This is a genomic window from Caballeronia sp. LZ035 (assembly GCF_031451175.1).
Taxonomy (GTDB): domain Bacteria; phylum Pseudomonadota; class Gammaproteobacteria; order Burkholderiales; family Burkholderiaceae; genus Caballeronia.
In genome coordinates this window covers 800,699-1,030,901 of sequence record NZ_JARUXS010000004.1, presented here as the reverse complement: position 1 = coordinate 1,030,901, position 230,203 = coordinate 800,699, and the positions used below count along the sequence as shown (strand labels likewise).

210 protein-coding genes and 1 pseudogene (2 of these 211 cut by a window edge) are annotated in these 230,203 nt (G+C 64.8%); 82 read left to right on the top strand and 129 right to left on the bottom strand.

The annotated features are described in order from the left end of the window. The 3 genes from QCE88_RS35140 to QCE88_RS35130 form a co-directional block, all read right to left on the bottom strand. Positions 1-613: the beginning of an ATP-dependent helicase gene (locus QCE88_RS35140; protein ID WP_309910099.1), read on the bottom strand. The gene continues 1,022 nt to the left of window position 1, outside the view; 613 of the gene's 1,635 nt are visible here — the first part of the coding sequence; its start codon is at positions 611-613; the stop codon falls past the left edge of the window. A gap of 96 nt (positions 614-709) precedes the next feature. After that, a complete protein-coding gene (locus tag QCE88_RS35135) occupies positions 710-1,381 on the bottom strand; it encodes a glutathione S-transferase (protein ID WP_309910097.1) in 672 nt (223 codons plus the stop codon). Between the two features lie 37 nt (positions 1,382-1,418). Further along, positions 1,419-1,640: a hypothetical protein gene (locus QCE88_RS35130; protein ID WP_309910095.1), complete on the bottom strand. Its 222-nt coding sequence runs from the start codon at positions 1,638-1,640 to the stop codon at positions 1,419-1,421. A 165-nt stretch (positions 1,641-1,805) separates the two neighbouring features. Here QCE88_RS35130 and QCE88_RS35125 point away from each other — a divergent pair, with 165 nt between their 5' ends. After that, positions 1,806-1,976, top strand: a complete 171-nt coding sequence (locus tag QCE88_RS35125; RefSeq protein ID WP_309819855.1) for a hypothetical protein — start codon at positions 1,806-1,808, stop codon at positions 1,974-1,976. A 54-nt stretch (positions 1,977-2,030) separates the two neighbouring features. Here QCE88_RS35125 and QCE88_RS35120 read toward each other — a convergent pair whose 3' ends face one another. The 3 genes from QCE88_RS35120 to QCE88_RS35110 form a co-directional block, all read right to left on the bottom strand. Beyond that, entirely contained in the window at positions 2,031-2,441 is a 411-nt protein-coding gene (locus QCE88_RS35120; RefSeq protein WP_309910093.1) for a response regulator, read from the bottom strand. Between the two features lie 357 nt (positions 2,442-2,798). Continuing rightward, entirely contained in the window at positions 2,799-3,617 is an 819-nt protein-coding gene (locus QCE88_RS35115) for an AraC family transcriptional regulator (RefSeq protein WP_309911013.1), read from the bottom strand. 139 nt (positions 3,618-3,756) lie between these two features. Next, positions 3,757-4,500 (bottom strand): response regulator transcription factor, encoded by a 744-nt coding sequence (locus tag QCE88_RS35110; RefSeq protein ID WP_309837884.1) that lies wholly within the window; start codon positions 4,498-4,500, stop codon positions 3,757-3,759. A gap of 521 nt (positions 4,501-5,021) precedes the next feature. On the opposite strand from QCE88_RS35110, the gene QCE88_RS35105 reads away from it, so the two are divergent. The 3 genes from QCE88_RS35105 to QCE88_RS35095 all read left to right on the top strand — a co-directional run bounded on the left by QCE88_RS35105 (position 5,022) and on the right by QCE88_RS35095 (position 8,197). Continuing rightward, positions 5,022-6,314, top strand: coding sequence for an MFS transporter (locus QCE88_RS35105; RefSeq protein WP_309910092.1), 1,293 nt, complete (start codon positions 5,022-5,024; stop codon positions 6,312-6,314). Positions 6,315-6,436: 122 nt separating this feature from the next. After that, entirely contained in the window at positions 6,437-7,900 is a 1,464-nt protein-coding gene (locus tag QCE88_RS35100; RefSeq protein ID WP_309910091.1) for an MFS transporter, read from the top strand. A gap of 129 nt (positions 7,901-8,029) precedes the next feature. Beyond that, the gene (locus QCE88_RS35095; RefSeq protein WP_309819848.1) at positions 8,030-8,197 is read left to right on the top strand and encodes a hypothetical protein; all 168 of its coding nucleotides are present in this window, start codon (positions 8,030-8,032) and stop codon (positions 8,195-8,197) included. Positions 8,198-8,286: 89 nt separating this feature from the next. Here QCE88_RS35095 and QCE88_RS35090 read toward each other — a convergent pair whose 3' ends face one another. Together QCE88_RS35090 and QCE88_RS35085 are read right to left on the bottom strand one after the other, a co-directional pair. Then, complete coding sequence (locus QCE88_RS35090) at positions 8,287-8,559, bottom strand: hypothetical protein (protein WP_309819845.1); 273 nt, start codon at positions 8,557-8,559, stop codon at positions 8,287-8,289. Positions 8,560-8,684: 125 nt separating this feature from the next. Then, positions 8,685-9,530, bottom strand: coding sequence for a helix-turn-helix transcriptional regulator (locus tag QCE88_RS35085; protein WP_309910090.1), 846 nt, complete (start codon positions 9,528-9,530; stop codon positions 8,685-8,687). 258 nt (positions 9,531-9,788) lie between these two features. Between QCE88_RS35085 and motA the strand changes: the two genes are divergently transcribed. Then, on the top strand, positions 9,789-10,661 hold the full coding sequence (gene motA, locus QCE88_RS35080; RefSeq protein ID WP_309910089.1) for a flagellar motor stator protein MotA: 873 nt from the start codon (positions 9,789-9,791) through the stop codon (positions 10,659-10,661). A 33-nt stretch (positions 10,662-10,694) separates the two neighbouring features. Then, on the top strand, positions 10,695-11,675 hold the full coding sequence (motB, locus tag QCE88_RS35075; RefSeq protein ID WP_309910088.1) for a flagellar motor protein MotB: 981 nt from the start codon (positions 10,695-10,697) through the stop codon (positions 11,673-11,675). Between the two features lie 74 nt (positions 11,676-11,749). Here the strand turns inward: motB and QCE88_RS35070 are convergent, their stop codons facing one another. After that, positions 11,750-13,081, bottom strand: coding sequence for an Nramp family divalent metal transporter (locus tag QCE88_RS35070; RefSeq protein ID WP_309910087.1), 1,332 nt, complete (start codon positions 13,079-13,081; stop codon positions 11,750-11,752). A gap of 272 nt (positions 13,082-13,353) precedes the next feature. On the opposite strand from QCE88_RS35070, the gene QCE88_RS35065 reads away from it, so the two are divergent. The 6 genes from QCE88_RS35065 to QCE88_RS35040 all read left to right on the top strand — a co-directional run bounded on the left by QCE88_RS35065 (position 13,354) and on the right by QCE88_RS35040 (position 22,171). After that, a complete protein-coding gene (locus QCE88_RS35065; RefSeq protein ID WP_309837872.1) occupies positions 13,354-13,623 on the top strand; it encodes a DUF4148 domain-containing protein in 270 nt (89 codons plus the stop codon). A gap of 344 nt (positions 13,624-13,967) precedes the next feature. After that, positions 13,968-17,153 carry an efflux RND transporter permease subunit gene (locus tag QCE88_RS35060; protein ID WP_309910086.1) on the top strand — a complete coding sequence of 1,062 codons (3,186 nt, stop codon included), beginning with the start codon at positions 13,968-13,970 and terminating at the stop codon, positions 17,151-17,153. A 19-nt stretch (positions 17,154-17,172) separates the two neighbouring features. Then, the gene (locus tag QCE88_RS35055) at positions 17,173-18,429 is read left to right on the top strand and encodes an efflux RND transporter periplasmic adaptor subunit (protein ID WP_309910084.1); all 1,257 of its coding nucleotides are present in this window, start codon (positions 17,173-17,175) and stop codon (positions 18,427-18,429) included. After that, positions 18,426-19,889, top strand: coding sequence for an efflux transporter outer membrane subunit (locus QCE88_RS35050; protein WP_309910082.1), 1,464 nt, complete (start codon positions 18,426-18,428; stop codon positions 19,887-19,889). Before QCE88_RS35055 ends, QCE88_RS35050 begins: the two co-directional genes overlap by 4 nt. 96 nt (positions 19,890-19,985) lie before the next feature. Then, entirely contained in the window at positions 19,986-20,699 is a 714-nt protein-coding gene (locus QCE88_RS35045) for a heavy metal response regulator transcription factor (protein WP_309837865.1), read from the top strand. After that, on the top strand, positions 20,696-22,171 hold the full coding sequence (locus tag QCE88_RS35040; RefSeq protein ID WP_309910081.1) for a heavy metal sensor histidine kinase: 1,476 nt from the start codon (positions 20,696-20,698) through the stop codon (positions 22,169-22,171). Before QCE88_RS35045 ends, QCE88_RS35040 begins: the two co-directional genes overlap by 4 nt. A gap of 14 nt (positions 22,172-22,185) precedes the next feature. On the opposite strand, the gene QCE88_RS35035 is transcribed toward QCE88_RS35040, so the two are convergent. The 7 genes from QCE88_RS35035 to QCE88_RS35005 form a co-directional block, all read right to left on the bottom strand. Continuing rightward, the gene (locus QCE88_RS35035) at positions 22,186-22,794 is read right to left on the bottom strand and encodes a hypothetical protein (protein WP_309910080.1); all 609 of its coding nucleotides are present in this window, start codon (positions 22,792-22,794) and stop codon (positions 22,186-22,188) included. Between the two features lie 139 nt (positions 22,795-22,933). Next, positions 22,934-23,956 (bottom strand): hypothetical protein, encoded by a 1,023-nt coding sequence (locus QCE88_RS35030; RefSeq protein WP_309910079.1) that lies wholly within the window; start codon positions 23,954-23,956, stop codon positions 22,934-22,936. Between the two features lie 156 nt (positions 23,957-24,112). After that, the gene (locus tag QCE88_RS35025; RefSeq protein ID WP_309837859.1) at positions 24,113-24,460 is read right to left on the bottom strand and encodes a hypothetical protein; all 348 of its coding nucleotides are present in this window, start codon (positions 24,458-24,460) and stop codon (positions 24,113-24,115) included. Positions 24,461-24,578: 118 nt separating this feature from the next. Beyond that, positions 24,579-24,926, bottom strand: coding sequence for a hypothetical protein (locus QCE88_RS35020; RefSeq protein WP_309910078.1), 348 nt, complete (start codon positions 24,924-24,926; stop codon positions 24,579-24,581). A gap of 625 nt (positions 24,927-25,551) precedes the next feature. Continuing rightward, entirely contained in the window at positions 25,552-25,896 is a 345-nt protein-coding gene (gene nirD / locus QCE88_RS35015; RefSeq protein ID WP_309910075.1) for a nitrite reductase small subunit NirD, read from the bottom strand. A gap of 25 nt (positions 25,897-25,921) precedes the next feature. Continuing rightward, the gene (gene nirB, locus QCE88_RS35010) at positions 25,922-28,462 is read right to left on the bottom strand and encodes a nitrite reductase large subunit NirB (RefSeq protein ID WP_309910073.1); all 2,541 of its coding nucleotides are present in this window, start codon (positions 28,460-28,462) and stop codon (positions 25,922-25,924) included. Positions 28,463-28,481: 19 nt separating this feature from the next. Beyond that, entirely contained in the window at positions 28,482-29,807 is a 1,326-nt protein-coding gene (locus QCE88_RS35005; RefSeq protein ID WP_309910071.1) for an MFS transporter, read from the bottom strand. A 643-nt stretch (positions 29,808-30,450) separates the two neighbouring features. Between QCE88_RS35005 and cobA the strand changes: the two genes are divergently transcribed. The 10 genes from cobA (at position 30,451) to QCE88_RS34955 (ending at position 42,843) form a co-directional block, all read left to right on the top strand. Further along, positions 30,451-31,209, top strand: coding sequence for a uroporphyrinogen-III C-methyltransferase (gene cobA / locus QCE88_RS35000; RefSeq protein WP_309910070.1), 759 nt, complete (start codon positions 30,451-30,453; stop codon positions 31,207-31,209). A 96-nt stretch (positions 31,210-31,305) separates the two neighbouring features. Beyond that, positions 31,306-31,881 carry an ANTAR domain-containing protein gene (locus QCE88_RS34995; RefSeq protein WP_309819810.1) on the top strand — a complete coding sequence of 192 codons (576 nt, stop codon included), beginning with the start codon at positions 31,306-31,308 and terminating at the stop codon, positions 31,879-31,881. 26 nt (positions 31,882-31,907) lie between these two features. Further along, complete coding sequence (locus QCE88_RS34990; RefSeq protein WP_309910067.1) at positions 31,908-33,038, top strand: CmpA/NrtA family ABC transporter substrate-binding protein; 1,131 nt, start codon at positions 31,908-31,910, stop codon at positions 33,036-33,038. A 52-nt stretch (positions 33,039-33,090) separates the two neighbouring features. Beyond that, the gene (locus QCE88_RS34985; protein WP_309837845.1) at positions 33,091-33,576 is read left to right on the top strand and encodes an adenosine-specific kinase; all 486 of its coding nucleotides are present in this window, start codon (positions 33,091-33,093) and stop codon (positions 33,574-33,576) included. A 371-nt stretch (positions 33,577-33,947) separates the two neighbouring features. Continuing rightward, entirely contained in the window at positions 33,948-34,547 is a 600-nt protein-coding gene (locus tag QCE88_RS34980) for a DUF2760 domain-containing protein (RefSeq protein WP_309910065.1), read from the top strand. Further along, entirely contained in the window at positions 34,544-36,430 is a 1,887-nt protein-coding gene (locus QCE88_RS34975) for an Hsp70 family protein (protein ID WP_309910064.1), read from the top strand. Before QCE88_RS34980 ends, QCE88_RS34975 begins: the two co-directional genes overlap by 4 nt. Then, complete coding sequence (locus QCE88_RS34970; RefSeq protein ID WP_309910063.1) at positions 36,431-39,187, top strand: Hsp70 family protein; 2,757 nt, start codon at positions 36,431-36,433, stop codon at positions 39,185-39,187. Positions 39,188-39,438: 251 nt separating this feature from the next. After that, the gene (locus tag QCE88_RS34965; protein ID WP_309819798.1) at positions 39,439-39,597 is read left to right on the top strand and encodes a hypothetical protein; all 159 of its coding nucleotides are present in this window, start codon (positions 39,439-39,441) and stop codon (positions 39,595-39,597) included. A 250-nt stretch (positions 39,598-39,847) separates the two neighbouring features. Beyond that, complete coding sequence (locus QCE88_RS34960; protein WP_309910062.1) at positions 39,848-41,866, top strand: hybrid sensor histidine kinase/response regulator; 2,019 nt, start codon at positions 39,848-39,850, stop codon at positions 41,864-41,866. Beyond that, positions 41,863-42,843: a nucleoside hydrolase gene (locus QCE88_RS34955; RefSeq protein ID WP_309910061.1), complete on the top strand. Its 981-nt coding sequence runs from the start codon at positions 41,863-41,865 to the stop codon at positions 42,841-42,843. The genes QCE88_RS34960 and QCE88_RS34955 overlap by 4 nt, the downstream gene beginning before the upstream one ends. On the opposite strand, the gene QCE88_RS34950 is transcribed toward QCE88_RS34955, so the two are convergent. Both QCE88_RS34950 and QCE88_RS34945 read right to left on the bottom strand, forming a co-directional pair. Continuing rightward, a complete protein-coding gene (locus QCE88_RS34950; RefSeq protein ID WP_309910060.1) occupies positions 42,808-43,482 on the bottom strand; it encodes an alpha/beta hydrolase in 675 nt (224 codons plus the stop codon). The genes QCE88_RS34955 and QCE88_RS34950 overlap by 36 nt on opposite strands. 45 nt (positions 43,483-43,527) lie before the next feature. Then, on the bottom strand, positions 43,528-43,917 hold the full coding sequence (locus QCE88_RS34945) for an MAPEG family protein (RefSeq protein ID WP_309910058.1): 390 nt from the start codon (positions 43,915-43,917) through the stop codon (positions 43,528-43,530). 101 nt (positions 43,918-44,018) lie between these two features. Here QCE88_RS34945 and QCE88_RS34940 point away from each other — a divergent pair, with 101 nt between their 5' ends. Next, on the top strand, positions 44,019-44,414 hold the full coding sequence (locus QCE88_RS34940; protein WP_309910057.1) for a DNA-binding protein: 396 nt from the start codon (positions 44,019-44,021) through the stop codon (positions 44,412-44,414). On the opposite strand, the gene QCE88_RS34935 is transcribed toward QCE88_RS34940, so the two are convergent. The 3 genes from QCE88_RS34935 to QCE88_RS34925 all read right to left on the bottom strand — a co-directional run bounded on the left by QCE88_RS34935 (position 44,398) and on the right by QCE88_RS34925 (position 46,825). Next, positions 44,398-45,252: a metallophosphoesterase family protein gene (locus QCE88_RS34935; RefSeq protein WP_309910056.1), complete on the bottom strand. Its 855-nt coding sequence runs from the start codon at positions 45,250-45,252 to the stop codon at positions 44,398-44,400. The genes QCE88_RS34940 and QCE88_RS34935 overlap by 17 nt on opposite strands. Beyond that, the gene (locus QCE88_RS34930) at positions 45,249-46,253 is read right to left on the bottom strand and encodes a diacylglycerol kinase family protein (protein ID WP_309910055.1); all 1,005 of its coding nucleotides are present in this window, start codon (positions 46,251-46,253) and stop codon (positions 45,249-45,251) included. Before QCE88_RS34930 ends, QCE88_RS34935 begins: the two co-directional genes overlap by 4 nt. Before the next feature lie 131 nt (positions 46,254-46,384). Next, positions 46,385-46,825, bottom strand: coding sequence for a CBS domain-containing protein (locus QCE88_RS34925; protein ID WP_309910053.1), 441 nt, complete (start codon positions 46,823-46,825; stop codon positions 46,385-46,387). A 343-nt stretch (positions 46,826-47,168) separates the two neighbouring features. On the opposite strand from QCE88_RS34925, the gene QCE88_RS34920 reads away from it, so the two are divergent. Then, a complete protein-coding gene (locus QCE88_RS34920; RefSeq protein ID WP_309910051.1) occupies positions 47,169-48,128 on the top strand; it encodes a chemotaxis protein in 960 nt (319 codons plus the stop codon). Positions 48,129-48,258: 130 nt separating this feature from the next. On the opposite strand, the gene QCE88_RS34915 is transcribed toward QCE88_RS34920, so the two are convergent. The 3 genes from QCE88_RS34915 to QCE88_RS34905 form a co-directional block, all read right to left on the bottom strand. Then, complete coding sequence (locus tag QCE88_RS34915) at positions 48,259-48,537, bottom strand: hypothetical protein (protein ID WP_309910050.1); 279 nt, start codon at positions 48,535-48,537, stop codon at positions 48,259-48,261. Between the two features lie 320 nt (positions 48,538-48,857). Continuing rightward, positions 48,858-49,292, bottom strand: coding sequence for a response regulator (locus QCE88_RS34910; RefSeq protein WP_309910049.1), 435 nt, complete (start codon positions 49,290-49,292; stop codon positions 48,858-48,860). Positions 49,293-49,358: 66 nt separating this feature from the next. Beyond that, the gene (locus QCE88_RS34905; protein WP_309910048.1) at positions 49,359-49,727 is read right to left on the bottom strand and encodes a hypothetical protein; all 369 of its coding nucleotides are present in this window, start codon (positions 49,725-49,727) and stop codon (positions 49,359-49,361) included. 270 nt (positions 49,728-49,997) lie between these two features. Here QCE88_RS34905 and QCE88_RS34900 point away from each other — a divergent pair, with 270 nt between their 5' ends. Then, a complete protein-coding gene (locus QCE88_RS34900) occupies positions 49,998-51,020 on the top strand; it encodes a transporter (RefSeq protein WP_309910047.1) in 1,023 nt (340 codons plus the stop codon). 8 nt (positions 51,021-51,028) lie between these two features. Here the strand turns inward: QCE88_RS34900 and QCE88_RS34895 are convergent, their stop codons facing one another. Beyond that, complete coding sequence (locus tag QCE88_RS34895) at positions 51,029-51,496, bottom strand: nuclear transport factor 2 family protein (RefSeq protein ID WP_309910045.1); 468 nt, start codon at positions 51,494-51,496, stop codon at positions 51,029-51,031. A gap of 121 nt (positions 51,497-51,617) precedes the next feature. Between QCE88_RS34895 and QCE88_RS34890 the strand changes: the two genes are divergently transcribed. Then, positions 51,618-52,199: a TetR/AcrR family transcriptional regulator gene (locus tag QCE88_RS34890; protein ID WP_309910044.1), complete on the top strand. Its 582-nt coding sequence runs from the start codon at positions 51,618-51,620 to the stop codon at positions 52,197-52,199. Between the two features lie 7 nt (positions 52,200-52,206). Here QCE88_RS34890 and QCE88_RS34885 read toward each other — a convergent pair whose 3' ends face one another. The 11 genes from QCE88_RS34885 to QCE88_RS34835 all read right to left on the bottom strand — a co-directional run bounded on the left by QCE88_RS34885 (position 52,207) and on the right by QCE88_RS34835 (position 66,760). Continuing rightward, the gene (locus QCE88_RS34885; RefSeq protein WP_309910043.1) at positions 52,207-53,172 is read right to left on the bottom strand and encodes a TolC family protein; all 966 of its coding nucleotides are present in this window, start codon (positions 53,170-53,172) and stop codon (positions 52,207-52,209) included. After that, a complete protein-coding gene (locus QCE88_RS34880; protein ID WP_309910041.1) occupies positions 53,099-55,129 on the bottom strand; it encodes a cysteine peptidase family C39 domain-containing protein in 2,031 nt (676 codons plus the stop codon). Before QCE88_RS34880 ends, QCE88_RS34885 begins: the two co-directional genes overlap by 74 nt. 2 nt (positions 55,130-55,131) lie before the next feature. Next, entirely contained in the window at positions 55,132-56,364 is a 1,233-nt protein-coding gene (locus tag QCE88_RS34875) for an HlyD family efflux transporter periplasmic adaptor subunit (RefSeq protein WP_309910040.1), read from the bottom strand. 63 nt (positions 56,365-56,427) lie between these two features. Beyond that, entirely contained in the window at positions 56,428-57,261 is an 834-nt protein-coding gene (locus QCE88_RS34870) for a hypothetical protein (RefSeq protein ID WP_309910038.1), read from the bottom strand. A 1,332-nt stretch (positions 57,262-58,593) separates the two neighbouring features. After that, positions 58,594-58,803, bottom strand: coding sequence for a hypothetical protein (locus QCE88_RS34865; protein ID WP_309910037.1), 210 nt, complete (start codon positions 58,801-58,803; stop codon positions 58,594-58,596). Positions 58,804-58,937: 134 nt separating this feature from the next. Further along, positions 58,938-59,450 carry a fimbrial protein gene (locus QCE88_RS34860; protein WP_309910034.1) on the bottom strand — a complete coding sequence of 171 codons (513 nt, stop codon included), beginning with the start codon at positions 59,448-59,450 and terminating at the stop codon, positions 58,938-58,940. Positions 59,451-59,526: 76 nt separating this feature from the next. Further along, positions 59,527-60,639, bottom strand: coding sequence for a fimbrial protein (locus tag QCE88_RS34855; RefSeq protein ID WP_309910032.1), 1,113 nt, complete (start codon positions 60,637-60,639; stop codon positions 59,527-59,529). Positions 60,640-60,673: 34 nt separating this feature from the next. Next, positions 60,674-63,232, bottom strand: a complete 2,559-nt coding sequence (locus QCE88_RS34850; RefSeq protein WP_309910030.1) for a fimbria/pilus outer membrane usher protein — start codon at positions 63,230-63,232, stop codon at positions 60,674-60,676. Between the two features lie 209 nt (positions 63,233-63,441). Next, complete coding sequence (locus QCE88_RS34845) at positions 63,442-64,182, bottom strand: fimbria/pilus periplasmic chaperone (RefSeq protein ID WP_309910029.1); 741 nt, start codon at positions 64,180-64,182, stop codon at positions 63,442-63,444. Positions 64,183-64,293: 111 nt separating this feature from the next. Further along, on the bottom strand, positions 64,294-64,845 hold the full coding sequence (locus QCE88_RS34840) for a fimbrial protein (protein ID WP_309837796.1): 552 nt from the start codon (positions 64,843-64,845) through the stop codon (positions 64,294-64,296). Positions 64,846-65,263: 418 nt separating this feature from the next. After that, entirely contained in the window at positions 65,264-66,760 is a 1,497-nt protein-coding gene (locus QCE88_RS34835) for a PLP-dependent aminotransferase family protein (protein WP_309910027.1), read from the bottom strand. Positions 66,761-66,962: 202 nt separating this feature from the next. Here QCE88_RS34835 and QCE88_RS34830 point away from each other — a divergent pair, with 202 nt between their 5' ends. From QCE88_RS34830 to QCE88_RS34810, 5 genes are all read left to right on the top strand, one after another. Then, on the top strand, positions 66,963-68,066 hold the full coding sequence (locus QCE88_RS34830) for an ABC transporter ATP-binding protein (RefSeq protein ID WP_309910025.1): 1,104 nt from the start codon (positions 66,963-66,965) through the stop codon (positions 68,064-68,066). Positions 68,067-68,137: 71 nt separating this feature from the next. Continuing rightward, positions 68,138-69,172, top strand: a complete 1,035-nt coding sequence (locus QCE88_RS34825; protein ID WP_309910024.1) for an ABC transporter substrate-binding protein — start codon at positions 68,138-68,140, stop codon at positions 69,170-69,172. A gap of 66 nt (positions 69,173-69,238) precedes the next feature. Next, a complete protein-coding gene (locus QCE88_RS34820) occupies positions 69,239-70,510 on the top strand; it encodes an ABC transporter permease (protein ID WP_309910023.1) in 1,272 nt (423 codons plus the stop codon). 13 nt (positions 70,511-70,523) lie between these two features. After that, on the top strand, positions 70,524-71,360 hold the full coding sequence (locus tag QCE88_RS34815; RefSeq protein WP_309910021.1) for an ABC transporter permease: 837 nt from the start codon (positions 70,524-70,526) through the stop codon (positions 71,358-71,360). 256 nt (positions 71,361-71,616) lie between these two features. Beyond that, positions 71,617-72,084, top strand: a complete 468-nt coding sequence (locus QCE88_RS34810; protein ID WP_309910020.1) for a DUF3331 domain-containing protein — start codon at positions 71,617-71,619, stop codon at positions 72,082-72,084. Between the two features lie 32 nt (positions 72,085-72,116). Here QCE88_RS34810 and QCE88_RS34805 read toward each other — a convergent pair whose 3' ends face one another. After that, positions 72,117-72,731 (bottom strand): NAD(P)-dependent oxidoreductase, encoded by a 615-nt coding sequence (locus QCE88_RS34805; RefSeq protein WP_309910018.1) that lies wholly within the window; start codon positions 72,729-72,731, stop codon positions 72,117-72,119. Positions 72,732-73,171: 440 nt separating this feature from the next. On the opposite strand from QCE88_RS34805, the gene QCE88_RS34800 reads away from it, so the two are divergent. From QCE88_RS34800 to QCE88_RS34750, 11 genes and pseudogenes are all read left to right on the top strand, one after another. Then, positions 73,172-73,369 (top strand): hypothetical protein, encoded by a 198-nt coding sequence (locus QCE88_RS34800; RefSeq protein WP_309910017.1) that lies wholly within the window; start codon positions 73,172-73,174, stop codon positions 73,367-73,369. A gap of 538 nt (positions 73,370-73,907) precedes the next feature. Beyond that, entirely contained in the window at positions 73,908-74,363 is a 456-nt protein-coding gene (gene bcsD, locus QCE88_RS34795) for a cellulose biosynthesis protein BcsD (protein WP_309910016.1), read from the top strand. A gap of 120 nt (positions 74,364-74,483) precedes the next feature. Beyond that, positions 74,484-75,218, top strand: a complete 735-nt coding sequence (gene bcsP / locus QCE88_RS34790) for a cellulose biosynthesis protein BcsP (RefSeq protein WP_309910014.1) — start codon at positions 74,484-74,486, stop codon at positions 75,216-75,218. Then, on the top strand, positions 75,215-76,003 hold the full coding sequence (gene bcsQ / locus QCE88_RS34785; protein ID WP_309910012.1) for a cellulose biosynthesis protein BcsQ: 789 nt from the start codon (positions 75,215-75,217) through the stop codon (positions 76,001-76,003). Before bcsP ends, bcsQ begins: the two co-directional genes overlap by 4 nt. Then, positions 76,000-78,216 (top strand): UDP-forming cellulose synthase catalytic subunit, encoded by a 2,217-nt coding sequence (bcsA, locus tag QCE88_RS34780; protein ID WP_309910011.1) that lies wholly within the window; start codon positions 76,000-76,002, stop codon positions 78,214-78,216. The genes bcsQ and bcsA overlap by 4 nt, the downstream gene beginning before the upstream one ends. Then, positions 78,216-80,735 (top strand): cellulose biosynthesis cyclic di-GMP-binding regulatory protein BcsB, encoded by a 2,520-nt coding sequence (gene bcsB, locus QCE88_RS34775; RefSeq protein WP_309910009.1) that lies wholly within the window; start codon positions 78,216-78,218, stop codon positions 80,733-80,735. Before bcsA ends, bcsB begins: the two co-directional genes overlap by 1 nt. A 1-nt stretch (position 80,736) precedes the next feature. Continuing rightward, a complete protein-coding gene (gene bcsZ, locus QCE88_RS34770; RefSeq protein WP_309910007.1) occupies positions 80,737-81,906 on the top strand; it encodes a cellulose synthase complex periplasmic endoglucanase BcsZ in 1,170 nt (389 codons plus the stop codon). After that, the gene (locus QCE88_RS34765; protein WP_409018269.1) at positions 81,900-86,543 is read left to right on the top strand and encodes a cellulose synthase subunit BcsC-related outer membrane protein; all 4,644 of its coding nucleotides are present in this window, start codon (positions 81,900-81,902) and stop codon (positions 86,541-86,543) included. Before bcsZ ends, QCE88_RS34765 begins: the two co-directional genes overlap by 7 nt. Before the next feature lie 535 nt (positions 86,544-87,078). Continuing rightward, a pseudogene (locus QCE88_RS34760) lies at positions 87,079-89,298 on the top strand (TonB-dependent receptor); the annotation flags it as partial. A gap of 69 nt (positions 89,299-89,367) precedes the next feature. Next, on the top strand, positions 89,368-90,051 hold the full coding sequence (locus QCE88_RS34755; RefSeq protein ID WP_309911012.1) for a Fe2+-dependent dioxygenase: 684 nt from the start codon (positions 89,368-89,370) through the stop codon (positions 90,049-90,051). A 122-nt stretch (positions 90,052-90,173) separates the two neighbouring features. Then, positions 90,174-90,509 carry a host attachment protein gene (locus QCE88_RS34750; protein ID WP_309910003.1) on the top strand — a complete coding sequence of 112 codons (336 nt, stop codon included), beginning with the start codon at positions 90,174-90,176 and terminating at the stop codon, positions 90,507-90,509. A 19-nt stretch (positions 90,510-90,528) separates the two neighbouring features. Here the strand turns inward: QCE88_RS34750 and QCE88_RS34745 are convergent, their stop codons facing one another. Together QCE88_RS34745 and QCE88_RS34740 are read right to left on the bottom strand one after the other, a co-directional pair. Beyond that, positions 90,529-91,917, bottom strand: a complete 1,389-nt coding sequence (locus tag QCE88_RS34745; RefSeq protein WP_309910002.1) for an FAD-binding oxidoreductase — start codon at positions 91,915-91,917, stop codon at positions 90,529-90,531. Between the two features lie 385 nt (positions 91,918-92,302). Next, the gene (locus tag QCE88_RS34740) at positions 92,303-97,156 is read right to left on the bottom strand and encodes an NAD-glutamate dehydrogenase (RefSeq protein WP_309910000.1); all 4,854 of its coding nucleotides are present in this window, start codon (positions 97,154-97,156) and stop codon (positions 92,303-92,305) included. Between the two features lie 223 nt (positions 97,157-97,379). Here QCE88_RS34740 and QCE88_RS34735 point away from each other — a divergent pair, with 223 nt between their 5' ends. Then, positions 97,380-97,808 carry a cupin domain-containing protein gene (locus tag QCE88_RS34735; RefSeq protein WP_309909998.1) on the top strand — a complete coding sequence of 143 codons (429 nt, stop codon included), beginning with the start codon at positions 97,380-97,382 and terminating at the stop codon, positions 97,806-97,808. Here the strand turns inward: QCE88_RS34735 and QCE88_RS34730 are convergent. Together QCE88_RS34730 and QCE88_RS34725 are read right to left on the bottom strand one after the other, a co-directional pair. Next, positions 97,802-98,296 carry an LEA type 2 family protein gene (locus tag QCE88_RS34730; RefSeq protein ID WP_309909997.1) on the bottom strand — a complete coding sequence of 165 codons (495 nt, stop codon included), beginning with the start codon at positions 98,294-98,296 and terminating at the stop codon, positions 97,802-97,804. The two genes, QCE88_RS34735 and QCE88_RS34730, sit on opposite strands and share 7 nt — an antisense overlap. 22 nt (positions 98,297-98,318) lie before the next feature. Further along, entirely contained in the window at positions 98,319-98,846 is a 528-nt protein-coding gene (locus QCE88_RS34725) for a metal-dependent hydrolase (protein ID WP_309909995.1), read from the bottom strand. A 259-nt stretch (positions 98,847-99,105) separates the two neighbouring features. Between QCE88_RS34725 and QCE88_RS34720 the strand changes: the two genes are divergently transcribed. Then, entirely contained in the window at positions 99,106-99,612 is a 507-nt protein-coding gene (locus QCE88_RS34720) for a M48 family metallopeptidase (protein ID WP_309909994.1), read from the top strand. Between the two features lie 16 nt (positions 99,613-99,628). Here the strand turns inward: QCE88_RS34720 and QCE88_RS34715 are convergent, their stop codons facing one another. The 9 genes from QCE88_RS34715 to QCE88_RS34675 all read right to left on the bottom strand — a co-directional run bounded on the left by QCE88_RS34715 (position 99,629) and on the right by QCE88_RS34675 (position 106,483). Then, positions 99,629-100,327, bottom strand: a complete 699-nt coding sequence (locus QCE88_RS34715; protein WP_309909993.1) for a 4'-phosphopantetheinyl transferase superfamily protein — start codon at positions 100,325-100,327, stop codon at positions 99,629-99,631. Next, positions 100,324-100,710, bottom strand: a complete 387-nt coding sequence (locus QCE88_RS34710; RefSeq protein WP_309909991.1) for a tautomerase family protein — start codon at positions 100,708-100,710, stop codon at positions 100,324-100,326. The genes QCE88_RS34715 and QCE88_RS34710 overlap by 4 nt, the downstream gene beginning before the upstream one ends. Before the next feature lie 27 nt (positions 100,711-100,737). Continuing rightward, the gene (locus QCE88_RS34705; RefSeq protein ID WP_309909989.1) at positions 100,738-101,583 is read right to left on the bottom strand and encodes a nitrile hydratase accessory protein; all 846 of its coding nucleotides are present in this window, start codon (positions 101,581-101,583) and stop codon (positions 100,738-100,740) included. Continuing rightward, complete coding sequence (gene nthB, locus QCE88_RS34700; RefSeq protein WP_309909988.1) at positions 101,576-102,253, bottom strand: nitrile hydratase subunit beta; 678 nt, start codon at positions 102,251-102,253, stop codon at positions 101,576-101,578. The genes QCE88_RS34705 and nthB overlap by 8 nt, the downstream gene beginning before the upstream one ends. Continuing rightward, complete coding sequence (nthA, locus tag QCE88_RS34695; protein ID WP_309909986.1) at positions 102,250-102,942, bottom strand: nitrile hydratase subunit alpha; 693 nt, start codon at positions 102,940-102,942, stop codon at positions 102,250-102,252. The genes nthB and nthA overlap by 4 nt, the downstream gene beginning before the upstream one ends. Before the next feature lie 77 nt (positions 102,943-103,019). Then, on the bottom strand, positions 103,020-103,910 hold the full coding sequence (locus tag QCE88_RS34690; RefSeq protein ID WP_309909985.1) for a GNAT family N-acetyltransferase: 891 nt from the start codon (positions 103,908-103,910) through the stop codon (positions 103,020-103,022). A 127-nt stretch (positions 103,911-104,037) separates the two neighbouring features. Beyond that, positions 104,038-104,277, bottom strand: coding sequence for a hypothetical protein (locus tag QCE88_RS34685; protein ID WP_309819688.1), 240 nt, complete (start codon positions 104,275-104,277; stop codon positions 104,038-104,040). Between the two features lie 401 nt (positions 104,278-104,678). Continuing rightward, complete coding sequence (locus QCE88_RS34680) at positions 104,679-105,452, bottom strand: alpha/beta fold hydrolase (RefSeq protein WP_309909984.1); 774 nt, start codon at positions 105,450-105,452, stop codon at positions 104,679-104,681. Continuing rightward, a complete protein-coding gene (locus tag QCE88_RS34675; RefSeq protein ID WP_309909982.1) occupies positions 105,449-106,483 on the bottom strand; it encodes a M14 family zinc carboxypeptidase in 1,035 nt (344 codons plus the stop codon). Before QCE88_RS34675 ends, QCE88_RS34680 begins: the two co-directional genes overlap by 4 nt. A gap of 307 nt (positions 106,484-106,790) precedes the next feature. Between QCE88_RS34675 and QCE88_RS34670 the strand changes: the two genes are divergently transcribed. Beyond that, a complete protein-coding gene (locus QCE88_RS34670) occupies positions 106,791-107,042 on the top strand; it encodes a DUF4148 domain-containing protein (RefSeq protein ID WP_309909981.1) in 252 nt (83 codons plus the stop codon). Positions 107,043-107,055: 13 nt separating this feature from the next. On the opposite strand, the gene QCE88_RS34665 is transcribed toward QCE88_RS34670, so the two are convergent. From QCE88_RS34665 to QCE88_RS34655, 3 genes are all read right to left on the bottom strand, one after another. Next, positions 107,056-107,448, bottom strand: coding sequence for a nucleotide pyrophosphohydrolase (locus tag QCE88_RS34665; protein ID WP_309909980.1), 393 nt, complete (start codon positions 107,446-107,448; stop codon positions 107,056-107,058). A gap of 25 nt (positions 107,449-107,473) precedes the next feature. Then, on the bottom strand, positions 107,474-108,457 hold the full coding sequence (locus tag QCE88_RS34660; RefSeq protein ID WP_309909978.1) for a 2-dehydropantoate 2-reductase: 984 nt from the start codon (positions 108,455-108,457) through the stop codon (positions 107,474-107,476). Between the two features lie 73 nt (positions 108,458-108,530). Beyond that, positions 108,531-108,719: a DUF2970 domain-containing protein gene (locus tag QCE88_RS34655; RefSeq protein WP_309911011.1), complete on the bottom strand. Its 189-nt coding sequence runs from the start codon at positions 108,717-108,719 to the stop codon at positions 108,531-108,533. 296 nt (positions 108,720-109,015) lie between these two features. On the opposite strand from QCE88_RS34655, the gene QCE88_RS34650 reads away from it, so the two are divergent. The 6 genes from QCE88_RS34650 to QCE88_RS34625 all read left to right on the top strand — a co-directional run bounded on the left by QCE88_RS34650 (position 109,016) and on the right by QCE88_RS34625 (position 112,434). Then, positions 109,016-109,450, top strand: coding sequence for an Hsp20/alpha crystallin family protein (locus tag QCE88_RS34650; RefSeq protein ID WP_309909976.1), 435 nt, complete (start codon positions 109,016-109,018; stop codon positions 109,448-109,450). 13 nt (positions 109,451-109,463) lie between these two features. After that, positions 109,464-109,868 (top strand): Hsp20/alpha crystallin family protein, encoded by a 405-nt coding sequence (locus QCE88_RS34645; protein ID WP_309909975.1) that lies wholly within the window; start codon positions 109,464-109,466, stop codon positions 109,866-109,868. Between the two features lie 130 nt (positions 109,869-109,998). Then, positions 109,999-110,778, top strand: coding sequence for an ABC transporter substrate-binding protein (locus tag QCE88_RS34640; protein WP_309909974.1), 780 nt, complete (start codon positions 109,999-110,001; stop codon positions 110,776-110,778). A 5-nt stretch (positions 110,779-110,783) separates the two neighbouring features. Then, entirely contained in the window at positions 110,784-111,575 is a 792-nt protein-coding gene (locus tag QCE88_RS34635) for a class I SAM-dependent methyltransferase (protein ID WP_309909973.1), read from the top strand. A gap of 15 nt (positions 111,576-111,590) precedes the next feature. After that, positions 111,591-111,914: a hypothetical protein gene (locus QCE88_RS34630; RefSeq protein WP_309909971.1), complete on the top strand. Its 324-nt coding sequence runs from the start codon at positions 111,591-111,593 to the stop codon at positions 111,912-111,914. 13 nt (positions 111,915-111,927) lie between these two features. Then, entirely contained in the window at positions 111,928-112,434 is a 507-nt protein-coding gene (locus QCE88_RS34625) for an H-NS histone family protein (protein ID WP_309909970.1), read from the top strand. Positions 112,435-112,740: 306 nt separating this feature from the next. On the opposite strand, the gene QCE88_RS34620 is transcribed toward QCE88_RS34625, so the two are convergent. After that, positions 112,741-113,628 carry a phosphatase PAP2 family protein gene (locus tag QCE88_RS34620; RefSeq protein ID WP_309909968.1) on the bottom strand — a complete coding sequence of 296 codons (888 nt, stop codon included), beginning with the start codon at positions 113,626-113,628 and terminating at the stop codon, positions 112,741-112,743. Between the two features lie 577 nt (positions 113,629-114,205). Here QCE88_RS34620 and QCE88_RS34615 point away from each other — a divergent pair. Next, the gene (locus QCE88_RS34615) at positions 114,206-114,484 is read left to right on the top strand and encodes a hypothetical protein (protein WP_309909967.1); all 279 of its coding nucleotides are present in this window, start codon (positions 114,206-114,208) and stop codon (positions 114,482-114,484) included. Between the two features lie 9 nt (positions 114,485-114,493). Here QCE88_RS34615 and QCE88_RS34610 read toward each other — a convergent pair whose 3' ends face one another. Then, the gene (locus QCE88_RS34610) at positions 114,494-115,909 is read right to left on the bottom strand and encodes a PLP-dependent aminotransferase family protein (protein ID WP_309911010.1); all 1,416 of its coding nucleotides are present in this window, start codon (positions 115,907-115,909) and stop codon (positions 114,494-114,496) included. A 155-nt stretch (positions 115,910-116,064) separates the two neighbouring features. Here QCE88_RS34610 and QCE88_RS34605 point away from each other — a divergent pair, with 155 nt between their 5' ends. Then, positions 116,065-117,393 (top strand): aspartate aminotransferase family protein, encoded by a 1,329-nt coding sequence (locus tag QCE88_RS34605; RefSeq protein WP_309909966.1) that lies wholly within the window; start codon positions 116,065-116,067, stop codon positions 117,391-117,393. Positions 117,394-117,440: 47 nt separating this feature from the next. Here QCE88_RS34605 and QCE88_RS34600 read toward each other — a convergent pair whose 3' ends face one another. Then, positions 117,441-118,811, bottom strand: a complete 1,371-nt coding sequence (locus QCE88_RS34600) for a cytosine permease (protein ID WP_309909965.1) — start codon at positions 118,809-118,811, stop codon at positions 117,441-117,443. 196 nt (positions 118,812-119,007) lie between these two features. Here QCE88_RS34600 and QCE88_RS34595 point away from each other — a divergent pair, with 196 nt between their 5' ends. Next, positions 119,008-119,667, top strand: coding sequence for a flavin reductase family protein (locus QCE88_RS34595; RefSeq protein WP_309909964.1), 660 nt, complete (start codon positions 119,008-119,010; stop codon positions 119,665-119,667). A 73-nt stretch (positions 119,668-119,740) separates the two neighbouring features. Here QCE88_RS34595 and glyA read toward each other — a convergent pair whose 3' ends face one another. After that, positions 119,741-120,988 (bottom strand): serine hydroxymethyltransferase, encoded by a 1,248-nt coding sequence (glyA, locus tag QCE88_RS34590; protein WP_309909962.1) that lies wholly within the window; start codon positions 120,986-120,988, stop codon positions 119,741-119,743. A gap of 210 nt (positions 120,989-121,198) precedes the next feature. Continuing rightward, positions 121,199-121,978 carry an SDR family oxidoreductase gene (locus tag QCE88_RS34585; RefSeq protein ID WP_309909960.1) on the bottom strand — a complete coding sequence of 260 codons (780 nt, stop codon included), beginning with the start codon at positions 121,976-121,978 and terminating at the stop codon, positions 121,199-121,201. 237 nt (positions 121,979-122,215) lie between these two features. Between QCE88_RS34585 and QCE88_RS34580 the strand changes: the two genes are divergently transcribed. After that, a complete protein-coding gene (locus tag QCE88_RS34580; RefSeq protein ID WP_309909958.1) occupies positions 122,216-123,154 on the top strand; it encodes a helix-turn-helix domain-containing protein in 939 nt (312 codons plus the stop codon). Positions 123,155-123,167: 13 nt separating this feature from the next. On the opposite strand, the gene QCE88_RS34575 is transcribed toward QCE88_RS34580, so the two are convergent. The 5 genes from QCE88_RS34575 to QCE88_RS34555 form a co-directional block, all read right to left on the bottom strand. Continuing rightward, complete coding sequence (locus QCE88_RS34575; protein ID WP_309909957.1) at positions 123,168-123,617, bottom strand: PaaI family thioesterase; 450 nt, start codon at positions 123,615-123,617, stop codon at positions 123,168-123,170. Further along, the gene (locus QCE88_RS34570; protein ID WP_309909956.1) at positions 123,614-125,068 is read right to left on the bottom strand and encodes an efflux transporter outer membrane subunit; all 1,455 of its coding nucleotides are present in this window, start codon (positions 125,066-125,068) and stop codon (positions 123,614-123,616) included. The genes QCE88_RS34575 and QCE88_RS34570 overlap by 4 nt, the downstream gene beginning before the upstream one ends. 22 nt (positions 125,069-125,090) lie before the next feature. Then, on the bottom strand, positions 125,091-126,677 hold the full coding sequence (locus tag QCE88_RS34565; RefSeq protein ID WP_309909955.1) for a DHA2 family efflux MFS transporter permease subunit: 1,587 nt from the start codon (positions 126,675-126,677) through the stop codon (positions 125,091-125,093). An 11-nt stretch (positions 126,678-126,688) separates the two neighbouring features. Further along, a complete protein-coding gene (locus QCE88_RS34560) occupies positions 126,689-127,780 on the bottom strand; it encodes an HlyD family secretion protein (protein WP_309909954.1) in 1,092 nt (363 codons plus the stop codon). A 175-nt stretch (positions 127,781-127,955) separates the two neighbouring features. Then, entirely contained in the window at positions 127,956-128,879 is a 924-nt protein-coding gene (locus QCE88_RS34555) for a LysR substrate-binding domain-containing protein (RefSeq protein ID WP_309909953.1), read from the bottom strand. 187 nt (positions 128,880-129,066) lie between these two features. On the opposite strand from QCE88_RS34555, the gene QCE88_RS34550 reads away from it, so the two are divergent. Further along, positions 129,067-129,603 carry a carboxymuconolactone decarboxylase family protein gene (locus QCE88_RS34550; RefSeq protein WP_309909951.1) on the top strand — a complete coding sequence of 179 codons (537 nt, stop codon included), beginning with the start codon at positions 129,067-129,069 and terminating at the stop codon, positions 129,601-129,603. Positions 129,604-129,609: 6 nt separating this feature from the next. On the opposite strand, the gene QCE88_RS34545 is transcribed toward QCE88_RS34550, so the two are convergent. From QCE88_RS34545 to QCE88_RS34535, 3 genes are all read right to left on the bottom strand, one after another. Next, on the bottom strand, positions 129,610-130,383 hold the full coding sequence (locus QCE88_RS34545) for a slipin family protein (RefSeq protein ID WP_309909950.1): 774 nt from the start codon (positions 130,381-130,383) through the stop codon (positions 129,610-129,612). 25 nt (positions 130,384-130,408) lie between these two features. Continuing rightward, entirely contained in the window at positions 130,409-131,815 is a 1,407-nt protein-coding gene (locus QCE88_RS34540) for a nodulation protein NfeD (protein ID WP_309909948.1), read from the bottom strand. 105 nt (positions 131,816-131,920) lie between these two features. Continuing rightward, positions 131,921-132,370, bottom strand: a complete 450-nt coding sequence (locus tag QCE88_RS34535; RefSeq protein WP_309909947.1) for a BON domain-containing protein — start codon at positions 132,368-132,370, stop codon at positions 131,921-131,923. A 175-nt stretch (positions 132,371-132,545) separates the two neighbouring features. Between QCE88_RS34535 and QCE88_RS34530 the strand changes: the two genes are divergently transcribed. Together QCE88_RS34530 and QCE88_RS34525 are read left to right on the top strand one after the other, a co-directional pair. Continuing rightward, positions 132,546-132,965: a secondary thiamine-phosphate synthase enzyme YjbQ gene (locus tag QCE88_RS34530; protein WP_309837700.1), complete on the top strand. Its 420-nt coding sequence runs from the start codon at positions 132,546-132,548 to the stop codon at positions 132,963-132,965. Positions 132,966-133,002: 37 nt separating this feature from the next. Continuing rightward, a complete protein-coding gene (locus QCE88_RS34525; RefSeq protein ID WP_309909945.1) occupies positions 133,003-134,286 on the top strand; it encodes an aspartate carbamoyltransferase in 1,284 nt (427 codons plus the stop codon). Positions 134,287-134,508: 222 nt separating this feature from the next. On the opposite strand, the gene QCE88_RS34520 is transcribed toward QCE88_RS34525, so the two are convergent. The 7 genes from QCE88_RS34520 to QCE88_RS34490 form a co-directional block, all read right to left on the bottom strand. Further along, entirely contained in the window at positions 134,509-134,784 is a 276-nt protein-coding gene (locus QCE88_RS34520; RefSeq protein WP_309909944.1) for a BrnT family toxin, read from the bottom strand. 474 nt (positions 134,785-135,258) lie between these two features. Continuing rightward, the gene (locus tag QCE88_RS34515) at positions 135,259-136,035 is read right to left on the bottom strand and encodes a CDP-diacylglycerol diphosphatase (protein ID WP_309909942.1); all 777 of its coding nucleotides are present in this window, start codon (positions 136,033-136,035) and stop codon (positions 135,259-135,261) included. 103 nt (positions 136,036-136,138) lie between these two features. Further along, a complete protein-coding gene (hydA, locus tag QCE88_RS34510) occupies positions 136,139-137,593 on the bottom strand; it encodes a dihydropyrimidinase (protein ID WP_309909940.1) in 1,455 nt (484 codons plus the stop codon). Between the two features lie 32 nt (positions 137,594-137,625). Then, a complete protein-coding gene (locus QCE88_RS34505; RefSeq protein ID WP_309909938.1) occupies positions 137,626-139,113 on the bottom strand; it encodes an NCS1 family nucleobase:cation symporter-1 in 1,488 nt (495 codons plus the stop codon). Between the two features lie 58 nt (positions 139,114-139,171). Continuing rightward, entirely contained in the window at positions 139,172-140,458 is a 1,287-nt protein-coding gene (gene preA / locus QCE88_RS34500) for an NAD-dependent dihydropyrimidine dehydrogenase subunit PreA (RefSeq protein WP_309909936.1), read from the bottom strand. Positions 140,459-140,482: 24 nt separating this feature from the next. Continuing rightward, positions 140,483-141,817, bottom strand: a complete 1,335-nt coding sequence (locus tag QCE88_RS34495) for an NAD(P)-dependent oxidoreductase (protein WP_309909934.1) — start codon at positions 141,815-141,817, stop codon at positions 140,483-140,485. An 87-nt stretch (positions 141,818-141,904) separates the two neighbouring features. Continuing rightward, entirely contained in the window at positions 141,905-143,185 is a 1,281-nt protein-coding gene (locus QCE88_RS34490; protein ID WP_309909932.1) for a Zn-dependent hydrolase, read from the bottom strand. A 341-nt stretch (positions 143,186-143,526) separates the two neighbouring features. On the opposite strand from QCE88_RS34490, the gene QCE88_RS34485 reads away from it, so the two are divergent. Beyond that, entirely contained in the window at positions 143,527-144,231 is a 705-nt protein-coding gene (locus QCE88_RS34485; protein WP_309909929.1) for a TetR/AcrR family transcriptional regulator, read from the top strand. Positions 144,232-144,531: 300 nt separating this feature from the next. On the opposite strand, the gene QCE88_RS34480 is transcribed toward QCE88_RS34485, so the two are convergent. From QCE88_RS34480 to QCE88_RS34410, 15 genes are all read right to left on the bottom strand, one after another. Continuing rightward, a complete protein-coding gene (locus QCE88_RS34480) occupies positions 144,532-144,843 on the bottom strand; it encodes a DUF4148 domain-containing protein (RefSeq protein WP_309911008.1) in 312 nt (103 codons plus the stop codon). A 331-nt stretch (positions 144,844-145,174) separates the two neighbouring features. Continuing rightward, complete coding sequence (locus tag QCE88_RS34475; RefSeq protein ID WP_309911007.1) at positions 145,175-145,756, bottom strand: HutD family protein; 582 nt, start codon at positions 145,754-145,756, stop codon at positions 145,175-145,177. Positions 145,757-145,762: 6 nt separating this feature from the next. Beyond that, positions 145,763-146,458 carry a histidine utilization repressor gene (gene hutC / locus QCE88_RS34470; RefSeq protein WP_309909928.1) on the bottom strand — a complete coding sequence of 232 codons (696 nt, stop codon included), beginning with the start codon at positions 146,456-146,458 and terminating at the stop codon, positions 145,763-145,765. Continuing rightward, the gene (hutH, locus tag QCE88_RS34465; RefSeq protein WP_309909927.1) at positions 146,455-147,984 is read right to left on the bottom strand and encodes a histidine ammonia-lyase; all 1,530 of its coding nucleotides are present in this window, start codon (positions 147,982-147,984) and stop codon (positions 146,455-146,457) included. The genes hutC and hutH overlap by 4 nt, the downstream gene beginning before the upstream one ends. Positions 147,985-148,125: 141 nt before the next feature. After that, positions 148,126-148,599, bottom strand: a complete 474-nt coding sequence (locus QCE88_RS34460; RefSeq protein ID WP_309909926.1) for a GNAT family N-acetyltransferase — start codon at positions 148,597-148,599, stop codon at positions 148,126-148,128. 130 nt (positions 148,600-148,729) lie between these two features. After that, the gene (gene crcB, locus QCE88_RS34455) at positions 148,730-149,107 is read right to left on the bottom strand and encodes a fluoride efflux transporter CrcB (RefSeq protein ID WP_309909925.1); all 378 of its coding nucleotides are present in this window, start codon (positions 149,105-149,107) and stop codon (positions 148,730-148,732) included. A 59-nt stretch (positions 149,108-149,166) separates the two neighbouring features. Continuing rightward, on the bottom strand, positions 149,167-149,385 hold the full coding sequence (locus QCE88_RS34450; RefSeq protein ID WP_309909923.1) for a hypothetical protein: 219 nt from the start codon (positions 149,383-149,385) through the stop codon (positions 149,167-149,169). Between the two features lie 87 nt (positions 149,386-149,472). Continuing rightward, the gene (locus QCE88_RS34445) at positions 149,473-150,297 is read right to left on the bottom strand and encodes a M55 family metallopeptidase (protein WP_309909921.1); all 825 of its coding nucleotides are present in this window, start codon (positions 150,295-150,297) and stop codon (positions 149,473-149,475) included. Then, complete coding sequence (locus QCE88_RS34440; protein ID WP_309909920.1) at positions 150,294-151,313, bottom strand: P1 family peptidase; 1,020 nt, start codon at positions 151,311-151,313, stop codon at positions 150,294-150,296. The genes QCE88_RS34445 and QCE88_RS34440 overlap by 4 nt, the downstream gene beginning before the upstream one ends. Further along, positions 151,310-152,200 (bottom strand): glutathione ABC transporter permease GsiD, encoded by an 891-nt coding sequence (gene gsiD / locus QCE88_RS34435; protein ID WP_309819600.1) that lies wholly within the window; start codon positions 152,198-152,200, stop codon positions 151,310-151,312. The genes QCE88_RS34440 and gsiD overlap by 4 nt, the downstream gene beginning before the upstream one ends. 16 nt (positions 152,201-152,216) lie before the next feature. After that, complete coding sequence (gene gsiC / locus QCE88_RS34430; protein WP_309819598.1) at positions 152,217-153,137, bottom strand: glutathione ABC transporter permease GsiC; 921 nt, start codon at positions 153,135-153,137, stop codon at positions 152,217-152,219. A gap of 48 nt (positions 153,138-153,185) precedes the next feature. Next, positions 153,186-154,745, bottom strand: a complete 1,560-nt coding sequence (gene gsiB / locus QCE88_RS34425) for a glutathione ABC transporter substrate-binding protein GsiB (protein WP_309909919.1) — start codon at positions 154,743-154,745, stop codon at positions 153,186-153,188. Between the two features lie 25 nt (positions 154,746-154,770). Then, a complete protein-coding gene (locus QCE88_RS34420; RefSeq protein ID WP_309909917.1) occupies positions 154,771-156,675 on the bottom strand; it encodes a dipeptide ABC transporter ATP-binding protein in 1,905 nt (634 codons plus the stop codon). Then, positions 156,672-157,667, bottom strand: a complete 996-nt coding sequence (locus QCE88_RS34415) for an isoaspartyl peptidase/L-asparaginase (RefSeq protein WP_309909916.1) — start codon at positions 157,665-157,667, stop codon at positions 156,672-156,674. The genes QCE88_RS34420 and QCE88_RS34415 overlap by 4 nt, the downstream gene beginning before the upstream one ends. Then, on the bottom strand, positions 157,664-158,635 hold the full coding sequence (locus tag QCE88_RS34410; protein WP_309909914.1) for a MurR/RpiR family transcriptional regulator: 972 nt from the start codon (positions 158,633-158,635) through the stop codon (positions 157,664-157,666). The genes QCE88_RS34415 and QCE88_RS34410 overlap by 4 nt, the downstream gene beginning before the upstream one ends. Before the next feature lie 253 nt (positions 158,636-158,888). On the opposite strand from QCE88_RS34410, the gene QCE88_RS34405 reads away from it, so the two are divergent. Together QCE88_RS34405 and QCE88_RS34400 are read left to right on the top strand one after the other, a co-directional pair. Then, a complete protein-coding gene (locus tag QCE88_RS34405; protein WP_309909913.1) occupies positions 158,889-160,154 on the top strand; it encodes a mechanosensitive ion channel family protein in 1,266 nt (421 codons plus the stop codon). 212 nt (positions 160,155-160,366) lie between these two features. Then, on the top strand, positions 160,367-161,359 hold the full coding sequence (locus QCE88_RS34400) for a LysR substrate-binding domain-containing protein (protein ID WP_309909912.1): 993 nt from the start codon (positions 160,367-160,369) through the stop codon (positions 161,357-161,359). Between the two features lie 22 nt (positions 161,360-161,381). Here QCE88_RS34400 and QCE88_RS34395 read toward each other — a convergent pair whose 3' ends face one another. Next, entirely contained in the window at positions 161,382-161,678 is a 297-nt protein-coding gene (locus QCE88_RS34395; protein WP_309909911.1) for a YciI-like protein, read from the bottom strand. A gap of 159 nt (positions 161,679-161,837) precedes the next feature. Between QCE88_RS34395 and QCE88_RS34390 the strand changes: the two genes are divergently transcribed. After that, positions 161,838-162,056: a hypothetical protein gene (locus QCE88_RS34390; RefSeq protein ID WP_309909910.1), complete on the top strand. Its 219-nt coding sequence runs from the start codon at positions 161,838-161,840 to the stop codon at positions 162,054-162,056. An 18-nt stretch (positions 162,057-162,074) separates the two neighbouring features. Here the strand turns inward: QCE88_RS34390 and QCE88_RS34385 are convergent, their stop codons facing one another. Further along, positions 162,075-162,563 (bottom strand): hypothetical protein, encoded by a 489-nt coding sequence (locus QCE88_RS34385; RefSeq protein ID WP_309909908.1) that lies wholly within the window; start codon positions 162,561-162,563, stop codon positions 162,075-162,077. Positions 162,564-162,800: 237 nt separating this feature from the next. Between QCE88_RS34385 and QCE88_RS34380 the strand changes: the two genes are divergently transcribed. After that, positions 162,801-163,055, top strand: coding sequence for a GlsB/YeaQ/YmgE family stress response membrane protein (locus QCE88_RS34380; protein WP_309837657.1), 255 nt, complete (start codon positions 162,801-162,803; stop codon positions 163,053-163,055). A 61-nt stretch (positions 163,056-163,116) separates the two neighbouring features. Here the strand turns inward: QCE88_RS34380 and hutI are convergent, their stop codons facing one another. The 3 genes from hutI to QCE88_RS34365 form a co-directional block, all read right to left on the bottom strand. Then, the gene (hutI, locus tag QCE88_RS34375; protein ID WP_309909906.1) at positions 163,117-164,337 is read right to left on the bottom strand and encodes an imidazolonepropionase; all 1,221 of its coding nucleotides are present in this window, start codon (positions 164,335-164,337) and stop codon (positions 163,117-163,119) included. Next, positions 164,334-166,007, bottom strand: a complete 1,674-nt coding sequence (gene hutU, locus QCE88_RS34370) for a urocanate hydratase (RefSeq protein WP_309909904.1) — start codon at positions 166,005-166,007, stop codon at positions 164,334-164,336. The genes hutI and hutU overlap by 4 nt, the downstream gene beginning before the upstream one ends. Positions 166,008-166,162: 155 nt before the next feature. Continuing rightward, positions 166,163-166,627 (bottom strand): Lrp/AsnC family transcriptional regulator, encoded by a 465-nt coding sequence (locus tag QCE88_RS34365; protein WP_309909902.1) that lies wholly within the window; start codon positions 166,625-166,627, stop codon positions 166,163-166,165. Between the two features lie 132 nt (positions 166,628-166,759). Between QCE88_RS34365 and QCE88_RS34360 the strand changes: the two genes are divergently transcribed. Beyond that, on the top strand, positions 166,760-167,386 hold the full coding sequence (locus QCE88_RS34360; protein WP_309909900.1) for a LysE family translocator: 627 nt from the start codon (positions 166,760-166,762) through the stop codon (positions 167,384-167,386). Between the two features lie 23 nt (positions 167,387-167,409). Here the strand turns inward: QCE88_RS34360 and QCE88_RS34355 are convergent, their stop codons facing one another. Then, a complete protein-coding gene (locus QCE88_RS34355; RefSeq protein WP_309909898.1) occupies positions 167,410-168,654 on the bottom strand; it encodes an ROK family transcriptional regulator in 1,245 nt (414 codons plus the stop codon). Positions 168,655-168,869: 215 nt separating this feature from the next. On the opposite strand from QCE88_RS34355, the gene QCE88_RS34350 reads away from it, so the two are divergent. Further along, positions 168,870-169,079 carry a hypothetical protein gene (locus QCE88_RS34350; RefSeq protein ID WP_309909896.1) on the top strand — a complete coding sequence of 70 codons (210 nt, stop codon included), beginning with the start codon at positions 168,870-168,872 and terminating at the stop codon, positions 169,077-169,079. 18 nt (positions 169,080-169,097) lie between these two features. Here the strand turns inward: QCE88_RS34350 and QCE88_RS34345 are convergent, their stop codons facing one another. The 3 genes from QCE88_RS34345 to QCE88_RS34335 all read right to left on the bottom strand — a co-directional run bounded on the left by QCE88_RS34345 (position 169,098) and on the right by QCE88_RS34335 (position 173,999). After that, on the bottom strand, positions 169,098-171,977 hold the full coding sequence (locus tag QCE88_RS34345; RefSeq protein WP_309909894.1) for an EAL domain-containing protein: 2,880 nt from the start codon (positions 171,975-171,977) through the stop codon (positions 169,098-169,100). Positions 171,978-172,246: 269 nt separating this feature from the next. Further along, entirely contained in the window at positions 172,247-173,023 is a 777-nt protein-coding gene (locus tag QCE88_RS34340; RefSeq protein WP_309909892.1) for an N-acyl amino acid synthase FeeM domain-containing protein, read from the bottom strand. 553 nt (positions 173,024-173,576) lie between these two features. Continuing rightward, positions 173,577-173,999 (bottom strand): hypothetical protein, encoded by a 423-nt coding sequence (locus QCE88_RS34335; RefSeq protein WP_309819560.1) that lies wholly within the window; start codon positions 173,997-173,999, stop codon positions 173,577-173,579. A 318-nt stretch (positions 174,000-174,317) separates the two neighbouring features. Here QCE88_RS34335 and QCE88_RS34330 point away from each other — a divergent pair, with 318 nt between their 5' ends. Beyond that, the gene (locus QCE88_RS34330; protein WP_309909890.1) at positions 174,318-175,538 is read left to right on the top strand and encodes an EAL domain-containing protein; all 1,221 of its coding nucleotides are present in this window, start codon (positions 174,318-174,320) and stop codon (positions 175,536-175,538) included. A gap of 16 nt (positions 175,539-175,554) precedes the next feature. On the opposite strand, the gene pip is transcribed toward QCE88_RS34330, so the two are convergent. Then, a complete protein-coding gene (gene pip, locus QCE88_RS34325) occupies positions 175,555-176,529 on the bottom strand; it encodes a prolyl aminopeptidase (protein WP_309909889.1) in 975 nt (324 codons plus the stop codon). 142 nt (positions 176,530-176,671) lie between these two features. On the opposite strand from pip, the gene QCE88_RS34320 reads away from it, so the two are divergent. After that, positions 176,672-177,385, top strand: coding sequence for a lysophospholipid acyltransferase family protein (locus tag QCE88_RS34320; RefSeq protein WP_309837643.1), 714 nt, complete (start codon positions 176,672-176,674; stop codon positions 177,383-177,385). Between the two features lie 23 nt (positions 177,386-177,408). On the opposite strand, the gene QCE88_RS34315 is transcribed toward QCE88_RS34320, so the two are convergent. Together QCE88_RS34315 and pcaQ are read right to left on the bottom strand one after the other, a co-directional pair. Next, positions 177,409-177,777, bottom strand: a complete 369-nt coding sequence (locus QCE88_RS34315; RefSeq protein ID WP_309837641.1) for a response regulator — start codon at positions 177,775-177,777, stop codon at positions 177,409-177,411. 196 nt (positions 177,778-177,973) lie between these two features. Continuing rightward, positions 177,974-178,912: a pca operon transcription factor PcaQ gene (pcaQ, locus tag QCE88_RS34310; RefSeq protein WP_309909888.1), complete on the bottom strand. Its 939-nt coding sequence runs from the start codon at positions 178,910-178,912 to the stop codon at positions 177,974-177,976. Between the two features lie 116 nt (positions 178,913-179,028). Between pcaQ and pcaH the strand changes: the two genes are divergently transcribed. The 3 genes from pcaH (at position 179,029) to QCE88_RS34295 (ending at position 180,737) form a co-directional block, all read left to right on the top strand. Further along, positions 179,029-179,730, top strand: coding sequence for a protocatechuate 3,4-dioxygenase subunit beta (gene pcaH, locus QCE88_RS34305; RefSeq protein WP_309909886.1), 702 nt, complete (start codon positions 179,029-179,031; stop codon positions 179,728-179,730). 5 nt (positions 179,731-179,735) lie between these two features. Next, on the top strand, positions 179,736-180,344 hold the full coding sequence (gene pcaG / locus QCE88_RS34300) for a protocatechuate 3,4-dioxygenase subunit alpha (RefSeq protein WP_309909885.1): 609 nt from the start codon (positions 179,736-179,738) through the stop codon (positions 180,342-180,344). An 87-nt stretch (positions 180,345-180,431) separates the two neighbouring features. Further along, positions 180,432-180,737, top strand: a complete 306-nt coding sequence (locus QCE88_RS34295) for a DUF2288 domain-containing protein (RefSeq protein WP_309909884.1) — start codon at positions 180,432-180,434, stop codon at positions 180,735-180,737. Positions 180,738-180,754: 17 nt separating this feature from the next. Here the strand turns inward: QCE88_RS34295 and QCE88_RS34290 are convergent, their stop codons facing one another. After that, positions 180,755-181,840 (bottom strand): AI-2E family transporter, encoded by a 1,086-nt coding sequence (locus QCE88_RS34290; protein ID WP_309909883.1) that lies wholly within the window; start codon positions 181,838-181,840, stop codon positions 180,755-180,757. Between the two features lie 155 nt (positions 181,841-181,995). On the opposite strand from QCE88_RS34290, the gene QCE88_RS34285 reads away from it, so the two are divergent. Beyond that, positions 181,996-182,538, top strand: a complete 543-nt coding sequence (locus tag QCE88_RS34285; protein WP_309909881.1) for an OmpA family protein — start codon at positions 181,996-181,998, stop codon at positions 182,536-182,538. Positions 182,539-182,548: 10 nt separating this feature from the next. On the opposite strand, the gene QCE88_RS34280 is transcribed toward QCE88_RS34285, so the two are convergent. The 3 genes from QCE88_RS34280 to QCE88_RS34270 are packed head-to-tail and all read right to left on the bottom strand — an operon-like array spanning position 182,549 to position 187,398. Beyond that, complete coding sequence (locus QCE88_RS34280; RefSeq protein ID WP_309909880.1) at positions 182,549-184,546, bottom strand: acetyl/propionyl/methylcrotonyl-CoA carboxylase subunit alpha; 1,998 nt, start codon at positions 184,544-184,546, stop codon at positions 182,549-182,551. Positions 184,547-184,599: 53 nt separating this feature from the next. After that, a complete protein-coding gene (locus tag QCE88_RS34275) occupies positions 184,600-186,207 on the bottom strand; it encodes a carboxyl transferase domain-containing protein (RefSeq protein WP_309909879.1) in 1,608 nt (535 codons plus the stop codon). Between the two features lie 9 nt (positions 186,208-186,216). Further along, positions 186,217-187,398 (bottom strand): isovaleryl-CoA dehydrogenase, encoded by a 1,182-nt coding sequence (locus QCE88_RS34270; RefSeq protein ID WP_309909877.1) that lies wholly within the window; start codon positions 187,396-187,398, stop codon positions 186,217-186,219. Between the two features lie 175 nt (positions 187,399-187,573). On the opposite strand from QCE88_RS34270, the gene QCE88_RS34265 reads away from it, so the two are divergent. Further along, positions 187,574-188,305, top strand: a complete 732-nt coding sequence (locus QCE88_RS34265) for a helix-turn-helix domain-containing protein (protein WP_309909876.1) — start codon at positions 187,574-187,576, stop codon at positions 188,303-188,305. Positions 188,306-188,309: 4 nt separating this feature from the next. Here QCE88_RS34265 and QCE88_RS34260 read toward each other — a convergent pair whose 3' ends face one another. Next, on the bottom strand, positions 188,310-189,206 hold the full coding sequence (locus QCE88_RS34260; protein ID WP_309909875.1) for a ferritin-like domain-containing protein: 897 nt from the start codon (positions 189,204-189,206) through the stop codon (positions 188,310-188,312). Between the two features lie 108 nt (positions 189,207-189,314). After that, entirely contained in the window at positions 189,315-189,956 is a 642-nt protein-coding gene (locus QCE88_RS34255; RefSeq protein ID WP_409018298.1) for a Vat family streptogramin A O-acetyltransferase, read from the bottom strand. 323 nt (positions 189,957-190,279) lie between these two features. Between QCE88_RS34255 and QCE88_RS34250 the strand changes: the two genes are divergently transcribed. Together QCE88_RS34250 and QCE88_RS34245 are read left to right on the top strand one after the other, a co-directional pair. Beyond that, a complete protein-coding gene (locus QCE88_RS34250; protein WP_309909873.1) occupies positions 190,280-191,074 on the top strand; it encodes an ABC transporter substrate-binding protein in 795 nt (264 codons plus the stop codon). A gap of 212 nt (positions 191,075-191,286) precedes the next feature. Continuing rightward, positions 191,287-192,402 carry a M14 family metallopeptidase gene (locus QCE88_RS34245; protein ID WP_309909872.1) on the top strand — a complete coding sequence of 372 codons (1,116 nt, stop codon included), beginning with the start codon at positions 191,287-191,289 and terminating at the stop codon, positions 192,400-192,402. Between the two features lie 10 nt (positions 192,403-192,412). Here the strand turns inward: QCE88_RS34245 and QCE88_RS34240 are convergent, their stop codons facing one another. Further along, positions 192,413-192,781 (bottom strand): nuclear transport factor 2 family protein, encoded by a 369-nt coding sequence (locus QCE88_RS34240; protein WP_309909870.1) that lies wholly within the window; start codon positions 192,779-192,781, stop codon positions 192,413-192,415. A gap of 242 nt (positions 192,782-193,023) precedes the next feature. Between QCE88_RS34240 and QCE88_RS34235 the strand changes: the two genes are divergently transcribed. Beyond that, positions 193,024-194,187 carry a porin gene (locus QCE88_RS34235; protein WP_309909869.1) on the top strand — a complete coding sequence of 388 codons (1,164 nt, stop codon included), beginning with the start codon at positions 193,024-193,026 and terminating at the stop codon, positions 194,185-194,187. 92 nt (positions 194,188-194,279) lie between these two features. On the opposite strand, the gene QCE88_RS34230 is transcribed toward QCE88_RS34235, so the two are convergent. From QCE88_RS34230 to QCE88_RS34210, 5 genes are all read right to left on the bottom strand, one after another. Beyond that, positions 194,280-195,929, bottom strand: coding sequence for a bifunctional aspartate transaminase/aspartate 4-decarboxylase (locus QCE88_RS34230; protein WP_309909867.1), 1,650 nt, complete (start codon positions 195,927-195,929; stop codon positions 194,280-194,282). Between the two features lie 38 nt (positions 195,930-195,967). After that, positions 195,968-197,659, bottom strand: a complete 1,692-nt coding sequence (aspT, locus tag QCE88_RS34225) for an aspartate-alanine antiporter (protein ID WP_309909866.1) — start codon at positions 197,657-197,659, stop codon at positions 195,968-195,970. A 241-nt stretch (positions 197,660-197,900) separates the two neighbouring features. Then, positions 197,901-198,962, bottom strand: coding sequence for an alkene reductase (locus QCE88_RS34220; protein WP_309909865.1), 1,062 nt, complete (start codon positions 198,960-198,962; stop codon positions 197,901-197,903). A 54-nt stretch (positions 198,963-199,016) separates the two neighbouring features. After that, the gene (locus QCE88_RS34215) at positions 199,017-199,310 is read right to left on the bottom strand and encodes a metalloregulator ArsR/SmtB family transcription factor (protein WP_309909863.1); all 294 of its coding nucleotides are present in this window, start codon (positions 199,308-199,310) and stop codon (positions 199,017-199,019) included. Positions 199,311-199,410: 100 nt separating this feature from the next. Next, positions 199,411-199,704, bottom strand: a complete 294-nt coding sequence (locus QCE88_RS34210) for a hypothetical protein (RefSeq protein WP_309909862.1) — start codon at positions 199,702-199,704, stop codon at positions 199,411-199,413. Positions 199,705-199,909: 205 nt separating this feature from the next. Here QCE88_RS34210 and QCE88_RS34205 point away from each other — a divergent pair, with 205 nt between their 5' ends. The 3 genes from QCE88_RS34205 to QCE88_RS34195 all read left to right on the top strand — a co-directional run bounded on the left by QCE88_RS34205 (position 199,910) and on the right by QCE88_RS34195 (position 203,067). After that, positions 199,910-200,284, top strand: a complete 375-nt coding sequence (locus tag QCE88_RS34205; RefSeq protein ID WP_309909860.1) for a DUF2946 domain-containing protein — start codon at positions 199,910-199,912, stop codon at positions 200,282-200,284. Positions 200,285-200,450: 166 nt separating this feature from the next. After that, positions 200,451-202,547: a TonB-dependent receptor gene (locus QCE88_RS34200; RefSeq protein WP_309909859.1), complete on the top strand. Its 2,097-nt coding sequence runs from the start codon at positions 200,451-200,453 to the stop codon at positions 202,545-202,547. A 112-nt stretch (positions 202,548-202,659) separates the two neighbouring features. Further along, complete coding sequence (locus QCE88_RS34195) at positions 202,660-203,067, top strand: DUF6232 family protein (RefSeq protein ID WP_309909857.1); 408 nt, start codon at positions 202,660-202,662, stop codon at positions 203,065-203,067. Positions 203,068-203,104: 37 nt separating this feature from the next. Here the strand turns inward: QCE88_RS34195 and QCE88_RS34190 are convergent, their stop codons facing one another. The 5 genes from QCE88_RS34190 to phnS form a co-directional block, all read right to left on the bottom strand. Next, entirely contained in the window at positions 203,105-205,558 is a 2,454-nt protein-coding gene (locus QCE88_RS34190; protein WP_309909855.1) for a glycogen/starch/alpha-glucan phosphorylase, read from the bottom strand. A 257-nt stretch (positions 205,559-205,815) separates the two neighbouring features. Beyond that, entirely contained in the window at positions 205,816-206,577 is a 762-nt protein-coding gene (gene phnV / locus QCE88_RS34185) for a 2-aminoethylphosphonate ABC transport system, membrane component PhnV (RefSeq protein WP_309911006.1), read from the bottom strand. A gap of 52 nt (positions 206,578-206,629) precedes the next feature. Continuing rightward, entirely contained in the window at positions 206,630-207,556 is a 927-nt protein-coding gene (phnU, locus tag QCE88_RS34180; RefSeq protein ID WP_309909854.1) for a 2-aminoethylphosphonate ABC transporter permease subunit, read from the bottom strand. Beyond that, entirely contained in the window at positions 207,534-208,580 is a 1,047-nt protein-coding gene (gene phnT, locus QCE88_RS34175) for a 2-aminoethylphosphonate ABC transport system ATP-binding subunit PhnT (protein WP_309911005.1), read from the bottom strand. Before phnT ends, phnU begins: the two co-directional genes overlap by 23 nt. Before the next feature lie 16 nt (positions 208,581-208,596). Then, the gene (gene phnS / locus QCE88_RS34170; RefSeq protein ID WP_309909853.1) at positions 208,597-209,670 is read right to left on the bottom strand and encodes a 2-aminoethylphosphonate ABC transporter substrate-binding protein; all 1,074 of its coding nucleotides are present in this window, start codon (positions 209,668-209,670) and stop codon (positions 208,597-208,599) included. 288 nt (positions 209,671-209,958) lie between these two features. Here phnS and QCE88_RS34165 point away from each other — a divergent pair, with 288 nt between their 5' ends. Continuing rightward, entirely contained in the window at positions 209,959-210,729 is a 771-nt protein-coding gene (locus QCE88_RS34165; RefSeq protein ID WP_309909851.1) for an alpha/beta hydrolase, read from the top strand. Positions 210,730-210,772: 43 nt separating this feature from the next. Here QCE88_RS34165 and QCE88_RS34160 read toward each other — a convergent pair whose 3' ends face one another. Continuing rightward, the gene (locus QCE88_RS34160) at positions 210,773-211,552 is read right to left on the bottom strand and encodes a DeoR/GlpR family DNA-binding transcription regulator (protein ID WP_309909850.1); all 780 of its coding nucleotides are present in this window, start codon (positions 211,550-211,552) and stop codon (positions 210,773-210,775) included. 209 nt (positions 211,553-211,761) lie between these two features. Between QCE88_RS34160 and QCE88_RS34155 the strand changes: the two genes are divergently transcribed. Next, on the top strand, positions 211,762-211,947 hold the full coding sequence (locus QCE88_RS34155; protein ID WP_309909848.1) for a hypothetical protein: 186 nt from the start codon (positions 211,762-211,764) through the stop codon (positions 211,945-211,947). An 82-nt stretch (positions 211,948-212,029) separates the two neighbouring features. Continuing rightward, complete coding sequence (locus QCE88_RS34150; protein WP_309909846.1) at positions 212,030-212,914, top strand: DMT family transporter; 885 nt, start codon at positions 212,030-212,032, stop codon at positions 212,912-212,914. Between the two features lie 16 nt (positions 212,915-212,930). On the opposite strand, the gene QCE88_RS34145 is transcribed toward QCE88_RS34150, so the two are convergent. The 11 genes from QCE88_RS34145 to QCE88_RS34095 form a co-directional block, all read right to left on the bottom strand. Further along, positions 212,931-214,124 (bottom strand): L,D-transpeptidase, encoded by a 1,194-nt coding sequence (locus QCE88_RS34145; RefSeq protein WP_309909844.1) that lies wholly within the window; start codon positions 214,122-214,124, stop codon positions 212,931-212,933. A gap of 215 nt (positions 214,125-214,339) precedes the next feature. After that, complete coding sequence (locus QCE88_RS34140; protein WP_309909842.1) at positions 214,340-214,606, bottom strand: RNA-binding protein; 267 nt, start codon at positions 214,604-214,606, stop codon at positions 214,340-214,342. 245 nt (positions 214,607-214,851) lie between these two features. Next, the gene (locus tag QCE88_RS34135; RefSeq protein WP_309909840.1) at positions 214,852-215,385 is read right to left on the bottom strand and encodes a hypothetical protein; all 534 of its coding nucleotides are present in this window, start codon (positions 215,383-215,385) and stop codon (positions 214,852-214,854) included. 183 nt (positions 215,386-215,568) lie between these two features. Further along, positions 215,569-217,692: a catalase HPII gene (gene katE / locus QCE88_RS34130; RefSeq protein ID WP_309909838.1), complete on the bottom strand. Its 2,124-nt coding sequence runs from the start codon at positions 217,690-217,692 to the stop codon at positions 215,569-215,571. A 37-nt stretch (positions 217,693-217,729) separates the two neighbouring features. Further along, positions 217,730-218,395 (bottom strand): TetR family transcriptional regulator, encoded by a 666-nt coding sequence (locus QCE88_RS34125; protein WP_309909836.1) that lies wholly within the window; start codon positions 218,393-218,395, stop codon positions 217,730-217,732. A gap of 33 nt (positions 218,396-218,428) precedes the next feature. Continuing rightward, complete coding sequence (locus tag QCE88_RS34120; protein ID WP_309909834.1) at positions 218,429-221,728, bottom strand: efflux RND transporter permease subunit; 3,300 nt, start codon at positions 221,726-221,728, stop codon at positions 218,429-218,431. A gap of 10 nt (positions 221,729-221,738) precedes the next feature. Beyond that, on the bottom strand, positions 221,739-222,935 hold the full coding sequence (locus QCE88_RS34115) for an efflux RND transporter periplasmic adaptor subunit (protein ID WP_309909832.1): 1,197 nt from the start codon (positions 222,933-222,935) through the stop codon (positions 221,739-221,741). Between the two features lie 102 nt (positions 222,936-223,037). Next, entirely contained in the window at positions 223,038-224,528 is a 1,491-nt protein-coding gene (locus tag QCE88_RS34110) for an efflux transporter outer membrane subunit (protein ID WP_309909830.1), read from the bottom strand. 458 nt (positions 224,529-224,986) lie between these two features. Then, positions 224,987-226,696 (bottom strand): S10 family serine carboxypeptidase-like protein, encoded by a 1,710-nt coding sequence (locus tag QCE88_RS34105; RefSeq protein ID WP_309909828.1) that lies wholly within the window; start codon positions 226,694-226,696, stop codon positions 224,987-224,989. An 83-nt stretch (positions 226,697-226,779) separates the two neighbouring features. After that, positions 226,780-228,354 (bottom strand): S53 family peptidase, encoded by a 1,575-nt coding sequence (locus tag QCE88_RS34100; RefSeq protein ID WP_309909826.1) that lies wholly within the window; start codon positions 228,352-228,354, stop codon positions 226,780-226,782. A gap of 217 nt (positions 228,355-228,571) precedes the next feature. Next, positions 228,572-228,997 carry a GFA family protein gene (locus QCE88_RS34095; RefSeq protein ID WP_309909824.1) on the bottom strand — a complete coding sequence of 142 codons (426 nt, stop codon included), beginning with the start codon at positions 228,995-228,997 and terminating at the stop codon, positions 228,572-228,574. 90 nt (positions 228,998-229,087) lie between these two features. Here QCE88_RS34095 and QCE88_RS34090 point away from each other — a divergent pair, with 90 nt between their 5' ends. Continuing rightward, positions 229,088-230,203, top strand: the 5' portion of a protein-coding gene (locus QCE88_RS34090) for an inositol monophosphatase (RefSeq protein WP_309909823.1). It continues 198 nt past the right edge of the window; 1,116 of the gene's 1,314 nt are visible here — the first part of the coding sequence; its start codon is at positions 229,088-229,090; its stop codon lies off the right edge, out of view.

The window sequence follows — 230,203 nt, the reverse complement described above, 5'->3', positions numbered from 1 at the left end:
CCGACAGCCGCGTGACGAGCGTGTTGGCCGCGCCGACCAGCGCGTTGGTGTCGGGCGTGAGGGACAGTTCGTCAGCGAGAAAGTGATGAATCCGGGTCGCTGCCTCGAAGCGCGGTTCATCAGGCGGAAGGATCTCCAGCACGACACGCGCAAGTTGCGCCTTGCGGCTGGCATCGACGATGCGCGCGGGCGCCACGCCCGCGATGGCCGCGTCCTTGATCGTGTAATCCGGGCAGTACAGCAGTTCTTCGATCCGGTAGGTGCCCGCGCCGAACGCCGCCGTAAAGCGCCGATGCAGGTTTTCCAGCGTGCGCGCCAGCTGGATGGCGACGTTGCGTTCCTTCTGCAGATAAACCTTCACGAGACCGGCATGGGTTTCACGGAGGAAGCCGGCCTTTTGCTCGATCATCAGCACGCGTCCGGACGGCGCCACCACGACGAAATCCGCCTCGCCGAATACCGAGAAGCCTTCGTTGACGCGCGTCCAGTGCACGCCGTGATACACCGTGTAGTCTTCCGGCAGCTTTTCGAGCAGCGCCAGGGTTTCGAGCTCGCGCGCGGCCGCGCCGGTTGCTTCGAGATTCTTCCAGTCGTCGGGAACGATTCGAGCCATGCTTGCCTTTGGGGTTGCGTTCAGCGATTGAATCCTGCGGCTCATTGTACGCAACAGCCCGGCCGCTCCAAACCTGGCCGAATGGCCATGCTTGGGCTAGCTCGCGTAGTCGTAACGCCCGCCGCGTTCCAGCGCCCGTTGATACGCGGGCCGCGCGTGAATGCGTTCGAGGAAGGCGCGGATATGCGGCAACTGCTTCGCCCCGGCGCGCTGGCTGCCCGCTTCGAGCGGGAAGCTCATCTGCACGTCGGCAGCGCTGAAGGCATCGCCGGCGAACCAGGGTGATTTCGCGAGTTCGGCTTCGATATAGCCGAAGTGCAGACGCAATTGCGGATCGATGAAGCTGCTCTGCATCGTCTGCGCGATGCGCCGCGCAATCGGCCGCACGAAGAACGGCATCTTCGCGCTCTCCAGGCGCCGCGCAACCAGCTTGAGCAGCAGCGGCGGCATGGCCGACCCTTCGGCGTAGTGCATCCAGTAGGTGTAGCGCACGCGCTCGGGCGAGACGCCCGGCGGCGGCGAGAAGCGTCCTTCGCCGTAGCGCTCGACCAGATAGTCGATGATCGCGCCTGATTCTGCGAGCGTCAGGTCGCCGTCCGTCACGACCGGCGACTTGCCGAGCGGATGCACGGCGCGCAGCTCGGGCGGCGCGAGCATGGTTTGCGGGTCGCGCTGATAGCGCCTCAGCTCGTATTCGACGCCGAGTTCTTCCAGCATCCACAGGACGCGTTGCGAACGGGAGTTGTTGAGGTGGTGAACGGTCAGCATGGATTTTGAATTTTTCGGGCTGGAAAGTTGGCGTCGCTCAGCGCATCCGCACGGAGACGCACGCGGCAATCGGCGCGGAATGGCCGGCGGGCCAAGCAATGCCAAACGGCAGATCGTCGTTTCGATAGGTCATCAGGTCGTTGCAGCCGGCTTGATCCAACTTTTTCAGCCCAACGTCTTCGCGACGCCGTTGGATAGTCCGCACATGCTGCGATGAACGATGCTTCCTGACCTGCTTGTCGAACTTCTCCGTGCGCATGCGACCGTCGAAGAAAGCGTGCCGCAGATTCTATCAATGCCCGAAAGCCTCGACCCATGGCTCCGGTACGCATCTTGCAGGCAGCCCCTCGTGCGCGCGGAGGTTGAACGCACCCGCTCCCGCCATGCAGACTCACTTTATCGACAACTACAAAAGGAGAAACCGATGACCTTGATCATTTATCTCGTCGGATGGCTCGTGCTGATCGGCGGCGTGTCGTGGGCACTTGTCGCGATGCACGTCTCGCAGCACACGATCATGATCGTCGCCGTCATCATGCTCGGAATCGCGATCATCACGGGCGCGACACGCGCCCGCAACCGCGACCGGTCCTGAGCATGTAGCCGCACGCGGCGCGAGGCGCCGCGTGTTCATGGCCGATAAGGCGCGCTACATCACGACGCGCGCCCCAGCCGCATCCTGGATCAAGGTGACGAGTTCATCGGGATGCACGGGCTTGGTCATGAAGTGCTGGAAACCCTCGCCGATACTGCGCAGGCGGTATTCCTCGCCGCCGTGTCCCGTCAGCGCGATGGCGACGGAAGGCGGCAGGTTGCCGCGTATTTCATGGTCCCGCAAACGTTGGATCAGGTAGAAACCATCCATTTCAGGAAGGTCGAGATCGCAGATCACCGCGTCGGGAAGATGCTCGATCGCCGCCTGCGCGCCGTCTTCGGCGTCGGCTACGGCGATGACTTCGGCCCCCTCCTCTTGCAACAACATCTGCAGCGATGCCCTGCTTTCCGGATCGTCCTCGATGAGCACGATCCGCATATGCCCCAGTCTTGCTACTTCGTTCATGATGTTCTTTTCAACTGCCAAAAACGGAATTCACGCGACGGTCTCCTTGACTCGCCGCATCGGGCGCTCCGCGAACACGCGGTGCGCCTTGTTGACACGAAAACGCGGCGGGAATTCCGAACGCACCGCTATTTGAGCCGCGCGTGCGCCGGTGCGGAACGCCTCGCGGTTGGTGGCCACCCCCGGAATCCCTCATGCGGCTGTGGCGAGCCTGTTCGAGCAAGAAGCGGACCGGTTTGTCCCGGACAGCCCGCAAGCGCCCATCTGGCGGGCCTGAGCGCCGGTTCAGCACCGGTCAGCGCGCGCCGGATCCGCACGACCATGTAATTCAGGGAACCGCCCTACCCCAATTTCCCGTCAGACTTTTGGGTCGTGCTGCGAATCGGGGCGCATTGTGCCTGATTGCAGCAATGCGCGGTATTCGGACGGCGTGATGCCGACCGTCGCCTTGAACTGGCGCGTGAACGCGCTGTGATCCGTATAGCCGCACAACGCCGCGACATCCGTGACCTTGTCGTCCTGGGAGACGAGCAGCGCGGTGGCGGCGTCGAGCCGGGTTTTCAGCAGCACTTGTCGCGGCGTCAGGTGAAACACCTTGTGAAAATACCGCTCCAGCTGCGCGATCGACATATTGGCCATTTGCGCGAGTTGCCGCATGTTGAGCGGCTGGACGTAGTTCTCCTGGATGTGCCGGACCACTGCGGCAAGCCGGCTATAGGCGGGATGCGTGCCCTCGGCCGCCTGCAGGTCGCGCGATATGCCCGCCAGCCCGACGATCGCGCCCTGGCTGTCCAGCAGCGGCTGCTTGCAGGTCATGCACCAGCCCGGCTCGCGGCCCGGGTAGAGATGCAGTTCGAGCTGGTCGATCAGCTGATGCCCCTGCGCGATGATCGCCTGGTCCTGCGCGGTGTAGATGCGGCCGAAGCGGCGGGGAAACACTTCTTCGGCGGTCTTGCCGAGCAGCGCCGTCTTGTTGTCCTTGTAGCCGCAGCGCCGCGCGAGCGTGCGGTTGACCATCGCATAGCGCGCGTCGCGGTCCTTCACGAAGAACACGATGTCCGGCATGGCGTCGAACACCGGCGCGAGCTGCGCGAAATGCCCGAGCATGTCGGCAAGCGTGGATGCCGGAGGGCGCGCGATGAAGGTCTCGCTCGATTGGGCTGCCGTGCTTGTCATGCGTCGTGGTGTTGGGGCGGGTTGCGCGTGATGATCCTGGCGCCCGATTATAGAAGCGCCCCGCTCCGAAAAAAATGCGTGCCGCCCCCACGATGCGCCACGAAGCAGCGTGACCACCACGACAACGACGACCTGGCCGTCAGGCGGCGATCTGCGCGGCGGCGGAATCAACGCGCTCGTCGCCTCTTCCCTTGCCGTCGTCGTACAGATGAAGCAGCCGGTATCCGCTCTTGTAGACCGGCTGTAGCCGGAAATTGTTGACCGGCTCAATTTCGAGCGCGAGCCGCAGACGCGACACGTGGCTATCGATGGTCCGCGTGGTTTCGCGGAACTCGCGTCCCCAGACCATCGCGAAGATGTGATCGCGCGACAGCACGCGGCCGATGTTCGAGAAGAACAACTGCGCCAGCCGGAATTGCGTGCCGCTCAACTGCACCGGCTTGCCGCGCACCGTGACGATCTGCTGGCGGGCGTCGAACCGATACGGGCCGATTTCGAGGCAGGCGTTCGACGTGGTCGGATAGGCGCGCCGCAGCAGTGCCTCGATACGCGCACCGAGTTCGCCGGGACGGATGGGATAGACGACGTAATCGTCCGCGCCGGCGGTGAGCGCGCACACGACGTTGTGCTCGGCGCCGTCCGGCGTGGCGAACAGCACGGGCACGCGCTCGCCGAAACTGGAGCGCACGGATTTGAGCAGATCCAGCCCGCACAGGCCGGTGGAATTCCAGTCGAGGATCAGCAGATCGACCGTGGAGCGCGACAGGGCTTTAGACAGCACGAGGCCGTCGCCAAAAGTCACGCAGGTATGGCCGAGTCGCTTGACGACGTCGCTGACGAGATTTCGATAACTCGGATCGGTTTGCAGAACGGCGACGCGCATGGTGTCTTACCTGATGAGTCCAAGGGACATGGAGCGGATGCGCGGGTAAGGGCATCCGCCGGGCGTCTCGTCGAAGGGAGGAGACGGGCGCTTCGAACTCGGCATTCTGGGCAAGCACGCGCCGCTTTCCCATCGGACTCGTCTGAATTGTCAATGCATGTGTCCGACCATGAGGACAGTCTCGTGCCGTCTTATGCGCGCAACCTCTGCAAAAAATAGAACGGCATTTCGTTTTTTCAGTCGCGTGCATCCTGTAACATCGCGCGTCTGGCTTTTCAGTCCCCGCTTCCGCCGTTTTACCGAGACGTCGCGTAGCAAGCTGCGCCGCGGCTCTCCGTCGCTTCCCGCAGCGCGGATGGACGGGCGGCGGCTCTCGACTCCGCGCCTGTCCGGTCATCGGCGTCTTCCACACCCGGATCCGCCGCGCGCCCATCCGGCGCACCCGACCCCTCCCGCATCGGGCACAGCCTCGCCCTGCCCGCGCGTCACGCGTGGTCTTTTCACTCACGGGTTTTCTTTCGATGCAGGCAACACCTCTGTCCGACGCCCCGCGCGCGGCCAGCCGCGCCCTCACGCGTGGCGACTACAAGACGCTCACGCTCGCCGCGCTCGGCGGCGCGCTCGAGTTTTATGACTTCATCATCTTCGTGTTCTTCGCACCGGTGATCGGCCAGCTGTTCTTTCCGCCGGCCATTCCTGACTGGCTGCGCCAATTGCAGACTTTCGGCATCTTCGCGGCGGGTTATCTGGCGCGTCCGCTGGGCGGGATCGTCATGGCGCACTTCGGCGACCTGCTCGGACGCAAGCGCATGTTCACGCTCTCCGTGCTGCTCATGTCGGTGCCGACGCTGCTGATGGGCCTGCTGCCCACGTATGCGTCGATCGGCCTGATGGCGCCGGTCCTGCTGCTCCTGTTCCGCGTGATGCAGGGCGCGGCGGTGGGCGGTGAAGTGCCGGGCGCATGGGTGTTCGTGTCGGAACACGTGCCGGCGCGGCACATCGGCTATGCATGCGGCACGCTGACGGCCGGCCTGACGGCGGGGATCCTGCTCGGTTCGCTGATCGCGACCGGCATCAACAAGGCGTTCACGCCGGCCGATGTCGCCAATTTCGGCTGGCGCCTGCCGTTCCTGCTGGGCGGCCTGTTCGGGCTCTGCTCGGTCTATCTGCGCCGCTGGCTGCACGAAACGCCGGTTTTCGCCGAACTCAAGCTGCGCAAGTCGCTCGCGGCGGAGCTGCCGCTCAAGGCCGTGATCCGCGACCACGGCCGCGCCGTGATCGTCTCGATGCTGCTCACGTGGATGCTGTCGGCGGCGATCGTCGTCGTGATCCTGATGACGCCGACGCTGTTGCAGAAGCAATTCCACCTCGCGCCGGCGACGGTCCTGGTGGCGAACTGCGCCGCGACGCTGTTCCTGACGATCGGCTGCGTGCTGGCCGGCGCGATCGCGGGGCGGATCGGCGCGGGCAAGACCATTTTCATCGGCGGCCTGGCACTGGCGGTGTCGTACTGGATGCTGTTCCGCGAAGTCGCCGTCGATGCCTCCGCGCTCCTGCCGTGGTATTCGGTCGCGGGCTTTTTCGTCGGCGTGATCGGCGCGATTCCGTTCGTGATGGTCAAGTCGTTCCCCGCCGCCGTACGCTTCTCGGGTATTTCGTTTTCGTACAACGTCGCGTATGCGGTGTTCGGCGGATTGACGCCGATCGTCGTTTCGCTGTTCATGAAGTCGAGCCCGCTCGCGCCGGTCTGGTATGTCGCCGCGCTGTGCGTGGTGGGCGCGCTGACGACGCTGTTCATCAAGCACGCGCGTTAAGTTAGGGCTTTACTCGAAAAAATGGCGCACCTGCTGACGCAGTGCGCCATTTTTACGCCTGGATTTTCACGTTTCAGGCCAGGCCGAAACATCGAACGCGCCACGCGCCTACGATAAGCGGCATGAACTCGAACCTTTCCTCTTCCTCCACGCACCTGTCCGGGCGACAAAAGCTCGTCGTGACCGCGACCAGCGTCGGTTTTGTCGTGTCGCAACTGGACGTGTCCATCGTCAATGTCGCGCTGGCGAGCATTGGCCGCGATCTGGGCGCGAGCGTCGCGAGCCTGCAATGGACCGTCGACAGCTACGCGCTCGCATTTTCCGCGCTGATGCTCTCGGCCGGATCGCTCGGCGACCGCTTCGGCGCGCGACGCATGTTTCTCGGCGGACTGCTGCTGTTCGGGCTGGCGTCGCTCGCGTGCGCCTTTTCCGTCGATGCGCCGCAACTGATCGCCGCGCGCGCCGCGCAGGGCGTCGGCGCCGCGGCGATGCTGCCGAACTCGCTGGCCTTGCTCAATGCGGCGTGCGGCCACGATCAGCGGCTGCGCGCCCGCGCGGTCGGGCTCTGGACGGCGGCGGGCGCGGTGTCGATTGCGTCGGGGCCGATCGTCGGCGGTGTGCTGATCGCGGCCTTCGGCTGGCGCAGCATCTTCTGGGTGAATCTGCCGGTCTGCGCGGCGGGCATCGTGGCGACGATGCTGTGGGTGCGGGCCACGCGGCCGAAGGACGCGAATGCGCGCGGTCTGGACCTGCCGGGCCAGACGCTCGCCATCGTGGCGCTGGCGGCGCTGGTGGGCGCGGTGATCGAATGGCGGCCGCTCGGGATCGCCCATCCGCTCGTGTGGGGCGGACTTTTGCTCGCGCTGGCGGCGGGCGGCGGATTCGTCGCGATCGAACGCAGAAGCGCGTCGCCGATGCTGCCGCTCTCGCTGTTCGCCGAGCGCACCTTCAGCGCAGCGGTGGTCTTCGGTATCGGCGTGAATCTCACCTACTATGGAACGGTGTTCATTCTGAGCCTGTACCTGCAACGCGTGCTCGGCCATACGCCGCTGCAAACGGGCCTGGCGTTCCTGCCGCTGACGGGCGGATTCCTCATCTCGAACCTGGCGAGCGGACCGGTGGTCGCGCGCTTCGGCTCGCGCGGTCCGATGATCGCGGGCGCGCTGCTCGACGCCGCCGGTTTCGCCGCGCTCTGTTTCGTCGATGCGCACACGCCCACGGCCGCCCTGCTCGTGCCGTTCCTGCTGATTCCCTCCGGCATGGGGCTCGCGGTGCCCGCCATGACGACCGCCTTGCTCGGCACCGTCGGCCAGCAGCGCGCGGGGACGGCATCGGCGGTGCTCAACACGGCGCGACAGGCGGCGGGGGCGATCGGGGTCGCGGCGTTCGGCGCGCTCGCGGGTCACGGGGACGGCGCAGCGGGCGCGGCGCATATCGTCGATGCCGTGCGCTGGTCGGCCGGCCTGTCCGTCGCGATCCTGCTCGGCGCGGCGCTGGTTGCGCGTCAGGTGAGCAATCCGTCGGAGACGGACAAGGACCATCCGTCAGAACGCGCGCGTAACGCACTTTCCGAAACTGCTGATTGAACGCAGTCATTGAGACGTACCGGTCAGCGGGTACGCCTGTTGCAACGATCAAGCAAGACGCTCAGGGCGGACAGGATCGAAAGCAAGCTGCCCTGGAGCATGAAGCCATCTACCCTCAAGGAGAAGCTGATGTCGACGCTGCCCCGTTCCCCCGAAGAGCCGTACGAGCCGGATCCCGACGAATTGTTCGATCCGGACGCGGCGCCGAACCCCGACGATCCGGACATGCCCGACGGCCCGGATTCCGCCACGCCGATGGTGCCCGCCGATCCGAAGAACGGCGAGCCGCGTTTGTAGCGCCTGGCGTCTCCAGCATTACAAAACAAAGCCCTCGCGGTTCGACGAACTGCGCGGGCTTATCCGTGTGAAGTTGGCTGCCGTGAAGCCTAGAGACTCGTGGTCTGCACGGCCCCGGTTTCGAGTGCGCGCTCGATGAGCGCCTCCTGCTGGGCCTTGCGAACGGCATCGGCCACCAGCGACGCGGGCGCTTCCACTTCCGCCTTGATCGTGCCGATGATGCCCTCGGCCTGAACGATCACCAGCGACTCCGCCGAATCTGCCCGGCTGATAATGACGCGCGGCGGGCCGCCGCCGTCCGCAATGCTTGCGCAGAACTGCATGCTTTGCCCGCCGATCACTTGCTCGAATGTTTGAATCATCGCTATCTTCCGCGTTGGTTGGACAAAAGCTCACCAGGCTCGGGTTGCACAGCCTGCCTTCCTCTCATTGATCCGCTTGCCCGCACTAGGTTCCATTCTGTAAGCCCGTGCGCGCCGGCGCAAGCTTAGCGTCGTGCTTCGGCAAGCCGGCCGAGAACGGCGGCGGTGGCGTCGTCGGCGGGAAACAGGGCTTCGATCGCGAGTTCAGACAAGGTGATGTCGACTGGCGTGCCGAACACTGTGGTCGTGCTGAAGAACGACAGCATGCCATGCGGCGTGCGCAGGCGCAGCGGGACGACCACCGGATCGGGTTCGTGGCGCGTGGGCTGTGGCGCATGAGCGTGCGCCGGCGCCGGATAGGCCTCGAGTTCAGCGTGCAACGCAATCAACACCGGATCGCCCGACACCTCGACCTGCCGATGCAGCCGCGCGAGCAGATGCGCGCGCCACTCGGTCCAGTTGTCGATGACGCCGGCAAGGCCGCGCGGGTGCATCGAGAGGCGCAGCGCGTTGACCGGCGGCGTCAGCAGGGCGGCGTCGGCGGATCCGATCAGTGGCGGCAGCGCCGCGTTGGCTGCGACGATGTTCCAGTGGCGGTCAATGGCAAGCGCGGGAAACGGCTCGTGCCCCTTGAGCACCAGTTCGACGGCGCGGCGCGCGCTGGCCATGTGCGGATCGGCCAGTGCGCGCTCGCGATACATCGGCGCGTAGCCTGCCGCCATCAGGAGCGTATTGCGCTCGCGCAGCGGCACGTCGAGCTGTTCGGCGAGACGCATCACCATGTCCCGGCTCGGCAGCGCGCGCCCCGACTCGACGAAGCTCAGGTGCCGCGTGGAAACATCGGCCTCGCCGGCCAGATCGAGCTGGCTCATGCGTCGTTTCTGGCGCCATTCGCGCAGCAGCGCGCCGACGGTGGCGGTCGGGCCGGCGCGCGCCGGATCGGCAAAAGCGGGGGCGAAAGTCGAGTTCATGCGAACGATCTTAGTCGAACCGGATGCGCGCGTTCCATTACCTGGCAGGTCATCGCGACGCCCCCGCTACGCGAATCGCACGCGACGTAACATTTACGCCGCAAACATTTGCGCAGAAAAACTTGCACCGGCCACCCTTCATTTCCGCTTCTTACCGGCCGTTAAGTGCCAAGAATAAGCGAACAATGTGTCGCGAGCCGTGCGCGTCTTCAGGCAAGCACGCACGGCCCGCGGCGCGCGGAAAACTGCGGAGAAATCATGTTTGTCATCATCGGATGGGTGTTGGTCATCGGCTCGGTGATCGGGAGCTTCATCGGCGTCGGCGGCCACCTGGCCGCGCTCGTGCAGCCGTTCGAGCTGCTGTGCATTTTCGGGGCGGCGATCGGCGCATTCGTCGTGTCGAATCCCACCGCGACGCTCAAGAAAACCCTGCAATCCATCCCGAAGGCGTTCAAGGGCGGCGGCTATACGAAGGAGAAGTACGTCGCGCTGATCGCGCTGCTGTACGAACTGCTTCAGAAGGCGCGCAAGGAAGGCATGATGGCCCTCGAAGCCGACGTCGATGCCCCCGAATCCAGCCCCTTGTTCCAGAAGTACGAGCACGTGATGGCCGATCATCATCTGCTCGACTTCATCGTCGACTATCTGCGCATGATGTCGGCGGGCAATGTCAACGCGCTCGAGATGCAGGACCTGATGGACGAGGAACTCGAAACGCATCACACCGAAAGCGCGGTCGCGGCCAACGCGATCCAGAAGATGGCCGATGGCCTCCCCGCGTTCGGTATCGTCGCCGCCGTGATGGGCGTGGTGCACACGATGGGCTCGGTGGGCGCAGCGCCCGCCATTCTGGGCGAGATGATCGCGGGCGCGCTGGTCGGCACGTTCCTCGGCATTCTGCTGGCGTACGGCTTCATCGGCCCGCTCGCCGATCTGCTCAATGCAAAGGGCGCCGCTGAGGCAAAGCCGTTTCAGTGCGTGAAGTCGGTGCTGCTTGCTTCGATGAACGGCTATGCGCCGACTGTTGCAGTCGAGTTCGGCCGCAAGGTGCTGTTCACGGCGGACCGTCCGAGCTTCAAGGAACTGGACGACGCGGTGCGCGCAACCAAGATGCCGAAGTCGGCTTCGTAACCCGCACGCGCACGCAAGAAGGAATTCACTCTCATGGCTGAGAAACCGTCACGCGATCCGCTGCAGTCCGTGCTCGCACCTACCGTGGTCGTGAAGCGCAAGAAGAAGGCGCACGGACATGGGCATCACGGCGGCGCGTGGAAGATCGCCTACGCCGACTTCGTCACCGCGATGATGGCGTTCTTCCTGTTGATGTGGCTGCTCGGGTCCACGTCGAAGTACGACAAGGAAGGCATCGAGCAGTATTTCAACACGCCGTTGTCGGCGCTGTTCGGCAATGATGGCGGCGCGTCCACGCATACGAGCGTGATTACCGGCGGCGGTCAGGATCTGTCGAGCACGCGTCCTGGCGAAGGCAAGAAGAGCCAGACGCAACCGGTGCCGCAGACCATCGCGCGCGCGGCTGTGGCGATGGAGGATCTGCAGAAGCTTCAGCAGCTGAAGCAGAAGCTGACGGCGTTGATCGAGCAGACCCCGGCGTTGCGTGCATTCAAGGATCAGATCCGGATTGCGATTACGAGCGAAGGCTTGCGTATCGAAATCGTGGATTCGCTCAATCGGCCGATGTTTGCTTCCGGTAGCTTCAGGCTCGAAGGTTATGTGACCACGATTCTGACCAACATCGGGGCTTCGCTGAACGACGTGGAGAACCGCGTGTCGATCGCGGGACATACGGATGCGGTGCCCTACTCCGGTGGTCAGGCCGGGTATTCGAACTGGGAGCTGTCGAGCGAACGCGCGAATGCGGCGCGGCGCGCGCTGGTGGCCGGGGGGATGAAGGAAAGCAAGGTGCTGCAGGTGCGCGGGCTGGCTGACGTGCTGCCGCTGAACAAGGATGTGGTCGATGAGCCGACTAATCGGCGGATCAGTATTCTTGTGTTGAACAAAGCTGCGGAGCAGGCGTTCTTCAAGGACGGCGGGCGCACCACGGTCGATCAGGGGCAACCTGTCGAGGCTGCGATTCCGGCAGCGGTGGCGGCGAAGTCGAATGGGGCGGTGAGTGTGGTGAAGTAACGCGTTGGTCAACGGGCCCTCGCATGAGGCACACGTTCGGAGTGTGCTTCGCGGGCCCTTGAGCAAACTCATTGTCACCCCACCCACTCCCCCACCGTCTGCACCACGAGCCACACATTCGCGGCGCTGATCACGACAAACAACCCCCACGCAACCGCCTTCATCCACCGCGCGTTGACGAACTCTCCCATGAGCCTTCGATCGCTGGTCATCCGGATAAGCGGATACAACGCGAACGGCAATTGCAGGCTTAAAACAACCTGACTGGCCACCAGCAACTTCCCCACGGCCCCATTCCCCAGCCAATAAACCCCGATCAGCGCCGGAATCAACGCCAGCGCGCGGGTAATGAACCGCCGCTGATAACAAGGGATCTTGAACCTCAAGAACCCTTCCATGATGACTTGCCCGGCGATGGTCCCAGTAAACGTCGAACTCTGCCCGGAAGCGAACAGCGTCACCGCAAACAAAACCGCCGCCAAGCCCGTACCCACGATCGGCGCAAGCAGCTTATAAGCGTCCTCGATCTCCGTCACCTGCGTATGCCCGGTAGCATGAAACGCCGACGCCGCCAGAATCAAAATCGCCGCATTGATCATCAACGCGAGAATCAGCGACACGATGGTATCGAGCCGTGAAAGCGTGATCGCGGAGCGCAGACTCGAGCGGTCCCGCTCGACCACCCGCGTCTGCACGATGGAAGAATGCAGATAAAGGTTATGCGGCATCACGGTCGCGCCGAGAATGCCGATGGCCAGATAAAGCGGCTCCCGCTGGCTCAATGCATGGATCGAAGGCACGAGCCCCGCCGCCACCGAAGGCCAATGCGGCTTCACGAGCACCAACTCCACCACATAGCCGATCCCGATTGTCGCGATGAGCCCCAGCATGATTGCTTCGAGATCGCGAAAGTTCTTGCCCTTCAGTCCGAGCACGATGAGCGTGTCGAATGCCGTCAGCACGACGCCCCAGATCAGCGACACGCCGAATAGCAAATGAAACGCGAGCGCACCGCCCAGCACTTCGGCCAGATCACAGGCAATGATCGACAGTTCCGCCAGCACCCATTGCGCATTCGCCACGGGTTTCGCATAGCGTTCGCGCGACAACTGCGCGAGATCTTTCCCCGTCACGATGCCGAGCCGCATGGAAAGAACCTGCAGCACCATCGCCGCGAGGCTGGACAACACGACGACGAACAACAGCCCATAGCCATAACGCGATCCGGCTTCGATATCCGTCGCCCAGTTCCCCGGATCCATGTAGCCGATGGAGATGAGCAAGCCGGGCCCCGCGAATTGCAGCAGCTTCTTCCAGAGCGGCGCACCGGCCGCCACGGCTACGGAGCCTTTGACTTCGGAAGGACAGAACGGCGCGGTGGCCGTGGTCGGCAGATTGAACGGCAATTTATCGATCCCCGCTGCGATGCTTGATTGAACCCGGTGCGAGCAGCCTCGCCAAGCCGGCGAGTCTATCACCGGTCTTCCCGCTTTACAGACCACCACCCTGCTGCCTTCAACGCCCCTTCACCGCCTATACGACACGCATTCCAATCTGACGAAAGCGCCATTTGAACGCCAGCATGTCGTCACCACCCAAAACATAGAATGAGCCCGTGGCCGTGCATGACTTGCAGGCATGGACCGCATTCATCGTTACCACGCTCGAGGAGTCCCCCATGAAACTGATTACCCGCTTCGCGATCCTCGCACTCGCCGCCACGCCGCTTGCCGCGCTCGCCCAATCCGACGGACTGACCCGCGCCCAGGTCAAACAGGACCTGCAACGTGTCGAACAGGCGGGTTACAACCCGTCCGAGCGCGATGCCTTCTACCCCGATAACATCCAGGCCGCCGAAGCCAAGGTGCAATCGTCGAGCGCTTACGGTGCATCGACCGATGGCTCCTCCGCCGCCGGACAACCCGCCATGCAGCAACCCGCCCAGTAACGAAGTCGCGCTTCATCACGTCGAGACACCGCGCGGTTCCCTCCACACGCGAGCGTTCCCGCGCCGTCTCGTCGCCTGTCCTCTGCCGGAAATAACCGGCGCATGTCCCGCTCTATTCCTCTGTCATTCAAGCGCTCCGCTCGGCCCTGACCGCGCCCTTTCAATCGCTTGCTTTCAAATCGCCTAATCTGACAGAAGCGCCATATTCACGCCACATTGTCGTTGGCGCGCGGCCACTACCATAGCGTCACGGCAGATCTTCGCCCGCCTCGTCCGTCATTGCGTCCCGCGCGCCGCATGCAAGCTCGCCGCCGCGCCCTTTCCAAGCTCTTCCGAACGACTCAATGTGGATAGTCAACGTTGCGCTAAAGCGGCCCTACACGTTCATCGTGATGGCCATCATGATCCTGCTGGCGACGCCCTTCGTCCTCTTGACGACGCCAGTCGACGTACTCCCTGAAATCGACATTCCCGTCGTCAGCATCATCTGGAATTACACCGGCCTCTCCGCGCAGGACATGGCCAACCGCATCACGTCAGTCAACGAGCGCAGCTTGACGACCACCGTGAACAACATCGAGCACATCGAGTCGCAGTCGCTGCAAGGCATCGCGATCATCAAGCTCTTCCTGCAACCCACGGCCAACATCCAGACCGCGATTGCACAGACCGTCGCGGTCGAACAGGCGCAGCTCAAGCAAATGCCGCCCGGCGCCACGCCGCCCTTGGTCATCAGCTATTCGGCATCGAGCATTCCGGTGATCCAGCTTGGCCTCTCCAGTCCGAAGCAATCGGAACAGGACCTGAACGACACCGCGCTCAACTTCCTGCGTCCGCAGCTCGTGACGATTCCCGGCGCCGCCGTGCCTTACCCGTACGGCGGCAAGAGCCGCGTGATTTCCGTCGATCTCGACACGCGCGCGCTGCTCGCCAAGGGCCTCACGCCCACCGACGTCGTGCAGGCCGTGAACGCCCAGAACCTGATCCTGCCCACGGGTACCGCGAAGATCGGGCCGAAGGAATACACGATCAACATGAACGGCTCGCCTGCCACTGTCGCGGGCCTGAACGACATTCCGGTGCGCACCATCAACGGCGCGACCACCTATCTGCGCGAAGTCGCGCACGTGCGCGACGGTTTCACGCCACAGACCAACATCGTGCGCCAGGACGGCCATCGCGGCGTGCTGATCTCGGTGCTGAAGAACGGCAACTCGTCGACGCTGTCCATCGTCAACACGCTGAAGGACCTGTTGCCGCAAGCGCGCGCTTCGCTGCCGCCCGATCTCAAGATCAGCGCGCTGTTCGATCAGTCCGTGTTCGTCAAGGCGGCCGTGCAGGGCGTGGTGCGCGAAGCGCTGATCGCCGCCGCGCTCACCGCCGCGATGATCCTGCTGTTCCTCGGCAACTGGCGCAGCACCTGCATCATCGCGATCTCGATTCCGCTGTCCATCCTCTCTTCGCTGATCGTGCTGCACGCGCTCGGGCAGACCATCAACATCATGACGCTCGGCGGCCTTGCGCTCGCGGTCGGCATTCTGGTGGACGACGCCACGGTGACCATCGAGAACATCGAGCGCCATCTGCACATGGGCACCGACCTGCACGAAGCCATTCTCGAAGGCGCCGGCGAGATCGCGGTGCCCGCGCTCGTGTCGACGCTCTGCATCTGCATCGTGTTCGTGCCGATGTTCTTCCTGACCGGCGTCGCGAAGTTCCTGTTCGTGCCGCTGGCGGAAGCGGTCGTGTTCGCGATGATTGCGTCGTACATTCTCTCGCGCACGCTCGTCCCCACGCTCGCGATGCTGCTGATGGGCCACGCACACGCGCCGGATGCGCAGGCCCGGCCCAATATTTTCATGCGCCTGCATCAGCGTTTCGACCGCGGCTTCGAGCGCATGCGCGCCGCGTACATCGTGATTCTCTCCACGCTGCTGGTGCGCCGGCGCCTGTTCGGCTCGCTGTTCCTGGGCTTCTGCGTGCTCTCCACGGCCCTCGTGTTCGTGCTGGGCGAAGACTTCTTCCCGAGCGTCGATGCCGGCGACATCCGCCTGCACATGCGCGCGCCGACCGGCACACGCATCGAGGAAACCGCGCGTCTCGCCGATCAAGTCGAAAACGTCGTGCGTCAAGTGGTGCCGCAGCACGAACTCTCGACGATCCTCGACAACCTCGGCCTGCCCTACAGCGGCATCAACCTGTCCTACAGCAACGCGGGCACCATCGGCACGCTGGACGGCGAGATCCAGGTCGCGCTCACGGCGGATCACGCGCCCACGCAGACCTATATCGACGAACTGCGCGCGCGGCTGCCGCGCCTGTTCCCGGGCGTCGAGTTCTTCTTCCAGCCGGCCGACATCGTCACGCAGATCCTGAACTTCGGCCTGCCCGCCGCCATCGACGTGCAGATCCAGGGGCAAAACGGCCAGGCAAACTTCGAAGCCGCGAGCAAGCTGATGAAGCAGATCCGCATGATTCCCGGCAATGTCGATACGCATATCCAGCAGAAGCTGGACGAGCCCGTCATCGATCTGCAAATGGACCGCACGCGTCTGCAACAGCTCAATCTCAATGCGAACAACGTCGCGCAGAATGTGCTCGTGTCGCTGTCGGGCAGTTCGCAGACTGCGCCGGGCTTCTGGTTCAATCCGCGCAACGGTGTCGAGTACAACCTCTCGGTGCAGACGCCGCAGTATCAGGTCTCGTCGATCGACGAACTGCTGCGCACCCCGGTCTCGGCCTCGCTCAACGGCCCCACGCAGCTGCTCGGCAATCTCGTGCGCATCGCGCCGCAAAGCCAGTTCGCGGTGGTCACGCACTACAACATCCGGCCGGTCATCGACCTGTTCGTGAGCGTCGAGGGCCGCGATCTCGGCGGCGTCGCGCGTCAGGTGAATCATCTCGTCGATGAAGCCCGCAAGACGCTTCCACGCGGCAGCCAGATCGTCGTGCGCGGTCAGGTCGAAACCATGCGCACGTCGTTCTTCGGACTCGGCATCGGCGTGGCCATGGCCATCGTGCTCGTGTATCTGCTGATCGTCGTGAACTTCCAGTCGTGGATCGATCCGCTCATCATCGTGAGCGCGCTGCCCGCCGCGCTTGCGGGCATCGTCTGGATGCTCTTCCTCACCGGCACGCATCTCTCCGTGCCCGCGCTCACCGGCGCGATCATGACGATGGGCGTCGCCACCGCCAACAGCATCCTGATGGTGTCCTTCGCGCGGCAACGGCTGAACGCCGGCATGCCGCCGCTGACCGCCGCGCTCGAAGCGGGCGCCAGCCGCATCCGCCCCGTGCTGATGACCGCCTTCGCGATGATCATCGGCATGATCCCGATGGCGCTCGGCCTCGGCGAAGGCGCCGAACAGAACGCGCCGCTCGGCCGCGCGGTGATCGGCGGGCTGCTGTTCGCGACCGTTTCCACGCTCTTTTTCGTGCCGCTCATCTTCGCGGGCATCCATGCAAGGCTCGCGCGCCGCGCCGCGCGCAAGACGCCTTCGCAGCACGACACCGCGAGCGGACAACATTGATATCGACCAGATCACGAACATGACCGAAAAGAACCACGCCTCGCTGGCGATTCCCGCGCGCGACTCCGACGAAGGCCCCGCGCTGCCGCCGCGCCATGCCGAATGGAAGCGCGCCAAGGTGGCGCTCGTCATCGTGCTCGCGCTGCTGGCGATCGGCGCTGCACGCACCGTCGTCACGGACATGGTGCATAGCCGCTCCATCGCCACGCGCACGCAGCAGAACGCGCAGCAGTACGTGAACGTGGTGCAGCCTTCCCAGACCGACGGCGGCGCCGAAACCACCTTGCCGGGCACGCTGCGCGGCTTCGTCGAATCGCCGATCTATGCACGCGCCACGGGCTATTTGCTGCACTGGTATGTCGATATCGGCGCGCGCGTGAAGCAAGGCCAGTTGCTCGCCGATCTCGACACACCCGAGATCGACCAGGAACTCGCGCAGGCCGTTGCACAGCGCGACCAGACCTCATCGAGCCTTGGCCTCGCGAAGAGTTCGCTGGAGCGCTGGCAGCAGTTGCGTCAGCGCGATGCGGTCTCGCAGCAGGAACTCGATGAACGCCAGAGCACCTACAACCAGGACGTCGCGAATCTCGCCGCCGCCGACGCCAACGTCAAGCGCCTGCGCCAGCTCGAATCGTTCAAGCGAATCGTCGCGCCGTTCGCGGGCGTGGTCACGCAGCGCAACGTGGATGTCGGCGATCTCATCGATGCCGGCAGCGGCACCAGCCGCGCGCTCTTCGCGCTCGCACAGTCTGATCCGCTGCGCGTGTTCGTGCAGTTGCCGCAGGCCTATGCGCAGAACGTGTCGGTCGGACAGGACGCCACCGTCACGCAGGCGGAACTGCCGGGCGAGAAGTTCCACGGCAAGATCACGCATGTGTCGGGCGCCATCGACGTGCCCACGCGTTCTCTGCAAATTGAAGTGACGCTGCCCAATCCCGATGGCCGCCTGCGGCCCGGCGCCTATGTGCAGGTCGCGCTGCCGGCGGCCGCGCATGCGCGCCTGATGGTGCCGGGCAACGCGCTTCTGTTCCGCGCCGAAGGGCCGCGCGTCGCGGTCGTCGATGCGAACGGGCACGTGCAGTTGCGCAAGATCGTGATTGCGCAGGATCTCGGGCAGTCGCTGGAAATCGAAAGCGGGATCGAGCAGAGCGACAAGATCATCATCAACCCGAGCGACTCCATCGCGGACGGCGATCGCGTGGTCATCGCCCCGCAGCAGAAGCAACAGGGTCAGCCAGGGCAGCAGGCCGCATCAGGAACGAAGGCCGCATCATGAAAACGCTGCTCGGCCTCACACTGGTTTCCCTGCTCGCGGCGTGCACCGTCGGTCCGGACTACCGGCGGGCCGCCGCCGACACGCCGCCCACCTGGAAGACCGATTCTTACTGGCGCGTGGGCGAACCGTCGCATGCGCCGCTCGCGCCCGACTGGTGGCAAGGCTTCGACGATGCCGCGCTGAACGCGCTCGAAACCCAGGCGCTCGCGCAGAACCAGACGCTTGCCGCCGCCAGCGCGCACTACGCGCAGGCACGCGCGACGCTCGCACAAACCGGCGCGCTCGCGCTGCCCGAGGTCGATCTCGGCGCGAACGCGTCGCGGCTGCGCATCTCGAAGAGCCGTCCGGTCACCAACTACAACACGCCGAACTCCACGACCGTGCAGAACGACCTGAAGCTCGCGCCGACGGTCAATTACGACGTCGATCTGTTCGGGCGCATCCGTCGTGAAGTGGAAAGCGCGCGGGCCTCGGCGGACCAGTCGGGCGACGACCTGGCGAACGCGCGTCTCGTGCTCACCACCGACCTCGCCAGCAGCTACTTCTCGCTGCGCGAACTCGATGCCGAACTCGACGTGCTGAACCGCTCCGTCGCGCTGCAAAAGAAGGCGCTCGACTACGTGCAGGCGCAACACGATCTGGGCGCCGTGTCGGGTCTCGATGTGCTTCAGCAACAGGCGCTGCTCGACCAGACGCGCGTGCAGGCGCAATTGCTGTTGAGCCAGCGGGCGCAATACGAGCACGCCATCGCCGCGCTCGTCGGCACGCCCGCGCCGCAGTTCGCCATCGCGCCCGATCTCGCCATGCACCCGCTGCCGGCCATTCCGCTCGGTCTGCCGAGCGACATCCTGCAACGCAGGCCCGACGTCGCTTCCGCCGAACGCGCGATGGCCGCGGCCAACGCCCAGATCGGCGTCGCGCGTGCGGCGTTCTTTCCGAGCCTGACGCTGAACGGCACGGTCGGCTGGGAAAGCACTGCGCTCTCCAGTCTCATCTCGGCGCCGAGCTTGCTGTGGACCATCGGCACGATGGCGAGCCAGGTTGTGTTCGATGGCGGACGCCGCTCCGCCGCCGTGGACTTTGCCAACGAAGGCTATGTCGCCGCGGTCGCGAATTACCGGCAGACGGTATTGGGCGCGTTCCAGCAGGTGCAGGACGGCATCGTCGGACTGTCGGTGCTGGATGGCGCGGCGAAGCAGTCGCACGCGGCCGTCGACGATTCGCAGCGCCTGCTGTCGCTCGCCAACGACCGCTATTCAGGCGGCCTCGTCGCGTATCTCGATGTCATCACCGCACAGCAGCAATTGCTCACGAGCGAACGCCAGGACGTGCAGATCCAGGGACAGCAACGCACGACTTCAGTGGCACTGGTCAAGGCATTGGGCGGCGGCTGGGACACGCAAGCTGCATCACGCGATGAAGAGATGGCCGCGACCCACGGCAACGCGCCCGCGCGCTGACTTGAAAGATGACGTAAGCAGGATGACCGCGAGACTCGTATAGTTAGCGCTAGAACAAGCTATGAACACGAAACAGAACCCTCACAGGTGCCCGGCATGAAAGTCCTGATAGTCGAAGACGAACACAAGGTGGTGGATTACCTGCGCTCGGGCTTGACCGAGCAAGGTTGGGTCGTCGACGTCGCCATGGATGGCGAGGAAGGCACCCATCTCGCCATCGAATACGACTACGACGTGGTCGTGCTCGACGTCATGCTGCCGCGTCGCGACGGCTTCGCCGTGCTCAAGGCGCTGCGTTTGCAGAAGTCGACGCCCGTCATCATGCTGACCGCGCGGGATCATATCAACGACCGCGTGCGCGGGCTGCGCGAAGGCGCGGACGATTACCTGACCAAGCCGTTCTCGTTCCTCGAACTCGTCGAGCGGCTGCATGCACTGGCGCGCCGCACGCGCGCGCAGGAATCGACGCTGATTTCCGTCGGCGATCTTTACGTGGACCTGATCGGCCGGCGCGCCACCCGCGACGGCGTGCGCCTCGATCTCACCGCCAAGGAGTTCCAGCTGCTGTCGGTGCTGGCGCGCCGCCACGGCGATATTCTCTCGAAGACCGCCATCACCGAACTCGTCTGGGAAGTCGATTTCGAAAGTCATACGAACGTCGTGGAAACGGCCATCAAGCGCCTGCGCGCGAAACTCGACGGCCCGTTCCGCACCAAACTCCTGCACACCGTGCGCGGCATGGGCTATGTGCTCGAAGTGCGCGAAGTCCGCGACCTGCGTGACATCCGGGAAGATGCGAGACCATCATGAACATGCCGTGGGCGTCGTCGCCGTCTGAACCACGCGCGCAGCGCTCCATCTCGCGGCGGCTCGCCGTGATGTTCGCGCTCGTCGCGCTGTTCGTGTTCGCGCTCGTCGGGTCGGGACTGTTCCTCGTGCTGCGCGTGCAGCTGGAACAGCATCTGCGCGACTCGCTCGACAATCGCGCGGAAGTGGCGCGGCTCATCGTCGCGCACGTGTCGAATCCGGACAAATGGAAGATCGCCCGCGAGAAGCTCGCGGACATCACGCCGCGTGACGGCTCCACGCTGTTCGCCGTCACCAGCAACGACCCGCGCTTCGAATACGGCGCGCCGCCTGCGGGCCGCGTGATCAAGCAGGTGATGGACGGCTACGTGCACTTCCGTCCGGCCGACCGCGCCTACGACATGCTGATGACCACGCTCACCATTCCACCCAACGTGGACCGGCCGCCGCTGCAACTGTTCGTCGCCATCGACTGCTCGCCGAACGTCCACACCATGCGCGCCTTCGGTCTTGCGCTCGCCGCGCTGATGGCGCTCGCCACGGTCGCGGTCCTGCTGCTGAGCTATTCCGTGGCGCGCCTCGGGCTTGCGCCGCTCACGCGCCTCTCGCGCGATGCGCAGACACTGAGCCCGAACAACCGCTCGCAGCGCCTCAACACGCGCGCACTGCCCATGGAACTCGACGATCTCGCGAAATCCTTCAACGGCGCGCTCGAACGTCTGGATCACGCCTACGGCCGGCTCGAATCCTTCAATGCCGACGTCGCGCACGAACTGCGCACGCCGGTGACCATTCTGATCGGACAGACGGAAGTGGCGTTGACGCGCGACCGTTCAATCGACGAACTGCGTCACACGCTGCAATCCAATCTGGAAGAATTCGAGCGCGTGCGCGCGATCATCAACGACATGCTGTTCCTCGCCCGCGCGGATCAGGGCGAACGCGCGACCGGACTCGTGGAAGTATCACTCGCTGCCGAGATCAATCGCACGCTCGAATTCCTGGAGATTCCGCTCGAAGAAGCGCACGTCAGCGCCGTGGCGAGCGGCGACGCGCGCGCGTTCGTCAATACCTCGCTGTTCGGGCGCGCGCTGTCGAATCTCGTGATGAACGCGATCCAGCATTGCGCGCCGGGCGCCACGATCGCCGTTGCCGTCGTGCGTGAACATGGGCGTATTCGCATCGCGGTGGCCAATCCGGGCGACCCGATCGCGCCGCACGTGATGCAGCATCTGTTCGACCGTTTTTATCGCGCGGAGAGTTCGCGCACCAACAGCCGTGAGAACCACGGCCTGGGGCTCGCCATCGTGAAGGCGGTGGCCGAGATGCATCGCGGCACCGTGGCGGCGACGAGCGCGGGCGGCATCAATACGTTCTCGTTCTCGGTCGCGCGCTTTGGCAGCGAGCCGCGCAGCATGCACGACATGGCATTGCCGGTGCCGCCGGTGGCCGCAAGCAAATCCACGGCGACCTGAATCTCACCAAGATCTCACTGGCAGAAATATTCGTCCGATGCCGCGACCGGCGCATCTGCCGTCGCCGTCTTGAAGTGGCTGTAACGCCGATACGTCTTGCCGTTCACCGTCACGGCTTCCGCCGATTCCATCTCGCCGGATGCTGCTGCAATCGCGCTGCTGTGCGCGTCCACATTGCCATTGCCCCACGCGCTCGCGTTCGTCGACATGACCGTACTGCTCTGCGCCGAGATCTGCGCAGTCACCGGATTGCCGAATGACTTCGTATCGAGCGAAGAATCCGGCGCCTGGTAGCCCCACTTCGACGTGAGCGTGCTCATGTCGATGACCTGTGGCTTCCAGCCGATCACCTTCGCGCCGATCGCCAGCGGCGACAACTCGAGCGCGACAATCTGCGTGCCGCGACGCGCGACCAGCAGGCACTTGCCACCCGACGTCTGCAACGGCACATAACCGCTCGACGGCAACAACGCGAGCGCCTGCGCATTGGGCATCGCCTGCACGCCGGCCGGGTTCGCGGCCCAGATCACGCCCGCGCTCGTCTGGGCGTGCGCGGGCGGCATCATCGCGAGCATCGTGCCTGCCGCGAGCGCGACGGCCGCCGCTATCTTCTGACTCTTCATCGCATGCCTCAGCGGGAAAACGAGGGTTGGCTCTCCGGGAACCGAAAAACGAGCCAACCCTTGAAAGGGTGAGACGCTCATGCAACGCGAAGCGTCTCCTGCTCCACTGCACTGCCTTGCCGGCGAACCGGCTGCTGCGTCACTGCATCAGCGCGACTTCGATCTTCTCACCGATCGGCGAGCTGGCCACTTCGACGCCATTGCCGGCGACATCGGCCTTGTCATGACCGCGCTGCGCCACCGGCGACGGCTGCACAACCTGCTTCGCCGATGCCGGCGCGGGCTGCTTCGCTTCGGGCGCGTCCTGCGTCTTCATGCTGACTTCAGGATGATTCGCGGCCGTGACCGGCAGGCCGAGGCGCGCGCGCACCAGCGGATCGCGATACTTCTCGTCGTCCGACAGCACGGCGTCTTCGCCCGACTTCGCGAGCGGCTTCGTCGTGCCCGGGCACAGATGGCCGGTGGCTTCGACAGCGCGGCGGTTCGAATCGCTCTGGCACAGCAGCGCGAGCGCGACATCGGTCAGGCCCATCGCGCGGAACTCGCGGGCGTCGAGGCGGCGCACGCATGCCTGATCGACCATCGTCGTGCCGCCGGTCGCGCCGAAGCCCGTGATCGAGAGGCCGAAGCTTGCCGAGCCCATGCAGGTGTCGGAGAGCGTCGTGGTCAATGCAGGCGCGGCGATGGACGGCGTCGTGCGCACCGAGTACGAGCTCTGGTTGTAGTCGACCGTGGCGCGCGTGTCATAGGCGCTGGAACCAGGCGACGAAGCCTTGCCGGTCGCATCGATGCCGTTCGCCGAACCGCTCGTGCCACTCGTGCCGCTGCCGGCCGCGCCCGTCGATGACGAGCTGGAGTTGGTCAGCGAAGGCATGGTCAGCGAGATGTTCACGTTCGACGAGCCACCCGACGCCGACGAACGGCCGCCGTTCGCAGTCGCCACGCCAAGGCCACCGACGGAAGAAGAATTCGAAGTGGTGCTGGCCGTCGAATTGGCCGACGTGCCGATGTTGTTCAGGCTCGAGCCGCCGCCCTGGCCGATGCCGGTGGACGTGGACCCGGACACCGAGCCCGACGAGGAGTTGGCCGTGGTATCGGCATGGGCGAGTTGCGCGGCGCAAAACAGAACCGCACAGGCCAGTTGCACAGTGGTCTTGTTCATTATGGTTCTCCGGAAGAAAGGGGCGCCATGCGTGGCGGTCCCGTGACACGATCTGGTTTTATTGTTATCGGGTGGGGCAAAGGACGCGTCTTGCGCTCTCGTGGCGCGTCACGACGCGGCCTTTGCCTGGCGAATGAGCCGTGGCCCGCGGGCCGCTTAACGCCAGCCGCCGCCCAGCTTGCTCCACGCGTTCGCGGCTGCGTCCGCGCCGGACAGGCCGCCTGCCTGCGACGTGCCGTGGCCGAAGCCGCCGACCGTCGACGTGTTGCTGTGGCTGGTCGTTGCGTTGGTCATGTTGCCGGTGACGCCGTACATGCCGCCCGCGACCGATTGCGCGTTGCCGTTGGCCGTGCCGTAGTCGGTGGCGGTGAAGCGGCCGAAGCCCGAGACGGAAGCCGAGGTCGATCCGCCCGAGGTCGAGCTCGAGGTGGAATTCGTGGTCGTGGCCATGGCGGCGACGGAGACAAACGAGAGCAGTGCGGCAGCGATCAGAGTGCGTTTCATGATGGACCTTCCTGGTTGACAGAATGAGATTGGAATCAGTTGTCTGTGCATCTATTTGCTTCGTGCGGTGACGGGAGAGCGGAACCGTGTGGCGGCATCCGCCGTCCGTCGCCGTGGCTTAATGCCAGCCGCCACCGAGCTTGCTCCACGCGTTCGCTGCGGCATCCGCGCCCGACACGCCCTTCGCCGACGAACCGCCGAAGCCCGCGCCGCCCACCGACGAATTGTTGATGTGACCGGTCGTCGCGTTGGTCGCGTTGCCCGTCACGCCGAAGCCCGTGCCGGCCAGTGCCGACGCGTTGCCGTTGGCGATGCCCGAGTTGGTGGCCGTGAAGGCGCCGAAGCCGTACACGGCGGCTGCCGTGCTGCCGCCCGACGTCGAGCTGGAGCTGGAGTTCGTGCCCGTGGCAAAGGCGGCGGCGGACACGAGCGAGAGGATGGCTGCTGCGATCAGTTTGCGTTGCATGGTGAAGTCTCCTGGTTTCGGCGCACGGTTTTATCCAGCTACATCGACGCCGGTATGTAGCGGGCACAGCGAATCCATTTAGTTAGGCATCCTGTTTCACCAGCTTGCTTCGAGTCCGCCCGGTTGATCCGGGCGATGTTGCAAGCGGGTGAGTCAGGAAGCGCCGGAGCGTGTGTTCAGGTTCGATACGGACCGGTCTCGCGGCGCGGTTCGGCCACGCGAGAGCGGCGTTCTCGAAGGAGCGGCGGACGTTGACCGTCCGTGAAGCGGAGCGCGGCGCACTGGCCTTCCGCTTGTCGTGCTTGTCGTGCTTGTTGTTGGTCGTTCTTCATCGCAATCCCCGTATCACCTTTTCGATGATGTTTTCAGGCTTTTGGTCTTGAACTGAGTGCCTGTGTTTTGAGTGACTGTAAGGAAGATGAACGGCCGTAAGCGTGGGAAAGCCAACACTCGACCTCACGTCCTTCCAGATCGTGAGAAATTGAGTGGGCCAACGCTCATTTGTAGGAGGGATGCGGTCGGAAACGCCCTGTTTTCAAGGGTTTCCACGGAGGCGCACGGGTTGCACGCAGCTTCACAGCGCCGGGCGGCGCTGTGTCATGAAAGGAAATGAATTACAGAAAAGTCAGGCGGCGACCCACACCTTTCCGCCCGCCACTTTCACGCGATACGCGCTGACTGAAAGCTCGGGCATTTCGAGGCATTCGCCCGTTTGCAGATCGAAATGCTGCTTGTAGATCGGCGAGGCCACGACGATGCGCTCGCCGACACTCCCCACGATGCCGCGCGACAACACCGCCGCCTGCGAGTGCGGATCGTAGTTGTCGATTGCATAAACATGCGCTTCTTCGCCCGCGAGATGAAACACCGCGACCTGCGCGCCCTTCACGAGCGCGCAGACGCCCGTGTCCGGCACGATGTCGTCGAGTTCGCACACGGCGGTCCAGTCCTGTTCGATGCGGTCGTTCATGTTGATCTCCTTGCGTTTCAATGGGTCAGACGGTCTCGACAACCACCGGTATGTCCGCGAGCTTCGACTTGCGTTCATCCGGCGTGGCGGGCCGGATCTGGCCGCGTTCCTCGACGAAGCTCACGTTGACATCGGCGGCGTCGCTGTTGACGAAGTGGCGGAAGCGCTTGCGCGTCTGCGGGTCGGTTACGGCCTTCTTCCATTCGTCCTCGTAGGTATCGACGACGAGTTGCATCTCCGCTTCCAGTTCCGCTGCAATGTCGAGCTTGTCGTTGACCACCACATCGATGAGATAGTCGAGCCCGCCTTCAAGGTTGTCGCGCCAGACGCTGGTGCGTTGCAGGCGGTCGGCCGTGCGCACGTAGAACATCAGGAAGCGGTCGATATAACGCACGAGCGTTGCATGATCCAGGTCCGACGCGAGCAATTCGGCATGTCGCGGCTTCATGCCGCCGTTGCCGCACACATAGAGGTTCCAGCCCTTCTCCGTTGCAATCACGCCGACGTCCTTGCCCTGCGCTTCCGCGCATTCGCGCGTGCAGCCCGACACGCCGAACTTGATCTTGTGCGGCGTGCGCAGGCCCTTGTAGCGGTTCTCCAGTTCGATCGCGAGGCCGACCGAATCGCCCACGCCGTAACGGCACCACGTCGAGCCGACACACGACTTGACCGTGCGCAGCGCCTTGCCGTACGCATGTCCCGACTCGAAACCGGCCGCGATCAATGCTTCCCAGATGAACGGCAACTGCTCGACGCGCGCGCCGAACATGTCGACCCGCTGGCCGCCGGTGATCTTCGTGTAGAGACCATACTGCTTCGCGATCTGCCCGACCGCGATCAGTCCATCGGGTGTGACTTCGCCGCCCGGCATGCGCGGCACGACGCTGTACGTGCCATCGCGCTGGATGTTGGCGAGGTAGTAGTCGTTGGAGTCCTGCAGGCTCGCGTGTTCCGTCTTCAGCACGAACTCGTTCCAGCAGGACGCGAGAATGTTGGCGACTGCCGGCTTGCAGATATCGCAACCGCGTCCCTTGCCGTGCTTCGCCAGCAGCGCACCGAATGTGCGATGCCCTTCCACGCGCGCGATGTGATACAGCTCCTGGCGTGAATACGGGAAGTGCTCGCAGAGGTGATTGTTGACCGCGAGACCCTGCCGCTTCATCTCCGACTTCATCACCTGTGTGACGAGCGGCACGCAGCCGCCACAGGTCGCGCCCGCCTTGCACGACGACTTGATCGCACCGATGCTGGTCGCGCCCGCGCACACCGCCGCGCAGATCTCGGCCTTGCTCACGTTGTTGCACGAACAGATCTGCGCACCGTCGGGCAGCGCTTCCACGCCGAGCGCGGGTTTCGCGCGGCCATCGCTCGAAGGCAGGATCAGGAATTCGGGCGCCTCGGGCAACTCGATCCGGTTGAGCATCATCTGCAACAGCGTGCCGTATTCCGCGGCGTCGCCCACCATGACCGCACCGTGCAGGAACTTGCCGCAATCGGAGACAACGATCTTCTTGTAGACCTGCTTGCGCTCGTCGCTGTACTGGTATGTGCGGCTGCCCGGCGTCTTGCCGTGGGCATCGCCGATGCTCGCCACATCCACGCCCATCAGCTTGAGCTTCGTGCTCATGTCCGCACCGGCGAACGCGGCTTCGATGCCCACGATCTGCTTCGCGACGATACGCGCCATGTCGTAACCCGGCGCCACCAGTCCGAACAACTGGCCCTTCCACAACGCGCATTCGCCGATCGCATAGATGTCGGCATCGCTCGTGCGACAGGCGTCGTCGATCACGATGCCGCCGCGCGCGCCGATCTCCAGCCCCGCCGCGCGCGCGATATCGTCACGCGGACGAATGCCCGCCGAGAACACGATCATGTCGGTGTCGAGATGCGTGTCGTCGGCGAAATTCATGCGGTTCGCCGCGCCTTCGCCTTCGACAATGGCCAGCGTGTTCTTACCGGTATGCACGGTGACGCCGAGTTCCTCGATCTTGCCGCGCAGCATGCGGCCGCCGCCTTCGTCCACCTGCACGGCCATCAGGCGCGGCGCGAATTCGACCACATGCGTTTGCAATCCCATGTCGCGCAGCGCCTTCGCCGCTTCCAGTCCGAGCAGGCCGCCGCCCACCACGGTGCCCGTCTTCGAGTGCGCGCCGAAGGCCTGCATCGCTTCGAGATCCTCGATGGTGCGATATACGAAGCAGCCCGCGCGATCGCGTCCTTCAATCGTCGGCACGAACGGGTAAGAACCGGTTGCGAGCACGAGCTTGTCATAGGCGAGCACTTCGCCGGTGGACGCGGTCACGGTGCGTGCGGTGCGATCGATCCCGACAGCGCGCGCATTCAGCTTGAGCGCATAGCCGGAACGCTCGAAGAAGCCTTCCTCGACCAGCGAGAGATCATCCGCGCTCTTGCCCGTGAAGAATTCCGTGAGATGCACGCGGTCATATGCGGCGCGCGGTTCTTCGCACAGCACGGTGACCTGCATGGCATCGTTGCCGCTCTCGGCAAGCGCTTCGAGAAATTTATGGCCGACCATGCCGTGGCCGATGACGACGATTTTCATGACGGGGACCTTTCTTTTCTCAGTTCGCGATGACGTTGTTGGCTGCAAGCGCGCGTTCGCGCAGCGCGGCTTCGCGTGCCTTGTGTTCGGGCGAGAAGCGCACGGCCAGCGCGCACAGCGCCGTGCCGGCGACGATCACGCCCAGCATCGAAAGCGTGGCCTGGGCGCTGCCGAGGCCTTTCATCAGGAAGCCCGCCGCGACCGCGCCGACGTTGCCGCCCGCGCCGATCACCCCGGCCACGCCGCCGAGCGCCTTGCGGTCGATGAACGGCACCAGCGCGTAGGTCGCGCCGCAGGCCATGTGGGTGAAGAGGCCGAAGACGAGCATCGAGATCACGGCGAGCGCGACGCCCGGCGCATGCGCGAAGGCGAAGAGACCGATTCCCTCGCCCGCGATCAGTACGAACAGCAGCGTGGAGCGCACGTCGAGACCGCGTCGCGCGGCCACCTTGTCCGAGAGCCAGCCGCCGAGCGCACGAGCGAACAGCGCGAGCAGGCCGAAGCTGCCTGCCGCCAGACCCGCTTCGCCGAGCGTGAGATGAAAGCGGTCGACGTAATACACGGCGGCCATGTTGTGGATGAACACTTCCACGCCGAAGCACGCGCCATACGTGACGAACAGCATCCACACGCGATAGTTCGAGCACGCGGCCAGGAAGCTTTGCCAGCCGCCCTTCTTGCCGCCATCGATGGCGATCCCTGCGCGACGCAGTTCGACGAAGTCGCCTTGCGGGCAGTCCTGCGTATAGCGCCAGTAGAAGAACGCCATGACTGGCATCGCGAGGCCCGGCACCAGCAGCGCGATGCGCCACGACGACGCAGCACCCGCGCCCAGCGCAATGGCCGCCGCCACCAGCAGCGGCACGACGGCCTGGGCCGCGCCCGCGCCGGCGTTGCCCCAGCCCGCGGTCGTCGCGTTCGCGGTGCCGACCACGTTCGGCGCGAACATCACCGACGTGTGGTACTGCGTGATGACGAAGCTCGCGCCCACCGCGCCGATGGCGAGACGGCACCACAGAAAACTGTCGTAACCCGTGGAAAGCGCCGCGCCGATCACCGGCGCCGCGCCTGCGACCAGCAACACGCTATAGACCCTGCGCGGACCGAAGCGGTCGCACATCGGGCCGATCACGAGCCGCACTAGAATCGTCACGGCGACGGCCGCGATATTGATGTTGGCGACCTGATCGGCGCTGAGACCGTATTCGCGCTTGATGAGCGGCATCAGCGGCGCGCACGCAAACCACGCGAAGAAGCACACGAAAAACGCCATCCAGGTGAGATGGAAGGCGCGCATCGGCACGCTGCGCATGCTGAAGAGATCGATCCGGGTGGCTTTGTCCATCGTCTAACCGCCAAAAAAAGAAAGGCGTCCCGCGCATCCGGCCGGTAAGCCGATGCGGGGGACGCCGTTGTCCGATGCCCGCACGTTGTTCACCTGCCGGGCGCTGTAATCGAGACGGATCGCCGTTGATCCGATGGCAAGCCATAAGGCAAGGGCTATGCCATCGGCGGCGGAATCGGCTGCAAAGGCTTGCTGGGCGGGGCTTTGCGGAGCATGTCAGGAGCGTTCACAGAGACCCGGCGCGGCGCACTTTCGATGCAGACGGGCACAGCGCTGGTGCGGCGCAGCACTGATGCCGTGCGGGACGCCGCATCGCAAAGCAGCGTTGCTCGCCTGTTTGTACCGTCTGGTTATCTTTGTTAACCGCTTGGTGAACACGCGCCATTCACATGGAGCAGGCATGCATGCGCCGAAACGGTGCTCGTCCAGTGCGCCGCGCACAAAGCGGGTGCCGCGCGCCGACCGGGATTACGCGTGCATGCGTCATGGCCTGCTACTTGCATTGACCTACGCAATGCCGCTTGCAACGACGTGAGGGGCACACGAATCCATGAGAGCAAGGACAACGGCGTCCCTTCGTGCAACAGCACGAGCGGACGCCTTTTGTTTTGCTTTTACGCTCCAGTCGAAAGAGGACATCACGATGAACACCGCGAATGGCAAAGTCACCTTGCTGAGCGCAGGTCCTGGCGATCTCGACCTGCTGACGCTGCGCGCCGCCCGCGCGCTCGCCGCCGCCGACGTCCTGCTGCTCGACGACCTCGCGAATCCGGACATCGTCTCGCTCGCGCCCCAGGCGCGCGTGATCCGCGTGGGCAAGCGCGGCGGCTGCCGGTCCACGCCGCAGGCCTTCATCGAGCGGCTGATGCAGCGTTATGCGCGCAAAGGGCTGCACGTCGTGCGCGTCAAGGGCGGCGATGCCTTGCTCTTCGGCCGCGCCGGCGAAGAGATCGCGGCGCTGCGCGAAGCGGGCATCGCGGTAGAGATCGTCAACGGCGTGTCGTCGGGCTTCGCGGCGGCGGCCGGACTCGGCATCTCGCTCACACATCGCGATCATTGCCAGGGCGTCACCTTCGTCACCGCGCATCTGCAGGATCATCGCCAGCCGGACTGGCAGGCGCTTGCCGCCACCGGCACCACGCTCGCCATCTACATGGGCATGAGCCGTATCGCTAGCATTGCGGCGGCGCTGCGCGAGGCGCTGCCCGCGAGCACGCCCGCCGCCGTCGTGCAGCATGCGGGCTCGGCGCAGGAACGGCGTCTCGTGACCACGCTCGACCGTCTCGCCGATGACGCCGCCGCAGCAGGCCTCGGCAGCCCGGCCGTGATCCTGGTCGGCGGCGCGATCGGCGAGGCGGTCGAATCCGAAATTCATGCCCGAGGGTTCGCGCATGCCGCATGACGCGGGTTCTCAAACGGCGGGCGGCGCGTTAAAGTCGTTGAAGTCTCCGCAGCCGCTTGCGCCGTTCCTCGCATGACCCCGTCTCCCCCTTCCCGCATGCTGCGCGTTCTCCTCGTCACCGACACCGACAAGCCCATCGGCGACCTGCGCGAGCAGCTCGCGCGCATGGGCTATGACATGCTCGCCGAAGTCGCCGCGCCCTCGGCGCTGCATGCGGCGGTCGAGAGCCAGAAACCCGATGTCGTCATCATCGATACCGAATCGCCGTCGCGCGACACGCTCGAACAACTCGCCGTGATGAACAAGGCGGCGCCCCGCCCCGTACTGATGTTCAGCAACGACGCCGACCAGCAATTCATCCGCGCGGCGGTAGGCGCGGGCGTCACGGCCTATTCGGTCGAAGGACTCGCGAGCGCGCGTCTTGCGCCGATCATCGAGGTCGCGCTCGCGCGTTTCGCTCATGAAGAACAATTGCGCCTGCGGCTCGCGCAAGTGGAAAACGAACTGGAGCAGCGCAAGGTCATCGACCGCGCCAAGCGCCTGCTGATGGACAAGCGCGGCATGTCCGAAAACGACGCCTACGCCGCGCTGCGCAAGCGCGCCATGGATCAGGGGGTGAAGGTTGCGGAAATCGCGCGCCAGCTGCTCGCCATGGCCGACCTGCTGCGCTGACCGACCAAGAGCATTCAAGAACCGTCATGAACCCGCCCGACACCACTTTCTCCGCGCCTGAACGCACGCATCTGCGGCTCGGCTTCGTTGCGCTCTCCGATGCCGCGCCGCTCGCCGTCGCCGCATTGCGCGAACTCGGCGCGCGCCACGGCATCACGCTCGAACTGTGCCGCCAGCCGTCGTGGGCCGCCGTGCGCGACAAGCTCCTCTCCGGCGAACTCGATGCCGCCCACGCGCTCTATGGCCTCGTGTACGGCGTGCAGTTGGGCATCGGCGGACCGCAGGCGGACATGGCCGTGCTGATGGTGCTCAACCGCAACGGCCAGGCCATCACGCTGTCGCGCGCACTCGCCGATGCGATCGAAGACGGCGCGAGCATCCGGGACGCGCTACAGGCCCTCGGCCGGCCGCCTGTCATCGCGCAGACCTTTCCGACCGGCACGCACGCGATGTGGCTCTACTACTGGCTCGCGGCGCACGGCCTGCATCCTTTGCGCGACGTGCGCAGCGTGGTGATTCCGCCGCCGCGCATGGCCGACGCGCTCGCGGCCGGCGAACTCGACGGCTTCTGCGCGGGCGAGCCGTGGAACGCGGTGGCCGAGGCGCACGGCGCGGGCCGCACGGTGGCCTACACAAGCGAAATCTGGCCGGACCATCCGGAAAAGGTGCTGGCGTGCCGGCGCGATTTCGCCGCGCTATATCCGAACACGGCGCGCGCGCTGGTGCGCACGCTGCTCGACGCCTGCGCCTGGCTCGATGCGCCTGCGCACCGCACGGAAATCGCGGAGGCGCTGGCCTCGGCGCAATTGCTGGATGCGCCGCGCGAGTTGATCGAGGCGCGTCTCTCGGTGGCCCATGGCGGCGACGCGCACGCGCTGCCGGTGCGTTTCTTCGATGGCGGCGCGGTCAACTATCCGCGCCTCTCGGACGGCCAGTGGTTCATCACGCAGTATCGTCGCTGGGGCATGCTGGACCACGCGCCCGACGATGCCGCCCTCGCGGCCGCCGTCAACCAGACCGCGCTGTATCGCGAGGCAGCGCAAGCGGCCGGCATCGCGATACCCGGGGAGCGGCGCGCCGCCACCTTCTGCGACGGCCGCGTGTGGGACGGCGGTGACAGCGCGGCGTATCTCGCGGGCTTCGAAATTCGCGCGTGAGCGGCGCCGGAGCGCCTACCATGGAAGTTCCTGCGCGCACGGGAGACACGCCATGGAACTGCTTGCGATCGGCATCGACAAGCCCGAGAACACGAATTTCATTCTTGGCCAGTCGCATTTCATCAAGACGGTCGAGGATCTGCACGAGGCACTGGTCGGCGCGGTGCCCGGCATCCGCTTCGGACTCGCGTTCTGCGAGGCCTCGGGCAAGCGGCTCGTGCGCACGTCAGGCACAGACGAGAATCTCGTCGATCTGGCCGCGCGCAATGCGCTGACCCTCGGCGCGGGACACAGCTTCATCATCATGCTCGGCGACGGTTTCTTTCCTGTGAACGTGCTCAATGCCGTCAAGGCGGTGCCCGAGGTCTGCCGGATCTTCTGCGCGAGCGCCAATCCCACCCAGGTGCTGGTTGCGCAGACGGATCAGGGGCGCGGCATCGTCGGCGTGGTGGACGGCCTGCCGCCGCTCGGCGTGGAAGCGGAACAAGACGTGCAATGGCGCAAGAACCTGCTGCGCCAGATCGGCTACAAGCTCTGACCTTTCCGACACTCGGAAAGCGCCGCCGCGCCTTGACTTGGCCGCGCAAATCGCGAGAATGAGGCCCGCCGTTGCAGCCCGGGCCGTCGCGCGCACCTGCGTGTTCAGGCGCGTTTTTCCGGCCGGGGCGCGACATCATGGAAAATAGCGGAATTCGGTGAACGCACCACGCGCGCGTTTGCCAGGTTTCCCGCGTTGTCCCTTGCTATGTCCCGTCGTCTTCGGAGCGAAGGCATGCCGTCTGCTCGCGCAGGCGCACGGAACACGAACCTGCGGGCATTCCGGCACCTTTCGCCCAACGGCACCCAACACCGGCCACCCGCGCCGCCCGAGGATCGGAGTCGTCCTCGCGCGGCCTACAGGAGCACCACATGACCGACATGAACCCAGGCTTTTTCGGCAGGATAGGCATCGCCTTCGGCGCCTTCTTCGGCGTCTTGGGCGACGCCGCCTTCGCCGGCCGCGTGCAGCGTCTGCGCGACGCGCCGCATGCGCCCGAAGCCGCGCCTGCCGCCGCAGCCCCCACCGCCCCGCAACCGCCGAAGCCCGCCGCCGCGCCGGTGCAGCCCGCGCCGTCCGCGCTGAAGGAAGCGAGCCCGGTCGCCGCGCTCCAGTTGCTGGCGCTGCTGCAACGCGACGCGCGTTTCGTCGATTTCGTCGAGGAAGACATCACCAAGTACAGCGACGCCGATATCGGCGCCGCCGCCCGCCTCGTGCACGACGGCTGCCGCGCCGTGTTGCGCGAGCACTTCACGATCAACCCCGTGCGCAGCGAAGCCGAAGGCAGCCGTATCACGCTGCAGGAAGGCTTCGACGCGGCGGCCGTGCGCCTGACCGGCAATGTCGTCGGCCGCGCGCCGTTCAGCGGCAGCATCAGCCATCGCGGCTGGAAGGTCGAGGACACGCGCCTGCCGAAGCTCGCCCCGTCCCATGATGCGAGCATCGTCGCGCCGGCGGAGGTGGAACTGTGAGCGACATCAATGACACTCGCGCCCGCTATTCGATCGGCGTCGATCTCGGCACGACGCACTGCGCGCTCTCCTATGTCGACATGAGCGCCAGCGACGGTGAAAAGACCGCGCAAGGCGTGCTGCCGGTCGCGCAGCTGACTGCGCCCGGCGCCGCCGAAGAACGCGAACTGCTGCCCTCCTTCCTCTATCTGCCGCACGACAACGAACTCGCGCCCGGCGACATGACGCTGCCGTGGACGCAGGAACGCCGCTTCATCGTCGGCGAACTGGCGCGCAGCCGGGGCGCGGGCACGCCCATCCGCCTCGTCTCCAGCGCGAAAAGCTGGCTGTGCCATCCGGGTGTCGATCGCCGCGCGGCCATCCTGCCCGCCGATGCCCCCGAGGAAGTCGAGCGCGTGTCGCCGCTGGAAAGCTCGGTGCGCTATCTGACCCACTTGCGCGAAGCGTGGAACCATCAGCATCCGGACGCGCCGTTCGACCAGCAGGACGTCACCGTGACGATTCCCGCCTCCTTCGATCCCGCTGCCCGCGAACTCACGGCCGAAGCAGCCGCCGCCGCCGGCTACACGCGCATGACGCTGCTCGAAGAGCCGCAGGCCGCGCTCTATAGCTGGATCCAGAAGTCGGCGGGCGGCTGGCGCAAGCAGGTGAAAGTGGGCGACGTGATCCTTGTGGTCGATGTCGGCGGCGGCACGACCGATCTCTCGCTGATCGCCGTGGTCGAGCGTGAAGGCAATCTGGAACTGCATCGCGTCGCGGTCGGCGAGCACATCCTGCTCGGCGGCGACAACATGGACCTCGCGCTGGCTCATACCGTCGCCCGGAAACTGGCGGCGCAGGGCACGCAGCCGGACCCGTGGCAGTTGCGCGCGCTCACCTACGCGTGCCGGTCTGCCAAGGAAACCCTGCTCTCCGATCCCGCCGCCGAAGCCGTGCCGCTCGTCGTGCCGAGTCGCGGCTCGAAGCTGATCGGCGGTTCGCTGCGCACCGAACTCACGCGCGCCGAACTGACCCAGATCCTGCTCGAAGGCTTCTTCCCGCAAGTCGATGCCGCGGCGCGGCCCGTGTCGCGCGCGCGTGTCGGCCTGACGCAACTTGGCCTGCCGTACGCGCAGGACGCCGCCGTCACGCGCCATCTCGCGGCCTTCCTCGGCCGTCAGGTGAACGCACTCGCCGAAGTCGAAGGACTCCGGCGCGAGGCGCCGCAGGGCGCGACGATGCTGCATCCGACCGTCGTCCTGTTCAATGGCGGCGTGTTCAAGTCGCCGCTGCTGGTGGAGCGCGTGATGGCCACGCTCAACCACTGGCTCGCCGCCGAAAACGCGCCCGCCGCCCGTCTGCTCGAAGGCGCGGACCTCGATCTCGCGGTTGCGCGCGGCGCGGCCTATTACGGCTACGTGCGGCATGGCAGCGGCGTGCGGATTCGCGGCGGCACGGCGCGCGCGTATTACGTGGCGATCGAATCGGCGATGCCCGCCGTGCCCGGCCTCGAACCGCCGGTGCAGGCGCTGTGCGTCGCGCCGTTCGGCATGGAGGAAGGCACCGACGCCGCCTTGCCCGCGCAGGAATTCGGCCTGGTCGTCGGCGAGCCGGTGCATTTCCGCTTCTTCGGCTCGTCGGTGCGGCGTCAGGACCAGGTCGGCACGCTGCTCGATTTCTGGCAGCCCGACGAACTCCAGGAACTGGAAGAGATCGAGGCCTCGCTGCCGTCCGAAGGCCGCACGCCCGGCGAGGTCGTGCCGGTCAAGCTGCACGCCCGCGTGACCGAAGCGGGCACCCTCGAACTCGAAGCGATTCCGCGCGGTTCGTCGGAACGCTGGAAGGTGGAGTTCGACGTGCGCGGCGGTCCGAACGCGAGCATCGATCAGGGCATGGGCCTGTAAGTGTCGCGTTACAGCGTCGGCATCGATCTCGGCACGAGCAATACGGTCGTCGCGTACGCGGCGGCCGGCTCGGACGAGGTGCGCGTGTTCGGCATCGACCAGCTCGTCGCGCCGGGCGAGGTCGCGGCGCTGCCGCTGCTGCCGTCGCTGCGCTATCACTACGCGCCCGGCGAACTCCGCAGCGAAGACCTCCACCTGCCGTGGGGCGAGATGGAAGCGGCGGCGGTCATCGGCCAGTTCGCCCGCAAGCTCGGCGCGCAGGCGCCGGGACGGCTCGTGTCGAGCGCGAAGAGCTGGCTGTCGCACGGCGCCGTGGATCGGCTCGCGCCCATTCTGCCGTGGGGCGCGGGCGACGACGTCGAGAAGATCTCGCCGGTGATCGCCAGCGCGAGCTATCTGGCGCACGTGCATGCCGCGTGGAACGAGCGCTTTCCGGACGCGCCGCTCGACGCCCAGGACGTGGTGCTGACCGTGCCCGCCTCGTTCGACGAAGGCGCGCGCGCCCTCACGCTCGAAGCGGCGCGCATGGCGGGGCTGACGACGCTGCGCCTGCTGGAGGAACCGCAGGCGGCGTTCTACGACTGGCTGTTCCATCATCGCGCGACGCTGGGCCGTGAGCTTGCACAGACGCGGCTGGTCCTGATCGTCGACGTGGGCGGCGGCACGACCGACCTCACGCTGATCCAGGTCGCAATGCAGGATGGCGAGCCGGTGTTGACGCGCATCGGCGTGGGCAACCATCTGATGCTCGGCGGCGACAACATGGACCTGGCGCTCGCGCATCTCGTCGAGAGGCGGCTCGCCGGCGATACCGCGCGGCTCTCGGCGGCGCGCATGGCGGAACTCGTCGAGCGCTGCCGGGCCGCGAAGGAACAACTGCTCGGCCAGGACGCGCCCAAGTCTGTCGCGGTCACGCTGCTGGGCGCGGGCTCGAAGCTCATCGGCGGGGCGCGCTCGGTCGAGATCACGCGCGACGAGATCGGGCAGATCATCGTCGATGGTTTCTTTCCGCAGGTGTCCGCCCATGACCGCCCGGGACGCGCGCGCGGCGGGCTGGTGGAATTCGGCTTGCCCTATGCAAGCGATCCGGCCATCACGCGCCATGTCGCGGCCTTTCTCGGCCAGCATGCAGGCGAGGCCCGCAAGGCGCTCGACCTTCCCCCCGACGCTCTCGCCATTCCCGACACGCTGCTGCTGAACGGCGGCGTGTTCCGCGCCGGGCCGCTGTCACGGCGCATCGCCCGGACGCTGTCGGACTGGCGCGGGGTGTCCGTCAACGTGCTCGAAAACGCCGATCCCGATGTGGCCGTCGCGCGCGGCGCAGTCGCTTATGCGCTGGCGCGCGCGGGTCATGCGCCGAAGATCGGCGGCGGCTCGGCGCGCAGCTTCTTCCTGTTGCTCGACGACGAGCCCGAGAGCACGCGCGGCGTGTGCGTGCTGCCGCGCGGCACCGAGGAAGACCAGCCGGTGCATCTCGCCGATCGCACCTTCGCGCTGACGCTCGGCGCGCCGGTGCGGTTTCATTTGGCGTCGTCGGTGGCGGAGACAGCCTGGCAGCCGGGCGAACTCGCAGACCTCGGCGCAGTGGGCGACTTCGTGCGGCTGCCGCCGATTGCCACCGTCATCGATGGACACGCCGGCGACGCGGCCCGGCCCCGCGAAACCGCCGTGCAGCTGACGACCTCGCTCACTGAAGTGGGTACGCTTGCGATGCACTGCATCGCCGTCGACGACCCGTCGAAGCGCTGGCTGCTCGAATTCCAGTTGCGCCATGAAGCGGCGCCGGCCGAACCAGCGGGCGCGGTCACGCATCCGGCGCTGCCGAAAGCCGTCGAACTGATCGACCGCACCTTTGGCGCGCGTTCGCAGGACGTCGGTCCGAAGGAGGTGAAGCGCCTGCGCGCGCAGCTCGAACAGACGCTCGGCACGCGCGATACCTGGGACATCGCCCTGTTGCGCGAGCTGTTCGGCGCGTTGTTCGACCGCGCGAAGCGGCGTCGGCGCAGCGCCGATCACGAACGCCTGTGGCTCAATCTGACGGGCTTCTGCATGCGGCCGGGCTTCGGTCATCCGCTCGACGACTGGCGCGTCGAGCAGCTATGGACGCTGTTCGACCAGGGCATCCAGTACAGCAACGAAAGCCAGATCTGGTCGGAGTGGTGGACGCTGTGGCGGCGCGCGGCCGGCGGGCTGTCGGAAACGGCCCAGCTGCGCCTGCTCGACGACATGGCCTTCGTGCTTCAGCCGCCCGGCACGAGCCGCTATCGCCGTGCGGCGGGCGCGGCGCGTGCGGGGTACGAGGACATGGTGCGGCTCGCGGCGTCGCTTGAACGCGTGCCGGTGGAGCGCAAGATCGAGGTCGGCGAGTGGCTGCTGACGCGCCTGAAGAAGCCTTCGGAAAACATCCAGGGCTGGTGGGCGCTGGGACGGATCGGCGCGCGCCAGCCGTTCTACGGGAGCGCGCACGGCGTGGTGCCGCCCGACGTCGCGACGCGCTGGCTGGACGCCCTGCTCGCGCTCGACTGGAAGAAGGTCGATCCCGCCGCGTTCGCCGCGGTGCAGATCGCCCGGATGACCGGTGACCGCTCGCGCGATCTTGCCGACGAGATCCGCGCCGCCGTCATCCAGCGTCTTGAAACGATGGGCGCGGCGCAGTCGTGGATCGCGATGGTCCGCGAGACGGTGGAACTGGATCGCGCGGATGAAGGCCGCGTTTTCGGCGAGACGCTGCCGGCGGGGCTCAAGCTGATTCGGTGAGGGGCGCAGGTCAGTGGCTCCGCTCAGCGCCTTCGCCCTGCTACCTCGCTCCGTAGCTCCGCCCAGTAGCCTCGCTCAGCGGTTTCGCTAAATGACTCGGCTCAGCGCATCCACTCCACGTATCCGCCGAACCCAAGCCCGAAATACTTCGTCATCAGAAGCGTTTCAGCCGCGCGATGTCTTGAATAGCGGTGGAGCGCCGCCTATGGTTATCAGTGTGTCGATCCCGACACGTCCTGAAGGAGGTCATCATGCCATCCCCACGCAAGGCTTCAGCTCAGCAACCTGCCGAAACCGAAATGTCGAGCCGCAAGAAAACGGCCGGCACCAAGGCATCGCCCGCCAAGGCCGCAGGCGCGAAAGAGATGCAGGTCACCAAGCGCACCACCAAGGCAAAACCGAAGTCCTGAGCGGTCATCGACCGATCCGCCCTCTTCATCGCGCGGGGGCAGTTCCTGTGGCTATCCTTCGACACGGCGGGCGCGGCCTTCGCGGCGCTCGCTGTTCGACCCGGCCGGTTCCCGCCTCATCCCTCAATACCTCGCCTGAAAAGACCCATAAAACCGCAATATTTGCCGGATATAACGGTTGTTGCCTAAAAAAAGGCGTATTGGTATGACCGCATTGTCCTAAAGTAGAGTCCCCTGTTCCAGAGCGAGCATGAAGATGGCCGTACCGCAACCCGCCGCCGGCGTGCGTCCCCCAGGAGTGCTGTCCGCGGCCGCGCGTGAAGCCGTCGCGAGCCTGGTGCGCAATCTCGCGATTCCGGCGCCATTCTCCGATCCCGCTCTCGAGGCGCAATTCCTTGAGGATCACAGTCAGCGCTTCTGCGCATTCCGGCGCGCGTCCGCGCTGCTCGCGCTCGTCATCTGGACGTGCTTTCTCTGGTGGGACTTCAGCTTCGTGCGCGGCAACAAGGCGCTCAACGTGCGCCTCGCCGACATTCTCGCGCTGCGCTTCGCGGGCGTCGCGCTGCTGATCTTCGTCGGCGCGCTGGTGCTCCGGCCGTCGTTCCGCTCGCATGCGAACGCGCAGCGCGTGATCCTCACCGGCATCTACGGACTGCTGTGCCTGATCCTGACGATGGTCGCGATCACCCCCGCGCCCTATAACTACACGCAGTATTTCATCGGCCTCTATCTGGCGCTGTTCTTCCAGTTCAGCTTCTTCTACCTGCGCTCGCGGGTCGCGCTGACGGCCGGCGCGATCACGATGGCCTCGGTCGTGCTGTGCCAGATCACGATCCATCTGCTCAACACCGAGGACTTCTTCGCCGGCCTGTTCTATATGTTCAACGTGCTGATCGTCGGACATGGCGTCTGCACACACGCCGAGCGCGTCTCGCGCGAACGCTACAGCTCGGAGCGCGCGCTGGCTTCGCTGAACGACGAGCTGCGCGCCGCCAACGGCTCGCTCGGGCGCAAGAACCGCGAACTGGAGATCTCGAAGAAGGATCAGGAGAACAAGACCAACGCGCTGCTCGCGCTGCGCGAACAGCAGATGATCGCGGCGCAAACCGCGAGCCGCGACAAGTCCAACTTCCTCGCCGCCGCAACCCACGACCTGCGGCAGCCAATGCACGCCCTCAACCTGTTCCTGCAGGCCGCCGCCGAGGCGATCCGCAACGGCGAGTTCGACCAGGCCGAGCGGCTCATCAACGATTGCGGCCGTTCCTCCGTGATCCTCGCGCGCCTGCTGAACGCCGTGCTGGATCTGTCGCGGCTCGAATCGGGACGGGTCGTGCCGCGCTATCACGTGTTCGACGTACGGCAGATCGTCGAGGAAGCTGCCGAGCAATTGCGGCCGTTCGCGACGAGCCGGGGTGTCGAATTGCGCCTGCGGCTGCCGAAGGAAGAAGTCGTCTGCGTGCGCAGCGATGCGCACTGGCTCGGGCGCGCGGTCGCGAATCTGGTTTCGAACGGCATCAAGTACGCGGATACCAGCAAGTCGACCCGGCCGACCGTGATCGTCGGCGTGGTGCGCTCGGCCACGCGTGCGCGCATCGACGTGCTGGACAACGGCATCGGCATTCCCGCCGATTATTTCGACGCGATCTTCCAGCCGTTCTTCCAGGTCGACAATCCCGAACAGGATCGCGACAAGGGGCTGGGGCTCGGGCTGTCGATCGTCAACGCGGTCATGTCGATGCTCGACCAGCATCGCATCGAGCTCAAGTCCACCGAGGGACGCGGCTCGCGCTTCTCGCTGGAAATGCCGCTGTGCGGACCGACGCAGGATCAGCCGTCGGCGCGCGTGCCGGTGCGCTCGGAAGCGGCCGAGGCCGCGCAGCTGAAGGGCCGCTATGTGCTGCTCGTGGAAGACGACGGGCTGGTGCGCGCCTCGACGGAAGCGCTGCTGACCCAGTGGGGCGTGCTGTTCGATTCGGCCGCGACCTTCGAGGAATACGAGGACATCCTGAGCGACATCGAGCGCTTTCCCGATCTCATCATCACCGATTTCCGTCTGCGCGACACCCGCACCGCCCGCCAGGTAGCGATGCTCGGCGCCGCGAAGCTCGGGCGGCCGTGTCCCGTGCTCGTCGTGACGGGCGAGCCGGCGGCCTGCATCGTGCCGCTCGCGTGCGACCAGGACGTGCTGAGCAAGCCGGTCAGCCCCGCCGAACTGCGGCGCGGCATGCTTGCGCTGCTGCCGCAGCATGAGACGGCGGACGCCGCATGACGCTGCACCGGATCATCTACGACACCGATCCCGGCATCGACGACGCCATCGCGCTCGTGTTCCAGGCGTTGCATCCGGGCATTGAACTGATGGGCATCACGAGCGTGTTCGGCAACGCGGATATCGACACGACCACCGCCAACGCGCTTTATCTCGCGCAGCGCTTCGCGCCGGGCGTGCCGGTCGTGCGCGGCGCGGCGGCGCCGTTGCGGCGGCCCGCACCCCAGCCGATTCCGCATATTCATGGCAAGGACGGGCTTGGGGAGATCGAGCGGGATCGCGTTTCCGGGCGAGAAGACGGGCGCGAGGCGCATCGCTTCATCGTCGAGACGGTGCGGGCGCATCCCGGTCAGATCACGCTGCTCGCGGTCGGGCCGCTGACCAATCTCGCCCTGGCGTTGCAACTCGATCCCGACATCGCGACGCTGGTGCGCGAGGTCGTCGTGATGGGCGGCGCGTTCGGCATCCATGGCGCGCTCGGCAACGTGACGCCGGCCGCCGAGGCAAACATGCACGGCGATCCCGATGCCGCCGACATCGTGTTCGGCGCGCCCTGGAAGGTGTCGATCGTCGGACTCGATGTCACGCACGAAACCGTGATGACCACCGCGTTCCTGGCCGGATTGCGCGACAGCGCCGGCGACGCGGGCCGTTTCGTGTGGGACGTGTCGCGCTTCTATGAACGCTTTCATGCGCAGGAAGGCGTCGCAGGCGGCATCTACGCGCACGATTACTCGGCGGCGGCGTTTGTCGTGGCGCGCGAAAACTATGTGACGCGGCGCGGGCCAGTGCGGGTGCTGACGGAGGGCATCGCCGCCGGCCTCACCGTGCAGAAGCCCGACTCGATGCACGCGCCCGCACCGGAATGGGACACGCGTCCGGCCTGCGACGCGTGCATCGGCGTGAACGCGGACGCGGTGCTGACACTCTTCGCTGAGACCTTAAGAAACCAAGCGCGCACCGAGCCACTGACGTAACGCTTCCACTTCTTCCATGCAGACCGAATGCGGCATCGGATAGGCATGCCATTCGACATCGCAGCCCTGCTCGCGCGCGAACTCGCACGCCTGTTCGCCGAGGACTGGCTTCAGCACGTCGTCGAAGGTGCCGTGCGCGGCGAAGACCGGCAGCGTGCGGTTCGCCTCGCTCAAGGCTTCGCCGATCAGCCCTTCCGACGGAATGTAGCCCGACAGCACGATCAGCCCCGCGAGCCGCTCCGGATGCGTGAGGCCGGCGTGATACGTCATCGCGCCGCCCTGCGAAAAGCCCGCCAGGAAAATGCGTTCAGTGGGAATGCCGCGCGCGTTCTGTTCGGCGATCAGCTCGCGCACGCGCGCCATCGAGGCCTCGATCCCCGACTCGTCCACGCGCCGGTTGACGCCTTCGAAGGAGAGGATGTCGTACCACGCGCGCATCACATAGCCGTTGTTCGCGGTGACGGCAATCTCCGGCGCGTTCGGAAACACGAAGCGGATGGCGGGCGCATCGGCCAGGCGCAACTCGGGCACGAGCGGCACGAAGTCGTTGGCATCGGCGCCGAGGCCGTGCATCAGGATCACGGCGAAGCGGGGATCCGGCGCAGTTTCAATTTCGACGGTGGCGGGTTGATCAGTCATTGCTGCGTACTCCATTGCTTGAACACGCGGGTTGCCGGACAGCGGCTAGACGATCGGCACGAGAATCTGCACGATCCCCACGATGGACACCAGCCAGACGAGCGAGCGCACGAACGGCACGCCCGCCACGTATAGCGGCACGTACACCAGGCGCGCGACGAAATAGGCCAGCGCGCCGTAGTGCGTCAGGACGTTCTCGCGTCCGGTCACATGCACGATCAGCACCGCGATGGCAAAGATCGGCAGGGTTTCAAAGAGATTCGACTGGGCCCGCAGCAGGCGCCCGGAGAGCCGGCCGGGCGGCCGTGTGGGAGCGTCGCGCGGGCCGGCGTTGTAGCGCAGCCCCACTTCGCGGCTGCGTACGAATGCAGGGAGCAAGACTTGCACCAGTGCGAGCACGAGTGTCCATGCCAGCATCGTCAGTTCGAAACTCACGGCGCCTCCATCGATGAATGCCCGGAACGGGTCGCGCCATCATGCCATCGCGATCCGCGAGCGTGTTACCTTGAATGCGGTCCGGCCTCACTCTTCCCGTCATGCATGCCTTGACTCTCCGCCTCTCGCCTGGCAGCGACCTGCGCGCCGCACTCGATCACGCTTTTCAGTCGCGCGGGCTGTCGGCGGCGTTCGTGCTGCAGGGCATCGGCAGTCTGAGCGTTGCGCGGATCCGCTATGCGGGCCGCGACGACATCGCCGAGTTGCAGGGCGATCTGGAAATCCTCACGCTGGCCGGTTCGCTTTCGCCGCAAGGTCCGCACCTGCACATGAGCGTGTCCGATGCCGACGGCCGCGTGCTGGGCGGCCATGCCGCGCCGGGCTGCATCGTGCGCACCACCGTTGAGCTCGTCGTCGCGAATCTGCCCGGCGAGCGTTACACCCGCGAACCCGATGCCGACACGGGCTTTGCGGAACTGGTCATCCGGGCTGGGTGACCGCGGCCGGCGGCAGCACGCCGTCGAGCGCCAGTTCGTGCCGCGCGATCATCTCGAACGCGCCGTGCGTCTCCGAATAATCCCAGCGTTCCACCGTGGTCCCGCGCTCACCGCTTGCGGTGGCGTCGTGACGGATCAGGTTCACCGAATTGTCGATCGTGCCGCGCGTGCGGCTCGACAGCGCCGTGCCCGCCTGCACCGCCCACATGCGCCGCGGCAGGCCGGCGAACGTATCGTGCAGCGGCAGGACATAGGGCAGATGGATATGGCCGCCGAGAATCAGGTCCGCGCCCGCGCGCGCCCAGCGCGTCACCGCACGCTCGCGTCCGTGCAGCAGGTTCTTTTCGTCCTGCGTGCGCGTCACGGCCACCGGCTGATGCGTGACCACCACGCGCAACTGCGCCGGCTGTTCGGCCTGTGCCGCTTCCAGCCGTGCCGAGACGCGTCGGATCTGCGCCATCGACACTTCGCCGTCCTTGTGTCGCCAGGGACGCGTCGTGTTGACGCCGAGCACCAGCAGCGCCGGCGATTCGAAGCTCGGTTCGAGCTCCACGCCGAACGCGCGCTGATGGTTGGCGTAGGGATAACAGAGCCGCGCAAGCGGATTGAACAACGGAATGTCGTGATTGCCCGGCACGACGAGCGCGGGCGTGGCGCCGAGCGTATCGACGAACGCTCGCGCGGCCGCGAACTGGCTGCGACGTGCGCGCTGCGTGATGTCGCCCGACAGGACCACGAGATCGGGCGGCAGTGTCTCGATCAGACGCAGCAACGCCGCGACCACCGCAAGCCGTTCGGTGCCGAAATGAGGATCGGAAATCTGCAACAGCAAGGTCATGAACGATTCGCTTCCGCCACCTCGGGCTCGGGTTTGAGCAGCAGCAACGGCCGGTCGGACACGCGGAATTCGAGCGGCAGTTGCAGCCGCGTGATCTCGCCATCGGTGGCGATCTTGACGAGCTTGCGCTTCTTCGACGGATGCGTGACCACGATCCGCTCGAACGTCATGCTCGTCACGTGATCCGAGTCGGCGAGACGCCCCGCCGCGCCATGCAGCGACAGCCACAAATGCATCAGCCGTCCGACCGGCCGCGGCGCAAGCGCAACGAGCAAACCCTGTTCCAGCGCACGCGCGGCGTCGGGCATGCCGATCTGCTCCATTTGCAGCCGGTTGTTGCCGACGAAGAGCGTCGATGAGCGCAACTCGGTCGTGCGGCCTTCATGTTCGAGATGCAGGCGCAAATGCCGGTGCGGCTTGAGCATCGTGTAGAGCGCCGACCACAGCGCCACCAGCCGACTGCGGCCGAGCTGGCGCTTGTAGGTTTCGCGGTCTTCGAGCAGGCGCGGATAAAGACCCAGGCTCGCGTTGACGAGAAACATCCGCCCGTTGGCAAAGCCTGTCTGCGTGGGAAAGACGCGCGCGCCGAGCAGCAGTTTCGTGGAGGATTCGAGGTCGGCGGGAATGCCGTGATCGCGGCTGAAGTAGTTGAAGGTGCCGCGCGGCAGGACGGCAAACGGGCAGCCGGCGTCGAGCGCCGCGTGCGCGACGGTGCACAGCGTGCCGTCGCCGCCCGCGCCGACCAGCACGCCGTCCTGTGCGCGCGCTGCATCGGCCGTTTGACGCGCGACGGCGTCCAGCTGGCGCGGATCCTCGACGACGCGCAATTCGAAGCGACGCCCCGCCGCGCCGAGTTCGCGTTCCAGCACGGCGCGCGTTTCGTCGACGAGCTTGCGGCCGGAACCCGCGTTCATCACGATGAAGAACGGCGCGTCGGCGGCGAGCGTGATGGCCGATTCGGTGGAAGTAACAGAGGCAGGGGCTACAGCAGTGGGGGTCATCGGCAGCGCTCCTCGCGGTTTCGTTGCGATTCCCGTGCGCGATGGACACGGCAAGCCGCCGCACGCCTGATGCAACAGCGCGCGGCGGCTTGCCGATTATAACGAATGGCTTACAGTCCGGATGCGACGACTTACGTGTGTTCGCCGCGAATGTAGTACTCGAGCTGCTGGATGGTGTACTGCTGCTCGGCCATGATGTTCTTCACCAGGTCGCCGATGGAAATCATGCCGATCAGCTTGCCGTCGTCGATCACCGGAAGATGGCGCATGCGCTTCTCGGTCATGAGCGCCATGCAGTCGTCGGTAGTTTGATCGGGGCGCACGTAGCGCACCTGCGACGTCATGATGTCGCGCACCGGCGTCTGCTTCGACGCGCGGTCCATCAGGACGACTTTGCGCGCATAGTCGCGCTCGGTCATGATGCCGACGATCTCGTCGCCCTCGGTGACGATCACCGCGCCGATATGCCGGTCGGCCATCATCTTGATGGCATCGAAGACCGACGCCGTGGCGGCAACCGTAAAGACCGTGTGGTCGGGTTTCGAATTCAGAACCTGTGCGACTGTTGCCATCGAGCGCCTCCGACTGGCTTCGCGCGGTCTGCCGGCGCATCGTGCCGGCGTGGTGCGCATTGTTGTACGCGGAAAACGGTGCTGTGCCTGGGCGACGGTTTTGTCTTGCGCCTTTCAAGAGCCTAAAGCCTCGCGCGCGACGCCCTCATCGGCATTAACCCGACCATTCGGCAAAAAGTATAGATCAACGATGCGGCGCGCCGCCTGCATCGTGCAATGGCGCGCGGCGCCTTCCTTCAGTTTCCGCGATGCCTGCCGCTATTCAGACACCCGGCGGAAATCATCGCCAGATGCGGGCATACAGGACGGCAACGCGGCGCAACGCGCCGCTCACGGAGAACAGGTGAGCACTTCACAACAGGATATCGAGCAGCGCGTGCGGCTCGCAGGCAGCAACATGTTCGAATTGCTCCTTTTCAGGCTCGGCGAGGCGCCGGGCTCGGAGCAGCGCGAGCTGTACGGCATCAACGTGTTCAAGGTGCGCGAGATTCTCGCGATGCCATCGATCACGGCTGTCGCCGGATCGAACCAGGAGATTCTGGGCGTCGCCGATATCCGCGGCCAGATCATTCCGGTGATCGATCTCGCGCGCATCACCGGTTGCCGTCCCAAGAACGGTCCGAAAATCCTGCTGGTCACCGAATTCGCGCGCACGACGCAAGGCTTCGCCGTCGAGGAAGTCGACGATATCGTGCGGCTCGAATGGAATCAGGTGCTGTCGGCGGAATCGCACTCGGGCGGCACCGCGGTGACGAGCTTCGCGCGGCTGGACGGCAACGTCGACGGCTCGCGGCTCGCGCAGGTGCTCGATGTCGAGCGCATCGTGCGCGAGGTGATGCCAGGGCAGACCGCCGACATCACCGAAGCCAGCACTGGCCGCCTGCAACTGAGGCCGGGCGCACGCGTGCTCGCCGCCGACGATTCAGGCGTGGCGCGCGCGCTGATCGAGCAAAGCCTGACCGCGATGGGCGTGCCCTTCGTCATGACCAAGACCGGCCAGGAAGCGTGGAACGTGCTGGAAGCGGCGCTGAAGAAAGCGCAGAAGGACGGCACCGAAGTCGCGGATCACATCGCTCTCGTGCTCACCGATCTCGAAATGCCGGAAATGGACGGCTTCACGCTCACGCGCCGCATCAAGGCCGAGAGCGGCCTGATGCACATTCCGGTGGTGATTCATTCGTCGCTGTCCGGTTCGGCGAACGAACAGCATGTGCGCAAGGTCGGCGCGAATGCGTACGTGTCGAAATTCGAGCCCTCGGAACTGGCCACCGTGATGCGCAGCGCCCTCGCCCGGGCCGCGTGACCCTGACCTAAAAAGCGTTCTCCAAAACGTTCGGCGCCCGGTGATGCAGACCTCGTGAGTCTGCACCACCGGGCGCCGAAATGCCTTCAGACGGTCAACCTGGCCGATACGCCAGGCTTGACCGGTTCGATCAGTGACCGAAGAAAACCGATTGCGCGTTGTTGTTGCTCGATTGGGCGCGATTGCCCGATTGAGCCAGCGAGTCACGCGAGCCGCCGAAAGCGGTCGTGTTCACGCCGTTGGCGTTTTCCTGAGCGGCGATGGCTTGTGCGCTCGGACCTTGTTGCGAAGTGGGCGCGCCGACAGCCGGACGGTAGAACGGAGCCGGACCGTAGCCGCTTGCAAAAGCGGGGGCGGCGACAGCGGCGGAAACAGCGATAAGCAGGGTAGCGAGAAGATTGCGTTTCATGGTGTGAGCTCCAAAGACGGTTGACGTTCAATCAGAAAGCGCCGCAGCGGTCTTGCGAGAAACTGTCTGCTACGTCGATGGAATGCAGTGTATACCCCTACTATCGCTTTTTTATCCCCATTAGTTTCAATACAGTATTCATCCATCGCCAACAATCGCTGGCCGCACAATCGTGCTGAAATCGTGAAATGCGTTGCTGGGTAAGGGATTGTGGCTGGAGGCAAGGTTCCGCGACGCCGCGTTTCATTCAGCGGGGACGGAACAATATTTAGCGCACGAGCGTGCGCTTAAAGAGTCGGTGCGCTCGATTTTCGACGTTATCAGTGAACGACGAGACGCTCGATCAGATGAACCAGCGCGCCGGGCGGGTTGCCCTTCTGGCAATAACCGTCGAAACCCGCGGGCAACCCTTGCGGCCGCACGCTTTCTTCGCCGAGTGCGGTGAACGCGATGATCACTGCGTCGCGCGTGTGAGCGATACGGCGCAGCACCCGCGCAGTCGCGTAGCCATCGTGTTCGGGCATGGTGATGTCGAGAATGACGACGTGCGGCACCCAATGATCGACGGCGTGCAGCGCATCCACGCCCGAGAGCGCGAAACGCGTGTCGAAACCGTCCGAAATCAGTGCGGCGGCAAGCGCCTCGGCGCTGAATGCGTTGTCGTCGACGACCAGGATGCGCCACTGGTCGCGATTCACGTCGACATTACGGCGCGACCACAGCGCGCAATGAGGGGAATGCAGGGAAACGGACATGGGGCAACCGACGGATACAGATGCCCGCAGTGCAGCACGAATCGATCCCGCCTCTTCCGACTGGGTTCAGTCGGTGTCGTCGTTGGCGGACGAGGCGGCTTGATCGTCCTTCTTGCCCTTCCGCTTCTTGCCCGTCGCGGCTTCGGTGTCGCGCAGGCGGGCATTGGCTTCGACCAGCGAAGCGGCGTCGCGCTGGCGCAACACGAGATCCAGTTCACCGAGTGCGCCGAGTAGCGCCGCCTGCTCGGCGTCGTCCAGCATCGCGCCGCTCTGTGCCACGCGGCGCGCCTCCTTGTCCAGACGCTTGAGGAGTTTTGCGCCAAAGCGCGTATCGATCGCGCTTTCCCGCGTCAGCGTCCCGATGACCGATGCCAGCCGGATGAGTCCTCCGGCGGTGGTCTGAGTCGCACCGTCCAGATCGTCATGGTCTTCCAAAGCCTTCTCCCCAAGTTGGCGCGCGGCGCCCGGTGCGCGGCCGGCCCGATGCGGACGCCGCATGAGCGCCCGTCTCCGGTGCCGCGATCATACGCCGCCAATATGACATTCATAATTGCACCCGCCGATGCACTCGCCGCCCACGTTTCGCGGTCGTCACGCGTTACGATCACATTTCGGGGCGCGACCGATGGCACACTAGCGCGTCGCGTCCGACGCGGCGTCTGTCGCAGACGCGCAGATCGCACCAGAACCGCAACCGAATCCCGCATGAATCCCGCTACCCTGCAAAGACCGCCTTACGGCTCCGATTTCTCCGGCCTCGTCTGCGGCTTTCGATTCCACGTCGATCAGCCGGGCGAACCGATCGATGCAGAGGCCGCGAGCGAATGGCTCGCCCGCGACGACACGGCCAAGGAATTCGTCTGGCTGCATTTCGATCTGGCGAACAGTGCGTGCGAACGCTGGATGCGTGGCCGGCTCGACTTGCCGGACGCGTTCTTCGACACGCTGCACGAAGGCTCGCACTCGACGCGCCTCGAGCATCACGAGGGCGCGCTGTTCGCGCTCATCAACGACGTGATGTTCAACTTCGAACTGACGCCTGCCGAGATCGCCACATTGTGGGTCTATACGCACCAGAAGCTGATCGTGACCGCGCGTCTCAAGCCGTTGCGATCGGTCGACTCGTTGCGCGAATCGGTCAGGCGCGGCGAGGTGTTTCGTTCGCCGGCCGAAGTGCTGGCGCATCTGCTGCGCGATCAGGCCGACTTGCTCGTGCAGATCGTCCGGCGCACGAGCGTCGAGGTCGATGGCCTGGAAGACCGCTTCCTGTCGATGCGCGGCACCGAGATGCGCACCGACCTGGGCGGCCTGCGCCGGGTGCTGGTCAGGCTGCAACGCCTGCTCGCGCCCGAACCCGGCTCGGTGTTCCGGCTGCTTGCCCGGCCGCCGCGCTGGCTGCATGCCCAGGACATTCAGGACCTGCGCGACGCCACCGAAGAGTTCTCGCTCGTGCTCAACGACCTCGCGGGTCTCGTCGAACGCATCAAGCTGCTGCAAGAAGAAGTGGGCACGCGCATGGACGAACAGACCAATCGCACCCTGTTCACGCTGACGCTCGTGACCGTGCTGGCATTGCCGATCAATATCGTCGCGGGCTTCTTCGGCATGAATGTCGGCGGCATTCCGCTCGCGGAGAATCACCACGGGTTCTGGCTGCTCGTGGTGATCGTCGCGAGTTTCACGGCGCTGGCGGGATGGTGGGCGTTCCGGCGCCGTCGCAATGGCTGAGCGCCGCGTCAGAAGCCCAGGTCGCTCAGGCTTGCATGCTCGTCGGGACGGCGGCCAAGCGGCCAGTGATACTTCCGGTCCGCTTCCTTGATGGGCAGGTCGTTGATCGACGCATGCCGATGCGTCATCAGCCCCTGCTCGTTGAATTCCCAGTTCTCGTTGCCGAAGCTGCGATACCAGTTGTTGGCATCGTCGTGCCATTCATACGCAAAGCGCACCGCAATGCGATTGCCCGTGTATGCCCACAGCTCCTTGATCAGGCGGTAGTCCAGTTCGCGCGCCCATTTGCGGCGCAGGAACGCCACGACTTCCTCACGTCCGTTCGCGAATTCGGCGCGATTGCGCCAGCGTGTATCCGTGCTGTAGGCGAGCGACACACGCTCTGGTTCGCGCGTGTTCCATGCATCTTCCGCGAGACGCACCTTCAATCGGGCCGATTCTTCATCGAACGGCGGGAACGGCGGCTTGCTTTCCATGACGATTCCTCCTGTGAACGGAATGACGGCAGATGTCCGGAACGATCGTTCCTTGGTAGACAAGTCTGTCTACTCCGACGCACTCTAGCGCAGGTAGACGAACCTGTCTACAATCGCCTGCATGAATACGGCAGCTTCCCTGATCGAGTTCCCGGAACTCACGCCCGATGCGCGCATTCTCCAGACCGCGCATGATCTGTTCTATCGCGACGGCATTCGCGCCACGGGCATCGACCGCGTGATCGCCGAGTCGGGTGTCGCGAAGAAGACGTTCTATCGCTACTTTCCGAGCAAGGACGATCTGATTGTCGCCTTCCTCGAGTTTCGGCATGACAACTGGATGACCTGGTTCAACGACGCCTTGCAACGGCACGGCGGCACGCTGTCGGCGCTGGTGCCGGCGCTGGCGGAATGGTTCGGCGCCGAGAGTTATCGCGGCTGCGCGTTCATCAACTCGGTGGTGGAAATCGGCGGCACGCTGCCGCAGGCGGTGGAGATCGCAAGACGGCACAAGCGCGACATGACGTCGGCCATTCGCGCACTTCTGCCGGCCACCCGCACGGCCAAAGCAGACGCGCAGGCGCTCGCCTTGGCCGTGGACGGCGCCATTGTCAGCGCGCAGTTCGCTGACTCGCCGGCGGATGCATTGAAGGCGCTCGCGCGTCTGGTGCGCGCGGTGAAACGGAGCGCCAGCGCCGATTAGAGCAGGCTCAACGGGAAGACACGTCAGGCGCGCCGCCAAGCAGCGCGTTCATCGAATCGATGTCTTCCATGCTCAGCGTCGCCACGTCCGCCTTGAGCCGCAGGAACGCGATCAGCGCTTCATAACGCGAACGCAACAGGTCGCGCTTCGCGGTATAGAGCGTATCGATGGCGCGCAGGACGTCGCTGCTCGCGCGGCTGCCCACCTTGAAGCCGACGGTCGTCGCCTGCAGCGAGTCGTTCGCCGTCGCGACGAGATGCGTCAGCGAATCGCTGCGAATGCGTTCACGCACATAACGCGCGTGATCGTCGCGCGCGGCGGCTTCGGCCTGCACGGACGCCGCGTTGAAGCTCTGCTCCGCCTTGTCCTGCTGCGCGAGCGACTGCTTCACCCGCGCCTGGATCTCGCCGCCCGAGAACAGCGGAACCTGCACCTGCAACATGCCGACAGTGGTCGTGGTCGGACGCGAATAGCCGCCCGCCGCGCCTGCTGGCGTATAGCTGCCCGTCACGCTGACTACCGGATACCTGGCCGCGCGCGCCTTCGCGGAATCGAACTGCGCGATCTTCCAGCCCAGTTCCTTCGACTGCACTTCATACGCGCTCGTCTTCGCCTGCTCGGCCCAGGCCTCCTGACCGTCTGTCAGACCCGGCGGGGTCATGTCGGCCGGCAGCGGCGCCAGCGCCGCGAAAGGCTGCCCCGTCGCCTGCTGCACGGCGCGCCGCTTGGCGCCGAGTTCCTCTTGCGCGTCCGACGCCTGCAATTGCGCCTGTTCGCGCGCGGCGTCGATTTCGCGTTCGTCAATCAACGTCGCCTCGCCTGCCGCGCGCTTGCGGCGCACCTGCTCGCGCTGCGTCTCGATGGCCTTCAGATACTCGCCCGAGCGCTTCACTTCGTCTTCAGCGCCGAGTTCGTCGAAGTAGGCGCGCACGGCGCGAAGAATGGACTTCTGCTGCGCCGCGGCCAGATCCACGGCGCCTTGCGCAACGATGTAATCCGCCTGCCGGTAGGCCGTCCACTTGCTCCAGTCGAACAGGCTGATACAGCGCCCGCGCCAGCAGCAGACGCTGACGCTGCCCCGCGGAGATGTTCGCAATGGTGTCGCTGATGACGGTGCGCGTGCGCATCGGCAGCCGCATGACGTCCGGCAGCAGACCGACGTCGTCGAGGATGGCGTGGACGCGGTCCTCGTCCGGTTGGCCCGCGAACAGCGTGATGTTGTCGGCGATGGAACCATGCAGGATGATGTCGCCCTGCCGCATGTGCGCCTGATGCCGCCGGATTTCATCGACGGCGAGATTCGGCCACGCAATGCCGTTCAACGCCATCTGCCCCTGCTGCAACGGCTCGGCCGCCGACAACAGCTTGAACAGCGTGGACTTGCCGCTGCCGGACGGTCCGGTGATGACGATCTTGTCGCCCTTGCTGATCCGGAAACTCGCATCGCGCAACACGGGCTGGTCCGAAATGCCGTAGCAGAAGCTCACATCGCGCACGTCGATGCAGTCGAACTGACGCACTTCGGTGGCGCGTTGCGTATCCGGCAGCGGCGTATAGCGCTCGTTCTCGCATTCGACGATGTCGTCCACGCGCGCCGTCGGCACGCTCAGCATGAAGTACTGGAACATTGCGCCGATGGCACTCGCGAGCCGCTCCGACATCAGCGACTTGTAGATCAGGAACGAGTAGAACACGCCGACCGAGATCTTGCCGCCCAGCATGAGCCGCGCCGCCATCCAGGTGATGACGAGTGTGTCCGCATAGTTGACCAGCTTGAGAAAGCCGTCGCGCCGGCAGGCCAGGCGGCTGCTCTGCAACAGCGCCGAGGCATAGGCCTTGAACAGCGTCATGTGAATCGCCGTGCGGCGCGTCTCGCCCTGGGCCAGCTTGAGCAGCGAAGCGGCGCGAATGGTTTCAATCAGCGAGTCGTCGCAACGCGCGGAGGTTTCAAGCACGAGCGCATGCGTGTCGCGCATCGCCGGGAACATGCTCAGCGCGATGAGCACGTAAAGCGCGAACACCGCCAGCGCGATGAACGTAAGCTGCGCGCTCTGGATCAGCATCAACACGAGCGCCAGCACGCCGACCGCCAGATCGATGTGCAGCGTAATGGCCGAACGCGTGGCGTACGCGCTGATTTCATCCTGTGCCTTCACGCGGGCGAAGACATCGCCGACGTGGCGCTTCTCGAACCACGACATCGGATTGCGCAGCAGATGGCGCACGACGCCTTCCGTCGAGTTGATCTGCGTGAGGGTGTAGAGCAGTTCGGTCAGATACTTCTGCACGTACTCGCTCAGCGCACCCAGCAGGAAGATGCTGGCGAAGCTCATGATGAGCACGTTCAGCAGGTTGCGATTGTCCGCCGCAACGACGTAGTCCAGCGTGAGATTGCCGAAGTACGGCATCGACAGAATGGCGAACTGGCTGCCGAGCGCGACGAACAGCACCTTGCCAATCTGTCGCTTCAGTTGCGGACTGAAGGCGCGCACGCGCTTCAGCGCCGCCGGCACGCGCGACTTCGCGCGGATGCGCGGCATCTCGGGCGTCGGCGAAAACTCGAGCAGGAAGCCGGAAATCGCTGAACGGAACGTATCCATCGACACACGCCGGCGGCCGGTGGCGGGATCGAGGATGCTGATATAGCCTCGGCTCGCCTTCTCGAACACGACAAAATGCGCGCCGCCGAAGTGCAGGATCGAACCCTTCTTGACTTCGGAAAGATGCGACGGGTCGAAGCGATACGCCTGCACCGCCAGCCCGAAGTCCACGGCGACGTCATACAGGTCCATCAAGTTCAGGCCGTTCGCGGAGATGGGCTTGTAGGCCGACAGCTCGCGCACTTCCGTCGCACGGCCGAGATGCGACAGCACCATCGACAGACACGCATATCCGCATTCGGCCACTTCATTCTGATAGATCACTCGCACGTTTATCCCCTCAACATTCGAAACAGCGGTGCCAATACCCATTCGGCAATGCTTCTGCGCTCCACCACGATGCTCGCGGTCGCGCGCATGCCCGGAAGAATCGCGAGATGTTGTCCTTCGAAGTCGAAGGTATTGCCGCGCAGCGTGGCCCACGCGAGATAGTCACCTTCGCTGTCCGAGCCTTTCGAGCCGGCGGTCTGTTCCGGGTCCGGCGTGCCCGGCGTGCCCTGATTGCTGGGTGGGCTCGCGGGCAGCACGGTGGTTCCCGAAATGGAATCGATGCGCGCCTCGTAGGTGCCGAACTTGGCGTAGGGAAAGGCATCGAACTTGAGCCGCACGAGCTGGCCTTCGCGCACGAAGCCGCGACGTCGCGACGGAATGCTCAGCGCGACACGCAGCGGCCCGCCCTCCTTGGTCGCGATGACCAGCGCGACGTCGCTGGTCGACAACATGCGTCCCGCCACCAGTCCCGAGAACGTCACGACGCCGCCCTTGGGCGCGGACACCGTGGCGTCCTGGCGCTGCTGCTCGTAGCGGGCCTGGACGTCCTGGATATCGCGTGCGCGACGCGCATCGAGTTCGCCCAGTTGCGCGGCGAGATCGGTCTGCGCGCTCCGTGCGGCGCTGATTTCGCCATTCAGCTGCTGACGCCGCGCCACGATCTGCGACACGCTCGCCTTGCCCTGATGCACGTCGGCGCGAGCTTGCTCGACCTTGTCGGCGGTCACGTACTCCGCCACCGAATTCAGCCGCGTCAGACGCTGCTGATACTCGCCGACCAGCTGGCTGGTCTGGGCGATCTGTGCATCGAGCGCGGCCAGCTCCGCCCGGCGGCTCGCCTCCGTGGTCCGCGATGACGCACGCTGCGCGTTCAACTGCGCGCGGCGTTCGCTGTACTGGGCGTCGATGGCGGCGATCTGCGCCTCGCGCATCTGCTGGTCGAAGACCTGGCGGCGCAGGCCGTCCGTGCTCAGCGAGAAGTCGCGTTGCAGGCGGAACAACGGCGTGCCCGGCACCACCTCTTGCGACGGATGCACATAGATGGAGGACACGAGCCCCGACAAGCCTTGAATCTTGACTTCGGAAGGCGACATGATTTCGCCCGACACGTCCTGCTTGAGTTCAATCTGATGCAGGAACGAAAACGTCACCGCGACGATCGTGAAGGCCGACGCGGCATACGCAATCCAGCGCCAGGGCACGTCCCTGAAGTGAGGAAGATCGGTGGGTTGCATGGAGGATTGAGCTTGCTGTGCGCGGCGATAGCCGCGGACGGGGTGTTTGAATGGTCGGCTGCGTCAGTGAGTGGGCGCGAACGCGTACATGGCCGGATGGCCCGCCGGCAACCACTGCTCGTAGTTTTCGAGTAAAGCGGTTTCGATGTAGTCCGCCAGCATCTGCGGCGCCGTGGCTACCGAGAGGTCCAGCGGCGGGAAGCTTCGGAGACTGAATTTGCCTTGGCCAAAACGCAGGTAGAACGGCAGCATGTGCGCCTTGAAGGTTTCGCCCAGCCGGAAGATGCCGTTGTGAATGCGTGCATGCTTGCCGAACATCGTGACGCCGGCCGTCTGCATGGGATAACGATGCATGGTGAAGGGCGGCACGTCGGCGAACAGGACCGCGACGCCGTCGCGCTTCAGCGAACGCGCCACGCGCACGCCGAGGTTGTTGCGATGCTCGTCGCCGTAGGTGTACAGCACCTTGATGCCGGGGATGAGGGCGTGATCGTCGCCGTATTGATTCTGCAGCACGCCCGACACCACCGCCATGGATTCGAGCCCGAGCAGTTGCCCCACGCGCTCGACCAACACGATATTGGCGTACTGGGACACATAGTGAAACGGTGAGAGGAACACGGGCCTGTCAGGCGCTTCGCGTTTCAAAGTCTCGACGCGTTGCGCCAGTTCGCGGGCGATGGCGTCCAGGTCCGGCCAGAGTTCCAGCTTCCTGAGCTGGCGACCGAAATGAAGACGTTGATCGACAAAGCTTTCCAGCTGGGCGCCGACGCTCGCGCGATTTGCCTGCGATTTCGGCAAACCCAGCAAGTCCCTTCCGATCTCCGCGCGAATCCTGCCGCTGGCGAGCACGTCGCAGTTGAACAGGCTGTGGAGAGTCCAGGCCGCTTTGGCCACGGGTTCAAGCCAGGGCGCGGGAATCCGACCCACCACCGCACGACGCAACGAAAGCTTCACACGCGCCAGAGAATGTCGAACCAAAAAGCTAACCGTAGCCATGTTGAAGGTGCCCCGTAACGCGATTCGAAAGAGAACGGACCCCGGCAGGTCCGCTCTCTTGACAAGCTTCTTCCTTTACCGACCGGCGGCAGCCGGTCAGCGTGTCACCTCTTCGCGATGATCGTGACGTACGTCACGTTGGTTGCCGCGGCGCGCGATTGGCTGGCCTTGCAGCCGCCGGCTACGTTCGACACATTCAGTTCCTTGCGTGCGATCTTTTGCATTTTGATTTCCTCAATTGGAGTGCGATGCAATGCTTGGTTAAACGCGCCCTGCTCACCGGCAAACGGCGCAGTGCGCGCTTGATACAGAGTCAGCCAACACCGGCGAGCGGTGTCGGGCGTGACTTAACCCAGGCGAACCGTGACGTACGTCACGTTGGTTGCCGCGGCGCGCGAGCGGCTGGCCTTGTTGCAGCCACCGGCCACGTCCGACAGGTTCAGTTCATTGCGTGCGATTTTTTGCATGGTGTTTCTCCTTCGAATTACGTTGACAGACTGAAGTTGAAGCGCGCCTTTATCGCGAAAACGGATTACGGCGCGCCCTGCTGACTTACATCGACAGCGAAATCTTGATATTCGTGGTCGAGTACGAAGCCGAGCTGGAGCTCGAGCTACCGCCGCTGCTGCCCTTCGCCGTACCACCTGCGATTTGCGACTTGATAAGTGCGTTACGGTCAATCTTCTGCATTTTAAAAACCTCAGTTAAAAAGTAAGCACCAGAGATAAAAGACACGCATCCAGGTTGCGCCTGCCTCAACAAACCTTATCGCTGGTGATTTGATTATATGACCTCGACTGAATTGCGGTTGTTCAACAATCTAAATTTACAAAAATGTCTCTTTCGAAGTTAATCGATTTTTGGGAGTATTAATCCGGCTCTTATAATCCTCGACATAGACTCGCAAATTAATCCGACTCTTATTTACCTACCGTCATTGGATTTTCAATAATCCCGCCCCTCTGCCACGCGCGGGTCTTGCCTGGTTGGCACCCGGATCCTCGCAGTGACCAGCGACGTCAGGCTGGGCCATCTGCGCTCTGCAGCCTTCGAGGCGTACACAGCAATTTCATCATCGAGCCGAGTTCCGGTGCAAAAATAAAAAAAGCTGGGTTCATGCGGACATGAACCCAGCCTCACAGTTCGACGACTCGGTAATCGGCTTTACACGCTAAAAAATCAGTCTTGATTTCTATGATTAACGAATTCGCCCTGCGTCTCTACTGACTCTCAACCCACCCAGATTGCAACGGAACCCTGCTTGGGATTTCCGTTCGATATAGTGGCTTTAATCGTAATATTCGTTGAAGATGCACTGATGCTGGAACTGGAACTGTTCGCGCCTCCAGCAACATTCATCGTGACCAAATCCTGACGGTTAATCTTTTCCATTTGATAACTCTTCTTAAAAATTTTCAGTTGTTTGAGCGCCTGGCCCATGCAAGGACGGTCGCGCCGCACTCGATCCAAATCAATAAACTCGATGTCATCGCACCTTTGCACGTGACAATTAAGTCTAACGACACATCAAGAGGCCGATCAATCCTCCGTTTTCCTAAAACGATGCAGCGTGATCAGTTGTAAGTGAAGTTCACCGTTGCAGTTGCGGTCACTGCCCCAGGCGTCAGCGTTCCAAGTTTGTAGAATTGAGCAACCATCGGGATGGTCATCTTGTTGGTCGCGTCCACAAGGCCGAGCGTCGTTGCACTGCCCAGTGTGATAGCACTTCCCGTGGTGTCTCCCACATTATTCGCCTTGAGGAGCTGCACGCCGACCTTCCCGGCGTCGCCAGTGTTCTTCAGGACGCTGGCGACCGTGTCAGACGTTCCATTGATCGTCATCGAAACGTTGGTTCCTGCCACACAGCTTTCAAGGTTGATTTGAAATGCCTTGGGATTTTGAGTGGTGCCGGTAAAGTCAGTGATCTTCACTGTTCCCAGATCGATCGTCTGATCCACGTACGCCGGATTCACCGTACAGGTGGGAAGAATGATCTTTCCCGTAAAATTGAGTTTGGCATCGGCCGCCCATGTGGACGCCGAACAAAGCAGCATCGCACCTGCCATGATCGAACTTGTCTTGCGCATTTTTGATTGAACCTCCTCGATATGAATCTCGTCCGCCGCACCCGCGACAGACACCCATGTTCACTGTGTGACCGGCTTACTGATACAGCACGGTCATCAACAGTGTTGCGTTTGCCGTACCCGGACTGATTGCGCCAGTACGGAAATAATTCGCCCTCATTGAGAGGCTATAACTGTTCGCCTTGGTACCGTCGAAACCATTCAGCGGCAAGTACGTCGCCAGCGGAAAAATCGCGCCCGTGCTGTCGTACAACTGAATGCCCACACCGCTTGCCTGCGACGGTCCGTTGTCCAGTGCCACGACATTGCTATAGCCGGACACCAGGCGGTCCGGCGAGATGGGATCAATTCTGTATTGAACGTTATGGATAAGTCCGGAGAGGCTCGCTGGGTCAGTGCTGTCCGCCACACCCGCTGGACAATTAATGAAGGTCAGGTTGAATGATCTGGACTTGCTCGATGGTGCGCCAACGCCCGGAAAGTCGGCGGGTGTTTGCGTACCCATGTCGACGTCGACATCGGGCGTTTGGCAAGTCAAAACCGTAATGACGACCGGCGTCATGCCAAAATTGATGACGCCGGCGGAAAGATCCAGATTTCCGGGGGGCTGCGTCTTGACTGCGGACTCCCACGAAAACGCCTGCGCGAGTTGGCCGTTCACCGTTCCGGGAGTGACATTCCCGATCTTGACCAGCGATCCGATCAAATGACCGCCATTGTTCACAGCAGTGCCGTTCTTATTCCACTGGTATCCCAACTGCGGAAATCCAAACGGGCCAAGCACCCGGCCATTGTTATAGATCACTCCGCCCAAGGCCATGCCCACGCCCGGGACGTTGGTCGCATAAACAGGGAAAGACACGCCGTTATAAGAGCGTGAGTACGACGTAGGCGTACTGGGAATGATGCCCGCCGCTTCGAAGTCGGTACCGGTGTACCAGTCACCGGATTGATTGCACGTCCAATAATTGGTGGTGTATGGCGAGCCGGCCCACCCCGTCAACGGCGATCCATTCGGAAGGTCCCGCGCCACTGCCACCATTGCCGGAAAATTCAGCGTGTAGGCCGAAGGCGGATTTGAATGGCAGGACGCAGTTGCCCACACATGACCCGGCGCCATCGCCAATACACCGACCCAACACAGCACGCAACGAATCCACGCCCGCACCGCTCTTTCCATCACTCTCATGTTCTGTCCTTCGTTGAATTGGTGCGCGCCAGGCTTATCCGCAGACGCCATCGGAAATGGCCAGTGAAGCTGGCTGCTTGTGCTTCTGCGTCGGCGGCAGTTGATAGCGCACCGAGCACGTCTGATTCGGCGACTCGCCCCATTTGACATGCATCCTGCCCTCGTCGATCTTCAGACCAGTCGCAATAATTCGGCTGCCCTGGGCCACTACACCCACGTTGTCGCCCTTGTCGTCGAACACTTGCGAACCGAACGGCAGCGGCTTGCCATCCGGCTGCGTGACGTGCATCACCGCTGCACGGCCGGAATCTTCCGTGTCGAACTTCAACGCGACCACGGCGCCCGCGGTGGGCGCTGAACGCTGCACCGTCGACTTCAGCATGACGTTGATCGGCAGGCCCTTCGGGTCGATTTCGATATCGTTGTTCGAGTACGGCTGCATGCCCGCGACGACGGCATGTCCCCAGGGATCGACGCGCAGCCCCGCGCCGCTCGCGACACGCGCGCCGGCTGCGTCCTTGGCCTCGACGATGCCGATGGTTTCCGCCATGTTCGGCGTGAACGCGACGCCCCCCTTCCAGGCCACCACGCCGCCCGACACGCCCGCTCCGACTTGCGAATAATTGCGCCCCGTGCTGCCGTTCAAGGTCATCTGCGCGAACGGCGCCACGTAGCCCAGATTGCCGCCGACGGAGGTGGCGCTCGAGCCGGTATTGCCGCCGTCGCTGTAATTGGCGTTGACGCCGTAGGAGAGGGCGTTGTCCGTGCCCAGTGTTCCGTTGATCGACTCCTGCATGCTGTAGGTACGATCCGCCGAGTCATACTGGAAGTTGCTCGACGAGACCGGCGCGCGCGCGCCCAGGCCCAGCGGAATCATCACGTTGAACATCACGCGGTTGTCCCACTTGTTCGTGTTGACGACGAATTGCCGCACGAACGATGCGCCATAGGTGATCCGCTTCCAGCTGTTCGAATAGCCCACCTGAAGCTGCGTATCCTGCCCCGAACGATTCCAGTAATTGGCAATGGAGCCGATGGCATAGGCCGAGCCGTACCGGCCATTGGGTCCCAGGGCCTGGTTGACCGTGAACTGCATGCGCGACTTCTGCCGCGCCGTCATCTGCTCGGGATCGCCGGTTTCGTACAACTGCCGCATGACCATCGCATCCGACAGGCTGTAGAAGCCGTTGGTCGAATAGCGGTAGGCCGCGATCGCGATATTCGTATTGGTCGGCTGGAGCAGCTGGCTGTAGCTCAGCCGGAAGCTCATGCCGTTGTGCGTGCCGACACGCTTGAAACTCGCGGTCGCGTGAGTCGCATCGAACCCGAAGGCGCCGATCTTCGTATTGATCGCCGCGCCCATCATGCCCGCGAAGTATTGGTCGGCGCCCGTGAAGCCGCCATACAGCGTCAGCAGGTTGCTGAGGCCATGCTGCACCGTGACCTGCGAGACGAACGGATGAATGTTCAGCGATGCATCGCGATATTGCCCGATGGTGGCGCTGTAACGCGTGATCCCCGGCCGCAATGCATTGACCGCCGCTGCGTACGGCACGGTGGACGTGTGCTGGGTCCCGTCGGCCTCGGTCACGATCACATCGAGGTTGCCGCCGTAACCCGTGGGGTACAGATCGTTCAGCTCGAACGCGCCGGGCGCGACCGTGGTTTCGTAGATGATGTTGCCGCCCTGCCGCACCTGCACGCGCGCATTGCTGTTCGCGATGCCGCGCACGATCGGCGCATAGCCTCGTTGCGACTCGGGGTACATGCGGTCGTCGGTTCCCAGCGTGACACCGCGCACGCCGTAGCTGTCGAACAGGGCGCCGTCCGTGAAGGTGTCGCCGAGCGAGAGCTGGCTCTTGATGTCGCTGAATCCGCGCTGCGCGTAGGTCTGCACCGTCTGATAATGGGTGCCGGCCGAGTTGGAGGTGTTCAGGTTGCCCTGGTAGCGGAAGCGCCACGGCCCCGCGTTCAGGCCGCCCGTCACGCCGAGATATTGTGAGTCGTTCGTGAAGCCGCCGGCCGTGCTGTGATACGCGTTTGCGTTGTACTGGAGCGTGGCTGCGGGAATGCCTTCGTCCCAGTACTTCGGGTCCACGTAGCCGCGCGCACGGCTGAACATCACGATCTGCGGAATGCTGACGTCCAGTCGCTGCTCACCGCCGTCGAACGAGGCGAACGCGCTTGGAATCAGGTCCGACAGCGCGAAACACGCGGCCTTTCCGGCCGCACCCTCGGCGCCGCCCTCCGCCGCAGCGAGTTTCGCCGCCGTCTCGGGCGAGAGCTTCCGGAGATCCACACCGATCCGCTCCAGCAGATCGCTGTTGAAGCACGGCCGGACTTCACCCGAACCCGACGTGGTCTCGCGGATGTCGACATCGAACTTTCCGCGCCACATATCGTTCACGAAAGTCTCGGCCCGGTACGTACCCGGAAGGACTTGCTGGCCCTTGTTGAACCGCGAAATATCGACTTTCTCGCCGCTGCCTGAATCGAGAAACTGGTCATTGAATTCGACCTGCGAGAGTTTCGTCGATTCATCCGCCAGCGCCTGGGCGCTGACACCCATTGCGGCAATTGCTTGCAGCGTCACAACGCTGATCGGTCGTCTCGACAGACCGAACATTTGAGTTCTTCCGAATTGCATCATGGGTAGGTACGTCGAACAAAAGGCTGGCCGAAAATCCGCGCATGCCTTCGTTCCAGCACGCTACGCTTTGCTACGGATCAAGACGTGAAAGACCGCCCCGGCGCCCAACCTCGCGCCGGGAAGTCAATGGAGAAAACTGTTGAGTGAAACGCTCAGGGGGCCAGGCGCGATTCGCCATGCTGAGGGCCGCCGTAATCGTTGATGACTGTCCAGGCAACCTTGCCGGAACTTGGCACCTCACCCTTTAGCGGAAAGTCCTTCGTCTCGCCGGGCGCAACCATGCCGCCATCAATGAAAGAGGCAGTACGCGTGCCGTCTGAGTACGTGACGCTGTCGAACGAAACGTGATACTCCGTGGGATTCGACGCCTCGATCATCGCCTTGCCGTGGTCCTGCTTCAGATGCCACACGACCTGTCCCGCAGCATCGACAGATTGCTTCTGAAGGGTGGAAGGACGGTAAAAGAACTTGATGCGCGTACGGAAAGCCAGCTGCAACTGATTCGCCGAGGCTGTCTCGCCGGTAGCTTTGGGCGGAACTTCCAGAACATTCAAATAAAAGATCGACTCTTTATTTGCAGGTAATGGCTCACCGGCAAACATGATGCGCAAGGTCTGCGACTTGGTGGGGTCGATCCGCATCAGCGGAGGCGTGATGGTGAACGGCACTTCAATCGTATCTGGCCTGGCATCTGGATCGCCCTTGTCCAGCCAGACCTTCACGAGGCCTGGAACCTTGCCATTGTTCGTGAGCTTGACCGTAACTTCCGATTCGCTCTGGTTATAAACCACCCGCGTACCGGCGATAACCACCGAAGCATGCGCGCAGACAGAAAATCCCCACACCACGACGAATGAAGTCGCGATCCTTGCCAGTTTCTTTGCCAGTTTCATGGTGACGATGCAACACCTAACCTCAAGCTGATTACAAACAGGCGGGCAGACAAGCCCGCCCGCCTTTCAGCGAACCCTCAGATAGCCGAGTCCGTCTTCAGGAGATTCAATTTACTGATAGTCGATGCTGTACACGACGGACGAGTTAGCCGCGCCTGCCTTGGTCTGGCCCGTGGCGTAGTAGCGTGCGATGTAGTACAGCGTGGCCGTGCCCGAGGAAATGTCCACCGGCTTCGAGTTCTGCAGGTCGCTTGCGTAACCCACCTTGATCTGCGTGCCGTCCTGGTTCAACAGTTCGAGCTTGACGTTTTCTGCACCGCCCGGCTGAACGATCAGGCGACCGTCGACCGGGTCGACCGTTGCGCCTGCCTGATAGAACACCGCCGCCTTGGAGTGACCCGACACCGGCGTGCAGTTCTTCAGTGCGATCTTGTAGCTGGTGTCGCCGGCGGTGATCTTGCCGGCAGCGCCCGTCAGGTCGCGCGTCTGAACCTTCGGCAGCGCAACCGTGCCGTCGGCCGAGCCGCCGCCGTTGACATCGGTGTCGCACGTTCCGGCAATCAGTTCACCGTTGAACTGGATCGTGCCTGCATCGGCATATGCGCCTGCGGCGACCGTACCCAAAATACCAGCGACAAGCGCCGAGACAGCAATCTTCTTCATTTCGTATAACTCCAATCGATTATTAACATCTGGTGTTTCCAGTGTCGTCGTTTTCTAATAGACCAGGTAGTGATCTATCATTACCCACACCTTAACCCCGGGGTTGCGGTTTCAATGCCACTCGCCCCAGATTCATCCTAGATTGATTCGGATGACCAAGTAACGAATACGGAAGCACGAAACGCAGAAAGAATGATGCAATATCCCATCGACTTTTGTTACACGATCTTTCCTACTATTTGATTCTGCCGCAAGAGCGATCGCTAAATCAGGATAAGTCTTATGCAAGACGGGTGAAAATCAGCGGCTTGTTGTCGGATAACTGAATCAAGCCGCTGTCGGTTGAGCTATGCAGCTTGATCGACTGCATCGGTTCATTCTTATTGCATGCGTAAAAGCACGCGTTTCATCAACGCCTTCATCGACCGAAAGCCATCGCCGCCGGCGCCAGCGCGCGCTCGATCACATCCGCGAGCCGCGCGAAGTTGGGCGCGATCTCGGCATTCGGCACGCAGGCATAGCCCAGCATCAGACCGCGCAGCGCGTCGTCGTGATTCAGGTAGTAGTTGATCAGCGGCCGCGTGACCACGCCCGCCGCGAGCGCCTGGGCAGCAATGGCCCGGTCATCCGCATGGCCGGGCAGCTCGAGCACGAAATGCAGCCCGGCTTCGTCGCCGCGCACCGGCAATGCGTCGCCGAAGCGGGCGCGAATCGCATTGATCAGCAACTCGCGCCGTTCGCCATACAGCCCGCGCATGCGCCGCACGTGCGAAGTGAGATGGCCGTCCAGGATGAATTCCGTCAGCACCGCCTGCTGCATCAGCTGCCCTTCGCGATACAGCTCCGCCACGCCGGTGCGGAATGAATCGACGAGATCGTCCGGCACGACCATATAGCCCATCCGCAAGCCGGGATACAGCATCTTCCCCAGGCTGCCGACGTAGATGACCTGTCCGGATTCGTCGAGTCCCTGTAGCGAAGACAACGGCCGGCTGCCGTAGCGGAATTCGCTGTCGTAGTCGTCCTCGATGATCCACACCTTGTGCTGGCGCGCGAACTCCAGCAGCGCGCGGCGCCGCGCCAGCGTCATCACCATGCCGAGCGGATACTGATGCGAAGGCGTCACCAGCGCGACGCGCGGCGGATCGGCCATGTCGCGCACATTCGGATTGAGTCCCTCGGCGTCGACGGGAACCGGCGCGAGCGTCAGCCCCGACGACTGCAGCACGCTGCGCACGCCCCAGTAGCACGGCTCCTCGACCCAGGCGCGATCGCCGAAATCGGTGAGGAGGCGCACGGCCAGGTCGATCGACTGATGAATGCCCGTCGTGATGATGATCTGGTCGGGCTGGCACTTCACCGAGCGCGCGACCCGCAAGTAATCCGACAACGCGCGGCGCAGCGGCCGATAGCCGCCGCCGGGCGCATAGGTGAGCAGATCAGGGCTCGGGCGCTTCCAGAGCTTCGCCTGCAGGCGGCTCCAGGTGCGCGCCGGAAACTCCGCGACGTCCGGCACGCCCGGCATGAACGCGCCCCACTGCTTCGGCGACACGCCCGCCTGCGCGATCAGCCGTTCGCCACGGCGCGAGATGGCGCTGGGCGGCTTGGCCTCGTCCGGGCGCGGCGGACTGGCCGCGCCGTCGCGCGGCGCGGTGTCGGCCACATAGGTGCCGCTGCCGGTCGCCGAGCTCACGTAGCCTTCGGCCGTCAGCTGGTCATAGACGTGCAGCACGGTATTGCGCGCGATGCCGAGGTCGTTTGCCAGCGTGCGCGAACTCGGCAGCTTGGTGCCGGGCGCGAGCTGGCTCGTCAGGATGGCCTGCTGCATCAGCTCGAGCATCTGGCGATACATCGGCTCGGCGGCTGAACGGTCGAGCCGCGCGCTCAGCCAGTCGGCCAGGATGATGGTGTCCATGCGCCTGTCTCCCCTGTTTTTCTCGGCCTCCCGAAGACGCGCACGCCGTCTCAAGTGGTTCCATTTTGAATATTGAAATGGCTCCCCATTGTAGAACCGTGCCGGGCTATAGTTATCCGAAGCAAGAGAAAAAATTTCCGGGTATCTCCGTATGCCCGGCGGATAAGGAAGCCACCAGAATTTCCGAAGGGAGACACGGACGATGAAATCCGATCAGGTGATCGTCAGCTTTCGCGGGGTGAGGAAGACTTATGACGGCGAGACGCTCGTCGTCAAGTCGCTCGATCTCGATATCTACCAGGGCGAATTCCTCACGCTGCTCGGTCCGTCCGGTTCCGGCAAGACCACCTGTCTCATGATGCTCGCGGGCTTCGAGTTTCCGACCGGCGGCGAGATCTGGCTCGACGGCAAGCTGCTCAACAAGGTGCCGCCGCACAAGCGCGACATCGGCATGGTGTTTCAGAACTACGCGCTGTTTCCTCATCTCTCGGTCCAGCAGAACGTCGACTATCCGCTGTCGGTACGCAAGATGTCCGCCGAAGAACGCGCGCATCGCGTCGACCACGCCCTCAGGATGGTGCGCATGGAGAGTTTCGCGAAGCGCTATCCGGCGCAGCTGTCAGGCGGACAGCAGCAGCGTATTGCGCTGGCGCGCGCGCTCGTGTTCGAACCCAAGCTTGTGTTGATGGACGAGCCACTTGGCGCGCTCGATAAACAATTGCGCGAGCACATGCAGATCGAACTGAAGGCGCTGCATGAAAAGCTCGGCGTCACCTTCGTGTATGTCACGCACGACCAGGGCGAGGCGCTCACGATGTCGGACCGCGTCGCGGTGTTCGACAAAGGCATCGTCCAGCAGCTCGACACCGTCGATCACCTGTATGAAGCGCCGTGCAACGAATTTGTCGCCAACTTCATCGGCGACAGCAACCGGCTGCGTGGCACCATCGAACAGGCGCAGGGCGACTACTGCGCCATCCGCCTCGCTGACGGCACGCGCCTCTCCGGCCTGAACATCGCGAACGCCAAGCCGGGCGCGCCGGCCGTCGCGTGCATCCGGCCCGAGCGCATGACGCTCACGCACGGCAACGGCCACGGCCACGCGAACGGCAACAGCAACGCGCTGTCCGGCGAGGCCAGAAGCCTGATCTATTTCGGCGACCACGTACGCATGCGCTGTGGCGTGCGCGAGCAGGACGAGTGCTTCGTCAAGGTGCCGCTCGGCACCGCAGCGCTCGACGCATTCACGCCCGGCGCGCCCGTCGCGCTCGAATTCGCGCCGGAGCATCTGCGCGTGTTCGCCTGAACTTTCCAGCCACACGTTGTGCCGTCCACCCGCAGGTCCTTCGATAAAACAAGCAGACAGAGGAAACCATCATGAAGAAGTTCGCACTGTGTTCCATGACGGCCGCGCTCGCGTGCGCGTCGGCGGCGTCGGGCGCGGCGGAAATCACCGTCGTCAATTTCGGCGGCGCCAACGGCGATGCGCAGAAGGTCGCCTTCAACCAGCCGTTCGAGCAGTCGAGCAAGAACAAGGTCACGGCCGTCGAGTACAACGGCGAGCAGGCCAAGGTCAAGGCGATGGTCGAGGCCAAGCACGTGAACTGGGACGTGGTCGAAGTCGAATCGGGCGACCTGGGACGCGGCTGCGACGAAGGCCTGTATGAAAAGCTGGACTGGTCGAAGATCGCGAAGAAATCGGACCTCGTGCCCGAGTCGCCGGCGACCTGCGGCGTCGGCTTCTTCGTGTGGTCGACGGCACTTGCCTATAACGCCGACAAACTCAAGACCGCGCCCACCGGCTGGGCCGACTTCTGGGACACGAAGAAATTCCCTGGCAAGCGGGCCATGCGCAAGGGCGCGCGCTACAACCTCGAGTTCGCGCTGATGGCCGACGGCGTCGCGCCGAAGGATGTGTACAAAGTGCTCGGCACGAAGGCCGGCGCGGATCGCGCGTTCAAGAAGCTCGACGAACTGAAGCCGAACATCCAGTGGTGGGAGGCCGGCGCGCAGCCGCCGCAATTCCTCGTCGCCGGCGACGTGGTGATGTCCACCGCCTATAACGGCCGCATCGACGCCGCGCGCAAGGAAGGCAAGAATCTCAAGGTCGTCTGGAACGGCAGCATCTACGACCTCGACTACTGGGCCATTCCGAAGGGTTCGCCGAACAAGGATGTGGCGACGCAGTTCATCGCGTATTCGGTGTCGCAGAAGCCGCAGGAAACGTATGCGAAGAACATTGCCTATGGCCCGGTGAACAAGGCGGCGATCTCCGCGCTCGACACGAAGATCAAGGCGGACATGCCGAACTCGCCGGAGAACGCGAAGAACGCGGTGCTGCAGGACATGGCGTTCTGGACCGACCATGGCGACGAACTCGAGCAGCGTTTCACCGCGTGGGCGACGAAGTAAGCGCGCAACCGTGAAACCAACGGCCGCGCTGGCGGAATGAAGCGCGGCCGGGAAGGAGACCTCCCTGTGCAGACCATGACGATCCCGGCGGAAGACGCGCATGAATCGAGCGCGCGTCTGAAACGCGAACTGAAGATCGCCGACGCGAAGAAGCGCGCGATGGCCCTCGCGCTGATCGCGCCGCTCGCACTCTTCCTGTTCCTGATTTTCGTGGTGCCGATCGCCGCGTTGCTCACGCGGGCGATCGAGAATCCGGAAGTCGCGAATGCGCTGCCGCACACGGGCGCCGCGCTCAGGAAGTGGGACCGCAAGACGGCGCCGCCGGACGAAGCCTATGCCGCGCTCGCGCAGGACCTGACGGCCATCCAGGAAGGCGACTCGATGGGTGCGCTCGCGCGCCGCCTCAACACCGAGATTCCCGGCTATCGCTCGCTGGTCGCCAAGACCGCGCGCGCCATGCCGCTCACCGGCGACGACGGCAAGCCGCTCGCCGCGCCGCAGATCAAGGCGAAGATCGTCGAGCTCGACGAGCGCTGGAACGATCCCGCGTACTGGCAGGCCATCGCGAAGAACGCCGGACGCTATTCGCCGTTCTACGTGCTCGCGTCGCTCGATCACAAGCAGGACGGCTTCGGCAACCTCGTCCATGCGGATCCCGACCAGTCCATTTATCTGAACATCTTCTCGCGCACCTTCGTGATCGGCGTCGGTGTGACGCTGTTCGCTTTGCTGCTCGGCTATCCGATCGCCTACTGGATCTCGACGCTCCCCGCGCGCCGCGCGAACCTCGTGATGGTGCTCGTGCTGATCCCGTTCTGGACTTCGGTGCTGGTGCGCGTGGCCGCGTGGATCGTGCTGTTGCAGAGCGAGGGACTGGTGAACAAGGCGTTGCTCGGCAGCGGCCTGATCGGCTCGCCGCTCGAACTGCTGTTCAACCGTGTCGGCGTGTATATCTCGATGACGCACATCCTGCTGCCGTTCATGATCCTGCCGCTCTACAGCGTGATGAAGTCGGTGCCGCCGACCTACCAGCGCGCGGCGGTGTCGCTGGGCAGTCATCCGTTCGCGGCCTTCTGGCGCGTGTACGTGCCGCAGACTTATCCGGGCATCGGCGCGGGCGTGCTGCTCGTGTTCATTCTGGCGATCGGCTACTACATCACGCCGGCCCTGCTTGGCGGACCGAATGACCAGATGGTCAGCTATTACATCGCCTACTTCACCAACGTGACGATCAACTGGGGCATGGCATGCGCGCTCGGCGCATTGCTGCTCGTCGCGACGCTGCTGCTGTATGTCGTCTACGGCCGCTTCACGCGCTCGAACGTGAGCCTGGGCTGACTGGGAACGCCACATGAAACTCGCCAAACCGATGTTCGCGCCGCACACGTCCGCCATCGAACGCGTCTGGTTCTTTGCGCTGCGCATCCTCTGCGTGCTGACGCTGCTGTATCTGATCCTGCCGGTGCTCGCCATCGTGCCGCTGTCGTTCTCGTCGAGCACCTTCCTCGTCTACCCGATTCCCGGCTGGTCGATGCGCTGGTATCACAACCTCGTCATGTCCGACGAGTGGCGCATGGCAGCCAAGAACAGCTTCATCGTGGCGCCCTCGGCGACGCTGGTGGCCACCATTCTCGGCACGCTCGCCGCGGTCGGGCTGACCAAGGCGAACTTCCTCGGCAAGAGCCTGCTGATGGCCGTCCTGATCTCGCCGATGATCGTGCCGGTGATCGTCGTGGGCGTCGGCATGTATCTGTTCTTTGCGCCGCTCGGCATCGCCAACACGTACTTCGGGCTGATCCTCGCGCATGCAGCCTTGGGCGTGCCGTTCGTCGTGACGACGGTCGGCGCGACGCTGCAGAACTTCAACTACAACCTCGTGCGCGCGAGTCAGTCGCTGGGCGCCAGCCCGTTGCGCACCTTCTTCAAGGTGACGTTGCCGGTCATTGCGCCGGGCGTGATCTCCGGCGCGCTGTTCGCCTTCGCGACCTCGTTCGATGAAGTCGTCGTCACGCTCTTTCTCGCCGGCGCCGACCAGACCACGTTGCCGCGACAGATGTTCACCGGCATCCGCGAGAACATCAGCCCGACGATTGCGGCGCTCGCCACGATCCTGATCGTCTTCTCGACCAGCCTGCTGCTGGCGCTGGAATGGTTGCGCGGACGCGCTGCGGCGCGGGCCGTTGCGTGAGATGAGCGACGCACACTGGCAGCAGGGTTTCTCGTCCGACAATCGCGCTCTTTAAGCTTACAGAAGGCTTCTCCCTGGCACTGTTGATGCAGGGGAACATCGCGCTGGAATCGCGTAAAGTCCTGTCGCGCAAGGCTTTTTCACACCACCGTTCGATTATTCGCATCGACGGGATAGTGTATTCACTGATGCGGCCTTTATCGGAATATGCTTAATGACGTACGTTCTAGGTCGAGTCAAAGCCTGGAACATTGCCATGACAGCTTTTTCGAAAAGAGCGGACCCGTGGTCACAGACGGTTCACCTGCTCGAGGCGGCGCCGCAAGACGTCGCCCGCACCGCGCCATCTCAGAAATCCGCGCGCATCGAGAGTTCGTTTCTCGAGCGTCTTACTCGCGACTGGAACCGTACGCATCCGCAGCACGTGGATCACGGGCTGCCGTATCCGCAAGCGATCGTTCGGGTGATCGAACGCCCGAGCAGCGCCACGGCGCTCGTGTACTGGTCCGATCCCGGCACCTGCCATTACGGCTATCAGGGTTGGCGCGCCACGACCGCCACAAGTGAAGGCGTGTGTTCCCTGTCGGGAATGCCGGTTCATCGTGGGGATCAGGTGTATCGGCCTTCGCAGCGCGATCCGAAGCCGCAGAACGCCGCCGCGATGATCCTCGCGGCCGCCATGCCTGCGAACAGCGAGGAAGTCGAAGTCGACATGCACGGCTAGGCGGACGCTGCCGGTGCGACCTGCGGTGTGACTCAGTATCCGACCGTGATGCGCTGCTTGATGTGCGCGTGCGCTTCGAACTCGTCGAGAAAGGCGATGGCGTAGTCGTCGAACGTGATCCAGCTGCGGCCAGTGCTGTCGACCAGCAACTCGTCCACGCCGAGCCGGTAGCGCTGCGTGCGCGCACCCGGAACGAACTCCGCCGACGGCGAGATGAAGGTCCAGTCGATGTCGCGCTGGCCGCGCAGTGCGTCGAGGAACGCGGCGCCTGCTGTTGCCTCCGGTTTCCAGTCGGCGGGAAAATCCGGCGAATCAAGCACGCGTTGACCGGGCGCGGCATACAGGCTTCCCGCGCCGCCCACCACGAGCAAGCGGCGCACGCCCGCACGCTTCACCGGCTCGACGATCGCCTCCGCCGAGACCCCGCTGAACGGTATCGAGCTGAAGACCGCGTCGTGCCCGCCAACGGCGCTGGAGAGTGCGTCGGCGTCGAGCGCATCGACGTTTCGGGCGGTCACGCCGGATCGTGCCTCGACGCCCGAGGTATCCCGGGCAAGCGCGGTCACCGTGTGCCCGCGCCGCAACGTTTCGTCGAGCAGCCGGCTGCCCACTTTCCCCGTTGCTCCAATAATCGCGATTGTGCTCATTGCCATCGACTCCTTTTTTCGAGGGCATTCGCCCCGAACACGACCAAGTGTTCGCTGCATGATAAGAGGAAATAAACCATGACGCCCAAGCCGTTCGAGTTAGCGTTTATTGTGCCTGCCGCTGAAAAATAAGAATCAACGCATTCGTATCACGTTTTCAGCATTTACATGACCTGCCGCTTTCATGCAAATTTCGGGCCGAATTCCTCCTGTTCAAGAGATACCGCCGGGTATTCGTCATAATCCGCGAACGCCATCTGCGGCGCGCCACGCCGTTAAACTGGAAAGCCCCGTGCTCTGTCTGAAATGCGCCTCGTGGCGATACCGGCGCGCTGCACGCAGCGGTTCAGATCGAGTTTCCAATACGGCAGTCGCCAAATTGTCATCGCGTTGGTTTATATTGCAGTTCCTCGCCGCTCCATTACCGGAAGGAGTTAATCGTGAAGAATCCGCAATTGCAGGGTGCCATCGAAGGACGCGAAAATCCGGCAGGCGAATCCGGCTACGAGCCGATTCAGGCCCGCACCGTTCCCAAGGAGCCCGCCGCTGATTCCGGCTACTCTGACTCCCTCGACATCCCGCTCAATTACGGCATTGTGATGGACGCCGTCAGGGACGCCGTCCGCGCGAACCTGTAAGCGTCGCGAAACCCATCTGAAGCGTCCCTGTCGGGGCGCTTTTTTTTGGGCTGACGCCGACCGATTATTTCGATCGTCTTTCATTTTTCTCATACAAATCATTCTGTTGCAGATCGGCACGGGAAAAATCGGGTGAAATTTCCGCCGTCAGCCAGCCAAGCTCCGCGCCAGGCGGTGCAGACAAAAGTCAATCCGTACGAAACACGGCGAAGGCCTCCAGCGCCGAATTAACGGAGTGGTACACTGCCGCCGCCTTTGCGGGTGCACGTTAAAAAGTGCGCGGCGATTGTCGAATTTTCGTTCAGGTCAACGCGGGTCAAATGTCCAAACTGGACTGCCTGTTGCGTCTTAATTGCTCAATTCGCCAAAAAAATCTCCTGCTAGTGTTTCTACTGGCGAAAAAATTAGCATTGAGATATGTTCAGACGTGTACTCGCGCCTGGACAGCCGTCCGGATCAATGCTCTCGATCAAGAGATGTCCGCCAAGGACGTAACCACGACTCATCACGTGGCGCGCGTGCGCCCAGCCGACTACACATGGCCGCTATTTTCGAACACCTGCTGGACAGCCACACCTCTCGCCAATGGCGCGGGCTTCTGTCCGCACTCGCCGATGAATTCGAAGCGCAAATCGGGCGCACCGAACTGCGTCAGCTGATGCAGCGCGTCGGCAGCCGCTTCGCCGACGCACGGCCGCTGCCGCCCTGCCATTCGACAGCCGAACTGGCCGAGGCGCTCAACGCGCAGTGGCGCGACGCCGACTGGGGCTTTGTCGAACTCGCCGACGAGCGCGATCACCTGAGCATCGTTCATTACTGCGCGCCGCTGCCGGCTTTCGGCGAACGCGCGCTCGCGTGGACGCCCGCGTTTCTGGAAGGCGCTTACCAGCAATGGCTCGCCACGCTCGGCGCGCAAGGCCTCGCGGTCCGCCAGGCGGGCGAATTCGGCGATGACACCGCCATCGAGTTCAGGCTCGCGCGCACGGTGGTTTGACGAGAACCCCGGAATCATCGACCGCCGCCTCGAAGCGGCGGCTCCAGCCGCCTGTTGGTCAGGTGGCTCAAACAAGTTGAAACGGCCAGGCAGGGAAGGCACGGACGAGGAAGCGGCATCATGAATACTTCGCGCGACATCGAGAAGCTGTTCGATCATTTTGGCGGCAATGCAGGCGACTATCAGGAGATCGGTCGGGAGAACGAGGCCAAGTCCGCCCGTACCCGCTGGCCGTTGCTCGCGACGCTGGACTTCGCGCAGCCGGCCATTCCTGAAATCGCGCCGCGCCGCGACAATCAGGCCGGCGCGTCTGGCGCCGCGGGCAGCGACCCCGCAGGGGAACCCGCCGCACGGCCGACACCGATCCATCGCGGCCGGCCGCAGTTGTTCACGCGGCCGCATCGCCGGACAATTCCGCCGGTCGATGCACCCGCGGCTCAATCACTGAGCGCGTTGCGTTTCTCGGCACTCGCCGATCCGGCCGCGACGGAAACCGAACCGCACGTGGCGCCGGCCGCCGTTCCCGCTGCCACCATTCCGCCGGTCCAGGCGCCGGTGCAGGCAGCAGAACCCCGCCCCGCCCCCGCAGCCACGTTCGGTTCGAGCGTGCTGGCGCGCCGCGCTGCGCCCGCCGCCGCCCCAGCTACAAAGCCGGTAGAACCGCCGCGCGTCCAGCCGGCCGCCGAAACCGAAGCGCCCTCCATTCTCGGCAAGCTGTTCAAGCCGCAGACGCCGCCCGCTCCGAGCGCGCCCGCGAACTCGCTCCAGTCGATGTTCGACCGCCTGCGACACAGCGGCGAAGCCGCGAACACTCAACCCGCCGCCCATCGCACGAGCCGCCTTCCACGGTCATGAAAGTCATCACGGTAGTTTCCGCGAAAGGCGGAGTCGGCAAGACGACACTCGCCGCCAATCTCGCTTCGGTACTCGCCGCGCGCAGCCGCCGCGTGATCGTGCTCGATCTCGATCCGCAAAACGCGCTGCGCCTGCACTTCGGCATTCCGCTCGACAGCATCGACGGCCTCTCGCGCGCCACGCTCGCAGGCGATCCCTGGCAGACCGTGATGTTCGACGGCATCGATGGCGTCACCGTGCTGCCCTACGGCGCGCTGCTCGAGGACGATCGCCGGCGCTTCGAGGCGCTGGTCGACGCCGATCCCGCCTGGCTCGCGCACGCGCTCGATTCGCTGGCGCTCGATGCCAACGACATCGTGATCGTTGACACCCCGCCGGGCTCGTCCGTCTACACGCGCACGGCGCTCACCGCGGCCCATTTCGCGTTGAATGTCGTGCTGGCCGACGCCGCGTCGTACGCCGCGATCCCCGGCATGGAGCGCATGGTCGATGCCTACGCCGCGCCGCGTCAGAACTTCGCGGGCCAGGGCTACGTCGTGAACCAGGTCGATCAGTCGCGCCAGCTGAGCAAGGACGTGCTGAAGGTGCTGCGCAACATGCTCGGCACGAAGCTGTTCCCGGGCGTCATCCATCTGGATGAAGGCGTCTCCGAATCGCTCGCGTGCGACACCACGCTGATCCACTACGATCCGCTGTCGCAAGCCGCCGCCGACCTTCGCGCGTGCGGCGAATGGCTGCTCGCCGCAATCGATGCGCTGCCCGCTTCGTCGAGGAAACTTGCATGAGCTCCGCCAAGATCCCGTCGCCGGAAACGGAAGTGAGCGTAGCGACGTCGCGGCTCGAACGCATCGTCGATGCGCGCATCTGGGGCAGCCGCATCCTCGTGACCCTGCTCACGGCGTTCGCGTTGTGCGCGCTGTACTTCGTGGTCACCGTGCCGCTCGTGTTTGGCCAGCAGCTTGCCTTCGCGAGCGTCTGCTTCGTCTGCGCGCTCGGTTTCCGCCGTCTGCAAGGCCAGTACGCGACGCTCGTGATGATCATGCTGTCGATCATCGCGTCGGGCCGCTACATGTTCTGGCGTCTGACCGAGACGACCTACTGGGAGCGTCCGCTCGACGCCGCCTGGGGCTTGCTGCTGGTCGCCGCCGAAGTCTACGCGACGCTGGTGCTGCTGCTCGGCTATTTCCAGACGGCCTGGCCGCTCAAGCGCAAGCCCTTGCCGCTGCCGGCAGACCGCGCCGACTGGCCGACCGTCGACGTCTTCATCCCCACGTACAACGAGCCGCTCTCGGTGGTGAAGCCGACCATCTACGCAGCGCTCGCGCTCGACTATCCGCGTGACAAGCTCGCGATCCACGTGCTCGACGACGGCCGCCGTCCTGAGTTCAAGACCTTTTGCGAGGAAGTGGGCGTCAACTGGACGATCCGCACGCACAACCGGCACGCGAAGGCGGGCAACATCAACGAGGCGCTGAAGATCACGAAGGGCGAATTCCTCGCGATCTTCGACTGCGACCACATCCCCACGCGCTCCTTCCTGCAGATCTGCCTCGGCTGGTTCCTCCGCGACAAACTGCTGTCGATGCTGCAGACGCCGCACCATTTCTTCTCGCCCGATCCGTTCGAACGCAATCTCGGCACGTTCCGCAAGGTGCCGAACGAGGGCGAACTGTTCTACGGCCTCGTGCAGGACGGCAACGACCTGTGGAACGCCACCTTCTTCTGCGGTTCGTGCGCGGTGCTGCGCCGCTCGATGGTCGAGGAAATCGGCGGCATCGCGGTCGAGACCGTAACCGAAGACGCGCACACGGCGCTGAAGCTGCACCGCCTCGGCTATACCACCGCCTATCTCGCGATTCCACAGGCCGCGGGTCTCGCGACGGAAAGCCTGTCCGGCCATATCGGGCAGCGCATCCGCTGGGCGCGCGGCATGACACAGATTTTCCGGATCGACAATCCGCTGACCGGCAAGGGTCTGAAGCTCGGCCAGCGGCTCTGCTACCTGAACGGCATGCTGCACTTCTTCTATGGCGTGCCGCGTCTGGTGTTCCTCACCGCGCCGCTGTCGTACCTGTTCTTCGGGGCGCATGTGATCGAAGCCGCGGCGAGCACCATCGCGATCTTCGCGCTGCCGCACATGATGCATGCGAGCATCACCAATTCGCGCATGCAGCGCAGCTTTCGCCATTCGTTCTGGGCCGAGGTCTACGAGTCGGTGCTGGCGTCGTACATCACCGCGCCCACCTTGCTCGCCGTCATCAACCCGAAGCTGGGCAAGTTCAACGTGACGGCCAAGGGCGGCCAGATCGCGAAGGATTACTTCGACTGGTCCATCTCGCGGCCCTATCTGTTCCTGCTGTTGCTGAACCTGCTCGGCTTCATCGCGGGCATCGTGCATATCGTCATGTACTGGCAGATCCGCAGCGAGGTGAACACGACCATCCTCAACCTCTGCTGGACGGTCTACAACATGCTGATCCTGGGCGCATCGGTGGCGGCGGCGAGCGAGCGGCGGCAAGTGCGCGCGACCCATCGCGTGACCATGAAGATGCCCGTGATGCTCAAGTTCTCGACCGGCCGCACGCTGGCCTGCGAGACGATCGACTATTCGGAAGGCGGCGTCGGCGTCGCGCTGCCGAGCAAGATCGAAGTGCCGATGCACGAGCGCGTGACCGTCTCGCTGTTCCGCGGCGACGAGGAATACGCGTTCCCGGCGAGCGTCGGCTATACCGAGCCGGGCCGCGTCGGCCTGCGTTTCGGGCAGCTCACGCGCGAGCAGGAATATGACTTCGTGAAGACCACTTTCGCGCGCGCGGACGCCTGGACCGGCTGGTCCGAGGGACGCCGCCCGGATACGCCGCTGCGCGGCCTGTCGCATGTGTTGCTGGTGGGCACGCGCGGCATTGCCGGACTGTTCGAGCACTTGTACAGCGACCTTCGTACCTGGATGAACAAGCGCCCAGTCGATGTGAAGAAGCTGAAAACCAAAGACCAATAATGGGCATGGGTATGTCGAAGTTGCGCGTTGAAAGCGAAACGGGCGGGCGCGCGCCGCGTTTTTGCGAAAGACCTCTGGTGCGTGCGCTGGCCGTCTTCGCGGCCTTGCAGACCGCGTTCGCCGGGCCGCTCGCGTCCATCGCGGCGGCCGCGACCGGCACCGCCACTGCGGCCACGGCCTCCGCCACGGCGGCTCCGCCCGCGCCCGCGCCTCAGGCGACCGGCGCTGGCGCCGTGCCTGCGCCAAGCCCGGCGGCCGTCTACAACCCGGCCTCGATCCAGCAGCCCGCGCTCGCGATGCCCGTCCCCGCGTTCTCCGGCAAGCCCGAAAAGCCGCTCACCTCGCGCATTCCGACCACCGCCGATCCCGGCACACTGGTGCCCGGCGGCCGCCGCCAGACGCTGACTTTCGCCGATTACGGCGCGCTCGATCCGCTGCAACTGCGCGGCACCGATGGCCAGAACGGCATTGCCTTCTCGGTGCGCGGCGACGAAGTCGTGACGGGCGCGATCCTGCATCTGATCTACAGCTACTCGCCGTCGCTGCTGCCGTCGATTTCGCAGTTAAAGGTGCTGATCAACGGCGAAGTGGCCGCGACGCTGCCGGTGCCGCGTGACCAGGCGGGCGTGCTGGTGGCGCGCGACGTGGCCATCGACCCGCGCTTCATCACCGAGTTCAACCATCTGAATGTCCAGCTGATCGGCCATTACACGCAGCAGTGCGAGGATCCGTCGAACTCGACGCTGTGGGCCACCGTCAGCAATTCGAGCTCGCTGGACCTCACGTACGCGTCGATCGCCAACAAGCCCGACCTCGCCGCGCTGCCGAATCCGTTCTTCGACCGCCGCGACGTGCGCCGTCTCGAACTGCCGTTCGTGTTCGCCGGCAAGCCGAGCCTGCCGACGCTCGAAGCGGCCGGCATGGTGGCGTCGTATTTCGGCTCGCTCGCGGGCTATCGCGGCGCGATGTTCCCGGCCCAGACCGACAACGTGCCGCTCTCGGGCAATGCCGTGGTGTTTGCCGTCGGCGACGCCAAGGTGGCGGGCGTCGACATTCCGGCGGTGTCGGGCCCGACGATTTCCGTCGTCGAACGCGATGCCAACGCGCGTGGCCGCATCCTGCTGATCCAGGGCCGCGACGAGAACGAGCTGAAGACCGCCGCGAAGGCGCTGGGCATCGGTCAGAACACGCTCACCGGCACGAGCGCGACGATCACGCAATTCAGCGACCTGCAACCGCGCCGCCCCTACGACGCGCCGAACTGGCTGGCGACGGATCGTCCGGTGCGTTTCGGCGAACTCGCGGAAGCGCGCGAACTGACCGCCCGCGGCTACGATGCCGACGCCGTGCGCGTCAACCTGCGCGTGCCGCCCGATCTCTTCATGTGGCAGACCAAGGGCGTGCCGATCGATCTCGGCTACCGCTACACGGTGCGGCCGGCGCCGGATCGTTCCTCGCTGAACATCAGCGTCAACGACGGCTTCGTACAGTCGCTGCGCATCCCGGCCGTCTCCGCCTCGACCTTCGACCTCGGGCACTACTTCAGCCGCGTGCTGCCGGACAAGACCGTGTCCGCGCGCCGCGAAATCTACATTCCGCCGCTGCTGCTCACGCCGCGCGCGCAATTGCGCCTGCACTTCTACTACGACATCCCGAAGACCGGCGAATGCCAGGGCCGCGTGCTGGACAACGTGGTCGGCGCGGTGGACCCGAATTCGACCATCGACCTGTCGGGCTTCCCGCACTACATGGCGCTGCCCGACCTGGCCGCGTTCGCCAACGGCGGCTTCCCGTTCACCCGCATGGCCGACCTGTCGCAGACGGCGGTGGTGCTGCCAAACGACCCGAACTCGGCCGACTACAGCCTCTATCTGCTCGAAATGGGCCGCATGGGCACCTCGACGGGCTATCCCGTGACCGGCGTCACCGTGACGAGCGCGAACGACGTCGACCGCTTCGCCGACAAGGATCTGCTGATCCTCGGCGCGCCCGGCCGCCAGCCGCTGTTGCAGCGCTGGGCCAAGCAGATGCCGTTCTCCAGCGATGGCGACACGCACACCTTCCAGCTCACCGACGTCGCGTTCAAGCTAGTCGACTGGTGGCATGGCGAGCATGGTCCGGAACGTTCGCCGGCGCGCGCGGATCTTTCGCTCGTCAGCTCGAACGGCGACGCCCTGCTCACCGGCTTCGAATCGCCGCTGAAGAGCGGACGCAGCGCGGTGGCGCTGATCAGCGCGGCGGGACAGTCGGATGCCGATCTCTCCGCCGCCCTGCTCGACAACGACCTGCTGCCGTCCATCCAGGGCGCGATGGCCGTCATCCACGGACGCACTGTGACCGTGACCTCGAACGGCGAAGCGTATTACGTCGGTCATCTGTCGCCGATGCATTACATGCGCTGGGCGCTCTCGTCGCATCCGGTGTTGCTGGTGCTCGGCGGCGTGCTCGCCGCGCTGATCATCGCCGCCCTGTTCTATCGCGCGCTGCGTTCGCTCGCCGCGCGGCGCCTGAGGGACTGACATGCGGCCATTCACCGCAAGCGTCGTGGCCGGCGCGTTCGTTGCCGCCGCCAGCGCGGCATCGGCAGGCGCCGCCCGCGCCCAGTCTTCGCAGCCCGCGCAGCAATGCGACTGGCCGGCGTACCGGCAGTTCGTCGAGCGTGCCGTGCAGGCCGACGGCCGCGTAATCGACCGTTCGACCGAGGTGCAGCAGACCACCTCCGAAGGGCAGTCGTACGGCCTGTTCTTCGCGCTCGTGGCCAACGACCGCGCCACCTTCGAGCGCCTGCTCGGCTGGACCCGCACGAATCTCTCGGCCAATCAGTTCGATGCCGCCAACCTGCGCCTGCCCGCGTGGCAATGGGGCAGGAAGCCGGACGGCTCGTTCGGCGTGCTCGACCCGAACTCGGCTTCCGATTCGGATCTGTGGATTGCCTACGACCTGTTCCAGGCCGGCCGGCTGTGGAAGGAACCGGCGTACACGAAACTCGGCTACGCGCTGGCGACGCAGATCGTGAAGCAGGAAATCGCCGATCTGCCGGGCCTCGGACCCATGCTCCTGCCCGGCCCGCACGGTTTTCGTACCGGCGACGTGACGCGTCTGAATCCCAGTTATCTGCCATTGCCGCTGCTGCGCGCGCTGGCGCACGAGATGCCCGACGGTCCGTGGACCAGGCTCGCGCAGAACGCCGCGACCCTGATCCGCGTCACCGCGCCGCGCGGCTACGCGCCGGACTGGGCGGCTTATCAGAATGGCCAGTTCGCCGTCGATCCGAAGAACGGCGATGTCGGCAGCTATGACGCCATTCGCGTCTATCTGTGGGCCGGCATGACAGCGAGCCGCGATCCGCTCGCGCGTCCGTGGCTCGACGCCCTTGGCGGCATGCGCCAGAGCGTGGCTCAAAACGGCTTCCCGCCGGAGAAGGTCTCCACCTTGAGCGGCACGGCGAGCGGCGAAGGCCCGCTCTCTTACTGGGGCGCGCTCGCGCCTTACTTCAAGGCACTGAACGACGAGCACGGCCTGGGCCTCGCTCGCGCGCATCTCGAAGCGCTGACGGCGCCGGCTGTCGCGGGCCGCGAACCGGCCTACTACGACCGCGTGCTGGGCCTGTTCGGCGGCGGTTTCGTCGACGGGCGCTATCGCTTCGATGAAACCGGTCGTCTCGTGCCGAACTGGAGAAGCGCATGCTGATCCGGGTCAGGAAACACGCAATGAAGCGGACTCTTGCAATGCACATCGCGGCGGCCATCACGGCCGGCGCGCCGATGTTCGCCCTCGCCCAGGCCAGCGCCGATCCGCTGACCGTACTGGTCGATCAAGGCAAGTACTGGCAGGCGCACAAGCGCGGCGATCTCGCCGAACAGGCGTGGCAGAAGGTGCTGCGCATCAACCCGAAACAGCCCGATGCGCTGTTCGGCATGGGCATGGTGCTCGCCGATCGCAAGGACGGCAGCGGCGCGCAGCAGTATCTCGCGCAGTTGCGTCAGGTCGCGCCGAATTATCCGAACATCGACGAACTCGGCCGTCGGCTCGGCGAAACCAGTTCGCGCGATCAGACCGTCAACGACGCCCGCCGGCTCGCGCAGAGCGGACAGAGCGCGTCGGCGGTGCAGGAATACCGGCGTGCAATCGACGGCAAGCCTTCGACGCCGCAGTTGCAGCTCGAGTATTACCAGGCGCTCGCCGCCACGCCGCAAGGCTGGGACGAAGCGCGTCGCGGACTCGAACAGCTCGCGCGCGACAATCCCGACGAGCCGCGTTACCAACTCGCCTACGCGCAGCATCTGACCTACCGCGACTCGACGCGGCGCGACGGCATCGCGCGGCTCGCAAAGCTGGCGAGCGACAGCGCTGTCGGCGCGGACGCGAAGAAAAGCTGGCGCCAGGCGTTGTTGTGGCTCGGGGCGCGCGCATCGGATGCCCCGCTGTACCAGGCCTATCTGCAAACCTCGCCCGACGACGCCGCCGTGAAGGCGCGGTTCGATTCGATGGTGCAGCAGGACCGCGCGGCGCAGGATCGGGCGCAGGCGGGCGCGGCCGTCGATACGCGCGGACGCACTGTCGGCGAAGGTTTCGCAGCGCTGGATCGCGGCGATCTCGTGACGGCGCGCGCACGGTTCTCGTCGGTGCTCGCAAGCAACCCGAACGACGCCGACGCGCTCGGCGGCATGGGCATCGCGGCCCTCAAGCAGGAACACTTCACGGAAGCTCGCAACGATCTCGAACGCGCGTCGCGGGCCGGCAATCCGGCGCGCTGGAAAGACGCGCTCACGAGCGCCACGTACTGGTCCTACACGAGCGACGCCATCGGCGCGCGCAGCAACGGGCAGATCGCGCAGGCGAAGGCGTTGTTCGAACGCGCGATCGCCGTCAATCCGTCCGATGTCACCGCTCAGGTGCTGCTCGGCGAGATGCTGCTTTCGAACAGCGATCCACGCGGCGCGGAGCAGGCGTATCGCATGGCGCTGCGCCGTCAGGCGGACAATCCGGACGCGATCCGCGGGCTCGTCGGCGCGCTGGCCGCGCAAGGACGTGGCGACGAGGCGCTCGAATTCGCCAACCGACTCAACACCGAACAGCAAGCCAAGGCCGGCGGCATCAACAAGCTGCGCGGCGAGGCGCAAGCCGCGCAGGCGCGCGCGGCCGAAGCGCGCGGCGATCTCGGCGCGGCGCGCAGCCTGTTCGAAGACGCGCTGCTCAACAATCCCGACGATCCCTGGCTGCGCCTCGACCTGGCGCGCATCTACGTGCGTCAGGGCGCGGTGGGCAACGCGCGCAGCATGATGGACGGTCTGCTCGCCACGCATCCGGACATGACCGACGCGCTCTACGCGAGCGCGCTCCTGTCCGCCGAGACGCAGGACTGGGCGACCGGCCTCGGACAACTCGAACGCATTCCGGCGGCCCAGCGCACGCCCGCGATGACCGCGCTCCAGCATCGTCTGTGGGTGCAGCAGCAGACCGAGCTCGCGACGCAGGCCGCCGCTGCCGGACAACGTCAGCAGGCGTTCGCGATCCTGAGCCGTGCCGCGCCGGTCGCGGCCGGCAACGCCGAGCTGACGGGTGCGATTGCCACGGCCTATGTGAAGGCCGGCGATCCGGGACGGGCGCTGGCCCTGGTGCGCAGCGCGATCGCGCAAGCGCCGAACGACACCGGCCTGCTGCTGCAATACGCGGGCATTCTCTCGGCGACGCAGCAGACCGCCGAACTCGGCTCGGTGATGCGACGTCTCCAGTCGATGTCGCTCACGACGCAGCAACGCACCGACTTCAACAATCTGAATGTGGGCATCGTTGTCGCGCGTGCGGACGAGGTGCGCCGGCAGGGCAATCTCGCGAGCGCCTACGACGTCATCTCGCCGTGGCTCGCCGCGATGCCCGACAACGCCGATCTGCAGGCCGCGCTGGGCCGCATGTACACGTCCGCGGGCGATGACCGCAGTGCGCTGACGTGCTTTCAGAAGGCGCTCACGCGCCGCCCCGACGACCTCGCGCTGCAGACCGCCGCGATGTCCGCCGCGAGCAACGTGCGCGATTTCCGGCTGGCCGAAACCTACGCGAACCAGGCGTATCAGGCCGCGCCGAACGACCCGGGCGTGCTGGCGTCGATCGGCCGGATGTATCGCGCGCAGGGCAAGCTCGATCTGGCCGCGCAGTTCCTGCAGCGCTCGCTCGTCGCGGCCAACACGCCGATGCAGGCCGCCGCGCCCGCCCAGGCGCGCGGCAACGTTCCGCCGGGCTGGGAAAGCGCGCTGAGCCGTATCGGCTCGAATCCGCTGCCCGGCACCAATCCGTTCGAAGGCAAGACCGCGGTCGATACGGCGTCGAGTCCGGCGCTGGCGTCCGGCGGGTCATATCGCCAGGTCATTCCTCAGAGTTACTCGCAGCCCGTGCCGACCTATCTGCCGCCTCCCCAGCCCGCCACGTATTCCACGCCGTATCTGGCGCCTTCCGCCGCACCCGCGCCGATGCAGCAAGGCGCGCCGCGTCAGGTGACGAGCGGCGGTTACGGTCCCGACATGTCGGGTTCAGGACAGTCGGGCGGTCCGCTTCAGCCTTATCCGGGACAGGATGGGGGCGCGTCGGGCGGTTATGCGCAGCCGGCTTATCAGGCTCAGCCGTATCAACAGCAGCCGTATCAGCAGCAGCCGGCGTATCAGCCTTATCCGCAACAGCAGGCGTATCCGCAGCAACCGTATCCACAGCAACAGCCGTATCCGCAGCAGCAGGATCCGTATGCATCGCCGTGGCCGATGTCGCCCGGTGCGCGCGAAGCGCAGTCGAATGCCTACGCGCCGCCGCCCGCCGCGAGCGGCCGCGCCAGCACCACGCACACGAAGCGCCCGGCGACGACCGCCACCCGCAAGACCGCGACCTCGCGTCCTGCGAATCCGTACGCCTACGGTGCGCCGCCGCAGCAGCCCTATCCGCAGCAGCAGCCGTACGCACCGCAGCCGTACTATCCGCCGCAGCCGCAGCAATACGCGCAGCAACAGCAGCAGCAGTACATTCCCCAACCACCGGCGGGCTATGCCCAACCGTACTATCCGGCCCAGACGCAGCAGCAGCGCGCTGCCGCAGCCGCGACGATGTCCACCGGCGGCATGCCCGCGCCCGTCGCGAATTCGCAGACGACGGGCGTCGCCGATGAACTCGCGCAGATCAACCGCGAGCAGGCCAGCACGGTGTCGGGCGGGATCATCTTCCGCAATCGCGATGGCGAGGACGGACTGTCCAACCTGACCGACATCGAAGCGCCCATCGAAGGCCGCATCAAGGCGGGCAACGGCCACGTCATCGTGCGCGCGACGCCGGTCACGCTCGACGCCGGCACCGCAAGCGGCGAAGCAAACACGCTCGCGCGCTTCGGGTCCGGACTGGGCGCGGTCGCCACGCCGCCGACCAACAACTACGGCTCGCAGACGGCGACGGGCGTCGGCCTGTCGATCGGGTATGAGAACCGCAACTGGAAGGGCGATGTGGGCACCACGCCGCTCGGCTTCCGCGAAACCAACGTCGTGGGCGGCGTGCAATATCAAAACGCCGTCACCGACAAGGTCTCCTACTCGCTGGCCGTCGCGCGCCGTGCAGTCACGGACAGCCTGCTTTCCTACGCCGGCGCCCGCGACCAGGGCGCAGGACTCGAATGGGGCGGCGTGACGTCGACGGGCGGCCGCGCTGATCTCGGCTGGGACGACGGCACCAACGGCGTCTACGCCAACGCCGCGTACCAGTTCCTCGACGGCAAGCAGGTCGCCACCAACACCGCGGTGAAGGGCGGCGGCGGCATCTATACGCGCCTCATCAAGGATGCGGACCAGACGCTGACCATCGGCGCGAACACCACGCTGATGCACTACGACAAGAACCTGTCGTACTTCACCTATGGTCAGGGCGGCTACTTCAGCCCGCAGCAGTACGTGATTCTCAACTTCCCGGTCGAGTATGCCGGGCGTTCGGGGCTCTTCACCTACGACCTGAAGGGCTCGATCGGCGTGCAGCATTATCGGCAGGACGAGTCGGATTATTTCCCGACGAACGGCACGTTCCAGGCGCGCGCCGCCAGCTCCGGCGCCACGCCCGATGCGAACGCCGTCTATCCCGGCCAGAGCAAGACGGGCGTGTCCTACTCGCTCAGCGCAACCGGCGAATATCAGCTCGCGCCGCAACTGGCAGTCGGGGCGACGGCATCGTTCGGCAACGCGTACCAGTATCGCGAGTGGCTCGCGGCCGTGTACGTGCGCTATACGTTCTCGAATCGCGGCGGCGTGCAGCCCGTGTTTCCGCCGCAGGCGTTCAGCTCGCCGTATCTGTCGTTGTCGAACTGAGGCGGTGTCGGCTTGCGGAGGGGTTTAGCCAACCCTCCTGCTAGCCGCGAGCGCGCAGGTTCCACGATGGCCTTCTCGCCAGCATCTATTTCTTACAAATATTTCATCGCATTACCAAAGCGGTCGATGGTCGGAAAATTTCATCCGCCACTTTTTGTCCGCAATTCCTTCGCATTCTTCTATCACCGCGTCGCGCCAAGCGCTGCGCCGGCCTCAAAGCCATGCCCGACGGGTGTGAGCGCCATCTCCACAAAACCTGAAGCCGCATTGTGCATGTGCTTTTCTGTTGCGCGCACGTCACAGTAGCCGGCAATAAATCCCGCAATTCATTACGGATATTTTCGAATTATTTCCGGTCATGTAATGATAGCGATTCGCATTTACCTGATCGACACGATAGTTCGGCGCAATGATTGGCAGGCAGCACCGGCGCCGTGACCTTCCATCAACGACATCACGCACCTCGAAGACACGTGGCAGCAGGACGCCCGATCCTTTGCCATCGAACCTGAACAACAACGAACTGGACAACGACATGTTGAGGAAGACGCCGCTGGCAGCGGCATGGGTAACGATTGCCGCCGTGCCCATGGCGGCACCGCTGTACGCCCAGACTGCATCGCAACCCACGCCCACCGCAGCACCGAACATCGCGCAAGCCGCACCATCGACGCAGGACGCGACCACGCCCGATACCGCTTCGCTGCCCGCCGTCCGCGTGACCGGCCAGGCCGACGCGCCCGATTTCCAGGCCGACGTGTCCAGCGTCGGCGCCAAGGTGCCCACCGCGCTGCGTGACATTCCGCAGGCAGTCGTCGTGGTGCCGAAGGCCGTGCTGCAATCGCAGGCCATCAGTTCGTTCTCCGATGCCCTGCGCAACGTGCCGGGTGTCACGCTCGGCGCGGCCGAAGGCGGCCAGATCGGCAACAACATCAACCTGCGCGGCTTCTCCGCGCGCACCGACATCTATCTCGACGGCTTCCGCGACCGCGGCCAGTACTATCGCGACACGTTCAACCTCGAGTCGATCGACGTGCTGTACGGGCCGTCGTCGCTGTACTTCGGACGCGGCTCGACGGGTGGCGTCATCAACCAGGTCAGCAAGCAGCCGGACCTGAAGCCGCGCGCCGATGTCTCGCTGCAGGCGGGCACGCACGACCGCTTCCGCTCGACAGTCGACATCAACCAGCCGCTGACGGACACCTCGGCGTTCCGCATCAACGCGTTCGGCCAGTCGCTGGGTTCGAGCCGCGACGAGATGATCAACAAGGACTACGGCATTGCGCCTGAAGTGAAGTTCGGCATCGGCACGCCGACGCAGGTGACGCTGAGCGCGCTGATCCAGCACAACCGCGACCAGCCCGATTACGGCATTCCGCCGCTGAACGGCCACCCCGCGCCGGTCGACACGAAGACCTTCTACGGCTTCACGGACGACCGCACGATCCAGGACGTGCAGACGGTCAGCGCGCGCATTCAGCATCGCTTCGACGACATGTTCACGCTGCGCAACCAGACGCAGTTCAGCCACTACAGCACCGAAGCGCGCGCGACCAACGCGGCGGCCGTGCTGACCGGACCGCTCGGCACCTCGACGGCGCTTGCCAACGGCAACTACACCGCCCTGCCGCTCAGTTCGCTGTTCGTGCGCCTGCAAGGCAAGGACCGCAACATCAACGATCACTCGGTCTACAACACGACCGACCTTGAAGGCAAGTTCGCCACCGGCTTCCTGAAGCACGACATGCTGGTCGGCGTCGATCTGAGCCACGAGACCTACAGCAACCAGAGCTTCACCGCGACGACGCCGGGCCTGCCGTCGAACACGCTCGCCATCGTGCCGCTGGTCGATCCGGCGTACGTGCCGCGTCCCGCGAACTACAAGGAAGTGGCGACCAATCTGGCGGAGTCGAGCGCGAACGGTCTCGGCCTGTACCTGAACGACACGATCTCGCTCGGCGAGCACTGGAAGTGGATTGGCGGCGTGCGCTGGGACCGTTATGAAGCGGCGATCCACAACTCGATCAACGCGCCCTCCTACGGGACGCAGACCAACTACTTCACGAGCGTGCGCACAGGCCTCGTGTTCCAGCCGACGGAGACGCAGTCCTACTACGTGTCCTACGGCACATCGTTCGATCCGTCGCTCGAAGCGCTCACGCTCACCAACGGCCAGCAGAACCTGCCGCCCGAGCACAACAAGTCGTATGAAGTCGGCTCGAAGTGGGATCTGCTGAACGGCGGCCTCTCGGTCACGCAGTCGCTCTTCAACATCGAGAAGACCAACGCACGCACGCTGGCCTCGGACGGCAGCTATTCGCTCGACGGCGACATTCGCGTGCGCGGCTATCAGCTGGGCGTGGCGGGCCACATCACGAAGCAATGGCAGATGTTCGGCGGCTATACCTACATGGACGGCACCATCCTGAAGGCCTTCGACGGCACGCAGGGCAAGACGCCGGCCAACACGCCGCATCACATGTTCACGCTGTGGACGACCTATGACTTCACGCCGGTGTGGCAGATCGGCGGCGGGCCGTCGTATGTGTCGTCGCGCTATGCGGCGAACAACAATCTCGTCGAAGTGGGCGGCTACGTGCGCTGGGACGTGATGGCCGCGTATCATCAGAAACGCTACGATATCCAGTTCAACGTGCTGAACCTGACGGACAAGAAGTACTACGACGCCCTGATTCCGTCCGACGGCGGGCGCGCGGTGCCGGGTCTGGGCCGCAGGGCCCCCCCCACACTGAACCCCGTTTCCCGCTCCGCCCGGGCCGCCGCGCCCCCACCCAACCGGCCCCCCCCCACGTCCCACAGAACCATGATCCTCTCGATACCGAACGTCCTCAGTCCCGCCGATGCCGCCGCCATGCGCGCACGTCTCGAAGCCAGCGACGCCTGGGTCGACGGCCGCGCCACCGCGGGTTATCAGGGCGCGCCGGTCAAGCGCAACATGCAGATCGCGGAAGGCTCGCCGATCGCGCATGAACTGGGCGACAGCATCGTCGGCGCGCTGGAGCGGCATCCGCTCTTCATCAGCGCCGTGTTGCCGAACCGCGTGTATCCGCCGCTGTTCAACCGTTACGAAGGCGGCATGCACTTCGGCAGTCATGTCGATGGCGCGATCCGCATCGTGCCGGGCCATGGCGCGCGCGTGCGCACGGATGTCTCGGTCACGCTGTTCCTCACGCCGCCCGACGAATATGACGGCGGCGAACTGATCATCGAAGATACATTTGGCGTGCAGGAAGTGAAGCTGCCCGCCGGCCACGCGCTGGTCTATCCGGCGACGAGTCTGCATCAAGTGCGTCCGGTGACACGCGGCGCACGCGTGTCGAGTTTCTTCTGGGCGCAGAGCCTCGTGCGCGACGATGGACAGCGCGCCCTGTTGTTCGATCTCGACAATGCCATCCAGCGCCTCAACGCGACCGACGGCGACGAAGCCGCCAAGCGCACGCTCGTCGGCTGCTATCACAACCTGCTGCGCATGTGGAGCGAGACCTAGGCGCCTGCATCAGGTTGCGTGCTGCGTCGCAAAAGCGAATCTCCGCACGAACGAAGCCGGCGCGGGAAGATCAGGCGCACAATGGCGAAAGCTCGCGTGGACGGGCGAACGGGAGGAGCGCCATGACCGCCATCACCTGGGTTCTCGCGGCCGACATCAAGCGTGCGCGCGTCTTCGAGACGCACGGTTTGAAGCTGGATCTGCGGCAGGTCGAGGACCTCAGGAATCCGGCGGCAAGCATGGCGGACGACGACGGCACAGCATTCGCGCGCAAGGTCGCCGGCTTTCTGGAGCAGAGTCGCCAGCAGCAGAGGTTCGACCGGCTGCGCCTCGCAGTGGAACCGCGATTCCTGAACGTGCTGCGCGTGCACTTGACCAGTGACACGCGCACACTCGTCTACGAAGACACCGCTGACGACGCCTCACACGACATGCGTCCCGGCCTGGGCCGGCGCTGAATTCCGGCCCGTCACCTTCTTAAGCCGCCGGCACGATGTTCTGATTGCTGCGGAACACATTCTCCGGATCGTAGCGCTGCTTCACTTGCGCGAGCTTTTCATAGTTCGGTCCATACGCCGCCTTCACCCGATCGCCTTCATCACCCGTCAGGAAGTTGACATAGACGCTGCCCAGCGCATGCGGCGTCAGCGCGGCGAACATGTCGCGCGCCCATGCGGTGCATTTGGCGTCATCGGCGGCGTCTTCCCAGCGGCCGTGAATGTTGATCGTATAGATCGAATCGCGATTCGCGTAGGCCGTGGCATCGACGGGCACGCGGTTCGTCTCGCCGCCCATCGCACCGACGAAGATCTCGCATTGCGTCGAAGGCAGCGACTTCACCGCGTTCGTCAGGATATCGAAGGTTGCGTCCGTGAGGCCGGCAAAGTTATGCGACTTCCAGTAGTTGCGCGAACCCGGCGTCAGCAGCGGATCGAAGGCTTTCTGCCATGCCGCGAAGGGCATCGGTCCGAGATGCTCGCCACAGGGCGTGCCGAAGCCGCGTGCCGGCGCCAGCACACGCTCGCCGTTCTCGACCGGACCGACATAGCAACTCGCCAGCACGATCACCGGCTTGCCATGCACGTCCGCGGGCAGGAAGGGCAATGGCGGCGCGAGACGCATGACGGCCCAGACGCTCAGCTCATCGGGACTTTGCGCGACGAACTCGCGATACTTCGGCAAGACTTCATCCGCTTGTTCGAGCGGATACACCACCAGCCCGCCATAGATTTCGGGCCCAACTTCATGCAGGCGATATTCGAACAGCGTGACCACGCCGAAGTTGCCGCCGCCGCCGCGCAAGGCCCAGAAGAGATCGGGATCGGTGTGGTCGTCGACACGGCGCCATTCGCCATCTGCCGTGACGATTTCCGCCGCCACCAGGTTGTCTACCGTGACGCCGAACTTGCGGCTGATCCAGCCGAAGCCGCCACCGAGCGTAAGACCGGCGACGCCCGTCGTCGAGTTGATGCCGAGCGGCGTCGCAAGTCCGAAGGCCTGCGCTTCGTGATCGAAATCGGAAAGCAAGGCGCCGGGCTCCACGTACGCGCGCCGCGCTTGCGGATCGATGCGCACGGACTTGAGCGCGGACAGATCGATCATCACGGCATCGTCGCTGACGGCGCTGCCTGCGATGTTGTGCGAGCCGCCGCGGATCGACACGAGCATGCCGTTGCCGCGCGCGAACGCAAGCGCCGCCTTCACGTCAGCGACGCCCGCGCAGCGCACGATGAGTGCGGGCCGCCTGTCGATGGTGGCGTTCCAGACCTTGCGTGCTTCGTCGTAATCGGCATCGGCGGGTGCGATCACCCTGCCGCGTACCGTCGCCTTGAGAGCGTCGATCACTTCGCCCGATATCTTCATCATGTGAAACCTCGCTGCAAATGACGCGCCGCGACGTGCCCGACCCTGCCCGCTGGACCGGCGAAAGCGCAAGGAACTCGCAATCGGATCGTGTGTGCCGTAACGATTGAATTCACACGGAGATGACCGCGAGAACGGAAAGAGAAAGACATGCCGGACGCCTTCGTCCGCTCATTGATTAAATGCCGTGACTTACCGAATGTAAAGCGTGCGTCGAGCGCATTTGCGCATGTGATCTAGCATGGATCCGACAAAGTGGACGAAGTCGGCATGGATCGAATTCAATGCTTCACGAATTTGATTCGGATCCCTGATGTCATGAAGTACGCATGAAAAAAAACGGGCGCTCTCAAGGCGCCCGTCGATTTCATCACACAGCGAAAAAGATCTATGCGCGTTCGAGCACCGCCATCTCGCGCACCACGACCAGCAGCATGGAAAGACTCGCGCCGCCGCTGGCGCGCAGTTCGGTCAGCAGGCGCGTGTAGCGGTCGAGTGCCTGCTCGCGCTTCGCACGCCATGTCTCGACAATCACATCTGCCGCATCGATCCCGCGTGACTGCTCGAGCGCGCTGACCGTCAGCGCGCGCTTCAAACGCGCCAGCTCCTCCAGCGCGGCCGCACGCGCGAGCAGGTCCCAATGCGTCGCGACCGGCAAGGCCATCGCGCGCTCCGCGATGCCGCGATAATCGAGCAAGGTGCCGATGCCGAAGTACACGCTCGCCACCAGTTCGAGACTGCGCTCCGTGCAGGCCGCGACTTCTGCGCTGTCGAGCACGGCCGTGGCGATCTCGCCGCTCGCGACCCGTGCCGCCAGCGTGCTTTCCACGCCCGCATCCTCCAGGTCGCGCCGGCGCGCGTACCACGCGTCGAGCTGCGTCGCGGGCAGGAGCGCCGGCAGTTGCGGCGCCAGCCGCTGCGCGGCTTCACGGCAGCGCGCCAGCACGCCGCGCGCTTCATGCGCGTCCGCGCCGGTATGCTTCAGATGACGCAGGAACCACAGCGACGTATCGTCGAGCAGCCGCACGACATCGACGAACATGCGCGCCTGCACTTCATCGGCGACGATGTTGTCCAGCCCGTCGATGCTGCGCCACAAGTCATCGAGATCGAAGACATCGCGCGCCATCAGCGCGGCCCGCACGATGTCGCTCGGCGGCGCATCGGTCTCTTCCATCAGGCGATGCACGAACGTGCAGCCCACGCGATTCACCAGCGCGTTGGTCAGATGCGTCGCGAGAATCTCGCGCTTGAGCGGGTGGCGCTGCATCGTGTCGCTATAGCGCTGTTGCAGCGGCTTCGGAAAATACTCCGGCACCATGTCCGCGACGAGCGCATCTTCAGGCACGTCCGATTCGAGCAGTTCGTCGTACAGCCACATCTTGCCGTATGCGAGCAACACCGCGCGCTCGGGCGACGTCAGCCCGGACTTCACCGCCGCGCGCTCGGCAATCTCGTCGTCGGACGGCAGGAACTCGATGCGGCGCTTCAAACGCCCGGCGCGCTCCAGGAAGCGCATCATGCGCGCCTCGGCATCGAGCGTTTCGGCTTCGTAGCGCTTCGCGATCGACAGCGCCTGCGTCTGCGCGTAGTTGTCCTTCAGCACGAGCAGACCGACTTCATCGGTCATCTCGGCCAGCAGCGCGTTGCGCTGCTTCTCGGTCATCTCGCCGTCCGCGACCACGAGGCCCAGCAGGATCTTGATATTGACCTCGTGATCCGAGCAGTCGACGCCCGCGGAATTATCGATGGCATCCGTATTGATGCGGCCGCCGCGCTGCGCGAACTCGATGCGCCCGAGCTGCGTAAGACCGAGATTGCCGCCCTCCGCGACCACCTTCACGCGCAGCTCCGCGCCGTTCACGCGCACGGCGTCATTGGTGCGGTCGCCGACCTGAAGATGCGTTTCCGCAGTCGCCTTTACATACGTGCCGACGCCGCCGTTGTAGAGCAGATCGGCTTCGGCCAGCAGGATCGCGCGGATCAGTTCATTCGGCGCGAGCAGCGACGTGCCGATGCCGAGCGCCGCCTGCACCTGCGGCGACACCGGTATCGACTTCGCCGTGCGCGGATACACGCCGCCGCCTGTGGAGATCAGCGAGGCGTCGTAGTCGGCCCAGCTGGAGCGCGGCAATGCAAAGAGACGCGCGCGTTCTTCGAAGCTCTTGACGGTATCGGGCGCCGGATCGAGAAAGATATGGCGATGATCGAATGCCGCGATCAGCCGGATGTGACGCGACAGCAGCATGCCGTTGCCAAACACGTCGCCGGACATGTCGCCGACGCCGACCACGGTGAAATCCGTGCTCTGCGTATCGAAGTTCATCTCGCGGAAATGGCGCTTCACCGATTCCCACGCGCCGCGCGCCGTGATGCCCATCTTCTTGTGGTCGTAGCCGACCGAGCCGCCGGAGGCAAATGCATCGTCGAGCCAGAAGCCATATTCATGGGCGATTGCGTTCGCGTAATCGGAGAAAGTGGCCGTGCCCTTGTCGGCCGCGACCACGAGATAGGGATCGTCGGGATCGTGACGCACCACGTCCGGCGGCGGCACGATGCCGTCCGGCGTACGGTTGTCGGTGACATCGAGCAGGCCGCGCAGGAACATCTGATAGCACGCGACGCCTTCGCTGAGAAACGCCTCGCGATCCGTCACCGGCGGCGGGTTCTTCACGACAAAGCCGCCCTTCGATCCCACCGGCACGATCACCGTGTTCTTCACCATCTGCGCTTTCATGAGGCCAAGCACTTCGGTGCGGAAGTCCTCGCGCCGGTCCGACCAGCGCAAGCCGCCGCGCGCGACGCGTCCGCCGCGCAGATGCACGCCTTCGACACGCGGCGCGTAGACCCAGATCTCGAACATCGGCTTGGGTTCGGGCAACCCCGGCACCTTCGACGGATCCAGCTTGAACGACACATACGGCCGTGGCTGGCCGTGCGCATCGCGATGGAAGTGGTTGGTGCGCACCGTCGCGCAGATCACGCCGAGGAACTGCCGCAGGATGCGGTCTTCATCGAGATTGGGCACCTTGTCGAGCGCTGCTTCGATGTCGGCGAGCACGCGTTCCGCAGCGCCGTCGCGCGCCTCGATGCCGCCGCCATGTGCCGGATCGAACCGCACCATGAACAGTTGCAGCAGCTTCTTCGCGATCAGCGGATTGCCGATCAGCGCACGCTCGATATAGGCATCGCTGAACGTGGAGCCGACTTGCCGCAGATACTTCGCATAGGCGCGCATGATGGTCACGTCGCGCGAGCCGAACTCCGCGCGCAGCACGAGCCGGTTGTAATCGTCGTTCTCGATCTCGCCCGACCACACGCTCGCAAACGCGTTTTCGAACAGCGGCTTCACGCGGTCGATGTCGAACTCCACATCGTCCTGCAACTCCAGGCCGAAATCGTGAATCCATGCGTTCGGCGCGCCGGTCGGCTCGATCAGATACGGCCGCTCTTCATCCACGCGCACGCCGAGATGTTCGAGCATCGGCAGGCTGTGCGACAGCGCAATCGGCTCGCCCACGCGATACACCTTGAAGCGGAACGCGCGCTTGCCGGCTTCGATCGGCCGGTACAGGCTCATGGACAGCCCGCCGGCGCTCGTATGCGTCGCCTCGATCAACTCGATGTCGCGCACCGCCGTACGCGCCGGATAGTCCTCGCGATAACCCGCCGGGAACGAATCCGCATAACGCTGCAACAGGCGGTTGCCGGCTTCCTCGCCATGACTGTCGATGAGCGCGTCGGCGAGATCGTCCTGCCAGCGCCGCGCCACCTGCACGACGCGCGCTTCGAGTTCGCGCGTATCGACTTCGGGCATGGTGCCGCGATCCGCGCGCACCACGATATGAATCCGCGCCAGCGGCGACTCCGACAGCAGCGGCGTGAACTCGATGCTGCGACCGTTGAAGGCCTCCATCAGCACGCGGCTGATACGGCGGCGCAGGTCGGTGTTGAACTTGTCGCGCGGCACGAACACGAGGCACGACACGAAGCGGTCGAAGCGGTCGCGCCGCACGAACAGCCGTGTGCGCTGATGTTCCTGCAGGCGCAGCACGCCGAGCGCGATGTCGAAGAGCACGTCTTCGTCGGCCTGAAACAGTTCGTCGCGCGGATACTGCTCCAGCACCGTGATGAGCGACTTCGCCAGATGCCCTTTCTCGAGGAAGCCCGCGCGCCGCACGATGTTCGCGCACTTGCGCCTCACGATCGGGATTTCATACGTGGGCACCAGATAGGCCGTGGACGTGTACAGACCGAGAAAACGCCGCTCGCCGATCACCTTGCCCTCGGGCGACACGCGCTTCACGCCGACATAGTCCAGATAGCCCGGCCGATGCACCGTCGCGCGCGAATTGGCCTTCGTCAGGAACACAGGCGCCGCGCCCTCGATGATCGCAGCCGCACCCGGCGGCAGCGGCGTCAGGTCGCCCGCCGCCGGCGCGCGCAAGGTTTCGCGCAACAGGCCCAGCCCGGAACCCGGCACGCCGCGCAGCGCAAAGCCGCCTTCGTGCTCCACCAGATCATAGTCACGGCAGCCGAGGAAGGTGAAGTGGTCGCCCACCATCCATTCGAGAAACGCGCGGGACTCGATGCCGTCGGGCGTCGTGTCGCGAGTCTTGAGTTCGGTGATCGCAGCGCGCGCGGTGTCGACCAGCTTCGGCCAGTCCTCCACCGACGCGCGCACGTCGCCCAGCACGCGCGCGATGTTGTCGCGCACTTCGTCGAGGCGCGCGCCGTCGCTGCAGCGGTCCACCTCGAAATGAATAAACGATTCCAGCTCGGACTGGCCGTCGCCCGGCTCGCTGTGGCCTTGCGCAATGCGCTCGATCTCGCCCTTGGCGCCGCGCCAGACACGGAACACCGGGTGGATCACGGAATGCAGCGCAAGTCCCAGCCGGTTGAGTTCCATGCTCACCGAATCGACGAGGAACGGCATGTCGTCGTTGACGATCTCGACCACCGTATGGTCCGAGTGCCAGCCGTGCTGCTCCAGATTCGGGTTGTAGACGCGCAGCACTTCGCGGCCATGAACGAACTTCTGCGCCGTCTGGACGTGCGCCATGGCGGCGCCGTAGAGATCGGCGACATCGCGGCTCGCGATGTCCTCGACATCGACCTGCTCGTAGTAGTGGCGAAGCAGCGGCTCGATGATCGGCCAGGTCTGCTCCGGCAACCGTCCTCGCGCGAATTCGAGGAGATCGTTGATGAGTTGTTCGACCCGCGCTTCGTTCCTGACCAGCATGGTGTCCTCCCGAGGGTGTCGGTTGCGATGCCGCTATGGTCTGCTCTTCACGTCATCGAGATTATGCGCCGCGACGCGCGTTTGCCTTCCGCCAGGCATGTGCGCCTGCACAAAGTCGGCGCCTCCTACGGTAGACCCCGCGCGTGACCTTTGCGCGACACGCGCTTTCGACCTATCGTCGATGAGAAGATTCGAAGCGCAGTCCGGAAACGGAGGAATCGCCATGCAGGACACCACGGAAGTCTCCGCGCAGCAGACGGTCGTCACCGTGCGGCCGCAGGAAAAGCTCGCCACGGTTCAGCATCTGCCTTATTTCATCGGTCTTTCAGCGGCGACGGCCGGCACGCGCGGACTCGCGATGCATCTCGTCGTCGTGCCGCCGGGCGGGCGCGGCGAACCGCATGTTCACATCGGCTACGAAACCGGCATCTATATCCTGGAAGGACGCATCGAGACGCGCTACGGAGCGGGCCTGGCGCAATCGATGATCAATGAACCGGGCGACTTCGTCTTCATTCCGCCCGGCGTGCCGCATCAGCCGGTCAATCTGAGCGACACCGAGCCTGCGCGCGCGGTGATCGCCCGCAACGACGCGAATGAAGCGGACCGCGTCGTGCCTTACGATCCCGGCGCAGATCAAGCGTCTCAGTAGCCGGAAGCGCCGTTCATCGGCAGGTCGACGTAACCGGTATCGGCAAAGCGCGCGCCGCCGAGCAGGCCGCCCGCAAGCTTGCCGCGCACCGCGTACGAGACCTTGTTCGGGACATCGCCGGTGGCGAAGCCGAACGCCTGCCGAGCCACCGAGAACGCCGATACCGTCACCGGCACGGCCACCAGCGTCTCGCCGAAACGCGGCACCACGCCGCGCTGGTCGCTGACGCCGCTCGCGAACGGGCGGCCGTTGAGGTCGAGATCGAGCGCGACGCCGTCGAAGTCGAGCGGCTCGTTGTTCGGATTCTGCACGCGCAGTTTCACGATGAAGCGCATCTCGAGGCCCTGCCCTTCGAGCGGCTCGATGCCCGCCACCGTCACGCGCATGGCATCGCGATTGAAGAAGCCCGCGCAGCCATGCAGCGCGAACAGCACGGCCAGGCCGGCGAGGAAGAGAAGAAAGCGGCTGCGCGGGTGATTCGCTTGCATGGGATCGGGGCTCCTCGCGTGGTCATGCTCCGGGCCGGAGCACGTTCAGCAGCATGCGGCTACCGGCATGATGAAACCAGACATCGTCGACGACGAACAGCGCGGCAACCCACGCCGCGCCTACGACGATCAGATCGCAGTGCCCGCTCGTCCACAGATTGAGCGAGTGGCGCGGGCCGACCCACGGCACGCCGAGCGGATTGGGCCAGTCCGCCAGCAGGTGCATGAGGCCGCCGCACGCGAAGCCGAACGCCACCGGCGCCGCCGGATGCCGCCCGAGTTCATGCCAGGACAGCGCGAGCAGCGCGGCCCAGCCTACGCCCCAATGCGTCAGCGTGCGATGCGTGATCCAGAGCTTGCGGGCACGCGTCCACCAGGCGACTTCGAGCCAGTCCGGCGCGGTGGCGCCGGCCACGGCGGCAAGCAGCGCGAGCACCGCGGGAATCATGCCCGCTCCCGCAGAGACGGGTCCGTGCTCGGCCGTCACGAGCGCCGCCGCGATGATGCCCGCAGCCCATCCGGTTGCATGATGAGCCTTGTTCGACGCCATGGAAAAACCTGCCTTGATCGCTTGCCGGAAGAGCGCGCATGTTCGCATGCGCATTACCCGGCGCGCCGGGCTGAAACATAAACTTACGCAAATGGGTAAGCGGAAACACGCCGCGCCGCCGTCGCGATGGGCGAGTCCACGCGGCGTTGACTAGAATGGTTGTCAGAATGCTGCGCCCTTCCCGCTGCGGACGCCGATTGCGCGTCCCACGCCCGCCTGCGCAAGCAGGCTTTGAGAGAATCTTCAGAACTTCGCCGTCATGCAACACCTGAAATACCTGAGCGCTTACCCGAATACGCTTCAGGACAAGGTGCGCCGATTGATCGCCCAGCAGCAACTGGGCACCTATCTCGACGCACGTTATCCGAGCCGGCACGCCGTGCAGTCCGATCGCGCGCTGTATGCGTATTGCTCGGACCTGAAGCAGGAATTCCTGCGCGTGGCGCCCGCCATCGACAAGGTCATCTACGACAGCAAGCTCGACGTGCTGCGTCACGCGCTCGGACTGCACACGGCCATTTCCCGCGTGCAGGGCGCGCGGCTCAAGGCGAAGAAGGAGATCCGCATCGCCTCGCTGTTCCGCGACACGGCGCCCGAATTCCTGCGCATGATCGTCGTACACGAGCTGGCGCATCTCAAGGAAAGCGATCACAACAAGGCGTTCTATCGGCTGTGTGAGCTGATGCAGCCGGGCTACCATCAGATCGAGTTCGACCTGCGCCTGTATCTCACGCATCGCGACCTGCTGCGCGCAAAGGCCGCGTGAGTCTCGCTGCACCGCATCAAACCTGCCACGCGAGCGCAGCGGCATAGCCGGCAGGCGCGTCCAGCGCGACGGCCGCAAACCCGCCGGCCTCGCGCGATACGGCATGACGCAGACCCTCGCGTGGCAACACCGAAAAGCCTTTCAGCCCGATCCATCCCCCGCCGATACCGACGCCCTGCGCCTTCAGCACGGCTTCCTTTGCGGTCCAGCAGTCGAAGAACGCACCCTGGCGCGCGGTTTCGGGCAACGCCTCGATGGCCTGCCGGTCACGCTCCGCCAGCACGGCAGGCGCCAGTTCATGCCAGGCGAAGGTGGCGCGCGCCGCCTCGATATCCACACCGACGCGTCGTTCCCGCGACACGCCAATCAGCCCGAACGACCCCGAATGCGAGACGTTGAAGTCCGGCGCGTCCGGCTGGTCGAGGAGCGGGCGGCCGTTCTCCCCGGCGTCGAGTTTCAGGCGCGCCGGGTCGTCGCCGGTGAGCGTCGCCAGAACCTGACGCAGCGTCACGCGCATGACGCTGAAGCGCGCTGCATCTTCGAGCCGCAGATAACGCGCGGCGCGTGCGCGTTCGCTCGCGTCCAGCACGGCGCAGGCGGGATCGTCGGGCGCGACGGTCAACGGGATCGGAACGCGCCAGACGCGGATGTCGGCAGGCACGCCGGCAGGCAGCGCGAGCGGTTCGAGATCGAAGGGTGCGGCTGTGACAGTCACGTGGCGGCGTACTGCGCCTCGCCATTGCCGAAGGACCAGTTCTCCTTCTTCACCTCGACGAGACTGATGAACACATCCTCGCGACGCAGCTTCAGGCGCTCGTGCAGGCCATCGGCGACGGCCTTGTAGAACGCGCGCTTCTTCGGCACATCACGGCCCTCGTTCAGCGTGACCTGGATCACCACGCAATCGTCGCTGCGCGTGATGCCCAGATAAGTGCGATCCACGATGAAGTCCGGCGCGTCGCGCTCCGCAATGATCTGGAAGCGATCGTTCTCGGGCACGTCGAGTGTAGAGCGCATCGCGTCGTACACCACGTCGCCGATGGCCGTGCGGTAGGCGCTGTCCTTTCCCTTCAGCAAATCGATGCGTACGAGCGGCATGTGAATTCTCCTGTTGGATGATGGGGCTCAGCGATGCCCCGGATGCAGCAGCAACTGTGGCGGGTTCGCGCGATCCACCATCACCACGGCGTGTTGCTCGAATTCGGTCAGCAGCGCATCGGCGGTTTGCTGGCTTGCGCCGAGCACCAGCAGGCTGTCTTCGGCCGCCCAGACATGCAAAGGGTCGATGCCCGCGCCGGACAACGCACGCAGTCCCCATTGCGCGACACGCGCGGTCAGCGCGCGCTGCCGCGTCGCATTGGCTTCCGGCGGCAGCACATGGCCGAACGGATTGCACGCGGTCACGAACACGGCCGACTCGGCTCCGTGTTCTTCGAGCAAGGCGATGAGCGCCGGATTGTTCACGCCGATCTTCATGTCGATCGCCGGCGTCCCGTCGATCCGATAGATCGCCGTGCGATAGGCGTCGAGCGTGGCGGCAGGCAGCGCGCGCAGTACGTGTTGTTTCGACGCATTCGCACTATCCAGCACGATGGGCTGACCATGCGGCGTGGCGCGCGCCGCCTCGTCCCAGTCCTGGCGACGCTGCGCCAGCGTCTCCTCGCTGACGCAGCCCTTCGCCGTACTCAGGCGTTCGAGCGCGCTCAGCCAGTGCGCATAGTAGGTGTCGCCGTGATCGGGATCGCCGGCGGCCTGCGCCGCGCGGATCGCCTCGCTCAAGGCATGCGCCCATTCCTGCCACGTGAACACCCCGCGCTCGTGCAAGGCGAGCGTCATCGCGAAAGCCTGCGCTTCCCACGGCGCGCGGAACACCGGGCCGTCGTCGTTGAAGGGCAAGGCCGGCAAGGCGGCGCGAAGGTCCTGTACCTGCTGCGGGGTGAGTGCTGGATCGTTCGAGGTCATGTCACGCATGCGCGGCATCGAGAAGATAAGGCTCCCAGCAATCCACGCACACCGATGACGCGCTCGTGTCCGCGCCCCACAACTCGGCGGCATCGAAACGCATTGTGTAGAGCCATTGCGGATGCTCGCCGTGGCCGAGCGCGTTTTCATCGGGGAAGACGTGCGCGCCGCGCACCGCGATCACCTGTCCGGACTTGCCGCGGCAATAGCGCGGCAGACGCGTGTGCGTGGGCGGATTCATCAGCTTCGTGCGCACCGTGTCGCCGATGGCGAAGCGCGCCGGTGTAACCGCCGGACGATCGACCGGCGCGCCGCGCAGCAATGCAGCGCTGACGTCCGCGGCTCGCAGCATGCGCACGTTGGGGACGGGCGTGGCCTGCGAATGACCGGCCTCGATTTCGGCGGCGCTCGCCAGACCCTTCGCGAGCAGCAGCTTCTTCAAGCCCTCGAACCAGATTTCGTAATAGCTGCTGCCAAGGTATTGCGCGGGCGGCAGGCTTTCGCGCGCGGCCCGCGAGGTGTCGATATTCCACTGGCCCGTCGCGCCCATCGCGAGCGTGACGGCCAGCACGCGCCGCTCCCATTCCGCATGGAAGGGCGACGCGCCCGGTGCATCGCAAGGATCGATCTCGATGGGCCCGAAACCCTGCATGCCGCCCATGTCGTGCGCCGCGTTCATGCCGCCACCTCGCTTGTTTCCGACGCTTCCGACGGGCTCGACGCGAGACCCGTTCCGATCATCGAATCGCGCGTGACGAGCGCGGCAAGTGCGTCTTCGTCGAGATGATCGGTGCCGGGCGGGCGCATTGGCACGACCAGATAGCGGACCTCGGCCGTCGAATCCCATACGCGCAGTTCGACCTCGTCCGGCACGCGGACACCGAAGTCCTGCAACACCCCGCGCGGATCGATGACCACCCGCGACCGATACGGCGCCGACTTGTACCACACCGGCGGCAAGCCGAGCACCGACCACGGATAGCACGAGCACAGCGTGCAGACGACCAGGTTGTGAACCTGCGCGGTGTTTTCGAGCGCAACCATGTGTTCGCCCTGGCGCCCGGTGAAACCGAGCGACGCGATGGCCGCTGTGGCGTCGTCCAGCAGCCATGCGCGAAACTGCGGATCGCTCCATGCGCGGGCCACGACGCGCGCGCCATTGCGTGGTCCGACCTTGTGCTCGTAGGTCTGGATGAAGATGTCGAGGGCTTGCGGATCGATATAGCCTTTCTCGACCAGCAGCGATTCGAGCGCCTTCACGCGCAGGTCCATTTCAGGCAGCGGGCTGCCGGCGTGGTCGTGGTCGTGGACGTGGTCGTGGTCGTGGTCGTGGTCGTGGTCGTGGTGATGAGGGTGATCGTGGCTCATGAGCGGTCTCGCGAGTAACACAGACGCATCACGTTACCGGAGTGCGCAAAGGCGTGCAAACATCAGGCAAGCGCGGATCAGCCCAATTCGAACGTGGTCACGCCGAAGACCCGGGCAAGCGGCACTTCCGGCACGCCGCGTGTGTACATTCGCGCGGTTTCAAACACGCTCGTCATGCCGTGCCCGACTGCGAGCGCGACTGCCGCCGGATTGCTCTCCGGAACGTCGAGAAACACGGTTTCACCCGCGACCTCCGCGACGAGCGCTCGATACAGCGCATGCGCGGCGGGCGAATCGTCGGCGAATAGCGGACCGATCTTGTAGCCGCGCGCGCAGCGGCGGATGACGCCGAAACCGCGCACTGTATTGCCGGACAGCGCCACGCGTGCGCATGCATGCGGCAACGTCAGCCAGTCACGGAGAAACGCTGCCCTCCGGCAGGCGAACACACCTGTGTCATAGTCGAGCAGCGTGGCGAAGGGAACGTCCGCCGCGTCGGCGAGGGTCAGCGTCGTCTGGACCGGATCTACGCTGGTCCGCGCCACGCCTTCATAGCGCACATTGCGGCCCGCCAGCACGAAACCGGATTTGCGATAGTTGGCTTGCTGCGCGACCACGCCGTCGAGTCCGATGTTGCGCGCGCCCAGATACGCCATGCCCTCGTTCCACAGGCGTATTCCAAAGCCCCTGCCGCGCCATCCGGAACGCATGATGTACAGCCCGATGAAGCCGAACGCGTCGTCATAAGCGACCGCCGAGATGCAGCCGATCGGCTCGCCGTCCCACGTGCCGATGAAAAACCCTTGCGGGTCGGCGGCGAAGAAGGCGCGGGCATCGTCGAGACCGGGGTTCCAGCCTTCGGCGGCGGCCCAGTCGAGCGCGATCTGCACCTCGGGCGGCGTCATGCGGCGCACGACGAAGCGTGCATCATCGGGACGGGCGCGCGACGGGGCTTCCATGGAGGACATGTGGCCGACCTCATCGAGCTGAAGGAACTTCAGTGTCGCGCGATTCTGATGTGGGGAAAAGATGCGGGAAGAGCGGCGGACTGCGGAGGATGTGTCAAGAGAACGGGACGATGGCGCGCCGCCCCGCTCAGGAATACCCGTGTCGCCGCTCGCTGCGGCTGAAACTCTGGCGCGAACGCCAGTCTTCCGAGCGCAGGACATGCTCGCCGTCCTCGCGCGCCTGCTCTTCCGAATCGAAGCCTTCGTCGCTGTAAGCGACGACCTTCATGCCACCGCCCGCCGTGCGTTCGATGGTGATGCCCCAGTGCCACCCGCCTTCCTGATGGAAGACGTGCAGCGTCGGGTTCGACGTTGTGGTCAGTTCCATGTGCGGCTCCTTCCCGCGATGTCCGCAAGGCCCGACTGCTGCCTCCGACGCTCGCCCTTGCTTGCCGGCGGCTGGCTTGCCCAAGTTCAATCCGCTGCCGAATGTGAACACGGCCTTACAGACGGCCGTACGGACGGCCCCTGCCGCCTCGTTGAACAGCATACGCAATGCCATGCTGCGGCGCAACACGAAGTTTCCCTAGGGTCGGGAGGAAGTCGCGCACAGGCATAGGACAAGTCGCTGCCTGTCGGGAAGCTTGGTGCCGATTGCAAGGTAGCGCAATGCCGGTGTCCCCGTATTGACGCGCCGATGGCGCTTTTTTGAAATCGCCCGGCGGATCAGCCGATGACGCCGCGGGCTAGATGCAACGCCAACGCGCTCGAAGCGCGCGCAGCCCGATTTCACGCCTGCGCCTCCGGCGCGGCCAGCCACGCGACGATGGCGTGACAGGTCCAGTCGGCGTCATCGTGCGGCAGGTCGTGGCCGGCCCACGGATGCACGGCATGCATCGCGCCCCACTGCATGGCCACGCGTGCGGAACAGACGGGATTGACCAGCCGGTCCCCCGCCGCCGACAACACCAGCACCTTCCCCGCCGGCATCTGTTTCTCCGCGCGAAACCGCGCCGCCGCGAGCAGTTGCCGCAAGGCATTGCCCGCGCTGGCGCCGTGGGTGCGCCGCAACGCCGTCCAGTGCGCGATGTCCGCGTCCGCGCCGTCCTGCCGATGACAGGTCAGCCGATGGATCAACGCTTCACAGGGTCCAGTCCGCCGCCAGTTCGCCGCAATGCGCAGCAGCACCGGCCACGCCGACGGCCGGAGCCGTTCGTGCATGTGGGCGAACGGCCGCATGCTGGTATTGATCAGCACCAGCCGTTCGATCTCGCCGGGATGCCGCTGCGCCCAGGCGGTCGCCACCATCGCGCCGAGCGACATCGCGATGACACGGCACGGCCTGCGCACACCGAGTGCCGTGGCCCGGGCGCGGACGAATTCCATCATCGCCTCGACCGAAAGCGGCGCCGGGCGACCCTGCTCCACACCGTTGCCCGGCAAATCGATACAAACGATGTCCTGCGCGCCTTCCGCCAGCCCGTTCGCCACCAGCGCCGCATCGAAGCCGCCCCAGTGCCGCGTTTCACGCGTGAGGCCCCGCAGCAGGATCCATTGGCTCATCGGAGGCCCGTGCGTTGCCAGTGCGCCTGCGCGCGCCGCAGCAGTTCGTCGCGCGGTGCGCCGCCCGGCAGCCAGCGTTGCGATGAATACGCGGCGCGCGTCAGGAAATCGAAGAAGTTCGGATGCCGCCGCAGCACCCTCCGCGTGCGATGCGCCTTGATCGGATTGAAGATGCCGAGCCGCGAGAACAGCTGCATCGGATTCTTGCGGATCCAGCGCCAGGAGCCGAGTTCGAGCGTCATCGGCAGGAAAATGTTGGGCGGGCGCGCGCGGTCGTAGGCGAAGTCCCACAGGTCGCCGTGCAGCAAATACTGGTGGCTCTGCGGCTCGAATGCGTAGCCGTGATGCGGGTACGACTCCTCGAACATCGTCTTGAGCAGGAACATTTCCGGCAGATGCGCCATCTGCCGCTCGGTGCGCGCGTAGGGAAACCAGATGCTGTCGTCCCAGCCGAAGCCCGAATGGCAGTCCAGCGCGAAACTGAGCGGCCGCGACATCAGCTCTTCCTCGACCACGCCGAGCAGCGCGGCGCTTTCAGCCTCCATGTGGCCGTCCACGGGACCGCGATACCACGGCAGCCACGGCCCGATGCGCTGCCCGCCCGCGAGAAACGGCACCCGTCCCTCGGCGCTTTGCGGCGCGTTGCGCATCAGATCGACGCCGTTCGGATTCGCCCGCGTGCGCGCGAACATGCCGCCGGGATTGACGATCGGCATGAAGATCAGACGGATCGCGCGCAATTGCTGTTGCAGCGTGTCGTCCCATTCGAGGCGCGTCAGCAAGGCGCGCATGTATTCGAGTACGAGCTGCGTGCCGATGCATTCCAGCCCATGCACGCCGCCGAAGAAGCCGATGGCGGGCACGCCCGGATCGCTGGAACCGATGGACGCGGTGAGCAGCGGAAAGACCTGTCCGCGCGCGCGCACTTCGCAACGCGTGCGCCATTCGAAGTGCGCGCCGCCCGCGACGCGAAGCGCCTCGAGTTCGTCCATCTCGGGAAAACTGCTGGTGACGACACTGCTTGCATTCATGACGACGGCCCGCGGTCCTGTATCTGTTCTGTGCTGCGTTTTTTGAATCAGACTGTGGTTCCGTGTTTCGGTGCCTGGCTGGCGCGGCGCTGACATCGTGCTGACGATGCACTGGCAACGCCGCCGCGCTCCACCCGGAAGCCCCGAGTATAGGCGGATGATCGGCACGCAACATGTCGATGTCACGACTTGCGACAGCCTCGCGCCGTGTGCATCGCACAGCGACGGTCACTGCGCAAAGGCGCTTCGTCACCTAGAATCGAGTTACTGCCTTATGTCCGCCGTCTCGGCGCGCGAGGTCATCGTCATGACACATCCATTCCGCCTGATTCCTTTCGCGCTTGCGCTGTGCTGCGCGACATCCGTATTTGCGCAGGCCGCCACGCAGCCCGGCGATCCGAACGCGCCGAAAACCCGCGCGCAGGTCCGCCAGGAGTTTTTGATCTGGCGCGCCGCCGGCTATGACCCGGACGACTGGCTCAACTATCCCGACAACGCCATCGCGGCAAGCCGTATCGTCGCGCAGCGACAGGCGCAGGGGAACACCGCGCAGCACTGAACGAAGCAGGCGCTCAGTCGTCCTGGTCGGGGTAATCCGTGTATTTGCGCGCGTCGCCCTTGACGCGCTCCGCCGGATATTTCGCGCGGTTGAGCGCCATCTTCTCGATCAGCGCGCGATACAGATCGACATCGAGCGCATCGGCGAGCATCACGAGATAGGCAAGCACGTCGGCCATCTCGTGGCGGATGGCGCGCAGCTTTGCTTCGTCGAGTTCGCTCTGGTCGCCGCTTGCCAGCCATGTGAACGGTTCGAGCAGTTCGCTCGCTTCCACCGAAAGCGCCGCCGCCAGGTTCTTCGGCGAATGGAAGCGGCTCCAGTCGCGCTCGCCGACGAACTCGCGCAGCAGGTCGCGCATCTCGGCGAGTTCGCCACGCTCCGTTTCCCGCGGGTTGCCGGCCTCCATGCTTCCCTCCGACGATGTTCCTTGCTTACGCATCCGGATAGAGCCCCAGCGTGCGCGCATGCAGCCGCGCCAGCCCGAGCAGCGCATCGGTGAAGGGCGTCGGCACGCCCGTCATGGCGCCGAGTTCGCGCACGGAGGCCACCAGCGCGTCGAGCTCGACCGCCTTGCCCGCCTGCACGTCCTGGAGCATCGAGGTGCGCATCGCGCCGAGCCTGCGCGTGACGGCGTGACGGTCTTCGGGCGCCTGCTCGATCGGAATGCCGAAGCGCGCGCCGATCTCCTTCGCCTCCAGCATGACCTCGGTGACGAAGCCGCGTACCAGATCGTCAGCGAGAATGCGGTCCGTGGTGGCGCCGGTGATGGCGCTGATGGGATTCATCGTCATGTTGCCCCACAGCTTGAACCACACGTCGCGCTGGATCAGCGGCGAGAGCGTGGCGTCGAAGCCCGCCCTGGCGAACAGCGATACGAGCGTTTCGGTACGCGCGGCCGGCCCGCCCGCCACCTCGCCGATGATCAGCCCACGCCCGTGATGATGACGGATGACGCCCGGCGTCTCGACGTAACAGCTCGCATGCACCACGCAGCCGACCGTTTGCGCAGCCGGGATCGCGGCGCCGATGCTGCCGTGCGGATCCACCGATGACAGCTGCTTGCCGGTGAAGGGCGCGGGTAGACCGTCGCAGAACCACCAGGGCACGCCGTTCATCGCGGTCAGAACGATCGTGTCAGGCCCGATGAGCGGCGCGATATGCGCGGCAACCGATGCCATCGCCGGGGCCTTGACGGCGACGATGACCAGATCCTGCACGCCGAGGTCCGCCGGGTCGGCGCTTGCCGCGACCTTCACGGTATGGGTCGCGTCCTGTTCGACGAGCCGCAGCCCGTCCTGTCGCAGCGCGTCGAGCGTCGCGCCGCGCGCGACCACGCTGACGTCGCAGCCCGCCTGCGCGAGCTTGACGCCGAGCCAGCCGCCGATGGCGCCCGCGCCGTAGATGCCTGTCTTCATGGTGCTGATTCCTCTCTTCGCTGGCTATCGATCGTTCGCCATTGTAAGAGCGGAACCCGGCGCCGCTGCACATTCAGTGCGCGATGTCCGTAGCGAGCCGGGCGAGGATCAGCAGCGTGGCGCCGAACGCGCCCGCCAGCGCGACGGCGATGAACGGCAGCAGCGACACCTTGATCTGCGCGAAATCGGCGTTGTGGGACGCGCGCCTGCGCACGCCGAAAAAGCTCCATAGCACGATGCGGATCATCTTCAAGAGGTTCACGAGCGGCTCCTTCAAAAGGGACATGGATTCTTCATGTCCCGATGATGAGCGCTGTCGCCGGCAAAAAACAGCAGCAGTTGCGGCGATTCGAGCGGTAGCAGAAGGCTTTTGCCCTAGGGCCTCGCGCCGCTGTTTCAAGAGACGCGCGGCAAAAATATAGTCCGCCTGAAGTCCTGTTGCAGGGTATTGAAACGATAGCCTGCGCACCTACCTTGGATGCAGAGGCGGCGAACCGACACGCTGCCGTTTCAACTTTCTGCTGCCGGCCGCATGGCCGCAACCCTGGAGACTCGACCATGAGTGACTTTTATTTTGGCGGCGACCTGTTCTCGGAACTGGACCGCGTGCAACGGCAGGTGTCCACGCTCTTCGGCAACGTTCCTTCGAGCATGCGTTCGAGCCGTGCGGACAGCTTTCCGCAACTGAACATCGGCAGCACCGACGAAGCCATCCAGATCGTCGCCTTCGCGCCCGGCGTCGAGCCTGCATCGCTCGATGTCACCGTCGACAAGGGCACGCTCACCATCAGCGGCGAACGACGTGCGCCGGCCGCTGCGGAAGGCTCGCGCGCCTATGCGAAGGAACGCTTCAAGGGCAGCTTCCGCCGGGTGATCGAACTGCCGCAGAACGCGGACAGCGACAAGGTCGAAGCGCGCTATGAGAACGGCACGCTGTTCATCACCATCGGCAAACGCGAGGCATCGAAGCCGCGCGCCATCACCATTCAGTAAGAGGGAGCCCATCATGATCGAAACCTCGCAAACCGCAGCGCAAACCGCCACCCGCGTCGCACCGCAGAATGCTGACGCGGTCCGCCGTGTCACCGTGACGCCGGCCGTCGATATCATCGAGGACAGCCAGGGCATCACCGTCTGGGCCGACCTGCCCGGCGTGCCGCGCGAGAAGCTCGATGTGAAGGTGCATGACGCGCGCCTCACCATCGAAGCCGAAGCGGACTTGCCGGTGCAGGGCGCGGTTCGGGCGCATCACACCGAAGTGCGTGCACCGCGTTTCGTCCGCGCCTTCACGGTGAGCGACGACTTCGACACCACGAAGATCGACGCCAATCTCAGCCATGGCGTGCTGAAGCTCACCATTCCGCGCCGCGAACAGGCGCGTCCGCGTCGGGTAGACGTGCGCGCAAACTGAAACGCAGGCAAGCCAGCCAGAACGGCCGCGATCTTCGCGGCCGTTTTCGCATCTGCAAGCGACTCTTTATAATCGTTCCTGGCGGCGCCCGCCGCACAAGTTCAATCATTCAAGAAAACAAGGGACTATCGTGAAGAGGCTGTTGACGGTGTTGTTGGGTTCGATGCTGATGGTATCGATCGGCGCGCATGCAAAGGAATGGTCGACGATCCGCTTCGGCGTCGACGCCAGTTATCCGCCTTTCGAATCGAAAGCGCCGGATGGCTCGCTGGTCGGCTTCGATATCGACGTCGGCAATGAACTGTGCCGCCGCCTCAACGCGAAGTGCGTGTGGGTGGAAAACGCCTTCGACGGCATGATCCCCGGCCTCAAGGCGCGCAAGTTCGACGCCGTCCTGTCCACCATGTCGATGACACCCGCGCGCGTCAAGCAGATCGCGTTTTCGAGCAAGCTCTTTCACGTCCCCACGCGTCTCGTGGCAAAGCGCGCCTCGTCCATCCAGCCGACCGCCGAAGCGCTTGCGGGCAAGACCGTCGGGGTCGAGCAGGGCTCGATGCAGGAAACCTATGCGAAGGTTCACTGGGGTGAGAAAGGCGTAAAGGTAGTGTCGTATGCCGATCAGGACCAGGTCTATCAGGATCTGCTGTCCGGCCGTATCGACGCCTCGCTGCAAAACGCCGTGCAGGCCGAACGCGGCTTCCTCGATACGCCGCGCGGCAAGCCCTACGGCTTCGCGGGCGGCGCGCTGGAAGACAGTGCGATCTTCGGGCCGGGCACGGCCATCGGCCTGCGCAAGGAAGACACCGATTTGAAGGAAAAGCTCGACGGCGCCATCGCCGCGATGATCAAGGACGGCACGTACAAGCGCATCGAGCAGAAGTACTTCGACTTCGACATCTACGGCGAGTAATCACCATGACGCAGCCGCCCGCATCCGCTTCCTCCAGTGTTCACCGCGCGGCGGCTGTCGGCTATACGGCCCACGCGGACAGCTATGTGCGCGGACGACCCGACTATCCGCCCGCGCTCGCGGGCTGGCTCGTTGAACAGATTGGCTTGCGGCCGGGCGCGCGCGTCGTCGATCTGGGCGCGGGCACCGGCAAGTTCACGCCGCGACTCGTGCAGACCGGCGCGCAGGTATTCGCGGTTGAACCGGTCGATTCCATGCGCGCGAAGCTGTCGGCCGCGGTGCCGGAAGTGCAGGCGCTGGCGGGCACCGCGCAATCCATTCCGCTCGCCGACGCCTCGGTGGATGCCGTCATCTGCGCCCAGTCCTTCCACTGGTTCGCCGGCCACGCGGCGCTCGACGAGATTCATCGCGTCCTCAAGCCCGGCGGCAAGCTCGGCCTCGTCTGGAACCTGCGCGATGCACGCGTGCCATGGGTCGCGAAGCTGGACGCCATCGTCAACCGCTACGAAGGCGACACGCCGCGCTACTACACCGGCGCGTGGCGCAGCGCGTTTCCGCATGCGGGTTTCGGGCCGCTCGTCGAAACGCACTTCGACATCGGCCATACCGGCGCGCCGGAAGACGTGATCCTGAATCGCGTGCGCTCAACAAGCTTTATCGCAGCGCTGCCGGAGGCGGAGCGCGAAGAGCTCGAACGCGCAGTGCGCCAGTTGATCGACGACGAACCCGAGCTGCGCGGCAAAAGCGAAGTCACCGTGCCTTACGAAACCGCGGCCTTCCTCGCAGTGTGTCAATAACCGCTTCGCAAGCACATGGGCTGGGCGGTGTTGCGCGGCGCGGCGGGCCAGGCCGTGCATTTGCTGGTGCAGGGTCAGACGAACTTCATCCGCATGCTGTGGCGCTTCAACTCCGTGTTCGATCCGCGCCTGCAACTGGACGATCACGCGCGCGCCGTGCGTTACCCGATGACGCCGCCTCCTCCGCCCGATGCGGCCGCGAACGTCAAGGCCGTCTATGTCCACGGACCGGCGGGGCGCAAGTCGCGGCGCATCGATGATGCGACCGGGAAGTTCGTCGACACAACGCGAAGCGGCGCGGACCAGCGCTTTCTTCACTTTCTTCGCTTTGTTCAATAACAAGGAGACGTCGATGGCAACGCTCAAGCAGATTCAGGCGCGACTCAGGCAGTTGCAGGACCGCGCGGAAAGCATCATTGCCGACCGCGCACAGGCCGTGCTCGACGACATCCGCGCGATGATGGAGCGCCATGGCCTGACGACGAACGACATCGAGCGGCATCGCAGGAAGGCAAAGCGCGCGGCCAAACCGAATGTCGCGCTTCCCGCGCCCGTGAAGCGGCATGAAGCGGTGAACCGGGCGGCGAAGAAGGGCAAGCTGCCGGCGAAGTATCGCAATCCGGAGACCGGCGAGACCTGGAGCGGCTGGGCCCGGCCGCCCGCGTGGATCGCCAATGTGAAGGACCGGAGCGGGTATTTGATCGATGCGGAGGGGACGGAGCCTATAGCCAAGCCGGCATCGAAACCGAAATCTAAGCCAGCCGCGAAGAAGCAGGCGCCGAAGCCCGCCGCGAAGAAGTCCGCAACGGTGCCGGCTCGCAAGACGTCTGGCAGGAAGAAGGCAGCATCATCGAAGTGAGGTTCCATGCCTCGGAGGAAACGCATCGCGCGTCGTTCATGCGCACGGCTTTAGCGTTTTTGTGCAGGCAAGCGAGGAAGTGCTGGGAAACGGAAATAGTGAGACTGGGCGCTTTTTGAGAAACTCGAAAACAGGAATCGTGAGATAGCCCGGGTTAGGCGGAAAGTTGCGTCGCAGTGGGCGCCGGTCCAGGTCGGGGACCGTGGGCGGAAGCAAACCTGCCATACGGCGCTGACAGTTCTTCCGAGGTCAGAAATGGCCGGCGGGGTTGACCGTAGCCGACCCGAAGGGGACAGAGAGGTTGCCTTAAAGCGGGCGCTCGCGGACAGCAATCGTGGCGCGCCCACCGAGTGACGAGACGATTGCCTTGTAAGTCATGAGCGTCAGTGCAAACAGGAGAAGCCCTGCAATCACGTCCGCCAGATAGTGACCGCCCTGTGTCGGGGTAGACAGAATCATGACCACGTTGAGCGGCGCTGCAATGCAAACAAGTCGCGGGAATCTGCGCAAGGAATAGGTGAAGAGCACCGCCAATGCCGTGTGGAACGATGGCAGAGACACTAAACCTTGTGGACCATCGAGGCCAATCACCTTGAGCGACCCCGCGCGGAGCAATGCAAAGTCGGACACCGTAGCCTTGGCGGCGTTGTCGCTCACGTTGAAATGAACAAACGCGCTCGTTGCCGGAAAAGGCGTCGAGATCAAAAGCAGGTAGCCACTTGCGATCACAAGCAGAAAAAAGAAAGCGGGCAATTCGTCGCGCCTTCCGAACAAGCCGAGAAAGACCGGTAGGGCTATCAACTGCCATTGTCCGCTTGCATAGGCAAATTCAAAAATTCCAGAGACGTGCGGATGAGCCAGCACCCACTGATACACGGCGAGCCAATCGAACCCCAGCGAACGGTCAAACGCAACCAGCGAGCGCTCGACGAGGGGCGCGTCCAGCGAGACGCAGAGATAAGACAACAAACAACTGGCCGATGCGAAAAGCGAAAGCAGCGCGCCCCATGCAGCGGTGTCCGACACCTTCGCGTAATGTAACTTTCTTGTAATGACTTGATAACGAGGAAAGCGGCCAATGGCCCGCAGCACTATTGCTATGCCGAGCAGAACTAGCGATGCCTTGCAAGCGGGGATAAGGCTTGTCCATCTCACGGAATGAGCAGTCGTTGCTATCCAGAGGGCGTCGATCATCACGACGATTGAGACAATCCCCCACCCTACGACGTAACTCCGTCGCAGCGACTGCAATGCCGGAGTGCGGTCAGAATTCGACTCGTATTCGATTTGAAAAGTTGGACCGGGGTGCAATGAATGGTGTTCGACAGGAGTTAGCATTGGCTTGTTGGGGAGCCATTAGACCCCCGTATTTACGGCGGCGAAGCTGAGATCTTGACACTGGGAGCGGCTCGTCATGCTGGACTTACCGAATCGCCAACAATTCGAACACTGTGGTCGAATGTCCCTTCAAAGCCGGATGCAACCCAACAAGTCCGGAGTACGCGGGCCGATCGCAACGTGCAGGCGGCCCAAATCATTCGCGTCTCGAATCCGGCAAGTCCTTCGAATTCCATTCAACGTCGTCCGACGCGAGACCGAATCCGTCAGCAAGTCACTCACTATTCTGGAATACGAGTCTCAGCATTCCAGTGCGCTTGCAGAAGCTTTTACAGACAGCCCAGCGCCAACCCACACGGGCGCATGAGCCTTCGAACATCGGCACACTGTTTGCATGACGCAGCCTGACCCTGTCGATAACGCCGAGGACCTCATGCATCATTCGATCGAACCTCATGAGCTGACCCACATCGATCTCGCGCGGTTTCAGGTGGTGCAGGTTTCCGATGGAACCTTCACGGTGGTCTTGTGGGAAGCGCCCGAACTCACGCATGCTCCGGCGGGTCCGGCCACGCTCACCATCCGTCTGTGCGATCCGCTCAATCCGGTGCGCCGCAAGGATGTCTGCGAGCATCTCCGGACGCATCTCGCGGCCACACGCTTCAGACAGAACCGCCCGCACCGCATGCAGCAACAACACGCGGCTGCTTGAGACCGCTCATCAGCCGCTCCGGATCGCTTTCTCCAGAAAGTTCCACAGCGCATCATCGGTGGAATACGGCACGTTGAAGCGAAAGCACGGACTCGCCGCGTCGCCGGGACGGAAATAGGAACCCGGCGCGAGCCAGATCCCATGCTGCAAGGCCTGCGTCGCGACCGTGTTCCCGCGTGCCGGATCGATCGGCAGCGCGCCCCACACGAACAAGCCCCCGCGCGGCCGGCGGAACAGTTCCACGCCGAGCGCGTCCATGCGCTCTTCGATCAGCACGTGCGCATCCTTCAGCTTCTCGACGACAAACTCGACGTGCCGCGCATAGCGTCCTTCCGTCAGCACTTTTTCGACGATCCGCTCGGTCGCCTCCGAGGTCGTCAGACCCACGGCCATCTTCGTGCGCGCCAGTTCGCGCAGCACCTCGCGCTCCGCGACGACATAACCGCAACGCAGCGACGGCGTGATCGTCTTCGCGAAACCGCCGACGTACAGCACGCGGTTGAGCCCTTCCATCGACGCAAGCAGCGGCGCGCCAGGCGGCGCGAGTTCGCGGTTCACGTCGTCCTCGACGACCCACACGCCGTGGCGCTCTGCAATCTGCATCAGCCGGAATGCCGACGCCATGCTGAACGTCGCGCCCGTGGGATTCTGCAGCGTAGTGTTGAGAAACACCGCCTTGGGCCGGTGCTCGATGACGACGCGCTCGAACACATCAGTATCGATGCCCGCGACCGTGCGCGGCACGCCATGCACCTGCAAGCCCGCGAGCTGGAGAATCTGCAACAGGTTGCAATAACCGGGATCCTCGACGACCACGGCATCGCCTGGCCGCAGCAGCGTGCGCACGATCAGGTCGAGCGCCTGCGTGGCGCCAGCGGTCAGAAGCACGTTCGTGGCGGCATCGACCGGCAGGCCATGGCGGTCAAGCTGTTCCGCGATGCGCTCGCGCAGCGGCGCGAAGCCATACGGATGCCCGTAGTCGGCGATGCGCGCCGCCGGCACGCGGCTCACCGCGCGCAGCGCGTGTTGCAGGCCGCTTTCGTTCACCCATTCGTTGGGCAACCAGCCGCAACCGGATTTGATCGGCACCGAATGATCCGCGAAGACGTCAGACAGCAGCCAGGTCGCGGTGAGGCTCGGCGGCTGCCACGCCGGTTCGCGCACGCGCTCGCTGCGGCCACGCACCGCCACCCGATACCCCGAACCGCGCCGCGCGGTGACAAGCCCCATCGACACGAGCCGGCCATACGCTTCCGTCACCGTGAAGGTGCTGAGCCGTTCGGCTTCGGCCAGCCGGCGCACCGAGGGCAGCAACGCGCCCGCGCGCAGCGTCTGCTCCTCGATGGCCTGCGAGAACGCGCGCACCAGTTGTTCGACGAGCGTCGGCGTCTGACGCGAGCCGCGCTCCAGCTTGAGTTCGATCATGAAGGCGAGAATAGCGCGGGCCATGCGCGCTGACCAATACAGTTTGCAGCATTTTGCCAGCACAGTTAGCAACGCAGTGAGACAACTGTCTATGCCGCGCAAAATGACAGCGGAATACAGTGCAGTGACCGCACTTCTCCCGGAGACAACCTGCCATGAATGCCCGCCCCGTCATCGAAGACCTCTCGTCGTTCTGGATGCCCTTCACCGCCAACCGCCAGTTCAAGGCCGCGCCGCGCCTGCTGGAAAGCGCGAAAGGCATGTACTACCGTTCGACCGACGGCCGCGAGGTGCTCGACGGCACCGCCGGACTATGGTGCGTGAATGCGGGGCATTGCCGGGACGAGATCGTCGAGGCGGTGCAGAAGGCCGTCGCCACGCTCGACTTCGCGCCGACCTTCCAGATGGGCCATCCGCTTGCGTTCGAAGCGGCCAGCCGCGTCGCCGGCCTGATGCCCGAAGGGCTCGACCGGATCTTCTTCACGAACTCGGGTTCGGAGTCCGTCGATACCGCGCTGAAGATCGCCCTCGCCTATCATCGCGCCCGTGGCGAAGGCCAGCGCACCCGCCTGATCGGCCGGGAGCGCGGATATCACGGCGTCGGCTTCGGCGGTATTTCCGTGGGCGGCATCGGGCCGAATCGCAAGACCTTCTCGGGCGGCCTGCTGCCGTCCGTCGATCATCTGCCGCATACCCACGATCTCGCCCACAACGCGTTCACCAAAGGCCAGCCCGCCTGGGGCGAGCATCTCGCGGAAGAACTGGAGCGCATCGTCGCGCTGCACGACGCCTCGACGATCGCAGCGGTGATCGTCGAGCCGCTCGCCGGTTCGACCGGCGTGCTGGTGCCGCCGAAGGGCTATCTGCAAAAGCTGCGCGATATCTGCACGAAGCACGGCATCCTGCTGATTTTCGACGAGGTCATCACCGGCTTCGGCCGTCTCGGCAAGGCCACCGCCGCCGAATACTTCGGCGTGACGCCGGACCTCATCACGATGGCCAAGGCGATCAACAACGCAGCCATCCCGATGGGCGCAGTCGCCGCGCACCGCAAGGTTCATGACGCGATCGTCGATGCGGGCGCCGCCAACGCCATCGAACTGTTCCACGGTTATACGTATTCGGCGCATCCGATTGCAACGGCGGCCGCCATTGCCACGATCGATCTCTATCAGCGCGACAAGCTGTTCGAGCGCGCTGCGTCGAAGGCGGAGAAGTTCGAGAGCGCCGTGCACGCGCTGCGCGACGCGCCGTTCGTCAAGGACATCCGCAATCTGGGGCTGGTGGCAGGCATCGAACTCGAATCGCGCGAAGGCGCGCCGGGTGCGCGTGCGTATGAAGTGTTCGTCAAGTGCTTCGAGGCGGGCGTGCTGGTGCGCTATACGGGCGACATTCTCGCGTTCTCGCCGCCGCTCATCATCGAAGACGCGCAGATCGAGCAGCTCTTCGGCACGGTGAAGAAGGTGCTGGAAAGCGTCAAGTAATCTGGCTGGAAGCGGACTTGCCAACCCCATGGCAAGTCCGCGAGGCATCACGCCTGATTGGCCACCGCGCGGGACTCGATCAGCAGTCCCCGGTTCACCACGTAGTAGAGAATGCCGGGCACGAGCAGGCTCGGAATCCAGCTCACATCCGCGCCGATGATCTTCGCGAAGTAGCTGTGATAGAACGACAGGTCCATGAACGGCAGCGTGCTGGCAATGCCCAGGCAGTAGATGGCCAGCGTCGACAGGTTGAACTTCCCGTAGCGTCCCCGGCTGTCGTACATCTCCGTGACCGAATAGTCGCCGCGGCGCACGAGATAATAATCCACGAGATTGATCGAACTCCACGGCACCAGCACGTAGATCTGGGCGTTGAGAATATCGGCGAAGTAGTCGTTGAAGTGATACTGCGTGCCGATCGCAATCACGGTCGCCACGGCCGCCGTCACGGCGAGCACCGAGAACTTCACGAGCTTGCCGACGCGCGTCATCTTGCGAAAGCCGCTGAAGATCGTGACCGTCGACATATACGCGCTGTACAGGCTGAGCACGTTGAATTCGAGCACGCCGAGCACGATGATGACGAGCGCCGGGCGCGACCAGTGGCCGAACATCGAGGCAATGCCGGTGCCGGGATCGTTCGCGATCGCCGGCGTGAGCGTCGCGAGCAAGGCGCCGAGCATCATCACGAGCAGCGAACCCAGCAGGCCGCCCAGGTAGGTGTACCAGAACGTGTGTTTCGTCTTGACGCTGGCCGGCAGATAGCGCGAATAGTCCGCCACGTACGGACCGAAGCCGAGCGTCCACGAAGCGGTCTGTGCCACGACGAGATTGAAGGCGCCCGCGGAGAAGCCGTGCTTCGCCTGATGCAGCTTGGTCAGCGTCTCGGGCTGGAGGAACACCATGACCGCCGACGCGAAGAAGATCACGCACGACAGCAGCGTCATGAACGCGCCCATCTTGTGAATCAGTTCATAGCCGATATAGCTGATGACGAAGGTCAGAACGCCGAACAGGATGATGGCTTCGTTGTCGCCCATCGGGTAGATGGCCTTGATCGAATCGCGCATCACGACGCCGCCCGCAGCCACGAAGAGAATGTAGGCCAATACGACGATCGCAAGCGGGAATCCGGCGCCGAACACGCCGAACTGCGCGCGGCTCTGGATCATCTGCGGGATGCCGAGGTGCGGCCCTTGCGCGGAGTGCGCGGCCATGAAGACGGTGCCGATCACATTGCCCAGGATCAGCCCGACAATGGTCCAGAACAGGCTCAGCCCCGCGACGATTCCAAGCGTGCCGATCACCAGCGCCGTCACCTGCATGTTCGCGCTGAACCAGATCGTGAAGAGCCGCCTGGGCGTGCCGTAGCGCTCGCCCAGCGGAATGAATTCGATACTGCGCTGTTCCACATCCATGCTCAGTCTCCAGGAGGGGCCCGGGCGACATCGATGTCGCCGCTTGGCCGATGGGTGTCACTCTAGGAGGCTGCTTTTTTGACGACTATCGCATTTCGGCAAATGCGGGTCTTCACTGATGACGGCGCAAGAACCGGGGTGAACGAAGCGCGCGGCATCCGCATCATGGACGCATTCAATCAAGGAGGAAGAGATCATGAATGCGCCTCACGTCGTCGCCGAACCCCACATCCTGTATCTCGGCACGCCCGTCGTGCTCGTCAGCACCGTCAACGAGGACGGCACGCATAACCTCGCACCGATATCGTCGGCATTCTGGCTGGGCTGGCGCGGGGCGCTCGGCATCGCGACGACCTCGCAGACCGCGCAAAACCTGCTGCGCACCGGCGAATGCGTGCTGAATCTGCCATCGAGCGGCGAAGTGAGCGCTGTCGACCGGATCGCGCGAACCACGGGCATGAATCCGGTTTCACCGTTCCGGCAGGCGTTGGGCTATGTCTATGAACCGGACAAGTTCGGCCGCGCGGGCATGACGAAAGTGAAGTCCGATACCGTCGCCGCCGCACGCGCGCTCGAATGCCCGATCCAGCTCGAAGCCGTGCTGGCGGCGGCTCACGGTATCGGCGAGGACAGTGACGAACTGCGCGGCGCGCTGAGTCTCTTCGAAGTGCGGATCCAGCGCGTTCACGTTCATCCGAATCTGCTCATGGAAGGTCATGCCAATCGCATCGATCCGGACAAGTGGTCGCCGCTCATCATGAACTTCCAGAAGTTCTATGGACTCAGCGGGCAAGTCCATGCTTCCCGGCTCGCGGAGATTCCGGAGGATGCGTACGAGGCGCTTGCGCAGGTGTAAGGCCAGCACGTCCCAACGCACAGCGCCGCGCATGAGCGCGGCGCTGTGCAGCCCTTCCGGAAGTAAAAAAACCTCAACCGTAAACCGGGAACCGCTTCGTCAACTCCGCCACCTGCGCACGCACGCGTTCGAGGCTGGCCGCGTCTTCGGGACTTTCGAGCACATCGGCAATCAGATTGCCGACGATCTCCGCCTCCTTCACGCCGAAGCCGCGCGTGGTCATCGCGGGCGAGCCGAGACGCACGCCGCTCGTGACGAAGGGTTTCTCCGGATCGTTCGGGATCGCGTTCTTGTTGACCGTGATGTGCGCCGCACCGAGCGCCGCTTCCGCCGCCTTGCCCGTGATCTTCTTGGCGCGCAGATCGACCAGCATCACGTGGCTTTCCGTACGGCCCGAGACGATGCGCAAGCCGCGCTTCACCAGCGTTTCCGCCAGCACGCGCGCGTTGTCCACCACCTTCTGCTGATACTCCTTGAACTCCGGCGAGAGCGCTTCCTTGAACGCCACGGCCTTCGCCGCGATCACGTGCATCAGCGGACCGCCCTGGATGCCCGGGAAAATCGCCGAGTTAATCTGCTTCTCATACTCGGCCTTCATCAGGATCACGCCGCCGCGCGGGCCGCGCAGGCTCTTGTGCGTGGTCGTGGTGACGAAGTCCGCGTGCGGCACCGGGTTCGGATACACGCCCGCCGCGATCAATCCCGCGTAGTGCGCCATGTCCACCATCAAGTAAGCGCCGACGCTCTTCGCGATCTTCGAGAGACGCTCGAAGTCGATCTTCAACGCAAACGCCGATGCCCCCGCCACAATCAGCTTCGGCTTGTGCTCGCGCGCCTGCTGCTCGGCCGCGTCGTAATCGATGTCTTCGGCTTCGTTCAGGCCATAGCTCACGACGTTGAACCACTTGCCCGACATGTTCACCGGCGAGCCGTGCGTCAGGTGCCCGCCGTGCGCGAGGCTCAGGCCCATGATCGTGTCGCCCGGCTTGAGCATCGCGAAGAACACGCCTTGATTGGCCTGCGAGCCCGAGTTCGGCTGCACGTTGGCGGCTTCCGCGCCGAACAGTTGCTTCACGCGGTCGATGGCCAGCTGCTCCACCACGTCCACATACTCGCAGCCGCCGTAATAGCGCTTGCCCGGATAGCCTTCCGCGTACTTGTTGGTGAGCTGCGAGCCTTGCGCTTCCATGACGGCGGGGCTCGTGTAATTCTCCGACGCAATCAGTTCGATGTGATCTTCCTGACGGCGATTTTCATGGCTGATGGCCGCCCAGAGTTCGGGGTCGACGTTTTCGACGGTGCTGCTAGCGCGATTGAACATGATGAAGTATCGATGAAAGTTGAAGTCGAACTGCTTCGGGTGCCTGATCCACACGCTGCATTTCACCGAAAGCGCGCTCGGCCTGCTAGAAGAATTCCGACATTCCGATGGGACGGGACGCCACAACCGCACAAAAAAAAATCGAAGGCCGCATTGCTGCGTGACCTTCGATTCGCATGACCGTGCGCCGCTCCTCCGGCTTCGGAAGCGTCAGACCGCCGAGAAGCAGTTGTCCACGAACAGATGCGTGCCATTGACGAAGCTGGATTCATCGGACGCGAGAAACAGCGCCGCGGCCGCCACCTCGGCTGGTTCGCACAGACGCCCCTGCTGCGCGGCGATGGCCGCCTCGGTGACATCGACGCCCATGCCCTGAAGATCCTTCAGCTCGCGCACGCCATGCGGCGTGCGGATGAAGCCCGGCGCCAGCGCATTGCAGCGGATGCCCCGGTCGCGATATTCCACCGCGATGGCGCGCGCAAACATATGGCACGCGCCCTTGGTCGCGTCATAGAGCACTTCGCCGGGCGTCGCGCACACGGCCGATATCGAGGACGTGCAGACAATGCTGCCGCGCCCTTGCGCCAGCATCTGCGGCAAGACGGCCTGCGTCATCAGGAACATGCTCTTCACATTCACGCTCATGAGCCAGTCCCATTCCGTTTCCTCGATGTCGAGGAACGGTTTGACGATCAGCGTGCCCGCGTGATTGAAGAGAATGTCGGCATTGCCGTAGCGCTCGCGGGCGGCGTTCACCGCGTGATCGACCTCGCGCTTGCTGGCGACGTCCGCGCCCAGCCCGATCGCCTCGAGTCCCTTGTCGCGCAGGATCGACGCCAGCGTTTCGGCGGCGTCGCCGTTGCGGTCGATGATCGCGACCTTCGCGCCCTGCAACGCAAACAGTTCCGACGCCGCCGCACCGCAGCCGCCCGCCCCGCCGCTCACGATCGCCACTTTGCCCGCCAGGCGGCCGTCGATCCTCGAAACCATGCGCATGTTCTCCTTGTCCGTAGTGGGCCGTAGGCCGATGCCGCAACTTACGGCGCCGCAATGTCTCGCACTATCGGATTTCGGCAAGCTCAGGGTTTGCACGGTGATTGCGCGTGCCGTGCGTCACCGCGCGATGACCCGGCTAGAATGTGCGCACCCTCGCTTTCCCGATTTCCCCCGATGATCGCGGCATCTCATCCCCGGCCTGCGCCCGCCGCGACACTGCTCGCGCGGACGGTGGCTTTTTCCTCTTTCACGGACGTCGACGAACAGGCCCGCGCGTTCGACGGCTGGAGTCTCGACTACACGCAGATCTCCGGCGGCCTGTTCCATGGCACGTCGTCGGTTGTGTCGCTCGGCGGCATCCGTTTGCTCGTCGAGCAGTTGAACCGGATCATCCTGCAACAGGGCTCGGTGCCTTCGGACCGGATTGCCGTCGCGGTGCCGCTCGAACTCGAAGGTCACGCGAGAATGTGCGGCGAAAAGAGCGATCGCGACAGCCTGCACGTCTTCTCCAGCGGCCCGGAATTCGAGTTCTACTCGCCCGACCGGCATATCCTGGTGAACGTGGAAATCGAGCCGGAGAAGCTCTCGTCGAATCCGATGCGCGTACTCGGCGCATCGTTGCTCGGGCGGCACATGGCGCCGCTGATCCCGATGGCCTCCGACGTCGCCGACAATCTGCGCGGTCTGCTCAAGCAGACGCTGGCGGCGGCCGCGCAATCGTCGCCGGGTGAACAGGCGGACACCGACGAGCGCATCGAGCTGCTCGAACGCACGGTGCTCTATGCCGTCTCCGAAGTGCTGTCGGCCTCTCCCGCCAGCGCCGACACGCGTCCCACGCGTTACTGGTCGCTGGTCAACGACGTGCAGGAGCGCTTGCAGGATGCGAGCACGTGCCCGCTGTCCATCGCCGAGCTATGCGTGCAGTTGCAACTCAGCCGGCGCACGCTGCAATACGCCTTCCAGGAAGCACTGAACCTCAATCCGATTGCCTGGCTGCGCGCCGTGCGCCTCAATCACGTGCGCCGCGATCTGCGGCTCGGCGAGTCCGTGACCTCGGCCGCGACGAAATGGGGCTTCTGGCATCTCAGCAGCTTCGCGAACGACTATCGCGTCATGTTCGGCGAACTGCCTTCGGTGGCCGCGAAACGTTACGCGCGCCGCCACGCATGATGCTTCGCGCGGGTTAGCGTTCCATCACCAGCAGCGTCGACGTCGCCGATGCGAACAGCCGCCCGCTCATGTCCATCAGCGAAGCCTCGGCGAACGCCGCACGCCGTCCGATGCTCAGCACGCGCCCTTCCGCGCGCACCACGCCGGTGTCGCGCGTGATGGCCTTGTGGTACGCGACCTTGAGTTCGAGCGTCGTATAGGCCTGCGTCGCCGTCAGGCACGAATGCACCGCGCAGCCGCAGGCCGAATCGAGCAGCGTGGCCGCATAGCCGCCGTGCACGGTGCCGATGGGGTTGTACGCATGATCGCCGGGCACGCCCGCGAACACCGCCCGGCCCGCTTCCACTTCGATGAAGTCGAATTCCAGCGACACCAGGATGCCGGGCTTGCGTCCGCTCGCGATCAGCTTGCGCATTTGCGCGAGGCCACTGAGGCCCGCGCCCGTTTCTTCGATCAGACTCATTTCGCCTTCTCCGTCGTGCTGCTCGCGGTCTGGATCGTGCTGTCGTCGCCGGTCACGCTCCAGCCGCCGCCCAGCGCGCGGTACAACGCCACGGCGGCGAGCGCATGGTCGCGTTGCGACTGGTTGAGTGCATCGGCGTCACGCAGATAGGTCTGCTGGGCGTCGAGCACGTCGAGGAAGCTCGCGGCGCCGCCCTTGTACAGTTGCGTCGACAGCGTCAGCGACTGACCGGACGCGGCAAGCGCATCGTTGAGACGCGCGCTCGATTCGGTCGTGCTGACGAGATCGCTGCGCGTGTCCTCGACGTCCTTCAGTGCCTCGAGCATCGTCTGCCGCAGACCGAGTTCCGATTCCCGCATGCGGCTCTCGTTCTGGCCGATTTCCGCCGTGATGCGTCCCGCGTTGAAAATCGGACTCGTGGCATTGAGCGCGGCTGAGAACAGGTTGTCGGTGAGCGTCGGCAGGCCGAGATACGACGACGCCAGCAGGCCATCGGTCAGACGCAGCGAGAACTTCGGATAGCGCTCCGCCCGCGCCACGCCCACTTCGGCCGCGCGCTGCTGGACGGTGGCGTAGGCCGCCAGCACATCCGGACGGCGCAGCAAGGCCTCCGACGGCAACATCTGCGGCGCGCCGCCCGCCGGCACCGGGATGCGCGGCGTCGTGCCGGCATCGGCGAGCATCAGCCGGTCGAGCGCTTCCGGCGAGCGTCCCGAATACACCGCGATCAGGCTTAATTGATGTTGAATCGTGGCCTGCGTGCGCGGGATACGCGACAGCAGGTCGCTCAGTTGATTCTGCGCGCGCGCGACGTCGAGTTGAGTTGAAAGGCCATATTGCAGGCGGCGCTGCGTGAGCCTGAGCGCACGTTCGCGGATCGCCTGATTGTCCTGCAGGATCTTCAGCTCCGCCTGCGCCCAGCGCAGATCGATATACGCGCCGGCCGTGTTGGCCGCCAGCGCGAGCCGCACCTGATCCGCCGCGTGTTGCCGTCCGACCAGCTGCGCCTGCGAGGCCAGCAACTCGAGCCGCTCGCCGCCGAACACGTCGGGCGTCCAGCTCAATGCGAGACCGATGCCCGCCTGCCTCACGTAACCGAGCGGCGGCGGCGTGTTCTGGCGCGAGTCGGATGCGCCGGCGTTGACGTCGAGTTGCGGCAGCAGCACGGAGCGGCGCTGCGTGGTGATCGCCTGCGCCTGCTTCACGCGTTCGAGCGCGGCTTGCAGGTCGAGGTTCTCATCGAGCACCGATGCCACCAGCTCGTGCATCAGCGGATCGTTGAACTGCTGCCACCAGGCGAGCGGATCGGCGGCGGCTTTGGGCGTCTCGACGCTCCAGTCGGCGGGCGCGGTGGCCTGGACGGTCGCGGGCAGATCCGCATGCGTCGCCGGCTGCACCGCACAGGCCGCAAGCGTCAGCAGCGCGATGCTTGAGAGGACAAGTTTCTTCATGATCGGAGTCGGATGAGCAGATTCAATGAGCGTCCGGCGATGCCGGCGCAACGCCTATCGGCTTGGCGAACAGCACCGTCGTGAGGCCGAAGAGGAAACACAAGGCGAGCACGTAGAAGCAGTCGGCAAAGGTCAGCACGAGCGCCTCGCGCAACACCAGCGCGTGCAGCGACGCCAGCCCCGCCTGCGAAGCGTTCAGCGCGTCGCCCGCCACCGAGGCGAGATGCGACGAACTGCGCGACAGCATGTCTTCGACAGCGGAGCGACCGGTGGTCACGTTTTCGTTGAGGCGCAGGTAGTGCAGGTTGAGACGGTCGTTGAGCATCGTGGAACTCACCGCGATGCCGATCGCGCCGCCCAGGTTGCGCATCAGGTTGAAGAGGCCGCTCGCCGACTTGAGACGCGATTGCGGCAGCGAACCGAGCGCCATCGTCACGATGGGCGGCACCGCGAACTGCTGGCCGATGCCGCGCAGCGCCTGTGGCAGCAGGAATTGCTGCCAGCCCCAGTCGTGCGTGAGCGGCGTGTAGAAGTAACAGCCCGCGCCGAAGCAGACGAGCCCGAAGGCCAGCAACACGCGCATGTCGATGAAGCGCGACGCGAAGCCGTACACCCCGATCGACAGCAACTGGAAACAGCCGACCGACAGCAGCGCGAGACCCGTGTGCAGCGAATCGAAGCCGCGCACGCGCGCGAGGAACACCGGCGTCAGGAACACCGAGACGAAGATGCCGATGCCGGTCACGAACGACAGCACGCTGCCAATCGCGAAGTTGCGCACCGCGAGCGCGCGCAGATCGACGATGGGGTCTTTCGCGGTAAAGGCATGCACGAGGAACAGGAAACCGCAGATCGCCGAGATCCAGGTGCACGCGATGATCACGTTGTCGCCGAACCAGTTCTTGCGCGGCCCTTCTTCCAGCACGTATTCGAGGCAGCCGAGAAAGCCCGACATCAGCGCGATGCCCAGATAGTCGCCCTTCTTCAGCAGCGAGAGATCCGGCGTGTCGATATGCACGTACTTCGGCACCAGCACCGCGACCACCAGACCCGGCACGACGTTCAGGTAGAACAGCCAGTGCCACGACCATTGATCGGTGATCCAGCCGCCGATCACCGGACCGATCGCCGGTGCAAGCGAAGCCAGCGCGCCGATGGTTGTCGATGCAATCAGTCTCTGCTTGCCAGGAAACAGCACGAAGGCCGTCGTGAAGACGGTCGGGATCATCGCGGCGCCGAGCGCGCCCTGAAGGCAGCGGAACAGGATCATCGAGTTGATGTCCCACGCCATGCCACACAGCATGCTGGTGATCGTGAAGCCCACCGCCGATGCCGCGAACAGCCAGCGCGTGGAGAACACTTTCGAGAGCCAGCCGGACATCGGGATCACCAGGATTTCGGCGATCAGATACGAGGTCTGCACCCAGGAGAGTTCGTCCTGGCTCGCGGACAAGCCGCCGCCAATATCCTTCAGCGACGACGCGACGATCTGGATATCGAGCGTCGCCATGAAGAAGCCGAGGCACATCAGCGCGAACGCGAAGGCGCGCAGCTTGAGCGGCTGGGTCGACGGGTCGGCGAGTGAAGCCGGGGTCGGTGTACGGGTCATGATTGCGCTCCTCAGCCGTTCGACTGCTGGCGCAGATGCACCTTCACCGTCGCGGAGAGACCCGGACGCAGCACGTTTTCCATGCCCTTCGGCACGTCCAGGCGGATGCGCACCGGCACGCGCTGCACGATCTTCGTGAAGTTGCCGGTTGCGTTCTCGGCCGGCAGCACGCTGAAGGTCGCGCCGGTCGCAGGCGCCAGGCTTTCGACGTGGCCGCTGAGCGGCAGGTTCGACGCATCGAGTTCGATATCCACCGTGTCGCCCGCGCGCATCTTCTTCAACTGATCTTCCTTGAAGTTCGCGTCGATCCACAGGCCCGTCGCGGGCACCACGGTCAGCAAGGACGTACCGACATTCGCCAGCACGCCCACGCGCGCCGTCCGGTTGCCGACATAGCCGTCGACCGGCGCGCGGATCGTCGTGTACTCCACGTTCAGCGCCGCGACCCGGCGCGCCGCCTCGGCCGTGGCCACGCGCGCCTCGGCGTCCGCGATCTGTGCATCGATCACGCTCAACTGCCGCTTCGCCGCGACCAGCGCCGCGCCGCTGCGGTCCACCGAAGCCTGCGCCTTCGCGTAGTCCGCATCGGCGCGCTCGACGATCTGATTCGACACCGCGTCGTCCTTCACCAGTTCGCGATAGCGCGAACGGTCCTGCGCGCTGCGCGTCAGTTCCGCCGCCGACGCATGCACTTCCGCCTGCTGCTGGTTGATCACGGCGGCCTGGAGCGCGTCCTTCGCCTGCAGTTCGACCACGGCGGCGCGCGCGCCGGACAGGTCGGCGTCCGCCTGGGCGAGCCGTGCGTCATAGTCGCGGGCATCGAGACGGATCAGCACCTGGCCCGCCTTCACGCGCTGGTTGTCCTGCACCAGCACGTCCGTCACGAAGCCGTTCACCTTCGGCGCCAGCACGGTGACATCGCCGCCCACATAGGCATCGTCGGTCGATTCCTGGAAGCGCAGCACCAGCGCCCACCACGCCGCCGCCGCGATCACCACCAGCCCGACCAGGCCCAGCGCCAGCAGCATCCACGGAATCCGCCGCTCAGGCCGCGCCAGGGCGGGCGCGGCGACAGAAGGAAGGTTTGTCGTTGGAGTCGTCATTTGTCAGCTTTGTGTGCATATGCACGATTGAGAGTGAAAAATGGACCGCTAAAGCCGTCCGTCATAGGCCGGAAGACTAGATGTGCATATGCACCCCGTCAACCGTCACGGTTCGCATGAGTGAATGACACGGATGGAAACAATCGCCCCCGAGCCAGACGGGGCGGGGCTGAGATCAGGATTGGGCGGTGTCGGCGAGCATCGACTGATCGATGCAGAAACGCACCGCATGCTCGACAAAGGCGCGCACCTTGGCCGGCAACAGCGCCCGCGTGCTGTAGGCGATGCGGATCTCGATGGCGGAATCAACGCGTTCGTAGGCGTCGAGCAGCGTGACGAGGCGGCCTCCGGCCACGTCGCGGTCGACGAGCGCCGTCGGCAGCACGCCGATGCCGAAGCCCTGCAGGACCATCTCGCGGTTGAACACCGCGCTGTTCGACGACACGCCGTGACCAAGCGGCACCCGCAGTTCCTCGCCACCGATGCGAAAGGTCAGCGCGGGCTTGCGGATCGACGGGGACATCGGCACGAATTCGTGATCCGTCAGTTCGGACGGATGGCGCGGCGCGGGATGCCGCGCGAGATACGCGGGACTCGCGACCAGCACCAGCGGAATGGTTTCGAGCAGGCGCGTGACGGCCGTGTCCGTTGAGAGCATGAACGGCAGCACGATGGCCAGGTCGTAGCCTTCGCCGACGAGATCGACAGGCCGTTCGGTCAGCGTCACGTCGAGACGCACGTGCGGATGCGCGCGCCTGAAGCTGGCGACGAGCGGCGTATAGCGGCTCGTCATCACCGTGGTATGCGCGACCAGCCGCAACAGGCCGGTCGCCTCGCTGGCACGGTGCGACACGCGTTCTTCCATGGCCTGGAGTTCGTCGAGCAGGCGGGAGCAATCGGCATAGAAACGCTCGGCCGTCTCGGTCAGGGAGATCTGCCGCGTGGTCCGGTTAAACAGGCGGCTGCCGAGCCGCTCTTCCAGCCCCGCGACCGCGCGCGACACCACCGGCGGCGACAAGCCCAGGATGTCGGCGGCGCGCGCGAAGCTCTTCGCTTCGACCACCGAGCAGAACACTTTCAGGCTCGTCAGATAATCCATTGCGGTTTTGTCGATGCGGCCGGAGGCGGAGCCCCGATCATGGCACGAAGCAGGCGGAGACGCTGTCTCGACGCTTGAGACGATCGCGCGGTTTTACGAGTCGCCAGGACATTCACGCCGCGACGGCGCGCGCCTAAAGTTCACTCACGCCATCCACATGGCTTCTCAACGAACCCAGGAGCACACCATGTCACGTCTTTCCCAAGTCAACGTCAACGAAGCCACGGGCATCACCGCCGACCTGTTTGCAGGCATCAAGAAGGCCATGGGCCGCGTGCCGAACGCCTATGCGACTATCGGTTCGCACAGCCCCGCCGCCCTGGGCGCCACGCTCAACGGCGATGCGATCCTCGCGAAGAGCAGCCTCGAGAAGGCCGATGTCGAAGCGATCAAGCTCGCCGTCAGCGAACTCGTCGGCTGTGACTACTGTGCCGCCGCGCATACGGTGGTCGGCAAGATGGTCGGTCTCACGCAGCAGGAAACCCAGCAGATCCGCGCAGGCGAAGCCACCGGCAACGCGAAGCGCGACGCTCTGGTGCGCTTCGTGCGGCATCTCGTCAGCAGCAGCGGCACGGTGGATGCAGCGCGGCTGGACGAAGTGCGCGCGGCGGGTTACTCGGAAGCGCAAGTGATCGACACGCTGTTCGCGATGAGCGTCATCAACTTCACGAACCTCGTGAACCGCGTGAACGACACGACGCTCGACTTCCCGAAGCTGGTCTGAAGCGGATCAGGGCGCGTCGGGCTTGCGGGTAAAGCGGTCGACGATCGAGTTCACCAGATCGACCGGCACGGGGAAGACGATGGTCGAATTCTTGTCGCCGGCGATCGTCGTCAGTGTCTGGAGATAACGCAGCTGCATCGCCTGCGGCGCCTGCGCCAGCATCTGCGCCGCCTGCAACAGCTTCTCGGAGGCTTGCAGCTCGCCCTCCGCATGGATGATCTTCGCGCGGCGCTCGCGTTCGGCCTCGGCCTGGCGGGCGATCGCGCGGATCATCGTCTCGTTGATGTCGACGTCCTTGATCTCCACGTTCGATACCTTGATGCCCCACGCGTCGGTCTGCGAATCGAGCACGCGCTGGATGTCGGCGTTGAGGCGCTCGCGCTCGGACAGCAGTTCATCGAGCTCGTGCTTGCCGAGAATCGCGCGCAGGGTGGTCTGCGCGAGCTGGCTGGTCGCGTCCAGAAAGCGTGCGACTTGGATCACCGCCTTCTCCGGATCGACGACCCGGAAGTACACCACTGCATTTACCTTCACCGAGACATTGTCGCGCGTGATGACGTCCTGCGGCGGCACGTCGAACACGACGGTGCGCAAGTCCATCCGCACGACCTGTTGCACCACGGGGATGATCAGCACGAGTCCCGGGCCCTTGACCTTCCAGAAGCGTCCGAGCATGAACACGACGCCGCGCTCGTACTCGCGGAAGATGCGCACCGCCGACGCCAGGATGAAGACGACGAGTGCAATCAGAATGCCGCTGAAACCGAAGGTAAGCCCCATTTCGCGCGCCTCGCTGTGAAGGTGTTCATGAATGACCGGGTTTGATCGCTTCGAGCGTTTCGACCGTCAGCGTCAGTCCCTGGCGTGAGATCACGCGCACGCGCGCGCCTTCAGCCGGCAGCGCCTGCGCGTCGCCGCCGCGCACACGCCAGCGCTCGCCGCGCACGCGCGCCCAGCCGCTGCCTGGCGGTGCGCCTTCGCTTGCCAGCATCACGCCGATGCTGCCAGGCATCGCCTCCGCGCCAGTCACGACCGGCCGCCTGCGGGCCTTCAGCGCGACGCCGCCCACGACGAACACGAACAGCGCCGTAAAAAGCGCAAGGCCGATCACGAGGCCCAATGGAATGCCGAAACCGGGCACATCGGTATCGATCAGCATCAGCGCGCCGATGGCAAACGCGACAATCCCGCCGATGCCAAGCGCGCCGAAGGTCGGCAGGAACATCTCGGCGATCAGGCAGCCGAGACCGAACACGACCAGCCCCAGTCCGACATAGCTGACCGGCAGGAGTTGCAGCGCGAACAGGCCGACGAGCAGGCAGATCGCGCCCGCGACACCTGGCAGCACCATGCCCGGATTGGCGAATTCGAAGAACAGGCCGTAGAGGCCGATCATCATCAGAATGAGCGCGACGCTCGGGTCCGTGATGGTCGCGAGAAAGCGGCTGCGCCAGTCCGGTTCCAGCGTCTCGATGGCCGCGCCACGCGTGGCGAGCACGTGTTCTCCGGAGACGGTGCGCACGTGACGGCCGTCGAGCTTCGAGAGCAGATCGGGGAGATCGGCAGCGTTCAGGTCGATCACGTGCTGGGCAAGCGCCTCGTCCGCCGAGAGCGCGACGGCCTCGCGCACGGCGCGTTCCGCCCATTGCGCATTGCGTCCGCGCAACTGGGCGAGGCCGCGTATGTACGCGGCGGCGTCCTGCATCTGCTTGCGGGTTTCGGTCGATTGGGAATCGGCTTGGGAATTCGTTGCCGATGCTTCCTTGCCCGTGCGCGACGGCTCGCCTCCCGTGCCGCCGATGCCAAGCTGCACCGGCGACGCGGCGCCGAGCGTCGTGCCCGGCGCCATGGCCGCGATGTGGCTGGCATAGGCGATGTAAGTGCCAGCGCTTGCGGCGCGCGCGCCGCTGGGTGCGATGAACACGGCGACCGGCACCGGCGAGGCGAGCATCGCCTGTATGAGCGTGCGCATCGACAGATCGAGGCCGCCGGGTGTGTCCAGTTGCAGCACTGCAAGCTGTGCGTGCCCGGTGGCGGCGCGGGCCAGCGAACGCACGACGAAATCCGCGCTCGCCGGGCCGATTGCCCCTTTCAGCGGAATCACCACGACCGGCGCCGGGGCCTCTGCGGCGTGAGCGGACGCAGTCAGGACAAGCGCGCCCAGCAACAGCCTGACGCAGGTCCACACGCAGTCAACGAGTTTCTTCGTCATGGGCCGACACCGCCAGCGCGCACGCCGCCACGGTCCTCCTCATGTTGCCGGTTATTGCCGTTTTGTCTTCGCTTCAAGCTTAGAGCAAACGAACGCACCGCGCGTTCACTGCCGAACCGTGATCCGGTCGATGACCTTGTCGACATCGGCCGTTTCGCCGAGTGCCGAGATAAAGTGGCTTTTGTCGAAATCGCGTGGGACGCAGCCATCGACGTAGATGAAGCGCCGCTGGATGGTCAGCCACAGCGTGGTCTTCTCGCGCCACTGGAACGACGCATTCAGCGCGTTGAGCCGCCGCGTCACACTTGCCACGATCTCCTGGTCGTAGTCATAGCTGTTTGAGAGACGGCAGCGGCCCGCGAGCCAGCAGCTATTGCCACGCTCGATACGGTAGTGCGCTTCGTCCAGCCACTCCTGCCCGGTCTCGAATGGACCGCGCGGTGCGGTGCAGCCGGGCAGCGCGCTCGACACCTGAATGAAAGGATCGTGGCCGCGATTTTCACGGGCTTCTTCGGCGTGGGCAAACGTGGACACGGCCAGCGCGGCGGCCAGCATTGCGCGCACGCGCGGGGGCGTTCTTGGCGTTCTTGGGATGGGGAGCGCTGCGCGCATCGTGACGCCCTTCATCGAGCCGGGATTCGAACAGCATAGTTCATTGCCCCGGCCCAAACCGCCCGCGCTCAAGCCGATACACTGAAGATCCCGACGCACTCTCACCACCGAGACCGACATGAAACAGGCACTGCACCATCTGACGGTCGCGACAGGCTCGCGCGGCCTGCACGAAGTCACCCGCGACATCGACCGCTGGATCGACCTTCAGGACATCCGCACCGGCTTGCTGACACTGTTCTGCCGGCATACGTCGGCGTCGCTGCTGATCCAGGAAAACGCCGATCCGGACGTCCGCGTGGATCTGGAACGCTACTTCGAGACCGTTGCGCCCGAAGCGCCCGGCCGCTACGTACATGACGCCGAAGGCCCCGACGACATGCCGGCGCATCTGCGCACGGCATTGACGACCGTGCAGCTTTCGATTCCCGTTGAGGCTGGACGCATGGTTCTGGGCACGTGGCAAGGCATCTATGTCTTCGAGCACCGCACGGCGGAGCATCAGCGCGAACTGGTGTTGCATCTGATTGGCGAGTGATCTACTATACGCACCGCGTATATTTTGGAGCGGCGCCATGTCCCAGCATCTTCAGCAGCAGACCATTCTTCGCGACGCCATGCGGCGCCTGAACATGACGCGCGATGCGTTTGCCGGACGTATTGGCGTGACGCGACGCGCGCTGGATACCTGGCTCCTGCCCGACGAATCGCCGGAATCTCGTGCGATGCCGGAAATCGCGGCGCGTTACGTCGCCGAGATTCTCAGCGGCATGCCGCAAAACGGCGAATATACGCAAAGCGCACATTCTACAATCGCGTTCGAGGGACGGCCGCAATTGCTGTCGATCGACCAGTTCTCGCGCGAATCGGCGGAGGCGCTGTTCCGCACGGCCGACATGATGCAGCCCATCGCACGCCGCAAGAAGATCACGCGGGTGCTCGAGGGCGCGGTGCTGGCCAACCTGTTTTTTGAAGCCAGCACGCGTACGCGTGTCAGTTTCGGCGCGGCGTTTGCGCGTCTTGGCGGCTCGGTGTGCGACACCACCGGTTTCACGTTTTCGTCGATGGCCAAGGGCGAATCGATCTATGACACGAGCCGCGTGATCAGCGGTTATGCGGACGCGATCGTCGTGCGACATCCGGAACAAGGCTCAGTCGCCGAATTCGCGCGCGCGACCAACATTCCCGTCATCAATGCCGGCGACGGACCGGGGGAACATCCGAGCCAGGCGCTGCTCGACCTCTATACGATCCAGCGTGAGTTCTCGCGGCTCGGCAAGATTGTCGATGGCGCGCATATCGCGATGGTCGGCGATCTCAAGTATGGCCGCACCGTCCATTCCCTCGCCAAGCTGCTTTCGCTCTACAAGGGACTGAAGTTCACGCTCGTCTCGCCGAGGTCGCTGGAGATGCCGGCGCATATCATCGACCGTCTCGCGCGCGGCGATCATGTGATCGAGCAAACCAGCGACCTGCGCGCCGGGCTGGCCGGTGCAGACGTGGTGTACGCGACGCGCATTCAGAAAGAGCGATTCGCGGATGAGTCCATTGAGGGCTATACGCCCGATTTCCAGATCAATCAGGCACTCGTCGATGCCGTATGCGGCCGCGACACGCTCATCATGCATCCGTTGCCACGCGACAGCCGGCCAGGCGCGAACGATCTTGCCACGGACCTGAACCACGACTCGCGCCTCGCGATCTTCCGGCAGACCGATAACGGCATTGCGGTGCGCATGGCGATTTTCGCGGTGCTGCTGGGCGTTGAACATCAGGTGCGTCATTCGATGCGCGATGCTGCGTGGAAGTCGCCGGCTTCTATTGGTCCGGACGATGCGGTGTTTCAGGGGTTTGATTGATGGGTCGCGCGCCGCACGTGACGGCCGAAGGCAAGTGACGCGCGGCGGGATTGCGGCCTTGCATCGGGCTACCGATGACCCGCCTTCCTGCGCTCCTCCTCATAAATCGCGTAGGGCTTAAGCCGCGCGAACTCTTCGTCGGTCATCTCCCAGGTGTCTGGGTCCAATGCTATGCCGCGGTTGATTTCTTCGTTTTCCTCGGGCGATGGGCGGATGATTTCGCTAAGCTTCTTTCGCATATTTTTCAATCTCTCTATCGTTTGCGCGACGCAGGCTGATAATGCGCCGCGACTCGTTTCTTCGCGTGAACACCACGCAAAACATGCGTCCGCGAATGGGCATATAGCCCACTTCGCGAACCTCTCCATAATCGCGACGATCGTCCACTTCCAGCACGACTTCGCCCCAAGCAATCTCACTCGCAAGCTTGAGCGACACCCCATGCTGAAGACAATTGATCGCGTCCTTCAACGGATCAAACGTGATATCCGAATGCATTCATTGTGATTCCCAGAAGTTGAAGTAACAACCCGCGAAATCTCCGAATTCGATACAACCTGATACGAATTCGCGTGAGATATCGCGTCACTTCATTCTTCTGGAAACCTCAATTACTCTCTATAGACCTGATGGCTAACGCTCAAATACTTGAGCGACTTCAAACCCGGCACAGATCCCTCACGTCCCGAAAACGCCTCAATACGAGGCGTTCGTCGGAAAGATCAATCGTATCCGGGTCGAGCTCGATTCCTCGTTGGATTTCAGCCTCTTCTTCGGGCGTGGGAAGGATGAGTCCTTTGTACGTCAATTCCATACCGTTCATCTCTCTTGTTGGCGCGGATCAAACGTGATATCCGAATGCATTCATTGTGATTCCCAGAAGTTGAAGTAACAACCCGCGAAATCTCCGAATTCGCAACCGCCTGATACGAATCCGCGTGAGATCTGCGTCACTTAATTCTTCTGCAACCCTCAAGGTTTCTCTATCGACCGATTGGCCAGCGAGCACGTGTGATCCTGCAACTCCTCCGACGAAGCCCAGTCGCCCGGCTGCACATGATCGTTGAGCAGATAGAAAGCAGCCGACCCATCGCCACGCACCGCACCCACCAGCAAGAGTGTCTGCTGGCCCATCGTCTGCCCGCGTTGCGCGGCATAAGGCGCGATCAGCTTGAACGGATCCGTGTGCGACAAATCAGCGTCGTCGATGCGCATTGCGCTGTAGACATGCCCGCGCAGCCGCACCGGCAGCGGCGCCCATTCCGTGCCAATACGCGGCCCCACTTCGCGCAGGGTCTGTGCGACATCGGCGGCGAGGCAATCGATATGGATATGCAACTGGTTCTGCGTGCGTCCGCTCGCGGAGTTGATGGCGAGCGACACTTCATCGCGCGGCAAGGTGCGATGCAGCTTGCGGTCTACATACACGCGCGCGTTCCACGCATCGCGAAAGTAATTGGGTGAATCCGGCGTCAGCAACGCGGGACTTTCGATACCGGAGACGCGCGCCGTCGGAATCAGCAGATATTGCGCGACGCCCACAAGGTCCTTGAGCACCGCATAACCGTCCGGCAGATTCACGTCCGCGCACTTCTGCTTCACCGGCGCGCCTTCAGCGGCCGGCTCGCAATAATCGTGGACGATGTTCCACAACGCGTTCGGGTTCGCCGCGCAAGCGAGCGGCAAGGCGAGCGTAACGGCGACGCCGCACAGCGCGGCGAGGCGCCCCATTCCTTGAACAATCTTCATCGGCATGATCCGGCAGTGTGAAAAAGTCACCAGCCTGCCGGATTATGCTTGCGAGCGCGTGAAACCGCATTGCCACACCGCCAACTCGCCCACGACGAGTGGCTCAGGCCCGCTCCACCGGATGCGGCTCCCGCAGCTTGTTCGCCACCCGCGCCGCCTCGAAGTACGATCCATTCGGCGGACGCTTCAGATACTGCCCCGCGCCACGCTCCGCGCGCAACTCGCCGCCCGTCCAGACAAGCGCGCCCCGCGAAAGCGTGCTGGTCGCGACACCTTGCACCGTCATCCCCTCGAAAACGTTGAAGTCCACGTTCTGATGATGCGTCTTCACGGAAATGGTACGCGTCGCGTCCGGATCCCAGACGACCAGATCCGCGTCCGCGCCCACCTGAACCGCGCCCTTGCGCGGATACAGATTGAAAATCTGCGCCGCGTTGGTCGAGGTCACGCGCACGAATTCGTTCGGCGTCAGGCGGCCCTTGTTGACGCCGTGATGCCATAGCACCGACATCCGGTCTTCCACGCCGCCGCAGCCGTTCGGAATGCGCGTGAAGTCCTCGCGGCCCATCGCCTTCTGCGACGCGCAGAACACGCAATGATCCGTCGCGGTGGTATGCAGTTGCCCCGATTGCAAGCCGCGCCACAACGCCTCGCGATGCTCGGCCGATCGGAACGGCGGGCTCATCACGTGCGCGGCGGCACGGTTCCAGTCCGGATCGCGATAGACGGATTCGTCGATCACGAGATGTCCCGGCAGCACCTCGCCGAACACGCGCAGTCCGTCGTTGCGCGCCTTCGCGATGACATCGACGGCATCCTTCGCCGACACATGCACGATGTAGAGCGGCACGCCCAGCACCTGCGCAATGCGGATCGCGCGGTTCGCGGCCTCGCCCTCCACTTCCGGCGGACGCGACAGCGGATGCGCCTCCGGCCCGCGAAAGCCCTTCGCCAGCAACTGCTTCTGCAACTGGAACACGAGTTCGCCATTCTCGGCGTGCACCGTCGGCAGCGCGCCGAGTTCGAGCGAGCGGGTGAAGCTGTTCACCAGCACTTCGTCGTCGGCCATGATGGCGTTCTTGTACGCCATGAAATGCTTGAAGCTCGACACGCCGTGTTCCTGCACGAGCAAACCCATGTCGCGATGCACGGATTCGTCCCACCACGTCACGGCAACGTGAAAGCCATAATCCGCCGACGCCTTCTCCGCCCAGCCGCGCCACTCCCTGAACGCATCCATCAGCGGCTGTTTCGGGCTTGGAATCACGAAGTCGATGATGCTCGTCGTGCCACCCGACAAACCCGCCGCCGTGCCGGTGTAGAAGTCGTCGCTGGCGGTCGTGCCCATGAAGGGCAATTCCATGTGCGTATGAGGATCGATGCCGCCGGGCATCACGTACTGCCCGCCCGCATCGACTGTTTGCGTGCCGGCGGGCACGTCCAGATCCGTGCCGATGGCGAGGATCGCGCCGCCGGCCTGCGGGTCCGCGCACAGCACGTCGGCGCGATAGGTGCGGTCCGCATCGATGACGGTGCCGCCGCGAATCAGAGTAGGCATGAGTCGTCCTCCACAAAGACTAATTGAGCCGTTCAGGCGCTGAGCACGCCGGCACGCGGCGAGCCACGCAGTTTCATCCACGAGCCATAGACCAGCGCTGCCAGCACGAGGCCCACGAACCATGCATAGGTGTAGAGCGTATTGAAGAAAGCCGGCACGCCCGGGAACGAGGCCGGAAACGCGGTGTGCAGGAAGCCCGGCAAGTTGGGCAGCACGCCGACCAGCAATGCGACCACGGCGGCCACGTTCCAGCCGTTGCTATACGAATACTCGCCGTGCTCGTCGAAGAGCTCGCGCTGATCGAGCCGCGTGCCGCGAATCAGGAAGTAATCGACCATCAGGATGCCCGCCACCGGTCCGAGCAAGGCCGAATAGCCGACCAGCCAGGTGAAGATATAGCCCTGCGTGGTCGCGAGAATCTTCCACGGCATCATCACGATGGCGATGGTCGCCGTGATCATGCCGCCCGCACGGTACGAAATGCCCTTCGGCCACAGGCTCGAAAAGTCATAGGCCGGTCCGACGAGATTGGCCGCGAGATTGCAGCACATGGTGTCGAGCGTGAGGATCAGCAGCGCAACGCCCACGCCAATTCCCGTCATGCGGCTCGTCAGGTCGATCGGGTCCCAGATGGCATGGCCATAGATCACCACCGTCGCCGAGGTCACGACGACCGAGATCACGGAAAGCAAGGCCATCGGCAGAGGCAGTCCGATCGACTGGCCGATCACCTGGTCGCGCTGCGTGCGGGCGAAACGCGTGAAGTCGGGAATGTTGAGCGCGAGCGTCGCCCAGAAGCCGACCATCGCCGTGAGTCCCGGCCAGAAGGTGGCCCAGAACAGCCCTTCCTTCTTGCCGCCTGCTGCGAACTGCGACGGCGCCGACAGCATCGAGCCCAAACCGCCCGCCTTCGAAGTCGCCCACCACACGAGCGCGATGCACATCACGACCTTGATCGGCGCCGACCAGCTTTCGAGCCAGCGGATCGAATCCGTGCCGTGCCAGATGAAGTACAGCTGCAAGGCCCAGAACACGAGGAAGCACGCAAGCTGTCCGAACGAGATGTCGATGAGCGGCAGCGCGGCGCCGTGCAGCGCGTTGCCGGTGAGGATATTCAGCAGCGTGTAGATTGCGCTGCCGCCCAGCCAGGTCTGGATGCCGTACCAGCCGCACGCGACCACCGCGCGCAGCAGCGCGGGCAGCTTGGCGCCCTGCGTGCCGAACGACGAACGCACGAGCACGGCATAGGGAATGCCGTGCTTCGCCCCTGCATGGCCGATCAACAGCATCGGCGCCAGCACGATCAGGTTGCCGAGCAGCACGGTCAGCACCGCCTGCCACGGCGACATGCCCTGCTCCGTGAGTCCGGCCGCCAGCATGTACGACGCGATGTTCATCACCATGCCGACCCACAACGCCGCGAAGTGATACCACTTCCACGTTCGCTGCGCGGGGCCGGTGGGCGCGAGATCGTCGTTGTACAGGCTGCTGGCCTCGACGTCGTGCGCTGTCTGCTTCATCGGATGCACTCCGGTTGATGTGACCAAGAAACGATGGATATGGAACGCAAGGTCCCGCTCAGGCTGCCTTCACGGACTCCTCCTCGGTCACGCGCGCCGGATTGTTCGGGTGCGTGGTCCAGTTCGCGTACTCGCCGGCATCGACGCGTTCCATCGTGATGCACTGCTCCACCGGGCACACATGCATGCACAGGTTGCAGCCGACGCATTCCGCATCGACCACTTCGAAATGACGCTTGCCGTCCTTCTGCGCAAGAATGGCCTGATGCGACGTGTCATCGCACGCGATATGACACAGCCCGCACTGAATGCACTTGTCCTGGTCGATGCGCGCCTTGATGTCGTACTTGAGGTTGAGGTATTTCCAGTCGGTGACGTTGGGCACGGCGCGGCCGCGAATGTCGTCGAGTGTCGCGTAGCCTTTTTCGTCCATCCAGTTCGAGAGGCCATCCGCGAGATCGCTGACGATGCGAAAGCCGTAGTGCATCGCCGCCGTGCAGACCTGCACGCTGCCCGCGCCCAGCACCATGAACTCCGCCGCATCGCGCCATGATGAGATACCGCCGATGCCCGAGATCGGCAGGTTCGGCGTCTCCGGATCACGGGCGATCTCCGCCACCATGTTCAGCGCAATCGGCTTCACGGCCGGGCCGCAATAGCCGCCGTGCGTGCCGCGGCCATCGACGGTGGGCATCGGCGCCATCTGGTCGAGATCGACGGCCACGATCGAGTTGATCGTGTTGATCAGCGACACGCCGTCCGCGCCGCCCTTGAACGCAGCGCGCGAGCCCATGCGAATGTCGCTGATGTTGGGCGTCAGCTTGACGAGGCACGGCAGCTTCGTGCCTTCCTTCACCCAGCGCGTGACCATCTCCACGTATTCGGGCACCTGTCCCACGGCCGCGCCCATGCCGCGCTCGCTCATGCCGTGTGGACAGCCGAAGTTCAGTTCGACCGCATCGGCGCCGGTGTCCTCGACCTGCGTCAGGATCCACTTCCAGTCGCGCTCGTTGCACGGCACCATCAGCGACACGATCAGCGCGCGGTCGGGCCAGTCGCGCTTCACCTGTTCGATCTCGCGCAGATTGATGTCGAGCGGCCGATCCGTGATCAGCTCGATGTTGTTCAGCCCGGCGATACGCTGGCCGTTCCATTGCACCGCACCGTAGCGCGAGCTCACGTTGACGACGTGCGGATCCAGTCCCAGCGTCTTCCAGACCACGCCGCCCCAGCCCGCCTCGAACGCGCGGTTGACGTTATAGGCTTTGTCTGTGGGCGGCGCGGAGGCCAGCCAGAAGGGATTCGGCGAAGTGATGCCGGCGATGTTGCAAGTCAGGTCAGCCATGTTCGTTGGATTCCTTCCAGGGGTTCACGCAGCCTTGATGGCGGTCAGTTCGAACGAGGCATCGATGGACGCCGCCGCGAGCTTGCCGTCCTGCACGGCCTGCACCGTGAGATCGAGTCCTTCATGGGTCGCGCAATCGCCGCCCGCCCAGACCTTCGCGAGGGTCGTCTGACGGTTCTCGTCCGTGACGATGCGGCCGCTGTCCAGCGTCAGCAGTTCGCGCGCAACGCCCACCGGCACGAGCGTCTGACCGATCGCCTTCAACACCATGTCGGCTTCGATCACGAAGCGCTCCGCGTCGCGCTCGAACTCCACGCCGGTGACCTGCCCGTCCACGCCGATCAACCGTACGGGCTTCGCATGCGTGACGATTCCGACGCCGTTGGTCTGCGCGAACTCGCGCTCCGCCCACGTCGCGCTCATGTTCTCGACGCCGCGCCGATAGGCCATCGTCACGTTCGTCGCGCCGAGCTTGCGGCTCTGCACGCAGGCGTCCACGGCCGTATTGCCGCCGCCGATCACGACCACACGCCGCCCGACCGGCACGCTCGCGAGGTCATCGGCCTGACGTACCTGCTCGATGAAATCCACCGCGTTCATCACGCCGCCGAGCGTCTCGCCATCCAGCGCCAGTTCGCGCACGCCAGCGAGCCCGAAGCCAAGGAACACCGCGTCGTATTGCGTGCGCAGTTCGTCTAGCGTGACATCGCGGCCGAGCGCCATGCCCGTCCTGATCTCGATGCCGCCAATCGAATGCAGCCATTCGATCTCGCGTTGCGCATAGTCCTCGACAGTCTTGTATGCCGCGATGCCGTATTCGTTGAGGCCGCCCGGTTTGGCGCGGGCATCGAAGATCACCGCGCGATGTCCCGAGAGCGCGAGCCGGTACGCGCACGCAAGTCCCGCCGGACCCGCGCCGACGACCGCCACGCGCCGGCCCGTCTCCGGCGCGCGCGAGAACAAGGGCTCGCCCCGGGCCATGGCGCGGTCGGTCGCGTGACGCTGCAATGCGCCGATCGCCACCGGTTTGTCGCCCGGATGATTGCGCACGCAACTACCTTCGCAAAGAATCTCCGTCGGGCAGACTCGCGCGCACATGCCGCCGAGCGGATTGGCCGAGAGAATATCGACAGCCGCGCCCTTCAGGTTGCCGTTGCCGATCTTGCGGATGAAGCCGGGAATGTCGATTTGCGTGGGACACGCCTGGATGCACGGCGCGTCGTAGCAATAGAAGCAGCGGCTCGCGGCGGCGGCCGCGGCGGTGGCGTCGAGCAAGGGCGCGACATCCGCGAATTCGCAGGCGAGTTGATCCGGCGCGAGGCGTCCGGTCGCGATGTCGCCGATGGCTTTCATGGTCATACACGATCCTCGATGAAGGCGTGACGGTGCCTTCCGTCCGCGTGTGGGGTCGCGGACGGATTGAAGGTGCAAACGAAAAGGCGTTGCTTAAGCGGCGGGTTCCGAAGCGCGTTCGAGCATCGCGTGCAAGAGGACGTTGGCGCCCGCCTCGATCCACTCCTGCGTCGCGTCTTCGATTTCGTTATGACTGATGCCGTCCACGCATGGCACGAACACCATCGATGTCGGTGCGACCCGCGCGAGATAGCACGCGTCGTGGCCCGCGCCCGACACCATGTCGCGATGCGAGTAGCCGAAGCGCTGCGCCGCCGCGCGCACGGACGCGACACATGCGGCATCGAACTTGACGGGTTCGTAGTAGAAGATCTGTTCGAGCTCGGTCTGCAAGCCGATCTCGCCCGCAATGCGCTCGACGCCTTCGCGCAGCGCGGCATCCATACGGGCGAGCACGGCGTCCTCGGGATGACGGAAGTCCACCGTGAAGGACACGCGGCCCGGAATCACATTGCGTGAATTCGGATGCACCTGCAGCATGCCGACCGTTGCGCAGGCAAGCGGCGCGTGATCGAGGCCGATGCGGTTCACCAGATCCACCACGCGCGCGGCGCCGAGCAAGGCGTCCTTGCGGCGCGGCATCGGCGTGGGGCCCGCGTGCGCTTCCTGGCCGGTCAGCGTGATCTCATACCAGCGCTGACCCTGCGCATCGGTCACGACGCCAATCGTCTTGTTCTCGGCTTCGAGTATCGGACCCTGCTCGATGTGCAGTTCGAAGGCCGCATGGAGCGGGCGGCCGCCGCATGGCTGATCGCCCGCATAGCCAATGCGCTTCAGTTCCTCGCCGATCGTCTTGCCCTCGACGTCCTTGCGCGACAGGCCATAGTCGAGCGTGAAGGCGCCCGCGAAGACGCCCGAGGCCACCATCGCCGGAGCGAAGCGCGAGCCTTCTTCATTGGTCCAGATGACGACTTCGATCGGATGCTCGGTCTCGATGCCGCGATCGTTCAGCGAGCGGATCACTTCCAGTCCGCCGAGCACGCCATAGATGCCGTCGAAGCGGCCGCCGGTGGGCTGCGAATCGGCGTGCGAGCCGGTCATCACGGGCAAGGCGTCGAGGTTGCGGCCGGCGCGCCGCATGAACACGTTGCCCATTTGGTCGACGCTCACTGTGCAGCCCGCTTCCTTCGCCCAGGACACGATGAGATCGCGGCCTTCGCGGTCGAGGTCGGTCAGCGCCAGGCGGCACACGCCGCCTTTGGGCGTGGCGCCGATCTTCGCCATCGTCATGAGACTGTTCCACAGTCTCTCGCCGTTGACCTTGATGGATGTGTCGAGACCAGCCTCTCCGAGTGAATCCGTGACAGCGTTCATGCGACGCGCTCCTTACTATCGGCCTTCGTCTGTGGGGACCCGCGCTCGTGCATGCCGCACAGAGGCGGTGCACGAGTCTGTTCTGCGATGCATGCTGCAAGCGATGTGCTTCTTCTCGATGAGAGCACTGATCGAATCCTGTCCGGTTGGACAGGTTGTAGCCGATTAAAATAAGCAAATCAACGTCTTTCGTGTGCGGGCGCACTAAGCGATTTGCATGCCATTGCTGTGCAGCATCGATGTGGCGTGGCTTGGGCTGCACTTTCGTCGCGATGCAGCGCGGCGTGCATGAACGGCGCAATTGAGGCACGATGCGGCACACACGAGCTCGACAATCGACGATGAGACACGACGACGCGGCAAACGGCATCACCGGAAGCGAGGTCGAAGCGCCACCCTTGCGGCGGCGCAAGGCGCAGATTCGCGAGAGCAACGAGGCGCAGTTGCTGGCCTGCGCCGAAGAGGTGTTCGCGGAGAAAGGACTCGAAGGCGCGAGCACCGCGATGATCGCCGAGCGCGCCGGTCTGCCCAAGGCCAACCTGCATTACTACTTCCCGACCAAGCTGGCGTTGTACCGGCGCGTGCTCGAAGACCTGTTCGAAGACTGGCATCGTGCGGCGGATACCTTCGAGTGCAGCGATGATCCGGTGGAAGCCATTGGCGGCTATGTGCGCGCCAAGATGGAGCTGTCGCGCCGCAGACCGCTCGGCTCGAAGGTGTGGGCGAGCGAGATCATTCACGGCGCGCATCACATGCAGGACATTCTCAACGAGCGCGTGAAGCCATGGCTCGAGACGCGGGTGAAGGTGATCGATGGCTGGGTCGCGCGCGGCCTGCTCGCGCCGGTCGAGGCGGACACCTTCATGTTCATGATCTGGGCCATCACCCAGCATTACGCCGACTTCGATGCGCAGATCCGCGCGCTCAAAGGCAAGCGTGCGCTGACGCGCAAGGCCTTCGACGAGCAGACCGAGGAAGTGGTCAGGCTCGTGATCCGCGCGTGTGGCGCGGTGTCGCCTCGGGATGGGGAAGAACGCGAGACGTAAAAAAACGCCGGTCGCTTGGTAGCGGCCGGCGTTTCGGTACTGCCTGATGCTTGATGCTTGATGCTTGCTACGTCTTGCGGTACTGCTCGATGCTCAACTACGCGCTGCGGTGATGCTTCACTGCTTACTGCATTTCTCGCAAGTACTGCTGGTCTTGCCACTGCTCTTGCTTTCTGAGACTGCAACTGCAACGTCAACTGCTGCTTCACCTTCAACTGCCACTTCATTTAGCACTTCACCTGCCACATCAACTGCACCTGCTCTTCAATGCTGCTTTCCCGGCGCATCGGCCGGGTCAAATCAGTGACCGAAGTAGACCGAGTTGCGATCCGACATCGACACATTGGCGCGTGCTGCGCCGGATTGCGACGAACCGGCAGTCGAAGCGCCGTAAGCCGACTGACCGTCTTGAGCGTTCACACGGGCTTGTGCTGCCTGCAGTTCCTGCGGATAGTTCACGCGGTCTTGCGACGGGTTGTAGCCGGCCTTTTCCAGTTGAACCAGTTCGGCGCGGACTTGAGCGCGGGTCACCGGCGCATTGCTTTGTGCGAACGCGAAGCTCGGAGCAGCAAGAGCAGTGGCGATGACGAGTGCGGGAACGAATGCCTTGATCATGATGAACCTCCAGATTGTCTTGTTTTGAAATCGAAACCGAATCGGAAGCTAATTAAGTCGTTTCTGATTTCGTTTCGCTTGAAGACAGTGTAGGAGGCATGCAACCTAGTGGAAACCCCGATTTCAATGAAACATATTTGTTCTGATTGCAATAATGCGTTTTGAAGGATGAAACGGCTGGCAACGCCGACGCCTTGCGAATCCGCTTTATGCGGCTGATTTAATTGCGTTTTTTATGTCCGCAGGCGCTGCCGGAGGGTCATTGCGCAACCACTGCGTCAAAACGTCATTGCGCATTGGCCAGCCAATGGCCATCTTCCTGACAGCTTCAGCCAACCGTCACACAGTCCCGATTCAGCTCGATACCGACGTGCAACCAACCCGCATCGTCCTCGGCGCTACACGCCGCCGGCTGATCGAGCCGCAGCGTATCGCCTGCATGAAGCGTGAGCCGAGCGCCATCGGCAAGCTCGATCTCGATCTGCCCACTCACGCAAAAAACAAACGTGACGTCGAGCGTACAAGGAATCGCATGCGCGCCACGCCGTGCCTCGACCGTCGCGCGCGCAAGATCGCGACGCACCATCACGTTGAAATCGCGCGTAGGACCATTGATGAGCGTCGCGTGAATCGCCGTCTCGCCCGCAAAGCGCGCCAGGGCCAGCGGCCGGTCGAGCACATGCATTGCACCGCCTGCTTCCGCGAGCCGCATGCCTGCGCCATCGAGCAGCACGAGTACCCGATCGACGCCCGCAAACGACGAGAACGCGCCCTCCAGCGCCACGTCCGCGAGCGAAAGACGCCATGCGAATCCATCCAGCGACGCACCCTTCGGCCCCGTCGCAATTTCCCGCGTCATACCGCCGCCGTTCTTCCAGGGCTGCGGCACGAGCGAAGCTGCACGAATCATCATGATTCAGAAGTGTCCGGTGAACTGATAGCGGTCGCCCGGATGCCAGAGGTTGGCCACGGACGCCACCGCGTCGCGCGACCAGGTGCGCCGGTGCAGCAGCAGACAGGGCGCGTGCTCTTTCATCGCGAGCGCAAGGCGAATGTCCGCCGACGGCACCGACGCCTCGATGCGATACTCCACGCGCTGCAACGGCGCTGCGCTCATCAGGTACTGGTTAGGCGTGATCGTCGTGAAATCCTGACGCGCGTATTCCGGCGCGAGCACCGGATTCACATACCGTTCTTCGAGTTGCACGGGCTCGTCATTTTCGAGATGCAGCACGCGCGAATGAAACACTGGGCTGCCGAGCGCAAGCTGCATTTCGGCGGCCAGCTGCTCGTCGACGATGGATGCCCCCAGATGCAGCACCTGCGCGCGGTACGCATGCCCGCGTGCGGCAATCTCATCCGAGATGCTGCGAATCTCCACGAGCGTCGACGCATATTTCGGCTGCGCGACGAAGGTGCCCGCGCCCTGCACGCGCGTCAGGATTTGCTCGGCGGTCAGCTCGCGCAGCGCGCGGTTGACGGTCATGCGCGCCACCTTGAACTCCCGCGCGAGTTCATTCTCGGACGGCACCTGATCGCCTTCGCGCCACTCGCCCACGTGAATGCGCCGGAGAATGTAGTCCTTGATCTCCTGATACGCAGGCGTGCTCATGCGCCCTGTTCCGACGCGAACGCAAACGGACTGTGCCGTGCAATCGCGCCTTGCTGCACGAGCGTGGCGATCGCCGCGATGTCCGGCGCGAAGTAACGGTCGAGATCGTAATGCGGCACGTGCGCACGCAAGGTCTCCATGACTTCGAGCAACAGCGCGCTGGTGCGATGCGGCGCGCGCAAGTCAACGCCCTGCGCCGCGGCCAGCAGTTCGATGGCCAGGATGTTGGCCGTGTTGCTGGCGATATCGCCGAGCTTGCGCGCCGCGAAGGTGGCCATCGAGACGTGGTCTTCCTGGTTGGCGGAGGTCGGCAGCGAATCGACCGAGGCCGGGTGCGCCAGCGTCTTGTTCTCCGACGCCAGCGCCGCCGCCGTCACATGCGCGATCATGAAGCCCGAGTTGACGCCGCCGTCGCGCACCAGGAACGGCGGCAGCCCGGACAGCGTGGCGTCGATCAGCAGCGCGATGCGACGCTCCGCCAGCGCACCGATTTCAGCGGCGGCGAGCGCGAGATTGTCGGCGGCGAAAGCCACCGGCTCCGCGTGAAAGTTGCCGCCCGAGAGCACCTCGCCGGTGTCGGGGAAGATCAGCGGATTGTCCGAGACCGCATTCGACTCGATCAGCAGCACCTCGGCCGCATGCCGCATCTGGTCGAGGCACGCGCCCATCACCTGCGGCTGGCAGCGCAGGCTGTACGGGTCCTGCACCTTCTCGCAGTCCGCGTGCGACAGATTGATGCCCGAGCCCTTCAGCAGCGTTCGATACGCCGCCGCCGCGTCGATCTGCCCACGATGCCCGCGCAGTTCGTGAATGCGCGCATCGAACGGCACGACCGAACCCGCCGCCGCATCCACGGACAGCGCGCCCGCCACGAGTCCGGTGCGGAACAGGTCCTCGATCGCGAACAGGTTGTGCAGCGCGAGCGCCGCCGACGCCTGCGTGCCGTTGAGCAGCGCCAGACCTTCCTTCGCCTGCAGCGTCAGCGGCTTGAGACCGGCGGCCGCGAGACCCTCGGCGGACGGCGCCCGCTCGCCGCGGATCGTCACTTCGCCGAGTCCGAGCAGGACCGTCGACATATGGGCGAGCGGCGCGAGATCGCCCGATGCGCCCACCGAACCCTTCACCGGGATGACCGGCAGGACGTCGGCGTTGAACAGCGTGATGAGGGCTTCGATAACTTCGCGGCGGATCCCCGAATGACCGCGCCCCAAACTCGACAGCTTGAGCGCCATCAGGAGGCGCACGACGGGACGCGACATCGGCTCGCCGACGCCCACCGCATGCGACAGCACCAGATTTTTCTGCAGCAGTTCGAGCTGGTCGGCGGGGATATGCGTGTTGGCGAGCCTGCCGAAGCCCGTATTGATGCCATAGGCCGGCTCGCCCTTCGCGGCGATCGCGGCGACGGCGCGCGCGCTGGCATCGATGGCGCCAAAGCTTGCGGGGTCGAGCTGGAGCGTGTCCGAGCCGCGCGCGATGCGGCGCAATTGCGGCAAGGTCAACTGGCCGGGCGTGAGCATCATCATGATTCGTCCTGTCTATACAAGTTGGGCTCAAGTCTAAACGCAGCGCAAGCCCGAGACAAGGTCGAAACACGGTACATGCGGGATTCCACCCATCCTCGAACAGACAGAATCCACATGTTGTCTATACATTTTGGTTTTTACTTACAGGATTTTTTCCATGACGTACTGGATGAAGCGCTGTTCCCGCACGACCACCGCACGCGCCAGCAGCATCGTGAAGCCGCAATACTCGAAGAACGGCTTTGCCGTGACGCTGGCATACGTGTGCAGACAGGTGATGCCGCGCTCGCCTGCCTCGGCCTCGATACGCGCGAGCAGCGAGGTGCCGACGCTTTTGCGCTGATATTTCGGATGGACGAACATCATGTCGATCAGGCCGTTGCTTTCCAGATCCGCGAATCCGGCGATGTCGCCGTCGACCAGAGCGACCCAGGTCGGCCGGGTCGCGCGGGCGAGTTCCCATTCGTCGCGATCGACTTGCGCCCACGCGTCGATCTGAGCCTGGTTGTAATCGGCCGAAGCGGTTTCGCGGATCGCGTGCTGAAACAGTTCGATCACGGCGTCGAGATCGCTGGGCTGATAGGGTCTGACTTCGATGAGCGGAAATCCTGCCATGCCTTCACCTTCCTGCTTTCAAGAGTAAAAAAGTTGAGTCAACTGGGTTCTGCCGACGCGCAAAACGCGGCGCGCAAACGTTTGGCTTGCTGCGCGCGAGCGCGCGGGGACTGTTCTGAAAAACCTTGTGTCAGGCCGCGACCGCGACCGTTGCGATGCCGAGTGCGGTCATGAGCAGCGAGGCGCCCACGTGCAGGGCGATCTCGGTGAACGCCCAGCCGAGCCGTCCTTGCTGGAGATGCGCAACGACTTCGGCGGAAAACGTCGAGAACGTCGAGAGCCCGCCCATCAGCCCGGTGATGATGAAGAGCCGCCACTCCACCGGGATATCGGGAAAGCGCGCGAACACCGCGACCGCCACGCCGATGATGTAGCCCGCGATGACGTTGGCCGCGAACGTGCCGAGCGGCAGATTCGGAAAGACGGCGTTGAGACGCAGGCCCAGGACCCACCTGAGCAGCGACCCGAGGCCGCCGCCGATACCCACAGCGATGATCGACAGATACATGTCAGTGTTGAAGCGCTTCGATGTTATTGAGATAGTGCGTCGGGTGCACGGGAGCGGACTCACGCCATGCCGGCAAGCCGCCCGATCAGCGCGTCGCGGCTCGGCTCGACGATCCATCCGTCACGGTGCCGCAAGTGCGCGGCCCAGGTGCCGTCGCGCCGCTGTTCCCACGAGCCGGCCTCGAGGCCGTCGATGAACAGCGAACCGCGCGCCGCGACCTGCGGCGCGGCGGGATCGAGTGTTTCGTCGTCATTGTGTTCGAGCTTCACGTCGTGCATGAGGGTCGCCTTCGGCGTGCGTCAAGATTAGGCCAGTCTCGCGGCGGGCTCCATTCTAGCCATAGACGACCCGATCCGTTAAGGCGCTTAACGTAACATGAAGGACATTGCCGAAAGGCAATTTAATGTGCGCACCACATGTTCGATGCAGGGCGCATCGAAGGCGAGCGTGACGGCATCGATGCGTTCGAGCGCGGGCCACTGGCAGAAGAGATCCGCGTATGCGCTGCTCTGCGCGCGCAGTTCGCAGCGATGCGCGGCGCGCACAAGCTTAGGCATCCGATCGAGCGAGGCCGCGCCTTCGATGGTCTCGCGCGCCGCGAGCTGGATCGCTTCGCAGGCGGCCGATGGCGTTTCGGTCACGCCGCTCGAATAGCCGTGCGCGGTCTTGACGCACAGGAAGCGCGCGCCGGGAAACACGGGCAACGTCTCGGCGCCGAACACATCGTCGCCGGTGAGTAGCGCGACGCGCGCGCCGTGCTCCTCGGCGAGCCTGCCATACAGGCCTGCTTCGCCGGTTTCCTCGCCGTCGAGCGTGACGCGCGCGAACGCCGCGCTGTTGATGGTGTGCGCGAGAATGCCGCGGCTTTGCGCACGCGCGTGATAGCCGATCATGAACACCACGTCGGGCGTGGCTTCGAGCCCTGCCATCATGCCGAGCGTACGCGGCTTGCCGAGCACGAGACGCACGCGCGGATCGAACAGGTCGGGCAGCAGATTGCGAAAGCCGCCATGCGAATCGTTGATCCAGACCTGTGTCGCGCCGCCTTCAAACGCGCCGAGCGCGGCCGCGTTGGCCTCGTTCGACATCCAGCGACGCGCCCGCTCGTACTCGGCGTTGCCGGCGCGCACCTGCTCCGGATGGAACACGCCCGCGATGCCTTCGATATCCGTCGAGATGAGTACTTTCATGATCGCGTTTGCAATGCGTCGTTGAGCGAGACACGCCGATGGCCATCGCGCCCGATTACCGTCTGCGCGCTGAACAGCGCATCGAGAATGGCCTGTTCGATGCTGTCGGCGGCGGCCTGGAATAGCGGGTCGAGTGTGGCGTCGGCGAGCAGCGGTGGCACGTTCACGTAAGCGGCATCGTGCGGCACGGTGTAGGCCGTCGAGAAGGCCAGCGCGATATCGCCGCTGCCGTGGCCATAGACCGAACCGGTGCGCGCGAGGCCCGCTGCCGCGCGTTGCGCGAGCCGCCGCAACTGGCGCGCATCGAGCGGCGCGTCGGTCGCGATGAGCATGATGATCGAGCCATGCTCCGGCTGCGCTTGCGATGCGCCTTGCAACTCGCGGCCGAGCGCCACACCGTCGATGGTCAGTTGCGGCAGCCGGCCGAAGTTGGCGAGCACGAGCGCGCCGGTCGTGTAATCGGACGCACCGGCGCGCGCCATACGCGACGCCGTGCCGATACCACCCTTCAGCTCGAAGCACGACATGCCGCGCCCCGCGCCTACTGCGCCGCGTTCGAACGTATCGCTGCACGTATCGAGCGCGTGCTTGTAATGCGCCTCTTCCACCGCAAGCGCCTGCATATCGTTGAGATAGCCGTCGTTGCATTCGAGCACGAGCGGATTGACGCTCGGCTCCTCGCGCCCGATGCGCGGATTCGCGTGGATCGCCGCACGAATCTGCGCATTCGCCACCGTGCCGACGCCGAACGTGTTGGTCAGCGCGACGGGCGTTTCGAGCACGCCGAGTTCGTCCACCTGAATCAGCCCGACGCTCTTGCCGAAGCCATTGATGACGCAGGCCCCGGCAGGCGTCTTCGCGCGATACGGATCGCCCGGATGGGTACGCAACACGGTCACGCCGGTCTGGATTGCGCCCTGGTCGAGCGTGCAATGCCCGACGCTCACGCCGGCAACGTCCGCCATGCTGCCGCGCGCGCCCGCCTGCAACAGGCCGATATGCGGTGCCTGTATCATGGCCGGTCGAGCTTCGGATCGAGCGCGTCGCGCAGGCCGTCGCCGAGCAAGTTGAAGGCGAGCACCGTGAAGAAGATGGCCAGGCTCGGGAAGATCGCGACGTGCGGCGCCATGGCCATGTCGGCGCGTGCTTCGTTGAGCATCGCGCCCCACTCGGGGGTGGGCGGCTGCGCGCCGAGACCGAGGAACGACAGGCTCGCGGCCGTGATGATCGACGTGCCGATGCGCATCGTGAAGTACACGACCACCGATGAAATCGTGCCCGGCAGGATGTGCCGCGCGAGAATCGTCCAGTCCGATGCGCCGATGCTCCGTGCCGCTTCGATATAAGTCAGATGCTTGAGCGCGAGCGTGTTGCCGCGCACCAGCCGCGCGAACGCGGGAATACTGAAGATCGCGACCGCGCAGACCACATTGACCATGCCGTTGCCGAGAATCGCGACGACGCCGATGGCCAGCAAAATGCCTGGAAACGCGAACAGCACGTCGGCGACGCGCATCACGATGCGGTCCCACCAGCCTTCGTAATAACCGGCGAGCAGCCCGAAGAAAGTGCCGATCACCGCGCCGATCACCACCGACAGCAAGCCCGCCGTCAGCGAGATACGACTGCCGACGAGGATGCGGCTCAGGATGTCGCGGCCGAGCGAATCGACGCCGAGCCAATGCGCCGCCGAAGGACCCGCATTGAGCGCGTCGTAGTCGAAGTAGTTCTCCGGATCGTAAGGCGCGATATACGGCGCGATGATCGCGATCACGACCAGCAGCAGCACGAACCCGGCCGCGATCAGTGCAACATGCTGCCGCTTGAACTTGCGCCAGAATTCGCGCCACGGCGTGCGGATCTCCTGCGCGGCATTCACTGCGCTTTCTGCGGTCGCGCTCATGCGGTCCTCACTTGACTTACTTGAAACGGATGGTCGGGTTGATGACGGCGTACAGCACGTCCACGACCAGATTGATCACGATGAATTCGAGCGAAAACAGCAGCACTTCGGCCTGGATGACCGGGTAGTCGCGCATCTCCACAGCATCCACCAGCAGCCGTCCGAGGCCCGGCCAGTTGAACACCTTCTCGACCACGATCGAGCCGCCGAGCAGGAAACCGAATTGCAGGCCCATCATCGTGACCACCGGGATCATCGCGTTGCGCAGGCAGTGCTTGACGATCACCATCGGCTCGTGGACGCCCTTCGCGCGCGCGGTGCGCACGAAATCCTCGCCCAGCACCTCGACGAAGGACGCGCGTGTGAAGCGCGCCATCACCGCCGCGACGGCCGCGCCCAGCGTGATGGACGGCAGCACGTAGCCCTTCCAGGTGCCGTCGCCGACAATCGGCAGCCAGCCGAGCTTCACCGAGAAAATCTCGATCAGCAACATGCCGAGCGCAAACGCCGGAAACGAGATGCCCGAGACGGCGAGCGTCATGCCGAGCCGGTCCGGCCAGCGATTGCGCCACACCGCCGAGACAATCCCGATCGCCATGCCGAAGATCACCGCCCACACCATGCTTGCAAGCGTGAGCCAGAGCGTCGGCATGAAGCGCTCGGCGATTTCCGTCGAGACCGGCCGCTTGCTGCGCGTCGAGGTGCCGAAGTCGAACTGCACGATCTTGCCGAAGAAGCTCACCAGTTGTTGCGGCAGCGGCTTGTCGAGACCGAGATCGGCGCGCACCAGCGCAACGGTCTGCGCGTCGGCTTCGGGGCCGGCGGCGAGACGCGCCGGATCGCCTGGCAGCATGTGCACGAAAAAGAACACCAGCACCGCGACGATGACGAGCGTCGGCAGCAGGCCGAACAGACGCTTGACGAGGAAAGTGAGCATCGTGTTGAGTCAGAGAGCGGCCGGGCGGCGAAGCCCGGCCACGGGCCATTACTTGATCGCGATCTCGTCGAAACTGAACGAGCCGTCAGGCATCACGTACGCGCCGGACAGACGCTTGCTGTGCGCATACACGACCTTTTCCGTGACGAGGAAGATCCACGGCGCATCGGTCCAGATCTGCTTCTGCGCGTCGGCGTAGAGCTTCGCCTTCTCGCCGCGGTCGGTCGTGGCGAGCGCTTTCGCGAGATCGTCGTCCACCTTGTCGTTCTTGTAGTACGCGGTGTTGAAGAGCTTCGGCGGGAACGACGAGCCGCCGAGCAGCGGCGAAATGGCCCAGTCCGCTTCGCCCGTCGACGACGACCAGCCGATGTACAGCATGCGCACCGGCGCAGTTTTCGGATCGGGCGCGCTCTCGACGCGCTGCACGCGCTGCCCTGCTTCGAGCGCTTCGACCGTCGTCTTCACGCCCACTTGCGCGAGCTGCTGCTGCACGAACTGGATGATCTTCTGCGCGGTCGTGTGGTTATAGCCGGACCAGAGCGTGGTTTCGAATCCGTTCGGATAGCCCGCTTCCTTCAGCAGTTCGCGCGCCTTCGCCGGATCGTATTTCCAGGGGCCGAGCTTGGTCGCATACTCGACGCCCGGCGGCACCACGCCTTCGGCCGGCACCGCGTAGCCCGCGAACGCGACCTTCACGAGCGCTTCCTTGTTGATGGCGTAGTTGAGCGCTTCGCGCACCTTCGGATTGTCGAACGGCTTCTGCAGCACGTTCATGCTGACATAGCGCTGAATGATCGACGGCGCCGCGACCAGGTCCACCTTCGGGCTCGACTTGAGCGTGGCGGCCTGTTCGAACGGAATCGAGAACGCGAAGTCCGCTTCCCCGGTCTGCATCAGCGCGGCGCGGGTGTTGTTGTCCACCACCGGCTTCCAGTCGATCATGTCAATCTTCGGCAAGCCCTTCTTCCAGTAACCGGCGAACTTCTTCACCTTCAGGTCGTCGGTCTGCTTCCATTCGACGAACTCGAACGGCCCCGTGCCGACCGGGTGGAACGCAATCTCCTTGCCGTACTTCTTGAGCGCGGTCGGCGAGATCATCACCGCCGACGGATGCGCCAGCACGTTGATGAACGCCGAGAACGGAATCTTCAGCGTGATCTTCACCGTGTACGGATCGATCACTTCGGTCTTCTCGATCTTGTTGAACAGGTTGTAGCGCTTGAGCTTGTTGTCCGGATTCGTGACCCGGTCGAACACGGCTTTCACCGCGTCCGCGTTGAAGTCGGTGCCGTCGTGGAACTTCACGTCCTTACGCAGATGGATCGTGTAGACCTTTGCATCCGGGCTTGCCTCGTAGCTGGTGGCGAGCACGGGCTGGATCTTCATGTCCTTGTCGAAGCCGAACAGCCCCTGGTAGAAGGACTTCGCCACCGCTTGCGAGAGCGTGTCGTTGGCGTCGTAGGGATCCATCGTCGTGAAGGTCGAGGCGACGGCCATCACGGCGGTGCTTTGCGCATGCGCCGCCGTGACCGGGCCGAGCGCGGCGAGCGTCGCGAAGGCGCCGGCTGCGATCAGCGCGCGCAACGAATGAGGACGAGAGGACGGCATCGGTTGACTCCTTGTTGAAGTGCTTTTAGTAAGCGCCGCCCACGTGATGCTCGGCGACAAAGTGGTCTGGTCCGACCGCAACCAGTTTCGCGACTACGGGTTCGTCCCCGAGCGCGCGGATCGGGCTCGGGATTTCATCGGCGGCAAGCATGCGCTGCGCATGGCGGCGCGCGGGATCCGCGACCGGCACCGCGCTCATCAGCTTTCTCGTGTACGGATGACGCGGCGCCTCGAACACGGCGGCGCGCGGCCCGATCTCGACGATCTGTCCCAGGTACATCACCGCCACGCGATGACTCACGCGTTCGACCACGGCCATGTCGTGCGAGATGAACAGATACGCGACGCCCAGTTCCCGTTGCAGGTCGAGCATCAGATTGACGATCTGCGCGCGCACGGAGACATCGAGCGCGGAGACGGATTCGTCAGCGATCACGACCTTCGGATTCAGCGCCAGCGCGCGTGCAATGGCGATGCGTTGCCGCTGTCCGCCGGAGAATTCATGCGGATAGCGCTGCGCGGCTTCCGGCGGCAAGCCGACCTTGTCGAGCAGCCAGTCGACTCGCGCCTGCGCTTCGCGGCCGCTCGCGACGCCATGCACCAGCAGCGGCTCCATCACCGAAAAACCTACGGTCAGGCGCGGATTGAGCGAAGCGAACGGGTCCTGGAAGATGAACTGGATATTGCGCCGCAGCGTCTGAAGCGCATGGCCATGCAGCGTGCTGATGTCGCGTCCATCGAACTCGATGGAACCGCTCTGGCTTTCCACCAGCCTCAGCAGCGAGCGCCCGGTGGTCGACTTGCCGCAGCCCGACTCGCCGACAAGCGCGAGCGTCTCGCCCGGACGCAGGTCGAAGCTCACGCGCTCCACCGCATGCACGGCCGCCGTCGTGCGGCCGAACAGGCCGGTCTTTACTGGAAAGCGCGTGACCAGGTCGCGCACGCGCAGGATCGGCGGCGCGGTTTGATCGACGGCGGGTTGCGTTTCGTGTTCCACCGCCGCCGAAGGACGCAGCGCGCTGGCATCGTCGGGCGCGGCTTCCACTGGCGCGACTTCGAGGATCGGGAACTTCGCGGGACGGTCGGTGCCGTGCATCGCGCCCAGCGTGGGCACGGCGGCCAGCAATGCCTTCGTGTACGGATGCTGCGGCGCGTGGAACAACTGGTCCGAACCGGCCTCCTCCACCTTCTCGCCGCGATACATCACCAGCACGCGATCCGCCACTTCGGCCACCACGCCCATGTCGTGCGTGATGAAGACCACGCCCATGTTCATCTCGTCCTGCAAGCCGCGCACGAGTTGCAGGATCTGCGCCTGGATCGTCACGTCGAGCGCGGTGGTCGGCTCGTCGGCGATCAGCAACGCCGGCTTGCACGACAGCGCCATCGCGATCATCACGCGCTGGCGCATGCCGCCCGACAACTGGTGCGGATAGCGCGAAAACACCCGTTTCGATTCGGGAATGCGCACGAGATCGAGCAGGCGCAGCGCCTCCGCCCGCGCTTCGCCGCGGCTCTTGCCCTGATGCAGCGCAATGGCTTCCGCAATCTGGTCGCCGACCGTGAAGACCGGATTGAGCGAGGTCATCGGCTCCTGGAAGATCATCGCGATGTCGGCGCCGCGCACGCCGCGCATCGTCGCCGACGAAGCCTTCGCGAGATCCAGCACCTGGCCGTTGCGCCGCCTGAAGTCGATGCGGCCCGCCGTGATCCGGCCGCCGCCATGCTCGACGAGCCGCATCAGCGCAAGCGACGTCACCGACTTGCCCGAACCCGACTCGCCGACGATCGCCAGCGTCTCGCCGCGATCGACAGCAAACGACACCTTGCGCACCGCTTCGACCGTACGCGCACGCGAGCGGAACGAAACCGACAGATCACGCACGTCGATGACGCGTGAACCGGGCAGCGTGGTGGCCGTGTCGATCATCGGTAGATCGCCGTGACGGGCGCTTCACCCACGCGCGCGTAGCCGCGATACATGCCTTCGGTGTTGAACGGCAGCACGACGTTGCCGCGCGCATCGACGGCGACGAGACCGCCGCGTCCGTCGATGCGCGGCAACTTGTTCATCACGACATCGTGTGACGCTTCGTCGAGCGACACGCCGCGATATTCCATTTGCGCCGCCACGTCATAGGCCGCGAGCATGCGCATGAACATCTCGCCCGTGCCGGTGGTGGACACCGCGCAGGTGGCGTCGCTGGCGTAGCAGCCCGCGCCGATCAAGGGCGCATCGCCGACCCGGCCGGCCTGCTTGTTGGTGATGCCGCCCGTCGAGGTCGCCGCCGCGAGGTGACCGTGCGCATCGAGCGCGACCGCGCCGACCGTGCCGAACTTCTTCGTCGGATCGAGCGGATCGTCTTCGCCCGGCGCATCCGTGCTATCCGACGCACCCGCGAACGCAAAGGTCGCGGCGTCGTGATCGAGCATCGTGCGCGAGGTGCCGCGCGCCTTGAGCCATTGCTGATGACGCGCCTCGGTGTAGTAGTACGACGGCTCGACGAATTCCAGCCCCTGCGCCGCCGCGAACGCTTCCGCGCCCGCTGCCGTGAACATCACGTGATCGCTCACGTCGAGCACGCGGCGCGCGGCCAGCACCGGATTCTTCACGCGCGTCACGCAGCTGACCGCGCCGGCTTCGAGCGTCGCGCCGTCCATCACGGACGCATCGAGTTCATGCGTGCCCGCCGCCGTGAACACAGCGCCGTGGCCCGCGTTGAAGAGCGGACAGTCTTCGAGCAGGCGCACGGCCTCGGTGACCGCGTCGAGCGCGCTGCCGCCTTCGGCGAGCAGGCGCTGGGCCGCGCTCAATATCTCGTTGAGCGCGGCGTGATAGCGCGCTTCGGCGTCGGTGTTCATCGCGCTGCGCACGATGGTGCCTGCGCCGCCGTGAATGGCGATGACGGGGATGGCGTTCATGATTCGCGCGGTTCCGGTTGAAGGTGTCGCTTCTCAGTGGCAGGCCGGCTGGCCCGCAGCCCCGGCGCCTCGTTCGACGCCGACGGCGACGGCGACGGCGGCACCACGAGCCAGGGCAACACGAATTCGGTCAGACCCGATGCAGCCTCCACCGAGCGCTTCGCCCGGTGCGCGACTGCATCGCACAATGCTTCGATGACGGCCAGCACGGCCGTATCGCAATTCGCCGCAAGCCGCCGTTCGGCGCGGATCGCGAGCACCAGATCCGCCACTTGCGCCAGCGGCGAGGCGGCATGATCCGTCAGCGCAATCACGCGCAGACCGTGAGCACGCGCGCGGCGCGCCAGCGTGATGGTGTCGTCCACATAGCGCGGAAATGCAATCGCCACGAGCACGTCGCCGCGCGTGGCGGTGAACAGACGGCGCGCCGCGTGCGACGGCCCGCCCATCAGCGCCAGCGACTGCACGTTCGCGCAATACGGCGTGAGGCCGTGCTCCATCAATCCGGCCAGGAACGCGCTCGCGCCATAGCCCAGCACGAACACGCGCGGCGCGGCGAGCATGGCCTCGACGATTGCTTCGGCAGTCGCGGCATCGACCGAGGTTTGCGCCAGATGCAGATTCGCCGCCGCCTGCGCCAGCGACGCATCGAACACGTCGGCGGCGCTCGCCGGCTGTTCGAGCGCGGTCCGCAGCCGCTCGACCGGCGCGATGGTCGCCTCGAAGCCGCGCACCAGCGCCTCGCGGAACGCCGGATAGCCGGAGAAGCCAAGCGCACGCGCAAAGCGGTTCGCCGTCGCCACCGATGCACCCACTGCGCCCGCCAGTTCGTCGATCCGCATGGTCGCCGAACGGAACAGGTTGGCCAGCACGAAAGCCCCCATGCGCCGGTGAATCGGCGTCAGCGTCGGCATCGCCGCCGTGATGCGCGCGGCGATCAGATCGTCGGCACGGACCGTTGTCTGCATGTGAGCGGGGACTGACTGCGTTCGTGTCATGGAGCGCGCGAGTTCGTTGCCAGTAAGCGATGAAAGTATATTTACTCGAAAATCCCGCCAAAAAAAATTCATTTTCATCGCACTCGGGGTTTTCCGGGAGGCTTCGACGCCGCTCCGCAAGCGGCGCGCTTCGGCCGTGTCCGATGTCCCCGCCTCGCGCCTTCATGCACAATACGGGGCCAGACGCGCTGCAAGGCGTGCGCCCACCGGCCAACGACCCAGCATGAATTTCGACTTCCTTCCCGGCACGCTGCCGCAACAGATCGACGCCCATCCGTGGGCGCAGACCCTCGCGGGATTCATCGCGCTCGCGCTCATCGCGCTGTTCGTGCAATGGGTCGTGGCGCGCATCGTCCTGTATCTCGCGCACCGCTTGCTGGTGCTGGCCGGTCACGTGAAGTGGGACCAGGCGTTCATCCGCCGGCGCGCCTATCACCGGCTCTGGTACGCGGTGCCGTTCGCGACGGTTGCGCTCGGTATCGACGAAGTGCCGCACGTCGGACACTGGGCCACGATGATCGGCCGCGTGGCGCATGCCGGCGCGTGGATCTGCGCGTTTCTCGCCGCGGGCAGCGCGCTGTCCGCCTGGCAGGACGTCTACGCGGAAAGCAAGGAAGCGCAGACGCGCTCCATCAAGGGCTATATCCAGATCGGCAAGCTGGCGCTCGCGCTGGTGTGCGGCGTGCTCGTGCTGTCGATTCTCATCGACCGGTCGCCGCTCTGGATGCTGTCCGGCATCGGTGCGCTTTCTGCCGTGCTGTTGCTGGTGTTCAAGGACACGCTGCTGTCGCTGGTGGCGAGCACCCAGCTCACGTCGAACGACATGCTGCGCATCGGCGACTGGATCGAAATGCCGCAAGCGGCCGCGGACGGCTTTGTGAAGGACATCGCGCTGCACACGGTCAAAGTGCAGAACTGGGACAACACCGTAACGACGGTGCCGACCTACAAGCTCTTCTCGGAGAGCTACCGCAATTACCGGCACATGTTCGAATCGGGCGGGCGGCGCATCAAGCGCACCCTGCGCATCGACGCGCAATGCGTGCGCTTCCTGAGCGAAGAGGAAACCGCCCGGCTGATGCGCTTCCGCCTGCTGCACGACTATCTCGAGCAGAAGCAGACCGAAGTGGAACAGGCCAACCGCAATCTCGGCGAACTGGCGAACGAGCCGGCCAATCGCCGGCGGCTCACGAATATCGGGACATTCCGCGCTTATGGCCTCGCGTATCTGCAGCGGCATCCGGAGATCCGGCAAGACATGGCGATCATGGTGCGCATGATGGAGCCGGAGTCGCAGGGCATTCCGGTGGAGGTCTACTGCTTCACGGCAACGACCGCGTGGACGCAATACGAGCGCATCCAGGGCGACGTCTTCGACCATCTGCTGTCCATCCTTCCCGAGATGGGACTGCGGCTGTATCAGGCTCCTTCAGGCTCGGACTTCAATGGCATGGCCGGACGCCTGCGCGGCGAAATGCCGACGCTTTGAACGCGTGACGCCTTGCCCGATGCGCTTCCTCAGGGTCCGCCCTGAAAAAAGGATCAGGCAAGAATCCTCCAGTTTTGTGTATTCACGTTGACGTCTCCCGTCCGTACGATCTAACCATCGCCGATGCGCCCTTTTTCCGCAGCCTTGCAGCCGCGGTGGAGTCGTTTTTTCTCGCGCATCGCCATTCAATCGTCATCAAGGGGAAACTCAACGTGATCGATCGCGTTCATGCCATGCGTGTCTTTACGCGTGTCGTCGATACGAACAGTTTCACGCGCGCCGCCGAATCACTCGGCATGCCGCGCGCGAGTGTTTCGACGACCGTGCAACAACTCGAAGCGCTGGTCGGCGTGCAACTGCTTGCACGCACGACCCGGCGCCTGAATCTCACCGTCGACGGCGCGGCCTACTACGAGCGCAGCGCACAGATTCTCGCCGACATCGACGAACTCGAATCCGGTTTCGGTGCCGGCGAAGAACGCCTGCGCGGCCGGCTGCGGGTGGAAATGCCGGATACCGTCGCGACGTCCATCGTCGTGCCCGCGCTGCCCGAATTCCATGCGCGCTTTCCGCAGATCGAGCTTTCGCTCGGTATCGGCAATCGCAATGTGGATCTGGTCGGCAGCGGCGTGGATTGCAGCGTGCAACTGGGCGAACTGCCGGATTCCGGTCTGATCGCCCGGCGCCTGGGCGTGCTCGAACAAGTGACGTGCGCAAGCCCCGCTTATCTGGACAAGCATGGCGCGCCCGCGACGCTCGGCGATCTGGCGCAGCATGTCGCGGTGAACTGTGTGTCGGAGAAGACGGGCCGCCCCGCCGACTTCGATTTCGACGTGGACGGCGAGCCCGTCACGATGAAGATGCGCGGCTTCGTGCAGGTCGCTGACGAGCACGCGTATCTCGCGTGCGGCATCGAAGGGCTGGGGCTGATCCAGCCGCTGCGCATCGCGGCGCAGCCGTATCTGCGCTCGGGACAGTTGCACGAAGTGCTGCCGGATTTGAAGGCGCCGCCGCTGAAGGTATCAGTCGCGTTCCTGAAAAGCCGTCAGGCGACGCCGCGCGTCTCGGTGTTCGTCGACTGGCTGGCGACGCTGTTCGAGCGTTCGCAGCTGATCGATGACACGCTGACCAACCTGTATCGCTCGGCGCAGAGGCGTGGCGGTCCGCGGCGCGATCGTCCTGAAGAGGAGACCGCGGACGCTTGAAGACGTTGAACGTGGCGGAGGGTCAGCGCACCGGCGTGGCCGCGTTTGCGCCAACGACCGTATTCCACTTGCGCACTTCCCAGCGCGTCACGAGCCCGTTGGTCACATACGGATCGTTCGCCGCAAACGCCTCCGCCACCGCCGGCGATTCACTGTGAAACAGCAGCATGGCGCGGTCGGCGGGGGCGTCGAGCGCGCCCGCCAGCACGATCTCGCCGCGCTCGACAGCGGCCCACGCCAGCGCCAGATGCGCATCGCGAAACTCGGCGCGACGATCCAGATAATCCGCACACAGTTCGTAGATCAACAGGTGATGCATCGCCTTCTCCTGAAGTGAATCGGCAGGCCGCCGATTTAACCGATTCTGGCGCAATTTCAACGCGATGGTTTGCGTTACGGTGCAAGTGGCAATCAGACCCGTCCTATCCCTTTGAGAAACGGCTTCGCACATCATGAACCGAAGCCGCCGAGGACCGTCATGAGCTGCAATCAACCGCCCTGCAATACCTGTTTGAAGCCGGACTGCCGGAGGTGCCCGTGGACCTCGCCGTCCGATGGTGCAAAGCGTGCGCCCGAGCGACCCACCGCCACGCAAGTGTTCATCACGCTGACGGTGGAGCGGCGCGAGACGGGGCGCGCGTGGTCATCGTGGCTGCGCCAGTGCTCGCGGCGTGTGCTCGCCCTGTTTCGACGCTGAAGCACACGCCACCGCGGCTCAGTTCGGCTTGTCGAAATCGTTCTCCGCCCAGCGCTCGGCACTCGCCTTCGTCAGCTTGAATGCCGGCGAGACGCGCACATGCGCGAGCTGCGCGCCGAACGCGTCGAGCGCCTTCAGATTGGCGTAGGGATCGTCTTCATCGGGCACGATCTCCAGCGTCACGGTGATCTCCTCGCCGTTCACTTCGATCGTGAGATTCTTGTGCAGCATCGCATGCCGCTGCTGTTCGTGGCGGCGCAGCACTTCCGATGCCGTCTTCACCAGCGTGCGGAACGCCGCGCCGTCGAGCGGCTTGGGGTTCTTCTTGTCGCGGCCCATGGTCCACGGGCCGACGAGCGCGGGCTCGGCCTCGCCCGCCTGGATCATCGCGACAGCCCAGCCGTCGTCGTCTTCGTTCTTGATGACCCGCGCGGTCCAGCCGTCATCGCGCCACAGGCGGTCTTCGTGGATGGCTTCGTCGGCGGAGGGGAATTCGGATTCGGTCATGGCGTAAATGCGCAAGCAGGCAGTGAGGCAATGCGCCGGATTTTACCGTGTCGACGATGCGCGGCATTGTTCGTGCTGATGCAACCGTCCGAATGGCCGATCCCGGCCTCGCGTGCTTCGGCATGGCCCTGTCATACCCAAACGCAGTGCGCCGTGCTAATTTGAAGCTACCGGATGTTCCCGGACACACCGGCAGCTCAGGTCAGAAGCCGTCAACTACTGCTAAGGAGCAAGCGCATGTTCGCATTCATTGGTACTTTGATCGTGGGACTCGTTGTCGGCCTGATCGCGCGCGCCGTCAAGCCTGGCGACGACAACATGGGCTGGATCATGACCATCGTGCTTGGCATCGCCGGCTCGCTGATTGCCGGTTATGTGGGCCGCGCGCTCGGCTGGTATCAGCCGGGGCAACCGGCCGGCTGGATCGCTTCCGTGATCGGCGCCATCGTGCTGCTGGTCGTCTGGGGGATGATCCGCAAGCGCAGCACCTGAATTCGCACTGAGAAAGTCAACGCCTCGCCCTGCACCGGGCGAGGCGTTTTTTTATGCGCCTCTAGGCAGCCAGACGCGCAAAGTCCAGAGCCCTGCCGCCGCGCACGACCCGCGCAGGCAGCGCGCCGCCCAGCCAGTAGGACAGTTCGGCGGGCCGGCCAATGCGCCACGCCACGAAATCCGCCGTCTTGCCCGCTTCGAGCGACCCGTGAGTCGCATCGAGACCCAGCGCCCGCGCCGCGTGAAGCGTCACGCCGGCGAGCGCTTCTTCCGGCGTCAGGCGAAACAGCGTGCAGCCCATGTTGAGCATCAGGCGGAGCGACAGCGCGGGCGAGGTGCCCGGATTCATGTCGCTGGCGAGCGCGATGGGTACATGGTGGCGGCGCAGCGCATCGACGGGCGGACACTGCGTCTCGCGCAACAGGTAGAACGCGCCCGGCAGCAACACGGCGACCGTGCCGGACTGCGCCATCGCTTCGGCATCGGCTTCGGTCATGTATTCGAGATGATCCGCCGAGAGTGCCCGATAACGCGCCGCCAGCGTCGCGCCATGCAGGGACGACAACTGTTCCGCATGCAGCTTGACGGGCACGCCGAGTGCCTGCGCGCAACGGAACACGCGTTCCACTTGCTGCGGCGAGAATGCAATGTGCTCGCAGAAGGCATCGACGGCATCGACCAGACCTTCGGCCACGAGCGCAGGCAGCATGACATCGCAGATATGGCCGATGTAGTCGTCTGGGCGCGCCGCGTATTCGGGCGGCAAAGCGTGTGCGGCGAGACAGGTGGCGCGCACCGTCAGCGGCAGGGCGTCGGCCAGACGACGCGCCACCCGCAGCATCTTGCGCTCGCTGGCGAGATCCAGACCGTAGCCGGACTTCACCTCGATCGTCGTCACGCCTTCGCGCAGCAAGCCAAGCGCACGCGTGCGTGCAGCGTCGAACAATGCGTCCTCGCTGGCCGCGCGCGTTGCGTGCACGGTTCCGGCGATGCCGCCGCCGCGCGCTGCAATGTCGGCGTAACTCACGCCTTGCAGGCGCTCTTCGAACTCGCCGCTGCGGTCGCCGCCGAACACCAGATGCGTGTGGCAATCGATCAGACCGGGCGTCACCCACGCGCCTTGCAGATCGACGCGCTCGCAGGCATCCGGTTCGGGCGCCGCCGCGCGCGGACCGATCCACTCGATGCGCGGGCCGTCGGTGAGCATCGCCGCGTCCTCGATGATCGAATATGCGCCGTGCGCCATCGTCGCGGCGTGGCAGTGATGCCAGAGGGTCTTCATCGCGTGATCATCGGCAGATCAAGGCCTTGCTCGCGCGCGCATTCCACGGCGATGTCGTAGCCCGCGTCCGCATGACGCATGACGCCGCTTGCCGGATCGTTGTGCAACACGCGCGCGATGCGGGCATCGGCTTCATGGCTGCCGTCGCAGACGATCACGACGCCCGCATGCTGCGAGAAGCCCATGCCGACGCCGCCGCCATGATGCAGCGACACCCACGTCGCGCCGCTCGCGGTGTTGAGCAGCGCGTTGAGGAGCGGCCAGTCGGACACGGCGTCGGAGCCGTCGCGCATCGCCTCGGTCTCGCGATTCGGGCTCGCGACCGACCCCGAATCCAGATGATCCCGGCCGATCACGACCGGCGCGGACAGCTCCCCGTTGCGCACCATTTCGTTGAACGCGAGGCCGAGCTTTGCGCGCTGGCCCAGACCGACCCAGCAGATGCGCGCGGGCAGGCCCTGGAAGCTGATGCGCTCGCGCGCCATGTCGAGCCAGCGATGCAGGTGAGCGTCATCGGCGATCAGTTCCTTCACTTTCGCGTCGGTGCGGTAGATGTCTTCCGGATCGCCGGACAGCGCCGCCCAGCGGAACGGCCCGACGCCCCGGCAGAACAGCGGCCGGATATAGGCCGGCACGAAGCCCGGGAAGTCGAACGCGTTCGTGACGCCTTCTTCCTTGGCCATCTGGCGGATGTTGTTGCCGTAGTCGAAAGTGGGCACGCCCTGTTCGCGGAACGCGAGCATCGCGCGCACATGTTCCGCCATCGACTGCTTCGCCGCCTTCACCGTGCCCGCGGGATCGCTTTGTGCGCGGTCGCGGTACTGCGCCCAGGTCCAGCCCTTCGGCAGATAGCCGTTCAGCGGATCGTGCGCGCTCGTCTGGTCGGTGACCATGTCGGGGCGCACGCCGCGCCGGACCAGTTCGGGCAGCACGTCGGCGGCGTTGCCGCACAGCGCGACCGATACCGCCCGGCCTTCGCTGGTGTAGCGTTGGATGCGTGCGAGGGCGTCGTCGAGATCGGTGGCCTGTTCATCGACGTAACGCGTCTTCAGGCGGAAATCGATGCGGCTCTGCTGGCATTCGATATTGAGCGAACACGCGCCCGCCAGCGTCGCGGCGAGCGGCTGTGCGCCGCCCATGCCGCCCAGCCCGGCCGTGAGGACCCAGCGCCCCTTCAGGTCGCCGGCGTAATGCTGCCGTCCTGCTTCGACGAAGGTCTCGTACGTGCCCTGCACGATGCCCTGACTGCCGATGTAAATCCAGCTGCCGGCGGTCATCTGGCCGTACATGGCGAGACCTTTGGCGTCGAGCTCGTTGAAATGCTCCCAGCTGGCCCAGTGCGGCACGAGGTTCGAATTGGCGATCAGCACGCGCGGTGCGTTCTCATGCGTCCGGAACACCCCGACCGGCTTGCCCGACTGGATCAGCAGCGTTTCGTCGGCTTCGAGGCGCTTCAGCGTCTCGACGATCTGGTCGAAGCACGCCCAATCCCGCGCCGCCCGGCCGATGCCGCCATACACCACCAGTTCTCGCGGATTCTCGGCGACCTCGGGATCGAGGTTGTTCATCAGCATGCGCAAGGGCGCCTCGGTCAGCCAGCTTTTGGCGTTCAGCCGGGTGCCACGCGGTGCACGAATCTCGATGTCGCGGAAACGGGAAGATGAAGTCACGGACAGCTCCTGAATGTGCGGAAGGCATGAACGGGGTCGTGCACGCCGGATCGATCTCATCTTCTTGTATATACAACTTGGGTTGTATTAGGGCGAACCCGAGGCCTGATGTGCCTTATTGGCTCCATGCGCCGGCATTCTTGTATAGACAATACTCACGGCATCGGCAGGCCGCTGTCGCGCTTGATCTCGCGCAACGACAGCATCGATTCCACCGCCGTCACGCCCGGAAGCGTCCGCAGCACATCGCGCAGGAATTCACCGTATTCGTCCAGATCGCGTGCGACCACTTGCAGCAGGTAATCAGCGGTGCCTGAAATGTTGTGGCAGGAGAGGATGCGGGAGATGCCGCGAATCTCGCGCTCGAAGCGGTCGGACAACGCGCGGTCGTGCACGCTGAACCGCACCTGCGCGAACGCGACGACGCCGAGTTGCAGCGCCTTGCGCGACAGCATGGCGCGATAACCGTCGATATAGCCTTCGGTCTCAAGACGCTTCAACCGGCGAGCGCACGGCGTTTCGCTCAGACCGACGCGCTCGGCGAGCTTCGCCACGGGCATGCGTCCGTCCTGCTGCAAGGCGGCGAGCATCGCGCGGTCGATTCGGTCAAGATCGGACATGGTCGTTTCCTCTTTTATTCTTGAATATTCTAGGGGAAAGCAGCTTCGTGGCGCGCATGTGTATCTGAAATTGCCAGAAATCGCCTCGCACGTCATGGCACGATGAAGCCCTCATCAAGGAGTTTCATCATCATGGTTTCGGCACACTTGCTCTGGGTTTTCATCGGCGCGCTCGCCATCGTCTACGCGTTGCCGGGGCCCGACATGGCACTCGTCCTGCAAACGAGCGCCACCCGGGGCATCCGCCACGGCGTCGCGGTGGCGTGCGGACTGGCCTGCGCGCGCGCCACGCATGTGACGCTCTCGGCGCTCGGCGTCGCCGCGCTGCTGCGCAGTGCGCCGTGGCTGTATGACGGCGTGCGCATCGCGGGCGGCCTGTACCTCGCCTATGTCGCGATCCAGATCTTCCGTTCGCCGGCCTTCGGACTCGATGCCGCGCCCGCCAGCGCCAGCGCGCCGACCCTGCGCGCGGCCTATGCGAAAGGCATCCTGAGCAGCATCCTCAATCCCAAGGCGCTGCTTTTCTGCTCCGTGTTGCTGCCGCAATTCGTGCATCCGGAAGCCGGGCCGGTCTGGTCGCAAGTGCTCGAGCTGGGCGTGGTGCTGGTGGCCGTCGGCATGGCGTTCGATCTCGCGCTGGTCGCCGGCACCACGCATCTCTCAGGGTGGCTCAAGCGCCATCCGAGAGCGCAGACCGTGCAGCGCTGGACTTTTTCCGCCGCGCTGCTCGCGTTTGCCGTGCGGCTGTCGCTGGACTGAAGCGCGCGGTCTTCGCGGGCAAGTCAGCTTTCCAGCGGCTTCAGAAAGAGTTCGTGCTTCGGCGCGAAATGCGCATAGAGCGGCAGGATCGCGCCGCCCATCGCCCGGGCGTCGGGGCCGATCTGCCCTTCCACCAGACGCGGCCGCGCCATGCCCTGCCAGTCGAAACCGGCCAGGGCCTGGTCGGTGGCCCGGATCACTTCGCGCAGCAGCGTGCGATCGATTTCTCCGTCGATCACCACCGCCTCCAGATCCAGCAACGCCGCCGACGAAGCGATCCCGTGCGCGATGGCGGGACACGTCTCGCTCATCCACGCCTGCGCGAGCGGCCGCCATGCAGTGGACCACGCGCGTGCGTCGTGGGCCGCCTCGGCGGGCGCGCCCGCGGCGGCCAGCGCCTTCTCCAGCACATACACCGAAGCCGTATTGAGCAGTTGTCCCGGCTGGCCATCGCTGGCACTGCGGGTGAGCGGCAGGGAACCGATGGCGCCTGCATTGCCGCCAGGGCCCGCATGCAGCCGGCCATCGATCACGAGTCCGCCGCCAATGAAGGTGCCGATGAACACGTAGAGGAAATTGCGCAGCCCGCGCCCCTGCCCCATGACGAGTTCGGCGGCGCAGGCGGCGGTCGTGTCCTTCGCGAACTCGACGGGCAGCGCGGTCATCGCACCGATGCGCGCGCGGATGTCGATCTCGTTCCAGGCCGCGAGCGCATCGGGGGGCGTGTCGAAGAAATCGCGCCAGCCGCCGAGCCACAGCGGCGCGGCCACGCCAATCCCGGCGATCTTGCTTGCGTGCTCGCCGAGCGCGGCCGTCACGCGCGCGAGGCGCTTTTCAAGCGCCGGAAACAGCGTGCGCGGATCGGGATACGCATAATCGAGGGTCTCGCGGGCACGCACGCTGCCGCAAAAGTCCATCGACAGCACATCGAGACTGCGCCGCCCCACCTTCACGCCGATCGAAAACGCGCCGTCCGCGCGCAGGGAAATGGGCACCGACGGCTGGCCGAGGCGCCCGGGCACGCGCGTGCGCGGTTCCTTGGCGAGCAGGCCGTCGCCGATCAGATGATCGACGATCAGCGACACGGTCTGCATGGAGAGACGCGTGAGGCGGGCGATGTCGGCCTTGGGCAGCGCGCCATGCAGACGGATGGCCTGCAGGACGATGCGCTCGTTGAACTGGCGCATGCCCAGCTGATTCGAGCCGATGGATTGCGTGGAGACGGGAGGCGTCTGCCCGGGCGTGGGATCGGGCTTGGGATCAGGCATCGGCGCGGGCCTCGCGGTGCGGCCGCGCGCGTCGGACAACATTCATGGACAGGTCCCCGTGTGGCTCATTCTGCTGATTTTATCGGCTAACGCGGCCGACTCCGATTCTGGCAAGCGCCTGACTTGCCGGACGGTCAGCCTGAACCGTTATTTTTGACGCGATTTTTAGTCGGTTATGTTCGGCGGCAGCACCCTTCATCAAACCTCGCCGAAACATGAGCACACTCGAAGCGCTGCACGCCATCGTCAATGACGACGATGCGCCCCAGATCATCCGCGATCACATCGTCGATTCGCTGCAGTTCGCGCTGCGCAATCATCCGGGCTATTTCACCCGCAAGGAAATCCAGTGGCTCGCGCAATGGGACGACACCCGCATTCCTATCGCAGCAAGCAAGATTCTCAATGAGATGGACACCGCGTGAACGACAGGCCGGCGCTTCTCAGTGCGTGCCCGACGCGCGCGCCTGCCAGTCGTAATTGAAGACGGTAGCCTGGGCAGGCTCCGAGAGTCCTTCCACGAAACTCACCACGTCCGGATCCTTGAGGAAGCTCGCCGCCGAAGCCGCCGTGAGAATGGCGGTGCTCTCCTGCGGCCGCGCGACGAGATAACCCTGCACGTAATCGACGCCGATTTCCTGCAACGCCCGCAAGGTATCCAGATCCTCCACCCACTCCGCGACGCTGCGCATGCCGAGATTGCGTGCCAGCGCGACGATCGCCTCGACGATCGCGATGTCCGCCGGATGTGCGCACATCGAGCGCACGAATTCGCCGTCGATCTTCAGCGCATCCGCCGACAGCGCCTTCAGATACTTGAATGACGTGTAACCCGCGCCGAAGTCGTCGAGCGCGATCTTGCCGCCCATGTCATGCACGCGCGCGATGAAGCGCTGCGTGTTCTCGAGGTCGTGCAGCGCCACGCTTTCGGTGATTTCCAGGCAGAGGTAATGCACGATGGACTGGTAACGCCCGAACAGCGCGAAGATGTCCTCCATGAACTGCTCGTCGTTGAGCGAGCCGCCCGACAGGTTCACGCAGATGAACTGCGTGTTGGCCAGCAGATGCTGGTGCGCCTCGATCCATTCGAGGAGTGTGGAGATGACCCAGCGGTCGATGGCCGCGATGTTGCCCGATTCCTCCGCCGCGACGATCACTTTGCCGGCGGGCAGCGTGGCGCCGTCAGGCGCGCGCATGCGCAGCAGCACTTCGAAATTGAGCGATTCGGTCGGCGCCGCGAGCGACATGATCGGCTGCATGACGAGGAACAGGCCCGGCGGCAGGCGATTGCGGCCGAGCGTCTCGACCAGTCTCAATTCTTCCGCGCGCTCCTCGAACGCGGCCGCGCCCTTGCGATACGTGACCAGATGCGTATGCGCGACCTTCTTCGCTTCGCGACACGCGCGGTCCGCGTGCGACAGCGCTTCCTGCACGCGCACGCCCTGCGAACATTCGACCAGACCGATCGACGCCTTCACCTGGAACGCGCGATTGCCGACCTGATACGGCGCGTCGGAGAGAATCGAAATGAGCTCGCGGCATTGCGCGATGGCCTCTTCGATCGACGTGTCGTGCATCACGCAGACGAACTCGTCGCCGCCGATACGTCCCACCGGATAGCTGCGCGCAAAATGCGCCCGCGTGCGCGCCGCAACCTGGCGCAGGACTTCGTCGCCGCTGCGATGGCCGAACAGGTCGTTGACGAGCTTGAAGCGGTCGAGATCGACGTAGGCCAGCGCCCAGGGCAGCGACTCGTCGCTTTGCGCGGCGATCGCCTTCTCGATGCCGCGCCGGTTCAGCGAACCCGTGAGCGGATCGTGCTCGGCGAGGAAGCGCAGGCGCTCGACGGCCTTCGAGCGCTCGGTCGTATCCTGCAGCGACCCTTCGATCCAGCCGTTCGAGCGAATGGCCTTCAACAGATAACGACGCTCGCCGGTGCCGCGTTCGGGCGAACCGCTCATTTCGAGCTCGCCGTCGCTGCCCTTCGACGCCAGCGCCTGCAGCGCGCCCCATGCGCCCGCCTCGAAATAGTCGTTCCAGTGGCGGACCTTGTACTCGGACTTCTGCAGGTCGAGCATCGCGCGCAGTGACGGATTCGCGCGCACGAAGTGACCTTCGGCGTCGAGCGTGAAGAGGCCGATGGGCGTGACTTCATAGGTGTTGCGCAGTTCCATCTGCGCCTGACGGCGGAAGTCGCGCTCGGCGCGCATTTGCTCGGCGATGGCGAACGCCGCCATCATGCTCGACGACAACGCGGCCATCACGGTATTCACACCGCCGACCAGAAATTTCAGCCCGAAGGCCGCGCCCAGGACTTCGGAAAAGGTGGCAAACAGCACGATGGCGAGCGATGCCACATACCAGAGCACGGTCCGCGAACGCGCCATCCAGACAAGCCGGACGAGGAAGAACAGCAGCACGCAGATGCCGAAGCCGGCGATGACCCACAGCACCGGAATGAAATACGCGTACGGCAGCGCGAGCGCGGCGGCGAGCAACACGATGCCGACGTATTGAATGACTCGCAGCAGCCATCGATAACCGACGACTCGCAGTTCACGCCGGAACAATTGCTGAAACAGCGCGGCGGTCAGCAGGTAATAGACGGCGAAGGTGATCTGGCGCAATGACTGAAGGTACTCGGACGGCAGCATGCGACCGAGCCATTGCATGTCCCAGCCCATCGCATTCGCGCACAAACGCAGATTGCCGACCAGCCAAACCGCGAAAATCACATAAGTCCATTCGTGATTGATCAGCGCGGTGACAAACACGAAAACGGCGAGCGTCAGCAAGCCGCCGGCAATCAAACCCGAGCTTTCCTGGAAATCGAGTGCCGAACTGCGCAGGCCTTGCCATTCCCACGCAAAAGCGTTGATTTGTGCGGGGCCTGAAAATGTGCCCTTACAAAGAATGTTTTCCGATTGCCGCAAGCGTCCGGCCTGAATGTAATAACCGGCCTTGACTGGATGCATCGTCCCGCTGACGCTGTCGCGGTCCGCCAGGCCGAGCGGTGCGAGCGTGCTCGCATTCCAGCAGGCGAGAGTTTGCGCGTGGCGCGACGGCAATTCCACGGCCGTCGACCCGTCCGCGCTCATGCTGGGCACGGTGAAGCTGAACCAGATGGGTTTTTCGGAGAGATGTGTGCTGTAACTCGCGACCGGTGCGACGCCGTGCAATGCCTCGAGTGCATCGGCGGGGTCGGTAATATCGCCTTGATCGGCAACTACCTGTAATGAAAGCGGAATGGCGCCACGGGTTTCATATTGGCGCGGCAGAAAATAAAGCGTAGCCAGCGTACCGAGCAGAATCAGGACGGGCACGGCGTAGACCGCGACGACATAAATTGCGTCGTCGATCCACGAGCCGCTGCGTCTGATACGCGAAAGGGAAGCTGGAATAACCGACGCCATACCTGGAAAAACCCCCGTGTGCGCCGACGCCCGATGCGTCTGCGCAAAGCGGCGGCGGAGCCGTGTGAATCCCCGGGCGCCGCCGCTTCTGGCCAACCGGACCGCTTCGTGTCCGGTTTTTTTTGCTATTACCGTCCTAGATACGATCGTACTTTTTTACCCGCACGAGACCCGTATTTTTACCTTCCGTAAGCCATTAACGGGGTCTTGGAACATCCTACCGTTTCCCACTCAAAAGATAAATCTACAGAATGCAAATCGATGTCCGGGTGGTGCGTATTGACCATGTAGTTGAACAGCGGATGACGAGCCTCTTCCCAACGCTGGCGTGCAGCAGCGACATCCTTGGCCAGCACCCGGTGGGGCAGGCCGCCGACATGCGTCATCGGCAGAAATTCGTTAATGCCGAACACGTCCTTGAAAAGCATCGCTTCATACTCGCGGTCCAGCGGAGTGCGCGCCGTGATCACCATGAAGTCGATCTCGTGCAGTTCGCACAGCATCCACAGCGCCTTGCACAATGCCACCTTCACCACCCGTCCCACCATTCCGCCCGCCACGCCGAGCCGGGTCGCTTCCGCGAGCCGGCTGCCGGCCAGTTCGTCGGGCAGACGCACCGACTGCTCCACCGCCAGCGGACTGTACGCATTGGTCTGAATGCGCATGGTGCCGAGCGGCGCGCCATCGAGTTTCGATTCCGCCAGCAGCACGACCGTGCCGCGATCGCGGTCGGACGATTCGATGGCCATCGTATCGGCGAATTCGGGCAGATGACGCCCATAGGCCGAACGTCTGATGCTTACGGCCTTTTGGAGCCCTGCATCGTCACGGACGATACGAATCGTAAACGGCATCCGCTCCGTTTTCTGAAGCGTGGGAACCACGGTGAGGGTCGGGCGGGCCGCTGCTTCGGTCGGGTTAGCGGCGGTGTGATTGGCAAGGTTCAGACATTCCATTGTAATACCCCATTTTTTCTTGGCGATTGGAAAGGTCCGGGGGTGAAGAACGGTTTTGGGTGAGTTCCTCACACACGGCTCATCGAGCCTCTCACGAAGTCAAATAAGGGCGTGCGCGCTTGCCGCCGTTTCCCAGCAAATTTCAGGCTAAACCATTGGAGGAAAGCTTCTAATCGACGAATCGACCGTCAGGCAGCCGCCGCTAGCCGAAATATGCATATGCCTTACCGATATATGCGGGCCGGAAATTGAGTGAAATGGCAACGAAGGCGTGCAATGCTGACGACGTGAGAAGCCTGATGAAGAATAGCGTTCGAAAAACCTTTTCGGAGGACATCGTAAATACTGGAAAACACTGGAGAAAGGCGACACGGTAACGTTTGCTGTATGCGTCGCTTCGCATATCCTGCGAAACGGCATAAATGGAGAAAATCCGGATTCACCCGGAATGGAATGAACAAACAAAAGGCGGACGCTCAAACTCGAGACGTCCGCCTTCGGCACGACATAATCATGTCGGCCGTGTGAATCACAACAAAACAACCCGCAAAAATCAGTCGTCTTCGTCGAGCCAGGGAATATCCACGTCGGTGATGAACGCGACCATTGCGAGCGGCTTGCCTTCCTGGCGGCCGAGATTGCCGTCGGCGCGTTGCCATTCGCAGCGGAAAATCGTGGCCGGGGTATCGGCGAGCAAGGTCACGGTGCGGATTTCGTCCGGATCGTTTTCCTCGACCGGGCCATCGAGCGAAATCAGCAATTGCTGCGGCCAGACGCCGTCGGCGGGATCGTAGATCTTGTCGCCGTCGTGAATGACGACGTGCGCCTCGACGCCAATCGTCGCCGACGCCTCGACGATCATCTTGCCGAGTGCGCGAAGCACCGCGGTGGCGCGGCCCGAGTTGGCCTGACGGATCGCGAGATCGCCGCGGGTCAGCGCCTGCTCGAGTTTCGGATTGGTTTTTTGTTGCGCCATCAGTCTCTCTCTAGGGTTCGTTGCAGCGTTCGACGAGCGGCACGCGGCAGAAGTTGCAGCCGGATCATACCGCTGCATCAACAAAGATAGGTCGCGGCGGCCGGGGCGGCAATCCGGGCGCGCGGTCAAGCCGCCCGGACGGCCGCTGCTCAAGTTTGAGCACGATCAGCCGATATTGCCCACATCCCCACGAAAACGCGTGACTGCCGTGTTGTTCATCGACCTGTCTGCCATTCTCTGCGTTCGTCCGACGGCGCGCGCGTCCCTTGAGCCGAACCCGGCCGTCGCGCCGGCAACGCCGGCCTCCGCCGTCTGAACGTGGCAACCGCACAGACGGAAATCGTCGATGGCATCACGCTGCGCACGCACCTGCAGCCGATCTACAGCCTGCCGCATCAGCGCGAGGTCGGCTATGAGGCACTGCTGCGGGGCGATGCCGGCGATGGCGCGCTGATCGGTCCATTCGATCTGTTCGGGCGGGCGATCGTTGCGGGCACGCTGACCCAACTCGACCGCATGAGCCACGTCACGCATCTGCGCCACGCCGCACCGCTGCTGCCGCCCGCGCAATGGCTCTTTCTCAATATCAATCCGGCGACGTTCACCGATCCCGGCTATGCCGCACGGCTCGCCGCGGCCACGCGCGCCGCGGGCCTCACGCCGGAGCGGCTCGTGATCGAGGTGCTCGAATCCGGCGGCACCGATGTCGCCGAGATCGCGCGTGCGACTCACGCGTTTCGCGCGCAGGGCTTCCTCGTCGCGGTCGATGACTTCGGCGCGGGCCATTCCAACATCGACCGGCTGCTGACGCTCAGGCCGGACATCGTCAAGCTCGACCGCAGCCTCGTGCGCGCGAAGAGCGCCCACATGCGCGACGCGCTGATGCCGAAGCTCGTCGATCTGCTGCACGAGTCGGGCATGTTCGTGGTGGCGGAGGGCATCGAGACCGGCGAGGATCTGATGCTCGCCGCGCGCTCGAATGTCGACTTCGTGCAGGGCTATCTGTTCGGGCTGCCCGCCGCGCAACTCGCCGCGCGCGGTGCGGCCATGCCGCTCTTCGAGGACGTGTTCGACCAGCTTGCGCACATGCGCCGCGCCGAGCGGCTGGCGGGCGATCTGCTGGTGCTGCCGTATCGTGCGGGCCTGTTGCAGGCGGCCGAGCGCTTCGCCGCCGGCGCCACGACGCACAGCGCCTGCGCCGACCTGCTCGCCTTGCCCTGCACGCTCAGCTGCTTCTTCCTGGATCAGGCGGGCCGCGAATTCACGCCGGGGCTGGCCGGCTCCGCCGCGAAGACGCCGAGCGAACGTTTCGCGCCGATCGCCGACCCGGCGACAGGCCGCTGGGACAACCGGCCGTATTTCGTCGATGCCCACGCCAATCCGCAGCAGGTCATCACGAGCGCGCCGTATCTCTCCGTGACGGGCACCTCGCTGTGCGTGACGCTCACCATCGCGACGAAGCGCGCTTCGAAGCCCGTCGTGATCGGCGCGGATCTCGACTGGCGGCGGCTGATCGAGGGCGCGCCCGCGATTCTCTGAGCGCCGTCTCGCCGCATCAGGTCTTCTTGATCGCACCAGCGAGCGCCGAAGCTCCCTCGCGCAGCGCCGCAACATTCCCTTTTTCGAAAGTCCAGTGCCCCGCCGCGTCCACGATCGCCAGGTGCGCGCCGGGCCAGTGAGCCGAGAGCGCGCTCGCCTGGTCGGCCGGACACACCATGTCGAAGCGTCCGTGCACGATCCGGCAAGGCAGATGCGCGATGCGTGCGACCAACGGCAGCAGCGGCGCCGGCGGCAGTTCGTGCGCCATGTAGTGACGCTCCAGCAGGGCCATCGAAATCGCCGCGGCATTGGCTTCGGCGCTCGGCCGCTTCGCTTCGTCCGCCGGTTCCTTCTCGGGCTTGTTCACCACCGACAGCGTGGTTTCGTAGCGGGTCCACGCGCGCGCGAGCTGCGTGCCGACTTCGTCGAAGCGCGCAAGCGGCGCCTCGGTCAGTTGCAGGATCTCCGGCGCGCTGGCGGGCCGCTTGCCGCTGGCCGTCTCGATGGCGTCGAGAAAGGCGCGATGCGCGTCCGGGAAGACGCGGCGCACGTCCCACAGGAACCAGTCGATGTCCTCGCGCCGCGCCAGGAAGATCCCGCGCAACAGGAAGCCGAGACAGCGTTCGGGATGCGCGACGCCATAGGCCAGCGCGAGCGTCGTGCCCCACGAGCCGCCGAACAGCGCCCAGCGCTCGATCTGCAACGCCTCGCGCAGTTTTTCCATGTCGCCGACGAGCGCCTCGATGCCGTTGTGCTCCAGCTTGCCGAACGGCGTGGATTTGCCGCAGCCGCGCTGGTCGAAGAACACGACGCGCCACGCATCCGGCTCCAGCACGTCCGCCCATTTGAGATTCATCGCGCCGCCGGGGCCGCCATGCACGACGAGCATCACCGGCGCGTCGCGCGGACCTTGTGCCCGCCAGTAGATCGAATGGCCGTCGCCCACTTCGAGCATGCCTTCGTCGAATTCCTTCGGCGCCTGATTTTCCATGAGCTCGCTTTCCTGCGTGATGGTTTGACCGGGGTCCATTGTTGCATCGCTCGCGCGAGGCCGCTGGACGCGCCCGCCAGCCCCGATACGCTATGCTTGCGGCTTGCTCTCGCTGTCATCCACCCGTCATCTTGTGAATCCGATGCGCCGCACCCTCGTCAAGTGGCTGTTCGCCACCTATCTGCTCGGCAGCGGCATCGTCTGGTCGATCCTGATCCTGCCGCTGTTTCCCTTCGTGGGCCGTAACGGGCGTTACCGGCTTGCCCGGCTCTGGTGCCGCGCCATGGTCGCGATGATGCGCGTCATCACCGGCGTCACCTGTTCCATCGAAGGTCTGGAGCACCTGCCGGCCGGACCGTGCATCATCCTGTCGCGACATGAATCGACATGGGAGACGCTGTCCTTCATGGCGCTGTTCCCGCGCCGCATCAGCTTCGTGTTCAAGCACGAGCTCATGAACATTCCGTTCTTCGGCTGGGTGCTGCGCGGGCTCGACATGGTGAGCCTCGATCGCGGCTCGATCCGTCAAGCGCACGGCGCGGTGACGCGCGAATCCGCCGTGCGGCTGAAGAAGGGCGACTCGGTGGTGATCTTCCCCGAAGGCACGCGCGTCGCGCACGATGCGCCGCTCAAGCTGGCCTCGGGCGGCGTGCGGCTCGCCTGCGCGGCGAGGGTGCCGGTCGTGCCGGTGGTCCACGACGCCGGCAAGGTATGGCCCGCGAAAGGCTGGCCGGACCGTGGCGGACATATCCGCGTGATCGTCACGCCGTGTCTGCCGCTCGACTGCGAGATCCCGCAGCAACTGAACCGCCTCGCGCAGACCCAGATGGACGAAGCGCTGGCCATCCTGCGCTAGCATTCAAACAAGGCAGTAAGGCGTCAGTAAAGCGGCCGCTTCTTCGCGGCGCACAGCCGGTTGACGGCGGAAAGCAGCGTTTCCATGTCGACGGGCTTGCGCAGGTAGCCGTCGTAGCTGACAAACGCCGGCGGATTCGGATGACCCGAAATCATCAGGAAAGGGATATGCGCGAACGCCGTGTCGTTCTTCATCGTCTGGCAGAGCAGCGCGCCGCCCAGGCCCGGCATCATCCAGTCGGAGACGACGATGTCCACTTGCTGCTCGCCGAGTATCGCCAGGGCGCCATTGCCGTCGAATGCGCATAACACGGTGCAGTCCTCGCCCTGCATGCAGAGGGTCCAGGCTTCGATGGTGGCGGGATCGTCGTCGACGAGCAGTACAGTCTTCATCTTGCGAACATGTTCTGGGTACGATGCGGTCAAACGGTGGAAACCATGACGCGGGCGGAATCTGCTTCTGACCGTCGCGGCCTGCATTCGTTGCAGCCGCGCCGTTCCTTCACCCTATCGTCATAGTATTTCTTTCGCGCGAAATCTGCGCGGTAAATGCTCCTTCAGCAACTTGCGCGCCGCTCGCGTCCGCCGGTCATTTGCTCCCGGCACGCCCCCTGCCCGCTTCCCGCAGCGCATCGACCAGCGTCTCCTCCACCGGCGTGCGCGCAGCGTCATTGCGGCGGATCAAGCCGATCGGCTCGTCGGTGCCGGCGAACGGCATCGGCAAGGCGGCCAGCAGCCCGAGCGCGATGTCCTGCTCGACCGCGCCCGCGGGTACGAACCAGACGGCTTCGTTGTTCATCGCGAGCGAACGTCCGAGCGACACCGACAGCGTTTCGACGAGCGCCGTCAGCGCATGCGCGCCGAACGCGGTCAGCACGCTTTCAGCCGACTGACGGATCAGCGTGCCGAACGGCGGCACGACGATGGCAAAGCGCGCCAGCAGCGCGGGCGTCAACGGCGTCTCCAGCGTAAGCGGATGTTCGCGCCGCACGACCACCGCCAGGGGTTCCCGATAAATCTGTTCGAACGACAGCCCATGCATGGCCTCTGGCTCCGATAGCCTGCCGACCACCAGATCGACCTCGCCCGCCTTGAGCTTTTCCAGCAGCAGCGCATTGGAATCCGTCCACACGGACAGCGACACCGCCGGCCACTGCTGCCGGAACGACAGCAGCGCCGGCGACAGCAGCACGGGCGCGACCGTCGGCAGGATGCCGATGGAAAGCGAGCCGGGCATGTCGCCGCGCTCGCGCAGCAGCATGTCGACGCCCTCCCGCAACGACGCCACGCACGCGCTCGCATGCGGCGCGAACAGGCGCCCTTCGCGGGTCGGAACCGCGCCGCGCCGGCCGCGCTCGAACAAACGCACGCCCAGCATGGATTCCAGCTCCCCGATGGTCTTCGACACCGCCGGCTGGGTGATCGAAAGACTGTCGGCGGCGCGCTGCACGCTGCCGAGTTGCGTGACGGCCAGGAAACACTGCAGATGCCGGAACTTGACGCGCGTGTTGGTGAAGTCGGTATCCATGAGAATTGGTTATGCAAGATGGCACGAAACATCATTTTCCATAACTTGCGACGTTCTATAAAGTACTTGTCAGAAACACCGGGTTCAGTCCTCACAAAATCACAGGAGACAGTCGAATGACCTCCCCCATCCTTACGCCGCGCGACTGGGAATCCCATCCGCCGTATCTGTCGCCGGGCTACAAGTCGTCGGTGCTGCGCAGCCCCGGGCTGCCGCTGGTGCCGCTGAAGGAAAACCTGCGCAATCGCCGCGTGCCGGTCTACGGCGCCGACGACCTCGGCGTGCTCGATGCCGACCTCACCCGCAATGCCGCCAAGAACGGCGCGCCGCTGGGCGAGCGCATCGTGGTGACGGGCCGCGTGCTCGACGAGGGCGGCCGCCCCGTGCGCAACACGCTGGTGGAAGTGTGGCAGGCGAACGCGGCGGGCCGCTACGTGCACAAGGCCGACCAGCACGACGCACCGCTCGACCCGAACTTTCTCGGCGCGGGCCGCTGCCTGACCGACGACGAAGGCCGCTACCGCTTCATGACGATCAAGCCCGGCGCGTATCCGTGGGGCAATCACACGAACGCATGGCGCCCGAACCATATTCACTTCTCGCTGTTCGGCGAGTACTTCGGTTCGCGTCTCGTCACGCAGATGTACTTCCCCGGCGACCCGCTGCTGGAACTGGACCCGATCTTCCAGGGCATCCCGGAACAGGCGCGCAACCGTCTCGTGTCGCGCTTTTCCATCGACACCACGCAGGAAGGCTACGCGCTCGGCTACGAATTCGACATCGTGCTGCGCGGCCCCGACCAGACGCCGACGGAGTGAACCCCATGACCACGCTCAAGCAAACCCCTTCGCAGACCGTCGGTCCGTACTTCGCCTACGGCTTGGTTCCCGAGCAGTACAACTTCGACTTGAAAAGCCTGTTCACCGCATCGGCGGCGGACCGTGAGGTGCCGGGCGAGCACATCGCCGTGGTCGGCAATGTGTATGACGCCGAAGGCAAGGCCGTCAACGACGCGCTGATCGAAGTCGCGCAGGCCGATGCCTCGGGCCGCTACGTGCAGAGCGTGCAGGAAGCGCGCGAGTCGGGCTTCCGCGGTTTTGCCCGCGTGGGCACGGGCACGGATCCGAAGCTGCGCTTCATCGTCGATACGGTGAAGCCCGGCAAGACCGCCGACGATTCCGCGCCGCATCTGGACGTGATCGTGCTGATGCGCGGCATGCTGCTGCATACGTACACGCGCATCTACTTCGAGGACGAAGCCGACGCCAACGCGAAAGACGCCGTGCTGCAGAGCGTGCCCGCCGAGCGCCGCCATACGCTGATCGCGAAGCGCGAGACGGGCCCGGCCGCGAAGCCGGGATCGTCGGGCAGCATCTATCGCTTCGACATCCATCTGCGCGGGCCGAACGAGACGGTGTTCTTCGATCTGTAAGGCTTTCGCGACAGAAGCGCGAACAAAAGGCGTCCGGCACTACGCTATAGTGTCGGACGCCTTTCCGTTTTTTCCCCGCCTCACATCATGTCCGACGCCTCCACCCCCAGCCCGCTCTACGCCCGACTTCTCAGTGAAACCGCCCAGATCGGCTGGTCCGAACTCGAACGCTTCTTCGCGCAGGGCAAGCTCATCTGGGTCAAGGGCGATCTCGACCTGGTGAGCGTCGCGGAAGCCGTGGCCAATGACGACACCCGCCAGGTCACGCAATGGCTCTCGGCCGGGCTTGTCGAGCGCATGCAGGCCGAAACCGCCGCCGATCTCGCCGCGCGCGACCCCGAATTGTGGGCAGTCGTGACCTCGCCGTGGGTCTGTGTGCAGGAACGCGGCTGAGTCACACGCTCAGACCGCTAGCGCCGCTCCACCACATAATCGGTCCACAGCACGACGAGGATCGTCATCAGCGCCGGGCCGATGAACAGGCCAATCAGCCCGAAGGTCTCCGCGCCGCCGAGAATCCCGAACAGCACGAGCAGGAACGGCAGCCGCGCCGACCCGCCGATCAGCACCGGCCGCACGAAGTGCTCCGCCACGAACACCACGATCAGCCCGAACACGGCGACGCAGATGGCCGCGACCGTCGAGCCCTGCGCGAGCAGCCACAGCGCCGAGCCGAGAAAGACGATCGGCGCGCAGAACGGCAGCATCGCCGCGACGGCGGTGAGCATGCCGAGCAGACTCGCATGCGGCACGCCCGTCACCATGTATGCGACACCCAGCAGCGCGCCCTCGCCCAGCCCCACGACCACGAGTCCGACCACGGTGCTGCGCACCGATTCGGCCATGCGCCGCACGATCGCCGCACCCTCGGCGCCGAATGCGCGGCGCGAGCCCGAGAGCAGTTGCTGGCCCAGCTTCGACCCCGCCTGGAACACGAAAAACAGCGTCATCAGCATGAAGCCGAAGATGACGAAACCATGCACCACGCGCCCGCCGAAATGACGGGTCATCGCGACCACAGTGGCGCTGTGCAGATTCTTGACGGCCGGCGACGCATCGAGCGGCGTCGCGAGGTTTTCCTGCCACCAGCGCGAGATCTGGCTGCTCATCGGCAGATGCTCGACGAAGGCGGGCATCGGGAAACCGGTGCGCAGGACATCGTGGAACCAGTGCAGCATGTCGTGCGCCTCGTTGATGGTCTGCGCCGCGACCACGAAGAACGGCACCACGAACAGCAGGCCGATGGCCGCTGTCAGGCACACGGCGAGCACGATGTGATGGGCCCTGAAGAACGGCCTTCGTTCGAGCCAGCCGAACGCCGGCCAGAGCGCGATGGCGATCACCGCCGCCCACACGACCGCCGGAATGAAGGTGCGCGCCGTGTACAGCGCCACCAGCACGAGAACCGCGTACAGCACCGCCGAGGCCGTGCGCTGCATCTTGAAGGTGCGTCCGGATGAATCCGGCGTCGGGTCGTTGCGCGGCTGAATGGGCATGAAAACGGGGGCCTCGTGGTGGTGCGAAGAAGGGGGAAATCGTCCCCGTTCATTGTAATCACGCACGCACGAGCGCGTGTCCGGCGCATTCCTTTACGGAGCAACGCGCCGCTCTCCCTATAATCGAAGCTCGGCATCGATGCAGGGAAGGTTCAATGACGGGAAAGATCCCACAGGGAATGACGCTGCGGGTCACGGCTTCGGCGTGCGTGGCGCTCGCGCTGCTGGCCGGCTGCTCGACCAAGCTTAACCGGTCGAAGGAAGACGAGGTCAATGCGCGCTACGGCATCACCACGCTTCCCGTGAAGGGCGGCGTCGAGATCCGGCTGCCCGAGGCGCCGCTGTTCGATACCGACGAAGTCGACATTCGCGCGGGACAGTCGCCGCTGCTGGATCGCGTCGCCGTCGTGCTGAAGCGCAGCATGCGGCCCGTGCTGATCGAAGGGCACACTGACAACCAGGGCTCGCTCGGCTACAACCGCAATCTGTCCGAAGCGCGCGCGCAAGCGGTGGCGCAGGCGCTGATCCAGCGCGGCGTGCCGGCCCAGCGCATCACGACCAAAGGCGCGGCCTGGCTGCGGCCCATCGCCGGCAACGACACCGTGCAGGGCCGCGCGCTGAACCGGCGCGTGGAGATCCTGGTGCGCACCGAGAGCGAAACCACGCTGCTCGGCACGCCCGCCCGCGGCCGGCGCTAGCTTTCGGGTTTCAGGCCGCCTGCGCCGCTTCCAGCACCAGGAGCTGCGAACCGTCCGCGACCTGATCGCCCACTGCGAACAGAATCTCGCCGATCGTGCCCGGTCCAGGTGCGACGATGGTGTGCTCCATCTTCATCGCTTCCATCACGATCAGCGGCGCGCCCTTCTCCACCCGCGCCCCCGGCTCAACCAGCACCGCGATCACCTTGCCGGGCATCGGCGCGGTGAGCCGCCCTTCCTGCTCGACATCGCCCGCGTGGGCCATCAGGTTCTGCCACTCGAACTGCATGGCCGCGCCTTCGTGGAAGACGTGGAACAGGTCGCCGTCGGTGAAGACGTGGCCCTTGATGAGCGCGTCGTCCAGTTGCACCGCGAACGATGTGTCGCCGCTGTGCGACCAGTCGAAGCGCGCCTGTTCGCCGTTGAGTTGCAGGCGCTTGTCGCCGGACTTCGTAAAGATCACCTTCAGCGTTTCGTCGGTGTCCGCTGCGCGCCAGTTCAGGTCCTGGCTATAGCCGCCCGCCATGCGCCAGTGCGACAGCGCATCCCACGGCGAATGGCCGTGCGCCTCGCCGCCCTCGCGGGTGAGCAGCGCCGCGCAGGCGAGCGCCAGCGCATGCTTGCGCGACACTTTCGACGGCGCGAACAGCGCGTCGTGATGCCGCTCGATCAGGCCCGTGTCCAGTTCGCCCGTGCTGAACGGCTCGCTCTGCACGATGCGCAACAGGAATTCGACATTGGTCGACAACCCGACGATCTCGCATTGCGCCAGCGCGCGCGCCATGCGGGCGAGCGCATCGCGACGGTCGCGGCCATGCACGATGAGCTTCGCGATCATCGGGTCGTAGAACGGCGTGATCGCGTCGTCACGACGCACGCCGCTGTCCACGCGCACGTCGCCGTCGATGGAAAATTCCACCGCCTGCGGCATGCTCAGGTGCTTGAGCGTGCCCGTCGACGGCAGGAAGCCGCGCGAGGGATTCTCTGCATAGATGCGCGCCTCGATGGCGTGTCCATGCACCTTCAGCTGATCCTGAGCGAGCGGCAGCGGCTCGCCCGCCGCCACGCGCAACTGCCATTCGACGAGGTCCAGCCCGGTCACCATCTCGGTCACCGGATGTTCCACTTGCAGGCGCGTGTTCATCTCCATGAAGTAGAACTGGCCGTCCTGCGTCATGATGAACTCGACCGTGCCCGCGCCGACGTAGTCCACCGCGCGGGCCGCCGCGACTGCGGCTTCGCCCATCGCGCGGCGGGTTTCATCGGCGAGGCCTGGCGCCGGGGCTTCTTCCAGCACTTTCTGATGGCGGCGCTGCACGGAACAGTCGCGGTCGAACAGATACACCGCGTGGCCATGCTGGTCGGCGAACACCTGCACTTCGACGTGACGCGGACGCTGCAGATACTTCTCGATCAGCACGCGATCATTGCCGAAGCTCGACGCCGCCTCGCGCTTGCACGACGCCAGCGCCGCCGCGAAGTCCGCGCTGCGTTCGACCACGCGCATGCCCTTGCCGCCGCCGCCCGCGCTTGCCTTCAGCAACACCGGATAGCCGATGCCGTCCGCCTCGCGCTGCAACAGCGCGGGGTCCTGGTCGTCGCCGTGATAGCCCGGCACGAGCGGCACCGCAGCGGACTGCATCAGCGCCTTGGCCGCTGCCTTGGAACCCATCGCGCGGATCGCATCGACGGGCGGTCCGATGAACACCAAACCAGCCTGTTCACACGCGTTGGCAAAGTCCTCGTTCTCCGAGAGGAAGCCGTAGCCCGGATGAATGGCCTGCGCACCGGTGGCCTTCGCGGCCGCGACGATGCGCTCGATGCGCAGATAACTCTCCGATGCCGCCGCGCCGCCCACATGCACGGCTTCGTCGCAGACATCGACATGCTTGGCCTTCGCGTCCGCATCCGAATACACGGCAACGCTGCCGATGTTCATCCGCTTCGCAGTGGCCGCGACACGGCAGGCGATCTCGCCACGATTTGCAATCAGTATTTTGTTGAACATGTCTTTGCTCTGCAGAGGACAGGAGTAAGGCGCTAAAGCGCCAACTCCTGTCGTCACATCCGGAATACGCCGAAGCGCGTGTCTTCGATGGGCGCGTTCAGCGTCGCGGCCAACCCGAGGCCCAGCACGTCGCGCGTCTGCGCGGGATCGATCACGCCGTCGTCCCATAGACGCGCGCTCGCATAGTACGGATGGCCTTGCACTTCGTATTGATCGCGGATCGGCGCCTTGAACGCTTCTTCCTCTTCCTTCGACCACGCGCCGCCCTTCTTCTCGATGCCGTCGCGCCGCACCGTGGCCAGCACCGACGCCGCCTGCTCGCCGCCCATCACCGAGATGCGCGCATTCGGCCACATCCACAGGAAGCGCGGCGAATACGCGCGGCCGCACATGCCGTAGTTGCCCGCGCCGAACGAGCCGCCGATGATGATCGTGAACTTCGGCACCTTCGCCGTGGCGACGGCCGTCACCATCTTCGCGCCATTGCGCGCGATGCCTTCGTTCTCGTACTTGCGCCCGACCATGAAGCCGGTGATGTTCTGCAGGAACACGAGCGGAATCTTGCGCTGCGCGCACAGTTCGATGAAATGCGCGCCCTTCAGCGCCGACTCGCTGAACAGAATGCCGTTGTTCGCAACGATGCCGACCGGATGCCCCCACACATGCGCGAAACCGCAGACGAGCGTGGTGCCGTAGCGGGCCTTGAATTCGTCGAAGGCGGAGTCGTCGACGATGCGTGCGATCACTTCGCGCACATCGAAGGGCTTGCGGGTGTCGGCGGGAATCACGCCGTAGACGCTCTGCTGGTCGTAGCGCGGCGGCTGCGGTTCCTTCAGCGCGAGCGTGGGCGTCTTCACGCGATTCAGATTGCCGACGATGCTGCGCGCGATGCCGAGCGCATGCGCATCGTTCTGCGCGAGATGGTCCACGACGCCTGACAGGCGCGTGTGGACATCACCGCCGCCGAGATCCTCGGCGCTCACTTCCTCGCCGGTCGCCGCCTTCACGAGCGGCGGGCCGCCCAGAAAAATCGTGCCCTGGTTCTTCACGATGATCGATTCATCGGACATCGCGGGCACGTAGGCGCCGCCCGCGGTACACGAACCCATGACCACCGCGATCTGCGCAATGCCTTGCGCCGACAGGTTCGCCTGGTTGTAGAAGATGCGGCCGAAGTGATCGCGGTCGGGGAATACGTCGTCCTGATTCGGCAGGTTCGCGCCACCCGAATCGACCAGATACACGCACGGCAGCCGGTTCTGCTCGGCGATTTCCTGTGCGCGCAAATGCTTCTTCACCGTGACGGGATAGTAGGTGCCGCCCTTGACGGTGGCGTCGTTGCACACGATCACGCATTCCTGCCCCGCGATGCGCCCGATGCCCGTGATGATGCCCGCGCCCGGCGCTTCGTCGTCGTACATGCCGTAGGCGGCCAGTTGCGACAACTCCAGGAACGGCGTGCCCGGATCGAGCAACTGGGCGATACGGTCGCGCGGCAGCAGCTTGTTGCGCGACACGTGGCGGTCACGCGCAGCTTGCCCGCCGCCTTCCGCGAGTTTCGCGACCTTTGCCTTCAGGTCGGCGACGAGCGCGTCGAGCGCCTGCACATTGGCGCGAAACTCCTCGCCGCGCGGATTCAGCTTCGATTCGATGATCGTCATGTCGCGCCCTCAAGCCGTTTCAGCAAACAGTTCGCGGCCGATCAGCATGCGGCGGATCTCACTCGTGCCCGCGCCGATTTCATAGAGCTTGGCGTCGCGCCACAGACGGCCCACCGGATACTCGTTGATATAGCCGTTGCCGCCGAGAACCTGGATGGCTTCGCCGGCCATCCACGTGGCTTTTTCAGCGGTATAGAGGATCACGCCCGCGCAGTCCTTGCGCACCTGGCGCACGTGACCGGCGCCGAGCGTGTCGAGCTGACGGCCGACCGCGTAGAGATACGCGCGGCATGCTTGCAGCGTCGAATACATGTCGGCGACCTTGCCCTGGATCAGCTGGAATTCGCCGATCGCCTGGCCGAACTGCTTGCGGTCGTGGATATACGGCACCACCGCGTCCATGCACGCGAGCATGATGCCGGTCGGGCCACCCGCGAGCACGGCGCGTTCGTAGTCGAGACCGCTCATCAGCACCTTGGTGCCGCCGTTCAGCTGCCCGAGAATGTTTTCCTTCGGCACTTCCACGTTCTCGAACACGAGTTCGCCGGTGTGCGAGCCGCGCATGCCCAGCTTGTCGAGTTTCTGCGCGACCGAAAACCCCTTCATGCCCTTCTCGACGATGAACGCCGTGATGCCGCGCGCGCCCGCTTCGATGTCGGTCTTTGCATAGACGACCAGCGTGTCGCAGTCGGGGCCGTTGGTGATCCACATCTTCGTGCCGTTCAGCACGTAATGGTCGCCCTTTTCCTCGGCGCGCAGTTTCATGCTGACGACGTCCGAGCCCGCGTTCGGCTCGCTCATCGCGAGTGCGCCGATATGCTCGCCGGAGACGAGCTTCGGCAGGTACTTCTGCTTCTGCGTCTCGGTGCCGTTGCGATGAATCTGGTTCACGCACAGATTCGAATGCGCGCCATACGACAAGCCCACCGACGCCGATGCCCGCGAGATTTCCTCCATGGCCACCATGTGGGCGACGTAGCCCATGTTCGCGCCGCCGTATTCCTCGGACACCGTCATGCCGAGCACGCCCAGGTCGCCGAATTTCTTCCACAGGTCCATCGGAAACTGATCCGAATGGTCGATCTCGCCGGCGCGCGGGGCGATTTCCTTCGCCGCGAAATGGGCGAGCGAATCGCGCAGCATGTCGATGTCTTCGCCCAACGCGAAATTCAGACCGGGCAGGTTGCTCATGAAGCGTCTCCTCGTGAATACGGATGTTTTCGGCGGCTACCGCGTTATGAGTCTGGCTCACACTACGACGGAAACCGCTGGATTGGGCAATTTCACGCTCAAATTGGCTGGCCGTCAACAGGTTTTTGAGCTACGCTCACATTTATTCGAGACGTTTCAGGGCTGCATTCCGATCATGTCGACGCATACCACCGCTTCCGGCCGCCGCGCGCCCGCGGGCATCAAGTCGCAGCAGCGCGTGAAGGAGATTCTTCAGGCCGGCCGCGAAGTCTTCGCCGAGAAGGGTTATGACGCCGCGACCAGCGCGGAGATCGCGCAGCGTGCGGGCATTTCCGAGGCCACGGTCTTCAGCTATTTCAGTGGCAAGCGGGAGTTGTGCGCGCGCGTGATCGCCGACTGGTACGACGAGATCATCGATGCCTTCGAAACCGGCCTGCCGCGCGACGGCACGGTGCATCAGCAGTTTGCGTTCATCGTCCGGACGCACATGCGGCTCATGCTGATGAACGGCACCGGGCTCTGCTCGCTGGTGCTCTCGGAGGGGCGCACCAAGCAGCACGATCTGTCAGACGCGCTCACGGAATTGCAGCGCCGTTATACCGCCCCGCTGATGGACGTGCTCGCGCACGGCCAGGCGCTCGGCCACGTGCGCAGCGACATGCCGCTGCGGCTGTTGCGCTCGCTCGTGTTCGGCCCGATGGAGCACGTTCTGTGGGATGCGACGCTCGCGAAGCGGCGCTTGAGCCAGGCTCAGATCGAGACGACGGCGAACGAGCTCGTGGAAGTCTTGTGGGCAGCGCTGCAGCCGCCGCACACGCAGGTGGCGGCGCTGGTGCGCTTCCGGCAGGAGGTCGAGGAAGCCTCGCGGCGCTTCGAGGCCGCCGCGCAGCCTAAGCGGGAAGCGTGAGGCCTTAGGAGCGGATGAAGCGCAGCGCGAGGCGCGCGAGCTTCGGCACGGTGACGGGACGCAGCAGCCGCGCGTCGTAACCGCCCATGCGGCGGTCGTTTTCCTTCAGACACGTTTCAATCAACGCGCGCACCGAAACATTGCCCGCCACCGAATCGCCGACATTCGCCGGGAAGTTCGCGTCCTGCGCGGCGCCGCTCGTGTCGAACCCGCGCGCGAGGGAAATGCGGTCGCGGATCAGCGAGATCCACACGCTCGCAGTCTTTGCCAGGAACCACGGCTTGCGATACCACGGCAGGCTGCGCCGGTACCACGCCACCCAGTTGGCGAAGAACAGGATGTGACGCGCTTCTTCCTGAATCACCGGCTCGAAGGTCTCGACCAGCGCTTCGGGAAAGTAGCCCGATTGCCGCGCCGCCTCGAACAGCCCGAACGCGAAGAAACTGTCGATGCATTCGCTGTAGCCAGTCAGCATCCAGGCGCGTAAGGGATCGGCGGGGGCGGGATACGGCGGTTCCGGCGCGAGTGCGATGCCATACGCCTCCACCAGTTTCGACAGCACCAGCTTGTGACGCGCCTCCTCGCCGCCGTTCATGCGCAGCGCTTCGCGCAGATGCGCATCCGCGACCGTGGCCGCGTAGGTGGCGACGCGAATCGATGCGCGCCCTTCCGTTTGCACGGCGATGTCCCAAATAGGGAGCGAGGTCACGCGCTTCAGGGCGCCGGGGTCGAGCGGCGGCCAGTCGATGACGGCGGGCTTGTACGGGTTGTGCGTGGTCAGGAGCATTTCGCAGAACATGCGCTTGTGCAGGTCCGAACCGATCGGAATTTTCCCCGTGGACCGGTAGGTCCAGTGGCGCATCGCATGATCTGCTTCGACTGGGTTGAGCGTGTCGGACATATTCGAAGATTGGTCGCGGCCCGGGTACGTCCTGCGGAGTTTGGCATACAGAACGCAAACATGCAGTAAGTGGCGCTCAGGGAGGGCCCATCGGGAGGCGCCCTGCCGCTAGTCCGAAGCAGCGCAGGCGCTCAAGGCATCGACGTCGCCGGTCACGATCAGCTTCAGATGGCGCGTCACTTTCTCGATCGTCCAGTCCCACCATGCCAGGGCTTCGAGCTTCGCCACCGTCTCGGCCGGGAAACGCATGCGGATGATCCGCGCCGGATTGCCGCCGACGATCGCAGACGGCGGCACATCGCCAGTTACGACCGAGCGGGCCGCCACGATCGCTCCATTCCCGATGCTGACGCCCGGCATGATCAGCGCCTCGTAGCCAAGCCAGACGTCGTTGCCGATCACCGTGTCGCTCTTGAAAGGCAAGTCGGCGGGCGCGGGCGCTGCCTGCTCCCAGCCATGGCCGAATATGTGAAACGGGTAGGTCGAGATGCCGGAAAGCTTGTGGTTCGCACCGTTCATGACGAAGCGCACGCCGCGCGCAAGCGCGCAGAACTTGCCGATCACCAGCCTGTCGCCGATGAAAGGAAAGTGATAGAGAACGTTGCGCTCGAAGTTCTCGGAGTCTTCCGGGTCGTCGTAATACGTGTAGTCCCCGATCACGATATTCGGGTTCAATACCGTGTTCCGGAGGTAGCAGATCTGCGGAAAGCCTTCCATCGGATGCGGGTCTTGCGGATTCGGTCCATTCATGGGGAAGTCTGCAAAGGGGAAGCGGAGCGCCGGCGGCCGGCCGCCCGATTCTAGCGCGCGCTTTTTCGAGATCCGGTCCCGCCAGGCCCATTGAAATGCCCCGGCGTGATAATTACGGCCGGCGAGCCGCACGAGGGAACGCTCTAAAGGTCCCGCTATCGGGGCTTTCACTAGCTCCCCAACATTTTTGGCTTGGTAACCTTCTGCCGATTCTGAGCGGACACGATCCGCGGAATGCACCTGTTCCGGCGCCCCAACCACGCGCCGGACGCCTGGAAACGAGACCTTCCGGGTAGAACCGACCACCTTCTGGAGTTACAACAGTGAAGAAACTGCTCGCGGCACTGACGATGTCCCTTCTCGCCGCCACGTCGCTCACCGCCGTCACCGCCGCGCAGGCGAAGGACTATTCGACGATCCGCTTCGGTGTCGACGCCAGCTATCCCCCGTTCGAATCCAAGGGTTCCGACGGCAAGCTGGTCGGTTTCGATATCGATCTCGGCAACGAGATCTGCTCGCGCCTCAAGGCCAAATGCGTGTGGGTCGAGAATGACTTCGACGGCATGATCCCCGCTCTCAAGGCGAAGAAGTTCGACGGCGTGCTCTCGTCGATGTCGATGACCCCGCAACGCGCCGAGCAGATCGCCTTCTCGAGCAAGCTGTTCAACACGCCCACGCGCCTGGTCGCGAAGAAAGGCAGCAACATCATGCCGACAGCTGAAGGCCTGAAGGGCAAGAACGTCGGCGTGGAACAGGGCACGATCCAGGAAACCTACGCGAAGACCTACTGGGCGCCGAAGGGCGTGACGGTCACGCCGTACCAGAACCAGGATCAGGTCTATGCCGACCTGACGTCGGGCCGCCTCGACGCCGCGCTGCAAGACGCAGTGCAGGCCGAAATCGGCTTCCTGAAGACGCCGCGCGGCGCAGGCTTTGACTTCGCGGGCAAGGACCTGGACGATCCGAAGACGCTCGGCAACGGCGCCGGCATCGGCCTGCGCAAGGAAGACACCGACCTGAAGACGAAGATCGACAAGGCCATCGCCGACATCATCAAGGACGGCACCTACAAGAAGATCGAGAAGAAGTACTTCGACTTCAACGTGTACGGCAGCTAAGCCGTCCCGCCTCCCTCGAAACGGGCTCCGCGCCGCCACGGCACGGAGCCCGTTTCGTTTGCATCATCCCTTGTGGACGCCGCTGTCCGGGCGCCCGCCGCAGTGATTTCGGCTAAGATCGAACGTCCGGTAAGACGCCAGCGGAAGGAGACACCGCGGCGCCCCGCAACTATCCGAGGCAAGAAGCACGCATTCGCGTGCGCGCGACCCCTATGCAAACCCGAACCCACTCCCTGATCTCGCCGTCCCTCGGCACGACCCGCACCATCACCAGTTTTCACTACGGCCCCGGCGGCGGCCAGAAAATCTACATCCAGTCCTCGCTGCACGCCGACGAACTGCCCGGCATGCTGGTCGCGTGGCGTCTGCGTCGCCAGTTGGCCGAATTCGAAGCCGCCGGCAAGCTGCGCGGCGAAGTGGTGATCGTGCCGGTGCCGAATCCGATCGGCCTGTCGCAGCATTTGCACGGCACGCTGATGGGCCGTTTCGAAACCAACAGCGGCCACAACTTCAACCGCAATTTTCACGATCTCGCCGCGTTGATCGCGCCGCGCATCGAGGCGCGTCTCGGCCCGGACGCCGAGGCCAACAAGCTGGCCGTGCGCGCCGCCATGCGGGAAGCGCTCGATGAGCAGACGCCGCACACCGAACTCGAATCGCAACGGCTGGCGTTGCAGAAGCTGTCCTTCGACGCCGATGTCGTGCTCGACCTGCACTGCGACCTCGACGCCGCGCTGCATCTCTACACCAATCCGGACATCTGGGAAGAGGTAGAACCGCTGGCGCGCTATCTCGACGCCCGCGCGTCGTTGCTCGCGCTGAATTCCGTGGGCAATCCGTTCGACGAGATTCACAGCTTCTGCTGGTCCGACCTGCGCCAGCGTTACGGCGAGCGTTTCCCGATTCCGAACGGCGGCGTATCGGTGACGGTGGAGTTGCGCAGCCAGCACGACGTGTCCTATGAACTCGCGGACAAGGACGCGCAGGCCATCGTCAATTATCTGATCCGGCGCGGCGTGATAGACGCCCCGGTGCCCGAGCTGCCGCCGCTCGCTTATCCGGCCACGCCGCTTGCGGGCGCGGAGCCGATCGTCGCGCCGATGTCGGGCATCCTGGTGTTCCGCGCGCCGGTGGGCGAGTACATCGAGGCGGGCACGCCCGTCGCCGATATCATCGATCCGCTCACCGATACCGTGACCACGCTCAAGTGCACGACCTCGGGCGTCATGTACGCGCGCCACATCGTGCGCTTCGCGACGGCGGGGCTTGAAGTGGCGCGCATCGCGGGCGCGAAGGCGTATCGGACGGGGTCTTTGCTGTCCGCTTGAGCGCCTTTCTCTAAAACGGCGCGAGGCCGCATTGCGCGGCCACCACGCGCCAGTTCCCGTCGATCTCGCCCCAGGTTCGCGTGTAGCGCAGGCTGCCCGCGAACGGGGCGCCGCCGAACGTGCCGGTAATCGCCACGCGCGTCACCGTCACCGCGAACGTGCCGTACACGCGCACCCGCACGTCTTCCGTCTCCAGCTTCTCGATCCGCTGCATCCCATAGCGATGCCCGTTCAGGTCGTCGGCCTTCGTCCAGACCTTGCCGGTGGCATCGACGAAGCTCAGGTCGTCGGCGAGCAGCGCGTCGAGCGCGTCCACGTCCGACTTCATCATCGCCTGCTTCAGGCGCGCTTCCAGTTCGCGGATTCCCGTCTCGTCCATGGTGTCGCTCGCTAAAGGATTGAAGCGTGAGAATCGCATCGCGCGGGGTGAATGCACAAGCGCCACGCCTCCGCTAGTAGTGTTGCACCGGAGATACACCGAAAGTGGGTTGAAAGCGCTGTCACAGTTTCGTCTTTAGTGGCCGCTACAGTTGCGCCCGTCGCAACAAAGCGTCGATATAGAACGCGAAATTTCGCTGACACCGTCAACACCACACCGCGAACCAACTCACGGAGCTTGTTTTGAAGAAGAATATCCTGGCGACCGCCGCGCTCGCCGCATTTGCCGCCCTCGCCGCCACCTCCGCCCACGCACAAAGCAGCGTCACGCTGTACGGCATCATCGACGCCGGTATCAGCTACGCGAACAACGCAGCACGCACCGGCGGCAGCGACTCGCTCGTCAAGTACGACGACGGCGTGGCGCAAGGCAGCCGTTGGGGCCTGAAAGGCTCCGAAGATCTCGGTGGCGGCCTGAAGGCGATCTTCACGTTGGAAAACGGCTTCAACAGCGGCACCGGCGCGCTGGGCCAGGGCGGCGCTGAATTCGGCCGTCAGGCGTTCGTCGGTATTTCGAAGAACGACGTCGGCGCACTGACCTTCGGTCGTCAATACTCGTTCTCGACCGACTACCTCGGCGGCGCGTACTCGATCGGCGGCCAGACCGTCGCGGGCAACTACGCTTACCACATCAACGACGTCGACCAGCTGACCTCGAGCCGCATCAACAACTCGGTCAAGTTCAGCAGCGCCAGCTTCTACGGCGTGACGTTCGGCGCCATGTACGGCTTCTCGAACGCGGCTGGCGCCTTCGCCGGCTCGCCGACGGTCGGCACGACGGCCGGTTCGTCGCGCGCCTACAGCTTCGGCCTGAACTACAAGGCGGGCCCGCTCGGCATCGGCGCGGCTTACACAGACATCCACTACCCGGGCTCGTCCACGCCGGCGTTCTCGACCAACATCGCGAACATCACGCAAGCCAACATCAAGGATCTGCGCACGTTCGGCATCGGCGCGAACTACGCGCTCGGCGCAGCGACGATCTTCGGCCTGTGGACCAACACGCGCTTCGAACCGGTCACCGGCGCGAGCTCGAAGTTCAACGCGTTCGACATCGGCGGCAAGTATGCCTTCACGTCGGCGCTGACGGCTGGCCTCGGCTACTCGTACATGAACCTGACGGACAACGCCAAGGGCCACTGGCACCAGTTCGACGCGTCGGTCGACTACGCGCTGTCGAAGCGTACCGACGTGTACGTGCTCGGCATCTACCAGAAGGCTTCGGGCCGCAACGGCACGAACGACGTGCAGGCGCAGATCGGTTCGGCGACGAGCTACTTCGGCACGTCGGGTGTGGGCGAGAACGATCAGCTGGCGTTCCGCGTCGGCATCCGCCACAAGTTCTAAGCATCACTGCGACGCCGGACTTCAGGTCCGGCAGAGCAAGGAAAACGGGCCTGTACGGCCCGTTTTTTTCGTTTCAGGCGTGCGCGACGGCATCACTTCTTCTTGTCGCCCTTCTTGCCCGCCTGCGCATTGAAGCGCTCGATGTACTCGTCCATCAGCTTGCGGATGGCGCGGCCGATCGCCATGTAGTCGCTCTCGTTGAGATTGGCGAGCGACACGCGCCCCGACGGATGCTGCGTGCCGAAGCCGCGCCCCGGCAACAGCACGACGCGCGCGTCCTTCGCCAGCCGGAAGAGAATCTCCGACGGCTCGGTGTTCGCGATCACCCAGTCCACCAGCGCGCGGCCATGCCGGCGCTCGCCGAGATACTCCATGTCGAGAATCGTGTAGTAGTCGACCTGGTTCGCGTCCTCCTTCTCCAGCGCAATGCCGATCTCGCGATACAGCGCCGCCTTGCGGCTGCGGATCAGCCGCTTCAGCGCGTTCTTGTACGCGTCCGGCGTGTCCATCAACGAGAACAGCGAGAACAACACCATCTGCACCTGCTGCGGCGTGGACAGCCCCGCCGTGTGATTCAGCGCGACCGTGCGGCTGTCGGCGACGAGACGGTCGATGAACTTGAGCTTCTCGGGTTCCGTGGTGATCGACTCGTAGCGTTCGTGCAATTCGGCCTTCTGCTCCTTCGGCAATGCCGCGAGTTGCCGGTCGAGCACGTTGGTCCGGTGCGTCGCGATCGTGCCGAGCCGCCAGCCGGTCGCGCCGAAATACTTCGAATATGAGTACACGAGGATCGTGTTCTCCGGGCACAGCGCGAACAGCGAGACGAAGTCGTCGGCGAAGGTGCCGTAGACATCGTCGGTCAGGAGGATCAGGTCGGGCCGCTCCTTCACGATCTCGGCGATGTATTCGAGGCTCGACGTATCGATCTTCACGGAAGGCGGGTTGCTCGGATTGACGAGGAAGAATGCCTTCACCTTCGGATCGCGCAGCTTGTCGAGTTCCTTCTTCGAGTATTGCCAGCCCTGCGCGACATCGGCATCCAGGTTGATCACGTTGAGCCGGAAGTCGTTGAGACGCGGGATCTCGATGTACGGCGTGAAGATCGGCGAGCCGAGCGCAATGGTGTCGCCCGGACGGATCAGGAAGTTCTCGCGCATCGTGTTGAAGATGTAGGTCATCGCGGCCGTGCCGCCTTCGACCGCGAAGATGTCGAAGTCGCCGACGAACGGATGCTTGCCGATCATCTCGCGCCGCAGATAGTGCCCGACGATGATCTCGGACAACTTCAGCATGCGGTCCGGCACCGGATAGTTGCACGCGAGAATGCCCTCGCACATCTCGTAGAGAAAGTCGGCGGCGTTCAGGCCGAGCTGGTCGCGCACATACGACACCACGCCCGCGAGAAACGGAATGCCCGGCGTGTCCCTGAACTCGCGCGCGAAGATCTCGAAGCGCTCCTCGATACCCTCGCGTTTCGGAAAGCCGCCGACGCCCTCGGGCATGTACGCGAACGAGCGCTCCGACTCGCGCATCGCGAACAGGCCGAGCTGCCAGAAGCCATGCCGCGGGATGGTCGCGAGAAAGTTGGGATTGCCGCGGCCCGCGTTGAGCATCGCGAGGTTCGCGGGACGCTCCACCGCGCCGCCGCCGGCCGCCTTGATGAGTTCGTCCTTGAGTTCGAACGGGCTGAGCGACGCCATCGCGGCGCGATCGCCGGAAGCGGATTTCGGAGCCTTTGCCATCCAGCACCTCCAGAGAAAGAGTAAGGACGCGGCGTGCTTCAGCTGAGGAGCATGACCATCACCATGCCCCAGATCGTCAGCAGCGTATTGCCGACCGCATAGGTGACCGTGTAGCCGAGCCCCGGCACCTGGCTCTTGGCCGTGTCGCACAGCATGCCGAGCGCGGCCGTGGTCGTGCGCGCGCCGGCGCAAATGCCGAGCAGCAACGCGGGATCGAAACGGAAGACGTACTTGGCCAGATACATGCCGATGATGAGCGGCACCGACGACGCAAAGATGCCCCACAGGAACAGACTCACGCCGAGCTTCTGCAGGCCCGCGACGAAGCCCGGACCCGCCGTGATGCCCACCACCGCGATGAACACGTTGAGGCCGACGGAGTTCATGAACCACAGCGTCGGCGACGGGATGCGGCCGAAGGTCGGATGGATCGCGCGCAGCCAGCCGAACACGATGCCCGCGATCAGCGCGCCGCCCGCCGTCGAGAGCGTGAGCGGAATGCCGCCCGCGTGGATCACGACCGCGCCGACCAGCGCGCCCAGGGTGATCGCGAGGCCGGTGAACGCCATGTCGGCGACGTCGCTCGGGCGGTCGATCACGCCCACCTGCTTCGCCACCGCGCTCGTGTCCTGCGTGCGGCCCATCAGCGTGATGGTGTCGCCGCGCTGGAGCTTGGTGCTCGGCAGCACGGGAATCTGCGTCTCGGTCGCGCCGCGCTTGATCCTGCGGATGAACACGCCGCGCGCGCCGGGCATCTGCGCGAGTTCCGCGAGCGTCTTCGACTCGACTTCCTTGTTCGTGATGTAGATGTCGACGCCTTCCACCGGCACGGCCAGCAGTTCCGCATCGTCGACCTCTTCCGCCACGCCGCCGAGAATCTGCACGAGCTGCTCGCGCCGCCCCGCGACCGCGACGATATCGCCGGCCTTGAGGACGTCGTCGATCTTGGCTTCCTGGATCTTGCCGTCGCGCCGGATGCGCTCGATGAACAGGCGCGCGCCGGCCGGCTCCAGCGCTTCCGTCTGCGCCACCGTCAGGCCCGCCGCCTGGCCGCCCGCGGGCACGCGGTAGGCGCGCAGCGTGAACTGGTGCCACGCGAGACCGTCGCCGGACAGGTTGCTGCCGCCGCCCATGCGCGCCTCGTAGTCCTTGCAGGCCTGCACGAGATCGATGCCGAGCAGCTTCGGGCCGAGCATCGACAGAATCAGCGCCGAGCCGATGGTGCCGTAGATATAGGTGACCGCGTAGGCGGTGGGCATGGCGTCGAGCAGGGCCTTGGCCTCGTCGGGCGGCAGGCCGAGCCGGTTGATGGCGTCGGTGGCGAGGCCCATCGAGGCCGAGATGGTCTGCGAGCCGGCGAACAAGCCGGCTGCGGAGCCGATGTCATAACCCGCGACCTTTGCGGCGATCCACGATGACGCGAGACACAGCACGCACAGGATCACGGAGAACAGCGCCTGCGGCAGGCCGTCCTTGGCGATGCCGCGCACGAACTGCGGTCCCACGCCATAACCTACGGCGAAGAGGAACATCAGGAAGAAGACGGACTTGACGTTCGGCGAGATGGTGATGCCGAGCTGTCCGATGGCGATGGCGGCGAGCAGCGTCGCGGTGACGGCGCCGAGACTGAAGCCCTTGAAACTCTTTCCGCCGACCCAGTAACCGACACCGAGCGACAGGAACACGGCGATCTCAGGATAACTGCGCAACGTTGCGGTGAGCCATGACATAGCCACTCCTTGCGAAAGCGGGAAGTCGAACAGGCACGGTCGACACGGTGGCGCGAGGGCTCACCGTGCTAAGCGTTTGCACACCAATACACTATTTCTCGCTTGAAACGCGATGCATTCGTGATTTTTTGTTCAGGCCGATGCCGCTTGTCGCCCACGCTTTACCGCCCAAGAAAAATGCACGCGCAAATGAAAACAGCGGCCGAAGCCGCTGTTTTCATTCAGGCCGTGGAGGCCCCGCTCATTCCGCCGTTTCGAGCAGCGGATAGTCGGTGTAGCCCTTCGCGCCGGGCGCGTAGAACGTCGAGGTGTCCCAGTCGTTCAGCGCGGCGTCCTGCTCGAAGCGGCGCACCAGATCCGCATTCGCGATGAACGGCTTGCCCCAGGCCACCGCGTCCGCGTCGCCGCGCGCGATGATTGCTTCGGCGCTCGCCTTCGAGAACCCTTCGTTGACGATATACACGCCGCCGAACGTCTTCTTCAGTTGCGGCCCGAGGCTGTCGCCCGCTTCATGCTCGCGCGCCGCGATGAACGCAATCTTGCGACGGCCGAGTTCTGCCGCGACATAACCGAAGGTCGTGGTGCGGTCGCTGTCGCCCATCGTGTGGGAATCCGCGCGCGGCGCGAGATGCACGCCCACACGGTCCGCACCCCAGACGTCGATGCATTCGTCGACCACGTCGAGCAGCAGGCGCGCACGGTTTTCAAGGGCGCCGCCGTAGGCATCGGTACGCTTGTTGGTGCTGTCCTGCAGGAACTGGTCGAGCAGATAGCCATTCGCGCCATGCACTTCGACGCCGTCGAAACCCGCACGCTTCGCATTCTCCGCGCCCTTGCGGAACGCAGCGACCACGCCGGCGATTTCATCCAGTTCGAGCGCACGCGGCGTCACGAACGGACGCTGCGGACGCACGAGACTCACATGTCCGCCCGCCGCGATGGCGCTCGGCGCCACCGGCAATTCGCCGTCGAGGAACACGGGGTCCGAGATGCGGCCCACATGCCACAGTTGCAGCATGATCTTGCCGCCGGCATCGTGCACGGCCTTCGTCACGAGCTTCCAGCCTTCCACCTGCTCATCCGACCAGATGCCCGGCGTGTCGGCATAGCCGACGCCTTGCGGCGTCACCGAAGTTGCCTCGCTGAGAATCAGACCGGCCGACGCGCGGTCCGCATAGTACTGCGCCATCAGCGCGTTCGGCACGCGTTCGACACCGGCACGCTGACGCGTGAGCGGAGCCATGATGATGCGGTTCTTGAGCGTGAGTGCGCCTACCTTGAGCGGATCGAAGAGAGTCGTCATGTAATGGCATCCTAAATATATTGAAAGCTGGACCGCGCCGTGCGGAAAACTTGCTCAGAGCTTCGCGAGGGAATCGCGGAACGCCTGGATCACCGCTTCGTCGCGCTTGAAAAACACCCACTGTCCAACGCGCTTCGTGGTGACGAGTCCGGCCTTTTGCAAAACGGAAAGATGCGCCGAAACGGTGGACTGCGACATGTCGCAGCGTCCATCGATCTGACCCGCGCATACGCCGTGCAGATGCGGCAGTTCCTGTTCAGGAAAATGCAGCTCCGGCTCCTTCAGCCATTCGAGAATCTCGCGGCGAAGGGGGTTGGCGAGGGCCTTGTGAATTGCGTCGATATCCATTTCGGTGCGCTTGTGTCTGACGAAACGGAGGCAAAGGCTTCCGAAATCGTCTTGCATCGAAGTTTATATCGGGAATTTACGATATGCAAGTGCCTCGGCTTCATCGATCGGCAACCTGAGGCGTGGCGGAGGCGCTGGCAGCGGTCGAATGGCAGGCAGAGAACGGCACGACCCAGCCGCCCGAGCGCATCGTGCCCTCGACGAAGGCGTCCTGGGCGAAGCGCCCCTTGAAGATGGTGCCGTCGGGACGCGTTTCCACACCCTGTCCCTCGGCCTTGCCGTTCACGACCTGTCCGACATAGCGGCCGCCGTCCGCGCGTGTGAGCGTGTCGGCAACGGCATGCCCGGTCACGCATGCCATGGCGAACCACAAGGAAACCGTGCGCACGTTCATGCGACCTCCCGTGCCGTGAGCTTCATGCGAGCACGCTGCCACAGCGAGCCGGGCGTCTCGGTGCGCTGTGCCGCACAGGCAATGGCATGCACCATTTCACGCAGCGCATTTATTCCAGGAATTTCCGGGCAATTTGTTCTGTAATACCAAGTAGCCGATGGCATAATCGCCGCCGTCACGACTTCCGACCTTACTTCCGATCACCATGCGCCGTCGCCTCCATCAACGAACGGGTTCACTGCTGGCGTTGTTCGCCATGCTGCTGATCACGTTCGCCCCGGCGATCTCGCAGTTGCTCGCGGCCCATGCGCGTGCAACGGACTTCACGGCGGAACTGTGCTCGGCGCACGCGACACCCACGGACGAGCCTCACCGCTCCGATGCGCCCGTACATCTCGACGGCCAGGCCTGCGGCTACTGCCATGTCTTCGCGCATGCACCCGTTTTGCCAACCGTACGGCTGGCGTTCTCGCTGGATATTCCTGCGCGGCAATCCGTCGCGGAAGCGCCCGCGCGCGACACGCGGCGCGCCACGTATTTCTCCCCGGCGCAGCCACGCGCCCCGCCCGTTCTGATCTGACCTCGTCCTCATGACGCGATGCCCTGGCGGCATCGAGCGGTCTCGCACGCCTGTGCGCGTGCGCGATCTTTCACGACCGATATCAGAGAAGAACCATGAACCTGTGCCCGACCCCGCGCGGCCATGAGCCGCGTCTATCCGCATCCGAGCGAGCGGAGGCGAAACAATGAAATACGCCCTCGCCCGAAGAAGCGCCTTCGCCACCGGCGTGAGCCTGCTATTCGCCTCGCGCGCGTTTTCCCAGACGACGCCTGAACCCACCGCCACGCTCCCCGCCGTGATCGTGCAGGGACAGTCCGATCAATCGCTCACGTCGCAGACCGTCGCTCAGGACAAACGCAAGCTCTTCGAGACGGTCGGCTCGGTCGGTTTCGTCGATGGCGACGACCTCCAGAATACCTACGCCTTCACCCTGCGCGACGTGCTCAAGAACGTGCCCGGCGTGTTCGTGCAGAACCGCTATGGCCAGGAACTGCGGCTGTCGATCCGCGGCTCGGGCATCGCGCGCAGCTATCACACGCGCGGACTCGAAATCCTCCAGGACGGCATTCCGACCAACCTCGCCGACGGCAGCGGTGACTACTATCAGATCGACCCCATCGCGCTGCAATCCGTCGATGTCTACAAGGGCGGCAACGGCCTCGCATACGGCTCGTCGATGCAGGGCGGCGCGATCGACTTCATCACGCCGACCGCCCGCACCGCCGAGGCGCCGAACATACTGCGCCTCGAAGGCGGCAGCTACGGCACGGTCCGCAGCAGCGCGCAGTTCTCGCGCGTGCTGGGTCCGCTGGATTTCATCGGCACGTTTTCGGTGAATCATGCGGATGGCTATCGCGATCACGAACGCGGCCAGTACGAGCAGTTCAACGCGAACATCGGCTACCGCTTCTCGCCGCAGGTCGAGACGCGCTTCTACCTGGGCGTGTATGTCGTCGATCAGGAACTGCCGGGCACGCTCTCGCTCAGCGACGCCCTGAACAATCCCACCAAGGCCGCGCCGAGCGCGCTGTCCGGCGATCAGGCGCGCGACACGCGCACCGAACGCATCGCCAACAAGACGAGCGTGAAGCTCGATGTCGGCCAGCTCGACGTCGTCACCTGGGCGATTCACAAGAGTCTCTATCACCCGATCTTCCAGGTGCTCGATCAGGACGGCTGGACCTACGGCATCGCCCCGCGCTATACGGCGACGCTCAATCTGGGCGGCATGCGCAACGACGTGATCGCGGGCGCGCGCTTCTTCGGCGGCAATACGCAGGCGCGGCAGTACGTGAACGTCTCGGGCAACGAAGGCACGCAGACGCTGGACTCCACGCAAAGCGCGTACAACTACGAAGCCTACGTGGAAGACCGCCTGTTCTTCCTGCCGACCGTCGCGCTGATGGCGGGCTTCAAGGCGTTGCGCGACGTGCGCCAGTATGTCGATCATGGCGGCCTTGCCGCCGACCCGACCTACAAGTCGACCAGCGAGACCTTCAGCGGCGTGAATCCGAAACTCGGCCTGCTATGGCAGCCGAACCGCGAGATCCAGGCGTACGTGGACGTCACGCGCAGCCAGGACGTGCCCGACTTCAGCGACCTGACGCAAACCTTCTCGAACACGACGCAATTCACGCCGCTGAGCGCGCAGCACGCCTGGACCCTCGAACTCGGCACGCGCGGCACGCGCGATCGCGTGAGCTGGGACCTGACGGCGTATCGTTCGATCGTGCGCGATCAGTTGCTTCAGTACACCACGAGCCCCGACATCCCCGCCTCCACCTTCAACGCGAACAAGACCGTGCTGCAGGGCGTCGAAGCAGGCGTTTCAGTGGACGTGCTGCACAATCTGACGAGTCCCGGCGCAGGCGACAAGGTGACGCTCTCGGGCGTATGGAACCTGAGCGATTTCCGCTTCAAGGACGATCCGGTGTACGGCAACAACCGCATCGCGGGCGTGCCGGTGAACGTGGTGCGCGCCGTGCTCGGCTACTCGCGGCCCAATGGCTTCCATGTGTCGGCATCGGTGGACTGGGTGCCGGCCGGCGCCTGGGCCGACGACGCCAACACCCTGCGCGTGCCCGGCTACACCTTGCTGGGCCTTCAGGCGGGCATGGACTTCAAGAACGGGCTGTCGATCTTCCTGGATGCGCGCAACCTGACCAACAAGCGCTATGTCAGCGACATCAGCACGGTCGCCGACGCCCGCACGGCATCGACGGCAATCTTCTATCCGGGCGAGGGACGCAGCGTCTTCGCGGGTGTCCGCTACGCCTTCTAGGCCGGTCTGTGCGGCCCGTCCGGCGGCCCGTGTCGATACGGCACACGCCGCCGGACCGCGCGGTCTGGTAACCTGCCCGGTTTCACCGTTCGTCGGACTTCACGCAACGCTTATGGATACTCCCTTCAACGAACGCGGCGTCACCCTGTCGCGCGCGGGCCTGTCGGCCTCGGGCCAGATGATCCCGCTGCGCGAACTGCGTTCAGCGCGCGTCGTCATGATTCCGCGCCAGAAGCCGCTGCCGCTCATCCTTGCGCTGATCGGGCTCGTGATGCTGGGCGCGGGCATCTTCACCGGCTCGGGCGCGACGCTCGTGCTCGGCATCATGCTCGTCGTGGTCGGCTACCTGACCTGGATCACGCAGGACGTCATCTATCAACTGATGGTCGCGACGCCCGACGGCGAACGCGAAGTGCTCATCACGAAAGATCAGGCCTTCGCGGACAAAGTGGCCGCGCTGGTTGCCGAGGCGGTCGCGAAGCACGCCGCAGCCACTGCGGCGGTGAAGCCGCAGAGCTGATCGTCACGGCACGAGCCCTCCGCGCCGTGAAGCGCCGTCAGGTGATCTGCAACGGCTCGACGTGCCAGATATCGCGGGCATACTCCGCAATCGTGCGATCCGACGAGAAAATGCCCATGCCGGCCACGTTCTCGATGGCGCTCCGGGTCCACGCGTCCTTGTCGCGGAACTTGAGATCGACTTCGGTCTGGGTCTTGTCGAAGCTGTCGAAGTCGGCGAGCACCATGTAGTGATCGCCCCAGTCCACCAGCGTGTGGAAGATGTCGTAGAAGCGGTGCGGCTCTTCCGGCGAGAAATGCCCGAGGCGGATCTGGTCGAGCGCGACCTTCAGTTCCGGGTTCTCCTCATAGATCTGCCGCGGCCGATAACCCGCCGCACGCAAGGACTCGATCTCGTCGGTCGTGTTGCCGAAGATGAAGATGTTCTCGCGTCCCACCGCATCGCAGATTTCGATATTCGCGCCATCCAGCGTGCCAATGGTCAGCGCACCGTTCAACGCCAGCTTCATGTTGCCGGTGCCTGACGCTTCGGTGCCGGCCATCGAAATCTGCTCGGAGAGATCCGCTGCCGGAATGATCAGTTCCGCGACGCTCACGCCATAGTTCGGAATGAAGCCCACTTTGAGGCGATCGCCGACCAGCGGGTCCGCGTTGATCTTCTTCGCGACGTCGTTGATGAGCTTGATGATGTTCTTCGCCATCTTGTACGCCGACGCCGCCTTGCCCGCGAACATCACCACGCGCGGCGTCCAGTCCTGCTCCGGATTCTCTCGGATGCGGTTGTAGCGCACGATCACATACAGGATGTTGAGCAGCTGCCGCTTGTACTCGTGGATCCGCTTCACCTGCAGGTCGAACAGCGCCTCGGGATTGATGATCGCGTGGGCCTCGCGTTTCGCGCGTTCGACGAGCCGCAGCTTGCTCGCGAACTTCGCCTCGTGAAACGCCTTGCGGAATTCGGGATCGTCGCGCCATTCGCGCAGCCGGCCGAGTTCGAAGAGATCGGTGCGCCAGCGCGGCCCGAGGCGCTTGTCGATCAGGCTGGACAACGACGGACTCGCCTGCGCCAGCCAGCGGCGCGGCGTGACGCCGTTCGTCACGTTGGTGAAGCGCTCCGGATACATGCGCGCGAAGTCGGAGAAGATGTTCTGCACCATCAGTTGCGAGTGCAGCTTTGAAACCCCGTTGACCTTGTGACTTGCGACGATCGCCAGATGCGCCATGCGCACGCGACGCTGGCCGTATTCATCGACGAGCGAGATGCGGCGGATCAGCTCCACGTCGCGGCCGAACTTCTCCGTGACCTGCTTGAGGAATTGCGCGTTGATCTCGAAGATGATTTCCAGATGCCGCGGCAGCAGCCGCGCGAGCATCTCGACGTCCCAGGTTTCGAGCGCCTCCGGCATCAGCGTGTGGTTCGTGTACGAGAACATCTGCTGGATCAGCTTCCACGCCTTGTCCCACGGCAGATGATGACGGTCCACCAGCAGCCGCATCAGTTCGGGAATCGCCAGCACAGGATGCGTGTCGTTCAGATGCACCGCCACCTTCTCGGCGAGGCGCCCGAAGTGCGTATGCGTGCGCTGATAGCGGCGGATCAGATCCTGCATCGTCGCGGAGACGAAGAAGTATTCCTGGCGCAGACGCAGTTCGCGGCCGGCTTGCGTCGAATCATCCGGATACAGCAGCCGCGACACGTGTTCGGACGTGTTTTTCGCTTCCACCGCGCGGCGATAGTCGCCCTGGTTGAACGCGGAGAGATCGAACTCGTCGGTCGCGCGCGCGGACCACAGGCGCAGCGTGTTGGTCGCCGTCGTGGCGAAGCCGGGGATGACCGTGTCGTAGGCCATCGCGTTGACGTGCTCGGTATCGATCCAGTCGGTACGGTCTTCATGCTGCACGGTACGCCCGCCGAAATGCACGGTGTACACCACTTCCGGACGCGGAAACTCCCACGGATTACCCGCGCGCAGCCAGTAGTCGGGCATTTCAACCTGATTTCCGTCGACGATGGTCTGGCGGAACATCCCGTATTCGTAACGGATGCCATAGCCGAAACCGGGCACGCCGACGGTTGCCATCGAGTCGAGGAAGCAGGCGGCGAGACGGCCCAGGCCGCCATTGCCGAGCGCGGCATCGGGTTCGAGATCTTCCAGCGCGGAGAGATCGACGCCAAGACCGGCAAGCGCGTCGCGCACCTCGTCGTGAATGCCGAGCGCGAGCAGCGCGTTGGTGAAGGTCCGGCCGATGAGGAACTCCATCGACAGGTAATAGACGCGTTTCACGTCCTGTTCGTATTGCAGGCGAGTGGTGCGCATCCAGCGCGCCACGAGGCGGTCCCGCACCGCCAGTTCGACGGCATGCAGCCAGTCGCGCGGCTGCGCGGTGACCGCATCCTTGCCCACGCCGTACATCAGGCGGTTCGAGATGGAGCGCCTGAGCGCATCGACAGTACTATTGAGCTGGTCGAATTCCAGGTCGACGGATGTCATCGAAACCTCCGGTTATTGCATCATATGCAGCGACCGCGAAAGCGCATCCGGAGTTCACCGATTGGACGCATTTGCCGGCTCTCGCCCGATTCCACGCGGGTGCGGTCGCGCCTGAACGTGCAGGTTACGCCAGTTTTATTGTTTTTGGTATGACGGCTCATGCACCGCAATGAGGCCCGGGAATTGCTGATCACGCTGCATGTCCTTGTTGGCGCAGGGAAATAATTACTTCGCCATCCCGATGATCTGCGCAGACTTCAACGACGCGGTGATCGCGCGGCGATCAGCAGCAGCGCCGCGAGCGAGATGCCGAGCAGGATCAGCGAAAGCGCCGACGCCGGCAGATAGTAGCCGCGATTGACCTGCCCCACGACGACGATGGGCACCGTCGCGAAGCCGGGCGGATACACCGTGAGCGTCGCGCCCAGTTCGCCGAGCGAGAGCGCGAAGCCCAGCGCCAGGCTGGCGCGGATCGCCGGCACGAGCTGCGGCAGCACGACCTGCAACAGCACCCTGCGCGGCGGCGCGCCAAGACTTGCGGCCGCCTCGCGCAGCGTCGTCAGCTCGGGGCGCAGTGCCGCAGCCGCGCAGCGATAACAGAACGGCAGCACGAGCGCGAGCTGCACCAGCACGACGATCGCAGCCGAACCGGAGAGATCGAGCGGACGCTTGTGATACGCGATCAGCACCGCGAGACCGAGCACGACGCTCGGCACGCCGCTGCCCATCATGGCGACGGCGTCGACGAGTGCGCCGAGGCCGCGCCGGTCGCGTCCTTCCAGCGCGAGCGCGAGCCAGAGCCCCAGCGCGGTGCCGAGCACTGCCACGCCGAGACCGACTTCGAGGCTCGTGATGACCGCGTCGAAGTCGCTGGATGAGAGGCGCGCGAACCAGCGCGTGCTGTAGCCGTCGGGCAGGATCGTGCCGGACCAGTGCGACGCGACGCTCGACAGCGCGACCACGCCCACCGGCAGCACGAACAGCCAGATGCACAGCAGCGCGACGCACGCCGTCGCCATGATGCGCAGGACGGCGCCGGGCCTGAAGCGCGAGACAAGGGCAAGCTGCATGTCAACGTCCTTTCGAGCGGCGGTCGACGCGCCGGTACAGCGCATGCAGCGACAGCGACATCAGCAGCATCACGACCGCGCCGGCGGCCGCGGTGGGCAGGTCGAGATCGACGGTCGCGGCGCTGTAGATGGCGATCGGCAAGGTGATCAGATGCGCGCTGCCGAGCACGAGCAGAATGCCGAACTCGTTCAGCGTCAGCAGGAAGCACAGGACCGTGCCCGCCGCGATGCCCGGCCACGCGAGCGGCAGCACGACCTTCAGCGCGACCATCCAGCCGTTCGCGCCGAGACTGCGGGCCGCTTCGACGAGACGCATGTCGAGCGTCGCATAGGACGCGAGTGTCGGACGCACGACGAACGGCGCATAGAACACGACTTCCGCCAGGATCACGCCGCCGATGCCGAACAGGAAGTCGAGCGGCGTCGCATCGAGGGAAAAGAGCCGTTGCAGGCCGATGCTCACCGAGCCCTGCGAGCCGTAGAGAAAGATCAGAGTGAAGGCCACGAGAAACGAAGGAAACGCGACGAACAATTCGAGGAAGCGCGTCAGCAGCCGCGCGCCCGCGAACGGCCTGAAGAACAGCATCGACGCCAGCGCGACGCCGAGCAGCGAAGCAATGCTCGCGCTGGCGAACAGGATGCCGAGCGTCGTGCCGATCATGCCGCGCGTCTCGGGATTGCCGAAGAACGCCGTGTAGGCATGCAGCGTGAAGCCTTGCGGTCCGCTTACGCTCAGCATCGCGAGGCGCGCGAGCGGATAGACGACCAGCGGCCCGAGCACCACCACGAGAATGAACAGCAGATGCCACTGCGCGCGGCGGGCCCGACGCTTCGCCGCGGCGGCGTGGGCGGCGAACTGCGCGGAAAGCTCTGCGTCGCCGGGGGGCTCGTCGCGCGCGACGCTGTCAGGGACGAACAAGGACGACATCGTCAGCCTCGAAGCTCAAAGAGACGCGCGCGCCCTGCTCCGGCGCACGGGCGTGGCCGCGCTGCATCGAGACGAGCACCGGCTCGCCGGGCAACGCATCGAGCGCGACCGAGATGGACAATGCCGCGCCATACCATTCGACGGACGCAATCGTGCCGTGCAGGCGGCCTTCGCCCAGCGGCCCGATCCTGAAGCTCTCCGGACGGATGCACGCCAGCCGCTCGCGTTCCTCATGGCGCGAATGCCCGAGAGGAAACACCACGCGCGGCGGCAGCAGATTCGCCGCGCCGAGATAGCGCGCGACGTAGGCGTCGTTCGGCGCGTCGTACAGTTCGCGCGGCGCGCCCAGTTGCGCGATGCGGCCATCGCGCATCAACAGCGTGCGATCCGACAGTACGAGCGCGTCGTCCTGATCGTGGGTCACGCAGACGATGGTCAGGTCCGGCAGGCGTTCATGCAGCGCCTTCAGTTCGCTGCGCACGGAGGCGCGCAGGTTGGCATCCAGTGCGGACAGCGGCTCGTCGAGCAACAGCACGTCCGGCTCGATGACCAGCGCACGCGCCAGCGCCACGCGCTGCTGCATGCCGCCCGACAATTGCGCGGGCATCACATGGCCGGCATCGGACAGTTGCACGAGCTTGAGCGCATCGGCGACGCGGCGCGTGATCTCGCCGCCCCCGAGCCGGCGCGCGCGCAGGCCGAAGGCAACGTTATCGAACACCGAGAGATGCGGAAACAGCGCATAGCTCTGAAACAGCAAACCGAGATTGCGCCGGTGCGGCGGCGTGTGCGTCAGATCGCGGCCGGCGATCGACAGCCGGCCCGCAAGCGCGTCGGCGGCAACGAAGCCCGCGATGAAGCGCAACAACGTGGTCTTGCCGCAGCCGCTCTTGCCAAGCACCGTCAGGAACTCGCCGCGCTCGATATGCAACGAGAGATCGTCCAGCACCGTGCGCGCACCGAAGCGCACCGTGAGCCGGTCGATCTGCACGCCGGGCGTCGCATCGACGCCCGCTGTCTGCATGGGAATTGCGTTCACGTTACGACTTCGGCTTGACGACTTCGGTCTGCTTGCCCGTGTTGCCGATCACTTCGTTCTTCCAGCGCTCGGTCCAGCTGGCCTTCTTCGCCATGACCTGGTTCCAGTCGACCGGGATCAGCTTCACGCCCGCGATGGCCTGCTTCACGGCCTCGCCGTTCTTGCCGGCGAGCGGCACGTCGGTGCGGCCCGGGATACCGTAGATATCCGGCACCTTCGCCTGCACTTCCGGCGACATCAGATAGTCGATCAGCTTCTTGCCTTCGGCCTGGTTCGGGCCGCTCTTGATGAGGCCGATCGCGTACGGCAGCTGGAACGTGGTCGGCGCTTCGCCGGCCTTGTGCGACAGGAACAGCGGCTTGATCGACAGACCGCCATTCGCGGCGTCGTCGAGGTCCATTTGCAGGTCGCCGTTGGCGAAGGCGATCTCGTTGCGGGAGAGCAGCACGTCGAGATAGCCGGTGCCCTTCGTGTGGAACTTGGCGCTCTGTTCGAGGTTCTTCAGGTAGCCGAACGCGGCGTCCTCGCCCATCAGCGCCGAGGTCAGGATGATGACGGCCATGCCATCTCCAGCCGTGGCGGGATTCGAATACGCGATCTTGCCCGAGTAGTTCGGATGCAGCAGATCGGCGAAGGTGCGCGGCGCAGTCTTCGTGACGTCAGGATTGATCGCGAACGAAAAGTAGTTGTTCACGAACGTGGCCCACGCGCCGTCCTGCGCTTTCGCGATCGCCGGAACGTTCTTGTAGTTCACGCTCGGGTACGGCTGCAACAGGCCGCCCTGCTGTGCCTGCTGGATGAACGGCGGCAGCGTGACGAGCACGTCGGCCTTCGGTGCGTCCTTCTCCACCGTCGCGCGGTTCACGACTTCACCGCTGCCCGCCGTGACGATGTTGACCTTCACGCCTTCCTTCTTCTCGAACGCCGGCAGCACATCCTTGTAGAGGTTCTCGAGACCGTCGGCGGTATAGAGAACGACAGCTTCGGCGGCGTGCACGGGCATCGCGGCAAACAGGCTGAATGCAGCGGCGAACGCCGGCAGCACGGCGCGCGCAAGGCGCAGATCGCGGGTCATGGTGGTGAGCTCTCTGATGTCGGGAGGATTCGAGGCGGTTTCAACCTCGAACCGGAGAATTGCAGATATCCGTGACATCGACGTGAACGCACCACGATTTGCCAACAATCGGCACTTTTCGCCAACCTTGCGGCGCCCGAAAGACGCGGCGAATTCGTGTTCCGCTCACGCCGAACGAACATCGCCCTCAAGGCGCCTCCGATGCCTTGCGGCGCGTTTCTCCCCCACGTACGATGCCGTCCGTTGTACCGAAGAATCGCCGCTTCCCTACTCATCTGGAGCATGAACATGCGCGTTTCCTTGTCCCTTTCCCGCGCCGCAGTTGGCGTGATGCTGTCGCTCGGCGCGCTGGCTTCCCACGCGGCTTCCGCGGAGCCGATCAAGAACATCGTCCTCGTCCACGGCTTCTTCGCCGATGGTTCGGGCTGGACGCCCGTGGCCAAAATCCTCGCGCGCAACGGCTACAAGGTCTCCGTCGTGCAGGAGCCGGAAACCTCGTTCGAGGATGATGTCGCCGCCACGCGCCGCGTGCTCGACGCCCAGGACGGCCCCGCCATTTTGGTCGGCCACAGCTATGGCGGCGCGGTGGTGACCGAAGCCGGCAATCACGACAAGGTCGCCGGCCTCGTGTACGTGGCCGCATTCGAGCCGGACGTGGGCGAATCGCCCGCTTCGCTGTCGAAGAAGACGCCGCCCGCAAGCCATGCCATCAAGGTCTCGTCCGACGGCTATCTGTATCTGGATCCGGCCCACTTCCACGAGGATTTCGCGAGCGATCTCCCCGTCGCCGAAGCCAACCTCATGAGCGTTTCGCAGGTCATGCCCAATGCGAAGAACTTCGCCACGCCGATCCAGCAGGCGGCCTGGAGGACCAAGCCGAGCTGGGGCGTCATCGCCACCGACGACCGCATGATCAATCCTGAACTGGAACGCTCGATGACCCAGCGCGCGGGCACCAGGACGATCGAACTGAAGACGAGCCACGTGCCCTTCATGTCGCATCCGGCCGAGGTCGCGAAGCTGATCGAAACGGCCGCGACGGAGAGCGTCAAGCAGTGACGCCAGCAGCGGCCCTATCCGCTTGGGGAGGGCCGCTGCCGGGTCATGCGCGCGCCGGACGGCACTCCAGGACCGGCACCACTTGCGGCCCTCTTGACGCAATGGCGCGCAGCATGGCCCGCTCCGGCGCCGCTTCGCACACCAGGTAGCGCACCGTTTCGAAGCCGCGGATACGCACCGGCGCGACGCGCCCGAACTTCGAACAGTCCGCCACCACGATCGCGCATGCGGCCGACGCGATCATCCGCCCGCGCACTTCGGCGGCCAGCCGCGAATAATCGGTGAGATGGGCGTCCTGCGTGATCCCGCCCGCGCCGATGAAAGCGAAATCCGCGTGATATTGCGTGAGCTGCGTGAGGGTATCGAGACCGAAGGCGGCGTCCTCGGCATCGGCCAGTTCGCCGCCGAGCACGGTCACCCGGTTGCCGTTGCGCCGCGCCAGCAACAGCGCAATGCGCCAGTCGTTCGTGTACACGGTCAGCCGATGCCGGTCCGCAAGCGCCCGCGCCACGGCCTGCGTGGTGCTTCCCGAATCGACGATCACCGAGGCGCCATCCGGCACGAACGCCGCCGCCCGCACGCCGATCGCCTGCTTCGCTGCCGCGTTCTCCGCCTCGCGTATGTCGAGATGCGCTTCGCGACGCTCGGCCGAGAGCGCGCCGCCGTGGGTCGTCGTCAGCAGGCCGCGCCCGGCGAGCGTGTTGAGATCGCGCCGCACGGTTTCGCGCGAGACGGACAGCGCGCGCACGACATCCGCAACCGCAAGCACGCCGTGCTTGTCGAGTTCGTCGAGGATGTAGTGATGGCGCTGTTCGGGAAGCATCGGTGGCGTTCGTGCAAGAGTGGTGAATGAGCGTTGAAAGGTGAGGCAGCGTGAGGAGTCTAGCGGCTTAGTGTGGCAAATCCTTGGCAAGGCGGCACGCAGGACGCCGGCCCGCTCGCGCAATGGTTTGTTTCCGGTGCGTTGGTAATCCGGGCGGCGGGGTCCGCTAGACTTGCAGGCTTCGCAGAGGATTTGATCGAGGCAAGCGGATGTACAAGAAAGGCGTGGTCATTGAAATTCAGTTTCCGCCCGAGCGTCTCAACGACGCCGCCGGAGATCCCTACTGGATCGACCTCACGCTCGACGAAGCCAGGCGTCTGCACGCTCAGCTGTCGCGCCGTCTCGACGGCGAGGCGTGCGCCAACCAGCCGCTCGATACTTTCTCGCTCGACTGAACCCTTCCGGCTGCACGGCCAGACAAGACACGCGCGCACTGAAGCGACGATACTGCGGGATTCCGTTTCGTCGCCCATTCTCATGTTCTCGCTACTTGCCGCGCCGGTCTTCGTGTTCCTCTGGTCGACAGGCTTCATCGTGGCGCGCGCCATCACGCCTTACGTCGACCCGAACATGTATCTGCTCGTGCGCTTCGCCGGCACGACGCTGCTCTTCATCGTGCTCGCCCTGGCCGCGCGCGCGCCCTGGCCCAAGGGGCGCGATATCGGCCGGCATCTGTTCGCGGGCGCGCTGCTGCAAGGCGTCTATCTCGGCTCGGGTTACTGGGCTGTCGCGCAAGGGCTGGGCGTGGGCATCATGGCCCTGCTCGGCGCGCTGCAACCGCTGCTGACCGCTGCCGTCGCCGCGCGCCTGTTCGGCGAACGGCTCTCCCCGCGCGCATGGGGCGGCCTGCTGCTGGGTCTGCTTGGCGTCGCGCTCGTGCTGGCGCCGAAGATCGCGGCGAGCGGCGCACCCGTCGCGCAGCATGCGGCCGGTCATGCGCCCGAATGGTTCGTCGTGACGACCGCCGTGCTCGCCGTGTTCGCGATCACGGCGGGAACGCTGTACCAGAAAAGCTCGCTCGCGCAATCCGATATCCGCAGCGCCAGCGCGCTGCAAAACGCCGGCGCGGCCATGGTCGCGCTCGTGCTGGTGCTCGCGCTCGGCGAGCATCGCTTCGTTGCCTCGACGATTACCTGGCTCTCGCTGCTGTGGGGCATCGTGATGCTGTCGGGCGTCGCGACCACGCTGCTCGTCTGGATGGTCCGGCGCGGCGATGCATCGCGCGCAACCGCCCTGCTGTTTCTCGCGCCGCCGCTGGCCGCGCTCGAAAGCTACCTGCTGTTCGGCGAAACGCTCGGCGCGCTGCAACTTGCGGGCTTCGGCGTGGCGCTGGCCGGCGTGCTGCTGGCGCGCTCCAAATAGCGTTCGGGCAGCGCGCTCAGTCGACCGTGTCCGCGCCGGCGGGGATGTGTTCGCGCACGGCCTTTCCCGGACCCGGCGACCACGCCGGCCGCGACTTCCGCCCGGTATCGATGACGACCAGATAATGGCCCGCCCACGGCGTCGTCTTGCGCGAGGCCTTGAGGATCCACATCGATTGCCCCTCGGCGGCGCGCGCCTCGTATTGGGCGTCGAGCACGCCGTGATGATCGAAGAAGGTGTTGAGCGTCGAAGGAATGCGCACACAGCCCTTGGAGTGCCGCATGCCGAGCAGCGGTTCGAGTTTCTCGGGATCGGTGGCGTGCATCTGGAAGCGCATCGGCGACTTGCCGCCCTTGCCCCAGCCGCGCTCGCCTTCCGCCCAGCCGAAATCGTAGATGCGCATGTCGCGCGCGCCGTAGCCGCGGATCTGGTACTCGTTCAAGGTGCCTTCGGCGCGGAAATCCATGTTGCCGGGCATGTGCTGGAACACGCCGAGCGGGGTCAGGAAGTGATCGTAGGTGCCGGGACGTCCGGTCGACACCGGCGATGCGCCGATCATCGACCACGCATCGTCCGGCCGCGCGCGAAAGAAGACGAAGAGCGCCTGCACGTTCGCGCTCCGGTCGACCAGTACGACGTATTCATTGGCGAGATCGCCGTGGCCTTCTTCCGCCAGCCGATGTTGCAGCAGCCGGCCATAGGCCTGCTGGTCCACGGCCGGCACCGTCAGCCGGCGGTTCACTTCCTTCGCGTAAGCCTGACGCATGGCCAGCGCGCCTGCCGGCGGCATGCCGGTGCGCTGTGCGAGGTTCGGCTCCGGCGGCTCGGGCGGTAGCGGTACTTCCGGCACCTGCGCTTCGGAAGCCGAGCTGGCGGCACTGGCGGCACTCGCCCCGCTTGCGGCCGCCTCGGAAGCCCCCGAGGCGGCGCTGGTTCCTGAAGCACCGGACGCCGCTGCGGGAGCCGGCGCGGGAACGGGCACAGGCATCGCGGGAAGCGCACGCGCCGGGGCGCTGGCGCCGCCTGGTGCGCTCGCATCGAGCGGCATGGGCGGGGCCGGTGCGGCGGGCGCTGCCGCGTGTCCTTGCATGAGCGCTCCCTGCGCCACAGCCGAGACCGCATTCAACATCAGCGCGCCTGCCACGGCGCCCGTCAGAAATCGTGCGCCGATTGGCGTCTTGTTCGTCTTGCTCTTCCCTGCCTGGTGCATCGAGATGAATGTCCTCCGCTGGCGATGTTGCGCGAACGATCCGTGGACGCGCCGCTTTAGTCGATGGAAGCACGCACCCGCCTCGCGGACACGTGCCTATGGCGACGAAAAAGCCGGTGTCGTCGAGGCACCGGCTTGGCCGCACGTCCAACGTTCGTCAGCCGAGGCGCAGCAAGGTTCATTCCGGCCGATCACGCACGCCGGAAGACAGGCGCTCAATGCAGCCGGATGGAGGCATCGCCGGAAGCGGATGCACGGGCGCGCAGTGGAGCGTCGAGCAGACGCAGGTGGCACAGCTTCTGGGCAATCGCCTCGCCGATGTAGGGCACATCAGTGTCGAGCCGGACGGTGGCATAGGCATCGACGGTACCCGCGCCATGGACCTGGATATCGCTCGCGTAATCGCCGACTTCGTGCTCCAGGAAGCGCCGCACATCGCGCGCGGCGCAGCGCAGGGGAAGATTCCAGACGAGGAGGTTCATCGGCGTCACCTTCTTGCGCGTACGCGGACCGGTACAGGCTTCGCGCGACGCTGCTGCATATGACGCGCGGCAAGCGTGCCGACGATGAAGAGAGACACAGTGACGACGATCATGATGGCTCCACGGCAAGTGACGGGTTTGCTCAGTCTATTCCCGTAGACCGGCATCGAGCCGCGACATTCCGTCTTTTTCGATAGAACTTCCCAATCGGATGGATACCGAGAGCAATGACCGCGGCCGATGCATCACTCGCCGTTGCACGACATGCTGGACAGATTCGGGTAACGATTGGGCCAGTCTCCTGCCATCGCGGACTGTGCGTCTTTCAGCGTGATGTCGCCGGTGCAGACGCAGCGCTTCAGATAGACAGCGAGCCGTTCCTTGCGACGCTGGCCCGCGCGCCCTTCCCAGCGGCGCAGGTCGAGGTTGGCGGGTGAATTGGGCGAACCGCCCAGCAACACGGGCATCCGGTGATCGAGCGCATATTCCGATGCAAACGACGCATCGATGCTGCGCTGCTTGAGCAGACGCTCTTTCTGCCGCATCTGGCTTTCGAACGACGGCAGCACGCGGTCCACATAGCCCGGCACGCAGATCGTGTCGACGATGGTCGCCTGGGTCACGCGCGCATCCAGCCATTCCGCGCGCTGTGCCCGCGACATGCCCGGCGCGAACGCGAACATCGCGCAGGTACAGGCCAGCGCCGCGCGCATGGAGAAGCGGGCACGCCCGGTGCGCCGCTTGCGCCTCTCGATGAATTTCTTATCCCTTCGATTCATGCCTCTCGGTGCAATCTATCGTGCGGCCGGACGGCGCCGCTTTGTTATTGAGCAGATCGGAGGGTCAATTAAAACACATGAATGGCGCGCCGCACGCGAAGCATCGCTTGCGGGCCACGAAACGGACCGGGCGATACAGGCAGGAAACGGCGCCCGAAAGCGTGCCGTTTCCCATTGCAGCCGTCAGGCAGGCACCGACTCCGCCTTCTGCGCGCGCGACCAGACGCGATGCTGGCCCATGGCCTCGATAAACCGCTTCATCACGTCCTTGACGTCGCTGCCCACGGCGATGCCGTCATCGCCGGACGGGAGATGCGAGGCCGCCAGCAGGTCTTCGCCGTCAGCGACGGCGCCAATGGCCTTCAGATGCTTGAAGGACTCGAGCACGAAATGACGCGCGTCGCCGGATTCGGACAGCGCTTTCGCGCTCGCCTTGCCGCCGGCGACGACCACGCCGTCGAACATGATCGACGGCATGCCGAGAATGGTCGCGTCCGGTTCGATGCCCTGGGCGGGTTGCGCGAGCGTCGGCGAGATGACCTTGCCATGCGCGCCTTCTGCCTTGAGTGCGTCTTTGATCGCCTGAATGGTCGCCGCGTCCGCGCCCGGTGCGGCAAGAATGGCGACCTTGCGCGTCTTGACGGAAGGCGGCGTCTTGGCAACGATCGACAGCGCCTTCGACTCGTTCACCGACGGCGTGCCCAGTTCCTCGGCGCTCGCGCTCTTCTTCGGCGCGGGCAGACCGAGATTCTCGGCGACGCGCGAGGCGAGCGTCGCGTCGATATTGGCGAGGATGCCGAGCTGCCGCTCGCGGATGGGCTTGCGTTCCACCTTGCTCAACTCGAACGAGTAAGCGCCCACGATGTGATCCTTTTCCGGATCCGTCATGCTGTTCCAGAACAGCGTCGCCTGCGAATAATGGTCCTTGAAAGACGGGCTGCGCACGCGGATCTTCGAGCCTTCCACGCGCTCCGTGTAGGTCTCGAACCCGCCGCCCGCGGCGGCCGGCGGGGTTTCCTTCGGCCAGCCGCCATCGATGGAATTCGGCTCGTACGACGCCTGTCCCTTGTCGATCGTCATGCGATGCATCGCGTCGCGCTGGCCGTTGTGCATCGGCGCGAGCGGCCGGTTGATCGGAATCTCGTGGAAGTTCGGACCGCCCAGACGGCTGATCTGCGTATCGGTGTAGGAGAACAGCCGACCCTGCAACAGCGGATCGTTGGTGAAGTCGATGCCCGGCACGATATGTCCGGGACAAAACGCCACCTGTTCGGTCTCCGCGAAGAAATTGTCGGGATTGCGATTGAGCGTCAGCTTGCCGATCATCTGCAACGGCACGAGGTCTTCGGGGATGATCTTGGTCGGATCAAGCAGGTCGAACGGGAACTTGTGTTCGTCCTCTTCCTCGACGATCTGCACGCCCAGTTCCCATTCCGGATAATCGCCGTTGTCGATCGCTTCCCACAGGTCGCGGCGATGATAGTCCGGGTCCTTGCCTGCGAGCTTTTGCGCTTCGTCCCACAGCAGCGACGCCGAGCCGATCGTCGGCCGCCAGTGGAACTTGACGAAGCGTCCCTTGCCCTGCGCGTCCACCAGCCGGAACGTATGGATGCCAAAGCCTTCCATGGTCCGCAGGCTCTTCGGGATGGCGCGGTCGGACATGGCCCACAGCACCATGTGCGCCGATTCCGGCACGAGCGAGACGAAGTCCCAGAAGGTGTCGTGCGCAGAGCCGCCCTGCGGCATCTCGTTGTGCGGCTCGGGCTTCACGGCATGCACGAAGTCGGGGAACTTGATCGCGTCCTGAATGAAGAAGATCGGCATGTTGTTGCCGACCAGATCGAAATTGCCTTCCTCGGTGTAGAACTTGACCGCGAAGCCGCGCACGTCGCGCACGGTGTCGGCCGACCCGCGCGAACCCTGCACGGTCGAGAAGCGCACGTACACGGGCGTTTCCTTCGTCGGATCCTGCAGGAACGCCGCCTTGCTCAGCGCGGCCTGCGATTCGTACACCTTGAACACGCCGTGCGCCGCCGAGCCGCGCGCATGCACGATGCGCTCGGGAATGCGTTCGTGGTCGAAGTGCGTGATCTTTTCACGCATGATGAAATCTTCGAGCAGCGACGGACCGCGCTCACCGGCACGCAGGGAATTCTGGTTGTCGGCAATCTTGACGCCGTGATTGGTCGTCAGGGCCTGACCGGTAGCATCGGTGCGAAAGGTTTCGAGCGCTTCCACCTTCGCGTTGCTGTTGCTGTGCGAAGGCGCGCGAGCGACGCCGCTCGCCGGTTGCTTCTTTGTTGCCATGTGGGGAACTCCGGGGTGAGGTTCGTCTGTTTGTCCCTCACCCGCGCAAGCAACGTTCCTGTTCCGGCGCACGGCATCGGCACGATGACGGGACGAGCCTCAGCATGCCGATGCAAACATCAGTCAGATACGCGGCATCACGCGGCAGGGCGATCGCGCTTTGCTGTAGCAGCCAGTCCCGCAACACGCCTCCGAGGAATGCAAGGACCACGCCGGCCGCGCGTTCGACATCCAGGCCGGGCGGCAACTGTCCCCGCGTAATCGCATGCGAAAGACAGCGTTCGAACCGCTCCCGGCCGTCGACTGCCGCGTCGCGCTGCCTGTCGAAGATGCAAGCCGTGACTTCCGTGTACTCGCATTTCGTGTACAGCACCTCGCACAGGCGGCGGTTGCGCGGCTCCACGACGGCCGTGCCCAGAAAGTGCAACAGCCGCTGCCGGATCTCGCCGAGCGGGTCCGGGTTCGTGCCATCTGCGATGGTGCTGGCGAACGCGTCCATCGGCAGCGTCACGCGCTGCATCACCTCGGCCAGCAACGCGCTCTTGTTGCGGAAATGGCCGTAGACCGCGCCGCGCGTGAAGCCGGCCCGCAGCGCGACGGCGTCCAGCGTGGCGCCCGATACGCCCTGCTCGGCGAATACGCGTTCGGCTGCGTCGAGAATCAGCTCGCGCGTGGCAAGCGCTTCGTGTCGTGTTCGCTTCATCCGCCGTCGCACCGCCCGACGCGCCCCCGCGCGTCAGGCCGGCTTGCCCTCCGCCGACGCTTCGCCGCCCGAGGACCCGTGCGGCTCGTGCGGGCCGTCGCCGTCATCGTCTTCATCGCGGCCGTGGCGCGTCATGCGCGGCGAGACTTCATCGAGCCTGTCGCCCAGCATGCGCCGCACGCTCACATAAAAGACCGGAATCAGCAGCAGACCGAACACCGTGGCGAACAGCATGCCGCCGATCACCCCAGTGCCGATCTCATGCCGCGACACCGCCCCCGCACCCGACGAAAGCACGAGCGGAAGAACGCCGAGAATGAACGCGAGCGAGGTCATCAGGATCGGCCGCAGACGCAGGCGCGCGGCCTGCAGCACTGCCTCGCGGAGGGTCAGCCCGTCCTTCTGGCCGTCGACAGCGAACTCGACGATCAAGATCGCGTTCTTGGCGCCCAACCCGATCACCGTGACGAGCCCGATCTTGAAATAGATGTCGTTCGGCACGCCAAAGAGCCGGCAGAACACCAGCATGCCCAGCATGCCGAGCGGCACCACGAGCAGCACCGAGACGGGAATTGACCAGCTTTCATAAAGCGCCGCCAGGCACAGGAACACCACCACGATCGAGAGCGCCATCAACAGCGTCGCCGACGAGCCTGACAGCAATTCCTGATACGACTGCCCGGTCCAGTTCGCCGCGAAGCCGTGCGGCAGTCCATGATCGACGATGTGATCGAGCGTGTTCATCGCTTGCCCGGTGGAATAGCCGGGCGCCGAATTGCCGACGATCTCGATGGCCGAATAGCCGTTGTAGCGCGGCAGCGCCATCGGACCGTAGGCCCATTTGGCCGCGACGACGCTCGCGAGCGGCACCATGTTGTACGGCGCGATCGACGTATTGGCGGGCGAGGGATCGACCGGCGTCGCGAAGCCGCGCGTCGCGGGCGTCGCGTTGCTCGTGCCGTTGGCCGCGAAAGAACCCGGCGTGAACAGATGTTGAAAGGCATCGAGTCCCATCCGGTACGGCGCGTCCGCCTGGAGATAGACCCGCTTCACGCGGCCGCCGTAGGTGAACTGGTTGACGTAGGACGGCGCCAGCTCCATCCCGAGCGTCTGGTAGACATCCGTGAGCGAGAGCCCCATCGCCTGCGCCTGCGTCCGGTCCACCGCAATGTCCAGCTGTTGCTGGTAAGGCAGCGAGTTCGGACGGATGCCTGCCAGCACGGCGCTTTTCGCGGCATCGGCGAGCAGGGTGTGTTCCGCCTGTCCCAGCTCGGCGCGCGACTGGCCCGCGCGCGCCTGCAGATACATGTCGACGCCGCCGAACTGGCTCAGGCCGCGGATGGTCGGAAGATTGACGACGAAGATCTGCGCGTCGGCGATGCTCGAAAGAATCCGGTTCATGCGCGGGATCAGCGCCATGGCGGTCGCGGAACGCTTGTCCCAGTTCGTGAGCTGGATGAAGGCCATGCCGACGTTCTCGCTCGTGCCGACAAAACTGAAACCCTCCGGCTGGAAGATCCCGGCGATGTCATGGCTCACGTCGCTGCGGGCGAGCGTGTCGCGCACTTCGTCCATCACGTGCGCGGTGCGTTGCAAGGTCGCCCCGGGCGGCAGGTTGACGAGCGCAAGCACGAAGCCCTGGTCCTCGTCCGGAACGAAGCCCGTGGGCAGCCGCGCATACAGGAAGCCCGCCAGCACCGTGACCAGCGCGAACGCCGCCATCCAGCGCGGCGCCCGGCGAATCATGCGGCCGGCCTGGGCCACGTAGCGCGCGGCGGTCCAGTCAAACAGCCAGTCGAAGCCGCGATAGAACGCGTTCTTCTTCGTCCCGTGATGCGGCTTGAGGATCGCCGCGCACAGCGACGGCGTGAAGGACATGGCCAGGAACGCGGAGCAGCCCATCGAGATGGCGATGGTCAGCGCGAACTGGGCGTAGATGATGCCCGTCGCGCCCGGTTGCAGCGCGGAAGGCACGAACACCGCTGTCAGCACCACGGTGATCGCGACGATCGCGCCCGTGATCTGTTTCATGGCCTTCCGCGTCGCCGTTCGCGGCCGCGTGCCCTCCTCGCTCATGATGCGCTCGACGTTCTCGATCACGACGATCGCGTCATCCACCACGATACCGATCGCGAGGACCATGCCGAACAGGGTCAGCTGGTTGAGCGTGAAGCCGAGCGCGGCCAGCCCGATGAACGTGCCCAGCAGCGCGACCGGAATCACCAGCACCGGAATGATCGTCGCGCGCAGGTTTTGCAGGAACACCAGCATGACGAGGAACACCAGCCCGATGGCTTCGGCCAGCGTGCGGACCACGTCCTCGATCGATGCCGTGATGAACGGCGTGGTGTCGTACGGCACGGACCATGTGACGCCGGCGGGCAGGTCGCGCGCCAGCGTGGTCATCGCGCTTTTTACGGCGCGCTCCACTTCCAGCGCGTTGGCGCCCGGCAACAGGAAGACCGCCATGCCGCCAGCCGGCTTCCCGCGATAGGACGCCGCCAGCCCGCCGGTCTGCGGCCCGAACGAGATGCGCGCGACGTCGCTCAGCCTGACCGTCGTGCCGCTGCTGTTCGACAGGACGATGATGTCGCGGAACTGCTTCATCGACGAGAACAGCGTGTCTCCCGAGACGGTGGCCGTGAACGTCTGTCCCTCGATGGCCGGATCCGCGCCCAGCGAGCCGGCCGGGAACTGCGCGTTCTGCTGGGCCACCGCATTGAAGACCTGCGAGGTCGAGAGTCCGTAGCTTTGCAGCTTGTCGGGGTCGAGCCAGATGCGCATCGCATACTCGGAGCCGAGCAGCGTCGTGTTGCCCACGCCCGTCACACGGCCGATGGCCGGCTGGATCCGCGAGGCGACGATGTCGGAGAGTTCCCCGGACTGGATGCCCGGATTGTTCGACTGCAAGGCGATGAACATCAGGATGTCGGGGCTCGACTTCGCGACCACCACGCCTTGCTGCGTGACCTGCGAAGGCAGCAGCGGCTGGGCCAGCGCGACGCGGTTCTGCACCTGCACCTCAGCGATGTCCGGGTTGGTGCCCGTCGCGAAGCTGAGCGTGATCTGCGTCTGGCCGTTCGATCCCGATGTCGAACTGAAGTAGAGCAGATTGTCGATGCCGGTGAGTTGCTGCTCGATCACCTGCGTGACCGTCGATTCCATGGTCTCGGCGCTGGCGCCGGGATATTGCGCGGTGACCGTCACCTGCGGCGGTGCGATGTCCGGATATGACGCAATGCCCATGCTGCGCACCGCAACGATCCCGAACAGCGACATCAGCACGGCGACGACCCACGCGAACACCGGACGGTCGATGAAGAAACTCGGCATGAGCGGCCTCCTACTTCGTCACGCCGGACGAAGCCGGCGCGAGCGTCACGCCGGGCGAAGCCGGCGTGACCGGCTGCCACGCGACGGGCACGACCCTCGCCCCCTCGTGCGCCGCCTGAAGCCCGGTCACGAGGACCCGGTCGCCGTCACCGAGTCCGCGCGTGACGATCCAGTCGTTGCCGTGGCTTTCGGCGGCCTCCACGTCGCGGCGCGCCACCACGTCGTTCGCGCCCACAGTCAGCACGTAGGCGCCGGCGGTATCGCGCAGCAGCGCCTGCTGCGGAATCAGGAACACGCCGTTCTGCCGTCCCAGGTCGACGGTCAGCGTCACGTACATGCCCGGCAGGAGACGCCCTTCGGGGTTCGCGACCCGCGCCCGCAGATTCACTGCCCCGGTGGCGGCATTCACCGTGACGCCGGAAAAGTCGAGCGTCCCGGCGCTGCCGTACAGCGCGCCGTTGGGCAGCGCGATGCGCACGGTGGTCTCGGCGGGCTGCGCGAGTTCGATCGCCGGCCGGCTCGAAGGCTGTTCCAGCGTGGCGAGATCGGCCGAGCTGATCGTGAAGTTCACGTACATCGGATCGATCGTCTGGATGGTCGTGAGCAGCGTGCCGTTGCCGCCGCTGTCGGACGTGCCGCTGCCCACCACGGCGCCCGCCGTGACCTGCTGCTGCCCCGCGATGCCGCTGACCGGCGCGGTCACGCGCGTGTAGTCGAGCGACACGCGCGCGCTCTGCACCGCCGCTTCGTCGGCCTGCACCTTGGCCGCGGCGCTCCGCTCGGCGGCGTCGGCGTTGTCGACCGTCTGCTGCGACACCGAGCCGACCGGCAGCAGCCTGCGATCGCGCGCCGCCGTGATCCGGTTGTTGACGGCCACGGCCCGGTCCTGCGCCAGCACCGCGAGCGCCGTGTCGAGTTGCGCGCGATAGAACGCCGGATCGATCTCGAACAGCAGTTGCCCGGCCTGCACCGGCGCGCCCTCGGTGTAATCGCGCCTGAGCAGCAGTCCGGACACGCGCGCGGTAACGTTGGCGCTGTAATACGGCGACAGGCGCCCGACAAAACTTCGTTCGAGCGGCACCGAGCGCGCCTGCACCGTCACGGTCGCGACGTGCGGCGGCGCGGGCGGCGCCGGACTCTTCGAGCAGGCGGCAAGCACGATCGGACACAGGCACGACAGGGTCGCGCGTCGACAGCGTGACTTCATAGGAGCTCCGCTCTTGCGGGTGACGGATGCGAGCGGCTTGTTCCTCCCGTCACGCCCGCCGCTCGCCGCCCGGTCGTGTGGAGCCCACGCGCGACCGCCGGGTCAGCCTGAGGCAGCGGCGGCGTGTGCAGCGACGCCGGCGTGATCCTGCTGCCAGCCGCCGCCGAGATTCTTCACGAGCAGGACATGGCTTTGCGTCAGCAGAGCCTGCGTATCGCGCAGGCTCTGCCGTGCCTGGGTCAAGATCAGGCGCTGCGTGAGCACGTCCTGCTGACTGGCCGCGCCGGCGTCGAATTGCGCCTGCTTGCTCGCGAACAGTCGCAGGTTGTCGTTCAGCACGTTCGCAACCGCGTGTTCCTGCGTTTGCAGATGATTGATCGACGACAGGCTGTCTTCGACGCTCTGGAACGCCGCCAGCACCGTATTGCGATACGTCGCGACACTTTCGTCGTAGCGCGCGCGGGCCTCGTGTTCGGCGGCCGTGCGCGCGCCGCCGTCGAAGAGGGTTTGCGCGAGATCGGGGCCCAGCGTCCAGAAGCGGTACGGCACGGTGAACAGATGCGCGAGCGTGTCGTGCGCGAAGCCGCCGTCGGCGGACAGCGAGAGCGTCGGAAAGAACGCGGCCACCGCCACGCCGATGCCCGCATTGGCGGCCGCCGCCGATCGTTCGGCGCTGACCACGTCATAGCGTCGTTCGAGCAACTGCGCCGGCAGCGCGAGCGGCACAGCCGGCGCAGCGAAGCGATAGTCCGGATCGGCGGCGATGCTGAACGACGCAGGCGGCACGCCGGTCAGCACGGCGATCGCGTGTTCGTCCTGCTCGCGCGTCGTCGCGGTGGCCTGCAGCAGGGCGGTGATCGTTTCGAAGCTTTGCTGGGCGGACAGGACATCGTCGCTGGAGGCATAGCCTTCGGCCAGCGCGGTCCGGGTCATTGCGAGAAGCCGCGCGTCGATGTCCCGTTGCGCGTTCAGCGCCTGCAGATCGTAGTCCGCCTGCCGCAGTTCGAAATACGTGGTGGCCAGACTCGCGGCGATGGAGATGCGCGTGCCGGCCCGTTGCGCGTCGGAAGCCTGCGCGGTTGCTCTAGCCTGCTCGATCTGGCGCCGTACCGCGCCCCACAGGTCCAGTTCCCAGCTCACCGAGCCGAGCACGACGGCGCTGTTGCCCGGCACGGCGGCGGTCGGCGCGCCCGAGTTCCGCGCCGCGCCCGCCGCCTGCGCGGCGCCGCCGGAACGCGTCCCGGCGAGGCCCGCCGTGACGGTCGGAAACAGGCCGGCGCGGTTGGCCGCCACCGTCGCGAGCGCGACGCGATATGCCGCTTCGGCTACCGCAATCGACTGATTCGCCTGCAAGGCCTGTTCGATGAGTTGATTCAGGCGATCGTCGCCATACATGCGCCACCAGGTGCTGTCGATGGCGGCTTGCGGATTCGCATCGGCGCGCTGCCATTCGACGCTTTCCTCGACGCCTTCCTTGAAGCCTTGCGGCACCTGCACCGTGGGCCGCTGGTAATCCGGACCGAGCATGCACGATGCAAGCGGCATCAGCACGGCGAGCGCGATGCCGCTCGCCGCTGCACGACGCCAGGTCATGCGGCGTCGCGTTGCGGACACGGGTACGAAGAGCCGAAAAGCTTTTTTCACGCACATACTCTTTTTATTGCATTGGCCGTGTAGTGCGAGTTGAACTGGATGTCCGCGTTCAGCGTCTTCAATGCGCTATGCATTGACGCTACGTGGCATGAGGCTGGACAGGCTGGGCGTGCTTCGCCGACATGAACGAGGAAATCTTAGCGACGTCACGCGCCGATTTCGACGAGGCAGAGGCGAATCGCAGATTCGCTCCGATCGATTCTTCAACACGATGGATGTGCAAGGTCTTTCGGCATGAAGACCGTTGCGCAGGCAGAGGAGGTTATCGACCGGCGTCAGGACGCCGGATCGAATGAAGGAAGGATGCCGAAGAAAGAAAGGATTACCGCAGGCGCCGCTGCGTCAACCGGCTTTCGGCGACGCAGCGGGATCCCGCAATTGAAGCCGCGCGATGCGCGTCAGCCGCCCGCAGCCGGCGACAGCGCGCCGAGCTTGTCCGCGGTGACCTTCTGCAGCGCGATGATGCGCGTCATCGCTGCATGATTGCCCGTGGTCTCATCGATCATCTTCGCCACGTCCGCCTTCAACTGTGTCCGCGAACCGCCGTCGAGATAGACCATGTGCCCCGACGGATAGAACGTCGCCGCCAGGTTCTGCCGCACGGTCTTGTCGATCAGCGGCATCTGCTGCAGATCGATGACGGTCTGATAGAACGGCGTCACGAAGTCGTACATGCCGTTCGCCGACAGCACTCTCAGGTCCACGTTCAGCGCCATGACCGCCGCCAGGTCGCCCGCCGTGTAGAGGATCACGTTGCCCTTCGCATCGAGTCCCTTCTGCGCGCCGGTCGGGTCCGTGTGCTTGAAGTCCCAGTTGAGAAACGCCTGGTCGTTGAGGTCGGTGAACGATGACGTCGACGTGAACTTCAGCTGCTCGTTCAGATAGCTGTTCCACATCGTCGTGTACACGCCGCTGACCGCCGTCATGGTCGGATCGTTGCCGCCGGAGTTCGGATCGATCTTGCCCGCGATGCCTGTCGAGATGGCCGTCACGCGCCCGTCGTACGAGCCGAGCGCTTCGCCCTTCGCCTTCAGCAAGGTGGTCAGGAACAGCGAATTGCCACGGCTGTCGTAAGCGGCAATGTCGAGACTCCAGGCCAGCAGCGTCGCCTTCTCGATGCCCGTGTACTCGGACAGCTTTTCCACCAGCTCGTCGTCGGTCTGCGGAAACTTGCGCAGCGCATTCAGATAGTCCGTGCGCGCAAACTCCGCGACCTCTTCGGCGAAGGTGACGAGATTGGTGGGCGTCGGATGCACGCCGAGCTTCTTGTGATACCACGCGTCGGCCGCTGCGGTCGGCAAGGCGCCGACAGGATTGCCCGCCTGTGCGTAATCCAGGATGGACGATTGCAGCGTGACGCCGTTCAGGTCGATGCCGTCCTCATGCAGCTTGTACGCGAGCACGCAGCTGCGCGCCGTGCCATAGGATTCGCCGAACAGGAACTTGGGCGAATTCCAGCGGTTGTTCTTCGTCAGATAGCGCTTGATGAACTGCGCGATCGATCCCGCATCCTGGTCCACGCCCCAGAAATTGCGATTCTTGTTCGGCTCGATGGCGGCCGAGTAGCCGGTTCCCACCGGGTTGATGAAGATCAGGTCGCTGCGGTCGAGCAGGCTGTCCGGGTTGTCTTCCATCTGGTAAGGCGCGGGCGGCGTGAAGCTCGGCATGGCGGTCTTGATCCGGCGCGGTGCGAACGAACCCAGCAGCACGAACACCGACGACGAGCCCGGCCCGCCGTTATAGAAGAACATCAGCGGCCGGGCTTCTTCCTTCGCGCCGTCCTTCGTGAACGCGACGTAGAACATCTTCGCGTTCGGCTTCGAGCTGCTTGGATCGACCGTGACCAGATGGCCGACCGTCGCCGTATAGGCGATCTTCGCGCCGCCGATGCTCACGCTGTGATGCGTGATGGCCGCGTTCTCGTCCGCCTCGCTGGCCTGGACGGCGTCGTCGGGACCATTGCCGTAGGCGACCGGATCGAAATACGGCTGGTCCTGCTTCGCGGCCGAGGGCTTCTTCGCCGCTTTCTTCGCCGCCGGGGCCGCCGCCTGGGATGCAGGCGCCGCTTCGGCGGAGGGGTGCTTCGCTGCCAGTGGATCGGAGTTCATCGTCGTCGCTCCAGAATCGTCGTCGTGGTTGTTGTTCACTGTCGGTAATGCCTGCTCGATGCTTCAACTCAATTCCAACCTGCTCAGCCCTTGGCCGACTTGAGCGCCGCGGCAATCTTGCCGCCGTCCGGGCTGCCCAGGCCGGTGCAGGCATCCCAGCCGGCCGAAGCCGAGAACGTGCCGTTGTTGCCTTCCGTGATGTCGCGGCACGCGGTCTGCGCCTTGTACAGCTTTGGATTCACGAAGCCTGCCGGCGACCCATTGAGCGCATTGAGGCGCGCGATCAACGCGGCCCATAGCGGCGCGACGGCGCTGGTGCCGCCCACCACCGTCTCCGCGCCGTCGATCAGCACTTCGTAGCCGGTTTGCGGCGAGGCGTCGCCCGCCACATCCGGCACGCCGCGCTTCGCGAGCGCCGCATGCCTGCCGTTGCGCGTGACCGAGAGTCCTTTCTGCCACACCGGCAGCGCGAAGACACTGGACACGCCACCGCCGCCCGAGCCGCCCTGATCGCCGTCGTTCCAGACCACCTCGCTGCCGATGCCGCTTCCCGAGGCCGTCAGACTCGTGCCGCCGCAGCCGAGCACATACGGGCTCGATGCCGGGAAGTCGACATGGTCGGCGCCGTCGCTGGCGCCGTCGGACGAGCCGCTGTCGCCGGATGCCGCGCACACGGTGACGCCGAGCGCGGCCGCGCTTTGCAGCACCGCGTTGAAGGCGCTGATCGACTGCGACGACCAGTTGGACTCGGGGCCGCCCCAGCTGATCGAGATCACCGAAGGCTGGTTGGTGGAATCGTGCAGCGCGCGATTGACGGCATCGACGAAACCGGCGTCGCTGTTCGGCGCGAAGTACACGGCGATGCGCGCACCCGGCGCGATGGCTCCGGCAATCTCGATGTCGAGCGTCACTTCGCCGTCAGGGCCGTTCGGGTTGCCGGTGGGCGCGTTCTTCGCGTTGTCCACGCCGACTGAAATCACCTTCGGCGCCTTCACGCCGAGCTTCTTGAAATACGCGCTGAGATCGCTGTCGCGGTAGCCGCCGCCCAGTTCGATGATCGCGATGCACTGCCCGGCGCCATCGCCTTCGGGGAAGTCATAGAGGCGCGCGAGATCGACCGGCGTGAACGACGCGGGCGCCGGGCCGCGCGCGGGCTGGAAAGGCGGACGGAACCGGAAGTGCGGACGCGCCTGCGGCTTGCTGTCGAGGCCGAGCACGGCGGTGACGGCGTCATGCATGTCGTCGGGCACGTTCACCGGACCTGCGCGGCCGCGATACTCGCCGATGTTGTGATGTTGAAAGCGTTCGAGCTTCACATCGAAAGCTTTCTGGAATTGTTCGATGGTGCCTTTCAGCACGACACTGCGCGTCTCGGTTTCCGCCCGCACGACGCTCAGGCCGTATTGCTTCGCGAAGGCCTTGACCTTGTCGACGTCGGCGTCTGACGCGGTGAAACGTTTGTCGAACTCGGCGCGCGAAACGGGTTGCGCGGGCGCCTCGCCCGCGTCGATGCGCGCCATCATCGCCTTGAAGCCTGCCTCGTCCTTGCGTCGCAGCATCACGATCACTTCGATCTGCTCGCCAGGATCACACGCGCCAATGCACTTCGCGCCCTCGGGATGAATCTTGTCGCTGCCGCTGACCGGTTGCTTCGCCATGATGTCGAACCTCCTCGTTGGCCTTGCAGTTCATCGATGCCCGATCCTGCCGCTCTCGCCCGGCCGGCGCTTGTTGCAGCGTGCTGCACGCACGTCGCTCATCGTCTTATTTTCCGGGCGCGAATGCAATTGCTCGGACCGTTGGCGAGAGCATGCAGTTCCAGCAAGACAAACGATGTCCCGGAATGCGGGATCCCGGCAGCACATGAACCCGCGCTCAGTGCGACGGCCGCTCTTCCTCGTACTCGGGCCGCGCGCCTTGCTGCAGCCATGGCTCGCGATGCCTGCACCACAACTCGTAGTCCGGCTCGAACACGCCGGTGTGATCGAATGCGCCGAGCGGCAGATCGATTTCGTCGCGCGACACGAATTCCATATACGCCACCGAGCCGCACACCGGACAGAAATGCCGCCGCCCCTCCTCGGAACTCTGCCAGGTCGATACGCTGCCGCTCATCGTCACATCGCCGCGCGCATAGATCACGTAGGCGCCGAAGGCCGACCCATGCACCTGCCGGCACGTCATGCAATGACACATGCCGACGCGCTTGTGCGAAGCTGTCACGCGAAAGCGGAACGCGCCGCATGCGCAGCCGCCCTCGTGAACCGCTGCATTCGTTTCGTCGCGCTGCTTGACATTCATCGTGCTCTCCCGGGAATGATCGTTGCACCGGCGCGCCTGCCGCGCCCCCTGGTTTGTTACGATAACCCTTCACGATCGGAGATGGCACTCATGAGCACAGCGAGCACGGCCGGCAGCACCCGCACCTTGTCCCTTCTGAAGCTTCTTCCCGGCGCCGGATCGGACTTCGGTCCGGCCGCCACCGACCTCGTCGCTCACGTTCTCTCGCATGCCCGTTTCGACACCACCGCCCAGACGCACGCGCCGCGCGAAACCTTCCGTGGCGTGACAGTCGACGACGTCATGAACGACGCCTACGTGTTCCCGCTCGGGCAAACCGGTCAGTCGATCGTGCTGACGGGTGACCGGATCGCGGCGGGTTTCATCGCCGAACGGGCCGCCGATGAATGGCTCGAGCTGGCACACCGGGAGCGCCTCGCGCGCGGCCTGCCTGCCACGCCGGACGGCAACGAACCGCACCTCGCGCCCGATCCCGCCGAAGCCGACCAGTTGCTCGACCGTGCCGCCGAATGCGCGCAACGCATCCTGGAACCGGTGGCGGCCGACCCCGTCCTGTCACTGTTCGAGACGCACTATCGCGGTGGCCGCGAGTTCCTCCGCCTGACGTGGGAGGGCCTGCCGGAAGATCTCGTGCCCGAGTCGCGCCGGCCGCTCGCCGCGCTGGCGCAGGACGGCGCCCGGCGCGAGAAGCGCGCTTACGATCCCTACGGCCTCGACGGCACCGACGTGTATGACGTGGACCGGCCGCTTGCGTATCGCGAGAAGATCGGACCGTTTCTCTTTACGATGACCTATCGCCACGAGTATCCGCAAGTGGACGACGAACGGCTCGGCACGGCCTTCGCGGTGTTTCACGAAGCGGGCAGCGACATCGTCGCGGCGGCGGTCAAGCTGCAACTGGTCAAGGTGCCGCCGTTGCAGAGCAGCGCCGACCTCGTCTATACGCTCGATACCTACTCCGGCGAGATGCTGTCGCTCGCGCTCGCCGCGACCGAAGCGCTCGGTTCGGAGAAGCTCTGCGAGGTGTTCAACGCGCATCGCGTGATCTATATCGGCTTGTGGGAAGTGCGCAAGCCGTGGCGCGGCGAAGGGCTCGGCGTCGCACTGCTGCATCAGGCGCTGGAGCGGCTGCCCGTCGATGTCGATGGCCGGCCGAACGCGCTGTGCGTCGCGCCGGAGCCGTATCAGACCGACATGCGCCACTTC

Coding starts and splice junctions, on each gene's coding strand:
- QCE88_RS35135 (WP_309910097.1), bottom strand. CDS start 1,381: ATGCTGACCGTTCACCACCTCAACAACTCCCGTTCGCAACGCGTCCTG.
- QCE88_RS35130 (WP_309910095.1), bottom strand. CDS start 1,640: ATGCGCACGGAGAAGTTCGACAAGCAGGTCAGGAAGCATCGTTCATCG.
- QCE88_RS35125 (WP_309819855.1), top strand. CDS start 1,806: ATGACCTTGATCATTTATCTCGTCGGATGGCTCGTGCTGATCGGCGGC.
- QCE88_RS35120 (WP_309910093.1), bottom strand. CDS start 2,441: ATGAACGAAGTAGCAAGACTGGGGCATATGCGGATCGTGCTCATCGAG.
- QCE88_RS35115 (WP_309911013.1), bottom strand. CDS start 3,617: ATGACAAGCACGGCAGCCCAATCGAGCGAGACCTTCATCGCGCGCCCT.
- QCE88_RS35110 (WP_309837884.1), bottom strand. CDS start 4,500: ATGCGCGTCGCCGTTCTGCAAACCGATCCGAGTTATCGAAATCTCGTC.
- QCE88_RS35105 (WP_309910092.1), top strand. CDS start 5,022: ATGCAGGCAACACCTCTGTCCGACGCCCCGCGCGCGGCCAGCCGCGCC.
- QCE88_RS35100 (WP_309910091.1), top strand. CDS start 6,437: ATGAACTCGAACCTTTCCTCTTCCTCCACGCACCTGTCCGGGCGACAA.
- QCE88_RS35095 (WP_309819848.1), top strand. CDS start 8,030: ATGTCGACGCTGCCCCGTTCCCCCGAAGAGCCGTACGAGCCGGATCCC.
- QCE88_RS35090 (WP_309819845.1), bottom strand. CDS start 8,559: ATGATTCAAACATTCGAGCAAGTGATCGGCGGGCAAAGCATGCAGTTC.
- QCE88_RS35085 (WP_309910090.1), bottom strand. CDS start 9,530: ATGAACTCGACTTTCGCCCCCGCTTTTGCCGATCCGGCGCGCGCCGGC.
- motA (WP_309910089.1), top strand. CDS start 9,789: ATGTTTGTCATCATCGGATGGGTGTTGGTCATCGGCTCGGTGATCGGG.
- motB (WP_309910088.1), top strand. CDS start 10,695: ATGGCTGAGAAACCGTCACGCGATCCGCTGCAGTCCGTGCTCGCACCT.
- QCE88_RS35065 (WP_309837872.1), top strand. CDS start 13,354: ATGAAACTGATTACCCGCTTCGCGATCCTCGCACTCGCCGCCACGCCG.
- QCE88_RS35060 (WP_309910086.1), top strand. CDS start 13,968: ATGTGGATAGTCAACGTTGCGCTAAAGCGGCCCTACACGTTCATCGTG.
- QCE88_RS35055 (WP_309910084.1), top strand. CDS start 17,173: ATGACCGAAAAGAACCACGCCTCGCTGGCGATTCCCGCGCGCGACTCC.
- QCE88_RS35050 (WP_309910082.1), top strand. CDS start 18,426: ATGAAAACGCTGCTCGGCCTCACACTGGTTTCCCTGCTCGCGGCGTGC.
- QCE88_RS35045 (WP_309837865.1), top strand. CDS start 19,986: ATGAAAGTCCTGATAGTCGAAGACGAACACAAGGTGGTGGATTACCTG.
- QCE88_RS35040 (WP_309910081.1), top strand. CDS start 20,696: ATGAACATGCCGTGGGCGTCGTCGCCGTCTGAACCACGCGCGCAGCGC.
- QCE88_RS35035 (WP_309910080.1), bottom strand. CDS start 22,794: ATGAAGAGTCAGAAGATAGCGGCGGCCGTCGCGCTCGCGGCAGGCACG.
- QCE88_RS35030 (WP_309910079.1), bottom strand. CDS start 23,956: ATGAACAAGACCACTGTGCAACTGGCCTGTGCGGTTCTGTTTTGCGCC.
- QCE88_RS35025 (WP_309837859.1), bottom strand. CDS start 24,460: ATGAAACGCACTCTGATCGCTGCCGCACTGCTCTCGTTTGTCTCCGTC.
- QCE88_RS35020 (WP_309910078.1), bottom strand. CDS start 24,926: ATGCAACGCAAACTGATCGCAGCAGCCATCCTCTCGCTCGTGTCCGCC.
- nirD (WP_309910075.1), bottom strand. CDS start 25,896: ATGAACGACCGCATCGAACAGGACTGGACCGCCGTGTGCGAACTCGAC.
- nirB (WP_309910073.1), bottom strand. CDS start 28,462: ATGAAAATCGTCGTCATCGGCCACGGCATGGTCGGCCATAAATTTCTC.
- QCE88_RS35005 (WP_309910071.1), bottom strand. CDS start 29,807: ATGGACAAAGCCACCCGGATCGATCTCTTCAGCATGCGCAGCGTGCCG.
- cobA (WP_309910070.1), top strand. CDS start 30,451: ATGAACACCGCGAATGGCAAAGTCACCTTGCTGAGCGCAGGTCCTGGC.
- QCE88_RS34995 (WP_309819810.1), top strand. CDS start 31,306: ATGCTGCGCGTTCTCCTCGTCACCGACACCGACAAGCCCATCGGCGAC.
- QCE88_RS34990 (WP_309910067.1), top strand. CDS start 31,908: ATGAACCCGCCCGACACCACTTTCTCCGCGCCTGAACGCACGCATCTG.
- QCE88_RS34985 (WP_309837845.1), top strand. CDS start 33,091: ATGGAACTGCTTGCGATCGGCATCGACAAGCCCGAGAACACGAATTTC.
- QCE88_RS34980 (WP_309910065.1), top strand. CDS start 33,948: ATGACCGACATGAACCCAGGCTTTTTCGGCAGGATAGGCATCGCCTTC.
- QCE88_RS34965 (WP_309819798.1), top strand. CDS start 39,439: ATGCCATCCCCACGCAAGGCTTCAGCTCAGCAACCTGCCGAAACCGAA.
- QCE88_RS34960 (WP_309910062.1), top strand. CDS start 39,848: ATGAAGATGGCCGTACCGCAACCCGCCGCCGGCGTGCGTCCCCCAGGA.
- QCE88_RS34955 (WP_309910061.1), top strand. CDS start 41,863: ATGACGCTGCACCGGATCATCTACGACACCGATCCCGGCATCGACGAC.
- QCE88_RS34950 (WP_309910060.1), bottom strand. CDS start 43,482: ATGACTGATCAACCCGCCACCGTCGAAATTGAAACTGCGCCGGATCCC.
- QCE88_RS34940 (WP_309910057.1), top strand. CDS start 44,019: ATGCATGCCTTGACTCTCCGCCTCTCGCCTGGCAGCGACCTGCGCGCC.
- QCE88_RS34935 (WP_309910056.1), bottom strand. CDS start 45,252: ATGACCTTGCTGTTGCAGATTTCCGATCCTCATTTCGGCACCGAACGG.
- QCE88_RS34930 (WP_309910055.1), bottom strand. CDS start 46,253: ATGACCCCCACTGCTGTAGCCCCTGCCTCTGTTACTTCCACCGAATCG.
- QCE88_RS34925 (WP_309910053.1), bottom strand. CDS start 46,825: ATGGCAACAGTCGCACAGGTTCTGAATTCGAAACCCGACCACACGGTC.
- QCE88_RS34915 (WP_309910050.1), bottom strand. CDS start 48,537: ATGAAACGCAATCTTCTCGCTACCCTGCTTATCGCTGTTTCCGCCGCT.
- QCE88_RS34910 (WP_309910049.1), bottom strand. CDS start 49,292: ATGTCCGTTTCCCTGCATTCCCCTCATTGCGCGCTGTGGTCGCGCCGT.
- QCE88_RS34900 (WP_309910047.1), top strand. CDS start 49,998: ATGAATCCCGCTACCCTGCAAAGACCGCCTTACGGCTCCGATTTCTCC.
- QCE88_RS34895 (WP_309910045.1), bottom strand. CDS start 51,496: ATGGAAAGCAAGCCGCCGTTCCCGCCGTTCGATGAAGAATCGGCCCGA.
- QCE88_RS34890 (WP_309910044.1), top strand. CDS start 51,618: ATGAATACGGCAGCTTCCCTGATCGAGTTCCCGGAACTCACGCCCGAT.
- QCE88_RS34875 (WP_309910040.1), bottom strand. CDS start 56,364: ATGCAACCCACCGATCTTCCTCACTTCAGGGACGTGCCCTGGCGCTGG.
- QCE88_RS34865 (WP_309910037.1), bottom strand. CDS start 58,803: ATGGGCCAGGCGCTCAAACAACTGAAAATTTTTAAGAAGAGTTATCAA.
- QCE88_RS34860 (WP_309910034.1), bottom strand. CDS start 59,450: ATGCGCAAGACAAGTTCGATCATGGCAGGTGCGATGCTGCTTTGTTCG.
- QCE88_RS34855 (WP_309910032.1), bottom strand. CDS start 60,639: ATGAGAGTGATGGAAAGAGCGGTGCGGGCGTGGATTCGTTGCGTGCTG.
- QCE88_RS34845 (WP_309910029.1), bottom strand. CDS start 64,182: ATGAAACTGGCAAAGAAACTGGCAAGGATCGCGACTTCATTCGTCGTG.
- QCE88_RS34840 (WP_309837796.1), bottom strand. CDS start 64,845: ATGAAGAAGATTGCTGTCTCGGCGCTTGTCGCTGGTATTTTGGGTACG.
- QCE88_RS34835 (WP_309910027.1), bottom strand. CDS start 66,760: ATGGACACCATCATCCTGGCCGACTGGCTGAGCGCGCGGCTCGACCGT.
- QCE88_RS34830 (WP_309910025.1), top strand. CDS start 66,963: ATGAAATCCGATCAGGTGATCGTCAGCTTTCGCGGGGTGAGGAAGACT.
- QCE88_RS34825 (WP_309910024.1), top strand. CDS start 68,138: ATGAAGAAGTTCGCACTGTGTTCCATGACGGCCGCGCTCGCGTGCGCG.
- QCE88_RS34815 (WP_309910021.1), top strand. CDS start 70,524: ATGAAACTCGCCAAACCGATGTTCGCGCCGCACACGTCCGCCATCGAA.
- QCE88_RS34810 (WP_309910020.1), top strand. CDS start 71,617: ATGACAGCTTTTTCGAAAAGAGCGGACCCGTGGTCACAGACGGTTCAC.
- QCE88_RS34805 (WP_309910018.1), bottom strand. CDS start 72,731: ATGAGCACAATCGCGATTATTGGAGCAACGGGGAAAGTGGGCAGCCGG.
- bcsD (WP_309910016.1), top strand. CDS start 73,908: ATGGCCGCTATTTTCGAACACCTGCTGGACAGCCACACCTCTCGCCAA.
- bcsP (WP_309910014.1), top strand. CDS start 74,484: ATGAATACTTCGCGCGACATCGAGAAGCTGTTCGATCATTTTGGCGGC.
- bcsQ (WP_309910012.1), top strand. CDS start 75,215: ATGAAAGTCATCACGGTAGTTTCCGCGAAAGGCGGAGTCGGCAAGACG.
- bcsA (WP_309910011.1), top strand. CDS start 76,000: ATGAGCTCCGCCAAGATCCCGTCGCCGGAAACGGAAGTGAGCGTAGCG.
- bcsB (WP_309910009.1), top strand. CDS start 78,216: ATGGGCATGGGTATGTCGAAGTTGCGCGTTGAAAGCGAAACGGGCGGG.
- bcsZ (WP_309910007.1), top strand. CDS start 80,737: ATGCGGCCATTCACCGCAAGCGTCGTGGCCGGCGCGTTCGTTGCCGCC.
- QCE88_RS34765 (WP_409018269.1), top strand. CDS start 81,900: ATGCTGATCCGGGTCAGGAAACACGCAATGAAGCGGACTCTTGCAATG.
- QCE88_RS34755 (WP_309911012.1), top strand. CDS start 89,368: ATGATCCTCTCGATACCGAACGTCCTCAGTCCCGCCGATGCCGCCGCC.
- QCE88_RS34750 (WP_309910003.1), top strand. CDS start 90,174: ATGACCGCCATCACCTGGGTTCTCGCGGCCGACATCAAGCGTGCGCGC.
- QCE88_RS34745 (WP_309910002.1), bottom strand. CDS start 91,917: ATGATGAAGATATCGGGCGAAGTGATCGACGCTCTCAAGGCGACGGTA.
- QCE88_RS34740 (WP_309910000.1), bottom strand. CDS start 97,156: ATGCTGGTCAGGAACGAAGCGCGGGTCGAACAACTCATCAACGATCTC.
- QCE88_RS34735 (WP_309909998.1), top strand. CDS start 97,380: ATGCAGGACACCACGGAAGTCTCCGCGCAGCAGACGGTCGTCACCGTG.
- QCE88_RS34730 (WP_309909997.1), bottom strand. CDS start 98,296: ATGCAAGCGAATCACCCGCGCAGCCGCTTTCTTCTCTTCCTCGCCGGC.
- QCE88_RS34725 (WP_309909995.1), bottom strand. CDS start 98,846: ATGGCGTCGAACAAGGCTCATCATGCAACCGGATGGGCTGCGGGCATC.
- QCE88_RS34720 (WP_309909994.1), top strand. CDS start 99,106: ATGCAACACCTGAAATACCTGAGCGCTTACCCGAATACGCTTCAGGAC.
- QCE88_RS34710 (WP_309909991.1), bottom strand. CDS start 100,710: ATGCCGCTCGTACGCATCGATTTGCTGAAGGGAAAGGACAGCGCCTAC.
- QCE88_RS34705 (WP_309909989.1), bottom strand. CDS start 101,583: ATGCGTGACATGACCTCGAACGATCCAGCACTCACCCCGCAGCAGGTA.
- nthB (WP_309909988.1), bottom strand. CDS start 102,253: ATGAACGCGGCGCACGACATGGGCGGCATGCAGGGTTTCGGGCCCATC.
- nthA (WP_309909986.1), bottom strand. CDS start 102,942: ATGAGCCACGATCACCCTCATCACCACGACCACGACCACGACCACGAC.
- QCE88_RS34690 (WP_309909985.1), bottom strand. CDS start 103,910: ATGTCCTCCATGGAAGCCCCGTCGCGCGCCCGTCCCGATGATGCACGC.
- QCE88_RS34685 (WP_309819688.1), bottom strand. CDS start 104,277: ATGGAACTGACCACAACGTCGAACCCGACGCTGCACGTCTTCCATCAG.
- QCE88_RS34680 (WP_309909984.1), bottom strand. CDS start 105,452: ATGAGCCAATGGATCCTGCTGCGGGGCCTCACGCGTGAAACGCGGCAC.
- QCE88_RS34675 (WP_309909982.1), bottom strand. CDS start 106,483: ATGAATGCAAGCAGTGTCGTCACCAGCAGTTTTCCCGAGATGGACGAA.
- QCE88_RS34670 (WP_309909981.1), top strand. CDS start 106,791: ATGACACATCCATTCCGCCTGATTCCTTTCGCGCTTGCGCTGTGCTGC.
- QCE88_RS34665 (WP_309909980.1), bottom strand. CDS start 107,448: ATGGAGGCCGGCAACCCGCGGGAAACGGAGCGTGGCGAACTCGCCGAG.
- QCE88_RS34660 (WP_309909978.1), bottom strand. CDS start 108,457: ATGAAGACAGGCATCTACGGCGCGGGCGCCATCGGCGGCTGGCTCGGC.
- QCE88_RS34650 (WP_309909976.1), top strand. CDS start 109,016: ATGAGTGACTTTTATTTTGGCGGCGACCTGTTCTCGGAACTGGACCGC.
- QCE88_RS34645 (WP_309909975.1), top strand. CDS start 109,464: ATGATCGAAACCTCGCAAACCGCAGCGCAAACCGCCACCCGCGTCGCA.
- QCE88_RS34635 (WP_309909973.1), top strand. CDS start 110,784: ATGACGCAGCCGCCCGCATCCGCTTCCTCCAGTGTTCACCGCGCGGCG.
- QCE88_RS34630 (WP_309909971.1), top strand. CDS start 111,591: ATGGGCTGGGCGGTGTTGCGCGGCGCGGCGGGCCAGGCCGTGCATTTG.
- QCE88_RS34625 (WP_309909970.1), top strand. CDS start 111,928: ATGGCAACGCTCAAGCAGATTCAGGCGCGACTCAGGCAGTTGCAGGAC.
- QCE88_RS34620 (WP_309909968.1), bottom strand. CDS start 113,628: ATGATCGACGCCCTCTGGATAGCAACGACTGCTCATTCCGTGAGATGG.
- QCE88_RS34615 (WP_309909967.1), top strand. CDS start 114,206: ATGCATCATTCGATCGAACCTCATGAGCTGACCCACATCGATCTCGCG.
- QCE88_RS34610 (WP_309911010.1), bottom strand. CDS start 115,909: ATGATCGAACTCAAGCTGGAGCGCGGCTCGCGTCAGACGCCGACGCTC.
- QCE88_RS34605 (WP_309909966.1), top strand. CDS start 116,065: ATGAATGCCCGCCCCGTCATCGAAGACCTCTCGTCGTTCTGGATGCCC.
- QCE88_RS34600 (WP_309909965.1), bottom strand. CDS start 118,811: ATGGATGTGGAACAGCGCAGTATCGAATTCATTCCGCTGGGCGAGCGC.
- QCE88_RS34595 (WP_309909964.1), top strand. CDS start 119,008: ATGAATGCGCCTCACGTCGTCGCCGAACCCCACATCCTGTATCTCGGC.
- glyA (WP_309909962.1), bottom strand. CDS start 120,988: ATGTTCAATCGCGCTAGCAGCACCGTCGAAAACGTCGACCCCGAACTC.
- QCE88_RS34585 (WP_309909960.1), bottom strand. CDS start 121,978: ATGGTTTCGAGGATCGACGGCCGCCTGGCGGGCAAAGTGGCGATCGTG.
- QCE88_RS34575 (WP_309909957.1), bottom strand. CDS start 123,617: ATGAGTCTGATCGAAGAAACGGGCGCGGGCCTCAGTGGCCTCGCGCAA.
- QCE88_RS34570 (WP_309909956.1), bottom strand. CDS start 125,068: ATGAAGAAACTTGTCCTCTCAAGCATCGCGCTGCTGACGCTTGCGGCC.
- QCE88_RS34565 (WP_309909955.1), bottom strand. CDS start 126,677: ATGACCCGTACACCGACCCCGGCTTCACTCGCCGACCCGTCGACCCAG.
- QCE88_RS34560 (WP_309909954.1), bottom strand. CDS start 127,780: ATGACGACTCCAACGACAAACCTTCCTTCTGTCGCCGCGCCCGCCCTG.
- QCE88_RS34555 (WP_309909953.1), bottom strand. CDS start 128,879: ATGGATTATCTGACGAGCCTGAAAGTGTTCTGCTCGGTGGTCGAAGCG.
- QCE88_RS34550 (WP_309909951.1), top strand. CDS start 129,067: ATGTCACGTCTTTCCCAAGTCAACGTCAACGAAGCCACGGGCATCACC.
- QCE88_RS34545 (WP_309909950.1), bottom strand. CDS start 130,383: ATGGGGCTTACCTTCGGTTTCAGCGGCATTCTGATTGCACTCGTCGTC.
- QCE88_RS34540 (WP_309909948.1), bottom strand. CDS start 131,815: ATGACGAAGAAACTCGTTGACTGCGTGTGGACCTGCGTCAGGCTGTTG.
- QCE88_RS34535 (WP_309909947.1), bottom strand. CDS start 132,370: ATGCTGGCCGCCGCGCTGGCCGTGTCCACGTTTGCCCACGCCGAAGAA.
- QCE88_RS34530 (WP_309837700.1), top strand. CDS start 132,546: ATGAAACAGGCACTGCACCATCTGACGGTCGCGACAGGCTCGCGCGGC.
- QCE88_RS34525 (WP_309909945.1), top strand. CDS start 133,003: ATGTCCCAGCATCTTCAGCAGCAGACCATTCTTCGCGACGCCATGCGG.
- QCE88_RS34520 (WP_309909944.1), bottom strand. CDS start 134,784: ATGCATTCGGATATCACGTTTGATCCGTTGAAGGACGCGATCAATTGT.
- QCE88_RS34515 (WP_309909942.1), bottom strand. CDS start 136,035: ATGAAGATTGTTCAAGGAATGGGGCGCCTCGCCGCGCTGTGCGGCGTC.
- hydA (WP_309909940.1), bottom strand. CDS start 137,593: ATGCCTACTCTGATTCGCGGCGGCACCGTCATCGATGCGGACCGCACC.
- QCE88_RS34505 (WP_309909938.1), bottom strand. CDS start 139,113: ATGAAGCAGACAGCGCACGACGTCGAGGCCAGCAGCCTGTACAACGAC.
- preA (WP_309909936.1), bottom strand. CDS start 140,458: ATGGCTGACCTGACTTGCAACATCGCCGGCATCACTTCGCCGAATCCC.
- QCE88_RS34495 (WP_309909934.1), bottom strand. CDS start 141,817: ATGACCATGAAAGCCATCGGCGACATCGCGACCGGACGCCTCGCGCCG.
- QCE88_RS34490 (WP_309909932.1), bottom strand. CDS start 143,185: ATGAACGCTGTCACGGATTCACTCGGAGAGGCTGGTCTCGACACATCC.
- QCE88_RS34485 (WP_309909929.1), top strand. CDS start 143,527: ATGAGACACGACGACGCGGCAAACGGCATCACCGGAAGCGAGGTCGAA.
- QCE88_RS34475 (WP_309911007.1), bottom strand. CDS start 145,756: ATGATTCGTGCAGCTTCGCTCGTGCCGCAGCCCTGGAAGAACGGCGGC.
- hutC (WP_309909928.1), bottom strand. CDS start 146,458: ATGAGCACGCCTGCGTATCAGGAGATCAAGGACTACATTCTCCGGCGC.
- hutH (WP_309909927.1), bottom strand. CDS start 147,984: ATGATGATGCTCACGCCCGGCCAGTTGACCTTGCCGCAATTGCGCCGC.
- QCE88_RS34460 (WP_309909926.1), bottom strand. CDS start 148,599: ATGGCAGGATTTCCGCTCATCGAAGTCAGACCCTATCAGCCCAGCGAT.
- crcB (WP_309909925.1), bottom strand. CDS start 149,107: ATGTATCTGTCGATCATCGCTGTGGGTATCGGCGGCGGCCTCGGGTCG.
- QCE88_RS34450 (WP_309909923.1), bottom strand. CDS start 149,385: ATGCACGACGTGAAGCTCGAACACAATGACGACGAAACACTCGATCCC.
- QCE88_RS34445 (WP_309909921.1), bottom strand. CDS start 150,297: ATGAAAGTACTCATCTCGACGGATATCGAAGGCATCGCGGGCGTGTTC.
- QCE88_RS34440 (WP_309909920.1), bottom strand. CDS start 151,313: ATGATACAGGCACCGCATATCGGCCTGTTGCAGGCGGGCGCGCGCGGC.
- gsiD (WP_309819600.1), bottom strand. CDS start 152,200: ATGAGCGCGACCGCAGAAAGCGCAGTGAATGCCGCGCAGGAGATCCGC.
- gsiC (WP_309819598.1), bottom strand. CDS start 153,137: ATGCTCACTTTCCTCGTCAAGCGTCTGTTCGGCCTGCTGCCGACGCTC.
- gsiB (WP_309909919.1), bottom strand. CDS start 154,745: ATGCCGTCCTCTCGTCCTCATTCGTTGCGCGCGCTGATCGCAGCCGGC.
- QCE88_RS34420 (WP_309909917.1), bottom strand. CDS start 156,675: ATGATCGACACGGCCACCACGCTGCCCGGTTCACGCGTCATCGACGTG.
- QCE88_RS34415 (WP_309909916.1), bottom strand. CDS start 157,667: ATGAACGCCATCCCCGTCATCGCCATTCACGGCGGCGCAGGCACCATC.
- QCE88_RS34410 (WP_309909914.1), bottom strand. CDS start 158,635: ATGCAGACAACGGTCCGTGCCGACGATCTGATCGCCGCGCGCATCACG.
- QCE88_RS34405 (WP_309909913.1), top strand. CDS start 158,889: ATGAATTTCGACTTCCTTCCCGGCACGCTGCCGCAACAGATCGACGCC.
- QCE88_RS34395 (WP_309909911.1), bottom strand. CDS start 161,678: ATGCATCACCTGTTGATCTACGAACTGTGTGCGGATTATCTGGATCGT.
- QCE88_RS34390 (WP_309909910.1), top strand. CDS start 161,838: ATGAGCTGCAATCAACCGCCCTGCAATACCTGTTTGAAGCCGGACTGC.
- QCE88_RS34385 (WP_309909908.1), bottom strand. CDS start 162,563: ATGACCGAATCCGAATTCCCCTCCGCCGACGAAGCCATCCACGAAGAC.
- QCE88_RS34380 (WP_309837657.1), top strand. CDS start 162,801: ATGTTCGCATTCATTGGTACTTTGATCGTGGGACTCGTTGTCGGCCTG.
- hutI (WP_309909906.1), bottom strand. CDS start 164,337: ATGAAGACCCTCTGGCATCACTGCCACGCCGCGACGATGGCGCACGGC.
- QCE88_RS34365 (WP_309909902.1), bottom strand. CDS start 166,627: ATGTCCGATCTTGACCGAATCGACCGCGCGATGCTCGCCGCCTTGCAG.
- QCE88_RS34360 (WP_309909900.1), top strand. CDS start 166,760: ATGGTTTCGGCACACTTGCTCTGGGTTTTCATCGGCGCGCTCGCCATC.
- QCE88_RS34355 (WP_309909898.1), bottom strand. CDS start 168,654: ATGCCTGATCCCAAGCCCGATCCCACGCCCGGGCAGACGCCTCCCGTC.
- QCE88_RS34350 (WP_309909896.1), top strand. CDS start 168,870: ATGAGCACACTCGAAGCGCTGCACGCCATCGTCAATGACGACGATGCG.
- QCE88_RS34340 (WP_309909892.1), bottom strand. CDS start 173,023: ATGGAATGTCTGAACCTTGCCAATCACACCGCCGCTAACCCGACCGAA.
- QCE88_RS34335 (WP_309819560.1), bottom strand. CDS start 173,999: ATGGCGCAACAAAAAACCAATCCGAAACTCGAGCAGGCGCTGACCCGC.
- pip (WP_309909889.1), bottom strand. CDS start 176,529: ATGGAAAATCAGGCGCCGAAGGAATTCGACGAAGGCATGCTCGAAGTG.
- QCE88_RS34320 (WP_309837643.1), top strand. CDS start 176,672: ATGCGCCGCACCCTCGTCAAGTGGCTGTTCGCCACCTATCTGCTCGGC.
- QCE88_RS34315 (WP_309837641.1), bottom strand. CDS start 177,777: ATGAAGACTGTACTGCTCGTCGACGACGATCCCGCCACCATCGAAGCC.
- pcaQ (WP_309909888.1), bottom strand. CDS start 178,912: ATGGATACCGACTTCACCAACACGCGCGTCAAGTTCCGGCATCTGCAG.
- pcaH (WP_309909886.1), top strand. CDS start 179,029: ATGACCTCCCCCATCCTTACGCCGCGCGACTGGGAATCCCATCCGCCG.
- pcaG (WP_309909885.1), top strand. CDS start 179,736: ATGACCACGCTCAAGCAAACCCCTTCGCAGACCGTCGGTCCGTACTTC.
- QCE88_RS34295 (WP_309909884.1), top strand. CDS start 180,432: ATGTCCGACGCCTCCACCCCCAGCCCGCTCTACGCCCGACTTCTCAGT.
- QCE88_RS34290 (WP_309909883.1), bottom strand. CDS start 181,840: ATGCCCATTCAGCCGCGCAACGACCCGACGCCGGATTCATCCGGACGC.
- QCE88_RS34285 (WP_309909881.1), top strand. CDS start 181,996: ATGACGGGAAAGATCCCACAGGGAATGACGCTGCGGGTCACGGCTTCG.
- QCE88_RS34280 (WP_309909880.1), bottom strand. CDS start 184,546: ATGTTCAACAAAATACTGATTGCAAATCGTGGCGAGATCGCCTGCCGT.
- QCE88_RS34275 (WP_309909879.1), bottom strand. CDS start 186,207: ATGACGATCATCGAATCGAAGCTGAATCCGCGCGGCGAGGAGTTTCGC.
- QCE88_RS34270 (WP_309909877.1), bottom strand. CDS start 187,398: ATGAGCAACCTGCCCGGTCTGAATTTCGCGTTGGGCGAAGACATCGAC.
- QCE88_RS34265 (WP_309909876.1), top strand. CDS start 187,574: ATGTCGACGCATACCACCGCTTCCGGCCGCCGCGCGCCCGCGGGCATC.
- QCE88_RS34260 (WP_309909875.1), bottom strand. CDS start 189,206: ATGTCCGACACGCTCAACCCAGTCGAAGCAGATCATGCGATGCGCCAC.
- QCE88_RS34255 (WP_409018298.1), bottom strand. CDS start 189,956: ATGAATGGACCGAATCCGCAAGACCCGCATCCGATGGAAGGCTTTCCG.
- QCE88_RS34245 (WP_309909872.1), top strand. CDS start 191,287: ATGCAAACCCGAACCCACTCCCTGATCTCGCCGTCCCTCGGCACGACC.
- QCE88_RS34240 (WP_309909870.1), bottom strand. CDS start 192,781: ATGGACGAGACGGGAATCCGCGAACTGGAAGCGCGCCTGAAGCAGGCG.
- QCE88_RS34230 (WP_309909867.1), bottom strand. CDS start 195,929: ATGGCAAAGGCTCCGAAATCCGCTTCCGGCGATCGCGCCGCGATGGCG.
- aspT (WP_309909866.1), bottom strand. CDS start 197,659: ATGTCATGGCTCACCGCAACGTTGCGCAGTTATCCTGAGATCGCCGTG.
- QCE88_RS34220 (WP_309909865.1), bottom strand. CDS start 198,962: ATGACGACTCTCTTCGATCCGCTCAAGGTAGGCGCACTCACGCTCAAG.
- QCE88_RS34215 (WP_309909863.1), bottom strand. CDS start 199,310: ATGGATATCGACGCAATTCACAAGGCCCTCGCCAACCCCCTTCGCCGC.
- QCE88_RS34210 (WP_309909862.1), bottom strand. CDS start 199,704: ATGAACGTGCGCACGGTTTCCTTGTGGTTCGCCATGGCATGCGTGACC.
- QCE88_RS34205 (WP_309909860.1), top strand. CDS start 199,910: ATGCGCCGTCGCCTCCATCAACGAACGGGTTCACTGCTGGCGTTGTTC.
- QCE88_RS34200 (WP_309909859.1), top strand. CDS start 200,451: ATGAAATACGCCCTCGCCCGAAGAAGCGCCTTCGCCACCGGCGTGAGC.
- QCE88_RS34195 (WP_309909857.1), top strand. CDS start 202,660: ATGGATACTCCCTTCAACGAACGCGGCGTCACCCTGTCGCGCGCGGGC.
- QCE88_RS34190 (WP_309909855.1), bottom strand. CDS start 205,558: ATGACATCCGTCGACCTGGAATTCGACCAGCTCAATAGTACTGTCGAT.
- phnV (WP_309911006.1), bottom strand. CDS start 206,577: ATGGCGACGGCGTGCGTCGCGCTGCTGTGCATCTGGCTGTTCGTGCTG.
- phnU (WP_309909854.1), bottom strand. CDS start 207,556: ATGTCGTCCTTGTTCGTCCCTGACAGCGTCGCGCGCGACGAGCCCCCC.
- phnT (WP_309911005.1), bottom strand. CDS start 208,580: ATGCAGACAGCGGGCGTCGATGCGACGCCCGGCGTGCAGATCGACCGG.
- phnS (WP_309909853.1), bottom strand. CDS start 209,670: ATGACCCGCGATCTGCGCCTTGCGCGCGCCGTGCTGCCGGCGTTCGCC.
- QCE88_RS34165 (WP_309909851.1), top strand. CDS start 209,959: ATGCGCGTTTCCTTGTCCCTTTCCCGCGCCGCAGTTGGCGTGATGCTG.
- QCE88_RS34160 (WP_309909850.1), bottom strand. CDS start 211,552: ATGCTTCCCGAACAGCGCCATCACTACATCCTCGACGAACTCGACAAG.
- QCE88_RS34155 (WP_309909848.1), top strand. CDS start 211,762: ATGTACAAGAAAGGCGTGGTCATTGAAATTCAGTTTCCGCCCGAGCGT.
- QCE88_RS34150 (WP_309909846.1), top strand. CDS start 212,030: ATGTTCTCGCTACTTGCCGCGCCGGTCTTCGTGTTCCTCTGGTCGACA.
- QCE88_RS34145 (WP_309909844.1), bottom strand. CDS start 214,124: ATGCACCAGGCAGGGAAGAGCAAGACGAACAAGACGCCAATCGGCGCA.
- QCE88_RS34140 (WP_309909842.1), bottom strand. CDS start 214,606: ATGAACCTCCTCGTCTGGAATCTTCCCCTGCGCTGCGCCGCGCGCGAT.
- QCE88_RS34135 (WP_309909840.1), bottom strand. CDS start 215,385: ATGAATCGAAGGGATAAGAAATTCATCGAGAGGCGCAAGCGGCGCACC.
- katE (WP_309909838.1), bottom strand. CDS start 217,692: ATGGCAACAAAGAAGCAACCGGCGAGCGGCGTCGCTCGCGCGCCTTCG.
- QCE88_RS34125 (WP_309909836.1), bottom strand. CDS start 218,395: ATGAAGCGAACACGACACGAAGCGCTTGCCACGCGCGAGCTGATTCTC.
- QCE88_RS34120 (WP_309909834.1), bottom strand. CDS start 221,728: ATGCCGAGTTTCTTCATCGACCGTCCGGTGTTCGCGTGGGTCGTCGCC.
- QCE88_RS34115 (WP_309909832.1), bottom strand. CDS start 222,935: ATGAAGTCACGCTGTCGACGCGCGACCCTGTCGTGCCTGTGTCCGATC.
- QCE88_RS34110 (WP_309909830.1), bottom strand. CDS start 224,528: ATGACCTGGCGTCGTGCAGCGGCGAGCGGCATCGCGCTCGCCGTGCTG.
- QCE88_RS34105 (WP_309909828.1), bottom strand. CDS start 226,696: ATGAACTCCGATCCACTGGCAGCGAAGCACCCCTCCGCCGAAGCGGCG.
- QCE88_RS34100 (WP_309909826.1), bottom strand. CDS start 228,354: ATGGCGAAGCAACCGGTCAGCGGCAGCGACAAGATTCATCCCGAGGGC.
- QCE88_RS34095 (WP_309909824.1), bottom strand. CDS start 228,997: ATGAATGTCAAGCAGCGCGACGAAACGAATGCAGCGGTTCACGAGGGC.